This window comes from Nocardia rhizosphaerae, assembly GCF_042650365.1.
GTDB classification, from domain to species: domain Bacteria; phylum Actinomycetota; class Actinomycetes; order Mycobacteriales; family Mycobacteriaceae; genus Nocardia; species Nocardia rhizosphaerae.
On record NZ_JBHSBA010000015.1, the window covers coordinates 114,093 to 340,935 of the forward strand.

Sequence of the window (226,843 nt, forward strand, 5' to 3'; positions counted from 1 at the left end):
GCGTTCCTGCTGTCGCCCGACGCCGGCTGGATCACCGGGCAGCTGCTCGTCCTCGACGGCGGCATCACGCTGACCGGCGGCGTCTGAACCATCACCCGCGAGAAGGAGAATTCCCATGAGTAACACCAGGACCGCCATCGTCACCGGTGCCGCGCGCGGGATCGGCGCCGGCGTCGCCCGCCGCCTCGCCGCCGACGGGATGGCCGTGGCCGTGCTCGATCTGAACGCCGATGCCGGTAAGCCGGTCGTCGCCGAGATCGAGGCCGCAGGCGGCAAGGCCATCGCGATCGGTGCCGACGTGGCCGACGAGGCCGCGGTCGAAGCCGCCGTCGCCCAGGTGGCCGAGGAGCTGGGCGCGCCCACCGTGCTGGTCAACAATGCCGGTGTCCTCCGCGACAACTTGCTGTTCAAGATGTCGGTCGACGACTGGGACACCGTGATGAACGTGCACCTGCGCGGTTCGTTCCTGATGACCCGCGCCGCCCAGAAGCACATGACCGCGGCCGGTTTCGGCCGCATCGTCAACCTGTCGAGCACCTCGGCGCTCGGTAACCGTGGCCAGGCCAACTACTCGGCGGCCAAGGCGGGCCTGCAGGGCTTCACCAAGACCCTCGCGCTCGAGCTCGGCAAGTTCGGTATCACCGCCAACGCCGTCGCGCCCGGATTCATCGAGACCGAGATGACCGCCGCCACCGCCGCCCGCATCGGCATCCCCTTCGAGGATTTCAAAGCCGGTGTGGCCAAGGAGATCCCGGTGGCGCGCACCGGGGTTCCCGCCGATATCGCGCACGCCGTGTCGTTCTTCGCGAGCGAGGGCGCGGGCTTCGTCTCAGGACAGGTGCTCTATGTAGCGGGAGGGCCGAAGGCATGAGGACCTTCCACGGCATCACCGAGCTGACGGCCGCCGTCGGCGCGCACGTCGGCTACTCGAACTGGCACGAGGTGACCCAGTCGCAGGTGAACACCTTCGCCGACGCGACCGGTGACCACCAGTGGATCCACGTCGACGCCGAGAAGGCCGCGCAGGGGCCGTTCGGTACCACGATCGCGCACGGCTATCTGACGCTGTCACTGGTCCCGATGCTGGTGAGCGAGATCTACCGGGTGGACGGCGTGAAGATGGCCGTCAACTACGGGTCCAACAAGGTGCGATTCCCGGCCCCGGTGCCGGTCGGCTCCAAGGTCAGGGCCGGTGTCGAGCTGCTTTCGGTCGCGCCGGTCGCGGGCGGGCAGCTGGTCACCGCCAAAGTCGTCATCGAGCGCGAGGGTGGCGACAAGCCGGTCTGCGTGGCCGAGACCGTCGCACTCGTGGTGGCATGATGACCACCGGCACCGAGCTTCCCGGGCTCGAGCTCGAGCGGTTCACCCCGTGGCTGCGCGCGGCGATCCCCGGCGCGGGCCCTGACCTCTCCGGCCGGGTCCTGGCAGGCGGCAAGTCCAATCTCACCTACGAGGTGACCGACGGCGCCACGGCGTGGATCGTGCGGCGGCCCCCGCTGGGCCACGTGCTGGCGACCGCGCACGACATGACCCGCGAGTACCGGGTGATGGCGGCCCTGCGGCAGACCTCGGTGCCGGTGCCCGCGATGTACGCGCTGTGCGAGGACCCCGAGGTCCTCGGTGTGCCGTTCTACGTGATGGAACGGGTGGAGGGCCGCCCCTACCGGCGGGCCACCGAGCTCGCCCCACTCGGACCGGGACGCACAGGGGCGATCTCGGCGGCGCTGGTCGACACGCTCGCCGACCTGCACGCGGTCGACCCCGCCGCGGTCGGCCTCGCCGATTTCGGCAGGCCTGCGGGTTTCCTCGCGCGGCAGGTGCACCGGTGGAAGAAGCAGCTCGACGCGTCGTACACCAGGGACCTGCCGCTGGCGCAGGAGCTGTACGCGCGGCTGGCCGCCGCGGTGCCGCCCGAATCGGCCGTCGGCATCGTGCACGGCGACTACCGGCTCGACAATGTGCTCACCGACGAGCGGGATCGGCTCGTCGCGGTGATCGACTGGGAGATGGCGACCCTCGGCGACCCGCTCACCGACCTGGCCCTGATGCTCGTCTACGCGCGCCTGGCCGGGCAGCTGGTCGGGGGCGCGGTAGTGGCCGATGCCAGCGAGGCGCCCGGCTTCCTCACCGAGGCCGAGATCATCGCGCGCTACACCGCGCGCAGCGATCGGGACATGTCGAACTTCGGTTTCTATCTAGGGCTCGCGGCCTTCAAGCTGGTCGCGATCCTTGAAGGCGTGCATTACCGCTACCTGCGCGGACAGACCGTCGGTGAGGGTTTCGACAGCATCGGCGCGGCAGTGCACCCACTGCTGGAGACCGGTCTCACCGCGCTGGAAGACCATCGCTGATTCGCCGCGCGCACCGAGTACCGGGAGCGACCCTGCCGGATTTCCTCGGCAGACCCGGCGACTCGGTGACGAGCCTCCCCGGATCGGCGGCCTGATTCTCGCGCTGACAGGATTCGCCTATCGACGCCACGGCGATTCCTGTTGGACAACCCGGCGTGACCTGGGAAGACTGACGTGGGTATCCGTTCTGCCCACGTCGTCGAAGGGATCTGTCATGGCGGTCGAGACCACGAACGCGTTCGACCCGGACAGCGGACCGAGCGCCGCACGCGACGCGGCCGCGGAACCGGAGTTCACGCCGTACCACCACCCCGCGGCGGGGTGGGGTGCGGCGAAATCGGTCACCGAGTTCATGATCGGCAAGGAGCGGGAACCGATCCTCGGGCCGCGCGCGATCATGAAGATGAATCACGAGAACAGCGGGTTCGACTGCCCCGGCTGCGCCTGGCCCGACTCGATCAAGGGCATCCATCTCGACATCTGCGAGAACGGGATCAAGCACGTCACCTGGGAGATGACCCACAAGCGGGTCGGGCCGGAGTTCTTCGCCGCGCATTCGGTGCGGGAGCTGACCACCTGGAGCGAGTTCGATCTGGAGAACCAGGGCAGGCTGACCGAGCCGATGGTCTACGACCCGGAAACCGACCACTATGTGCCGATCAGCTGGGCCGACGCGTTCGAGCTGGCGGGCAAGGCCCTGCGCGAGCTGGCCGACCCGAACCAGGCCTCGTTCTACACCTCGGGCCGCCTCGGCAACGAGGCCACCTTCCTGTACCAGCTCATGGCGCGTGAACTGGGCACCAACAACCTGCCCGACTGCTCGAACATGTGCCACGAGGCGAGCGGGCGCGCACTGCAGGCCGCACTCGGGACCGGGAAGGGCACCTGTGACCTGGAGGACTGGGAGACCGCGGACGCGCTGTTCATCATGGGCGTCAACGCCGCCTCCAACGCCCCGCGCATGCTCACCGCGCTGGCCGAGGCCGACCGGCGCGGCGCGGCGATCGTGCACATCAACCCCCTGGTCGAGGCGGGCGCGACCCGCACCATCATTCCGCACGAGTTCCTGCAGATGGCGACCTTCCACGCCACGAACACCAGCACCATGAACCTGCAGCCGCGCATCGGCGGCGACTTCGCGGTGATCCGTGGCATCGCCAAGGCCGTGCTCGAGGAGGCGCGGACCGACCCGAAGGCGGTCGACACCGAGTTCATCGACCGCTACACCACCGGTTTCGACGCCTACCGTGCCGTGGTCGAGGCCACGTCGTGGTCCGAGCTGGAACGCCAATCCGCGCTCACCGAGGCCGAGATCCGCAGGGCCGCAAGGATCTACTGCGACGCCGACCGGTCCATCATCAGCTGGTGTCTCGGCGTCACCCAGCACGAACACGGTGTCGACACCATCCGCGAGATCGTGAATCTGCTGCTGTTGCGCGGCAACCTGGGCCGCGAGGGCGCGGGCCCGTCGCCGGTACGCGGGCACAGCAATGTGCAGGGCAACCGCACCTGCGGCATCGACCACCGGCCCAAGCCGGAATTCCTCGACCGGCTGGCCCAGGTGTGCGGCATCGACCCGCCGCGCGAGCCCGGGCTCGACACCGTGGCCACCATCGAGGCCATGCGGGCGGGCCGGGTGAAGGTATTCGTCGGCATGGGCGGCAATTTCGCCCTCGCGGCACCCGACTCCGCCTACACCTACGAGGCACTGCGCAACTGCGACATGACGATTCAGGTGAGTACGAAACTCAACCGCAGCCACCTGGTGCACGGCAGGGCGGCGCTGATCCTGCCGTGCCTGGGCCGCACCGAACGTGACGAACAGCGCGGCGGTCTGCAGGAGACCTCGGTCGAGGACGCGATGGCCATGGTGCACCTGTCGCGTGGCATGAAGAAGCCCGCCTCCGGGCACCTGCGTTCCGAGCCGGCCATCATCGCGGGCATCGCGAAAGCGGCACTCCCGGACAGTGATACGCCGTGGGACCACTACGTCGACGACTACGACCGGATCCGTGACACCATGGCGAAGGTGATCGACGGCTTCGAGGACTTCAACCGCAGGGTCCGGTTGCCGCTGGGATTCCGGATCAAGCAGCCCGCCCGCGAACTGGTGTTCCTCACCTCGTCGGGCAAGGCCGAGTTCTCCACCGCCGACCTGCCCGACCTCACCCAGGAGGCGGGCACCCTGACCCTGGCCACCCTGCGCTCGCACGACCAGTGGAACACCACCATCTACTCCGACAACGACCGCTACCGGGGTGTGAAGAACCTGCGCACCCTGGTGTTCATGCACGAAGACGACATGCGCGAGCGCGGCCTCGCGCTGTTCGACGAGGTCGACATCACCAGCATCGCCCGCGACGGCAGCACCCGGTCCCTGCACCGCTACCAGGTCATCCCGTACGACATCCCACGCGGCTGCGCCGCCGGATACATGCCGGAGATGAACGTGCTGTGCGCGATCGGCGACTACAGCACCCAGAGCGACCAGCCGATCATGAAGAACCTGAAGGTCCGCATCGAACGATCGGTCTGAGCGTTCCACCACACTCGACTGTGACCGGCGAGTCGCCGCCGAGGTGGGCCGCCACTGTGTCCGGGGTTCCGCACCTGTCAACCGGCGCTCGGTGCGGACGGCTCGATCGCGGGCGCGTAGAGCTCGGCGATCTCGGCGGCGTACTTCTCGGCGATGATCCGGCGCTTGAGTTTGAGGGTGAGTGTCACCTCGTCGCTGCCCGCCTCCCAGAAGGTGGGCAGGATACGGAAGCGTTTGACCTGTTCGACCCGAGAGAGTGCGGTATTACCCTGTGCCACACCGGCTTCGATCGCCGATACCACCGTTGGGTCGATGGCGAGAGCGGCGGGGGAGGCGTCGGGCAGCCCGTGCGTGCGAGCGTACGGTTCGACGGATTCGGCGTCGAGGACGATCAGCGCGGTGTTGTAGGGCCTGCCGTCGCCGATCACGGCGATCGCGCCGATCAACGGGGTGGCGGCTTTGATGGCGTTCTCGACATTGGTGGGCGAGATGTTCTTGCCCGCCGCGTTGATGATCATCTCCTTCTTCCGGTCGACGACGGTGAGATAGCCCTCGGTGTCGATGTCGACGATGTCGCCGGTGTGCAGCCAGCCGTCGGCGTCGACCGCCTCGGCGGTCCGATCGGGCATCCCGCGGTAGCCCTTCATCACCAGCGGGCCGCGCACGTGCAGCTCGCCGTCCTCGCCGCGCCGGGATTCCATGCCGGGCAACAGCTTTCCGACGGTGCCGAGCTTGGCGTCGCGCGGATGGCTGACGCTGCAGATGCAGGCCAGTTCCGACATGCCCCAGATCTCCGCGATCGGGACACCGAGCCCGGCGAAGAAGCCGAGAGTGCGCGGTGGAATCGGGGCCGCGCCGGACAGTGCCCAGCGCACCCGGTCCAGGCCCAGCGCGGCGCGGATCCCGCTGAGTACGAGTTCGTCGGCGCGGGTCCACTCGGCCGCGACCTCGGCGGGCACCGGTTCGCCCGCCAGCAGGAACTCGCTGCGGGCCGCGGCCACCGACAGCGCCCACCGCATGGCCGTTCGGCGGGTTTCGTCGGGCTCGCCCGCGACCCGGAATTCGATGGCGGCCGCCAGCTTCTCCCACACCCGGGGGACCGCGCCCCAGACCGTCGGGCGCAGGTCGACCAGCGCCGCGGCGATCTGGGTGGCATCGCCGACACACGTCACCTGGGTGCCGAGCACTTCCTGCACATAGAGGGCGGTGAGCCGATCGGCGATGTGCGCGGTGGGCATGAACGAGGTGATGGTGTCGCCGAATTCGATACCGAGCACCTCGGCGATCCCCGCGACCTGGAACAACAGCGCGGCGTGCGTGGTCTCGACGCCCTTGGGGGCGCCGGTCGTGCCGGAGGTGTAGATGAGGGTGGCGACATCGTCGGGACGGACCGAGCGCCAGGTGGTCTCGAAATCGAAATCGTCCGATGCGGCGGCGAGCAGGTCGGAAACCGAGAGTGCGCCCTCGGGTGCCTCGTCGACACAGACGATGTGCTCGAGCCCCGTCCCCGCGGCCGCGAGGGCCGCCGCGTATTTCGGCTCGCAGATCGCCACGCGCGCACCGGCATTGCCGAGGACGTGGGCCAGCTGTGCGGGCGCCAGCGTGTTGTACACCGAGAATGCCGTGGCGCCCAGATGCTGCGCGCCGACCTCGAGCGGGTAGAACTCCACCCGATTGCTCATCATCAGGGCGACGGTGTCGCCCCGCCGCACCCCGAGCCCGGCCAGCCCGGCCGCGACCGCCCGCACCCGGTTGGCGTAGTCACCCCAGGTGAGGGTGACCCCGTCACCGGGGGTGCGCAGCGCGACGGCGCCGGGCGCGATCGCCGCGGTCCGCTGGAACGCGGCGGGCAGGGTGTCGACGACGGGAATGCGCATGAGACAAGGACTTTCTGATCGACCGCGGACGCGGTGGGGAGGGAGTGGCGACGATTCCTGCCGTCGCGGGCAGGCCGGGCATCGGTGTGGGAGATCGGCTCCCGACGGTCACCGGCGTCGCTCGATCGCGTGGATCAGTTCGTGCACCGTGGGATTGGCGGCCAGCGCGCGATCGAGGACGACATTGATCGCGCCGCGCAGCAGGGCGTAGGGTTCCCAGCCGCGCGGTGCGATGGTGCGCGGCGCTCGCCGGGCGATGCCGTCGGCGATGGCGCAGGCGGCGTGTTCGGCGCTGATGCGGATGTTCAGCGGCCACGGCAGCAGGCCGTCGAGCGCGCGGCCGAGGTCGTCGGTGTCGAGCATGTCGTGGGTCATGGCGGTGTCGACGATGCCGAAGTAGGCCACGCCCGCGCTCGCGCCGTGCGGGGCGAGTTCCACACGGAGTGCCCGGCCGAACTGTTCGACGGCGGCCTTGCTCATCATGTACGGCGAGCCGCCCATGCCTGGCGCGAACGCCGCGCACGACGACACCACCACCACATGCCCCGCCGTCCGCACGATGTGCTCGAGCGCGGGATGGACGGTGTTGAAGGCGCCGGTGAGATTGATGCGCAGGACCCGGTCGAAATCCGCAGGGTCCATGGTGCGCACCGTCGCGGGCACCGGGGTCACCCCGGCATTGGCGACGACCACATCGAGCCGGCCGAACCGGTGCACGACCTCGTCGATCGCCGATCTCATCCGCTCCCGGTCGGCGACATCGGCGCCGAGGGCGAACGTGCCGGGCCCGAGGGCGGCAGCGGCTCGCTCGGCCGCCTCGGTGTCGATGTCGGCGACCGCCAGCGCGGCACCGCGCCCGTGCAGGATGGCCGCCAGTTCCCGGCCGATGCCCTGCCCGGCGCCGGTCACGAGAACGACCTTGCCTGCGACCTCGTAGGTCGGTCCGAAGCACCCGGCCGGGTCGAGCCCGATCACGCCGACACCTCGTAGGCGTCGATATCGAATCGGCGCGTGCGCCTGCGATATTCGAAGCTCCACCCGGGATAGAGCCCCGCGTTCCCGCCGTCGGCGGTGGTGTAGTAGCTGTCGCAGCCGCCGGTCAGCCACACCGTGTCGGCACTGCGCCTGCGCATCTCCTCGACGAACTCCGCCTGTGCCCGCGCGCGGACCTCGACGCGGTGTTTGCCCGCCGCGCGCAGGGTGCGCAGCGCGTCGACGACGTAGGCGATCTGCGCCTCGATCATGTAGACGGCCGACTGGTTGCCCGCGGCGCCGAACGGTCCGAGGGTGCAGAAGAAGTTCGGGAAGCCCGCGACGGCGGTGCCGAGATAGGTGCGCGGGCGGACGGTCTGCAGGTCGGCGACCGACTGCCCGTCGCGGCCGACGATGCGGTCGAATACCGCGGGGGCGGAGGTGAATCCGGTGCCGAAGATGATCGTGTCGACCGGGATCTCGACGCCGGCGCCGGTGCGGATCGAGTGTGGGCCGATCTCGGCGATGCCGTCGGTGACCACCTCGACATTGTCCTGGTCGAGGGCGGGTAGATAGGTGTCGGAGAAGATGGCGCGTTTGCAGCCGATCATGTAGTCCGGTGTCAGCGTGGCGCGCAGCCGCGGATCGCGGATCTGGCGGTGCAGCTGGAGCCTGCCAAGGAGCTCGTACGGGTGCCGGAACCGGTTGTCGACGAATCCGACCAGCCCGAATCCCTCGATGAGGGAGTACCAGGTGCCGCGGACCGCCTTGCGTGCCAGCGGAAGCCGCCGCAGCGCGAACCGTTCCACGCCGAGTGTCGGCCGGTCCAGCCGTGGCACGATCCACGGCGCCGACCGCTGGAAGACGGTGAGGGAAGCGACTTTCGGCTGGATCCGCGGCACGAACTGAACCGCGGAGGCGCCGGTGCCGATCACCGCGACCCGCTTCCCGGTGAGATCGTGGTCGTGATCCCAGTGCAGGGAGTGGAACGTGGTGCCGGTGAAGGTGTCGAGGCCGGGCGGCGACGGATACTTCGCTTCGGCGAAAACACCGGCGGCGCACAGGAAGTAGTCGGCGGTGAGTTCGCCGCGGGTGGTGCGCAGCCGCCATACCTCGGCGGCCTCGTCCCAGCGCGCTTCGAGCAGTTCGGTGTTGAGTCGCACGTGCCGGAGCACATCGTGACGCGCGGCCACCGAACGCAGGTAGGCCAGGATCTCGGGCTGCGTGGCATAGGTTCTCGACCAGGCCGGATTGGGGGCGAAGGAGTAGCTGTAGAGCTGGGACGGGACATCGCAGGCGCACCCGGGATAGGTGTTGGCCCGCCAGGTGCCGCCGATGTCGTCGGCGCGTTCGAGGACGACGATGTCGTCGAACCCCGCTTCGCGCAGCTTGATCGTCAGGCCGATGCCGCCGAAGCCTGCACCGAGCACGACGATAGGGGAATGTTCACCGGGCATGGGAGATCCAGGCCTTTCGTGGTCAGAGGTCGAGCGTGAGCGCGTCGCTCGCGGCACGGGACACACAGGTCAGCAGGTGGTCGGGGCGTTCGCCCTGGACGAGTAACCGGTCCCGGTGTTCGATCTCCCCGGCCAGCACCCTGGTCTTACAGGTGCCGCAGAAGCCCTGCCTGCACGAGAAGGTGACATCGGGGGCGACCCGGCGGATCGCGTCGAGAGCCGTCTCGGTGGCACCGACCCGGACGGTTCGTCCGGTGCGGGCCAGGGTGAGGTCGAACGCGCGGCCGTCGGTCACCGGTCGTGCGGAGAACCGCTCGGTATGCAGCGAGGCGGTCGGATTCACGGCGAACACGGTGCGCTGGGCGAGCTCGAGGACCGGGGGTGGGCCGCACACGTAGACGGCGGCGCCCGGTGCCGCACCGGCGAGCACGGCGGCCAGATCGGTCGGGCCGGTTTCGTCGTCCGGGCGGATCTCGGCGTTCGCCGGGAGCTCGGCCAGCAGCGGCATGGTCTCGCGGGATCTGCCCAGATACACCAGGCGGCCACGGGCACCGGCCGCGCGTGCCATCGGCAGGATCGGCGTGATCCCGATCCCCGCGGCGACGAACAGATACGACGGCGCGGTCGTCACGAGGGGGAACGCGTTGCGCGGCCCTCTGATCCGGAGCGCGTCGCCCGCCCGCAGCGCGTGCATCTCGCGTGATCCGCCGCCACCGTCGTCGATCCGGCGGACCGCGATCCGGTAGCGGTACCTGTCGAGGGGATCGCCGCACAGCGAGTACGGCCGTTGCCGCCCGGACGGCAGGAACACATCCAGATGCGCGCCGGGTCGCCAGGCCGGAAGCGGCCCGCCACCCGCGCGGCGCAGCGAGATCCCCACCACTCCGACGGCTTCGGCACGCACGTTCTCGACTACCGTGTCGAGGTCGAAACCGCGGTGCCGCACCGGATGTGGTCGCGCGACGGCGGGCCGGGTGACGACGCTCTTGTAGGCGTCGACCGCGACGCCGAGCGCGCGCAGGCCTGCGGCGGCGCTCACCCGCGCGCCGCCGGGGAGTGCGCCAGATACCGCAGGGCGTTGTCCATCGAACCCAGCTGGGAGGGATGGAATCCCGGCCGCAGATACCGCGGCATCTCGGTGACGAAGGTGGTGAAGCTGGGGATCACGCCCCGCGCGGTCGCGCTCACGAACTGGGTGAGCCAGGAGCGTCCCTTGTCCGGGCTGGGATCCTGGCGGTAGAGGTACGCGGTCGAGACGACGAACAGCGGGAGCAGGGTGGCGGCGGCCATCAGTCCGGTGCGCGCCCGCCGTGCGTACCCGCCGTCGACATGCATGTACGCGTCGAACACCACGCTGCGATGCTCGACCTCCTCGGCGCCGTGCCAGCGCACCAGATCGAGCATGGTCGGATCCATCCCGAGCTCGGCGAGCACCTCCGATTCGAGCAACCACTCGCCGATCACGGCGGTGAAGTGCTCCATCCCCGCGAACAGGCCGAGCCGTTCGCGCAGCCACTGCTGCTTGGCCCGCCCGGTCAGGCCCTGATCGCCGAGCACCCGGTCGACCAGCCATGCCACGCCCGCGACGAAGGCCTCCACCTCGAGGCCGAGGGATTGCAGGTGCCGTCGCGCGCCCTCATGGCTGCCCGCGTGCATCGATTCCTGGCCGATGAAGCCGGTGACCTCCTCGCGCAGCCTGGGGTCGTCGATGTGGGGCAGCGCCTCGGCGAGGCAGGCGGCCATCGCCCGTTCGCCTTCCGGCAGCACCAGGTGCATGACATTGGTGACGTGGGTGGCCAGCACCTCCCCGGGGATGTAGTGCATCGGAACCGACGCGAAGTCGAAATGTACATCCCGGGCATGAATCGCGTGCGCCTCTTCCTGATAGGAGCGCGCCGTTGCACTGTTATCAGCCATGACCCGACCGTACAGTGCAACAAAAAACATCGCAATGTTGCACGGAGAATTCGCTCGGTGGTGGCTGGGTGTGGCCTGCTACCGTCGGGTTGTGCTTTCCACCGCGACGACCTCGGGAGATTCGTCAGGCATCGATGCGGTCGAGGAGCGGATCCTCGACGCGGCGCTCGTCCAGTTCGAGCGGGTCGGTGTGCGGAAGACGACCGTCGAAGACATCGCCAAGTCCGCCGAGGTCGACCGCGCGACCGTCTACCGGCGAGTGGGTTCCCGCGACGACGTCGTCAGCGCGGTGTTCGAGCGCGAGGTGCGCAGATTGCTCGACGACCTGCGGCAGATCCCACGGCGCCACGATGCCGTCGACGACATCGTCGTCGACGTGTTCACCACCGTGGTCACCCGCTGGCGGGAGCATCCGCTGGTGGAACGGCTGCTCACGCTGGAGGCCGACCGGATCCTGCCGCAGCTCACCGTCGACGGCGCGTCGTCGTTCGTGCTCGCGGTCGCGGTGTCCACCGAGATTCTCGGAGAAGCGATGGCGGCGAACCGAATTCCCGTCGTCGACGATCTGCCCGCGCGGGTGGAGGTCGCCTGCCGGATCGTGCACTCGCTGATCCTGCAACCCGGCGGCGGCATCGCCACGAGCTCGCCGGCGGAGCTCGCGGCCTTCGCCCGCGCCTACCTGGTCCCGATCATCACCCGGTGACCGGCGCGGACGTGCCGGTCAGAGGAAACGGGCGATGAGGTCTTTCATGACTTCGTTGGCGCCCGCGTAGATGCGGGAGATGCGACCGTCGGCCCACATGCGGGCGATGGGGTATTCCTCCATGTAGCCGTAGCCGCCGTGCAGCTGGACGCAGCGGTCGATCACGGCGGATTGCTGATCGGTGGTCCAGTACTTGACCATGGCGGCGGTTTTCACGTCGAGTGCGCCCCGCAGATGCTTGTCCACGGCCGCGTCGACGAAGGTGCGCACGACCTCGGCGATGGTGGCGCATTCGGCGAGTTCGAACTTGGTGTTCTGCATCGCGAACAGGGGTTTGCCGAAGGCGTGGCGTTGTTTGACGTAGGCGAGGGTTTCGCTGACGGCGGCCTCGATGGCGGCGGCCGCCGCGACGCCACAGATCAGCCGTTCCTGGGGCAGCTGCTGCATGAGCTGGATGAAGCCTTCGCCCTCGGCGCCGAGGAGGTTGGCCTGGGGGACGCGCAGGTTGTCGAAGAACAGTTCGGTGGTGTCCTGGCCCTTCTGGCCGACCTTCTTCAGGATCCGGCCGCGTTCGAAGCCGGGGGTGTCGTCGGTGACTTCGGCGACGACCAGGGAAACGCCTTTGGCGCCCTGGGTGGGGTCGGTTTTGACCGCGATGATGAGCAGGTCGCAGTTGTGGCCGTTGGAGATGAAGGTCTTGGCGCCGGTGACCAGGTAGTCGTCGCCGTCCTTGACCGCTTTGGTGGCGATGTTCTGCAGGTCCGAGCCGGTGCCGGGTTCGGTCATGGCGATGGCGCCGATCCATTCGCCGGAGGCGAGCTTGGGCAGCCAGCGCTTCTTGTTCGATTCCGAGGCGTAGGCCAGCAGGTAATGCGGCACGATGCCGGTGTGCACGCCGAGCTGCATGGCCGAGTCCCCGCCTTTGACCTGCTCGGTGAACAGGACGGCCTCGTGGGCGAAGGTGCCGCCACCGCCGCCGTATTCCTCGGGGATCGACATGCACAGCAGGCCGAGCTCACCGGCTTGCCGGTAGACCTCCCGGCTCGGGAAGCCCTGTTCGGCGAACTGTTCCCGTTGTGGCGCGACGGTGGTGGTGAAGAAGGTGCGGGCCAGTTCGGCCAGGTCGGATAGCTCGCTGTCGATATCGGTCTTGCCTGCGGTGGTCATCGGTTCCTCTCCCTGCCGTCGACGGACTCGGACCAGAGTGGGCGTTCTGTTGGCATTCTGTCAATAGTGCCCGATGTCGGTCTCGCGGGCTCGTGGATCGGGCATGAAGGTGTCGCTCGCGGCCGCCCGATTCCGGCGGATCGGTGAATCTCGCTGGTACCCGGCACAACCGATGCGACGGCGGATCGTGTGGCCGGGCCAAACCTTGTGGAAGATGCCGGGGACCGGTGCGCGGAGCTGTCTATGGTGGCGCGATGTTCGCCGCCCTGAGTGTCTGGATCAGGCTGCTGATCCTCGGGCTCGTCCCCAGCGTGACAACGCTCGTCGTCGGCTCGGTCCTCGCGGCAGGCTCGGTGCGCGACAGCGCAAGGATCGACGCGTGGGCCGCCGATCTGGAGCTGATCCGGCCCGCCGCGGTCGAGCCCCCAGCTCCTCGACACCTTCTTCCGCCTCGATCACCTGGTCACCAGGGAACGCCGCAATGTCGAGCAGCTGCTCGTACTCGGCGGCGGGTAATCGGCCCGGACCGGCCGTTGTGTGACCGCAGGTGTGCACGCTTTCGACGACTACGCCCTGGAGTACCAGATCACCCGGCCCCGCCCCGCCCGCGACGCGCTGGCCGAGGTGCTGCGCCCGCTCGACCACGTTGCGACCCGTGTACGCGTCCGTATCGAACCCTGGCGGGCGTCCACCGCAACGCCCACGACGTTTCCGGTTGATGAGCTGGTCGGGCCTTTGCGGGATCACTGTCTTGATCCGCTTGTCTCGCAACAACGCTCGATTCGCCGTCGCGGCATACGCCTTGTCGGCCAGGACACGCTCGGGTTCCGACGCGGTGGGCCACCGACCAGCCTCGGGGCCGCGATCGCATCGAGCACCTCCGGCAACATAGGCGAGTCACCGGTTTGGCCCGCGGTGATCAACACCGCCAGACCACGACCGTTGCCATCGGTCGCCAAATGAGCTTTGGTGGTCAACCCGCCCCGATGAACGGCCTGTCCCGCGATCAGCCGGCTCATGACTCACCATCCGGGTCGGGAACCCTGCCGTCACCACCACGGGTGTTGGCGCCGTGTAAATGCGAGTACCGGCGAGTGTCAGTGGGAGCCTTCGCGGCGTGCGCAGCCCGTGCGGGTCTGAAGGTGGCGGACCCGATCACCGGCATGAGTATCCCGGGCTGCTCGTCGGATCGACCGCCCTTGACCAACTGGGGCGTCCTCGGCGTCGCGGCGCTGACGACCGAACGGTCGAATAAGCGGTACGCATCGGACTGCGAACCCGCGCCCTCGCGACGGGAACGGGACGGTCGCCCGGACGGAGACCGGCGGTCGGGGATGCCGTGGCACCGCATTCCCGGTATGCCAACCTTCCATTCTTCGAACATCAAGAACTCCTGCAATTTCATTTGCGCACCGCTGCCATGGTCGCAAGAGCTGAATGTCCCGACTGTGTGTGATGTGATCCACAGTCGATTTACGGAATTGCTGATGCGTCGGCGCGTTCCTTTCGATGCGTGACGATACCTGTGCACCCCTGCCGATAGGCGAGCCGACTTCCTGCGCCTTTGCCGGTTGGATTCGGCATCGCAGCGCTCCACGGCTCGACTTCGTGGTGTCACACATTCACCGGCTCGATAACGGATCCCGGCTGCACTCGACCGCTCCTCGTCGTTGTTCTATATCACATAGTTTGCGTTGCTAATAAAAAAGTGCGACGCTCTTATAGCGGAAGTGCATCAAACCAGAAAGCGAAACAATGTCCTCACGAATCACAACGATCGCAACCTCGGCGACAGCCGTGCTGGCCATGATGGTCGCAGGCCCGGCCGTCGCCGTCGCCGCCGCCAGTCCGGGTTCGATTCCCGTCGAAGCTATGCCCGTCGTGTCCGCATCGGCCCCGGACGTCGCGGCGGCACCGCCTGCGCGCCAACCCAGCGCGCCGGTCAACTTCCCCGACTTTGCGCCGGGCGCACCCGAGTCCCAGCAGGCACCGATCATCGACCCAGAATTCCAGCCCTTGGTCGACCAACGCCGACGTGACCTCATCGGTGCGGCGGCGGTCGAGGGCGCAGCCGAAGGCGCGGCCAATGGCGCCGCGCAGGGCGCGCTCATCGGTACCGGGGTCGGCGTCGGCATCGGTGCGACCGCAGCGGCGGCTACCGGAGCGACCGGTGCCGGAATCGGCGCGGCAGCGGGTACCGCGGCGGGACTGGCCATCGGTCCGCCGATCGGTGCGACCGCCGGTGCGACGGTCGGCTGCATCGCCGGAACGCCCGTGCCCATTGTCGGTTGCATGATCGGCACCGTCGTCGGCGGGTCCGTCGGAGGCGCGGCCGGAGCGGTGATCGGCCCGGTCGCGGGAGCCGGCGCGGGTGCGCTGGCCGGCGCCGGTCTCGGAGTCGGCGTCGCGGCGCTTGGCGCCGTTCCGGTCACCGCGATCACCGCCGCTGTAGGCAGCGGCCTCGGTGCGGGGGCGGGAGCCGCCGCCGGAGCCGCGACCGCGGCCGCGCAAGCCAATTCCGCTTTGGCACAGCAGAATCTCGACGACCTCGATCCCTTCGCTTACAGCTATCGGTGACCATCGCACAACGGTCCCGACACAGTCCGTCGTGCATGACGCGCGACCCAGCTACCCGTCCAGGGCGGCCTCGAGAACGGCGAGGTCTCCGTCACGCGGACGGTTGAGCAAACCACCGCGCGTGGTCCGCTTCGCCGCCACGTGCTCCGGCTCGACCGTGGTCGCCGTCAGGTCGACCGTGCCGGCCCGGACGGTGAGTATGAGCCGGCTGATCACGGGATAGGCCGGTCTCGCGGTGGGTTGACTACCAAAGCCCATCGGGCCACCGCCCGCAACGGTCTGATCAGGTCGCCAACCGGAAACGCCGCGGGCGTGGAGGTGGACGCCCGCCCCGCTTCGACTCCGGTGTCTACAAGGGCCGCAATGTGGTCGAGAGGGCGTTCAACGAGGCCAAACACTGGCGCGGCGTCGCGACCCGCTACGACAAGCTGGCCTGCACCTACCGGGTCGGATCGTCATGGCCCTGACCGTCGAGTGGCTCAAGCTTATTGGGAGACATGACCTAGTCGACGATCGCGGCAACGGCCTTGCCGAACAGAATGCCGTTGTCGGGGTTGCTGGTGCTGGTCAGGGCCGCGGTGAGGTTGTTCGGGTCGACCGTTGTCGGCACACCCATCCGGACGATCACCAGGTCGCGGCTGGGAATCATCACGACGAACTGGCCGAGCGCGCCGGCGAAGGCGTAGGCGTCCGCGGGTAGCCCGGGAAACACCCGGTGCTGGTAGTGGACGGGGTCGGGGACGTTCACGCCACGGTAGGTCTCGCCGGAGTTGAGCCACCACAGGAACCCGTAGCCGCCATTGGCCGCGGTCGGGGTGGTGCCCTGCCGGATGAAGTCGGGGTCGACGAGCGGGCGGCCGTTCCAGCTTCCGCCGCGCAGCAGCAGTTCGCCGAACCTGGCCAGATCGGTGGGCCGCATCGACAGCCCGCCCGCGACCGAGGTCAGGTCGTCGCGGCCGCGCAGCCAGATCCAGTCCGCGCGCTCGATCCCGAGCGGGCCCATCAGCTCGTCCTGCACGAACTGCTGGTAGTCGACGCCGCTGGTCCGCTCGATGATCGCCGGGAGCAGGCCGAGCACGTTCTGCGCGTACTGGAACGTGGTTCCCGGCGCGAATTCCGGTGTCGCGGACAGCGCCTGCTCGACATTGCCCTCGGTCGCGGTGATGTCGCCGGCCCAGCTGAACTGCAGCCCGGTGGTCTGGTTGAGCACCTGCCGCACCGTGATGGCGGCGTGCGCCGCGTCGGCGTCGGGGAAGAACCGGCCCAGCGGGTCGTCGATACCGAAGAGGCCGAGGGTGACCGCCCGGCCGACCGCGACCGCGGTGACCCCCTTGCTGGCGCTGAACAGCGGCATCGGCACCGATCCGGTCACCGACTCGGCGCCGACCAGGCAGCCGTGCCGGTACAGCTGCACGGTGTGCGCACCGGCCCCCATCCCGAACCGGATGGCCTCGTCCACTGCCGCCGGATCCATCCCCACCTCGCCGGGATCGCGGAGTTGGGGCTCCTGCCCTGCCGCTGGTGCGGCGCACCGGATCTGCTCGGCCGCGGCGCCGGGCTGCGGCGTGGCGAGCAGCGCGACGACCGTGAGGCCTGCTGCGGTGACGATCGTGCGTCGGGCGGTGCGCATCGGCGAAGTCTCCTGTCGGGGAAGGTTTCCGGTCCGGTCGACGGATCCATGCTGACTCGAGGGCGGACAAGTCTCGCACCCGGTACGGCGATCCACAAGGAGTGGCTGTCGGACGCCGGGTGACCTCACAACCGCGCGAGCGTCCCGATGACCGGGAACGCCCACCGGAACCCCGGCCGTTCCGGTCGTAACGTGCGGGCGACAGGCCACAACGTGAGAGGAATCTGAAAATGGATCTTTCGGGAAAAGTCGTGCTGGTCACCGGTGGGGCCCGCGGACTCGGCGCGGCGTTCGCCCGCGGGATCGTCGCCGCGGGCGGCAGCGTCGTGATCGGTGACCTCCTGGCCGAGGAAGGCACGGCGGTCGCGAAGGAACTGGGGGAGCGCGCCCGGTTCACACACCTCGATGTCACCGACCCGCAGTCGTGGCAGCGCGCGGTGGAAACGGCGGTCGAGGCTTTCGGGTCACTCACCGGCCTGGTCAACAATGCCGGGGTCACCGCGTCGGGGGTGCCGATGGTCGAGGAGCCGCTCGAGACCTTTCAGCGGGTCATCCAGGTCAACCTGGTGTCGGTGCAGATCGGGATCAGCGCGGTGGTGCCCGCGATGCGCACGGCGGGCGGCGGCTCGATCGTCAACATCTCCTCGGCCGCCGGGCTGGTCGGTCTCGCCCACACCGGCGCCTACGGCGCGGCCAAGTGGGGCGTGCGCGGACTCTCCAAGGTGGCCGCGATCGAGCTGGCCGGTGACCGGATCCGGGTGAACTCGGTCCACCCCGGCATGGTCCTCACCCCGATGACCGCCCCGACCGGAATCAGCCCGGCGGACGGTGGTTTCCCGAACGCCCCGCTGGGCCGGGTCGGCGACCCCGGCGAACTCGCCGGCGCGGTGACCTACCTGCTCAGCGACGCCGCCTCCTACACCACCGGCGCCGAACTGGCCGTCGACGGCGGCTGGACCGCCGGCCCCCCGATCGTGCGGGTGAACGGGTAACTCGCGGAGTGCGGCACCCAGGTCACGGCATCACCTCCGCGAAGGTGCCTTCGACGATCACCGCGTCGGCGGGGAGCGGACGGGTCAGCGACCAGGTCGGGGTGAAGTGGCACTTCGACATCCGCCACCGGCCGTCCTCGATCACGTACTCGTCGTCGTACTCGCCGGTGGTGAGGGTTTCGGTGCGTTCGATCAGGTTGAGCTGACGGAAACGCAACGTCCAACGGCCGATGGCGGTTTCGGGCCCGGTGCGGGTGATCTCGGGGTGCATGCCGTGGTGCATGTCCAGCACGGTGTGCTTGCCGTCGACGGTGTGCAGGGCGATCCTGGTGAAGATCCGCACCATCGGCTCTACGTCGTCGAAGGCGCCGAGTGGGCCGTAGTCGATGCGGGCACCGGACCGGATGAAGCATTCGCGGAAGGTCTTCGGGTCCTTGGCGTCGCAGGCGCGCCAGTAGCGGTATTTGAGGCGTTCGATCTCGGCGATCTGCTCGATCGTGTCGATGCGCTGGGCGAGGTCGTCCACTATCACTCCTTGGTCGTGCGGTGCGCGGTCAGTCGATCACGGCGGCGGAGAACTCCGGCGGGTTTCCGAGCATCGGCCGGTGCGACGGTGGTTGCCTGTCGTCGGTGTCGGTGACGCCGAGCTCCACGGCGAGCTCGGCGCCGATGAGCACCCTGCCGGTCCTGGTCATGAGCTGAGGGTCACGGGCGAGCGCGTCGATGACCCGGCCGACGAATTCCGGCGACTCGGCGGTCGCGGCGAGGCCGTCGTAGGCGCCGGGATTCGCGGCGAAGGCGGCGAGCGTGCGTTCGGTGGTGAGCAGCCCCATCCACAGCGACACGACCGCCACGTTCGCCGGGCGGAAATCCACGGCCATGTCGTGTGCCATCTTGTCCACGGCCGCCTTTCCCGCGCCGTAGGCGGGGCCGTGCATGTAGCAGGTGCCGCCGAACGAGGAGGTGTTGACCACCAGCCCACCGCCGTCGGCGACCAGCAGCGGCGCCGCGAAGTAGGTCGAGACGTAGGTCGAGCGCATCCCCACGTCGAGCAGGTCGAGCAGGCCGAGCGGCTTCTCCCAGAACGGGCCCTTGTCGGTGAGCCCGTCCGGCAGCGCCAAGGCGTTGTTCACCAGCAGGTCGAGCCGCCCGTGCTCGGTCCGTACCCGCTCGAACAGCGCCTCGACCTGGGTATCGTCACCGTGATCGAGCACCACCGGGACACCGTTGCCGCCGCGGCGGGTGATCTCCTCGGCGGTGGCGTACACCGTGCCCGGCAGCGTGGCGTCGCCTTCGTTGCGGGTACGCCCGGTGACATACACCGTCGCCCCGGTCGCCCCCAGCGCTGTCGCGATGCCCTTCCCGGCGCCGCGGCTGGCCCCGGTCACCACGACGATCCGTTCCGAACCCGATCCCATCCCCGGCTCCCTCCGCTGTCGCGGACCCCTGTGGTCCACGTCGCACCCAGGTAACCCGGCGTCGGGATCGAAAGGGCGCCCGCGGTCCACTGACCGGGAGCTTCTGGACTAACCGGAACTACGTCGGTCGCCACCGCGCGCGTTGCCGCTCAGACGAGGGCGCGGGCCATCTCCTCGCCCGCGGCACGGCGCCCGCCCGCGTCGGCGACGATCAGGTCGGCGACGAGCAGCCCGTCGGTGCGGTCGTCGAGTGGGACAGCGAGGTCGTGACCATCGGGGCCGAGGATGCGGGCGACGCCGCTGCCACCACGGAGCAGCCTGCGGCGGTCGGCGTCGACGACCTCCCAGCCGGTCACCGGCACTACCGCGGTCGGGGATATCACATAGCCGCCGCTCGCTCTGGCGTAGCCGCGGGTGATCGAGGTGCTGACGTCCGGCCCCGGCATCCGTGGTGTCCCCGCGTAGATCGTGAAGCCGGGCCAGGACGCGATGTGGATGCCGGCTCCGGCCCTTCGCATGTTCTCGCGCACCGCCGTGCGCAGGTGGTCGGTACCACCGAGCACACCGATCCGGCCGAGCGCGGTGTCCCGGATCAGCGGATCACGTCCGGGCGCGGTGCCGAAGACCGTGCGTTCCACCGAGGTCGGCGCACTCTTGCGGGACACCACGAACCCGCCCTGGTCGTCGATCATCGCCTGGGACATGAAGACCTGGTTCCCGGCGCGCTCGGCGAAGCCGAGACACACGTACACACCCCGACGTCGCGCGGCATAGCCGACGGCCCGCAGCTCCGGCCCGTCCACGGTCATCGCATTGGCCCGGTACCTGGCCAGGATGTCGTCGTCCCAGGCGACCGAACTCAGCCACATCCACCACGGGAACCCCGGCACGAACGTCTCGGGAAAGGCGACCAGGCGCGCGTTCTGGTCCGCCGCGGCCTCGATCCACGCGATCACCTGATCCACTCCGGCGGACAGGTCCAGCCACTTCGGCTCGGCCTGCACCGCCGCCACCCGCACCCTGCTCGACATGGTTCTCCTCGTTCCCGCTGTGACACCGTGCATCAGGAAAGACACCCGACACTCCCGGACCTCACGCAGCCACGGATGAGACGACGATCACCGCATAATCTGCGTGAGTTCTGCCCACGCACCGTGTCCATTCATCGAGTACTGGCGGAGGAGGTGCGGTGTGACCACGACACCGGCGACCGAGGCAACGCTGGACGACGCGACCCTCGCCGGACGGGCGCGTGACGGCGATGTACGGGCATACGAGCAACTGGTGCTGCGCTACCAGGGGCCCATGTTCCGGCTCGCGGCGAGAATGCTCGGCGACCGGTCCGAAGCCGAGGACGTCACCCAGGAGGTCTTCCTCAACGCTTGGCGCAGCCTGACCCGGTTGCACGACGACGCCGCGTTCGCGGGCTGGATGTACCGGATGACCACCAACCGGTGCCTCAACATGCTGCGCGGGCGCCGCCCGACCGCCGATCTCGATCCCGAGACCACGGCCTCGACCCGGACCGAGACCCGCCCCGACCACGCGACCGAGGTCAGCAGCCAGCTGGCCGCCCTGACCGACGCCCTGCAACAACTGACACCGCAGCAGCGCGCGTGCTGGCTGCTGCGGGAAGTGCACGGCCGGTCCTATGACGAAATCGCCGAGATCGTCGGCGCGAACAACACCGCGGTACGCGGGCGGATCGCCCGGGCTCGTGCGCAACTGGCAGAGGTGATGCAACCATGGCGATGACCACCGACGACGACTACCTGCTGCCGTGCGGGCGCGATGTCGAACAGATGTGGGAGCGGCTGGCCGAGCCGGACGCCCATGAGCAACGGTGCCCTGACTGCCGGGCAGCGCGCGAGAGCCTGCTGACGCTGCGCGGGGCCACCCGTGCCCTGATCGACGAGCCGGATCCACCCCCGCCCGATCTGTTCGGCCGGATCATGTCCGCGGTACGGGCCGACGTCCGGCGGGGCAGGGCGCTCACCGTGGACACCACCGAACCCGGCTCCGTCCAGGTCAGCGCGGAGGCGGTCGCGGTGGTGCTGCGCTACGCCGCCGATACCGTCGACGGCGTACGCGCCCGGGGTTGCCGGGTGCGCGGCGTCGACGGCGACGACGGTACGGACGGTCTCGCGGTGTCGATGACGGTCGCGGTGCGCCATGCCGCGCACCGGATCGAGGACCTGGTCGCGACGGTTCGCGAGCGAGTGCACGCCGCGGCGAGCGCTCGGATCGGCGTGCGCGTCGTCCGCCTCGACATCGTGGTCGCCGACCTGTACGAGGAGGATACGTGACCGGACCTGGCCTGGACGCCGAGCTCGTCGTCGGCACCCCGGTGATCGCCGCCGTCGCCGCCGCGACCGCTGTCCGGGTGCCGGGCGTGGCCCGGTTGGAGCCCGGTGTGCTCGGGGTGCTCGGTCACTACGCGGGGGCCGGGAGCCAGCTGTGGAGCGGGCTGCCCACCGCGCCGACCGCCGGTGTCCGGGTGCGCCGCGCGCAGGGCAGGCTGACCGTGCAGATCGACCTCGCGCTGACGAGCGACGCCGAGGTGGTGCGGGTGGGCCGCGCCGTCCAACGCGCGGTCGTCCGGGCTGTCGCGGACGCGACCGGTGAACAGGTCGATTCGGTGACGATCTCCGTGCTCGACATCGACCCGAGGTGACCCGTGAACTCAGCAACCGAAGACCTGCTCGCGGGCATCGTCGCCGTGCTCGACGAGCTGCCCGACGTTCATCCCGCGGTGCCGATGGGGGTACGTCCCAGCCGCTGGTTGCCGTGGGAGCCCTACCGTTTCGCTGTCGACCTCGCCGCGCACGGAGTGGAGATCCGGATCGTCGCGGCGTCACTGCCGCTGTCGGCCCTCACCGACCGGATAGCCGCGGCGATCCGGCCGCGGCTCGCCGGCAGCGCGTGGGCCGAGGCGAGCGTGCGGGTGCATGTCGTCGCGCTGCACGCCGACGCGGTGTCCACCGGATGCGACCCAGATCACGATCGTGGGCCGTGAGGTTCCGGGCCCGCCGGTGTCCTACTTGATGTCAGATCGTCCGTCGTTGGAGCACAACACAATCGGGAGACAACATGAGCACCACTGTCGAGAACACCAAGACCGTCGAGAACACCAAGACCGTCGAGAAGACCGCGGCAGGCCGCAACGCGACCGATCGCGGGTCAGCGCTGGCCACCGAGCAGGGCACGACGACCGTCGCGGACACCGTCGTGCAGAAGATCGCGGGCCTGGCCGCGCGGGAGGTCCGTGGCGTGCACGACCTCGGCGGCGGTACCGCACGCGCCATCGGCGCGCTCCGCGACCGCATTCCCGGTGGTTCCTCCAGCATCGGCCAGGGTGTCTCGGTCGAGGTCGGTGAGACGCAGGCCGCTGTCGATCTCGAGATCGTCGTGGAGTACGGCGTCTCCATCGCCGAACTCGCGAAGGCGGTGCGCCGCAACGTGATCACCGCGATCGAGCAGATGACCGGTCTGGAAGTCGTCGAGGTGAACATCAACGTCAACGACGTCTATATCGAAGACGACACCGAGCAGCCGTCCCGCGACCGGGTGCAGTGATATGAGTGCCACCGCGATCTGTCTGGCCATGGGCCTGTCGCTGGGATTCGCCGCCGCGTTCGGCGGGCTCGGCGCGTTCGCCGTCGTGCTGATCTTCGGTGGCCTCGGACTGCTGATCGGCCGCTGGCTCGACGACACGATCGACCTGGCCGAGCTGGTTCGTTCGGCCCAGGATCGGGGCAGACGATGACCGCCGCGGTCGAGCTACCCGGGCGGACGACGGTCGGCGAGCGCGCGGTCCGGCGCATCGCGGCCGCGGCCGCGGCCGAAGTCGACGGCGTCGTCCCGGACGTGCGGGTCGACGCCGAGGTCGCCGGGACCTCGGCGGGCCTGCGGGTGCGGTTGCCGGTGCGGTATCCGAGTCCGGTCGCCCGGGTGGCCGAACAGTGCCGGGGTCATCTGATCGCGCGGGTCACCGAATTGACCGGCCTCGCGGTGCCGTTCGTCGAGATCGAGGTGACCGCGCTGGTCGCGCAGACCGCGCAGCGGAGGGTGCGATGATTCGCCGTCCACGCCGCGTCGTGCCTGCGGTCGTCGTCGCATCGGTACTCGCCACTGTCGCCGTTCTCGTCGTGGTGTCGCTGGTCCAGCGCCTCGCCGGCCGCGCCGAGTTGGTGTCCTACGACAGCCTCGCCGCCCGGTTGCACGCCACGACCTGGGACAGTGGCTGGGTGCTCGCCGTCGGCATCGCCGCGGTGGTGCTCGGCGTGATCTTGCTGTCGATCGCGGTGGCACCTGGCCGCGGGGTGGTCGTGCCCCTGGAAGCCGGTGACGGGATCGATGCGGGCATCACCAGACGCAGCCTGCGGGCCGCGATCGCAGATGCCGCGCAGAGCGTCGACGGGCTGGAGCGGGCCAGAATTCGTTTGCGTCGCAAGAAAATTCAAGTGAGCGGCCACACCGGAAACCCGGTGCCGCAGACCGCCGCGGAGATCGGAACCGCGGTGGGCGCCCGACTCGACCGGATCAGGCCGGGGCATACCCCGAGATTGCGCACCAGTCTGCGCACACGGACACCGGGAGGTCGGCGATGACAGTGGCCAATCGACCGGCCCGGCTGAACCGTGGTGTGCTCGGCATCCTCGGCCTGATCCTGGTCGCCGGTGGTGCGGCGGTGCTCGCCGTGCACCTGGGCGCGGTCGACCAGGTGGACCCCAGCGCTGCGCTGGTGCCAGGCACCGACGACCCGCCCCGGTGGGTGCAGTTCGTCGTGCTGGCCGTCGCCGTCGTGGTCGCCCTCGCCGCACTGCGCTGGCTGGCGGCGCAGTTCGGTCGGCTGCCCAAGCACGAGACCTGGCGGCTCGGCGGACCGGGCGAGCGGGGCGACACCGTGCTCGGCTCCGGGGCAGCAGCGGCCGCAGTCGCCGACGACGTGACAGCCTATCCGGGTGTGCGGGCGGTGACGGCTCGGTTGACGGGCGGTCCAGCCGCCCCGGACCTGCACCTGGTCGTCGAGGTCGAGCCGGAGGCCGACCTGCCCGAGCTCCGGCGCCGGATTCGCGACCACGCGCTCGTCCGGCTGTGCTCGGCGCTGGAGCTCACCGCGGTGCCGGTGTCGGCGGAGTTTCGGATCGCGGACCGAGCAAGGGCCGGGCGCACGCGCTGACCCGACGCGCGGGCCGGGCTCGGCGCTGTCCGGTCACCGGGCGGCCGGGCGACCCGCTCGGCCGCCGAGCCACGCCCGCCACCCGGCATCGAGCACGAGCGCGGTGAGCCGCTCGTAGCCGCCGCGCCCCGGGTGGGCGCCGTCGCCCGCGGTGACCTCGGCGATCCAGGCCGGATCGGCGGCGAGGGCCGCGGTGATGTCGACGAACGGGACATCATCGACGGCGCACAGCGCGGCCATCTCGGCGGCGATCTTCATAGTCCGTTCCAGATGTGCCGCACCGGCATCGAGCACCGGCGGCGGGCCGACCACGAGCATGCTCAGCTGCCGGTCGCGGCTTTCCGCGATCATGCCGGCGAGGTTGTCGACGCACCGGGAGAGCTCGACGCGCACCCGGCCGTTCTCCTCGATCGCGTCGTTGCTGCCGAAGGACACCACCAGTCGATTGTCGGCGTCGGCCACGGTGCGTGCGTCGAGCTCCTGGCGATATCGCCGCACCACGTCGTCGGAGGTGTCGCGCCGGACACCCAGGTTGAACGCCGTCACGTCGGGACCGGTCACGGCCAGCACCCGTCCGACCCAGCCTCGATAGTCGGGATCCCCGATGCCCTGGACGAAGGAATCACCGAAGAAGCACACACGTAGATCACCACTCACCGGGTCGATCGTAGAACCCATGGCCCGTTGTCGCGGTGGCGCGTTCGATCGTCCACCACCGGAGCGGGGGTCGCGCCGGTACGCACCGTGTCGGACCGTCGTCGCGCGCTGTCAGCGGTCTTTCGCCGGACAGGGCGACCAGTGTTCGTTGCTGAAAGTTTGCGGATGGCGAGATTTTCAGTTGTCCGGCCGATCCGCGCCCCCGGCGGCGCCGAACATGTGACGAGTCAGCGGAACCCGTTTTCCGGGTTGCTGGTCCCGGTCAGAACCGCACCGCACCCCCGGAGGACACGATGGTCGCCGACCGCACCCCGACAGCCGCCCAACCCGTGCCCGCCGCCGAACCCGAGGTGGCACCGTGGGTCGCTCCTGCGCTGCTGCTGTCGATCCTGATGCTCGGCTTCGACCTCGTGGCGCTGATTCCGCTGGGAGAGTGGATGGCCGAGTACGGCATCGGCCTCGTGTGCACGGCTTATCTGCTGCACGTGCTCGCCTCCACCGCGCTCGCGGTGTGGACGGTGATCAGGCTGCCGCTTCTGCATCTGGACACCGACCACGGCTCCGGCGAGCGATTCGAGAACTGAGTTGCGGATCGCCGCCGATGCGGTCCGGTGCGAGTCATCGAACGCACGCTGTCGGCGTCAACGGACGGTCACCACCCTGGAGTGCCAACCGGTGGCGCCGTCGGGGAACGGTGGTGTCCTGACATCGGTCTGCACGGTGCCGGTGGCGTCGACGGCGCGGACCCGCAGCGCGTGTGTGCCGGGCGTGGCGTTCCAGCTCCAGGTCCATTGGCGCCAGGTGTCGATGGAGTAGGCAGCGGCGAGGGTGGCCCGCTCCCACGGGCCGTCGTCGACCTGGACCTCGACAGCGCGAACACCTCGGCCCTGCGCCCACGCGACACCACCCACGACGACCGGTCCCCTCGGCAGCTGGGCGAACGCGGACGGGACGTCGATGCGTGATGCCGTCTTGACGGGTGCCTGTGCGGCCCAGCCGCGTTCGGTCCAGTAGGCGCTGGCGCGGTCGAAGCGGGTGAGTTCGAGGTCGATCACCCATTTCGTCGCCGACACGTAGCCGTACAGCCCTGGCACGATCATCCGGGCCGGGTAGCCGTGCTCCACCGGTAGCGGCACGCCGTTCATCCCGACGGCCAGCAGCGCGTCCGGATTCCCGAGCACCGCCGCCAGCGGAGTGCCCGCGGTGAACCCGTCCACGCTGCGCGACAGGATCATGTCGGCCTCCGGCGCGGGGCCCGCCTCGGCGAGCAACTCGGTGAGCCGGTAGCCGACCCAGGTCGCGGTGCCTGCCAGGGTCCCGCCGACTTCGTTCGAGACGCAGGTGAGGGTGATCGTCGAGGCGACCGCGGTCCGGTCGCGCAGGTCGTCGAAGTCCACGGTGATCTCGCGGTCGACCAGGCCGTGGATGCGCAACCGCCACTGCGCACGGGTGAGGGCAGGCAGTTGCAGGGCGGTGTCGATCCGGTAGAAGTCCGCCGTGGGAGTGCGAAATCGGGTCAGGCCGGGCACCGCGAGGTCCATCTCCGGGGTGACCGGTGCGGCAGGCGCGGCCACGCGGGGAAGGACGAATGCGGACCGGTCCGCGCCGATATCGCGAATTCTGTTGCCGATGATCCGTCCTGCCGCACCCGCGGCGGCGGCTCCCGCGGTGACGGCTGCCAGCGTCAGCAGGAAACCGCGCCGGGTCGGTCCGGTGCCCGCCGTGGCGGCTGGGCGCCGGACCAACCAATACAGCGCCGCGGCGCCCGCACCGGCGCCGACCAGAGCGGGAACCGCCCACAGCGGTGTCGCGACCGGTCTGAGCAGCGCCAGCGAGGCGACAACGACGCCGAGGCCGCCCAGCAGGCCCGCGGCCAACACGACGTTGCGGCGGGCGAGCAGCCCGATCAGCGCGGCCACGATCACCATGACCACTCCCATGGTGATGGCCAGCGCCAGCTTGTCGTTGGTGCCGAACCAGCGGATAGCGCTGTCCTTCAACCACTTCGGGGTGTGGTCGACCACGGTGGCGCCGAGCACGAAGAACGGCGAGGCACCAGGCGCCACCACGGCGGCCACCAGGTGGCCGACACCGAGCACGGTGCCTGCCGCCGCGGTCGCCGCGACCATCGCGGCTGTGGGGCGCAATCGTTGATCCGGGGTGGTGCTGTCGCGGGTCATCCTGTCACTCCTGTGGTGAGTGCCGGGCTGACCCGCGGTGGGCGGGTCAGCCGACGGTCATGCTGACGATCGGTGGGCTGGTCGGCCCGGCGGAGCCGCCCGCCGGTTCGACCGTCACCGCGAGCGTGTCGGCGGTGTCGACGGTGGTCACCACGGCGGCCGGGCCGTCCATGACGGCGACCGACTTCGGGTCGGCGCCGGAGTGCAGCAGCCACAGCTGATAGCTGCGGTCCGCCGGTAGCGCGGGCATATCGTGAAAGGAGACGGCGGCCGCGCCGAGTTCGCGGGACTGATGGACCGTCATCGCGCCGCCACCGGTGATGGCGACCGTGGATTCCCGGCTGTCCGGCTGGTCGAGCACCTGCTGCGCGGTGATCGTCGCCGGGCTCTCCGACCGCTCGACCACAGTGATCCCGACCGCGGCGCCGACCGCGACCAGCACCGCGGCGGCTGCGGCCAGCCACCGATGCGGCAGCCGACGGGCCCGGTGACCGCTGGGCGGATACCGCTGGTCCAAGGCCCGCATCAGGGCGGCTTCCAGGTGGGCGGGCGGCGGCACAACGTCGACAACGGTCAGTTCCGCCAGCGTTTCCCTGATCCGGCGCACGGCCGCGTGGAATTCCTCGGTGCGCTCCGGTCCCGCGGCTGTGAGCCAGTCGTCCACCGCGCGGCGCTGGTGCGGGTCCAGTGCGTCGAGGGCATAGGGATAGGCTTCGTCGAGCCAGGACCAGGGGGTACGCCGATCCGTCTCACTCATCGGGTGTTTCCTCCGGTCAAGCAGTTCTCGAGTCGTTTCAATCCGTCTCTGATCCGGCTCTTCACGGTGGGCAGCGGCACCTCGAGCGTCGCGGAGACCTCGGCATAGGTGCGCCCGCTGTAGTAGGCCAGCGCCACCGCCTCCCGTTGCAGCCGGGTCATGGTTTCCAGGCAGGCCAGGACCGACTGTTCGTCGAGCCGCTGGGAAACCTCCTCGGCCACGATGTCGTGGTCACGGCCGAGATGGGCGTGCCCGAAAACCAGATCGCGGCTGGTGGCCGACTGCTCGGCCCGCACCCGGTCGACCGCCCGGCGATGCGTCAGCATCATCAGCCACCCGATCGGGCTCGCCTTGGCCGTGTCGTACTCGCCTGCCAGCGACCACGCCTGCAGGAACACCTCCTGGGTGATGTCCTCGGCGGCGCCGTGATTGCGCGCCACCCGCAGTGCGAGGCCGAACACCCGCGGGCTGGTGACGCGGTAGAACTCGGCGAAAGCGTCGCGGTCGCCCGCGGCCACGGCTCCGAGCAAGGTGCGTAACCGGTCTTGGACGGCACGGTCGGGCCCGGCGCCGGCCGGACAGGCCGGCGCCGGATCGGCGACCGCTTGCAAGCGGATCGGTGCTGAGCCGGAACGGTTCGTCATGGTGTGGTCCCTGCGTGCATCGGCATAAGAGGGATTTCGGTAGGCACGCACGGGTGGATGGGCGCCGCCGGGAAATTTCCGATCCGACTCTACGGTCCCCGGCGGCGCGGCCATCGCCTGACTCATGCCGCCGGTGGCATGAGCACGCTGTCGATCATGTAGACGGTGGCGTTGGCGGTGCGCACCCCACCGCAGATCACGTTCGCCTCGCCGACCTTCAGCGTGTCGCCGGAACCGGTCACCGTGACCGCGGATCCCTCGACCGTGTCGTGGTCACCCGCGATGTCGCTCGGCGCGATCTGGCCGGGTACCACGTGATAGGTGAGGATCGTGGTCAGCGTGGCCGAGTCGGTCTTCAGCGATTCGATGGTGGCCGGATCGACCTTCGCGAACGCCGAGTCCACGGGCGCGAACACGGTGAACTCGCCGCCGTTGAGGGTGTCGACCAGATTCACCTCCGGATTGAGCTGCCCCGAGACCGCGGACACGAGCGTCGTGAGCATCGGGTTGTTGGACGCCGCGACGGCGACCGGATCCTGTGCCATGCCGCTGACCGAGCCGGGACCGCTCGGTACCTGGGCGGCGTACTCCGCGCAGCCCGGTCCGACCAGCCCCGACGCGGCATCGTCGGTGGTGGCAGGTGCTGAGGTCATTGTGGTGGCCGAGGTCGTGGCCGCGGTGGTATCCGCCGCCTCGTCCGAGGAACACGCGGCGGCTCCGAGTGCCGAGCCGAGGAGCATCGCCGTCACCAGGGTGCTGCGCAGGTATCGCATGATCGTCCGTCACTTCCGTCTTGCGGCGAGGTGCCGCGCTGAGTGGATGTCACGGAGTTCGGCTGGATCGGCCACCCGGATGGCCGCGGATCCGAACTTTTCTCGCGCCGGACGTCGGATCGGTGCGCGCGGCGCCGCATGCCATCGTCGCCACGGGACACACGGTATGACCGGCCGTAGGCAGGCGCGGTCGCCGGGACGCGATCAGGTGGCTGGGTCGGGTGCCGGAGTCACCGGGATCTTGTCGGCATCGGGTTCGGCGTCCGGTTCTTCGGCCGCGGGCCCGCTCCCCGTGGCCGCATCGATCTGCTCGCCGATGTAGCGGATCACCACCGCGATCATCGCGACGACCGGTACGGCGAGAAACGCGCCGGTGATCCCGTAGAGCGAGCTGCCCGCGGTGATCGCCAGCAGCACGATGGCGGCGTGCAGTTCCATGCTGCGGCTCTGCAGTACCGGCTGCAGCACATTGCCTTCCAGTTGCTGCACGGCGATCACCACGCCGAGCACGATCAGCGCGGTGACGAACCCGTTGCCGACCAGCGCGACGAGCACGGCGAGCGCGCCCGCCACGAACGCACCGACGATCGGGACGAATCCACCGATGAAGGTGAACACCGCGAGCACCAGCGCCAACGGGACATCGAGGATGAACAACGCGGCACCGATGAATACGGCGTCGACCAGGCTGACGACCGCCTGCGTCCTGATGAAGCCGCCGAGGGTCGCCCATACCCGTTCCAGCACGGCTTCGAGATGGCGGCCGCTGCGATCGCCGCACACCCGGTGCATCCACGGCACCAGCCGCGGGCCGTCCTTGAGGAAGAAGAACACCAGTACCAGCACCAGGAACACGGTGATCAGCACCGAGGTGGCGGTGGACACGCCGGTGAACACGCCACCGGCGATCTGCGCCCCGCTGGACTGCAGCCGGTCCACGATCGCGGCGACCGCGGAATCGAGCTGTTCGTCGCGGATGCGCAGCGGTGGACCCTGGATCCAGTCACGGACCTGGTTCACCCCGGCGGTGGCCTTGTCGGCGAGCTCGGGTGCCTGGTCGGCGACCGAGGGCACGATCGAGGCGATGACACCGGCCAGCACGGCGAGGAAGCTCAGCAGGGTGATCGTCGCGGCCAGCGCGGGCGGGAACTTGCGTGCGGTGAGCCAGCGCGTCGCCGGCCACAGGATCGTGGTGACGACGACCGCGAGCGTCACCGGCAGCAGCACCACCCACAGTCGGGCGGCCACCGATCCGAGCACCCAGGCGCCCGCCGCGATCGCCACGACGCACAGTGACCACTTGGCCAGCCACAGCAGCCCACCGCCGATCACGTCGCCACGGTCCCGCCGCGGTGTGCTCTCATCCGTTTTTCTCTCCGGCCCGCTCACCCTCGCCAGTCTGGCATGATCGGCGGTGGGCGGAGGGGTGACCGGCCGGTCGCCGGCCGGGGTGTGACCGCCATGACGTCGCCCGCGCGGCGGCGTACTGTGCGAAGGCGATGTCCGCGTGTGGATTCGCAAACGCCACAGATGTGAATCTTGTACTGTCACAACCGATCAGATGCTGTGCCGCTGCTGGTGGGTTCTGCTCCGGGGGCGGCTGCCGCCGTACTTTTTCCGTGAAGGAGCCGGTCACATGGCCGATGTGCAAACCCCGTTGATCCGTACCGATATCCCGCATTCGGCGCGGATCTGGAACTACTGGATGGGGGGCAAGGACAACTACGAGATCGACCGCGTCGCCGGCGAGGCGGGTAAGGCCGTCGATCCGGATATCTCCACGATGGCCGTGCAGTCGCGGCAGTTCCTGATCCGTGCCGTGCGCTACCTGGCCAGCGAGCACGGCATCCGGCAGTTCCTCGACATCGGCACCGGCCTGCCGACCATGCAGAACACGCACGAGGTCGCCCAGAGCGTCAACCCGGACGCGCGCATCGTGTACGTGGACAACGACCCGCTGGTGCTCACCCACGCCCGCGCGCTGCTCACCAGCACCACCCCGGAGGGCGTCACCACCTACATCGACGCCGACTTCCACGAGCCGGAACAGATCGTCGCCGACGCGCGCAACGTCCTGAATTTCAACGAGCCGATCGCGGTGATGTTCATGGGCGTGCTCGGCCATGCCCGCACCTACGAGGACCTGCTGCGGATCGTGCGGACCGTGGTCGGCGAGGTGCCCTCGGGCAGCTACCTGATCATGTGGGACGGCACCGACGACAGCCCGGCCTATGTGCGGCTGTGCGAGGAGTACACCGGCACCGGCGGCACCCCCTACATCCCGCGCACGCAGGCGCAGATCCGCGCGGTCTTCGACGGCATGGAGCTGGTGGACCCCGGCTTCACCTCCATCACCCAGTGGCGTCAGGAGACCGCCGAAGTCGGCCGGGTCGAACCGATCTCGGCCTACGGCGCCGTCGCCCGCAAGCCCTGACCCACGCCGGTCCCGGTCGCAGGCACCAACCCGCGACCGGGACCCGGCTCCGGGCCTCGCGGTACAGCACTTCGGCCCCCGCAGTGAGGGCGTTGGACTGTCCCGAACCAGCCACGCGGGGATGATGATGGAGTGGTCGGGTACGTCAGCATCGAGGTCGACCATGAGTGAGCTGCATCCCCTGGACTGGGGGTTCATGGAACTGGAGAACGCCGATCCCCACGTCAGTCTCGGTATCGGCGCCGTGGCGATCATGACCGGGCCCGCGCCGAGCCGGGCCGGGTTCGCCGGATGGCTCCGAGAACGCGTCGACCGGTACGCGCGGCTGCGGCAGCGGGTGCGCCGGATACCCCTTGATCTGACCGCTCCGGTCTGGGAGGACGACCCCGATTTCGATCTCGCGCATCACCTGCGCTGGACCGCGCTGCCGGAACCGGGCGACGAGCCCGCCCTGCGGGAGCTGATCGCGACCGAACTGGAACAGCGACTCGACCGGGACTATCCGCTGTGGCAGTGCGTCGTCGTGGAGCGGCTGGCGGGCGGGCGATGGGCGTTGCTGGTGAAAGCGCATCACAGCATGGTCGACGGCATCTCGGGAATCACGCTGTTCGAGCAGCTGTGCGTCCCGCCACCGACGACCGGGGCCGCACCAGCGAACGACCCAGGCATGGGCAGTTCGGGCGGCGGTCTCGTCGACCGGGTGCGCAGGGGAATCCGCCTTCCGGTGACGGCACCACGGTTCGCTGTCTCGCTGTTGCGCAGCCTCGTTCCCGTGATGGCCGCGGCGATCACGCCCGGTGCGCCGTCCTCGCTGAACGGGCCGATCGGCAGGCAGCGCCGCTACGTCGTGTCCAGGGTGTCGATGGCCGAAGTCGCAGCGATCGATGCCGCGTTCGGGACCACGGTCAACGACGTCGCCCTTGCTGCTGTCACCGCCGCCTACCGGTCGGTCCTGCGTGCGCGTGGCGAGGAGCCGAACGCGAGCAAGCTGCGCATTCTGGTGCCGGTGTCCATGCGCGCCACCGGTGCCGAATCCACGATGGACAACCGGGTTTCGGCGATTCTGCCGTTTCTGCCGGTGGACCTCGACGATCCTGTCGAGCGCCTGGCCGCCGTCCACGACCGGGTCGCACATCACCGCGTGCGCGGGGAAGCCGAGGCGGAGCGGTCGATCCTGGCGATGGCGGACGTCCTGCCTTTCGCCATCGGAGCGTGGGCCTTCCGCCTCGCGGGCCACTTTCCGCAGCGCAGCGTCGCCGCCTTGGCCACCAACGTTCCCGGCCCGCGCGATCAACTCATAGTGGACGGTTGTCCCGTGCTCGAGATCTGGCCGTGTATCCCCCTGGCGATGCGCCTGCGTACCACGATCGCGATCCTGAGCTATCGCGATCACCTGACGTTCGGCATCACCGGCGACTACGACTCCACCCCCGACCTGGATCTGATCGCCGCGGGCATCGAGCACGGCATCGCCGAACTACTCGCCCTGGCGCGGTGAACCCTCTGCCGCCCGGCCCCGCCGGGGCCGGAACCCGGCCTCACCGCGGATGAACGATCATGACCGGGCAGAAGGCGTGCTGAACAAGAGCATTGCTCGTCGAACCGAGCAGCAGGCCGTGGAAACCACCACGGCCACGGCTGCCCGCCACCACCAGTTGCGCGGTCCGCGACCACTCGACGAGATGGTGTGCCGGCCCGTGACGGTACACCTGTGTACGCACCGGTACGTCGGGAAACTTCTCCGGCCAGCCGTCGAGCTGTTCGGCCAGCGCGGCCGCGGCGGCGGCCTCGACCTCGGGGTCCTCGTCGACCACATCGAGCAGACCCGCCAGCCGTTCGAAACGCAGATCTGTCCAGCAGTGCACCGCGACGAGTGCGGCGCCGCGTCTGCTCGCCTCGGTGAACGCGACTTCCACCGCCGCCTGCCCGAACGCAGACCCGTCGACACCGACGACGACCGGACCGACGGGCGGGTCCAACGGGTCGATGCTGCGCACCACGGTCACGACGCCGTGCCCGTGCGCGGTGACGGCGAGCAGGGTCGACCCGAGGTGGCGCAGGGTACCGCCGTGCCCTTCGGCTCCGAGCACGGTCATCCGCGCGTGCGCCGACCGCGCGATGAGAGCCGCGGCGGGAACCTCCTCGGTGAGCTCGATCTCGACGGGAACCCGCGGGTCGACCTCGGCCGCGATGCGGCGGGCGGAGTCGAGAACAGCAGCGCCACGGGTGCGTAAGGTCGCGGTTACCGGGGGAACATACAGGTCGAACGGTCCGAACGCGGTGCCGGCGGCGAGATCGAGGGCGTGCACCAGGTGCAGGGGGCAAGCCGTGGCGGCGGCGTTCCGCGCCGCCCAGCGTACGGCGGCTTCGCCGTGATCCGAGCCGTCGACCCCGACGACGATCGGGGCCGTGCGGTCCTCGGCGGGCGGTCGTGGGTGCGGTGTGGTCATGGCTCGGTCCTTCCGATCGCGGCTGCGCTGGTGGATCCAGGCTAGGAATCCGGCGCGGCGGCACGCGCTGGCCGTAGGTCCCCAGGTGCGGGGCCGTAGGACACCAACGTGGCGATGTCGGCCCTGGTGCGCGGGCCAGGTGACTTGGGATCATGGAGGAGGACAAGCGACACACCAGCACGGAGGTGAGCTCATGCAGGCGAAACCAGGCGACTGGCTCATCATCGAAGGGCGGACCGTCGGCGGTGCCGTCCGGCGGGGGCTCATCGAGGAGGTGCACTCGGCCGACGGATCCCCGCCGTACATGGTGCACTGGACCGACGACGGTCACCGCGCGCTGACCTTCCCCGGCCCGGACGCCTATATCCTGTCCGACGCCGAACTGCGGGCCGAGGAGGAGGTTGCGGCCGCGCGCTTCTCCTCGATGCAACACGAGCCAGGACATCCGGGCTGACCTGGCGGCAGATCCTGGTGCAGCGCGGCGGAGTCGGCCGCGCCGCACCCAGGGCCACCGTGTTCCGCGCAGAGTTTCGAGACGGTTCAGGTATTCGTCACGCTCGATGTCGTCACGGGCGAACCGTTCGGTGAGGATCTGCTCGGCAGTCGGCGGTGGGGGACCGGCGGCGGTCGTCCGGTCCGGATCATGCCTCGTCGGTGCTGACGGGCAGGTGCTGGTCGCAGACGACCTCGACGAACTCGCCGACGACCTGCACCGGCAGATGCCTGGCGAGATCGGCCTCGGTGATGATGCCCGCGATGGTGCCGTTCTCGGTAACCGGGAGACGCCGGATCTGATGCCGCTCCATGACCGCGAGGACGGTGTCGATGCCGGCGCCGATATCGACGGTGCACAGACCGTCGCCCTGCGCCATTTCCCCGGCGGTGGTGGTGGCGGGATTGCCGCCTGCGCCGACGATCCTGGTGGCGATGTCCCGGTCGGTGACGATGCCGACGGGATGGCCTTCGCCGTCGCAGATCGGCAGGGCACCGATATCGAACATGAGCATCCGGTGAGCTGCGGCGGCCATGGTGTCGCGCACGCCGATGGTCTTCACATCCGGGTGCATGACGTCACGCGCGGTGGTCATGGTTGGTCCTTTCGTGGCCGTTTCCGGTGGGAGATGTGGTGAGGTCGAGAATGTCGGTCAGCGGCAGCCGAGGTGTGGCTGCCCGGTCGGCGGCGAAGGGGGACAGCCCGACCCGGATCAGCATTTGCGGTCGAACGTCGCGACCGGTCATCTCCCGGACGAGCGTGCGGCTGCGCGGGACTTCGGTGAGATGCGTGAGTGGGCAGGTCGCGAACCCGAGCAGGGTGCATTCCAGCAGCACCGTCGAGATCGCCACACCACACCGGAGCAGCTGTGCCGGTGTGTCCTCGCTGGTGCCGAGGACGAGAACCAGCGCGTGATCGTCCTGCGGGCTGTCCGGCGTTTCCGGACTCCCAGGAAAGTCGCGATCGATACCGACCCCGGCGTTCTCGGCGCGGGAGGGCAACGCGGCCGCGGGGACACCCGCTGTGGGGAACGTGTGTCCCGTCCACCACCGGAGCTCGGCCTGATATCCCGCGTCGTATCGGCGCTGGGCCGCTGTCAGGCGGGTGGCTTCGGCCAGACCGGGACGGTCGGTATCGGCCAGCACGTCGATGGTGGCGTCGCCGGGGTCTACGGCCGAGCACAGGACGGTCGCGAGGTCGGTCCGATCCGGCGGTGCCGCGAACGGGTGCCGGTCGGTGTGGCGACGCGAGATCGCGTCCGCGCGGACCCGATCGGCGTCGGTCACGAGCTCGGCCCGATGAAAGGTGATGGTGGCCAGGTGAGTACGGCGGTTCGGGTCGGGGGCGTAATCGGTGTCGCACCGCCAGCCTTCCGCCGCCAGTGCCACCCGCAGGTGTCCGAGCGCGATCCCGCAACTCAGCACCATCTGCCTACCGGTGGTGTCGGTCGACGGCAGCATGCGCCGCGGCTCCGCGAACAGGTACATGGTGTGCCCGTCGAACGTCCACTGCCACGGCTGGGTGTTGTGCAGTGACGGTGCCCGGCCGGCCAGGCGGACGGCCTTCTCGATGACCTCTCCGGTCGGTCCTGTGTCCATGATCCGACCGTATGCCGAGGTAGAGCCCCGGCGAAGGTGCCGTTGGTCCCGAGCAGTCGGGCCGTTGGCCCCGCATCACCGGCGTACGCGTGGTACGCCGGTGATGTCGTGTTTCCTGGCGGCGAGGTGGTCCGCGTCCCGCAGGCCGGGCCCGGTCTACTTGCGGACCGGCGGTGCCGCGGTGGGGGTTCGTGCTTCGGTACGGTGCTGGTCCCACCAGGCGGTGCTGCCGCTGCCGCTGTCCTTCGCCGGTCCGGGAGCCGGCGGTATGCCGAGGACACGCAGCCGCCAGTCGTCCTCCCGGATCGTGGCGACGATCCGGACCGGAACGACGGCGGCGAGCAGCAGATAGTTGCCGACGCAGATCATCAGGCACAGCGGGGGCACCGAGATCACGATGGCCGTCTCCAGTGTTCCCATCGCCAGCGGATCACGGGAGAGGGCGAGCATGTTCCCCGCGACGCTCGCGAGCACGGCGGCGACCAGCAGCAGCTCGTAGACCCGCACCAGCGACGTGGCCTTCTCGTCGCGGATCCCGACCAGCGTGATGAAGGTGCAGGCGAGCAGGGCGACGGTCAGTCCGACGACCACCGGCCACAACCACGCCAGGTGATCGGGAACGCCGGTCGCCTGCGCGAGCGGGGAGGTGAACGCGAACGAGGCGATCGCCGCCGCGACGACCAACGCCGACCCTAAGCCCACTAGCAGCTTCGGCACCGTGAACGGAACAGGGCGGGGGAAAGGGTCCGGGTGGTCCATCGGTCTCCATCCTACGGGCAATGGCTGCCAAACATGCAGGCACTCAACAGAGTACGGACATGACACGGCACCGTCCCGACGACTTCGTCCCGGAGTGGGGTCGCCGGTAGCGGACCGGTGTCGAGCAAACGGTGGATCTCCGCCACTCGCCGCCCGGCCCACGTGCGCTCCGGGCCGTTCGGGCAGGTCGGGCACCCACCGCTGTCTCGCCACGGCGGTGAGGCACCATGAATCATCGGGTGACTCGAGTGAACGGGGAGACGGCGGTGTCCGAACGCACAGGGGAGACGGCGCGGCAGTCGCCGCCGACCGATCGGGTCGTCGCCGTCGTCGAGTACCTCGCGGCGCTCGGGAAGCCCACTGCCGCCGCAGATCTGGCCGACGGCCTCGGTCTGAGCCGCTCGACGGTCGGCGCCATTCTGAGCTCCCTGTGCTCGCATCGGTGGGTCAGCCGTCTGCCCGATCTCCGTTACACGATCGGACCCGCGGTGTTCGCCACCGCCGCGCGGGCGAGGGCCGCCTCGGATCGCCCCGCCGATCTGGTGGCCTTGCTCGACGGATTGGCCGCCCGGGTCGGCTGTGGGGCGGCGCTGAGCCTGGTCGATGCCGGTCAGCTGGTCTTCGTCGCGGTCACCCGCGGCCTCGGCCGGATTCCCGCGGGCGTCGAGGTCGGGCTTCGGCTCCCGCTGCAGGCGCCCGCCGGTGCCGCCGTCGTCGCGTTCGCCGACCCGGCGGTCCAGCGGCAGTGGCTCGACACCGCACCTGCCGGGCGACGCGACGAGCTCGGCCAAGGTTTGGCGCAGATCGCCGAGCGGGGTGTGGCCGTGTGGGGCGCCCGTGTCGCGGATCTGCCGCGCATCGATGTACTGGGCCGGGTCATCGCGCACCTGTCCGCCGACACCGCGAACCAGCCGCTCCGCGATGAGGTGCACGCGCTGATGGTGCAGACCAGCGGACACCTGCATCCTGCGCCGGCACTGGATGCCGATGCGCCGCTGCCGATCAGCTACCTGTCCGCGCCGGTCTTCGATCGGCAGGCACGTCCGCTGTGGGAGTTGCAGATCGGCCCGCTTCGCCCGTCGGTCCCGCTCGCCGAGCGCACGCACTATATCGCCGAGCTCGTCTCGACCGCCAAGGAACTCGGCGATTACGTATCCGGTGATTGACAGTCCGCGACCTCTTGCCATCCCATGGCCGCTCTTCTAGCCTGAACGGCCAAGGTGAATATTCGAATCGCTTGATACGAATATTCGCACACTGCAGGGCATTCCCGTCCGGCGTGCCCGTGCCGCACAGGGAGTGGCCCGTGTTCTGGAGACCCCGTCGTGCCGTCGCGATCGCCGCGGTGGCGCTGACCGCGACGCTGACCTTCACCACCGGCTCGGCCACAGCCGCTTTCGGCTCGCTACCACCGGCCAATCCGCACCTCGGCCCACTCGGCACCGCCACCATGCACGGCGACGCCGAATCCTCCGACGCCACACCGTTCGCCGGTCCCGGCACCGGCGACGTGGACAGCGACTTCCGCGAGCTCGCCGCCGCGTGCCCGACGATCCTGCAGGGTGCCGACGGCATGCCGCAGGCGCTGTGCACCGAGATCATCGACCGGGCCCCGAAGGTCTTCCTGCTCGATCCGCGTACCGCGCAGCCGGTCGCGTCGCTGGATCTGGCCAAGGGCAGCCTCCTCGGCGGTGTGTACGCCTATCTCGACAACGCGGACCGGATGGTCACCGTCGACGGCAGCGGCGACCTGCTCCGCATCGGCCACCGCCGCGACGGCGAGGACTGGACGCTGGAGATCGAGTCGAGAACCTCGCTCGGGCAGGCGGTGACGGGCCACTGCGGTGGCGGTGACTGCGATGCGGTCAGCTCCGTCATGGCCGATTTCGCCGGGCGGGTGTGGTTCGCCACCGACAACGCCGCCGCAGGCTACCTCGATCCGGCCACCGGTATCGCCCGCTCGATCGTGCTCGGACCCGGCGAACAGGTCGCCAACAGCATCTCCACCGCACCCGACGGCGTCGCGATCGCGACCACCCACGCGCTGTACCTGGTCGACGTGGACGCTTCGGGCGCGCCGTCGGTGCGCTGGCGTCAACCCTACGACCGTGGCCCCGCGCGCAAACCCGGCCAGCTCAGCTGGGGCACGGGCGCGACTCCCACCTTCTTCGGCCCCGGCTCGGGCACCGAGTACCTGGCCATCACCGACAACGCGGTGCCGCGGGAGAACCTGCTGGTGTTCGACACCGCCACCGGCGGACCGGTCTGCTCGGTACCCGCCGTCGACGGCACCGAGAACTCACCGATCGGCGCCGGTTCCAGCCTGTTCGTCGCGAGCACCTACGGCTACCCGTACCCCGCGGTCCCCGAGGGCGCAGGCCCCAGCGAACCCGCCGGCGCCGACTTCACCGGTGGAATGGTCCGTATCGACGTCACCGGCGCCGGCTGCCGGACCGTGTGGACCAGCAACGCCAAGTCGGCAGCGGTCCCGCGACTGTCGGTGGCCGACGGCAAGATCTACACCGTCACCCGCCGCACCCTGCTCCCGACCGGAAGTGTCGGGCTCACCGACACTTTCCGCTACACGGTCATCGACGCCGCCACCGGCCGGACCGAGCAGGAGAAACTGATCGGCGGTACCGCGATCCACAACACCCTGCAGATGGTCGGCACCATCGCCCCCGACGGCACCCTCTACCAGGGCACGATGTCGGGCCTGTTCCGCATCGCGCCGCGCTGATGGTGTTCCGGCCCGGGGCGGGCAGGTGATGGCGGTCAGTCCTTGCGGGCCAGACCGCCGTAGGCGCCGGAGCGCTCCGGATGCTCGCCGACATCGCCCGGCTGCTCGGGCCGCCACAACGGGATGTGCACCAGGCCGGGTTCGAGCAGCGGCCACCCGGCGAAATACCGGGCGATCTCGTCGCGACTGCGCAGGTGGATCTCGGTGGAGGTGCGGCCGGACAACTTCTGTGCCTCCAGCACCTCGGCAGGCTGCCCGTCGGCGGTCGCGTGAGAGATCGCCAGATAGCTACCTGGCGCGACCGCATCGGCCAACGCGGCGACGCAGCCGGCCGGGTCGGCCTCGTCCGGCACGAAATGCAGGACGCCGAGAAACAGCACCGCCACCGGCCGATCGAGATCGATCAGCTTGCGGACCTGCGGATCCGACAGAATGGCGGCCGGGTCGGCGGCATCGGCGTGAACAACTGCGGCGCCCGGATTTCCGGCCAGGATCGCCTCGCTGTGCGCGACGGCGACGGGGTCGATATCGACGTACACGACACGGGCCGCGGGGTTGCGCGACTGGGCGACCTCGTGCACATTGCCGACCGTGGGGATGCCCGAGCCGATATCGAGGAACTGGTCGATCCCCGTGTCGACGAGGAAGCGCACACACCGGCGCAGCAGATCACGGTTGGCGCGCATGGTCTCGGCCACGCTCGGGGTGAACTTCTCGATCTGCTCGGCCAGCTGCCGGTCGATCTCGAAGTTGTGCATACCGCCCACGAAATAGTCGTAGACGCGCGATGCGCTCGGGCGATCGAGGTCGATACCGTCGGGAGCCCAACTCGGCCTGGTCATCGGTCCCGTATTTCCTTTCGCAGCAACATGTTCGGCACCGGCACACGGCGCGAATGCGGTCATCGTAACCGAGCGGCGACGGAAGTGCCGGTAGTTCACATCTGTCGACGACCCCGGCTAGCATAGGAGCCCATGGGTTGGGATACCGGGCCCGGGGCAGTGCCTGACGGCTCGGACGCCGACCTGGCAGGCCGATGGATGGCAGCGCTCCGGGAGGGGGCGCGCGACCACGTCGTGCCGATGAGCGGGACCGAAGCGCGGCTGCTGCTGACGCGGCTCGGGCGCGAGCTGCTGGCCGCCGTCACCGTCGAGCCGCCGGCGCTCGCGCGGGTCGAGCGGGTGGGTGCCGAGCTGGCGCGCGCTCACTTCGTCGGCGAAGAAGTGCTCGGCCGCAGTCTCGATGTGCTGGGGGCGCGGTTCGCGTCGATGGGTGTGCCGGTCTCCCGGATGACCGCGGCGCTCGGCGCCTTCGCCAACGGTTATCTGCGGGCATTCCGGTCCTGGCTGCTGTCCGAGCAGGAAAGCGTCCGCGCCGCGGATATGGCGGCCAGGGCCGCGATCGAACGGCGGTTGCGTGCCAGCGAAGCGCGGATGCGTGGTGTGTTCGCGCAGGCCGGAGTGGGCACCGGGCTGTCCGATATGACCGGTCGGATCATCGAGGTGAACGCGGCGTTCGCCGAGATGCTGGGATATCGGCCCGAGGAGATGTACGCACTGTCGGTGACCGACCTCGCGCATCCCGACGACGATCCCGGCATGTGGGAGCTGTACGGGGCGGTGATGCGCGGCGAATGCGACAGTGTGCGCTTGGAGAAGGCCTACCCGCACCGCGACGGGCACACGGTGTGGACCAATCTCAACGTGTCGCTGATCCGGGATGAACACGGCGCCCCCCAATACACGCTGGTACTGGTGGAGGACATCTCCGAACAGCGCGCCCTGCAGGAACGCCTGCGGTACCGGGCCCACCATGATCAGCTGACCGGGCTCGCCAACCGGTCCAGGTTCTTCGATGCCCTGTCCGCGGCCTTCGCCGACCACACCTCCGGTGTCGGGCTGTGCTACGTCGATCTGGATCACTTCAAAACCGTCAACGACAGCTTCGGGCACGCGGTGGGCGATGAACTGCTGACCCTGGCGGCAGATCGACTGCAGGGCTGCCTCACCCGGCCGGGTCAGCTCGTCGCGCGGATGGGCGGCGACGAATTCGTGGTGTTGATCCCGGACCCGGTGGACCAGGGGGAGGTGGCGCGGATCGCGGACGCGGTGCTCGCCGCCTTCGCCGAGCCGTTCGAGATCAACGGGCACCGGATGCGGGTCGGCGCGAGTGTCGGTGTGATGGCCGAACGCGCGGACCGGGCAAGCGCGGACGAATTCCTGCAGGCCGCCGACACCTCCATGTACTGGGCGAAAGCAGCCGGACGCGGCCGCTGGGCCGAATTCGACCCGGCGCGCGGCAGGCGCGAACATGTCCGTGCCGAACTGTCCGCGGCGATTCCGGAGGCCTTGTCCGGCGGCCAGTTCTTCCTCCACTATCAGCCGATCGTGGAACTCGCCGGTGGGCGGATAGGCGCGGTGGAGGCACTGGTGCGGTGGCAGCATCCGGAGTTGGGCCTCTCGCCCGCCGAATTCATCGATCTCGCCGAGGACGACGGACATATCGGTGCGCTGGGCGCCTACGTCCTGGAACAGGCATGCCGCGCGGCGCGCCGCTGGTTCGACCGGAATCCGGACCAGGCCCCGGTGATCAGTGTGAATGTGTCCGCGACCGAGGTCGCCGATCCGGCGTGGTTGACTCGCGTGCTGCGAATCCTCGCGGCGACCGGGCTCCCTGCCGACCGGCTGCAGCTCGAACTGACCGAACGGGTATTCATGGCCGCCGACGACGGCCCACTGACCGCGCTGCGGACACTGGCCGCGGCGGGAGTCCGGATCGCGCTGGACGATTTCGGTACCGGATACTCGAACCTGGCCTACCTGGGCCGGCTCCCGCTGCGGGTGGTGAAGCTGGCGGGGCCGTTCATCGAGGGCATCGAGCTCTGCGAAAGCGTTTCCGCCACCGACATCGTCGTGCTGGAGACGATCATCGGTCTGGCCCACACGCTTGGCCTCACCGTCACCGCCGAATGCGTCGAAACCCCGTTCCAGGCTGAGCAATTGCGCGCGCTGCGGTGTGATTCCGCCCAGGGCTGGCACTTTCACCGCCCGATGCCGGAAGAGCGGGCGAGCGCACTGCTCGAACAGGCGACCCCGGCGGACCCCCGGTGAGCTGACGCTATGTTCGCCCCGCCGGTGGTCGGTTCGCTGTCCCGCCCGATCGTCGTCGAACCGCCCGCCGAGGCCGAAGGGGATCGGGGCAGCGGAGGGGAGCGCCGACGCGGTGCAGGTGCCGCAGCGCCTCGCGGTACGAGGTGACCAGCCCGGTCTCGTGGTACGGCACGCCGATGTCGGCGCAGTGGTCGCGGACGATCACCTGGGCGTGGCGCAGATTCGGCGTCGGCATGCTCGGGAACAGGTGGTGCTCGATCTGGTAATTGAGCCCGCCGAGGGTGAGGTCGGTGAGCACCCCACCGCGCACGTTGCGGGAGGTCAGCACCTGGCGGCGCAGGTAGTCGGGGCGGTCGTCGCCGGTCAGGGTGGGCATACCCTTGTGGTTCGGCGCGAAGATGCACCCCATGTACACGCCGAAAAGGCCCTGGTGGACGGCGAAGAACACGAGTGCCTTGTCCACGGGGAGGACGAGGAACAACGCGCCCAGGTAGAGGGCAGCATGGCCGAACAGCAGCGCGGCCTCCAGCCCGCGGTGCTTGATCGCGCGATTGCGCAGCGCCCGCACCCCGGCCACATGCAGATTCAGCCCTTCCAGCAGCAACAGCGGGAAGAAGAGCACGGCTTGGGCCCGCCCGACGAAGCGAGGCAGACCACGGCTCGCGCGCGCCTGCCGCTGTGACCAGACCAGGATGTCGGGCGCCACATCGGGGTCGAGATCCTCGTGGTTCGGATTGGCGTGATGGCGAGTGTGCTTGTCCTGCCACCAGCCGTAGCCGAGGCCGATACCGAGATTGCCGACCAGCCGCCCGGTGAGTTCGGCCGATTGCCGCAGCCGGAAGACCTGCCGGTGCGCGACATCGTGCATGACCAGTGCGACCTGTGCGAACGTCACCGCCATGAACGCCGCGACCAGCAGGGTCCACCACGAATCACCGACCAGCACGAAGGATGCCCAGCCCGCGATGAACGCGCCACCGACGAGGCCGAGCCGGGCGGCGTAGTAGCCGGGACGGCGGTCCATCAGCCCCGCCTCGGAAACCTGGCGCAGCAGCCGGGCGTAGTCACTGTCGGCGCGGCGCCGCGGTGCGGGAGGAACGGGTTCGGGAACGAGCGCGGATGTCGTCATAGAACTTCCTTGGAGGGGGAATCACGACGTCACCGCCGCCGTCCGAGGAGTGGTCCGGTCGATCGCGGTGGTGCGCCGATGTCGATGTCGACGACGCTATCGGCGGAAATCTCGTCGGCGGTAAGCCCTTGGTAGGGAAGGGGAATGAGACTGCGGTATGAGATCCTCAGGCGGATCTGCGCACCACCGAGAGCGCGAGCTCGGTGCACAGCGCGGCGACCTCTGCGGTCGGCTGACGGGGGTCGCGCAGCCAGGCATCGACGAGCTGGTTGATCCCGCCGACGACGAACAGCGCCTCCCTGCGCCGGACATCCGGGTCCGCGGGGGCGTCGAGGAACTCCGCGCTGTACCGCAGCACGAGATCGGTGACGATGTCGATCGCGCGGACCCGCAGCTCCTCGAGTCCGGCGACGCTGTGCACATCGCTGGTGAGGATCCGGTAAACGCTCGGGTCGTCGGCGATGGCGTCGAGGTAGGTAGTCAAGGCGCGCAGCAGTTTCCGCTTCAGCGTGCCCGGCTCGGCCTGACTGGCCGCGACCAGCGTGGCGAACAGTTGCTCGTGCACCTGCTCGGCGACGGCGAGCACCAGCGCGTCCCTGGTGCTGAAGTGCTCGTAGAAATAGCGCGGCGTCAGCCCCGAGGCGGCACACACGCGGCGCACGGTGATCTCGGCGGGCCCGGCCTCGCCCCAGATCCGGCGGGCCGCGGCGAGCAGTTTGTCGCGGCGTTCATCGCGTCGACTGGCCGCGCTGACCCCCCGGTAGGGCCGAACCACCTCCGCACGCGCCATTGACAGCACTCTAGCAGCCGACCACACTTGGACATCAGCTGTTATCCAGTTTGTGTCGCTCAACGAGGAGTGCCGATGGCCACCATCCCCACCCGTCATCCCGATCGCCCCCACCGCACCCCGGCGGTCGTCGGCGGCTTCGCGGCGCTGCTCGGTGTCCGCCCGCCCGACCGGGATCAGTGGCGGCACCTCGGCGAGGGGCTGCTGATCGGCGACGCCGCGATGGACGACCTCGTCGACTGGATGGTCCGCACCGGCACCGCGCAGACCCGCCCGCTGTTCGATCGCGCGCTCACCCACGGCATCGCCGCGGTTCCCGAGGCGCCGGAACCGTTGCGCGCGTTCTTCACCGAGGTCGAGACCGTGCCGGACTGGGTGGATCACGAGACCCTGACACGCGCGGCCAAGGTGCTGCTGTGCAGCGGCGCGGACGGCATGTACATCGCGCGCGACGTCGCCATGCTCGGCGGCTACCAGTTCTCCGGTTTCAACAAGACACTGCTGCGGACGGGCGCTCTGGAAAAGGGCTCCAATCAGCGGTGGGCCGAGACGATGCGGTGGGCGATGGATGTCGTGGCACCGGACGCGCTCGCCCCGTCGGGTCTGGGCCACCGATCCACGATCCGGGTGCGCCTCATCCACGCGTTCGTGCGCCGCCACGTGGCCGCCATGCCGGACTGGCGCACCGAGGACTGGGGCCTGCCGATCAACCAGACCGACATGGCGGCGACGCTGGTCGGCGCCTTCATCGCCCCGGCGGTGGGCGGGCTAGGCATGGGTCTGCTGCTGCGCCCCGCCGAAGCCGACGCCGTCGCCCACCTGGTCCGCTATGTCGGCTGGCTGCTCGGTGTCGAGGAGCAGTGGCTACCGCGTTCCTTCCGCGACGGAGTCCGGGTCCTCGTGCACACGCTGTCCGCCCTCGCCGACCCCGACGAGTCGACCACCGCGCTCGCGGTGCCGATGTCGCGCGATCCGCTGTCCTGGAACTTCGAGCGGTTCCCCGCGCTCCGGCGCCGCCTCGCCTACGCCCAGCACCTGTCGGTGACCGGCACCTTCCTCGGTCGCCGGACCATGCGCGCGCTCGGCCTGCCGACCGTGGTCGTGCCGTGGTATCCAGCGTTGCGTATTCCCACGAATACGATGCGCTCGGCGACCCGGCAGCTGCCCGGCGGCCTCGACCGCGCGGCGCGTCGCGGTGCGCGGGAACAGGAACGGTTCATGCGCACCGTGGTCGAGACCGGACCGACGATCGGCGGTGCGGCCGCGCGGCTCACCGACGCCGCCTGACCGGCGGGGGTGTGGCTATGCCGCCTTGACGGTGACCATGGTGTCGGCGCTGCGGAAGTAGAGCACCCGCAGCCGACCGGTGACCAGATCCGCGGTATCGGCCACGACCCGCCCGGCGCGCCGCGCGTCGCTGAAGCTCGTGCTGATCACCCGGTAGCTGCGTGTGGCATCGAGTACCACATCGCCCGCCCTGAGCCGCCCAGCCGGCGTGGACGCACCGTCCACCACCTCGGACGCACGTGTTCCCCGGATGAGATCGAGCACGTTCAGCAACCTGTTCTCCGCTCCCTGGACATCAGCGACGTGCCGCCGCGCGGAACCGCGAACAAGCAACAGGCTATTTCTGCCCAGTCCCGGCCCAGTCCAAACCCTCGATTCGCGGTGATATGCCTGGCTCCGGTTTACGGCGCCGACAACGCGGTACCGCCACCGGAAGAGCAGTCGAGCCGAAACGGAGGGAACCCATGGTCGACCGGGACATGATCGCCCAGTTGCGACAGGACATCACCACCGCGGGTGACGCGGGGGACGAGGCAACCGTGCGGCGGCTCCGCGGTGAGCTGTCGGAAGCGCTGCGCGACGGTGACGACGAGACCGGTGCCGCCGCGATCGTGACCGAGGCCGACCTCCGCGAGCTTCTCGCGGTGACCTCGCCCGATGCTCGGCTGGTGATGTCGCAAGGCCGTCTCGGCGTGCACACCGGACCAGGCGACGGCGATGGCCTGCTCGTCATCACCAGGGCCGATCTCGTCCACCGCGTCGGCGGGCAGAGCGATGCCCGCGGGCTCGCCGAGCTCGCGGCGCTACTCGACACCGACATCCGCCTGCTCGGCGCCTGACAGCGGGCAGGGCATCAGGCCGGCGAGGTGTCGAAGCGGAACCCCGCCGGCCCCGGCCCGTGCGTCAGCCGGTACAGACTGAAGCCCGTCAGACCCACGAATACGCCGAGCAGGCCGAAGGCGAGGTGCAGCCAATGAGCCTGGCCGACGAGCAGCGGCTGGATCGCCACCCAGCCAAGCAGGAGCAGCCCGCTACCCATGCCCGCGCCAGCGGCGCCGGTCCGCCCCCGCAGCGCGAGTTCCGCGGTCGTTGTCATCGGCACGCCGATGACAACGACCAGCAGGAGCCCGACCAGGACGGGACTGACGGGTAGCTGTGGGGAGCCGAGTTCGGCGCCGCGGCCGATCAGGTCGACTGCGCCGACAAGGGACAGGAAGGCGACGAAACCGGCGCCGCCGACCAGGGCCGCGCGACGGGCGCGCTGGGCCCGGCGTTGCTGAAATGTCGACATGAATCCTCCGCTGTCGTCCGGACCGGTCGAACCGGGATGCTGTGGCGGATTCACCGCGTGCGCTCCTGCACGACAGGTAGGTGCCTCCGCGCGGCGGTGATGGGAACCAACGGCAATCTCATCAGCCCTGCCGCCTCGAACATCTGCGCCGACGGCGGCGGAGCCTTGTCAATGCCGCAGGGCGAGCCTGCGCAGCCGCTCGTGCTCGACGACGAAAACGGTGATGCTGGCGACGAAGAACACCGCCGTGACGATCGCCCCCACGGCAGCCCAGCTCCCGAAGCCGTAACCAGCCGCGGTCAGGGTCGACGCGAGTCCGACCACACCGGCGAAGAAGAACAGGATGCCGGGGATATTGTAGGGATCGGCCAGGCTCGTGCCCGGCGCACTGTGGTACACCTCATTGTTCGTGCTGTCGCTCACGGCCATGCCTCCGACGTCGTGCGAACGAACCGGCGGTTCGCGGTCCGCCGACAACTTTCCCGCGTCACCCACACTGAGGTGAGAGCCCTTGGTCCCCACCGCGTTCGACCAAGGTCCCCAGAGATACTCGTCCTCACCGTGGAAGCTGACGGCCCGGCACCCACTGGCCGGCTCCTCACCACCCCGCTCCCACCCCCAAAACAGTGCATCTACCAGGCGATTAGTACCTGCGAACCTCGGTGCGGTAACCTTTTCGAGCACCCGGAGACGGGGGCAAGACGGGCTGTGGCGCAGCTTGGTAGCGCACCTGACTGGGGGTCAGGTGGTCGCAGGTTCAAATCCTGTCAGCCCGACCATGCAAAAATCCCCTCCGACCTGCTTCGGAGGGGATTTTGCTGTCACTGGACCAATCGAAGCTTGGGACCAATTTGGGACCGTTTCGGCGATCTCAGGTGCGCGGAGAGCATGTCGCCGTCGGCCTGCAACGCCACGATGTCCGGATGTAGGTACCGCTGCGTGATCCGTGGGTCCGTGTGCCCGGCGATCTGCTGTAGCCGATGGATCGGCACTCCGGCGTCGGCGAACCATGTGAGCCCGGTGTGCCGGAGGTCGTGCCGCCGTAGGTGCTCATAGCCGAGTGCGGCCACGACCGCATCCCAGTGCGTCGCCTTGCGCAGCACGCCGGTTTGGATCTTGCCGCCGCGCGGCCCGACGAACAGACGAGCATCCGGCTTGTCCTTGCGCGCTTGAATCCGATCGAGCAGCATCGGCCGAATTGGGCCGTCCCCGGTGAATGAGACCGCCCGGCATTAGAGTCCTGTTTGGCCTGGTGAGGGCCGAGAAGGGACACTGAGGGACATGGCTGGACGCAAGCGGCACTCCGCGGAGGACATCGTGCGGAAGCTGCGGCGAGCCGACGAGCTGACCGCCGCCGGGAAGACCGGCGAGGAAGTCGCCGCCGAGATCGGGGTATCGACAGCGACGCTCTACAACTGGCGTCGCCAGTACGGCGGTGTGGACACCGACGCGGCGAAGGAGCTCAAAGAGCTGCGCGAGCAGAACGCCCGGTTGAAGCGGCTGCTGGCCGATGCCGAGCTGGAGAAAGACGCGCTGCGGGAGATCGCGAAGGGAAAATTCTGAGCCCGGAGACCAAGCGCCGCGCCGTGGACATGCTCACCCAGGTCAAGAGCATGTCCGAACGGTTCGCGTGCAAGGTCGTCGGGCTTCACAGATCGACCTATCGGCGGCTACCGGCCGCGCAGACCCCGGCCGATCCGGACGCCGGTTTGCGGACCTGGCTGCGCGCCTACGCGGTGAAACACCCCGGTCATGGATTCCGGCGCGCCTGGGCGGCGTTGCGGTTCGACGAGGGCGCGGGTGTCAACATCAAGAAGGTGCACCGGCTCTGGCGTGAGTAGGGCCTGCAGGCCCGCGAACATCACCCCCGAAAACGGGCCGGTGTCTCCTCCGTGCCTGCCGTCGATGCGGATGCTCCGAAAGTGGTGTGGGCGTTGGATTTCCAGTTCGACTCCACCGTTGACGGAAGGGCCGTGAAGATCGCGTCGATGATCGACGAACACACCCGCGAATCGTTGCTGCACGTGGTGGAACGCTCGATCACCGGTGAAAGGCTGGTCGCCGAGCTGGCGAAGGTGTTCGTCACGACCGGCGGGCCGCCGCGGGTGCTACGGATGGACAACGGTCCGGAGATGATTTCGGCTGCCCTGCAACAGTTCTGCGCCGACCGGGTCGGAATCTCCTACATCCCGCCGGGCACACCCTGGAACAACGGTTTCGTCGAGTCGTTCAATCGGCGGTTGCGGACCGAGTGCCTAAACCGCAACCACTGGACCAGCCTGCTGGAAGCCCGCGTGGTAATCGGAGATTTCAAGGCCGATCACAACCAGCGGCACCGGCATTCGGCGCTGGGCTACATGACGCCGGCCGAGTACGCTGCGGCCTGCACCCACACCCACCACCCGGTGGTCTGCGGGACCAACTGAACACCGAACGAAATCACCTGGCTCTATTACCGGGTGGGCTCGTCATCGGGGACCGCTCACTACGGTTACGCGTTGCTCGGAAGTGGGATGCGCCTTATCGAGGCGGAAGGATCTCGCGAGCTCAGCCGACGCGCCTTCGAGAATGCGGCGGTAGCGATCGAGTCCGTGATTGCGCGAGGCCCCCAGACAGATGATCGAGAATTCCACCGCGTGGTTGCGGCTGCGGCTTACCACTTGGGAGGGTTTTCTGCGCGCGCTTACTCGCTCCTGTCGAAGGTTCGGAACTCGGCGCAGACCACAGCAAGCGAACAGTGTTTGGTCCTGCTCATGCTCAGGAGCCTCGACGATCTTTCCGCTCTGATCTTTGGGTGGCGGGCCGAATCGAGGGCGTCGGATGCTGAACTTGTGACTGTGCTCGAGCGCTCCTACACAGCAGTCGGTATTGACGACCTCGCCGAGGAAGATGCACCTGACGTCATCGATGTGATAGATCTGGCGCTTACCGATGCTTTCATGGCTGCGATGAGCGCTGCGATGCTCGCCTTCGAGCGAGGTGATGCCGAGCTTCTCGACGATGCCGTGCACAGATTGAGAACTGGGCTTGATACTGCTGGCGAATTGAATCTGGTTCCCCAGTGGTGGTGCCACCGGCTTGCCATTCATCTACTGCGACAGCGCATAGCAGGCTGGCCCCGGCTTCGCGGAGTACCGAACCGCAACCAGAGGTTGTCCGAACCGCGCACGGGCGCGGTGTGGAGTGCTGTGCGCGCGAGCTACACACGCGCCGCGACACGACCGCGAGCTAGCTGAGCCCGGCTGCCCGCCAGCACATACTGGTCGGATGGCCCAACCTGAGCACAGCGCCGAGGAGCGGCGCGCGAACTGGACCGAGCTGTTCTTCGACCTGGTGGCGGTGGCGGGGATCGGCCAGCTCACCCACCTGTTGCACCGCGGCCCGTCACTGGGCGAGTTCGGCTTGTATATGGTGTTGTACCTGGCATTTTGGGTGGCGTGGGCGTGCGTGACCGTGTACAGCAATGTCGCGGGAGAGCAGGCACGCACCACGATGGTGTTGGGGTGCATGTTCGGGTTGTGCGTGATGATGGCAGCGGTCGGTGGTGCGCCCGACAAGCACATGGATGTCTTCGCGGCGATCTATGTGGTGGTGCGGGTGGCGTCGTCGGTGGTGTGGAAGCGCGGCCAGATCGTGGTGGATTGGCCGATCGCGCAGATCGGTGCGGGTGCCGTGCCGTGGCTGGTGTCGTTGTGGGTGCCCGCGCCGTGGAAGTTCGTGCTGTGGGCGGTGGGGTTGGGGATCGATCTGTGGACCATGTTCGCGATCGACTCCGAACGGATGATGGTCGGTGCCGAGCAGCAGCTGCGTGCCCGGTTGCGTCGCGGTCGCGGCGGGCCACCGCGTGGTGGTCCGGGTCGGCGGTCCGGCGCACTGGAACCGCCGAAATTGCAGGCGTTGCATGCCGATGCGCCGCATCTGGGGGAACGCCTCGGCCAATACCTGATCATCATGCTCGGTGAGGGGGTGATCTTGGTGATCGCGGCGATTTCCGTGGAGGAATGGACCCTCCCGGTGTGCGTGGTCGGGGCAGGATCGTTCCTGTGTCTGGTCGCAATGTGGGCGTTGAGCTTGCGTTACGGGTTCGTGCCGCGCCTGACGGGTGAGGCGCCGGACGCGGTCGGTCTGCCTTACCAACGGGTGATGGCGGCCCATTGCGGGGTCAGCGGCGCGATCGCCACTGTCGCCAGTGGGTTGGGTTTGGTCGCCGCGCACCCGTCGGGTCATCTACCTGCAGGGCTGGGCTGGCTGCTCGGCGGTGGTGCTGCCGCCTTCTTCGTGGTGTGTGGAGTCAGCGGCATGCGCTATGCCGGGGCCAAATGGTTGCTGCGGTGGTCGCTGCCGTGCTCGGTCGTCGCACTCACGCTCGGTTGGGCTGCGCCCCATATCGGCGGGGTGTGGCTGGTGCTCGGTGTGATGGTCACTCTTGTGGGCGCGGTGGTCTCGGAGGCTCTCCGCACGCGGCACGCATAGTGGTCAGAAGACCAGGTCACGCAGGGCCAGGAACCGGATGCCGCCGACGATTGCGGTGATGGTGAGCACCGCGAGTGCTTGGGCGATGTCGCCGAGGCCGGGCGCCCAGACGCCCAGAGCGGCCAGGGCTGCGGTGGTGATGGCCAGTCCCAGCAGCGCCAAGCCGCCGCCTTCCCATTGTGTGGTGAACCAGCCGACGCGTTCGGCGGCGTGAAAGGTGAGCTGGCGGTGCAATTCGTTGGCGATGATGGTGCTCACCACGGAGCCGACGATATTGGCGATCAGCGGTCCGACACGATGGAGAGCGAAGAACAAGGCCACATAGGCGATATTGCTCGATCCGCCGACCAGCGAGAACCGTATCAGCTGGGGCAATACGCGGTCGCCGCGCAGATAGCCCACGGCCCGCTGGATCCGCAGTGTGGACGATGGCAGGCGAGTGCTGGTACACGACACGCGTGGCTTGGGTCGAGAGCACCCTGGTTGGCCGCTGGATTCACGCCGCACCGTCGAAGTTCTCACCGCAAGGATAGAAGTGAGAGAGGGCGTCCAATCTCACCCAGTATTTTTTCTATGGAACTATTCTTTCATGGAAATGGTTGGTGGCGGGTTAGGTGACAGAGCTGAAGAGTCCTACGTGTACGCGGCACTGTCGCTGAGAGCGGATTGCTGACTTCTCAGCGCACGTGGCGTTGGCCGGCAATGCGTGAGGTCAAGCGTTCGCGGTCGAGTTCGGCGATCGCTGCAGCCGCCGAGCAGTGCCGACTGTGGGGCGGTTCGGCGGGCCGAGTTGTGATTTCGGAAGCGTGGCAATGAGGGCGAGCCGAGCGGTCTGGTGCGCGTCCGATCCCACAGATACTGCGAATGCAGTACGAGCAATGTCCTCCGTGTGCACGATGCTGACTACGGAGCCGCCGAATCAACATGGTCGTATGGCGAAATTACTGTACCGGTTGGGCCGGTTTGCTTTTGAGAAACGGCGACTGGTCGTCGTGTTGTGGGTGGGTATTCTGGCCGCGCTCGTAGTGGGGGCGGCCAGGGCGCCGACCCCTCCGCCGGATTCGTTCTCGATCCCCGGGACCGAATCCCAGCAGGCATTCGATCTGCTCGGCGAGCGATTCCCCGGCGCGAAAACCGATGGTGCCGAGGCTCGAATCGTTTTCGTCGCACCTGAGGGTCAGTCGATCGGCTCCGAGTTGAACAAGGCCGCAGTGGGCAAGATCGTCGCCGATGTGGCGAGCGGTGCGCAGGTGAGCAACGTGCTCGATCCGTTCGAGACCGGGGCGGTCAGCGAGAACGGAACGACCGCCTACGCGACCGTGAGCTACAGCGAGACCCCCGACAACCTCACCGATGCCAGCAAAGCAGCCCTTACCGACGCGGTAGCGGTTGGCAAGGCGGCCGGGGTAACCGTGGAGATCGGCGGGACCGCCGTCGAGCTCCAGCCTGAAATCGGCGGAATCACCGAGCTCATCGGTATTGCCGTCGCGGCACTGGTCCTGATGATCACTTTCGGGGCGTTGGCAGCGGCTGGTCTGCCGCTGCTCACCGCGTTGATCGGCATCGCCGTGGGCATCGCCTCGATCGTGGCGATCGGGATGTCCACCACGGCAACAACTCTCGCTGTGATGCTCGGTCTCGCAGTCGGCATCGACTACGCACTGTTTATCGTGTCCCGTTATCGATCCGAACGCGCCGACGGATACAGCGCTGAGGAAGCCGCGGGCCGGGCCGTCGGAACCGCCGGATCCGCTGTCGTTTTCGCCGGACTCACCGTCATCATCGCGTTGACCGGGCTTTCCGTCGTCGGCATGACAGCCCTGACCCAAATGGGTCTGGCCGCGGCGGGCACCGTCGCCATCGCGGTGACAATCGCCTTGACGCTGCTGCCAGCGATGCTCGGGTTCTTCCAGAACGCGGTCATGCCACGCGCCGCACGCAAAGCGGCGTCCGCCGACACTCCGTCACATGTCGGCGGAGATCCGATGCCGTCCGATCCGATTCCGGTGAAGAAGCCCAGCATGGGCGTGCGGTGGGCCGAGTTCGTCGTCCGGCGGCCGGTCGCGGTACTGCTGATCGGTTTGCTCGGCATGGGCGCGCTGTCCTTGCCAGTACTGAGCCTCGAGCTGGGTATGCCCGGCGACGAATCACAACCGACGTCGACCTCACAGCGCCGTGCCTACGATGCGTTGGCCGCAGGGTTCGGTCCCGGCTTCAACGGGCCGCTCACCATGGTGGTGGACGCGCGCGGTGTCGCTGATCCCGACGCCGCATTGGATCAGGTTTCCAAGACCCTGGACGCAACCGACGGTGTCGTCTCGGTGTCGCCCCCGATATTCAATGAGGCCCACGATACGGCCTTGCTGACCGCGGTGCCCGCCACGGGACCGACCTCGACCGAGACCAAAGATCTCGTGCATGCACTGCGCGGTGAGGCGGGCGATCTGAAGACAGCGACCGGTGCCAGCGTGCTGATCACCGGTACGACCGCGGTGAACATCGACGTCTCCCAGAAGATGTCGGACGCGGTGTTGCCCTACCTCGCGATTGTGGTCGGGCTGGCGATCCTGCTGCTCATGATCGTGTTCCGCTCGATCGCGGTACCGATCAAGGCAGCGCTGGGATTCCTGCTCTCGGTGGGCGCGGCATTCGGCGTCATCATCGCGGTCTTCCAATGGGGTTGGCTGGCCGGCCTGCTCGGAATCGACCAGACCGGACCGGTCATGAGCATGATGCCGATCTTCCTGATCGGGGTCGTGTTCGGACTCGCGATGGATTACGAAGTCTTTCTCGTCACCCGCATGCGTGAGGCTTTCGCGCACGGGGAAAGCTCCCACGACGCGATCGTTACCGGATTCCGGCACAGCGGACGCGTGGTGGTGGCTGCTGCGGCCATCATGATCGCGGTGTTCGCCGGGTTCATCGGCGGTGACGCGCTGATGATCAAGATGATGGGCCTGGGCCTTGCCTCGGCGGTTTTCTTCGATGCCTTCGTCGTCCGCATGACGCTGGTCCCCGCAGTGCTCGCACTGCTCGGCGACAAGGCATGGTGGATGCCGCAGTGGCTGGCGAAGATTCTGCCGAACGCGGACGTGGAAGGGGAGAGCCTGAACCGAGTCGAAGCCGCCGAGGCTGGTCCCCAGCTCGAATCCAGCCGAGTCTGAATCGAATCACACGGGTAGGCCGTCCTGGAAGGGTGCGGCCTACCCGTCATTTCGAAACCTGCCGATTAGGCTTCGCACAGGCGAGAAGGAGCCCCTATGAGCGACGAATGGTCGCAGTGGTCGCGACGGCACCGCCGCGTCGTCGATCTGGTCGTCGCCATTGTGCTGTGCGTTGTTGCCACGTTTGTGAGCACGCTTGTCGATAGCGATAGTGGGCACACGTTGGCCGACAGTAATAGCGCGCAAGCGGTAGAGATCGGCCGACCGGTATCGCTCGCGGTGTTGGGCTGGTCCGCGCTGGCGTCGGTGACACTGTTGTGGCGGCGGCGGTTTCCGCGTGCGGTGCTCGCGGCGACGACCCTCAGCGGCGTCGCGATCGGCATGCTTGGCTTCCAGGTTTCGATTTTCACGGCGGGTGCGGCCGTCGTCGCGGCGTATTCGATCGGGATGTGGTCACCGCATCTGCGTACGGCCATGTTCGCACCCGTCGTGTCACTCGGCGCGCTGCTGCTCACCTCGCTTCTGCACGACTTCGCGCCGGTGCTGACCGGGGAACGCTTCACGCTGATCGCGGCGTTCCTGGTGGCGGGGGCCTTCGCCGACGCCGGACGCAGTCGGCGCGACTATCTGGCGGCCCTGCACGCGAGAGCCGAGTTGGCCGAACGCACGCGGGAGGAGGAGGCCCGCCACCGCGTCGGGGAGGAACGAGTCCGGATCGCGCGCGAACTGCACGACATCGTCGCCCACCATATGGCCCTGGCGCACGCCCAAGCCTCCACTGCCGCCTACCTTTTACAAAGCAACCCAGAACTGGCTCGGGAGATGCTCGATCAACTGGCCGGTAGCACCTCCGCGGCACTGCGCGAGCTCAAAGCCACCGTGGGCCTGCTCCGCGAGGACGACTCCGACGCCCCACTGGAACCGACGCCGGGCTTGGCTCAGTTGCCCCGGCTGATCACGTCTTTCGAGGCGACCGGCCGCACGGTGTCGCTATCCGTTACGGGTGTACCTCGATCGCTTTCACCGGGCGTCGACCTGACGGCGTACCGGATCATCCAGGAGGCCCTGACCAATGTCACCAAACACGCGGGCGCCGCGGCGGCGAAGGTGCGGCTCATCTATTCCCGGCAACTGCTGACGATCAGCGTGACCAACGACGGTCCCACCATTGTCGAACACGGTCGCGGAGAACCGGATCCGGACAGTCAGGGCTACGGTTTGATTGGCATGACCGAACGAGCTGTCTCAGTCGGCGGTCACCTGAGCGCGGGCTCTCTCCCGGACGGAGGCTTCGAAGTCACCACCGAATTGCCCCTCGAACTGCCCAAGCCCTGACCCAAGGAACGAACTCATGACTATTCGGGTACTACTGGCCGACGATCAAGCGCTGCTGGCCGGCACCTTCCGGCTTCTGATCGATTCGGCACCGGACATGGAGGTCGTCGGTATCGCCGCAACCGGCCGCGAAGCTATCGAACTCGCTCAGGCGACCAATCCGGACGTTGTCGTGATGGACATCCGCATGCCCGACGTCGACGGCATCGCCGCGACGCAGACGATCTGTGCCGACCCAGCGCTGCGCGAAACCCGAGTGCTGATTCTCACAACGTTCGAACTCGACGAGTATGTCGCACAGGCCCTTCGTGCCGGAGCCAGCGGGTTCCTCGGCAAAGACGTGGGCCCCGAAGATCTCCTACGCTCGATTCGTGCCATCGCGGCAGGTGATGCCCTGCTCTCGCCTACCGCGACCCGGACGCTGATCGCCCGCTATCTCGCCCGTCCCGAGAGTCGCCTCGGTGCCGCCGAATCTCTCGAGGTTCTCACCGCCCGCGAACGCGAAGTTGTCACCATGGTCGCGGAAGGTCGATCCAACGACGAGATCGCCGAGACGATGTATGTCAGCCCGCTGACTGTACGCACCCATGTCCAGCGGGCGATGACGAAATTGGACGTGCAGAACCGCGCTCAGCTCGTGGTGCTCGCCTTCCAGTCGGGGCTGGTACGCGTCGAACCGCCCCGATAGAGAGGCAGGGCCCTGCGCCGCGCGGAAGTTACGCGGCATTCATGGACCACCATATCGTCGGCCGGCAGGGCGATTCGGACCCGCAGTATGCCCTCCGCGGTCGGTGAATCGACGTCAGTCAGTCCGCTCACCCGTTGCAGGCGGCAATCGATGGTGTTGGGATGCACATGCAGTGACTGGCCGGTGGCTTTGTTATTGAGACCGGTCGAAATATGGGCGCCATATAGGCCCGCAGCGTCTCCAACAATTCCGGGCGGGGGCGAGTGGGACTCGATCCAGACCGGCCGCCGGCGGAGGTGGTCGGGGTTCACTCCGTCGTGGCAGAGTCGGTCAGTCAGTCAGTCAGTCAGTCAGTCAGTCACGGCTCGGTGCGAGGTGGCGTGGGGTGGCGCGGCTGGTCGAGTTGGACATGCATCGCGGTGAGAAGTTCGGCGAGGAAGGTGTCGAACTGCTCGAGCTGATCGCTGGAATACCGTGCCATGACAGCGCCGACCTTTACGCCGAGCGGGCCGAAGAACTCATCGGCGAGTGTGTGGACCTCGGGGCTGCCGCGCAGTGTGACGACGCGTCGATCATGGTGTTCGCGGGTGCGTACGAGATGTCCGGCGGCTTCGAGGCGGTTCAGTAGGGCGGTGGTGGCCGGGTTGGACAACCCAATGCGTTCACTCAGTCGCGCCGGAGACAGTAGCTTGCCGTGCTCCTCGGCAGACAGGATCTCGATCAGGGCTTCGGCGTCGGTGGAGTGCAGGCCCAGGAACTCGGCAAATCGACGGCTGAACTCGCGAAACGTCGCCCCGTAGGTGCGTAGTCGTTCGGTCACCTGGTCCTGCCTTTTCCGCGTTGCCAAGTCGTTCATCGTCGTTGACCTCCCATTTCTGCCCGCCGCAGCGGTGCCGACGACATCAGTTGACAATGTACGTGCCTCCCAGCACATTTCGCCGTAGAATTATTCTACCGTGGAAGGAGTTGCTGTGGACGAGGCGCAGCCTGAGGCCAAGCCTTCCATGCTGCGTTGGTTCGGCTTGCTCGCTATCGCAGTCGGTGTCGCGCTGATCGTGGTCGACACCACGATCGTGAACGTAATCATCCCGTCGATCATCGAGGAACTGAACACCGGTTCGACTGAGGCGCAATGGATTCAGGAGTCCTACGCGATCGTGTTCGGGGCGCTGCTTCTGGTGGTCGGACGCATCGCCGACATCATCGGGGCGCGACGGGTGAAGTGCTGCACCATCAGTGTCAGGTTGCGGGTGCAAAAGGTGCGGATCGTCTCGAACGGAACCTGGTTCTCGTTGCGGTAGGTCTCGAGTTCGTCGACGAAGCGCCGGCCTTGGCGATGATGGTGCTCACCGCCGAGCCGACGACGTTGGCGATCAGCGGGCCGACGCCATGTAGGGCGAAGAAGAACAGCACGTAGGTGATGTTGCTCGACCCGTTACCAGGGAAAGCTGCATGAGCTGGAAAATCACGCGATCGCCGCGTAGAAACTCACGCCCTGTTGGGCCGTGATGCAGACGATGGTGGGCGCCGCGGTGAGTAGGGCTACGCCGGGCAAGCGGTCACCGTGATCCTCGAGGATCTCGAAGCGACGACCGGGTGGAACGAGACCGGGATTGACCGAGCTATTGGCGCGGGCCCGCCGGACCAGAGCGCGATAGGCCTGATCAGCGCTGAGTACCGGTTTCTTATGGATGTCGAGATGTCACGACAAATGTGCCTTCAGCCACGCCGCGGTGAGCTCGATGTTGGCTCTGGTGTCGAATTCATGGCCTTCGTGCCCTGCGTTTCCGAGTACACAGAACGTCGACGGAACTCCTGCCCGAGTCAATGCGTCGTGCAGGTATCGCCCTTGCGATTCGGGAACAATTCTGTCGCGGTCGCCGTGTGCGATGAGAAATGGCGGTGCGTGAGGGTGTACTCGGTGCACTGGGCTCGCTGCTCTGACGCGCTCGTCATTGGCGGCGATCGGCCCGTGGCCGAAGAGTGAGTCCTCAACGGGCGGTTCGAGGATGAGCTGTTCGAGCCATGAGCGCCGACTGTTGGCTATCAGGTCCGTCGGTGCGAACCAGGTGGCTACCGCCTGTACCGAACTCCGCTCTTGAGGGTGGTCACCGACATGACCGTCGAGATCTGGGTCGTCGGCACTGAGCGCAACCATCGCTGCCAAACAGCCGCCCGCCGAGGCTCCCCACAGTCCGATGTTTTGCGCGGCCAGTCCGTAGTGGGATCCGTGTGCGCGCAGCCAGCGCACCGCGGCCTTCACATCGTGAACCGGCGCCGGGTAGGTCGCTTCGGGTGCGAGGCGATAGTTCACCGAGGCGACGGCGATTCCTGTCCGAGCCACCGCCGCCGATCTGTCCTCGGAGTTGTCGCGTTTGTCGCCGGCTTTCCAGCCGCCGCCGTGGAGGTAGACAACGACCGGAACATCGGTATCCGACTGCGGTCGATACAGATCCAATGCCAGCGTCGTCTCGTCGACGACGGCGTAGGGAATGTCGTACTCGGTGGTGCTGGGGCGCATAGTTGTCCTGACTGGTTCGTCGATGCCCAGATGCCTCACGCGGAGGTTTCCTCGAGCGAGCGGTTGCGGGTTTCGATGGCGCCGAAAGCGACAGCGGCAAGTGCTATCGCGGCGGCGACACCGAGGGCGGTGAATACTGCTGGTGTGCCGCCGTGCCCGGAGAGCATGAATCCGAAGATCGTCGGGGCGATGATCGATGCGAGTTTGTTGAGGCTCGCGGTGGCAGAGGTGGCCCAGCCGCGCATGCGGGTCGGGTAGAGCTCGCTGGTGTAGAGGTAGAGGAAGACCGCGGGCACGGTGGTGCCGACGACCATGGTGCAGCCGCTGACGAACATGATCTGCCAGGAGGTGTGGCCGAGGAGTCCGATCGCGATGAAGCCGTAGAGTGCGCCGATCGCTGCGACGGCTAGACCCGCGATCAGTAGTGGCCTTCGGCCGACGCGGTCGATCAGGGATACCACGATGTAGATGACGACCAGTTGCAATCCGCTGGTCACAATGGCAAGCAATAGTGACTGTGATTGAGGCAGTCGGCCGACCTGGACGTACATGGTTGGCAACCAGCTGAGACATCCATAATTCACGAAGAAGGTGGCGAACCAGACGACGGCCAGCATGAGCGTGCGAGCGCGGTAAGCAGGGGAGAGCAGTTCGCTGAATCTGAATGTGTCCTCGGTTTGGGTCGACGGTTCCTCCGGCTTCTGGAGTTCGGTGCCGTGCCTGGCAGCGTCGTCTTCCATCGCCCGCACGTAGCTGTCGGCCTCGGCGGCACGACCTTTGACTGCCAGCCAGCGCGCGGACTCGGGCAGTGCGAAGTAGGCCCATGCCGCGATGACCAGGGGGAGCGCGCCGATCGCGAGCAGCACCCGCCAACCGGTTTCCGGTCCGAACGCACTGGTCGCGGCGAGCGCGGTCAGCGGTGCGAAGAAGATTCCCCAGGCAAACAGTGACTGGTAGATCCCGAAGGAGCGACCGCGACCGTGTCGTCCGAGATACTCGCTCAGCAGGATCGCAGCGATCGGGATCTCCGCACCGAGGCCGAGTCCCTGTACCAAACGAAAGACCAGCAGGCTTGTCTCGTTCCACGCGAAGGCGCATGCGAGTGACATGCCGCCGAAGAGTACGAGGGAGATGATGAATGGTCGGCGCCTGCCGACTCGGTCGGCGAGGGCCCCGGCCAACAGCATTCCGATCCACTGCCCGACGTAGCCGGCGCTGATGATCAGGCCTGCTTCGGCGAGGCTGATGCCGAAGGACTTCACGATCAGCGGTAGAACGACGGCGATGGTCATCGCGTCGAAACCGTCGAAGAAGGTGCCGGCGCCCAGTTGACTCATCAGCCGAGTGTGGAAGCGGCCGAACGGAATTCGGTCGATCCGTGCAGCGATCAATGAGGGACTCGATGGCGGGGTGATAGTGACGGTATCTGTTGTGGAAAGTTTCGGGTCGAGCATGGTGGTCCTCCAGAGGGCGTGCGTGTGGCTGGACTCGTGGCGCTACGCGCGTTGCCGAGCCGGCGGCCGGTTGCGGGCGAGGATCTGCTGCTGGGATTGCCGAGCCGAATCCATCAAGGTCGCGGGGTCGATATCCGTGAGGTGGCCGTCGCGTTTGACGACACGTCCTGCCACGAGGACCGTGTCGACATTGCCCTCGTGCGCGGCGAGCACGACCGAGTAGACCGGGTTGGTCACCGGTCCGAGATTCAGGTCGTCGGCGCGGAGTAGGACGATGTCGGCTTGCTTACCCGGGGTGAGGGAACCGATCTTGTCGCTCATCCCGACCGCTCGTGCCCCTTGGACCGTGGCGAACTCGAGGACATCACGCACCCGTAACTCGGGCACACCGTCCACCGAGGAGTGTCCGCCACCCATCCAGGAGCGGTGGTAGGCGTAGAGAATTCGCATCTGGGTGAACATGTCACCGCTGCATTTGGTTTCGGTGTCGCCGCTGAGGCTGGGCCGGATGCCGCGGGCGAGGAGCTTGTCGAGCGGGATATCACCCATACCTTGGGAATTGAGTTCGCAGTGCACGCCGAGCGATACGGTGGCTCCGGCGTCGGCGATCATGGCGAACTCGTCGTCGTGGCTGCGGCTGCAGTGCACGAAGGTCATGTCGTCGCCGAGCAGGCCGAGGCCGGCGTACTGGGCGACGGCGCGGTGGGGAGCGTTGTGGGGGTAGGCGCCGACGTGCACCGTGGTCCGGATGCCGAGTTCCCGTGCGAGCCGCAGATCCGCGACCCAGGTTTCCTCGGCTGCCATCTCGGGGCCGCGAGCGGCCATCGCGAGCGTCAGCAACTGGTCGTCGCTCGCGAAGTATTCGGTGCGCAAGCGGCGAATATCGTCAGGATGGCCGAGTCCGCTGCGGTTGGTCCAACGGTCATCGGTCAGCAGTGGCCAGCCGTGGGCGAACACCGCGCGGATGCCGGCCTCGCGCAGACCTGTGATGGCGGCGTCGGAGTGCGCCGGGGTGTTCTGGATGTGGGACCAGTCCACCAGGGTGGTGGTTCCGGCGCTCAATGCTGCTGCTGCGCCGAGCTTGTTGCCGATATGGACGTCATCGGGCTGGTAGGAGGCGCCGATGCCGACCAGCATCTCGGCGAAGTACCGTGCCGGATCCATATCGGCGTAGCTGTGGCGCACCGCGCTCTGCCAGGTGTGGCGATGGGTGTCGATCATTCCGGGGATGGCGATCATGCCGGTGCCGTCGATCATCTCGGCGTCGGTGACGTCCAGGCGCTCGGCGATGGCCGAGATCTGGGTGCCTTCGATGAGGATGTCGCCGACCAGGTCGCCGAGATCGTCGTCCATGCTGACGATCTGCGCTCCGCGCAGGAGCAGCCGCGCGGTCATCGCTCGACCTTCAGCCATCGCTCGATCTGCGCCACGGCCCGTTCGGGGGTCGGCGTGGCGGTATCCGCCCACGCTACATAGCTGTCGGGGCGCAACAACAGACTGCGCACATCGTGCAGTCCCGCCGGTGCGGGGGCCATAACCCCGGATACGACGCGGACCGGTGTCCGGCCGAATTTCAGTTCGTCGTAGTGGTTCTCACCCGTGCAATCGATGAGCACGAATTCGTGGCCTCGGAGCAATTCGCCGGTCCTGACGAGGCCGTCGCGGGTCTGCAATACGAGGTCGGGTGCGCGCTCGCCGACGAACGGATGATCGGTGGCCTCGCGCGGATAGGGAAAACTCAGGCCGTTCAGATCGCGAACCAGCGTCCGACCCACCTCGGGCAGGGGGAAGAGGCGCTGTTCGAAGAAGCGTCGGTAGGCAAGTCCCTCGGGGCTGAAATCGAACTGCATAGCGCACTGTGCGGCAACGCTTTCCAGCAGCGCTTCGGTCACCGGTCGTCGCTCGGCTTCGTAGGTGTCGAGCAGCGATTCCTCGGCGACGCCGTTGATCACCGCGGCCAGCTTCCAGCCCAGATTGAACGCGTCTTGCAGGCAGAAGTTCATGCCGACACCGCTGGCCGGGTAGTGCACCCGGGTGCTCTCACCGACCAGCACGATTCTGCGGTCCCGGAAGCGCGAGGCGGTACGGGTTTCGTCGGTGTAGCGCGAGCCCCAACGCAGTTCGGCGAAGTCCAGGGATTCTCCGAAGATCTCGCGCACGCACTGGTGAACCTCGGCGACGGTGACCGGCTCGGATTTGTCGGCGTGCCGGCGTTGCTCGTGCACGATGTTGAACCGGGTGATGTGACCGGTCTCGTCGAAGGGAAAGGCCGCGGCCCAGCCGTGCTCGTTGTGCCCGTTCGCGCGAGGTGCGTCCCACGGGAAGTCGAGGACGACGTCGGCCACCATGCCGGTGAATGTGGCGTCGTGACCGTCGAATTCGATACCCGCCGCCCGTCGGACGATGCTGCGGGCACCGTCGGCCCCGACAACGTATCGGGCGGAGTAGGTCTGTTCGGTGCCGTCGGTCAGCCGTGCTCGAACAGCGACGCCCGCATCGAACTGCTCGATGGTTTCGACCGCTGCCCCGCGCACGATGCGCGCTCCCTGTGCGGATGCGTGTACGGCGAGCAGTTCCTCAGTGATGTTCTGCGGCAGGATGAGCCGGTAGCCGAACCGTGATTCGAGATGGCCCCAGTCCAGCGGCTGGAGCCCGGCCCAGATATGGAACGGGACCAGGGGATTGTCCCGGATCGCCCGTGCTCGGTCGATGAAGGTCTGTGCCAGATCTCTGGTGTCGAACAGTTCGAGCACGCGGGGCAATATGGTGCCTGCCCTCGATCCCACCGGTTCGGTCCGGCGTTCCAGAACAACGACATCGACACCGGCCGCCGCCAGTTCGGCAGCCGTCATCAGTCCAGATGGGCCGCCACCGACGACCACTACGTCCACGTTCATGGCTCTTCCTTAGATTGGTGATTGATGGAATCGGCTCAGCGGGGGTCGGCGGGCGCTCCGACATCGAACAACCCCATGAGCTGAGCCAGGATGCGGTAGTAGCCGACCAATGCCGTCACCTCGGCGATCGATGTCCGGTCGAGCGGCTGTGCCGTGATGCGGTCGATCCCGGTGAGCGTCGGCTGATCCACCGCCCATGCGGTGAACATCGCGACGGCGGCCTCTCTGGCGTCAGCCGTGACGAATGTTCCGGCATGTAGTCGGGCGAGTTCCGTCTCGTCCAATCCGGCCGCGCGACCGGCAGCTTCGTGCGCGTACCGTTCGAATGAACTCGCGGTACAGCGTGCGACGGTGAGGATCGCGATTTCGCGCTCTCGGCCGGTGAGTGTGGTCCGGTAGCGCAGGGCGGCACCGAGCGCCTGCAGCGGTCCGCCGATCTCGGGGAATTCGACCATGAGGCCGAAAGGGCCCTGGAGGTGACCGGCGGTATCGACGAGTGGAAAGTGCTGCGGCCCAGAGCCTCTCGGTCCGTTCACGATCGCGTCGTACACCGCTCGCTGCTGTCGGCTCAGTTCGTCGGTGTCCACGGGTTCAGTCCTGTGCAACGTAGGTGCGATGGAACCAACCACTGGGTGCCGATCCCTCGACGACAATGGCGCGTTCCCGAATGAGCCAGCTGGTGTCGGCCTGCTTGCGGAAGGTATCCCGCCACACGCCCCAGTGGTCGGGGGCCGCTTCATCGGTGATGGCGAAGAAGAAGGTGTCCACCTGTGCTTCGGTGGGGCCGGTGAAGCAGATGTCGACAGTGGTGATGTGGTGGCGAATGTAGGCGGCCTCGCCGTCGCGGACGACTTTGCCGAGTTCCGACGGTGGGATGGGTGTTCCGTCGGGCAGGACCAGCACGGCGTCGGTGGTGAACAGTGCCAGCATGTCGGCGAAGTCCATCTTGTCGCGGGCGGTATGTGCGTAGCGGTGGACTACTGCGTGGATGAGCGCCCGGTCATCGGTGCGTGCGCGGGTAAAGCTGCGTTCGGTCATCGGGGTTGTCCGTTCAAGAGATTTGTGCTGAGTGAGTGTGTGTTTCGAACGTTGAGCCACTGTTCGAGCCGGCTCAGTACGTCGGCCGGGTCGGGCGGCAGTTCGGTCGTCCAGGCGAGGTAGGTGTCAGGGCGGACAAGCAGGCACATGGCCTTGTCCAACGCTTCCGGGAGCTTCGCGGGGTGTGCTTGCACCAGACGGACCGCGGGGGAGTCGAGGTCACCAAGTGTCCCGGTGCCGCTGAGGTCGAGCAGCACGAATTGTCCGTCGCGCAGCAGCTCGTAGAGGCGGACGGTGGATCCATCGCTGCGAAGCAGTTCGAAGTCGGGCACGGGGTGCCCGACCATGGGGTGGCCGGGCCGCACCGACGGATAGGGAGTTTCGAGGCCGTTCAGCTCGAGCTGCAAGAGGGAGTTGACCGCCGGCATCGGGAGCAATTTCTCTTGCAGGGCGGTCGATAGTGTGAGGCCCTCGGGGCTGAAGTCGAACTGGATCGCTACCTGCGCGTCGACGCTGCGCAGTAGGTCGAGGCTGATCGGTCGGCGCTCTGTCTCGTAGGTGTCCAGCAGCGCTTCATCGGCGTGGCCTTGCAGGACGGCGCCGAGTTTCCAGCCCAGATTGAACGCGTCCTGTAGGCAATAGTTCATGCCCATTCCGCTGGCGGGGTAGTGAATTCGGGCGGATTCGCCGACCAGGAATACTCGGTCGCTGCGGAATCGGGTCGCGATCCGCTGTGCGTCGGTGTAGCGGGACGACGCCCGCAATACGGGGATGCTCACGGTTTCGCCGAGGATCTGGCTCACGCATTCGGTCAGGCCGGCGAGGGTGACGGGGGCGGACTTGGGTTCGGTGCGGTCGTCACGGTGGACCATCACGAACCGCGTGAGTCCGGGACCGAAGGGAAACGTGGTGAGCCAGCCGTATTCGTTGTGCCCGACACGAAGTCCGCCCGGCCAGGGAAAAGCCATTTCGGCATCGGCGATGACGCCGGTGAACGTGGCATCGCGGCCCTCGAAGGCGATGTTCGTCAGTTTGCGGACCGCGCTGTGCCCACCGTCTGCGCCGACGACATACCGTGCACTGGACTGGCATGGGTGCCCGTCGGAGTCGAGGGAGGTGACCAGCACCCTGTCTGCGTCGTCGTACTGCAGGTCGACGACTTCCTGGTGGAACCGGATGTCGACACCCTTGTCGGTCGCCCAGTCGTGCAGGATCAGTTCGGTCTCGTGTTGCGGGAGGAACAGCGTGAACTGGAACCGTGAGTCGCGGGTCGTCCAGTCGATGGGGTGCATGCCGCCCCAGATGTGCCAGCTTTGAAAGGGGTGCGGATTGATCTCGCAGGTCCGGCTGATGAATCGGTCTGCGATGCCGCGGGCGTCGAAGAGTTCCAGCGGTCGCGGCAACAGTGTGCCCGCCCGCGACACCGGGTCGCTGCTGCGCTTTTCGAGGACGAGAACCTGCGCGCCGGTGGCCGCGATCTCCGCGGCGACGGTCAGCCCGGAGGGCCCGCCGCCGACTACGATCACGTCGACGTCATTGTCGGTCATGGTGTCTCCTTAGAGACGAGTCGTGCACCCGGACAGCAGTGCTCGACGTCGTTGGATATGTTTCGTTGGATGGGCATCGGGTCGATGAGGCCGACCCGGCGGGTGGGCTCAAGCGTCGTAGAGTCGGTCCGCGAACCAGTCGGCGACGATGACATGCTTTTCGTGCGAGTGGTTGTAGAGGCAGTGATCGCCGTCGGCCCACTCGTCGAACCGTTTGTCGACACTCGCGGCGCCGTCGTATAGCGCGCGTGCGCTCTCGATCAGGAACACTTGGTCCGGGGTGCCGTGCAGCACAAGCAATGGGCAGGTGAGGTTTTCGAGCAGAGCCGGTGTCAGCCGGAACTCCTCCATTGCCTCGCGGGCATTCACGGGATCGTCGATCCCGGTGACCGCGGTGATCTTGGTGATGAAGCGGCGGTAGCGATCCAGGATTTCGGCAGGTCGCACGGTGCCACCGTTGACACAGCACGCCGCGACGCGGTCGTCGGTGGCTGCTGCCAGCGCAGCCAGGTAACCGCCCATGCTGTTGCCCCAGATGCCTACTGTCCCGGCGAGGCGCCGGTCGTCGAGCAGATGGTCGATCACCAGCGAATATGCCTGTGCGACATCAGAATCCATATACAAGCCCTGGACCAGGCGGGTCTCGCCTTGGCCCGGGCCGTCCACGAGGAACACCGCGACGTTGCGTTCGAGCAGGTATTGCGCGCCGACGTGGTACTCCTCGCGCCAGCCGTCGAATCCACCTGTGACGATGACGACCGGCGGAGCGGGGACATCCGGCGGTCGCAGCAACCAGCCACACACAGCGCCGTCGCGGTACGGAATCTCGACATGGTCGACCGCCGGCTCGCTGAGCGCACCCGCGCGTCCGAAGTGCTCGATCAGCAATCGATACATAGCCAGCTTGCGCGGGTCGTTGTCGGGCAGTGGAACTTGGCCTACCCGATAGCAGGCCGAGGAAAGCAGGTGCCACTGCCGTGCGCTCTTGGTATATCCCCGGGACAGAGCCACCGCGGCGCGCTGACCGTTGATCGCGCCGAGTTCCGCCGCGGCTTCCGCCCACGACTGCCCGGCGTCGACACGGGCGTACAGATCGACGACATCCGCGTAGTCCATGCCGTTGCCGGTGAGTCGTTGCAATGGCATGGCGCGTTTGTGCGCCTCGGCCTCGGCGCGCCACGCAGGCTCGGTCATCGAGCGACCTGTGCCGGAACGACTGCGCCGAGGCTCGTCTCGATTTGATCGACGAGCGAGGCGATCGCCGCGAGTTCATCGGTGGCCGCGAAGATGTAGAAGTCGGGCCGGTACAGGATGGCGACCACTCGGTGTTCGGCAAAGTAGTCGGCGTAATAGCCGTCGATATCGACGACCTCGCCACCGGATCCAGGTGCCGACAGCGTCACTACCTTGCCGCCGAGATGTTCCAGCACAGCGGTGCGATGGGCGTCGATGTCGACGTCACTGCCCGGCGCCAGCAGCAGGACCCAACCCGAGCCGAGCACGTCATCGAATCGCCCGATGGTTTCCCCGATGGCGATGCGGCCTTGCGGGGCAAGGGTTCCCGCGATATCCGTACCGGCGTCGGTGCCGAGCAGTCCCGCCTCGATATGCGGGAAGGGCGGCGGCGGTGGTACATCGCCCCGACGGAAGGCTTCATCTCGTGCGGCCGCTGTGTCGGGATCGAACGTGCAGGAGACTCGCCCTGCCTCGATGGACATCCCGATCAACGTGGCCACGTGCGGTGCGCGCTCGGTGCGGTAGGAGTCCAGCACATTGGTGCCGCCGATGCCACGCAAGGCGAGATCGAGGCGCCACGCGAGTGCCTTGGCGTCGCGTACTCCGGAGCACATGCCCTGCCCCATGAACGGGGGCATGACGTGCGCCGCGTCGCCGACGAGGAAGATCCGGCCGTTGTGCCAGCGATCGGCGAGCTTGGACTGGAAGGTGTAGATCGCCTGTCGAACGAGATTCGCGTTCTTCTCGGTGACGCCATAGGGCGCCATCAATTCCCATGCCACTTCGGGGCTTTCCATCTGTGCGGCAGTCTCTCCCGGCAGCAGGGCGAATTCGAAGCGTCGGTGGTTCTTGCCCAGCTGGAACAGACAATGTGGGCGTGCGGGATCGCAGATCTGGCCGTTGTCGAAGCCGAAATCGAGCGGTTCGAGCGGCTCCAAATCGCATACCAGCCAGGTTTCGCGGAAACCGAAATCTTTTTGCCCCGAACCGATCTGGCCTCTGACGAAGCTGTTGGCGCCGTCCGCCCCGATCAGATATCGCCCTCGAACGATCCGGACATCGTCACCCAGGACCTTCTCGCCCTCGGCGCCGAGGCGCACCGAACGGAACTCCACCTCGACGTGGTCGGCGTGGCGTACCAGCGCGACGGCTTCCCATCCCTGATGGATGCTGACCTCGGGTAGTGCTCGTACGGCGTCATCGAGAGCGTCCTCGATCAGAGGCTGGTACATGATGTAGTCCGACGGCCACCCGGAGATGCCGTCACGGTCCCAGTCGAAGGTGATCAGTGTTTCGCCCGCGGCGTTGCGGAATACGTACTTAGTCGCGCGGAACATGTCCTCTTCCAAGCGTTCGGCGATGCCGAGCGATTGGAAGATCCGCATGATTTCGTGGTCGATGTGCCCTGCCCTGGCCCGCCCGTACAGCGTGGGCCAGCGCTCGAACACTGCCACCGAGTACCCGGCCTTGCCGAGCAACCCGGCCATGGTCTGGCCGACCGGGCCGTAACCGACCTGTACGAAGTCGTAAATTTCTTGCTGGGACATCATCGTCTCCTGGATGGATGAATCGGGATCAGCCGACGTGGTGTGCGCCGGTCATCAGCGCGGCCAGGTCTTCGGGATGCAGAAACGACGGCGGCGGTGGCGGTCCCCAGTTGAACAAGCCTTTAGCGCCTTCGAAGGCTTGCGGCGTCCACAGTTGGTCATCGACGATGCAGTCCATGTCGGAGTAGTACTCGGAGAAATTGCCCGCCGGATCTTTCAAGTACCAGAAGAAGTTCGATCCCGCGTGGTGGCGACCGAGCCCCCATACGTGCCGTTCGGGGTTGCCTTCCAACATGGCGGTCGCGCCGCGCCCGACGTCGTCGATGTCGTCGACTTGCCAGGAGGTGTGGTGGAGGAAGTTGACCGGTGCCTTCAATACGAGCACGTTGTGGTGATCAGTCGAGCACCGCAGAAACGCCCCGTGGCCCTTGATCTCGTCGGAGAGCTTGAATCCCAGTCCGTCGGTGAAGAATCGGCGGGTGGCGTCGAAGTCGATCGTGCCGATCACGACATGGCCGAGTTTGCGCGGACGTACCGGATCTTCCCGCAAGACACCAGGGGCGCGGAGGTTACTACGTTCGATCCGGCCGGGTCCGTTGTAGGCGGTGGCGGGTTGCACCGACTGCGCCAGCCGGTCGTCGACTCGAATAACCGCCCGGAAGCCGGCGACCGGTTCCAGCGCGGTGACGGACCCACTCGTCAGGTCCACCGGCAGTCCGAGCCCCCGCAACCGGATGGCTGCCGCGGCGATATCGTCGGAATCGTCGGCACCGATCACGATCTCGACCAGGCGGCGGCTGGGGGCGGTGACCAGCCGCAACTGGTCACCGGCGTCTCGGGTCGTCAGCCAGCCGTCGTCGGCGGGGGCGAGGCCGAATTCGGTGTAATAGTCCCGAGTGGTCGTCGGGTCCGGAACCCCGATGGTGACCGAGGACAGTCGATGCAGCGCCATTGCCTGCTCCTTCGAAACGTTGTGCGGTCAGTGACCGGCGACCAGGAGGTGCCGCATCTCGCCGACGCCACGGACATAGCTGGTCAATTCGTCGTTCGGTGCGAGAAACCGTTCGGGAGTGCGCCCGAGACCGACGCCGGCGGGAGTGCCGGTAAAGATGACATCGCCCGGCAGCAACGGCGTGATCGCCGACAGGCGTGCGATCAGTTCCGGCACCGGGAAGACCATGTCGGAGGTCTTGCCCTTCTGCATCTGTTCGCCGTTGATCAGGCAGCCCAGTTCGAGGTCGTCGGGGTTGTCGAATTCGTCCGGGGTGACCAGCAGTGGGCCGATCGGGCCGAACCCGGGATGCGATTTGCCCATGCTGAACTGCGGGGCAGGGCCCACGCGCTGGCGGTCACGCTCGGAAAGATCCTGTCCTACCGACACGCCCGCTACGTAACGCCAGGCGTTGTCGGCCGGAACACGGTGTGCTTCGCGGCCGATCACGACCACGAGCTCGACTTCCCAGTCGACCTTCCCCTCGGGGAGCTCGATGGTGCCGTACGGGCCGGCGAGTGAGGTCACGAACTTGGTGAAGACCGGTGGTTCCTCGGGCACAGCGAAAGATGACTCGGCTGCGTGATCGGCATAGTTCAGTCCGATCGCGAAGACCTGACGCGGCTGTGGCGCCGGATTGCCGAACGCCGACGAGGGGATATCGGCGAGTGGTCGACCCGAGTCGGTGACGGTGGAGCAGAAGGTGACCAGTTCGTCCCACCGGCCATAGGCTTCCTGCATCGTCGAGCTGAACCGGTCCGAGCTCGCCTGCGCGATATCCACGACGGTGTCGGATGCCGTGACCAGTGATAGTCGGTCGGAGATGTTGGCGAATCGCACGATGCGTGCTCCCTGGTTCAGGCGGAGGGGCTATGCCATCCCCGCGCTTTGTTGTGCCTTGAGTCACTTTCGAAAGTAGCAACCTTGTTTCGATAGTTCAAGTGGCTTTCGTAAAACTGGCACGTGTTGCCGCAAGGTTGCGGGTAACCCTGGGCCTCCAGGTTCGCTCGGCGCCGGGGATGTGGAGAGGTTACTTTCGAAACTATCGATCGAGTTTCGATACCTTAATGGTGTTTCGTATGGTGCTACCGTGGTCGCATGGTGAAGAGCAGCGGAACGACTCGCACAGACGGCGTCTACCAGGCGCTGCGGGCCGACATTCTCGGTGGGCGGCTGATTCCTGGGGCGCGGCTGAAGTTTCCGGAGCTGTCGGAGCGCTACAAGGCGAGCGTGGGTGCCACGCGCGAGGCACTGACAAAACTGGCGGCCGAGGGATTGGTAACGACGAAGGCCCATCAGGGTTACCTCGTACGGCCGCTGTCGCATCAGGATCTGGCCGATCTGACCACTGCTCGCGTCGAGATCGAATCCCTGGTGCTGAAGCTGTCGGTGCTCGACGGCGACATGCACTGGGAGGCGGATGCCCTTGCCGCACACCACCTTCTGGAACGAGCGCAGTTCCGAGACCCTGCTGACCCGAATCATCCGACCGATGAGTGGTCGACAGCGCACGTCGCATTCCACAATGCCCTCTTGGCTGGCTGTGGCAACCGCCGGTTGCTCGACACCGCGCAAGCGCTGCGTCAAGAGGCCGAACTTTACCTGCAATGGTCGGTGTCCTTCGGCAACGAACCGGACCGCGACCTGGCGGGCGAGCACCGCGCGCTGCTGGACGCCGCCTTGTCCCGCAAGGCCGACCTCGCGCAGGAACTTTTGCGCGATCACATCGCACACACCGCCCAACTGCTGATCAGGTGTGCACTGGATGAACCGAATTCGGCGGTGGTCGAGCCACGGTAGGAAGTCCCACACCAAGGGGCAAGACGGTGGCCGGTGGGGGCCGGCCGTTCACGAGATCGGTTCGGCGTCCAAGAGTGCGAACAGCACTCGGCAGGCTCGGTCCGAGCGATTCACCCATCCGTGATTGGTTCCCCGCTGTATCAAGACGTCGCCAGCGTGCATCAATGTCGAGTCGTCGTCCATGACGGCGTAGATCTCGCCCTCGATGATGTAGGCGTAGTCCAGCGACGCGGTGCGGTGAATGTCGGGTGCGGATTCAGTTTCCGCCGGTGGGAAGTTGACAATTCGCAAGACGGTGCCTCTGTCGGGTGGTTCGAGCGGGACAGCTGCGATGACAGGGTCTGCGTACTCGCTGGTGTTGTCGGGAGCGCCACGGTGCAACCACAGGTTGGTCGTCTCGACGCCGCGGGTCAGTTGCGGCCGGGCTTTGCCGTCGGCAACGAAGACTGCTCTGCCGACCTTGTCGTGACCGGTGACGATTCGCCGAATGTCAGACATGAGTTGTTGCCTCCTATTTCGTTCGCTGCCACAGGATGTAGCTCGCCAGCGGCTCGCCGCCGAAGTTCATCGGTGGAGTGTCGAGTTTGAGCGTGTCTGCTTCGAACACGCACGTGCGTCGCAGGTCCCGGCCGACGAAGTTGGGAAACGTGGAGAACTGCACGTGGTGGATTACGGTGCCGGTCGTTTCGTCGACGTCGAACGTCGCGCAGTAGTTGATGATCGACTCGTAGGCCCTGCGCTTCTCGGTCGCAGTGCCACCGTCGAGCGAGTCGTCGATGAACGGCGGACGGTCCACGGCGGACAGGGTCGTGCTCATCAGCCCGCCGTCTGTGTAGAACAGCAGGCCTCCGCAGGCATCGACTGGACCCAGTGGCGGGTGCCTCCACGAAGTCGATCATCTTCCAGCTCCCCACGAGCTGCTGGCGGACTGTGGTCATTCGATCTCCTCGGTCGGTCATGTCGGTTGGTGCACTTCGGCGGCACCAAACATTCGAGCAGAAGCTTCTCATGCGAAAAGCTATTGATATGTCGAATCTCGCATGATACTTTCGAAAGTGATTCGGGACACATCAACGACCCTCTCCTGGACCCGCGGCGACTGTGCACCACGACCGCTCTCGGAAGGTGATGCTCAGCCGCGGCGCAAGTCGTCGCGATGCTGAAGGCGCGCGCTCTGCTCAGTCGAAGCGCTGACGCTGTCCGGACCCGAATCCTCTGCTCTGTTCTGGGAAGGACACCTCTGCGATGACGCAGCCCACCGACCGCCTGGCGGCTTCAACTCCCCGCTGGGCGTTGCCCATCGGCGTGTTGATCCTTTTCATAGATGGCTACGACCTATTCGTCCTCGGGGCGGTCGGTCCATCGCTGCTCGACTACTCCGACTGGGACGTCAGTTCGTCCACGCTCGGGCTGCTCGGCAGTGTGACCGCGCTCGGCATGCCGCTAGGAGCGTTCGTCGCCGCTGTCCTCGGCGTCGTCGCCATCAGCCTTGTACCCGTTCGCCATCGCGCGCAGCAGCAACCACAACGGACGACAGGCGAACTTGCCGTGGAAAAGCGTTGAACCACAATGCATTTGGAGACCGTCATGAATTCGATGAGACCGAAGACGTACACCACTGACGTCGTGATCGCCGGCGCCGGACCGGTCGGCCTGACATTGGCCCATGAACTGGGGCAGCGTGGTATCGCCTGCGTTGTCATCGAGCCCCGCATCGTGGAGGGGGCCGCGTCGCCGAGGTGTAAACAGATCAACCCCGTGTCGATGGCTACCTATCGTCGGCTCGGCGTCGCGGACGCCATTCGTGCCAACGCGCGCCTGCCCTTCGGCTGGTCGGATTCCGCGGTCTTCTGCACCAGCCTCACCGGACACACCATCGAACGCTTCGACGGCGTCTTCGCGCTCTCGGATATCCAGCGCGACGCTCTTGCCGAACCTGCTCAATGGTGTGCACAGAACCGGCTCGAAGAAGCACTCCGAGACAGCCTGGGCGTCCGCCAGTCGGTGACGACCTGGTGGGGATACGCACTCGACGAGCTACGTCAGGATGATTCCGGAGTCGACGCCGTCGCTGTCGGCCCAGGTGGGGAGCGTCGGCAGATCCGCGCCAAGTACCTCGTCGGTGCGGACGGCAGCCGTAGCCGCGTGCGCCACGAGATCGGTGCTCAGCTCTCCGGCCGCGGCCACGAGGTGCAAAACGTCCAAGTCATCTTCGACGCCCCGGAACTCTCGCAAAGGCACCCGCAAGGCCGCGCCGTGCAGTACTGGGTGGTCAATTCCGAAACCAACGCACTCATGGGGACGTTGGACACCGAAGACACCTGGTGGGCCATCATCGTCGATGCGCCACCCGATCTCACCGAGGAATCTGCCCGCCGCGCCGTTCACGCCATGATCGGCGAAGAATTCCCGATCAGCATCCGCAGCCTGGACCCCTGGCAAGCTCGGATGCTCGTCGCCGATACGTATCGAAGCAGTCGCTGCTTCTTGGCCGGCGACGCCGCACACCAGAACCCGCCCTGGGGTGGATTCGGTGCGAACACCGGCATCGGAGATGCCGTCGACCTCGGTTGGAAGTTGACCGCTGCCATCGAGGGCTGGGCAGGTCCACATCTGCTCGATTCCTATGAGATCGAACGCCGACCTATGGCAGTGCGTGCGATCGCCGAGGCCGAACGCAACATGCAGGTACTCACCGGCGAGCTGGTCCGGCCCGGGCTCGACGGTGACAGCGACGATGGCATACAAGCCCGGCTGAAGACTGCGGAGTTGATCCGGCAAACCAAAACTGCCGAAATGTACACCCTCGGTTTCGTACTCGGAGCGACTTACCAAAGACTCGCCGATGATCGACTCACCGAACACGATCGTGGACGAGGGCCCGACGTCCAACTATCGACCATCCGGAACACCAGGATCCCGGCTGCCGCATCTGTGGCTGGATCGCAGTCGGTCGCTATACGACGTCCTCGGACCGGGGTACACCCTGCTCGAGATCGCCGCGCCTGCCGTACCGGAATGGGACGCCGCCGCGCAACAGCGGCGGCTCCCGTTCACCCGATATCGGCTACACCGACCTGACCTGCACGGCTACTTCGGTGCTCGATTCGTTCTGGTTCGCCCCGATCTTCATATCGCGTGGCGCGGCGACACAACCCCGAACGCAGGGTCGGTACTGGACCGGGCTCGGGGTTTCTGACTCGACGGCTCTCGAAACGTTCCACTCGGAGTGCAAGCAGCTCGGTCGACCTGGACCGATTGTCATCGCACCAACCAAATACTTCGTCCGATGCGCGCGCTGGCTTGGGGCGACGTTCAGGCGCGGCCGAAAGACCGTGCAACACCATTTCAGAGAAAGTAGTCATGATGAGGAAAGTTTTGGCAGCGTCGGCGTTGCTCGCCACCGCCATCTGCGTGAGCGCGGGCACTGCTTCGGCGGTGCCGGGTAACCAGTCGACCGTGAATTACACGCTGAGCGCGACTGATCGGTCCACCCTGATCAGTACCGACGCGGGTTCAATCACTGCTGATGACGGGGTTCTTGCGATCAAGGCAGCGAATGGGGCGGTGCTCGGTGGAACCGAGTTGTCGTTCAGGGTCGATGATTTCGTCTTTCCCATTGCCGCGGAGGTCAAGGACCGGACCGCGACTTTGACTCCGCAGTTCGACGTGGCGCACGCTGTTTACAAGCCGGTCGCGTTGCCGTATGAGAACCAGGCGCCGTGGAAGTCCGAGTACGAGCGTGAGCAAGCGGCGTGGTCTCGGTTGACGAGCACTATCGCGTTGGGTGCCTCGGTCGGGACCACGGTCGGTGGTCTTGGTGGTGCGGCGATCGGTTGTGTTCTCGGTGGTATCGCCGGTGCGACTGTTGCTTCGGCCACGATTATCGGTTTGTTCGGTGCGTTCATTCCGGCTGCTGCGGTTGGTTGTATCGGTGGGATTGTGGCGATCGGTGCGCTCGGCACGGTGTTGGGGCAGCTCTTCGTGACTGCTCCGGTCGCGATCATGGCTGCGGTGCAGTACTTTACGACGATCAACGCCCCAGCCCCGGTCCCCACGAAGTGAGAAACAGCCCTGCGGCATGGCTAGGTTAGCCGTGCCGCAGGGCTGTTCAATCGCAGTCGGACGCTTCATCGGGTCGACTGGTCGTTCCTGTCGACCGCTGCGGGACCACCACGCGATGGTCGCCAAGTTCGGTCGGTCGCAGCTACGTCACGGCCGGGAGATGCCGCATGCCTCGAAGGCTGCCTTGGCCGACGCGATCTGCTCGTCCGAGGGCTTGCCTTCTGGTCGGTTCTCGCGAGTGAAACCGGCGTCGCTGAGGCACTGCTTCTGCTCGGCGGTGAGCTGGGGCCGCTCGGGCATGGGGATCCCGCACGCGGCCAGCGCCGCCTGGATCGCATCGATCTGTTGCTGAGAGGGCTTGCCTTCCGGCCGGTTCTCCCGGCTGAGACCGTGGCCGGCCAGGCACTGCTTCTGCTCATCGGTGAGCTGCGCATGGTGGCCTTTCCCTTCGCCCGGCGCGGCCGATGCGGATCCGGCACCCAGACCGGCAGACAGAGCCATCCCCATCATGGCGATGGCCACGAACGAATTGCGGACGATACGCATACCGACGATTCCTTTCCTCGACTCAGTCGCCGCGACCGCGGCGACTGCCTGAGTCTCGACGGCGCGGCTGGCGGGCTCTCGAGGAGTTCCTTGCGGTTTCCTGGGCACCGGTTCACAGGAGATCGCCAGGAAACCTCGAGCCACCTCACACCGTCGACGGGCATCCTGTCGCTATGCCCGCGACACCGACGCCACTGCCCGCAGGCGAGTCATTGTCGACGCCACCGCGGGTCCTCGTGGTCGACGACGAAGAGAACATCGCCTATCTGGTCGGCACCGGTTTGCGCATGGCCGGGTGCACGGTGGAGATCGCGTCGACCGGCCGGGAAGCGCTGGCGCTGGCGGACAGCTATCGTCCGGACGCGATCGTGCTCGACATCATGCTGCCCGACGACGACGGCTACGTGGTCCTGACCAAACTGCGCGGTCGCGGATGCGACGCACCGGTGCTGTTCCTGACCGCGCGATCCGATACCGCCGAACGAGTCCGCGGATTGACCAGCGGCGGTGACGATTACATCGTCAAACCGTTCGTCCTGGAAGAAGTTGTCGCCCGCGTCCAGGTCGCGCTGCGCAGGAGGGGCGCGATCACCGAACTACCCGCGCAATGGCGGGTGGCAGATCTGGTGCTCGACGACGAAGCACACCGCGTGTGGCGGGGTGACGAGGAAATACATCTGACGGTCACCGAATTCACCCTGCTGCGATGTCTCATCACCAACGTCGGCCGAGTGGTCACCCGAGCACGGATTCTGGATCATGTGTGGCAGTACAACTTCGACGGCGAGTCCGCTGTCATCGAAACATTCATCAGCAGCCTGCGTAAGAAGATCGACCGCGGCGGCCCGAAGCTCATCCACACTGTGCGCGGGGTGGGTTACTGCATCCGGGACGTCTGATGTCGCTGGCGAGGCGGCTGATCCTGGCGCTCATCGCATTGACCCTGACCATGCTGGCCGCCGGTGGCGCGGTTGTCGTGATCCAGCGCCACTACCTCGTGCAGCAACTCGACACCCGACTGTCGCAATTGGCAGAGAATCCGGTGGTGCCGCTATTGCTGAGCCAGCGGTCGAGACAGGTCAGCAGATTCCCGGCCGCGTTCGGCGACATCTACCTCGGGATTCGCAATGCCGACGGCACACTCACCACCATTCAGGCGCCCACTGACGACCCGAGCGTGGAGCCGAATCTGCAAGGCGTGCAGTCACTTCCCGTGCCGTCAGGTCGCCCGACTACGGCGGGAGTCGCGTCGGAGATGCGGGTGATGACAATCGAATCCTTCGGTGCCACCGCGGTCATCGGGATCTCGGCCCAGAACGCACGCGATGCGACGTCGCGGTTGATCCTCGCCTTGGCGGCGGCCGGTGTCATCATCGGACTGGTTGTCGGTTCGGTCGTCTGGTGGGTGCACCGTCTCGGCTTGGCGCCCATCGCCCGGATGACCGAGGCCGCCGATGCGATCGCCGCCGGAGCCACCGATCGTCGTGTCGAGGCGTACCGGCCGGGGACCGAGGCTGCCCGGTTGAGTCAGGCGTTGAACACCATGATCGACACCATTCAGGCCACCGAGGACCGGATGCGGCGATTCGTCGCCGACGCATCCCACGAACTCCGCACACCACTGACAACCCTGCGCGGATACTCGGCCCTGTACTCGTCCGACGGGCCTGTCGATACGGACGGGGTTCAAGACGCGATGCGCCGAATCAACGACGAGGCCCGTCGAATGGGGGGCATCGTGGAAGCATTGCTGGACCTGAACGATCTGGACGAGCACGGCATTGCAGATCGTGAGCTGGTCGACATCGTGCCCCTGGTCGCTGCCGTCGTCGACGATCTGCATGTCATCCAGCCCGAGCGTTGCATTCGTGTCGAAATGCCGTCATCCCTCTGCGCCGCAGCGGTTTCGGATCGGGTGATCCAAGCGGTGCTGTCGCTGGCTACGAACGCGCTGCGGCACACCCCCAGTGATGCCACGATCACCATCCGCGTCATCGTAATCGACAATTCGGTAAGGATCTCGGTCGATGACACCGGGCCGGGTATCGCGCCCGAGCACCTTCCGCACCTGTTCGACAGGTTCTATCGAGCCGACAGCGGCCGCGCGCGCAGTCGGGGCGGCAATGGTCTGGGTTTGGCGATCGTCGCCGCGATCATGCACGCGCACAACGGAACTTTTGGAGTCGACGCCCAGCTGGGTCGCGGTAGCAGCTTCTGGATCGAATTCCCCCGAGGTATCCCGGAATGCGGCGATGTCGGTCAGCGTGGTCGTTCAACGCGCACCAGGCCCGACGCGATCGCTACCAGTTGAGTACGGTGGCGGACAGCCCAGTTTTCGTCATCGCCCGCTGGACCTGAGTGCGTGCAGTCAGCGGGGCTCACCCACCTCTGTTCGGCTCGGGTCGATTCTTCACCTACTCGGCGTCCGCGTCGAAGGTCTGTTGCACGATGCGCATGGCTGAAAGTGCCGCGGGGGCACCGCAATACCCGGCGGTGTGGATGATCGCTTCGACGATCTCTTCGCGCGTGAGGCCGTTGGCGAGTGCGCCACGTACATGGCCGGCGAGCTCCTCGTGCGCTCGCAGCGCAGTCAGCATCCCGAGATTGAGCAGACTGCGGCTGCGGCGGTCCAGTCCGGGGCGAGTCCACACCGCGCCCCAGACGTGTTCGGTGACGAACCGCTGCAGTTCGGCCGACTCGGTTCCCTCGGTACGGGCCAGCGCCTGGTCGACGAACGAATCGCCCATCACCTCCCGGCGAACCGACATGCCTGTCTCCGACAGCGCGGATTCGCGTTGGGAGCTATCGGGAAACGGCACTGCTACCTCCTGGTTGGATAGGGCGAGTCCTCAGCCGAGGACTGTGCCGATGGTCAGTGGCGATCCGGTGGCGCGGCGCACTTGCTCGACGCTCACCCCGGGCGCGGTCTCGCGCAGACTCACCTGGCCTTCGCCGATATCGAGGACAGCGAGGTCGGTGATCACCCGCTGCACAACGGCTTGGCCGGTGAGGGGCAGGGTGCAGGTCTCGACGATCTTGGGGGAGCCGTCGCGGGTGGTGTGCTCCATCAGCACGATCACCCGGCGGGCGCCGTGTACGAGGTCCATCGCGCCGCCCATGCCTTTGACCATCGCGCCGGGCACCATCCAGTTCGCCAGATCACCGTGACGGGAGACCTGCATCCCACCCAGCACCGCGGTGTCGATGTGCCCGCCCCTGATCATGCCGAACGAGAGCGCCGAGTCGAAGAACGAGGCACCGGGTTCGACCGTCACGGTCTCCTTGCCCGCGTTGATCAGATCGGCGTCGACGTCGTCCTCCGCCGGGTAGGGGCCAGTACCGAGGATGCCGTTCTCGCTGTGCAGCACCACCGCTACTCCGTCGGGTAGGTGGTTCGGGATCAGAGTGGGCAGGCCGATGCCGAGGTTGACGTACTCCCCGGGTGAGAGCTCCTGTGCCGCGCGAGCGGCCATTTCTGTGCGCGTCCAGCTCATCGGGTGGCCTCCTGTCGAACGGTCCGCTTTTCGATGCGTTTGGCCTGGGTGCCGGTGTGCACGATCCGCTGCACGAACACCCCCGGCAGATGAACGTGTGCTGGGTCGAGTTCACCGGCCGGGACGAGCCGCTCGACCTGGGCGATGGTGATCCGACCGGCCATCGCGACCAGTGGGTTGAAGTTCATGGCCGACTTTTCGAAAACCAGGTTTCCCTCGGTGTCGCCGACCGCGGCGTGAACGAGGGCGAAATCGGCGACGATAGATTCTTCGAGGACGTAGCGGCGGTGTCCGAACTCCCGGACTTCCTTCGGTGGTGAGGCCAGCGCCACCGACCCGTCCGGTGCGTAACGCCACGGTAGGCCGCCGTCGCTGATCGGGGTCCCGACACCGGCTGGGGTGTAGAAAGCGGGTATGCCCGCTCCGCCGGCCCGAAGGCGTTCGGCGAGTGTTCCCTGCGGGATCAGTTCCACCTCGAGCTCGCCGCCGAGGTATTGGCGCCCGAACTCCTTGTTCTCACCCACATACGAGGCGGTCACCCGTGCGATCCGTCCGGCCGACAACAAGATTCCCAGGCCGTAGTCGTCGACGCCGCAGTTGTTGGAGAACACTGCGAAGTCGGTAGCCCCGCCTTCGGTGATCGCCGCGATCAGCGCGTCCGGGACACCACACAACCCGAACCCGCCGACTGCCAATGTCGCCCCTGAGCCGATATCGGATACGGCGGCGACTGCCGTATCCACCACTTTCGAGTTCATCCGGGACCCACCTTTCGTCTGACCGTCCATTCTTTGGACGTCTGGTTCCGTCGTCCTCACAGAACACTCCTGCACCTCATACTGACAAGATGGATATCCATCGGAGGTGAAATTGCTCGGCGAATGGACAGGTTGAGGGCATGTCGTCCATTGAGTGGACGTAGGATGCGGGCGTGAGTGGAGAACTGAATCCATCTGTGCTCGGGCGCGCGGCGTCGCTGCTGCGTGCGATTGCGGCCAGCGGTGATGTGGGAGTATCGACCAGTGATCTGGCACGGCGGGCCGACCTCGCGAGGCCTACCGCGCATCGGTTGCTCTCTTCGCTGGCCGAGGAAGGTTTTCTCGACCGCGACGTGGGCTCGGGTCTGTGGTTTCTCGGACCGGAACTGTTTCTCATGGGCTCGCTCGCGGCGGAGCGTTACGACATCACCGACGTGGCTCGTCCTGTGCTGCGTGAGCTAGCCCGCGAGACCGGGGAAAGTGCGTTCCTGTCCGCCCGGCGCGGCGACGAGACAGTGTGCCTGGCGGGCGAGGAAGGCAGCTTTCCGCTGCGCTCGCACGTGCTGCACGTCGGCATTCGGTTCCCGCTCGGTGTCGCCTCGGCAGGCCTGGCGATTCTCGCCCATCTACCCGACCGCGACATCGAGGACTACCTCGGACGCACGGACCTGAGTGCGCAATGGGGTGCGAGTCATGCTCGTGACGAGCTCGTTGCGCGTATGGACGCGATCCGAGAAACCGGCTGGTGCGTGAACCCGGGCCTGCTTGTCGAGGGAAGCTGGGGGATGGCAGCGGCGGTGTTCGACCGCCGCGACGAACCCCGGTGGGCGTTGAGCCTGACCGGGGTCGAGAGTCGGTTCCGCGCCGAGCGTCACGACGTGCTGGGTACGCTGTTGCTCCGCCACGCCCACGCACTCTCCGTTGCGCTGAGCCGTCGCAGGTCCGGATCATCTACTCGATGAATCTGCTGATTGCGCCGCGTCCCGAACCGACACCACTGGGATAGGCACATCAGCTTCCTCTGAAGGAGTCATGTGTGGCTGAGGTTGGGGGAGCGAGCTTGGAAGCGCCCCAGAGAAACTCCACACTTTTGACCGGAATCAACGCGAATTCATGCGAATCGTTGAGAAGAACAGTTTCGTGAAAAGCCCTGGTGTTGAGCACTATTGGGTCCTGACGGGTAGCTTCTGGACAACTGGAACGCGCGCCAGGTGGTCGCAGGTTCAAATCCTGTCAGCCCGACAGAAGAAACCCCTCTGACCTCGGTCAGAGGGGGTTTCTTGTTCCCGGAGATTGACGTGGTTTGGCCGAACTCCACAGTAAGTCAACAGTTTCGATTCTGATCAGTCGTCCAGTGTGTCGCCGCCGCTCTCTCTCGGCCACGGTCAAGATGCTGTGTGAACAGGGGCGGCCGTGCACATCGTGCGGAGGGGCCGGCTGGTGCCGGCTGCTGGCATGCATCCCGGCGTCCGTGCGCTTCGCGAAGTCGTCTCGCGACACGGTGGCTGCAATCGGTTCTGAGTGTGGCTCCCGCATCCGTGGGCTTTCGGTGCACAGCTGGATGGCGCCTGCGCCGTGTGGGAGCAAGAGACTGGCCTCGCCTCCGTAAGTAATTACCGCCACGACGATGGTGCGGCGGGGACGACACGATCGTGATCGGTGCCTGGCTCGGCGGCATGACCAACGCCGCCTCTGTAGGCAGCCGACGGCGGCGCGTGGTGGTACGTGATCGGGGACAAGACGTCGGTAGTTCTCGGTCGGATGCGGGCGAGGCCGGCCACGGTCAATTGCGCTGTTCTCCACGTTGGGTGGGCCGCCGGAATTCGGTGTCGGTGCGATGTAACGCGGCATTGCAGGCGTTGCAGGTGTATCGGGGCTCGAGTAGATGCCCACCGGTGTTGTGGACGATGGTCAGGCCGGACCGTCCGTCTTCGGCCAGGTGCCGCGCCGCCCACGCGTTCAGTGCGGCGAACACGGGAAAGAAGTCGAGGCTCTTGGGTGTGGTGCGGTACTCCTGCCGCCGCGCGCCGTCGACGATCGGTGTGCGAACCAGCATTCCGTTGTCGACGAAATACGCCAGGCGGTCGGTCAGGGTGACCGGTGAGATCGGGCCGAGCCGGCCCTGGAAGTCGCCGAAGCGGCGATTGCCCTCGAGCGCGGCGGCCAGCAGCAACGTCGACCACCGATCGGCGAGCACGCTGCTGGAGTCCATTCCCGTCGCGTCACTCTTCGCCGTGCGCCGGGACCGGCGGTCGGCGACATCGACCAGAAGCGGCGCGTCCACCTCGGTCCGCACGTCGCGGGCGGTCACGCCGATCGCCTGACACCCGCCGCACCCGAACACCGGGGCGATGACGTACCCGCAGGCGCGGTGATGCAGCTGAGTGACCGGCCTGTCGGGTGCCCACGGGGCCCAGTGGCGGTCCCAATTCCACAGGGCGACGAAGACGAGCCACAGGTCGTCGCCGAGCTCGGTGAGGCGGTAGTCGTTGCGCGGCGGTGCGGTCGAGTACGGGTGCGTGTCGAGGATTCCGTCGTCGATCAGCCGGCCCAGGCGCTGCGACAGAACGGCGTCCGAGATCCCCAGCTCGTCACGCAGGTGCGCGAAACGCTCGGCGCCGTCGAAGACGGCCCGCACGATCTGCAGATTCCATCGGTCGCCCGCGATGAGAAGGGCGTGCCCCAACGCGGACGATGCCGGAGGAGCCGGTGTCGCCACGGTTCGGGGCGGGACTGTGGGCATGTCGTCCATCATCGCAAACCGGGCGGGGCCGGGCGCCACGGCGATGCCGCCCGCGACACAGTTCCAGTGACTCTTTATTCAGTAGTTACTTCAGGTGCTTGCACTCCGCTCGAACGCCAAGCCGCCGAACAAGGTGACTGAACACGCTGCTTCCGGTGGCCATCACATCGCGCGCCTGCGCCCGACAGTGACTCTTTATCTTGTAGTAAACACTTCACGTGATTAGCCTGAGGAGGGGTCAACAAGGAGGAACAGATGACGAATCCCGTGTACGTACTCGGCGGCGCCCAGACCGACTTCGCCAGGAATTGGACGAAGGAGGGGCTCGGACTGGTCGACATGTTCGCCGAGGCCGTGCCCGCCGCCCTGGCCGACGCGCGAGTCGACGACCACGAGGTCGGCGTCGTCCACGTGAGCAACCTGGCCGGCGAACTCTTCGCCGGCCAGGCCCAGCTCGGCGGCATGGCCGTCGCGGCGGTGCCGGGGCTCGACGGGCTGCCGAGCACGCGGCACGAAGCGGCGTGCGCCTCGGGTAGCACCGCCGTCCTCGCCGCGTGCGCGGACATCGAGTCGGGCCGATACGACGTCGCGCTGGTCGTCGGGGTCGAACTGATGCGCAACGTCTCCGCGCAGACGGCCGCCGAATACCTGGGGACCGCGGCGTGGGCGGGCCGGGAGGCCCTGGCGGCGAAGTATCCGTGGCCCGCGCTCTTCGCCGAGATCGCGGTGGAGTACGAGCGGCGCTACGGTCTCGATCACGCGCATCTCGGCCGTTTCGCCGAGATCGCGTTCGGCAACGGTTCCCGCAATGGGCTCGCGCAGACCCGGAACTGGGACTTCCCCGCGGGATCCTTCGACGAGAACGACGAGGTGAACCCCCTTGTCGAGGGGATGCTCCGCAAGACCGACTGCGGCCGCATCACCGACGGCGCCGCCGCGGTCGTGCTGGCCGGGCCGAAGTTCGCGCGGGCGTGGGCACAGCGGACCGGAGCGGACCTGGGCCAAGAGGCGACAATCGCCGGATTCGGCCACCGCACCGCGACTCTGCTGCTCGCGGACAAGCTCGCTCAGAGCGCCGACCAGGACTATCTCTTCCCGCACCTGCGAGGAGCCGTCGAGGACGCCTACCGGCGCGCGGGGATCTCGGGGGTCGCGGATCTGGATGTCGCCGAGATCCACGACTGCTTCACCATCAACGGGCTGGTCACTCTCGAGCACATCGGGCTGGCCGATCCCGGCAAGGGCGGCGAGGCGGTGATGGACGGCTCGATCGAACTCGGGGGGCGGCTGCCGGTGAACCCCAGCGGTGGGCTGATGTCGCACGGTCACCCGGTGGGTGCCACCGGCGTCCGCATGGTGCTGGATGCGGCTCGTCAGGTCACCGGCCGGGCGGGGGATCACCAGGTCGACAACGCCCGGCACGCCCTCACCGTCAACATCGGCGGATCCTTCACGACCGCGGTCTCCACGGTCGTCACCAGGGGCGCCCGGACCTCCGCCTAGCCGAAACGACGAAAGTCTCCTGGGCGGAAGCTGTTTCGCCCAGGAGACCCTCGGATCGCCCTCGGCCCGCCGACGCGGACCGAGGGCTTCGACCACTACCCGCGGGCCTCGGCCAGCTGATCGGCGCGCACCCAGGTGGCATGGAAGCCGGAGGGGACCCGGCGTGGCAACAGCACCCGCGCGATCGGTCCCGCCGCGACGTCCTCGGCGTCGAAGATATTGATCTCGCCCCGGTCCTCGGCCTCGTCGTTGACGAAACAGACCAGATAGCCGTCGGTCTCGCCCGTCGATCCGTCGCGCGGCGCGAACGGCGCTTCCGAACCCCAACGCCCGGAACCGAATTTGTGCTCTTCCTTGGCGCCCGTCTGCGAATCGAAGCGCACGAGTCCGTCGAACAACAGGGTCGGTTCGTTGCCGAGGCTCATGCTGTAGGAGTACCGATGCGAGCGGCCCATCACCCGCGAATCCACACTGGGGAACTCGATATTGGCGTTGTCGAGCTCGGCCTCGATGGTGGCGCCGGTGCGCAGGTTGAAGCGGTATCGGTAGAGCTGCGCGTCGAGTCGCATGTACGCGAGCATGTTCGACAGCGGCGACGCGAAGGTCGTCTGGTGCTGCGGGTTCTTCACCCGGCACACATCCATGATGATCTCCTCGCCCACTTCCCACGCGTTGACGACGTGGTAGATGTAGCAGGGCTTCACCTCGAACCAGCGCACCTCGCTGCCCTGTCCGTGCCGGGGAATGACGGCGAATCGAGCGGGCAGCTCCTGGTCGTAGAAGATCCGGTACTTGCCCGCCCGGCGCGCGTCGTGGTCCTGCACCAGCGGCAGGTCCATGAGGATCGAGTAGTTGTCGGTGATCCCGATATCGTGCGGCAGTCGCGGACCCGGCAGGTCGATCTGGGTCAGGTGCGTCTGGCGGCCATCGGCGCCGATGATGCCGTAGCGCAGGAAGTCCTGATCGGGGCCGTAGTCGAACCAGATCAGCTCGCCGGTGGCCTCGTCGACCTTCGGGTGCGCCATCATGTCACCCGCGAGGGTGCCCAGGAAGTCCTGCGCGCCCAGGGTTTCCAGCGACAACGGGTCGACGGCGTAGGGCGTTCCGCAGAGGTACCAGGTCGCCAGGACCTGGCCACGGTGATAGATGACGTCGGTGTTGGCGGAATCCTTGATCCCGAGACCGTGTCCGTTGCCCCACGGATTGTCCCGGGGGTTCTCCATGAGACCGGTCCACAGGGCGCGGCCCGCCTCGGACTCCTCGTGGAAGGCTTTGGTCCGGACATACCGATTGCGGTACCTCACCTTCCCGTTCTCGAAGTGCGCCGCGTGAATCATGCCGTCGCCGTCGAACATGTGATAACGGCCCGGCGCCTCGAACTGCCGGTTCGGGCCGTTGCGGAGATACACGCCGTTGAGGTCGGCGGGGATCTCCCCGATGACGGTGAGATCGTCGAGGGTGAGTTCGTCGTGGACGGGCGCGAACACGCCGAGGGTGTACGGATTGTCGGTGGTGTCGACCGGGCGAGCGACGGCGATGGGGTCGCCGTTCGCGCGGGGTTGGGTGGATGTCATGCCTGCTCCGTTTCGGTGTTGTCGTGGCGCTGTGGCGCGGTGGGGTAGAGCACCAGTTGGGTGCAGCGGAAGAGCGCGATCGCCTGTCCGGAGTCGTCGCGGACGGTGGCGTCCCACACCTGAGTGCGGCGCCCGCCGTGGACGAGCGTCGCGTCGACGGTGACCGTCCCCGACCGTGCGGTGCCGAGGTAGTTGGTCTTGAGTTCGAGAGTCGTGAAGCCGGACGCTCCGGCGGGAAGCGCCAGCCGCGCGCCGACACCGCACACCGTGTCGGCCAAGGCGACGACGGTGGCCGCGTGCAGATATCCGTTCGGCGCCAGCAGCGCCTCGCGAACGGGCAGTTCGCCGGTGACCGCCGCGGCCGTGGCCGCGCGCACGCGCATGCCGACCAGGCCGGGAAACCGCCCGTCCAGCATCGCGTTCAGCTCGTCGACGAGGGGCCGGGCCGACCCGGTCGGCGTCTCGCGTGGGCTGCCCACCGGTGCCCGGTCCTCGACCGAGGATCCCATGTCAGCCGACATTCTCGATCGAGTTGCGGATGTCGCGCCGTTGCAGCTTCCCGATCGGGTTCCGGGGCAGCTCGTCGACCGTGACGATCCGCTCCGGCAGCTTGAACGACGCCACCTCCTTCGCCCGCAGGAAGCTCACCAGGTCCTCGAGTTCGACCCCGGCCGCGGTCGCGGGAACCACGACCGCGCAGCACTTCTCGCCGAGCACGTCGTCGGGGTACCCGACGACCGCCACGTCGGCGACCGCGGGATGCTCGATCAGGATCCCTTCGATCTCGGCCGGAGCGATGTTCATCCCGCCGCGGATGATGATCTCCTTGCTGCGATCGACGAACCGGAGGTACTCGCCGTTGTCGCCGCACAGCTCGAAGATGTCACCGCTGCAGAGGTATCCGTCGTCGTCGAACGGGCTCGACGCGGCGGTTCCCGCGAGGTAGCCGGCGAAGATCGTCGGGCCCTGCAGGCGGAGTTCGCCGCGCCCGCCGACCTCGGTGACCTGCTCACCGGTCGCGAGATCCACCAGCCGCACCGAGGTACGCTCGGCGACCTCGGTGACCCAAGTACGCTCCGGCGCACCATAATTCGGCAGGTACTCGGCGCGAATCATCGGGTCCGGCGTGTCGGACGGGGCACCGAGCAGGCACACGCCCTCGTTCGACCCGAAGAAGTTGAGCACCTCGACGCCGAGCGAGTACTGCCAATCGCGCACGACACCCGGCGGCAGCGGAGCGCCGCCCGACCCCACCCGGCGCAGCGCCGACAGGTCGTGCGCGGCGCGCAGGTCCTCGCGCTGCAGCAGCATGGTGAGGATCGCGGGCGGCATGCTCGTGTGGGTGACCCGGTAGCGCTGGAGCTGATCGAGATACACGGCCATGTCGAGCGGGTGGTGCAGCACCAGGTGGCCACCACCGAGCAACCACGGCAGCAGCGAGGTCGCGAACCCGGCCATGTTCACCATCGGGAACGGGTTGAGCATGACCGAGGCAGGGTCCGTCTCCAGACCGTCCTGCACCGCCTGCCCCACCGCGATCCAGTCACCGTGGCAGCGAGGCACGCCCTTGGGCGCGGCCTCGGTGCCGCTGGTCCAGCAGATGGTGACGCAGTCGTTCACCGATCGGGGCAGTGCCCCGTAGGCGCGGCGCACGGCCTCGCGCGATTCCTCGGTGGCGGGCGCCGCGTCCAGGGGCCTGCTTGCGTTCGACGCGGCCGCACCGAAGGTGAACACGGCGCGCAGCGAGGGTAGTTCGCCGATCAGGCTGAGCGCTTCCTCGGACGGCGCCCGGTCGCCGAGGACGGTGACCGTGACCACCGCGACGGCCGAGGCGGATTCGACGATCCGGGTCAGTTCGTGCCGTCGATACGAGGCGGGCATGGGGGCCGCGATCGCGCCAAGGCGCCACAGCGCGAAGTAGGTCGCGGTCAAGGCGACGGAGTTGGGCATCAGCACCGCGACGACGTCGCCGGGACCGACACCCGATTCGTGCAGTTGGGCGGCGAGGTCGTCGACGCGGGCATCGAGTTCCCGCCAGGTCAGCTCCTCGGGCTCGAGCCCGCACAGCTCGGGCAGGTTCGTCGGATCGGTCACCGCGCGAGCCTCGCCGCGGGTGCGGACGTGGCCGTCGAGGAGATCGAGCACGGTCAGCGGTGACCACCACCGGCGTTCCAGGTAGTCCGCGACACGGTGATCGGGATGGCAGGGGCGTAAGCGGTCGGCGGCGGTGCCGTCCGGGATGGCGTTCATGGTGTCTCTTTCGTGCGGTGATCTGGGTTGCCGGTCAACGGTGCCGACGGACGACGACGGCGGCGCCGAGCCCGAGCGCCGCCGGGATGGTCACGAGGGCGTATTCGCCGTCGACGTGGGCGAGCTGGTCGAGGGCGTTGACGAGGAGCGCTCCGCCACCGGCACCCAGCGGATGGCCGGTAGCGAGCGATCCGCCGCGAGGATTGACCCGGAGCGGATCGAGTCCGAGCTCGCGGATCATCACCAGGACCGACGCGGCGAAGGACTCGTTCGCCTCGATCACGTCGAGCTGTCCCGCGGTGATCCCGGCCTTCTCGATGGCGCGGCGCGAGGCGGTGACCGAGGCCGTGAGCAGCGGCGAGCGCACGGCGGCCTGGGCTACGCCGACCACCTCCCCGATCGGCTCGCCGCCGATTCGATCACCTGCGGCGGCGGATCCGAACACCGCCAACGCCGCACCGTCGGCCATCTGCGGAGCGGTGGCGGCGGTGTGCAGCCCACCCGCAGGCCGCGCGAGCGCGGGCAGGCGCTTCGCGACTCGGCTCCACGACGGGTCCTCGCCGAAGAGTGGCGCGAGTTCGCCGAGGGATTCGAGGCTGACGTCGGGTCGGGGGCCCTCGTCCGAATCCAGGATGGTGGTGCCCTCCGATCGGACCGCGATCACCGAACGCGACGGCGGAGCCGCAGCGGCGCGCTGGTGCGAGGTGACCGCGTAGGCGTCGAGATCGGTTCGGGTCAAACCGTATTCGGCCGCGGTGAGGTCCGCGGAGACCCCGATGGTGACGTAGCCGGTGCGGTCGCCGAGTTCCTCGTCGCCGACGAAGGCCGGCCGGTCCGACAGCATCGGTACCCGGGACATCGACTCGACGCCACCGGCGACGACGACATCGGCGATACCGGAGGCCACCTTGGCCGCGGCGGACTCGATCGCGTCCAGTCCCGAGCAGCACAGTCGCGAGACCACGCCCGCGCCGACGTGGTCGGGCCAGCCCGCCCAGAGCACGCCTGCCCTGGCGACATTGCCGCCCTGGTCACCGACCGCGGTGCTGGTGCCGACGATGACATCGTCGACCGTATCGGCGGGGAGACCACGTTCCCGCAGGGCGGACAGCAGCTGGGCGAGGAGTTCGTGCGCGGGGACGTCGGCGAAGGTGCCGCCCTGACGCCGGACCCGGGCCTTCGGTGTGCGGACCGCGTCGTAGATGTAGACGCCGGAGGAGAACTGGGACATGGTCACGCCCCCTCGACCTGGCGGCGGTCCTGGACGACGCGGAAGCGCCCGGCGACGAACGACTCGTCGGTGAGGGTCGCGTTGCCCGCGGGGTTGAGCCCGGTGACGTGGTAGTCGCTGTAGGCGGCCGCGAACTGCATGGGCATCGAGGACACCAGGTTCGCCGAGAGGGAGGCGCCGGCATCGGCGTAGGCGTCGGCCACCTCGTCGACGACGGCGTCGTCGGTGCAGTAGAGGTAGGAGCTGATCGCGCCGTGGCCGCGGACGCTCGCGGTCGCGTGCGCCACCGCGGCCGCGGTATCGGCACAGTCGATGAGGAAGGCGACCGGACCGAACTGCTCGCCCTCGGGAAGCGTGTCCCCCCGACGGGGATCGACCCGCACGACCAGTGGGGTCACCGCCCTGGCCTGGGGATAGTCGGGGTGGACGTACGGTACCGGCCCGCGCAGCAAGCTCCCGCTCGCCTCGGCCGCGTCGGCGAGCTCGGTGATCGAGTGCAGCGTCGCGTCGGACTGCAGCGCGCCGCAGACGGCCGCCGCGCGGCGTGGCACGCCTGCCAGGTCGTCGATCGCGGACAGGAGCGCGGCGACGACGTCGTCCCGGGCGATCACGCCCGCGTCCGTGCGCACGCCCGCGTCGGGGAGGTAGATGTTCTGCGGCGTGGTGCACATCTGGCCGCTGAAGAGCGAGAGACCGCCGGCGAGCGTGCGCATCGCCGCGGACAGATCGGAGACGGAATCGAGGACGACGGTGTTGACGCCCGCGGTCTCGGTGAACACGAGGGTGTTCGGGACGTTGTGTTCCAGCCACGACCCGAAGGCGGGACTGCCGGTGAAATCGACGATCCGCACCTCGGGGCTGGTGGCGAGCCGTCCGGCGACGGGAGCCTCGGCGGTGTCGACCACCAGCTGGACGGCGTCGGCGGGCAACTGCGCTTCGGCCAGCACCTCGCGGATCACGCCGACCGCGAGCGCGGTCGCCAGGACCGAGCGGGGGTGCGGCTTGACGAGGACCGGGTTTCCCGTCGCGAGGTTGGCGAGGATCGCCGGGTAGGCGTTCCAGGCGGGGAACGAGGCGCAGGCGATGACGAGCGCGGTACCGAGCGGGCGGACGCGGAATCGCTTGCGCAGCGTCACGTCCGACTTGCCGAACCGCTGCCGCCAGGTCACCTGTTCGGGTATCCGGGTCATCGCCGACCAGGCCATCGCCACCGCTTCCAGGCCGCGGTCGAGGGCGTTGGTCCCGCTGCCGCTGCAGGCCATGGTGAGGCTCTGCCCCGTGGTGTGCGCGGTGACCGCCGCGAACTCCTCGCCGCGCTGGTGGATCCGGTGCAGCGCCTCCAGGCACACGCCGACCCGGCGCTCGATGTCGGCGTCGCGAAGGGCGGGCGCGCTGGACGCCGCGCCGGCCAGCGCCTCGTCGACGGATGGCGCGTGGTAGCTGACGTTGAGCGCCTTCCCGGTGTACGGCGAGATCTCGTCGGCGGTGATCACCGAGTCGGTGGGCGACGAGAGCGTCAGGGTGGCACCGTCGAACCTGGCGAGGACGGCATCGGCCCGCGCGACGTCGGGCGGGGTGATGGGCGCATACCCGGTCCAGGCGGCGCGGGTGCGGTTGGCCTCCGCCGCCGCTCGCAGCTGTTCGAGGTGGGTTTCGAAGAACATCGGCGCTCGTTCCTGTGTCAGCAGATGTGTGGCGAGATCAGTCCGTTGTCGGGAGCGCGGAGGTAGGTGTCCGCTTCGGCCGAATCAACTACTGTTATTGAAGTGAAGCAGGACACAGCGGGAATTGTCAACGGCCGATGGCGGCCGGACCTTGTGAGAGGAAGAGCGCGTTGCGGCTAACGCGGGAACTGAGCGCCGAACGGGAAAGGTTCGAAGCGCACGGAAGTGCGCTCCATCGCGACCTCGCAGCCACGGCAGCGCAGCGCGGGCAGCAGCCACGAACCGCACTCGGGGTGGCGGAGTTTCGGCCCGAGTGAGAGCGCGTCGGGGTGCGCGAGCTCCGTCCACGACAACAGGAAGGCGAAGATCGGGAACAGTCCCCGGCCGCGCGGGGTCAGCACGTACTCGCGCCCGCTACCGCGTTCGCTCCGGGCGAGGATCTGCATCTCGGACAGCCGTCCCAGCCGTTCGGTGAGGGTTGTCGGCGAGATGCTCAGGATGGACTGGAATTCCCCGAAGCGGCGCACCCCGGACAGCGCCAAGCCGGTGACCATGGCGCTCCACCGGTCGCCGATCGCCTCCATGACCTCGGTGAACTGCAGGTCGGCGCGGCTCACGGACGGGGCATTGCGGGTCGATCGCCGTCGCCCGCTGCGCGCCACCAGGACCAGCGATGCCCGGTCCAGTTCGAGCTGGGCATCCCGGGTGCCGACGGTGCGGCCACAGTGGCCGCACATCAGCGCCGGCGGCCCCCGATGGCCGCAGTCGATGTGCACCAGCTCCGGTTGCAGCAGCCCTTCGGGGGACCACTCCCGCTGCCACGCCCAGACGCTGGCCAGGATCTCCCAGGTCGCCATGCCGAGCTCGGTCAGCAGGTAGTCGTGGCGGTCGCCGCCGTTGGGCTGCGGCCTGCGCTCCATCAGATCCGCCTCGACCAGCGCGTTCAGGCGTGCGGTCAGCATGGCGGGCGGGGCGCCGGTGCGGTCGATCCACTGACTGAAGCGGCGCGCGTGATCGACGAACGCCTCGCGCAGGATGGCCAGGGTCAACCGGTCGCCGAGCAGGTCGATCGTCTGGGCGACCGGGCTCTGCGGAGCGGTGGTCCCGGATTCGGTCACCTCATCCACCTCCCGGTCCCGCCCTCGACGATCGCCTCCCGCGCATCGTTCGCTCAGGCCTCCAACACAATAGCGATGCCTTGCCCCACGCCGATGCAGGCCGCTGCCACGCCGACGCCGCCGCCGAGCCGACGCAGGTGGCGCAGGCAATCGACCACCACTCTGGCCGCCGACGCGCCCAGTGGATGACCGAGGGCGATGGCGCCGCCGAAGGGATTGACCCGATCGACCCCGATTCCGGGGAGTTCCCGCAGGCACGACAGGACCATCGCGGCGAACGCCTCGTTGAGCTCGAGCACCCGGACGTCGGCGAGCTCGAGCCCCGCGCGGTCCACTGCTTTCGTGATGGCGGCCACCGGCGCGAGCGCGAATTTGTCGGGTTCGGCGCCGACCACCGCCGAGCTCAGCACCCGGCCGAGCGGCTCCACGCCGAGCTCGTCGGCGACGGCTCCGGTGCCGATCAGCGTCGCGACCGCGCCATCGCTGATCGGCGACGAATTTCCGGCGGTGACACTGCCGTCGCGCGAGAAGGCCGGCCGCAGTGCGGCCAGGGTCGCGGCGTCGGTCACCCGGATCGGTTCGTCGCGGTCCAGGTCCGGGTGTGGCGTGACGAAGCCGTCGTGCACGCCGCCCGCCCACGCCCGGCCCGCCAGCTCATGGGACCGCAGCGCCCATTCGTCCTGCTCGGCGCGCCCGATACCCAGCTGCTCCGCCACCAATTCCGCCGACCTGCCGAGCGTCTCGATCCAGGTCGCGGGGAAACGTGGGTTGGGCATGCGCCACCCGACGGTGGTGGGGATCAGTTCCATCCGCCGTGGAAACGCGGAGTCCACCGGCGGGAGCACGTACGGCGCGCGGCTCATGCTCTCCGAGCCGCCCGCGATCACGACCTCGGCGTCACCGACGGCGACCCGCCTGCCTGCGGCCAACACCGCCTCGGCGCCGGAGCCACACAGCCGGTTGACCGATACACCCGGGATCGTGTGGGGGAGCCCCGCGAGCAGCACCGCCATCCGCGCGACATTGCGGTTGTCCTCGCCCGCGCCGTTGGCGTTTCCCCAGACGACGTCGTCGATTCGACCGGGGTCGAGGGTCGGATGCCTGCCGACCAGCTCGGCGATCGGCAGCGCGGCCAGATCGTCGGCCCGGACGTGGGAGAGCGCGCCGCGGACCGCGCCGAACGGCGTGCGGACCGCGTCGATCACCCACGGCGCGCGTCGGTCGGCGCGGGGATGGCGTTCGGTCATGGGACTCCTCCTGGGTGATCGGCACGGCCCTTGCGGAAATTCGCCGGCCGTTGTCTACTTCAATAACTGTAGCGAATGAAGGGAGCCTCATGTCGATAGCCGACGTGGTTCGTACCGCGGCCGATCGGTACGGACCCGCGACCGCGATCGAGGACAGCCGCGGGACTCGGACGTTCACCGAACTGTCCGACCGGGCACACGCGCTGGCGGGAGGCCTGCGCGGCCTCGGCATCGCGGCGGGCAGCCGGGTCGTCGTCCTGGTCGGCAACTCCGTGGCGGCCGTCGAAGCCGACCTGGCGCTGGCGATCGGCGGCTTCGTCCGGGTGTCGCTGAACCCGCGGGTGGGCCCGGCGGAGTGGGAACGTGTCGTCACCGACTGCGCGCCGGACGCCCTGATCGTCGACACCCGGATCGACGGGGCGGCCGAGTTCGCCGCGCGGACGACGTCGACCGTGATCGCCGTCGACCCGACCGCGTCGGCCGGACTTTCGCTCGATGAGCTGGTGACCGGTGCCGCCGACTACGCCGGGTGGCCGACGCCGGAGCCGGATTCGCTGTGCGCGCTGCACTATTCGTCCGGGACCACCGGCCTCCCGAAGGGCGCCGAGCGGACGCATTCGAACCGGCTGGCATCGCTCGCCGCGATGCGCGACCAGGTGCTCGCCGGCACCCTCGACGGAGCCGAGCCCGCGGTGTTCCTGCACGCGGGCCCCGTCATTCACACCAGCGGGCTGTTCGTGTTGCCGTTCCTCGAGGCGGGCGGCCGCCAGGTACTCCTCGAGCACGTCGGCCCCGCGGGTCTCATCGAGGCCGTCGAGGCACACGCCGCGACCCATACCGCCCTGGTGCCGACGGTCATCGCCCGGTTGCTCGACATCGACGACGACCGGCTGTCGGTGCTGCGACGCCTGCGCATGCTCGCCTACGCGGGCGCTCCCATGCCCGTCGAACACATCCGGCAGGCGTATCACCGCATCACGCCGAATCTCGTTCAGTACTACGGAATGGTCGAGGCGATCCCGCCCCTGACGGTGCTGACCGCCGCGGACCATCGCCGCGGCGTGATCGACAACGCCGGACTGCTCGGGTCGGTGGGGCGCGCCTGCCCGGCCGCGGCCATCGTGTTCGGTACCCACGACGACCCGGTGCCCGACGGCGAGATCGGCGAGCTCGTCGTCGCCGGACCCGCTGTCAGCCCCGGCTATCACAACGCGGGCACGCGAACGGATCTGGGCAAGAGCCACGTCGACGGCCACCTGTACTCCGGTGACCTCGGCTACCGGGACCCGGACGGCTACATCCACCTGACCGGCCGCAGCAAGGACATGATCATCACGGGCGGGTACAACGTCTATCCCCGCGAGGTCGAGGAGGCGATCTCCGCGATCCCCGGAGTCGACGACGTCGTTGTCGTCGGGCTGCCCGACGAGGTGTGGGGGCAACGCATCGTCGCCGCGTACACCTCGGCGGCCGGCGTGCGTGTCGAAGGCGACGTCGTGCTGGCGGAGAGCCGGACCCGGCTGCCCGACTACAAACGCCCCAAGGCCGCGCACCGCATCGACCAGCTGCCACTGACCGCGCTGGGGAAGGTCGATCGGGCGGCGGCGGCAACGCTGCTCGACGCCCTCGTTCGCGCCGCATCATGAACTCGCCCAAGCACTTACCGCTCCCCGCCGAAGGAAACACCATGACCGACTCGTTCCTGTCCACCCTGCGCCTGCCGGTCGTCGCGGCGCCGATGTTCCTGGTGTCCGGCCCGGAGCTGGTCATCGCGGCCTGCACCGCGGGCGTCGTCGGATCGTTCCCGACGCAGAACTGCCGCACGGCCGCCGACCTCGACAGCTGGATGGGAACGATCACCGATGCGCTCCGCGCGGCAGCGGCCACTGAGCTCCGGGTGGCCCCATGGGCGGCGAATGTGATCACGCACAGCAGCAACGCCCGCCTCGCGGACGATCTGCGCCTCATCGCCGAGTACCAGCCGCAGATCGTCATCACTGCCCTAGGTTCGCCGAAGCCCGTGATGGACATCGTCAAGGGATACGGCGGCACGGTGATCGCCGACGTGGTCAACCTGCGCCTCGCGCACAAGGCCGCCGCCGCGGGCGTCGACGGCATGGCCTGCGTGTCGGCGGGCGCGGGTGGCCACACCGGCCACCTGTCGCCCTTCGCGTTCACTTCGGCCGTGCGCGAGTTCTTCGACGGGATGATCATCATCGGTGGCGGCATCAGCGACGGGTACGGCGTAGCCGGCGCGATCACCGCAGGCGCCGACCTGGTCTACATGGGTACCCGGTTCCTGGCCGCGGCGGAGAGTATGGCCGTCGACGGGTACAAGCAGATGGTCGTCGACCACGGACCCGACGACCTCGTGATCAGTTCCGCCATCACCGGCACCCCCGCCTCCTGGCTCAAACCCAGCCTCCTCGCCTGCGGCCTCGACCCCGACAACCTGACCGCGCCGACGGGCGAGAAGAACTACACGGCGGGCACCGAGTCCATGAAGCGATGGAAGGACGTGTGGGCGGCAGGCCAGGGGTTGCAGCCCATCCGCGTCGTCGAACCGGTGCACGCCATCGTCGATCGGATCGAGACGGAGTACGTCGCGGCGCTGCGACGGTCGAGCCGGATCATCGCCGCCGTCGCGCGATGAGGGTCGACCGGCGCAGCCCGTGCCGGGCGATCAGCTACCGATCAGATTGCCCAGCACGTCGGAGAGGATCTCGCTCAGCGAACCGGTGGAGCTGAGCTGGCCGTCGGAGGAACCGAGGCCGTTGTCGCCGAGGCTGCCGATCACGGTCTCGCCCGCGTTGGCGCCGCGCGCGGTGAAACAGGCGGTGAGCCCCGGCATTTCGTTGCTGACGCCCACGGTGCCCGCGACACCGACGCCACCGCTGGTGACCTGCTGGCCGACCTTGATGCTGTCGGGCACCGGGTAGGTGATGGTCAGGGTGACCGGGTTGCCGGAGTTGACGAACCAGCCGGTGCTGGTGACCTTCCAGCCGCCGGCGTTGGGCTCGGCGGTGACGTCCTCGGTGACCTGGCCGCCGATGGCATGGTAGGCGGTGATGGTGGTCTTGGTGGGCGCGCCGAAGCCGACCGGCGGGAAGTCGGTGATGGTGTTGACATAGGGGTTGCCGATCCCGGTGGTGCCGACGATGACCTTGTAGGTGACCGAGGTGCCGACACCGATCTGCTCCGCGCTGGCGATCTTGTCGTAGACGTGGGTGACGCCCCAGGTGCTGACGTCCTGTTTCTCGGCGTGGCTGCTGACCGCGCAACCGCCTTCCGCGGCGGCGACGCCGGGACCGAGGCCGACACCGACACCGGCGACGACCAGTGCGGTGGTGGCCACGCCTGCGGCGATACGGGAAGTCCGGTACATGATTTCCTCCAAGCCCCGGCGAACTCGGCCGGGACGATTCTCTTGTCGACTGGTCCGTTCCGGCTCGGATTCGCGCCGGAATGGACTGGATTCCCAGGGAACTAGTCGGTCCTGGGAAGATTCGATGCCACCACCCGGGTGGGCCTGTCGTCATCGATCACCGGGCTTCCTCCCACATGCGCAGGTAGATCTCCGCGCCGCGGAAGACATCGGCCATGACCTCCGGGCCGCCGAGTACGCGGACCGCTTCGAGCCAGTCGGCGTAGGACCCGTAGGTCGCGGTGCCGTCGGTATTGAAGTCGAAGACACGGTCGCCCCACCGTTCGCGGTCGAAAGTCACTCGGCCGTCGTGTGAGGTGAACGGATACCGGATCGTGCCCGGTCCGGGAGCGGCACCCTGGCCGGCGATGCCGTTCATGTCGGAGCCGAATCCGAATCCGAACTCGCTGTCCGGACGGGGGAGCGCGCGGGCCTCACGCCAGGCCCGGACGAAGGTCGAGGGTTCACTGGCATAGGGCGCGGCGAATCCGCCCGCGGCGTAGACGCGCGCCGTGGTCTTGTTCGAGTCCCAACCGTGGGAGGACACGACACCGGAATAGCCACGCTTCTCGATGATGGACATGACCTCGTCGGCGGTGGCCTCGCTCAGATGGTCCACCTCGATGAGGAATCCGTGATCGATCATCCTGTTGATCAGATAGCTTCCGAGGTCGGTCAATCCGCGCGCATTGCAGTGCGGTCCAGGCGGATACAGCGGGAGCGGCGCGCCGCCGATCAACGGACCGGTCAGGTTCGAGAGGAACTGATTGACATCTCCGGCGACCGGTACCGAGAGCTGAGTGCTGTCGTGTTCGGGACCGGGACAGTCCTGCACATTCCAGAAGGTGCCGGTCTGCATGAAGTTGCCCGCGTTGACGAGCAGGCCCGTGACATCGTGATCCATCTTGGTGCCGCCGAAGGCATTGTCGAACTTGTGTACCGGGAAGAAGCTGCTGACGCCGATTTCCCGTAGGTCGACCAGCCATCGATCGATATCGGCCCGCGTGCATTCCGGCTGCCCGAGAAACACTCCACATCCCAGCGGGTCGGACAACTCCATGCCCAGGACAACGGCGAGTTTGCCCGCCTCGGCGATCCGGCGAGCCTCACCTGGGCTGGTGGCGATGCGGAAGAAGCCTTGACCGGGGCCGCCGTACTGGGCATCGATGTAGTCCTGCAGCGCGCGGAGTCCTGTTGCTTGGAGCCGCGCGGAGGCCATGTCGTCGCACGGGTTTCGTCGATCGGTCATCATGGCGCACAGCGACTCGTTGTCCACGAGGTCGACGGTCATGACGCGCAGGCCTGCCTTCCAGGACCGCTCGATGCTGGTCCAGTAGGCGCCTTCGGTGGTGAGCACGGACGGCTTGGGCCAGTCGCGGAAGGTGGGCCAGCCGCCGGTGTCGGAATCGTGGAACGGTTCACCGTGATCGAGGAAGCTCGCGATCAGGCCGTTCGTGCCGGTGCGGTACGGGGCGCAGTCGGGCAGTGCGTAGGCCACACCGTAGGGGTGCCACGGGCGCCCGCAATGAAAGTTTCCGCCCATGAATTCGTAGGCGGTGATGTGCGCGTGCGCGTCGATGACGCCCTGGATCGATCCATCGGAGCCGAGCTCGGATCCCGGCGTGCCGGTGGTGCCGGACTGCGCCTCGGGAAAGTCAGCGCAGCCCGTGTCCGGGATGAAGGTTGCGGGTACGGTCGTGCCGGTCGCGACGTTGGTGATGGTGAATCGGTCTGGGCCGGAACCGTCCACGGTCCACACCGCGGCATCGGTGGGGTCCTCGGCCGGCTGGATCGACTCCGCGGTGGCTTCCAGGAACTGGTGAGTGCGCCCGTAGAGCAGGTACTCGCCGAGAGCGGTTGCCCGCAGCCGGTACGGGCCGGACGCGGGAACGAGCGGCCCGGCCGGGGTGTCGATCCGGTAGCAGCCGTTGACCAGTGAGTAGCGCGTCTGTGCGGACTCGGCCATGGCGGACCCCGTGGTGGATCCGGCGAGGCCCGCGCCGACCAGGGCCACGGTGACCAGGACCGAAGCCGGTCCGCGCAACCTGGGGGCACTAGGAATAGTGGTGGAACGCAAGGGTTCTCGATTCTGAAATAATGCCACTTCACTTTATGGGCGTGAGTGGCCGCCTGGGGCGCCGACTCTCGCTCGACGCCAAAATACTATGGCGCATAGTTTTTTGGGGCGTTTTCAGATCAGGGCCAAAGATGCTGCCACCGAGCCGAGCCCGACCGCGAGCGCCGCGGTGATCGGCACGAGAAGGACCGTGCCCACCAGCGCCCCCGCCGCTCTACGCCGGGCCGCCGAACGTGACTCCGGCGCGGCCCCGAGACAGGCCAGGCGAACAGCCAGCGAATCAGGCGCCGGCTCGACAGCCGCGATCGACATCCGGGCACCGTGCCCCGCCACGGTGCGCAGCGCCGAACCCAGTGAGTGCGGGTCGGTGCGAATCGCGGCAGCGCGATCCGCTGCGAGCTCGACCAGGGTCGTCAGCGCCGACGGCGCTGCGGCGAACAGCGGAATCCGAGGGAAGGCGCCGGCGAGTACCTGGCACACACCGAGGATGTGATGGTGGTGGGCGCGCAGATGCGCGTGCTCGTGCGCGAGCACCGCACGCCATTGTGTCTCGGTCAGGCAGCGGGCCAGACCGTCGGTGACTACGATATATCCGCCGTGTCCTGAGACGCTGTATGCCAACGGCACCGGGTGATCGAGCCATACCAGGCCGGTGCCGGCTGGATCGACGCGACCGAGTAACGCGAGCAGTTCGGTGTGCCGCTGACGATGAGCCGACCATTTTCGCGCGTGGATGACGGCGACACGGGCGACGAGTCCCACCGGAAGGATCGATCCGGCCATAGCGGCCGGCAAGATCAGGTCCGCTGTCCAGGTGACGACTGTGGGCTCGATCTCGGCGAGACTCTGTGCGACCGCACCCACGGATGAGTTGCCGGGCGGGTCTCCCGGCCACGCCAAGGCCGTCAACGCCAGCGCACCGACCGCGATCGTCGCCGACACCGCGCCCATCCAGGCCACGATGCCCACGACCGGCGCGCCGCCGAAGTCGATGCGCCGCAGCACCGTGGGCGTGCCCAGGGCCAGGATGGCGCCGACGGCCAGCAGGGCGATGAGCAGGATCACGGTCCGTCCTCGCCGGCGGACAAGCCCTGTCGCAGCGCCTGGACCTCCTGCGCGCTCGCGGTGCGCGCCAGATGCAGCAATGCGCCGGGCGCATCCGGGCTCGCGTCGAGAATCTCACGCAGCAGATCGGTGGTAGCTTCTGCGCGGGAGCGGCTGGGGCGATAGCGGTACCGTCGGCCGATCTTCTCTCGCTGAACCCAGCCCTTTTCCCAGAGATGCGTCACCACCGTCAGGATGGTGGTGTAGGCGGGAGTTCGTTGCTCCCGGCCCAGGCGATCGACGAGATCGTGCACCGACAGCGCGTCGGGAACCTCCCACAGCACCGTCATCACCTGGTTCTCCAGCGCACCCAGGCCTTTCACCATCGCTCGTCCCATCTCGCCGCTGCGCATAAAAGATACTGTCCCTTCGCCGTCTCCGCGGTTCGAATCCGGTGAAGTGCTGGAATGTATCGTGAGGTATCTCCTTTGCCGGGGGATCAGCGTCGCCACGACAGGAAGTCCGTCGGCAACGGACCTTCTCCGGCGGATCGTGTGGTCGGCGGCCCGAGCGCCCGTCGGATCCTGCCGGGCTTCTCGGGTGCCGCCTCGTGAACCTCCGCAGACGCGTCCGATCGCGGACGACGCCGCCGGAGATGGGCATCTCACATCGGCCCAGGGCTGGATCGTGGGTCCGCGCACCCCGCTGTGGAGTGGGAAGCGCGGGTCCGAAGGCGTCAATCGGGCAAGGGCACCGACCAACGCAGTGTGGTGCCGCGACCGCGGGCAGTGCCGGCGGTGACGGTCCCACCGTGGCGTCGTGCGCGGGCGGCGAGGTTGGCCGGGCCGCTTCACTGGCAGCTCGCGCGAGTCTCCGCAGAGGTAGCGTCCGTCCTGGGAGCAGAGGCAGAGTAGAGAAGTTGGGCCCCGGCATGAGGTCCAACCGGCCTGGGTTGGCGCGGTGGCCGAGGCGTCAGGGCAGGGGAGCTGTCCAGCGCAGGATGGTTCCGCCTTCGGGGCGGTCGACGAGCTGGAACGACCCTCCGGCTTTCTCGGCGCGGACGGCGAGATTGGACAATCCGCTGCGGCGCGCGAGGTCGGCGGGGACGCCGATGCCGTCGTCGGCGACTTCGATCGTCACCTCGTCGCCCACCCGGAGTTCGACCGCGACCAGACTCGCTCGCGCGTGCCGCACGACATTGCTGACGGCCTCGCGCAGGACTGCTTCGACATCGTCGGACAAGGGGGGAGCGAGCACCGTGACGGGTCCGGCGAGGCGGACCGTCGTGCGCAGCCCGATGTCGGCGGTGGTGTCGACGATGATGCCGTGCAGGTGTTTGCGGTACTTCGAGGAATCCGCCGTGTTGTTGCTCTGCAGGTCGAAGATCGAGTGACGGATGTCCTGGACAATGGATTGGATATCATCGATGGTCGCCATCAGCCGGTCCTTGACCTCCGGTGTGCGCGCTCGCTGGACGGTGCCCTGCAGAGAGAGGCCGACCGCGAAGAGCCGCTGGATGACGTGGTCGTGAAGGCCTCGGGCGATCCGGTCGCGGTCGGAGAGCACGTCGAGTTCGCGCATGCGGCGCTGTGTGTCGGACAGCTGCAGGACCAGCGCGGCTTGGTCGGCGAACGCGGTGAGCATGGTGGTGGTCGGCTCGTCCATCGGTTGTGTGTCCGCGGGCCGAATCGTGGTGAGTACGCCGATGACCTCCGACCCGACCCGCAGCGGGACCACCACTGCGGGCCCGGACTGGGCCCTGGTGTGCGAGAAGAGGTTATAGGGCAACCACTCGGACAAGACCGTTTTCTCGGAGCGGTACGCGGCGACGGACTGCGAGTCCTCGACGGTGAGGCGCTGGCCGATGATCACCTCTGCGTCGACTCCCGCCGCGGCGATCACCGCCAGCTCGGTTACTTCCTCGCGGGGCACGTCGGGATCCTCGGGGAGCGCGACGAACGTGCAGGCCGACTGGGTGAGTGTGAGGGCCCTCTGGGTGACGAGGTCGAGGACTTCGTTGGGTTCGCCGCCGGCGAGCAGTTCGGTCGCCACGTCCCGGGTCGCTTCGAGCCATTGCTGGCGGACACGGGATTCCTCGTACAGGCGCGCGTTGGCGATGGCGATACCGGCCGCGGCGGCCAGCGCCTGCACCACGACCTCGTCGTCCTCGGTGAACTCCTGCCCCCCGGCCTTCTCGGTGAGGTAGAGGTTGCCGAAGATCTCGTCGCGGACCTTGACGGGGACGCCCAGGAACGTCCGCATCGGGGGATGATGCGGCGGGAAGCCGACCGAGGAGGCGTGATCGGACAGTGACTTCAGCCGGATGGGTGTCGGCTCTTGGATCAGCAGTCCGAGCACGCCGTGGCCGCGGGGGAGGTCGCCGATGAGGACGCGGGTGCGGTCGTCGATGCCCTCGTAGACGAACTCTGCGAGCTGGTTGCTGTTCTTGTCGGTCTCCCGGACGCCGAGCGCGCCGTACTGGGCGTCGACGAGTTCGATGGCGGTGTGCACGATCGAGCGCAGCGTGTCGTCGAGGTCGAGCCCCGAAGTGACGACGAGCATCGCCTCGACGAGCCGGTCCATGTTATCGCGCACATCGATGATCTGGGCGATGCGGTCTTGAACCTGGCTCAGCAACTCCCGCAGCCGCAGCTGTGACAGTGTCTCGGTGACCGCGGGCTGCCGACCCTTCGCGGAGTCTTTGCCGTGTTCGCCCACGGGGGACATTGTTCCATGGTCATTCACGAGGGCGGTCCCGGTGTGCGCGGAAACCCCTCATGATTCGTCGAGCTTGGATGCCATGACCGCCGCCTGCGTGCGACGTTCGACGCCGAGCTTCGTCAGCAGCCGGGAGACATAGTTCTTCACGGTCTTCTCCGCCAGGAACATACGCGCGGCGATCTGCCGATTGGTCAGGCCCTCGCCGAGGAGCGCGAGCAGGGTTCGTTCCTGCTCGGTGAGCGTGGCCAGTGGTCCCGTCTTGCCCGCCGCCTCGGTGCGCAGCTTGGCCATCAGCGCCGCGGCGGCACGGTTGTCCAGCAGGGACTTCCCGGCGCTGACATCACGGATGGCGGTGATGAGCTCGAGGCTCTTGATGTCTTTGATGACGTAGCCGCTGGCTCCGGCGAGGATGGCGTTGAGCATGGCCTGCTCATCGGTGAACGAGGTGAGGATCAGGCACCGGAGTTCGGGGTTCGCCGAGAGGAGTTCGCGGCACAGTTCGATGCCGTTGCCGTCGGGGAGCAGGACATCGAGCACCGCGACCTCGGGGCGTAGCGCCGGGATGCGGGCCAGGGCCTGTGCGTAGGTACCCGCCTCGCCGATCACCTCGAGGTCGGGCTCCAGGTCGATGAGGTCGGCTACGCCGTGCCGAACGATTTCGTGATCGTCGACCAAAAAGACCTTCACCATGAGCGCGGACCTTTCGTTTCCTGTGGCACTACCAGCCTACGGCGCGGATCCGCGCGTCGCCTGACACTGCCCGATAGATTATTTGTGCCCGCCTGCGGGTGGATACTCCTGGGGGTAACCTGCCATGCCCGCCGACAGGCTGGCCTGTGCCCACTGGGCGTCATACTCCGCCAACGCCTCGCCGCGCACGGCACCGTGAAAGTCACGGAGGTGTCCCTCAGCGCACGAAGATCACGTCGACGAGGACGAAGGCCGCCACCGTGAAGATCAAGTAGGCGAACCACCGCTGCAGGCGCGCGACGTCGATTCGTTGTCCGTATCGGCCCGCGACGAGCGATCCGCCGATGGCCGTCGCGGCGAAGACCGCCGCTACCCGCCAGTCGAGGCTGAGATCGCCCAGGTAGGCGAGCAGTCCCGAGGCCGAGTTGGCGGTGACGATCACCAGGGATGTACCGATGGCCACCGGCATCTCGATGCCGAGCAGCAGAACGAGGCCGGGGACGATGAGGAAGCCGCCACCGACTCCGAACAGCCCGGTCAGGAAACCGACGCCGAGGCCCACCGGAACCGCACGCGAGGTGCATCGACGCCAGTCGACGGTCGATCCGTCCACCCGGCACGCGGTACCGATGCTGTCCTCACCCGCGAGCATCCGGGCTCCGGCGGCGATCATGACGAGCGCGAAGCCGGCGAGAGTCAGCGTCGGCGGGAGGACGCGGTTGGCGGCACTCCCGGCGAACGCGGCGGGCAGTCCGGTCACGGCGAACACGCCCGCGACCCGCCACTGGACCCGACCGGAGCGCATCTTCGGGACGGCGCCCACCAGCGCGGAGAGACCGACCACCAGGAGGGACATCGGAACCGCCTGCCCGAGCGGGGTCCCGAGTCCGTAGACGAGCCCGGGCACGGCGAGGATCGACCCACCGCCGCCGAGCAGTCCGAGCAGGATTCCGATGACAGCACCCAGGAGCGCGGCGACGAGGATCGTCATCGGTGTCTCCTTGCGGGATCGGGCAGTGCGGCGTCATCGTTGTGGCTCGGAACCGGTCAGTTTTCGGTGGTCAGCGCATCGATCGCGGCCTGCAGGCGGGCGCCCGCGTCGTCGGCGATCGGTGCGAGCGCGGCTTCGTCGGTGACCTGCACGAGCAGTTGCGGATTCATCGCCTCGACGCGGACCGCACCCGGCGCGGCCGGGTCCTCGCGCACCACGACATTGCAGGGCAACAGCAATCCGATCTGCCGGTCGACCTCCACCGCGCGGTGCGCGAGCGGCGGGTTGCAGGCGCCGAGGATCAGATACCGCTCCATGTCGGCGCCGAGTTTGGCCTTCATGGTGGCCTGCATGTCGATCTCGGTCAGTACTCCGAAACCTTGTTCCTGCAACGCGGTTCGGGTCCGCGCGACGGCGTCGTCGAACGAGGTCGTCAAGGTCGTGGACAGTGCGAGGTTCATCCGTGGTCTCCGTTCTCGTTGGTCCAGGTCTTCGTGAGTCAGCGGCTGGTGGAGCGGCCGCGGCAGTCGATGCGGGCAAGTCCGGCTCGTTCCATGACCAGGCTCGCCGGGCACCAGCCCACGGCGGCATAGAAGACGAGATCGAGGCCGACGAAGGTGGTGAGCAGCAGCCACCAGGGCGTGAATACGAGGGCCGAAGCGACACTTGCCAGCACGACCACCCCGGCCATGAGTGGTACCACTCGTTCGACAGTCCAGCCCTGATGGCGGGGAAGATCACCCATCGATTCGGCCTCCTCGTGGTCAGGCGAGGGCGAGGAAGAGCTTCTCGAGCTCCGCTTCGCTCATGGGTTCCTTGCCGTCGGCGGCGTCGCCGGACAGGCATTCGCGCAGTCCACTGGCGACGATCTTGAATCCCGCCTTGTCCAGTGCCCGCGAGACCGCCGCGAGTTGGGTGACGACATCTTTGCAGTCGCGCCCGTTCTCGATCATCGAGATCACCCCGGCGAGCTGGCCGTGCGCGCGGCGCAGCCGATTGAGAACCAGCGCGATACTCTCGTCATTTCCGACCATGGCGATTCCTTTCTCGAATCTCCCGCAAGTATACCCTAGGGGGTATGTGTGGCGCGGTAATCAGCGCCACACATACCCCGACCACCTCAGCCGTGCGAGAAGGTGATTTTCGGTAGCGCGCGGCGCAACCAGGCGGGTGACCACCAGGCGGCGTGCCCGGTCAGGCGCAGCAGGACCGGCAGCAGGATCAGGCGGATGAAGACCGCGTCCAGCAGCACGGCGACGCCGAGGATGATTCCCATCTCCTTGGGCGGCAGCGGCTCCGCGAGCGCGAAGGTGAAGAACACCGCGACCATCACCGCCGCGGCAGCCGCGATGATGCGGCCCGAATGCGCCAGGCCCATGACATGCGCGACGTTCGGATCACCCGATTCCTCGTAGTGCTCCTTCGCGGTCGCGAGCAGGAAGACCGTGTAGTCCATCGCGATGGCGAAGATCATCGCGAAGAAGAACACCGGCCCCCAGCCGTCCAGGAAGCCCTGCGGGGTGAAGCCGAGCAGGCTAGCGCCATGGCCGTCCTGGAAGATCAGCTTGGCCACGCCGAACGCCGCCGCGGTCGAGAGCAGGCTCACCACGGTCCCGAGGACGGCGATGAGCGGAGCCTGGAGTGCGACCAGTAGCAGTGCGAAACCGAGCACGAGGATCACGCCGATGATCACCGGCAGATAGTCGTCGAGCGCTTGCTGAAGGTCGAGGTTCTCCGCGGGAGCGCCGCCGACCAGTGCCTGCGCCGGCAGGTCGGCGCGCAAACGGTCGAGGATCGCGCCCATCGCCTCATCCGAGGGGTCGACCGCTGGAATCGCCTGGAGCATCACGTGATCGGAGCCGTCCGCGCTGGGCATCGGCGGGGTGATCATGGCGATACCCTCGGTCGTTCTCGCGGTCGCGGCTGTCGCCTCGGCGTCGGCCGTGGGGGCGATGATCTGGAACATGCCCGGCGCTCCCTCGCCCATCTGGGCCTGGATCAGTTCGTAGCCCTGGCGCACCGCGGCGTCGGCGGGCACGACCTGGATCGAGGGCATGGCGACCTTCAGGCCGAGTGCCGGGATCGCCAATGCCGTCAGCACCAGCAGGGAGCCGATGGCGAACGGCCACGGGTGCCTGTGCAGCAGGTTGCCCCAGGATTCGAACCGGGGGGACCGGTGCTGCTGCCGGGTGGCGTAGGGCAGCGACCCGGCGTTGATCTTCGGCCCGAGCGCGCCCAGTGCGGCCGGAAGCAGCGTCAGCGTGGCGGCGAGGACGAACGCGACGGCGAGCATGATGCCCACGGCCATGGTCCGCACCGCGGGCGCGGGGACGAGCAACACCGCGGACAGGCTCACCAGCACGGTCAGGCCGGACAGGACCACCGCCTTGCCCGCGGTGTCCATCGTCTCGGCGACGGCGGCGCGAGTATCGGTGGTCTTTCGCAGCGCGTCACGAAACCTCGCGACGAGGAAGAGGGCGTAGTCGATGCCGAGCGCCAGGGCGAACATCATGGCGAAATTCATCGCCCACACCGAGATCGGGGTGACGGAATTGAGCAGCACCAGGCCGCCCGCCGAGGCGACCAGGCCCGCGAGGGTCAGCAGCAGCGGCAGGCCCGCGGCGACCAGTGATCCGAAGGCGAGCACCATGATCGCCAGTGTCACCGGCCAGGAGAGCATCTCCGCCTTGATCATGGCGTCGTGGTTGGCCTTGTTGAACTCGCTCCACAGTGCGGACGCGCCGGTGGGGTAGACCTCGATGTCCTCGGTGGACAGCGCGGTCAGTTCGCTGCCGAGGTCGTCGACAGCCTTGACCATCTCGTCCGTGCTCGCGGCGGCGCCGGCGATCACGACGCCGGTGTGGCCGTCGGGGCTGATCGTCATCCCGGGTTGGGGGGCGATGACGTCGCCGAAGCGGTCGTCACCCTGGAACAGGGTGGTCGCCTCGGCGATGACCTGCTGCACGGCGGGATCTGTAACCTGTGCCGAATCCGAGTGCACGACCACCTGCACCGCGGCGGAGGAGTTCCCGCCGAAATGCTGCTGCGCCAGCTCGCGTGCGCGCACCGACTCCGAGCCGTTGGCCTGCCAGCCGGCGCCGGCGAGAGAATCGAACACGCTCGGCGCCGCGGCGCCGAGCGCGACCAGCGCGATCAGCCACACGCCGAAAACCCACTTCGTGTGCGTGGCCATCCGCGCTCCCCAGCGAGCCAGCGCCCCGCCTGGCACCCCCGGTGGGGCTGATCCGTGGCCGGGTTTCGATGTCGTCGGCGACTGCTCACCGAGGGAGGTGGTGTTGGTGCGCAACGGGAAGCTCCTTATACGGGTGGGGGTATATTTCGGGCGAGATCAGCCCTGGGGCGCGGGGAGTCGGAAGAGGTGAGGTGGCCGGCGGCGCCGCCAGCGGCCACCCGGCCGGGCGGCTCAGCGGCCACCTGGCCGGGCGGCTCAGCGGCCACCTGGCCGGGCGGCTCAGCGGGCGCCCGGCCAGGTGTTCAGCGGCCCAGGATGCGGCCGAGGATTCCTCGGTTGCTGGTGTGGTCGGGTCGCGTATCGCAGGTGCACTGCCGAGATGCGGGCACCGAATTCATCACGCTGGCGATGTGCGATCCGCAGCCGCCCCATGTGGTCTTTTTGCAGGTCGAACAGGTGACGGGATAGCACATGAACTCCTCCTCGGAGATGTAGAGATTCGATCCAAGATACCCCAGGGGGTACTTGCATACCCTAGGGGGTATGTGTCAATCTGTCCACAGCGGCAGCGCGAACGTGTCGTCGGAATGGAGGAACGTGATGATTCTCGAGCAGTACTACCTCGAATGTCTGTCCCATGCCTCGTACCTGATCGGAGACGAGAGCACCGGCCGGGCCGTCGTCGTCGATCCGCGGCGCGACGTCACCGAGTATCTCGACGACGCGCGGCGACTCGGGCTGACGATCGAAGGGGTGATCAACACGCATTTCCATGCCGACTTCGTCTCCGGCCATCTCGAGTTGCTCGCCGCCACCGCGGCGTGGATCGGTTTCGGCGAGGCGGCCGAGACCGCGTATCCGATCCGTCGGCTCACGCACGGCGAGCGTGTTTCGCTGGGCGAGGTCGAGTTGGAGGTGCTGTCGACTCCCGGGCACACGTGGGAATCGATCAGCCTGGTGGTACGCGAAAACCCGACGGCCCAGCCGACGGCGGTGCTGACCGGTGACTCGCTCTTCATCGGAGACGTGGGCCGACCCGACCTGGTCAACCTCGGCGACGGTTCCACCGCCGATCTCGCGCGGGCCATGTACCGGACGATCCACGAGACGCTGCTGGCACTGCCGGACTCGGTGATCGTCATGCCCGCGCACGGTGCGGGCTCGTCGTGCGGGAAGAACCTGTCCGCGGAACTGACCTCGACGATCGGGGAACAACGCAGAACCAATCCCTCGGTGCGGCCGATGGGTGAGGAAGCCTTCGTCGCCCTGATCACCCACAATCAGCCGGCCGTCCCGGAGTACTTCCACGTCGACGCCGCCCTGAACAAGGGCAACCGCGCGGTGCTGGATCCGCGCCGCGCGATCCCGGCGTTCACCGCGCGACAGATTCGAGACGAAATAGCTTCCGGCACAGTCATTCTCGATGCTCGTACCCCCGAGGATTTCGCCGCTGGGCACCTACGCGGATCGGTGAATGTCGGTTTCGACGGGCGCTTCGCCGAAACCGGCGGCATGGTGGCCGAGATCGGCGACCGGATCGTGCTGATCGCCTACCCCGGCGAAGAGCAGGACGCCGCGCTGCGACTGGCCCGCATCGGGTCCGACGAGGCGGTCGGATACTTCACGATCGACGATGAAGGGATCTTTCCCGCGGAGCTGGCGGATCTCGTGCAGGCGGCGCCGCGGACATCCGTCGAGGAACTCCGGCAGCTGCTGGAAGCCGATCAGGTCGCCCTCGTCGACATCCGCAATCCGGGCGAGCGCGAGTTCGGCTACATCCCCGAAGCGAAACCCATTCCGCTGGCGCAGTTGCGTGCCAGGATCGGTGAGCTGCCCAGCGGGGTACCGATCGTGGTGCACTGCGCGGGCGGATGGCGCTCGAGCGTCGCCGCGTCACTGCTCCGATCACTGGGCGTCGAACAGGTCAGCGACCTGGTCGGCGGCTACAAAGCATGGAATGATCACCAGGCGGCGGCAACGTCCTGACCTGCGTTGAATCAGCGGCCCTCGCCGCCTGGGCTGTTTCGAAGAGCGATCCGGTGTGATCCCGCGTGCGTGCTCGACCTCAGCACGTCGGTGCGGACCCTGGCGCCGCGGGGCAGTGGCATGTCCCAGATCTGCCCTGGCCCCATGGTGCGCTCCACATCCTCGACACACAGGCGGATGGGTGGTGCGGCGCTGGGGTGCAGGCGCAGCGTGGCCCGGCTGTGGGTGACGGTGATGGTGATCGGTTGCCCACGGTAGGAGACCGTGAACTCGGTGCTGTCGAGTTCGGCGGGGAGCACCGGATGCAGCCGCAGCGTGTCGTGGCGGGTCTCGATGCCGCTGTAGCAGCGCAGCACCATGTCGGCGGTGCCCGCCATCGCTCCGATGTGCACGCCCTCCCTGGTGGTGCCCCGCTGGGTGTCGGCCAGGTCGGCGCGCAGGGCCTGCGCGAACAAGTCCCATGAGCGCGTGCGGTCGGTGCGCGCGAGCACCCAGGCGTGGGCCAGGCGGCTCAGCGTGGAGCCGTGACTGGTGCGCGCCATGTAGTAGTCGACTGTGCGCGGGATGAGCTCGGGCGGCAGCGCGTACCCGAGGTGCTCGAAGCCGTCACGGAGTTCCTCGGCGGAGAACAGGTAGAACAGCATGAGCACGTCTGCCTGTTTGGAAACCTTGTAGCGGTTGGTCGTGTCGCCTTCCGCCTGCAGAATCAGGTCGAGGCGTTCGATGTGGCCGTAGGCGGTTCGGTAAGCGTCCCAGTCGAATTCGCGAAGTTCCTCGTAGCCCTGGAACTGACTGATGACCCCGTCCTGATGGAAGGGCACGCGCAGGCGGCGGCTGACCCGGTCCCAGCGCAGCGGCTCCTCGGCGGTGAGCTGCAGCCGCTCCCACAGGGGTCCGCAATCCACGCCGTCGAGCAGAGCGAGGACCTCGCGCGCGCGTCGCAGTACCCAGGAGGCGAGCACGTTGGTGTAGGCGTTGTTGCGGATGCCCTGTCCGGGAGCATCGGGGTACCCGTCGTGGAATTCGTCCGGCCCCATCACGCCCTCGATGTCGAAGCGGTCGTCGGCGGGGTCGTGGACGGCGAGCGCGCTGAACAGCCGGGCGACCTCGATCAGTATCTCGGCGCCGTGATCGATCAGGAAGCGCAGATCGGCCGTGGTCTGGTAGTACTGCCAGACGCTGTAGGCGATCGCGAGGCCGACATGCCACTGGCGGCGTGAGTTGTCCGGCATCCATTCGCCGTTGCGTGGGTTGAACAACGTGGTCGGTGTCTCCTCGCGGCCGTCACTGCCGCTCTGCCACGGATACAGGGCGCCGGGCAGTCCCGCCGCACGGGCGGCGTCGCGGGCACGGTCTAGCCTGCGGTGCCGATACTCCAGGAAAGCACGAGTGAGCTCGGGGCGGCGCAGGGTGAGCATCGGGTAGACGAACAGCTCGTCCCAGAAGATGTGTCCGCGATAGGCCTCGCCGTGCAGCCCCCTGGCGGGCAGGCCGGCGTCGGTGTCGGGATGGGCGGCGATGGTCGCCTGCAGGACGTGGAATATGTGCAGGTTCAACGCGAGCCGGTCGTCCTGACCGTCGCCGAGGTCGATGCCGAACCGGTCCCACAGTTGCGCCCAGCCTGCCACGTGTGCCGCCAGCAGGGTGGGGAGGTCGGGCGCTCGGTCGATCAGGGCACCGACCTCGGTGGCCGGGGTCGACAACGCGCGGTCCCGGGAAGTGGCCACCGCCGCGATTTTCTCGACCGTGACCGCCACCGCGGGCCGCAGCGGCACGAGGAGTTCATGGCCGTGGAGGTGCTCGTCGGTGAGCGCCGTGCGGACGATGTCGGCGGCATCGGCTACACGCGTCCGGATCGCGGTCGCGATCGTGATCCGGGACTGGGTCGTGGTCGCCTCGTAGTGCACGGTGTCGGCGCCGAGCTCCCGCCCGGCGCCCGGCACGAGGTGGTCGGGGACGAGTGCCCGGTCCGCCGCCACGTTGCGATTGCCGACGCGGCCGTTGATCGCGGAGGTGACGGCCACCGACCCGGACCAGTTCTCCGCTTCGATGGTGAGTTCGATTGCGGCGAGGTGCCTTTCGACCACCGAATGGAACCGCCGGGTGGTGATCCGGGTGATCCGGCCCTGGTCGTCGCGGTAGCGGTCGATGGTGGTCAGCACGCCCGCGCGCAGGTCCAGATTCTGGTGGTGGCTGAGCATGGCCGGCGAACCGGGGGTCAGCGCCGTCCCGTCGGCCGCGCGGACCGCGAGATAGGTCCAGTCCGGGGCGTTGACCAGATGCTCTGTCTCCAGGATTCGATCGTCGATCCGGGAGATCGTCCGGTTGTAGACACCGGCGAGGTACGTACCCGGGTAGTGGACGCCGTCCACCGTGGAGCCCGGGACCGAACCGCGTGCGGCCCAGTAGCCGTTACCGGTGGTACACAAGGCTTCCCGCGTGCCCTCCTGGGTGGGGTCGTAGTCGTCGTAGAACAGGTTCCAGCCGCCGGGCTCGGCGGTCGTCGCGCCACCGCACCACCGCGGTTGCGGCCGCGACGGGAAGCCGGGATGGGGAACAAGGGGAAGATCGGCCAGATCGGTCACGACGACATCGGCGCCCGCGGCGTTGAGCGCCGCGCCGGAGCCGGTGCGATCGACGCCGATCACCAGCCCGAAGCCGCCGGTATCGGCCGCCTGGACGCCGGCGGTGGCGTCTTCGAGCACCACGGTCTCGTTCGGATCCACGCCGAGGCGGCGAGCGGCCTCGAGGAACATCGCGGGATCCGGTTTACTCGCCAGGCCGAGCCGTAGGGCGTCGGTGCCGTCGACGAGGACAGTGAACATGTCGGCGATGTCGCCCGCGGCGAGAACGGCGCGGCTGTTGCGGCTCGCGGTCACCAGCGCCGTGGGGATGCCGTGGTCGTGCAGACCGGTGAGCACTCGCCGGGCGTCGGCGAAGACACGTACGCCCGTACGGGCGAGCGCCTCGGCGAACAAGGACTGTTTGCGGGCGGCGAGGCCCCACACGGTCAGCTGATCCGGTCCGTCGTCGGGTGTCCCGGGAGGTGCGTCGATGCCGCGCGCCGCGAGGAATCGTCGTACGCCTTCCTCACGGCTGCGACCGTCGATCAGATCGCGGTAATCGCGGTCGGGATCGAACGGCGGCAGGTCGGCGCCGCCGAGCGCGGGCAAGACCGCGTCGAACAGCGCCTTCCATGCGTTCGCGTGGACCGTGGCCGTGTCGGTGACCACGCCGTCCATGTCGAAGACGACCGCGCGGTAGCCAGTGGCGGTGCACGCGGGTTCGCTCACGGGCATCCGGGCGCTCGCTTCCGAGGTGGTGCGGTAGAGCTCATCACCTCGTTCCACCATTGCTGGAGCGGGCTCGGTTCCGGCCAGCGCACCGTCGCCGCTCCGGCGCCGTCGTCGTGAGCCGGGGGATCGGGGACTTCGCTGTGGGCGAGTGACATCGGTACCTCCTCGTGGGGCGTGGTCTCAGTCTGCGAGGTGGCCGGAAGGTCCAGAAGTGCCGGAAGTCCCCGCCGGCCAGGCCGCACGGCCCTCCTGCGCGTGGTCACGCGGCGCCGGTGGCGCTGCGCCGCCCGCGTGCATCGTCAGGTGAGTGACGAAGGTCCCGCGAAACTGTGTCCGATGCATCCAAGGCGCTGGTATTCGGGCCCTGCCCGCGGATGCCTTCCTCAGCGAGTCTGATCCGGTGAGCCAGAAGGAGAGCACTATGTTGCAGAGCGCGGAACCGTTGGACGCGGTTGTTCGGATCTCGGTAGGGCGGCACGTGTCCGCCGCGGCGTCGGAATACGCCCGTGAGAAGATCGGCTGGGCCCTACGGTATGCGGGGGAACCAATCCTGTCGGTGCGGGTGCGGCTCGCCGGTCACGCGGACCCGGCGGTCGGCGAACCGATCACGGCGCAAGTGAACGTGAACATGGCCGGAGTCGCGGTGCGCGCGCAGGTCACGGCCGCGACCACACGCGAGGCCATCGATGCGCTGGCGGACCGGCTGCGTGCGCGGTTGGAGCGCTTGTCGCGCCGCTGGGAAGCGCAGCGCGGGGGCTCCCGTCTGCCCGCGGACGCGACGAGCTGGCACCACGGGGCCGCGCCACGACAGCGACTGCCCTACTTTCCCCGCCCCGTCGAGGAGCGGGAGATTCTGCGCCGCAAGTCGTTCGCCCTCGCGGAGGAGACCTGTGACGAGGCGGCGTTCGATATGGCGTTGCTGGACTACGACTTCCACCTGTTCACCGAATCCGGAAGCGGCGTCGACAGCGTCCTGTACCGGCCGGGCTCCACGGGGCTTCGCCTGGCCCAGCTCGACCCGCGCCCCGATCAGGTGAGCGCGGGCAGAGAAGCCGTCTCGATCAGTTCCGCGCGCGCACCCGAGCTGGGTGTCGACGCCGCGGTGGACCGGCTGGAGGTGACGGGCTGGCCGTTCGTGTTCTTCCGGGATCCGGAGCGGGGACGGGGCCAGGTGCTGTATCACCGCTACGACGGGCACTACGGCCTTCTCACGCCGGCGGCGGGATAGATGCGGATCATCGAGGTGGCGCGTTGTGCGGCGCACGCCGCCGATCGTCGGGGCGGTGCGTCGTGACCGTCCTCGCAGCGAGCACGGCACCGGCGGTGCGGGAGCGCGACATCGTGGCGGCGCGCCGGGGAGCGGTACTCGAAGGGCGTCTTCGAGTACCGCTGTTCGGTCAGCTGTCGTGGCGGGCGGCGTACTCGGCGGCGGTGTGGTTCACCGAGCAATTGACAGACGCGGCGCAACCGGCCGGAAGTATTACGGGACGGCGGCGATGAGGATGGCCGCCGACGCGGACCCGATCGTGGCACGACTCCTCCACTCGGAGGAGCCGTCCATCCGTTGGCGCACCCTCCTGGGTGTGCTCGGAGTAGGGCCGTCGGACCCCGCGGTGGTCGCGGCGGCTGCGGCGATTCCCGGTAGCGAGCGTGTGCGGCGCCTGCTCTCCGAGCGGCTCGCCGACGGTACGCTGCCCTTCCATCCCTACAATGCGAGATGGCGAGGGGCGCATTGGGTGCTGGTCGCCTTGGCCGAACTCGGGTACCCGGCGGGGGACGACTCCTTGGTGCCGTTGCGCGAGCAAGCCCTGGGCTGGGTGTTGTCACCGGAGTACGAGCGGCGCCACATCGGCCGGGTTCGGGGCCGGGACCTGCCGACGTTGCACGCCTCCATCGAGGGGAACCTGGTCTGGGCGCTGCCGCGGTTGGGGCTGGCCGATGAACGGGTGGATCGCCTCGTGGCTCGTCTGCTGCGGGCGCAATGGCCCGACGGTGGCTGGAACTGTGATCGGCGAGCGACCGGCCGTGTGTCGTCCTTCGGGGAGAGCCTTGTCCCGCTGCGGGCTGTGAACGCCTATGCCCGCACCGCCGGAGACGCCGATACGCGCGAGGCGGTCCGGCGCGCTGCCGAGTTGTTCCTCGGACGCCGGCTGTTCCGGCGCCGGACCGACGGCTCCGTCATCGATCGGTCCTTTCTCCAGCTGCACTTCCCGTGCTATTGGCATTACGACATCCTGTTCGCGTTGACGGTGCTGGCCGAGGTCGGGGTCATCGACGACCCACGCTGCGGCGAGGCTCTCGACGCGCTGGAGGCGAAGCGCTTGCCGGACGGGGGTTTTCCCGCGGAGGCCAAGTTCTATCGGGTCAGCGCCGCGCGGCCCGGCGGCGGGTCGTCGGTGGTCGGTTGGGGGCCGACCAGTCGCCGGTTGCCGAACGAATGGGTGAGCTGCGCGGCGCTGAGCGCGCTCCGGGCGGCAGGGCGTCGTGACTGTCCGCGCGGTCAGCCCTCGTGAGCTCGGCCGTCCACCCTGTCCGCGAGCAGGATCTCGGGCGCCGTCGTGGGTGTCCGGCGTGTGCCGGTGGCCGAATCCGCGTTGCTCCGGCCGAATCTCAGGGCCGGGTCGTCGACAGGGCCCTTGCGCAGACGCGCCAGGTCGGAAGCGTAGGTCATCGTCACGGTCCAGGGGCCACAGGTGCCCTGTTTGGGGAGCGCGTCCGCGGCCCGGCGGACGTAGCCCGCGTGGAAATCGAGCATCGGCCGCTGCTCGACCGACCGGTCGGCGACCGGTTCCACGATGTCGTGACCGTGCTCGTCGAGCAGCCGTAGCAGGCGGCACAGGTGCTCGCACACCAGATCCAGCTTCAGTGTCCACGACGAATTGGTGTAGCCGATCGCGTAGGCGAAGTTCGGTACGCCACTGAGCATCATCCCCTTGAACGCCATGGTCCGGCCGATGTCGATGGGCTCGCCGTCCTTGCTCAGCTGGATGCCGCCGAAGGGGAGCAGTCGCAAGCCGGTCGCGGTGACGATGATGTCGGCGTCTATCGTCTTGCCGGATGTCAACGCGATGCCGTGCTCGAGGAATCGATCGATGTGATCGGTGACCACTTCAGCTCTGCCCTCGCGGATCGCCCGGAACAGGTCGCCGTCGCGGACCGCGCACAGCCGTTCGTCCCAGGGTTCGTAGCGGGGTTTGAAGTGCACGTCGACGTCGTACCCGCGCGGCAACAGCGCCTTGTTCACCGCACGGATCAGGCGGCGGGTCACCGCCGGGTATCGCCTGCTCAACTCCCAGAGCAACCGCTGGCGCGCGATATTGAGCCGCCGGGTGACGCGGTAGGCCGTGGCATCGGGTAACACCGTCCGCAGCGCGACAGCGAGATGGTCGGTGCCGGGCAGCGGCAGGGCATAACTCGGTGACCGTTGCAGCATGATGACGTGGGCAGCGGTCGCGGCCATGGCGGGCACCAGGGTGATCGCGGTCGCTCCGCTGCCGATCACCACCACCTGTCGCCCCCGGTAGTCCAGGTCTTCGGGCCAGAACTGAGGATGGACGATTCGCCCAGCGAAGTCCTCTTGACCGTCGAAATGCGGCGCGTGCGCGTGCTCGTATGAGTAGTAGCCCGCCGCGCTGAACAGGAATCGGCAGGTCATCGTCACGATCTGAGTGTCGGCCACCCGAACGCGCACGGTCCATCGCGCCTCGTCGGTGGAGAAGTCGGCGCTGAGCACCTTGTGCCCGAATCGGATGTTCGGCGACAGGTCGTCGTCGTCGACGGCCTCGGCGAGGTAGTCGAGGATGTCATCGCCATCGGCGATCGCCGAATCGTGGGTCCACGGCTTGAATTCGTAGGCGTAGGTCTGCAGGTCGGAATCCGATCGGATGCCGGGGTAGCGGAACAGGTCCCAGGTGCCACCGATCCTGTCCCGCGCGTCCAGTATCAGGAAGGACTTGTCCGGCAGCCGCGTCTTCAGGTAGTGGCCCATGGCGATGCCGGAGAGTCCGGCGCCCACCACGAGCACGTCGAGATCGACCGCCGAATCGTGCTGGGAGCGCGCGATTTCGGGCTCACTGAGCATGGTGTGGTACTCCTGTCGAAGTAAGGGGTAGAGGATACGCACGGTCGGTGTTCGCGCCCGCGCTGCGCCGAAGCCGCGGTCGGCCGATCGCGTCGGGTCTCAGGCCACCGCCCGACGGGCTGGTTCGCTGCGATACCGCGACGCCGGGCCGTCGATGCCGAGCGATCGCCACAGCAGCCGGGCGATGGGGTTCATCAGTCCGGCGTCCGTCGCCAGGGCACGGACATCGGCGAAGACATCGCGCAACTGCCGGGCGGAGTCGGGGTGGTCCCAGAATGCTTCGCGGATAACGTTTTTCGGGATGCCGAGCTCCTCGGTCATCTCCTTCGGGGGAATCACGATGACGTCACACAACACGCGCATGATGAGGGGGAAGGCCAGTGACAGCAGCAGTCGGCGGACGGGGCGGAAGGTGGCGACGGTCTCGCGCAGGTAGCGATGGGCGAAGGAGATGTGCCGCGCTTCCTCGGCGACGTGAATCTGCATGATCCGCTCGATCAGCGGATGCAGTTCGACATCGGACCGGAGGTAGGCCTTCTGGATGTGGTCGATCGGTTCCTCGCCGGCCAGCACTCCGGCCCAGAACAGCGCCGGGGTGAACTGGCCTGCCAGCGAGATGAACGGCCCCGCTCGTCGGAACAGCCGGCGAGCTCCGGGGACATCGGCCCCGGAACGGTTGACGAACTCCTGGAACATCTGCGTGTGATGGCACTCCTCGGTCGCCTCGTGGGTGATGTAGCGAAACTCCGGTCTGCCGTTGGGAAGTGTGATCGCGAACGCCATGATCCCGCCGATCAGGATCTCCTCGAACGTGCGCCCGACCTTGCAGACGTTGGCCTGGCGCCAGATACCGATCTCGATCTGCCGTTCGACGGGCAGAGCCTGGTACCACGGGTGCCTGCCGAGTGGATCCACGGCGGGCAGCACCCAGCGTGGGTCGGTCCACGAGATCGCGTAGTCGGGGTTGTCCCAGGCGATGTCGGTGAAGGCGTCGAAGTGCACGGTGACCGAGGCTTCGGACAGCGTCTTCACGGTTTCGTCGAAAGTCTGCTCGCTGGTCAATTCCACTCCCAGGGCTCGGCGACCGTCGGCCGCGAATAAGTGTTACTGAGAGTTGCATGTTTGTTTGGCCGTGCCAACGCTCCGAAGGGCAGCACCGGCCAGGGCTTCGGTCCCCGGTTCGAGAGGTCTTTCGGCCCTGGGCGGCTGGCCGTGACGACGGCAGAACCGGAAGTGGCCTGCGCGGTCCCGCCGTGCGATTCCCGGCGGCGGGTATCGGTCCGAAGTCATCTCGGACGGTGCCTTCGTGCTCTAACCCCGCTCGGGGCGCGCTGGCACGGTGGGATGCGCAGAGGAAAGGACGACGCCCGATGGACCGCCGAATGCCCGACCGCCGCACAGTCGCAGCGGCACTGACGCTCGCTGGGCGTGCGCCGTCCCGGCGCAACACTCAGCCGTGGCGGTGGCGGGTCTCCGATCGTGGCGTCGACCTCTACCTCGATCCGCGCTGTTCGCCGTTCGAGACCGACCCCGCCTCGCGGGACGCGATCCTGGGTTGTGGCATCGCGCTGCACCACGCGAGTGTGGCGTTCGCGGCGGCCGGGTGGGCCACGGTGGTCCGCAGGCTGCCGGATCCCGCGCGCCCCGGGCTGCTGGCCGCACTTCGCTTGGTGCCGCATCGTGCCACGATGCTGGAGAAGTCGCTGCGCGACGCGATCACGGAGCGGCGCAGTGATGATCGTCCCTATCGGATGCGTCCGATACCGGCCGGGTATCTGAGCCTGTTCCGGGAGCGCGCGGCAACGTTGGGCGGCCTCGTACAGCTCGTCTCCGACACCGACCGCGAACAACTCGCGGCGTACGCGGGCTCGCCCCTGATGGTGACCTGTGCGAGCGGGACGCGATGGCCGCCGGTCGAGATCGGTTCGGCGGAGATGGAAGCCCCGGTCGTCGATCACGCCGAGCTCTTCGTCGCCGGCACACCCGGCGACGATGCGCTGTCGAGGTTGCGTGCCGGCGAGTCGATCAGCGCGGTGCTGCTGACCGCCACCAACATCGGACTGGCCACATGCCTGCTCACTGAGCCGCTCGAGTCGCGACGGGCCGTCATCCGGACCGAAGTATTGGGCGGCACCGCGTACCCGCACGCTCTCCTGCGCGTGGGATGGGCACCGGACACCGGCGCCCCGCCGGCCGTGACGTCTCGTTGCCCGGTGGAGGACCTCGTACTCCCCGAGCATCAGTGACGCCGAGGGCGCCGTACGGTCTCACTCGGAGCCCGGATGGACGACCATGACGGGGCAACGGGCGCACTGGATCAGGGCGTTCGCCGTCGATCCGAGCCGCAAGCCGGGAAAGCCGCCACGACCTCGGTTGCCGAGGACGAGCAGCTGTGCTGATGACGACCATTCGATCAGATGATGAGAGGGGCCGGACAAGTAGATCCTCCGTGTGACCTCGACCGCGGGGTACTTCTCCTGCCAGCCGGCGAGCTGGTCGTCGATCAACTCCTGGGCGTCGGCGTGGGCGCGACCATCGAGCAGCGCGTCCGGCAGCCCGGCGAACCAGCCGAACCGGAGGTCACTCCAGGAGTGCACGACGACGAGTTCGGCCCGGCGTTCGTCGGCCTCGGCGAAGGCCGCCGCCACCGCGGACCGGCTGTGTTCGCTGTCGTCGACCCCGACGACGATCGGCGCGGTGCCCTGGGCGGGCTGTTCGGAACCGGCGTCGCGCACCACGACCAGCGCACCGCGGGCGTGGGCGGCGAGGGTGAGGACGGTCGAGCCGAAGAGCCCGCCACCGCTGAGGCCCACCGCGCCGACGACGGTCAGGTGCGCGGTGCCGGATTCCGCCACGAGCACCGGTGCCGGGGTGCCGTCGACGATGACGGTCTCGACGGCCGACGCGGGATCGACGGTGTGCGCCTGTGCTCTCGCCGCATGCAGGCAATCCGCGCCGAAACCCCGCATCGCTTCGGTGACAGAGCTCATCGGCAGGTCGTAGGGGTCTAGCAGGATCTGCGCGGCGGTGAGGTCGGCGGCGTGCACGATCCGCAGCGGTCGCGCGCCGATCGCCGCGGCCTCCGCTGCCCACCGCACCGCGCGCCCGCCGGCTTCCGAGCCGTCGGTACCGACGACGATCGGTGCGGTGGGGGACTGCTGGGCGAGGTCGGACTCGGTCATGGCTGGTTCCTTCGATGTCGTCTGTCAGGCGTGCGCGAGGATCGGTGTCGAGCGCCCTGTACGGCCGCCGTGCCGCCGGGTCTCCGCGGAGCGCGAAGGTGTTTGATCGTCGGTGCCAGCGGTGCCCGGCGGGCGTCGGCGACGACGGCTGCCCACTGCGCGGCGCGGATCGCGGTGGCCGACTCGTCGACGCCCACGACGACAGGCGCGCCCTGGACCACTGCCGGTCGTGGTCGGCGGAGGTGATCTCACTCATATCCCCAGGGTGGCTGTCCCGGTCGGCCATCGGCAGGGCACCTGTGCCCGAACAGCCGGGACTTTCGGCACCGTGCCCGGAGAAGCACGAGATCGTCATTCGGGTACGGAACCGGACGTGCGCGCATCCGCGCCACGAGGGAGTGGACCGCCGCGGCCTCCACCCGGTCCAGCCGGAGCAGGAAGACGCGTTCGGCGAGCATCGTCGTCAGCCGGCCGCCGGTGATGTCGGCGATCAGCGCGGCGCCGGCATCGGCGACGGCGCGGGCCACCGTGGCGCTGAATCCCACTTCCAGGGCGAGGTCCACCGTGGGATTGACGGTGAGAGTCGCGATCGGTAGCGGATGCGTGCGAGGGTCCATGACCCAGGATGGCCGCGGCGGTACCGAACCCGGCAGTGCCGAACGTCCTCGCCGGATTCGCCGTTGGTCGCCTGGCGTCCGCGGCCTGGACGGGCGATCCGCCGGGGCGGTCCTCGCCGGAGGTCAGGCCCGTGCTCGGTCCCGTGCGAGGGCACGATCGCGCTGCTCCTCGAACCGGGGGATCTTCACCGTCGCCAGGTCGTCGAGGAAGGCGGCCAGATGGTCCCTGGCTCGCTCGCCGCGAGCGGTGAAGTCGTCGCGCTCGAAGATGTTCCACTGGCGCAGGACGGGATTCAGGACTTCTTCCAGATGCTGACGAAGGTCGTAGACGCCGTGCTTGGCCATCAGCACGCCGTGCCTGCGGAAGTCGGGCATGCCGGCGCCGGGCATCTGGAAGTTGCAGACGATGGTGTCGATCGCTTCGATCGCCTGATCGGGTACGAGGTCCAACGTGGCCGCGCAGACGCTGCGGTAGAAGATCATGTGCAGGTTCTCGTCGGCGGCGATCCGCTGCAGCATTCTGTCGGCGATGTCGTCGTCGCAGACCTTGCCGGTGTTGCGGTGGGTGACCCGCGTGGCCAGTTCCTGGAAACTCACGTAGGCCACCGAATACAGCAGGCCGGCGCCGCTGTCGGGATCGGCCGCGTCGGTCCCGGCCGAGAACCCGGTGGTCATGTGTCGCATCCGCGCCGATTCCAGCCGGACGGGGTCGACGCCCCGAGTGACCACCAGGTAGTCGCGGATCACGGTGCTGTGCCGCATCTCCTCCGCGGTCCACCGGCCGACCCAGGTGCCCCAGGCGCCGTCGCGGGAGAAGTTCTTGGAGATCTCGCGGTGGTAGGACGGCAGGTTGTCCTCGGTGAGCAGATTGGTGATCATGGCCGCCTTGGCGACCTCGCTGAGCGTGGATTGTTCGGGTTCCCAGTCGATTCCGCCGAGCATCGCGAAGTTGCGCCCCTGTTCCCAGGGGATGTAGTCGTGCGGCTGCCAGTCCTTGCTCATGCCGAGATGGCTGTTGAGACAGCTCTCGGCGACCGGTTCCAGTTCGGTGAGGATCTCACGCTGTGTCAGGTCACGAGGCACGGTGGTCGTCTGCCCTTCTGCTGTGGATGAGACGGATACGCCCTCCGGTGGCGGCCGGCTTACCTCACCACCGCGGTGTCGCGGGTTCGTAGGGCGGAAGGGCCCATCGTGAAGGGGCTTTCGGCACTGGGTCCTCGCCGCGCCGGTTCGGTCTCATCAGGACAGGACCATCGACCCCGACCTCGTGACCGGTATCCGCCTGCTGGAACGGGAAGCGCCCGAGCACAACTGATGCCGCGGCGACACCGCGACCACGGAGCGGAATCGGGGCCGATCGGCCCGTCGCACCCATGACTTTGGCCCCTGACTTCGGCGGGGTGGTCGCGGGAATGCTGGATGTCGACGCCGGCGACGGGCTGGTGACCCCACAGAAAGGCTCGACTGTGACCGAGAAGAAGGCGCGGCCCACCGAACACCGGCCCCGGCCCGTGCTGGCCGCGGTCGACGGCTCCGCGAACTCCTACCAGGCCGCGGCGTGGGCCGCGGCCGAATCGGTCCTGCATCACCTGCCGCTGCACATTCTCACCTCGGCGGCGATCCAGACCGGCTTCGGTCCGGGGATGTCGCTGGGCGAGGCGGATCTGGAATGGCTCCGGGTGGACGCCGAGCGAGTGGTCGGGGAAGCGGCGCGGGTGGCCCGCGCGGCGGTGCCCGACGAGGACCTCACGATCACCACCGAGGTCGCCTTCGAACTCGCCGCGCCGCTGCTGATCGACCGGTCGACCACGGCGGAGATGCTCGTGGTCGGCAGCCGCGGCATCGGCGCCTTCCAGCGCGGGCTGCTCGGCTCGGTCAGTACCGCGGTGACGCGTCATGCCCACTGCCCGGTCGCCGTGGTCCAGGGCATCGTCGCGACGGACCCGGTGTCCGCCGCGCTGCCGGTGCTGGTCGGCGTCGACGGATCCGGCAACAGCGTGCCCGCGGTGCGGCTGGCGTTCGAGGAGGCCTCGCGCCGCAAGGTCGATCTCGTGGCGGTGCACGCGTTCAGCGACTCCAGCGCTGATCTGCCCGCGTTCGGCTGGGAAATGGGCAGGCAGACAGCCGAAACCGAACTCTCCGAGGCGCTGGCGGGCTACCGCGAGAGCTATCCGGACGTGGCGGTGCGCGGCGTCGTCGTCGCCAACCGTCCGGTCCGTGCGCTGTTGCAGGAGGCCGCTTCGGCCCAGCTACTGGTCGTGGGCAGTCACGGGCGCGGTGGATTCACCAGCATGCTGCTCGGCTCCACGAGCAACGCCCTGCTGCACTCGGTCGACATCCCGATGATCGTCGTCCGCGACAGAAACGACGAAGGACGGACAGTATGAAACGCGGACTTCCCGACGACACCACCGTGAAGGCGGCTCTGACGCTCGCCGGGCGTGCGCCGTCCGTGCACAACGTCCAGCCGTGGCGCTGGCGCATCGCCGACCACAGCATCCACCTCTACCTCGACCGCGAACGCGCCCTGCCCGCGACCGACCCCGACCAGCGCGATATCGTGATCAGCTGCGGTGCGGCCCTGCACCATCTGACGGTGGCGATGTCGGCGATGGGCTGGGCGCCGGTGATTCACCGGGTACCCGATCCCGCCGACCCGGATCACCTGGCCGCGGTGACGTTGGTGCCGCATCGACCCACCCCACTCGACATCCAGATGAGCAAGGCCATCAGTGTGCGCAGGACCGACCGCCGGCATTACACGTCGTGGCCGATCCCGGCCGGCTACCTCGGCCTGTTCACCGAACGGGCGGCGGCGCAAGGCGCCGTGGTGCACCGGATCGACGATCGGGGATCGCTGCGGGCCGCCGCCCAGGCGGCGGGGCGCGCCCACGCCGGCGACGAGTCGTACCGATTCGAACTCGCGATGTGGTCGGGCAGGCACGGCAGTGTGGACGGGGTGCCCGCGCGCAACACGCCCAGTCCGCGCCCGGACGACGAGCTACCGGCCCGGTTGTTCGCCGGATCCGAATTCACCGATCCGGCAACCGAACCGGACCACGCCGACCTGCTCGTCATCGGTACTCCCGCCGACGATCGGGCGTCGAGACTGCGTGCGGGCGAAGCGATCAGCAGCGTCCTGCTGACGGCGACCGGCGTCGGGCTGGCCACCTGCTTGCTCACCGAGCCGCTCGAGATCCCCGAACAGCGCGCGAAGATGCGCGAGAGGCTGCTGCACGATCTCGCCCACCCGCAGGCCGTTCTGCGCGTGGGCTGGGCGCCGACGAGCGCGGGGAAGCCGCCGGAGACGCCACGACGTCCCCTCGCGGAACTGCTGGTGAGTGACGACGACACCGTCGCGCGTTCAGGGCGGTGAAGCCGCTCGGCCGCGGTGGCGGCCCCGGCCCGCGATGTCGACCCGCCGCGACGAGAAGGAGTATCAGTGTCCGGCACCGTGCCCGAATCGGCATCGGGATCGGTGCGGTCGGGGGAGCACTTGGTACTCCGCGCCGGTGCCTGTCGGCCCTTACCCCGTGATGACGAGAAGGGCCATGGTTGCACTACCGGTGGACCGCCGCCCGTGCGGTCCGGATCACGGAGGAGACCGAAATGTACTGGTATGACCACGATGTCAGTGGCTGGGGTTACGTCTGGATGGGCTTCGGCATGGTCCTGTTCTGGGCTCTGCTGATCGCCGGCTTCGTGCTCGCCCTGCGGTACCTGTTCCGGGTGGACAACGAGCGCCGCGCGCACCCGGTGCCGCCGGGCGCCGAGCATGTCCTGGCGGAGCGTTTCGCCCGTGGCGAGATCGATGCGAAGGAATACGCGGATCGGCTGGCTGTTCTGCGTTCGGCCACGACAGGGTGATCGCCCGCATTGTCGAACATGCGGAGTCGCGGGCACACCAGGGACCAGCGACCGTCCCGGCGAGGACTTTCGGCTCTGTCCCTGGGTATGGCCCCGGCGGCGATGAACCGCTGCTGGTTCAGATGAACCTCACGCTGGACGGCAGAACGGTACGGGCGCAGACGCCTGCTCCCGCCGACCGGATCGCCGGCGAGGTCGCGACGCGGCTGCGCAGGCAGATCGTTGGTACGCGGCGATGGTCTCCGCGACCGTGGCCGGTCACGTCCGCGCCGCGACCGCCGGTTCTGTTTCCCGGCGCCCGGCAACGCGATCTCCGGCCGCACGGACGCGGAGCCGGGCGTGGACTCCTCGTCGGCGGCGCGTCGCCGTGCCAGGGTGGACATGGCGACGAACGCACACCCATGAAGGGAGCGGCGAGATGATGCGAGCCTGGCGGGTGGCCCGTCCCGGTCCGATCGGGTCGGCCGCTCCACTGCGGTTCGGCGAGGAGCCGGTGCCGGTGCCGGGAGCGGACGAACTCCTGGTCAGGGTGTTGTGCTGCGGCGTGTGCCGGACGGACCTGCATGTGGTCGAAGGGGATCTGCCCGTCCACCGCCGTGGGGTGACGCCCGGACACGAGGTCGTCGCGGAGGTCGTGTCGGTCCCGGACGGGTACGGCGGGGTGGCGGTCGGCGACCGGGTGGGTATCCCGTGGCTGCGGCAGACCTGCGGAGTCTGCCGATACTGTCTGCGTGGGGCGGAGAACCTGTGCCCGCGCTCGGGCTACACCGGCTGGGACGCCGACGGCGGTTACGCCGAATTCGCCACTGTCCCAGTGGATTACGCGCTGCCGTTGCCTGCGGGCTATTCCGACGAGGAGCTGGCGCCGCTGCTGTGCGCCGGCGTCATCGGGTACCACGCGCTGGTGCGAGCCGAGCTGCCGGAGAACGGTGTTCTCGGCATCTACGGATTCGGCGGTAGCGCCCACCTCACCGCCCAGATCGCACTGGCCCGCGGTGCCCGCGTGCATGTGATGACCAGGGATCCGGCGGCGCGGGAGCTCGCGTCGGAGCTCGGTGCGGATTCGGTGCAGGGCGCCGCCGACGCGCCGCCGGAGCCGCTGGACTCCGCGATCCTGTTCGCACCGGTCGGAGAGCTGGTGCCGCCGGCGATGGCGGCGCTGGACGCGGGGGGCACGCTGGCGATCGCCGGCATCCATCTCACCGACATTCCGGCGCTGAACTATCAGCGACATCTGTTCCGGGAGCGTCAGATTCGGAGTGTCACGTCCAACACCCGGGCACAGGCGAGGGAATTCCTCACCCTGGCACAGCGATACCCGCTGCGGGTCTCGTCCCATCGCTACCCGCTCGAGCGCGCCGATCGCGCGTTGCTCGACCTCTCACTCGGCCGATTCGACGGCGCGGCCGTCCTGATACCCTGATCGCGTTGTACGGCCCCGAGCTGCAGCAGCACCCAGCCGATCAGCGCGGCCGCGGCCACCATCGTCGTCTGCGCGTTGTGCGCGGCGTCGTCGTTGACCGTCAGCGCCACGACTGTCATCGGAAGGCCCACCCACAGGGCCAGTGCTACTCCCGCCAGAATCGGGCTGTGCCAGGGGATCTTTTCGACGATCACCGGGCGCAGCGGCACCGCGCCGGTGATGAGGCCGAAGGCCCCGGCGAAAGCCCAGGTCGCCATCAGCCCGGCGAGCAAGCGCAGCACGGACCGCCGGGGGTCGAGTCGCCGCAGATACATCGAGATCATGAACCAGAGGGGTCGAACAGGATCTGCGCCCCACCCCGATCAGTCGTGATGGACGACCATGACCGGGCACTCGGCGTGCTGGACCAGCCAGTTGCTGGTCGACCCGAGGAGCAGACCACGGAAGCCACCACGACCCCGGCTACCGACGACGAGCAGCTGCGCGGTCTGTGACCGATGGGCGAGCCGCTCGCGCGGCCCGAACACCTCGATCTCGCGCCGGACCACCACATCGGGGAACTGCTCGGACCATCCGGCCAGTCGCTCGGCCAGCAGCGCCTCCTCGGCGACGGCGAAGTCCTCGACCGGCATCGCCGGATAGTCGACACCGCCGAACTGCCCCTCCGACAGATCACTCCACGCGTGCACCGCCACCAGTTCGGCGCCGCGCAGCGAGGCCTCGGTGAACGCCGCGCCGATCGCGGGTTCACCGACGCTGCTGCCGTCGACGCCGACCACCACCGGACCGTCGGCGCGAGCGGGGTCGGGTCCACGCACGACGACGACGGCGCCGTGGGCGTGCGCGGTCACCGCGAGCAGGGTGGACCCCAGATGGGCGATCGCGCCCGCGGTGCGCGTCGCGCCGAGGACCAGCAGGTGCGCGTGCGCCGACGCGTCGATGAGCGTTCTGGCGGTCCGCCCGCTCGCTAGTTCGGTGGTCAGGGTGACCGCCGGCGCGGCGGCGCGCGCTTCGGCCGCGGCGGCGGCGAGCATCTGCTCGGCCGCGCGCCGGATGTCCTGCATGGTGGCGTAGATGAAGGCGTCGTAGGCGCTGCGCGGCGTTCGGTCGGCGATCGGTTCGGCGCAGTGCACGATGCGCAGGGCACGCCCCCGGTCCGCGGCCGTGCGTGCCGCCCAGCGCACAGCGCTGATCGATCCCGCCGATCCGTCGATTCCCACGACGATCGCGGCCGAGGCGGCCTGGTGCGGGCTTTCCGTGTGCTGTGTCATGATGTCGTCTCCTGCGTACGGGGGATGTTCCTGCTCAGTGATCGGCCGGTGGGTACGGTCCGCCGCGGTGCCAGGCGTCGTGGGCGGCCGCGACGGTATCGCTCAGTGGTGCGCTGGTGTCCAGCGTGACAGCGCGAGACCATGCGGTCTCGGAGGCCGCCATCGCGTCGGCGATCTCGGCGGTCGCGTCCGACTCGCTTCCGCGCCGGTCGCCGAGGCGCCGGTGGGCGAGTGCTCGGGGGCAGGCGCACCGCAGGGCTATCAGTTCGGCGGCGACGTCTTCGGCCAGCGTCGCCGCGCGGTCGCGTTCCTCCTGGTCGGTCCAGCTCGCGTCGAGAATGACGGAGACCCCCCGCGTCAGCAGGCCGCGCGCGCCGTCGAGAAGCTCGTCGTACACCTGGGCTCGGTTGGCGGGGGAGTACCGCCCGGCTCCGAAGCGGCCGAGATCGCCACCGATCCGTGCCGCGCCCGCCAGCTCTTTGCGCAGGTGATCGCTGGAGAGCAGCGCCGCCCCGGTACGTTCGGCCAGTCGGGTGGCGACCGTCGACTTGCCGGTACCCGGTAGTCCGCCGACCAGGACGAGGCGCACCGCGCTGTCGCCGAGGCGCGCCTCGGCGATGCGCAGGTGTCGGCGCAGTCGCTCGCCCGCCGTGGAATCGCCCTGCCCGGCGCGGATGAGATCCACTTTCGCGCGTACCGCCGCGCGATAGGCGATGTAGTGGTCGCGCAGCGATACGGGAGCCGGATCGTTGACTGCGCGTTGGTAACTCGCGACGACCGCGTCGGCCAGCTCGAAGTGGCCGAGGTATTCGATGTCCATGGCGAGGAACGCGATGTCGTCCAGGCCGTCGACGTAGCGCAGCTGATCGTCGAAGTCCAGGCAGTCGAGTATCCGGAACCCGTCGTCGAGGTCGAAGATGTCCTCTGTCAGCAGGTCGCCGTGACCGTCGACGATCCGCCCCTGCGCGATCCGTTCGTCGAAAAGGTCGGCGCGACCCGCCAGGTAGCTCATCGCGCGCCGGTCTATCCGGTCGAGCAGTTCCGGGTCGATCAGCTCGGCGGGTCCGGCGCGCAAGGGATCCAGCAGCGCGCGCCATCGGTCGCGCAGCGCGTCCGCGGTGCCCGCGCGGTCGATGTCCGGGCCGCGGCGTGCGGTGCGGTGGAAGTCGACCAGCAGCTCGACCAGCGCCGTGAGATCCGCCGCGGGAAGTTCGTTCGCTGCGAGCAGCGCCGACAGGCGTCGATCCGCGGGCATCCGGCGCATGACCAGCACGGGCTCGGTGGGTCCGCCCTCCGGGTCGCTCAGCTGCGCGACTCCGAGGTAGACATCGGGCGCGAGCCTGGCGTTGAGTCTCAGTTCGCGGGCGCAGGCGTGCTCCCGCAGTGCGGGCGTACTGAAGTCGAGGAAGTCGGTGCGCAGCGGCTTCTTCGTCTTGTAGGCCCGCCCGCCGCACAGCAGCACGACACCGGTGTGGGTCTCGTAGACCTGCGCCGGCGGCGGGCCCGCCGCCTGTCGTGCGGAGCTCATGAAGGAAGGACCAGCGAGGCGCCCGCGGTCGCGCCGCCATCGAGCACGAACTCCGATCCGGTCGAGAACGTCGCCTCGGTGACGATGAAGCCGACCATCGCGGCGACTTCCTCGGGCTCACCGAAGCGTGGAAGTGGTTGTCCCGCAGCGACACTGGGATCCATGTCGGCGGTCATCGGGGTGTGGATCGGTCCCGGGTGCACTGAGCAGACTCGCACGCCTGCCGCGCCGAGCTCGAGTGCCGCCGCTTTGGTCAGGCCGCGCAGGCCCCATTTGCTGGCGACGTATCCGGCGATCCCGGAGTAACCGATGAGACCGGCGGTCGAGGAGACATTGACGATGACACCGCCGCCCGCGGCGCGCAGTCGCGGCGCGGCCAGGTGCATGCCCAGCCACGAGCCGACGAGATTCACATCGAGGACATGACGGAATCGCGAGGGCGATTCGGACTCCACCCCGCCGAAGTCGAGGATGCCGGCGTTGTTGACCAGAACCGCCAGCGGCCCGAAGTTCGCTTCGGCGTCGTCGAGGACCCGCCGCCATTCGCTCTCGTCGGTGACGTCGAGGTGACAGAACATCGCCTGGGGGCCGAGCGCGGCGGCGGTCTCGTGTCCTTCGCGTTCGAGCAGGTCCGCGACGACAACCCCCGCTCCTGCTTTGACGAGGGTGTGCGCGACGGCAGCGCCGATGCCGCGCGCGCCGCCGGTGACGACGACGCTGCGTCCATGGAGATCGGTCATGATGATCGAGCCTTTCGGTGTCGGGTGTTCGAAGGGGGAGTGGTCACGCCGGGCGTGACGCGTCGTGGGTGCCGGCGAGCGCGTGATCGAGCAGGACGCGGCGTTCCGCGGCCGCGACGACACGGCGCGTCGCCGCGACCGCGTCCGGCGTCACCGACACCGACGTGATGCCCATGCGCACCAGGTGTTCGGCGAACGCCGGCCGGTTCGAGGGCGCCTGGCCGCACAGCGACGACGTGATGCCCAGTCGCCGGGCAACGCCGATGATGCGCGAAATAGCCTCCAGCACAGCCGGATCCGATTCGTCGAACAGCTCGGCGCAATCCTCGGAATCGCGGTCGACGCCCAGCATCAGCTGGGTCAGGTCGTTGCTGCCGATGGAGACACCATCGATGCCGAGGCCGACGTATTCGGGCAGCCAGTGCAGCACCGAGGGCACCTCGGCCATCACCCAGCGATGCAGGCCACGCTGTCCGCCGAGCGCACTGGCGTCGACGAGTTCCAGGCAGGCTTCCAGTTCCCACCTGGTCCGCACGAAGGGGATCATGATGTGCAGATTCGGGTTGTCTTGACGGGCGTCGGCGAGCGCGGAGAGCTCGGCGCTGAAGAGATCGGGCTCGCGGATGTACCGGTAGCAGCCTCGGTAGCCGATCATCGGGTTGTGTTCGACGGGCTCGTATCGTTCGCCGCCACGTAGCGCACGGAATTCATTGCTGCGGAAGTCGGTGGTGCGATAGACCACCGGCCGAGTCCCGAACGGCGCGGCGATACGGCGCAACGACTCGCTCAAGCGGTCGACGAACAGCTGTTGTTCGCCTCGCGCCAGCAGATCGCGAGGATGACGGCCGTCGAGCGCGCGAGTCAGCAGCGTTTCGGCGCGCAACAGCCCGACGCCGTCGACGTCCGTGGCGGCGACGGCCGCGGCGGCGTCGGGCGTGGCGAGGTTGACGTAGATCCTGGTGGCGGTCGGTTCGGCGACGGCAGGGCGCGAGGCGACATGGACCGCCGGACGGTGCGCCGGGAGGTCTGTCGCGCCCGCCGTGACCTGCCCGGTGGAGCCGTCCACGGTCACCTCTGTCCCGTCGAGGAGGGTAGTGGTGGCGGTGCGGGCGCCGACGACGCAGGGGATCCCCAGTTCGCGTGCCACGATGGCGGCGTGACAGGTCATCCCGCCGCTGTCGGTGACCACGCCCGCGGCCCGCGACAGGGTCGGTAGCCAGTCGGGATTCGTCATCGGCGCGACGAGGACTTCGCCCTCGCGCAGTGACTGCCCGAGATCCGGCGAGGCCAGCACCCGAACGAGCCCGGACGCCACACCGGGCGCCGCGCCGATGCCCTGGATCAGCGCCGCTCGCGCGGTGGGTTGCGCGCTCGGCGCGGTGGCGGCCTCGGTCGGTGTGGTGATGGGGCGCGCCTGCACGATCCACAGCTCGCCCTCGCCGTCGAAGACCCACTCGACATCCTGGGGGATCCCGTCGTGGTGGGCCTGTACCGACAGCGCGAGCCGGGCGACCGCGCGCGCCTGCTCGTCGGTCAGGACCGGGGAGGTGGCGTCGGTGGCGTCCAGCTCGACCCGCCGGTCACCGTGCGGACCCGAGACGATGGCGTAGCTCTGCTGTCCGATCCGGGTGTGCAGCAGGTTCGGGCCCGACGCGTCCAGTAGGTAGGTGTCGGGCTCGACCGCGCCCGACACGACGACCTCGCCCAAACCCCGGGCCGCTTCGACGACGACACGATCGCGTCGCCGGGTCGCGGGATCCGCGGTGAAGGCGACCCCGGCGGATCTGGCATCGATCATGCGCTGCACGACGACGGCCATCGCTGGTCGGTCGCGCATCCCGCGACGCGCCCGGTAGGTCAGGACCCGGGGGCTGAACAGCGAGGCCCAGCAGTCGACCACCGCGGCCAGCAGGGCGTCGCGGCCGCGAATGTTGGTGCGGGTGACATTCATCCCGGCGAAGGACGCGCCCGCACTGTCCTCGCCGATCGCCGAGGAGCGCACAGCGACGGGAATCTCGTCGCCGAGCGCGCGATAGGCCGCCGAGACGGCCTCGCCGATCACGTCGTCGAGAGCGACAGCGCGAACGATCGCCGACATCCGCTCGCACAGGCCGGTGAGCTCGGCGGTGTCACGCACCGCCGCCAGCGCTCGGTCGTGGAGCTGCCCGAGTTCCGCGCCGACGGGCGTGTCGGTGACCGCGTGCTCGTAGGCGGCGGCCAGCACGACGAAGCCGGCGGGGACCGGCAGATCCGCGGCGACGAGTTCGCCGAGGTTTGCTCCTTTGCCCCCGGCGCGGTCGGCGTCGGTGATCCGCAGTTCCCTGAATTCTGCGACGAATTCGCCCATCTCGAGCCCCGTTCCCGGTCGGTGTCGATGTCGCTTCCAGCCTCGCCGGGACCGGCATCGCCCCGATACGGTCGAAGGTCCCGCGTCTGCGCGGGCGTTGGTCCCTCGGTGCGGATCAGCGCGGGACAGCGGGTCCCTGTCGGGCGCGACGGCGAGTCCCTCGGGGCAGGTGGCCTTCAGCCTTCACGGCGGTGTCCTTCGGATCTGGGATCAGCCCGGCACCGCGCCGAGGATGGAGTTATCGAGCACGACCCCGGGGTGGGCGACACCGAGGTCCTTCACCCAGCTACACCGACACAGCGTCGTGGATGGTGTGGCTCGCGCACCTGGCACAGGCGGCGTCCGTGGGGTATCGGTTCGACTTCCGGCGCCGCGTGCACCGAACCCGTGTCGACTAGCAGGAGAACTCATGTCGAATCATCACGATCCACTGGCCCCGACCGTGCACACGGCCCACGTGTGGCTACGCGCCGTAGCGGACAGCCTCGACACCGACGATCGCCGGTTCGCCTTGCGGGCACTACGTGCGTGGTTGCACACAGTGCGCGATCGGATCGGCATCGACAGTTCGGCGCATCTGTCGGCGCAGCTGCCGGAACTGCTACGAGGTGTGTACTTCGAGAACTGGGTACCGAGCCGCCTGCCGGTACGGCACGGCCTGCGCGAATTCTGCGCGCAGTTCGCCCGGGAAGCCGGGATCGATCCCGCGGAGGTTCCCGGCGTGGCAGCGGCGGTGACCTACGCGCTGGACGCGAAGTTCTCCCCAGGGCTGCTGCCGCGCGTCTTCGCCACGATGCCGATCACGCTGTTCCGCCTTCTCTACGGGGCGACCTCCGACATCGCGGGCGAACTCGTTCTGCCCGAACTCGGTGTCGACGAGCGACCCGAACCCGATCGTCTGACGCGACTGGAACAGCACGTGACGACCCTGTCCGAGGCGGTCGTGGCGCTGTCGCACGGACTGGAGCAACTGCCCACAGACATCGACACCGCCACGCGGACCGCCGAAGCCGCTCGCCGCGCACATGATCTGCTGCTCGCCAGTGGATTCGGCGGCGCCGCGCCGGCCTGACGGCCACCGAGCGGAACGGGGACGTCGATGCCGACGACGCGAACACCTGACCTGTCGACATGGCCGCTGTGATGGCCGCGGTGACCGGCGGGTTCCTGATCGCGCCGGCACGCCAGGACACTCCTTCGCGTTCGTACTTGCCTGGCATGCGCGAAGGCAGAAGTCGAACCGCGCTGCGAGTACGACCTGACAGCGTTGCGGACAGTCGGCGTCACCGGCGCAGCGCTACCGGCGTCGATGTCACTGTGGGTGCGCGTTCGAGTCGGTCGACAGGTCGCTGCGTCCTCGATCAGCGGCGGCACCGACGTGGTCACGGCCTTCGCCGGGGCGTGCGGACCGTGCCTGGAAAGAAACTCGAACTCCCGCTCGAGAAAATGCTTCAGGGTGGATGGCCCGTGTTGGGCGACAAGGGCTATCAGGGTGCCCAGGGTGTGCTCACTCGCTACAAGGGTCGCGGGAAGCCGGATGCGCAGAAGATCGCCAACCTCGCCATGCTCGGCTTCGTGGGCGGGGCGAACCGCTCATAGGTGATGATGGAGGGGTGAGTATCGAGAGCGGTTCCACTGGTGTTCGGCCGAAACGCCGCAACGGTCCCCGGTTGCCACCGGAGGAGCGCAGAACACAGTTGCTCGATGCCGCACTGCGTGTCGTCGACAGCGAGGGCCTCGGGAATTTGACTATGCAGGCTGTCGCCAAGGAAGCCGGGGTCGCCAAACCGGTGCTGTACGCGATGTATCCCTCGGCGCCGGAATTGGTGGCGCATCTGCTGCACCGGGAACATTCGCGTGGCATGGGGCAGGTCTTCGCGGCTTTGCCGCGCGATCTGGCGGGATCGGACCCGGATCGAGAGTACGTCGCGGCCGTGATGGCATTTCTCGAGTCGGTCGCCGCGGCGCCGTCGAGCTGGCGCCTGATATTGCTGCCCAGCGAAGGGGCACCGGCCGATTACCGCGAACTGCTCGGTGCGGCCAGGGACAAACTGCTCGATCAATGTGTGGAGCTGTTGACCGCGGGTTTCGCCCTGCGGGGCGGGCCGCGCGATGTGGACGTGGAGCTGATCGCGACCGTGATGGTCGGTTTCACCGAGGTGCTCGGCAGGATGGTGCTGTCGGATCCGCAGCGTTTCCCGCCCGAACGACTGCGCGCGACGGTCCGGTCGATGGTGCGGACGTTGCCGTACGAGCCCGGCGGCGGAAATTCGGGCGACAGCGCGGGCCGCGCCGGGTTCGCCACGGTCGGTGAACACGCCGCCGATGCCCGCTGATCTGCTCACCACGAGGCGATGAGCAGATCGACGCCCGGCTACCGCAGGTCGAGGTCGGCGACGACGAGCGCGGGCCAGGCGATCACCTGGCCGACCGTCGAGAACACGCGGTCCACGCCGTGCAGATCGGTCAGATGATCCTGGTGTGTGATCAACCAGACCAGCCCGATCGCGAAATAGGGTATCCCGGCCGCGATGGCCAGGAACATCATCTGGCGGATGCTGAGACGGCGATCCATGAGATTTGCCACCACTGTGTCTCTTTCTTCTTCAGGCGATGTCGCCGAGTATCGGCTGGGATTCGATGAGGCCTTCGTCCGACGGCGCGAGACCTTTGCCCAGGACCCGGTTGCGCTGCTTGTCGCGCAGCGCGTGGTGCGCCTGCGCGGGGATGTCGTAGCCGTATTCGCGTTGCGCCCGTCGCGGTGTCGTCGTCACGGGGTTCTTCGGCGGTACGCCGAGCAGCATCGGCGCCGCCACCGGAACAGTCGTGGGGGAGATCAGTTGCAGTAGTAGCAGTTCGAGCCGGGTGTTCAGGCTGACCACCGTCATGGCCGCGCTCAGCCAGGGCACGACCAACGCGTCGAGCACCCGGCCGGTGGGTAGCCCGGCCATCTCGCGCATCCATCTCGGCATGGTGGCGAGGGTTCCGCGGCGCAGGAATGCGGCGACGAGTGTGAACATCGGCCGGAGGATCGGCGGCATCGGCGGCAGCATCACTTCGGCATCGAGGAGATGGTTCATCGCCTTCTTCGCGATATCGGACCCGATGAGCCGGGGTCGCATATATTCGAAGTACTCGGCGACACCTTCTCTGGTGCGTGGTATATCGTCCGGATCGCAGGTCTGTAACTCGGCCGCGCGGGCGCATTCATGCCAGTATTGTGTTTCGTCTGCCGCGGAGAGTTTGCCCGGGCCGAATCTCTCGTAGGCGATGAGCAGTGAATGCCAGGCGGTCAGATGAATCCATAATTGTGAATCGGGATCGTTGGCGTCGTACTGTTCGCCGGTCACCGGATCGATTCCGACCGCCTTGGAATGGATTTTGACCAGGATGTCCGCGGCGGCCACCGTCGCCTGGCTGCCCGCGAACATCACCATGGCGAAGTAGCGCAATGTGCGATCGTAGCGCGTGCGGGGGCGGGTGTAGATGGCGCTGGTCGCATCGACGGCCGCGATCAGGCGGGGGTCGAGTTCCTCGATGACGACGGCGCGTTGAAAGCCGATGGTCAATCCGGTCGGATAACTCCACACCTGCCATGCGACGGATTCGGGGCCGAAGAATCCGTAGTCCTCGGCCGGTGTCACCTCCGGTAGCGACAACCATGCGCGTAATGATGCCACGAGGCCCTCCTTGATTTTCGTGCGGCGACCGCCGCGGTGAATTGCGCGGTAAATTACTACGCGCGTGTAGTTTTCAAGTAAGACAATATCAGCCGGCACCGGCGAGCGCTATGGTCCATTTCTTTCGAGCGACCCGAACCGGGCCCGGGAATTCGTTCTTCAGGGGGCGAGCAGCGGTGTGCCGATCTCGCTGACCAACCAGCGGTCGTCGTTCTTACGCAGCGTCATGGTCACCGAGAGTTGTCCCGGCGCCGGCGTCCCGTTGGTGCCGAGGCTGGTGATGGTTTGATTGATGACGGCCACCGCTCGGGCAGTCGTCTCGTCGGCGGACTCGATGGCACAGGTGACGTTGCCGACCGTGGAGACGACCTGGCCCTGAGTGAGCACGTCGCGCAGATCCTTGCTGGTCGCCTCGAATTCGGTCTTCCAGTCGCCGGTGGCGCCCGCCAGTACGGCGGCGAAGTAGGTATCGAGGTCCGCGGCGTCGTAGTGGGCCAGGGTGGGCGCGTACGCGCAGGCTGCCCGCAACGCGGTGTCCCGGGCCTGCTCACGGGAGCGGATCCGCTGGTTGTCCGCGGCGAGCCACGACGCGAGGACGACCGCGCCGACCGTGATCACCGCGGCCGTGGGCAGCATCAGGCGGTGAAGGCGATGTCGCGGAGGTTCACCCGCCGGCTCGCTGGACTCGGTGCCGGGGTCGTCGGTGGTCGCTGGTCTCTGGTCGGTTGTCATTCGGTAGGTCCTCGACTCGATCGGAATCAGTTGGCGGGCAAGGGGACGGACAGTTCGTCGCCGGTGACGCCGGGCGGTGGCCCCGATCCGTTGTCGGGTCCGGCCGGGCGCGGCGCGTTGGCCGAACCCCGGATCTGTAGCTCGGGGTGGCTGGTCACGCAGTAGTTGTAGAGACGGGTGCGGCCGTCGGAGACCTCGGCGGGGGAGACGGGGATGGTGTCGTATTCGCAGGTCGGGCGCGGCCAGATGTCCGCCATGGTGTGAAAGGCGTTGTCGTGGGCCGGGATGCCGAGCGCGATCACCCCGGCGCGCAGCGCGGGGAAGAGCGCGGCCATGGCTGGTGTTCGCAGTCGAGCGGACCGGGTGATGGCGACGAAATTGGTCACCAGACTGGTCAGTGGGTCGCCGGTCTCGGTGAGAACGCCGCCCAGGATCTGTAGCCTGCCCGGCCCCTGCTCGAGCAGTTCACGGACTTCGTGGTCGGCCGCGCTGAGCTGGTCGAACAGCGCGCTCGAGCCGCGTACCAGCGTGGTGAGATCGGGCTGAGCGTGCGCGGTGGTGTCGGCGACGACGCGCAGATTGCGGATCAGTTCGGTGGTCTGCGGCAGCAGGCCGGTCAGGCCGGCCGTCGCCTGGCTCAGTCCGCTGATCACATCGCGCAGGACATCGGGACCGCCGCGCAGGGCGCGGTCGAGCTCGTCGACGATCACCGTGAGCCGGTCGGGGTTCATGCCTGCGATGAGGGACCCGGTGTTGTCCAGGAAGGAATCGATGGTGACCGGCGTGCTCACCGCCGCGGCGGGCACGATCGCGCCATCGAGGAGATAGGGCGCCTCGCCGGTGGCCGGCCGGAAATCGAGATACTGCTCACCCGCGGCCGACAGCCGCCCGACGGCGACCGGTGAACCGACCGGAATGCGTGTCGCGCCATCTATCTCGGCCTCGGCGCGCACGCCGTTCGCGTCGAGCCGAACAGCGCGAACGGTGCCGACCTCGACGCCACGTACTGTCACATTGCTGCTCGGCAGCAAGCCGCCGGAACTGTCGAGCTGGACCAGCACGGTGTAGGTGGTGCGCAATGGTCGCACGCCGACGACATCGATCGCGAGATAGCCGGATCCGAGGACGAGCATGCCGACCATGCCGAGCATGGCTGCCGCGGTCCTGTGGCGATCGGCTCTGCGCGCCAGATGAAGCAGGGCGGAGGCAGCGCGTTCGATCATCGGTGGCCTCCCTGCACGCGACCGAGCACCCGCGCGAGCACCTGGGACAGACTGCCGATGAACGCGGTGACGTCGGTGCCGTCGGGCAACCTGCTGCCCGCCACGTCGGTGAACGCTCCGATATCCAGATACGAGATGCGTGCCGCGACCGCGAGACTCGAGCCCCGCATGGACGCCCGCGCCGCCGGACCGATCGCGTTGAGCGTGTCCAAGGTGGTGGCCAAGTCGTCGCCCATCGCGGTGAATCCGGTCATCAATCGCTGCACGCTGTCGAACAGGCTGAGGAACTCCGGGCCGGTGGTGGTGGAGAAGTCGCCGAGCGCGGCGGTCACCGTGGACACCTGCGTGGTGAGATCACCGATGGCGCGGTTGTTCTCGGCGATCACGGCGATCAGCGCCGGGAAGGTGTCGGCCACCCGGCCGAGCTCGGCCTTGCCGGCGCTCAGCGTCGCGGTGAGTCCGTCGAGCCCGTGCAGGACCGCATCGATCTGCCCCGTACGCTGATTCAGTGCCGTCAGCGTCGCGGTGAGTTCGGTGAGCAGGTGCGCGAGCTGCGGCCCACGGCCGCCCACGATCGCGTTCAGCTCGGAGGCGATGCGGGCGACCTGGTTCATCGCGCCCCCGTCGAGCAGCATCGACAAGGCCGTCATGAGTTCTTCGGCCGAGGCGCCCGCCGAGGTGTGCGCACGATCGATGACGTCGCCTTCGGTGAGCATCGGCGCGCCGGGCCGGTGCTCAGGCAGGATCACGGCCACATGGATATCGCCGAGCGGGGTCGGCTGCCGGAGCTCGGCGCGGGTGCCCTCGGGCAACGCGATGTCGCCACGAATCTCGAGCTCGACATCGGCGAGGAAGTTCGTGGTCTCGATGCCGGTGACCACGCCCACGTCGGTGCCGCCGATCTTGACCCTGGCCCGTTCGGGGAGATTGAGCGCGTCGTCGAACACCGCGCGCACGTGGTAGGAAGGCCCGTCGACACCGGGCCGGGGCAAGGGGATGTCGTCGACGGTGACCGTGCAGGAGCTGACCGACAGCGCGGCCAGCGCGGTCACGACGAGGCGAGTCGTCGCGCTCATTCGGTGAGTCCGAGCAGTGCGGCGGTCAGCCCGAAGTCCGGACCGAAATCCATCAGTTTCCCCGTCCGGCAGCCGTCGGCGCGCAGGGCGGCGCGCGCGCACAGCAGCGACAAGGTCTCGTTGTCGAGCAGCGACTTGTCGGTGAGCAGATGCAGCCGCAGTACCCGGTGCTCCGTGCTGACCGCGCGGGCGAAGTTGTCGGCCATCAGCGGGGTCAGATCCACGATCTCGGTGAGTCCGCGGGCGTTGTCGCGCATCTGGCCGGTGATGGCGACCAGCCGGTTCACCGCGTCGGTGAGCGGCGCCCGGTTCTGCGCCAGCACGGTGGAGGTGTTGTCGACGAAGTCGTTCACCTGGGTCAGGACCGCGGCCAGGCCCGGGGCCTGCTCGGCGAGCAGCGCGACGAGCTCGGTGAGCCGGCCGCTGAAGTCCCGGACGGTCTGATCGTTGCCGGCGATGATCGTCGTGAGCTCGTTGAGCTCGACGATGGTGCGCGAGATCTGGTCGCGGTTGGCCAGCGACACCTCGAGCGTGCTGGACAGGGCGTCGAGGGTCTCGCGGATGCGGTCGCCGTTGCCGTCGAGCATCGGGAACAGCACCCGGCTCGCCATCGGGCCGTCGACGTCGTCGCCCTTCAGCGCCGCGCCGAGCTGTTCGAAGTTGCGCAGGATGCGGTCGAGTTCGACCGGTGTCCGCGTGCGGGCGAGCGGGATGTGGGCACCATCGGCCAGCGTCGGGCCCGCCCCGGTGTAGGCCGGGGTCAGCTCGACGTGGCGGTTGGTGATGAGCTGCGGGGAGACCAGCGCGGCCATCGCGTCCGCGGGGAGCGCGACGCCGGGATCGAGGGTCATGCCGACCTGGACGAAGGCGCCCTTGGGTTCGATCGCGTCGACCCGGCCGATCGGCACACCGAGCACCGCCACCTCGTTGCCGACGAAAAGCCCTGCGGCCCCCTCGAAGTCGGCGGTGATGTGGACGGCGTCGGGACGCAGCGACACCGGGATCGCCGAACACCCCGTGCCGATGCCGGTGATGATCACCAGCGCCAGGCAGTGCAGCACTCTGCGCATCATCGGCATCCTTCTACCGCTTCGGCCAGACACAGCCAGTTGTCGGGGAACAGCCAGGGCAGGTAGATGTCGCCGTAGGGGCCCTGGGCGAAGGGATTGTTGAACTGGCGGACCGCCACCGGCATCACCTGATACAGGGCGTCGAGGTTCTCGCGGTTCTTCTCCAGACCCTGGGACATCGTGTTCAGGCTCTGGATGAGCGGGCCGAGCCGTCCGCCGTCCTCGACGCCCATGTCCTGCAGGATCTTCGACGCGGCCGCGATGTTGTCGAGAAGCTCTCTGATCAGGTCGCGCCGCCGGACGACGGCGTCGCCGATCGCCTGGCCTCTGGTCAGCAACACCAGCACGCTGTTCTGGTTGTCGGCGATCAGGCCGGAAACCTGATCCATGCTGCGCAGCAGCTGGTCCACCTCGTCGCGCCGGGAGGCGATCACCGTGGCCAACGCGCCGACGCTGTCGAGCGCTTGCGCGGTGAGCCGCGGGGAATCGCCCAGCTGTGTGCTCACCGCGTCCAGGCTCGCGCGCAGCGCGTCGGGATCGATCCGTTCGAGGTGCTCGAAGGAGTTGCGATAGGTCGGGTCGTTCACGACCTTGGCGAGCGTGTAGGGAACGGACGTGGCCGCCAACGGGATTCGGGCATCGGGCAGCTCGCCGTCGGTTCCCGGATCCAGTTCGACGTGCATCTTGCCCAGGATGGTCGACATCTTGATCGCCGCCTTCGCGTCCCCGCCGACGGCGAGGTCGGACCGCACGCTCATCGTGACCAGGACCCGGTCGCGATCGAGCCCGACGGAGGTGACCGTCCCGACCTCGATTCCCGCCACATCGACGCTGTTGCCGACCCGCAGCCCGGCGGCCTGGGCGAACTCGGCGCGCACGGTCGCCTCGCCGAGATGCGCGCGCGAGAGCAGCCCGGAACCGATCACCAGCGCGAGCACCGTGACCCCGGCCGCGATCCCCAGCACGAAGTTGCGGTCACCGAGCGCGTCGCGCGCCGCAGTGCGCACGACGGCGACCAGGAGCTTGATCATCGACAGACCTCCGAATGCGCGTTGCCGCCGACCTGGGAGAACACGTCGCGCGGGAACAGCACGCCCCACAGCGAGACATCCAGGCGGCAGATGTAGGTGTTGACGTAGGTGCCGTTGCCCGAGATCCGCGCCAGTCCGGCCAGGACCAGAGGCAGTTCGATCGCGGCCTGGTCCAGCCGCGCGCCGTTGGCCAGCAGCAGACCGACGCCCGCGGTCGCCTGCTGCTGCGCCCGTGCCATTCCCGGCGCGACCCTGGCGATGAGGTCGGTGAGCTTCGTCGTCGATTCGGCGATTCCGGTGACGGCGCCGCTGAGCGCCGCGCCCTGTTCGTACAGCCCGGCGACCAGTGCCCTGGACTGGGTGATCAGGGTCTCGAGCTCACCGCTGCGGTGCGCCAGACCGGTGATGACGTCACTGAGGTTGCTGATCACCGACCCGAGGATCTCGTCGCGTTCGGAGAAGGTCGTCGCCAGCGCCGCGGCCTGGGTGATCAGCGCAGACAGTGACACGCCGTCGCCCTGCAGGGCTTGGACGAGGGTTTCCGACAGCGAGTTCACCTCGTCCGGTCGCAGCAGGCTGAACAGCGGCTCGAAGCCCGACAACATGGTCGAGACGTCGAAGGACGATTCCGTACGCTCGAGCGGGATCGCGCCGCCGGCGGGAAGCGGTTGCCCCGGCGACGCGCCGACCGCCAGAGCCACATAGCGTTGGCCGATCAGGTTCTGATAGCGGATCAGCGCCTTGGTCGTGGTGCTCAGACGCTGGCGCGCCTGCACCGACAGCGTGATCTGGGCATGCCGGCGATCGACCAGTTCGATCGAGTCGACCCGCCCGACGCGGACTCCGGCGATCCGGACGTCGTCACCGACGCGCAAACCGAGCACGTCGGTGAACGTCGCGGTGTAGCGGTGCGTGTCCCCGGCCACCGAACGTTGCAGGGTCGACCACATTGTGTAGGTCACGATCACCGACAGCGCGACGAAGAGCGCGAGTCCGAGATAGGTGGTGCGTGAGCGCATCTCAGGAGCCTCCGCCGGGTGTCGGTGTCACCGTCACGGTCGCGCCGGTGAGGACGGAGCCGAGCAGCAGCAGTTGGGTGGTGTTCGGTCGAGTGCCGAGGAACGCGGCCACCGCGGCAGGACCGGTCGTCGAGATCGGTCGAGGGCGCTCGCCCGGTGTGCCAGGACCGACGCTCGCCGGCGCGGTGAGGCCGGGAACCACCAGACCGGGTAGCGACAGTCCGGGGATGTTCGGCAGGTCGGGCAGGATCGGGAGCGTGGGCACGGCCGGGATCGGGGCCGGTCCCGCGGCGGCGAGCCACCCGGGAATCAACTGTGTGGGATAGGACTGTGGCGGTGGCGAATCGGGGACGGTGCCGGTGTCGCAGCGCGGCCCGGCATGGCTGCCGTAGCGCGGACAGTCGGCGGCGGTGTATTGCCGGAACGGCGTGAACGAGACGGTGACGTCCCACCGCATCTGTCGGCTCGGCCCCCAGTTGAAGACGGTGGCCAGGCGGGTCAGCGACTCGCCGAGAGCGACCACGGTGTCGGTTATCGCGGCGGGATCCGCCGCGAGCGCGCCGAAGGTCTCGTCCAATCCGACGACGAGGTCCTTGCCCGCGTCCGGGTTCCGGGCGAACAACGCCTGGGTCGCGTCGGTCGCCGTGCTCGCCGCGGTGAGCAGCTCGATCACCTGGCTACGTCGCGCGGTGATCGTCTGCGCCGCCTGCACCGACGCGCCGAGGGCATCGACCAGTTCGGGAGCCGACCGATTCACCGCCGAGGCGGCCGCACCGAGATCTCCGAGCAGGTCACCGATCCCGGGCAACGCCCTGACCTCGGTGATCCACTGATCGAGGCGTTCGATCGTGGAACCGGGCAGCCGGGCGTCGCCGTCGAGCGCCGCGGCCAGAGTGGCCAGGACCCTGGCGAGTTTCGCGGGCTGGATACGGTCGAGGACATCGCGCAGAGTCGTCAGGGTGGTCTGCAAGGCCACCGTGGGGCGGCTGGTGTCCTGGGCGATCACCGCTCCGGCGCGCAGCGGCGCTTCGGCCGGACCGTTGTCGACCAGTTCGATCGCGGTGACACCGAAGATATTGGCGGGCACGACACGCGCCGTCACCGAGGCCGGGATCGCCGTGGCGGCCGCGGGTTCCAGCGCGAGGCGCACGCGCTGGTCGAGTCCCTTCTCGGCGATCTCGACCTCGGTGACCATGCCGACCAGCAGCCCACGAAAGCGCACGTCCGCGCGAGCGGGCAGGCCGTCACCGGTGCTGGTCATCGCGGCGGTCACCGTGACGGTGTTCTCGAAATGACCGGCGTAGCGCAGGCCGAGCACCGCGACGACACCCGACAGGCTCATCGCCATCGCCACTCCAGCCAGGGCGAGCCTGCGGCGCGACCAGCCGCGCCCACTGGGATCCGGATACACGTGAGAACTTCCTATCCTGAGATGCGGATCCCGGAGTCGACGCCCCAGATCGCAAGGGTGAGAAATAGATTGAGGAAGACGACGACGATGATGGTCATCTTGATCGCCCGCCCGGCCGCGACCCCGACACCTTCGGGACCACCGGCGGCGACGTAGCCGTAGTGGCACTGGATGAAGGTGGCGACGAGGACGAACGCGACCGCCTTGAGCACGGAGTACACGATGTCGCCCGGGTCGAGGAACTGGTGGAAGTAGTGGTCGTAGGTGCCGATGCCGTTGCTGCCGAGTAAGAACGCGGTGATCTTCGTGGCGAGATACGCGGTGGCCATCCCGATGCTGTAGAGCGGCAGGATCGCCACCGCGGCGGCCAGCATGCGGGTGGTGATCAGGTAGGGGAGCGGGCGGATGGCCATCGATTCCAGCGCGTCGATCTCCTCGGCGATCCGCATCGAGCCGATCTGGGCGGTGAATCGGCAGCCGGCCTGGGCCGCGAAGGCAATGGTGGCCAGCAGCGGGGCGAGTTCCCTCGTGGTCGCGAAACCGGAGATCGCGCCGGTGAGCGGGCTCATCGTCAGCAGGTCCAGCGCGGTGTGTGATTCCATGCCGACGGTGATGCCGCCGAATCCACACAGAATCAGCACCACGCCGACCGTGCCGCCGCCCACCACCAGCGCGCCGTTGCCCCAGGTGACATCGATGATCAGCCGCGTGACCTCCCGGCGATAGTGCCGGAGCGCGAACGGGATCGCCAGCAACGCCTCGACGAAGACGAGGCCCTGGTGGCCGAGTCGCGCGTTGACTTCGGCCACCGAGGCGGCCGCGCGCAATGGGCGCAGCAGCGGTGGTGTGTAGCCGGCCATCTCAGATCACCTCGGCGGGGAACAGGGTGTTGTAGATCTGGGTGAGCGCGATATTGGCGGCGAAGAGCACGATCGCCGAACTGACCACCGCGGAGTTGACCGCGTTGGCGACCCCGCCGGGACCGCCCTTGGTGTTCAGTCCGCAATCACAGGCGATGATCGCGGTGAGCGCGCCGAACACCGCCGCCTTGACCAGGGCGACGACCAGGTCACCGGCGACGGCGAACGAGGCGAACGTGCTGATGTAGGAACCGGGCGTGCCGTCCTGGATGAAGATGTCGAACAGATACCCGGTGGCGAAGCCGACGAACACGACGAGCCCGCAGAGCAGCGTGCTCACCAGCACCGCGGCCAGCAGCCGCGGCGCGACCAGCCTGCGCACCGGGTCGACGCCCATCACCCGCATGGCGTCGATCTCCTCGCGGATCGTGCGGGAGCCCAGATCCGCACAGATCGAGGACCCGACCGCGCCCGCGATCATCAGCGAGGTGACCAGCGGAGCGCCCTGCCGGATGATGCCCAACCCGTTGACCGCGCCGATGAATGTGGTGGCGCCGACCTGGCTGACCAGGGAGCCGATCTGGATCGACACGATGGCGGCGATCGGAATCGCGACCAGGAGGGTCGGTGTGACTGAGACACTGGCCATGAACGCGCTCTGGCGGAGGAACTCCGCGTGCGGAAACCGGCGTCCGAGCAGTGACCGCGCCAACTCCTCGATCGCATGCCAGGCCATGGACACCTGCCGGCCCGCGGTCGCCACCGACTGGCGCGGATGGCGGCGCCACCAGTCGAGGCCGAATGTCACGATGACATCCAGATCTGTTGGTGTATCGACTGATACGGACTTCGGTACCGGCATCTCCACCCGTTCTCGACGCGGCCGCTGACCGTGTTCGACCTCCGCGGACCAAATATCTACGCAGCCGTAGAAAAATATCTACGCAACCGTAGTTAGCTGTCTGGGACTGTAGCAAGTTCTCGCCCCGCTGTCGTCGATTCGAGTCAGGATCGGCCGAAGAGGTCGGAATCGGCCGTGATGGCCGCCGCGCACTGCGCACCCTGCGAGTGGCAGGAATGCCGAGCCGCCGCTTTCGGTTCGCGCACGCGGGAGTCTGAGCGACCTGGGGCAGTCAGTCGGGGTGGTCGGCTTTCGCGCGTAGGTACCGTTGTTCGACTGTGTTGCCGGTGAGGTCGGCTGCTCGGTGGAAGAGCCGGGTCGCGGCGGCGTGGTCGCCGGTTTGCTGGAGAAGGTGTGCGCGAACAGCGTGTGCACGCTGTCGGGTGAGCGGATTGCGATCCAGGTGGTGACGTCGGTCGAGGTCGTCGAGTAGCGCCAGTCCGCGCGCGGGACCGTAGGCGCGGGCGACGGCCACGACCCGCGCGAGCTGAACGGGCGGGGTCGGGGTCAGGCGTTCGAGCCACAGATACAGCAGGGCGATCTGGGGCCAATCGGTGTCGCCCGGCTCGCCCGTGGCGTGCAGCGCGGCGATGGCGGCCTGGATCTGGTACGGACCCGCCGGTCCGTGGTTCCAGACACTGTCGATGAGGGCGGTGCCCTCCTCGATCAGGTCGTGGTCCCAGCCGGCGGGGTCCTGTTCGTCGAGGGGTACCAGTTCTCCTGCCTGCGTGCGGGCCGCGCGGCGGGATTCGGTGAGCAGCATCAGTGCGAGCAGGCCGGTCACCTCGGCGTCGCCGGGGGTGGTGTCGTGCAGCATGCGGGTCAGCCGGACAGCTTCGGCGGTGAGGTCCACCCGGACGAGTTCGCCGCCGGTGGTGGCGGTGTAGCCCTCGTTGAAGATCAGGTACAGCGCGCGCAGGACGGCGGCCAGGCGATGGTCGCGGTCGGTATCGGTCGGTGGGGTGAAGCGCGCCCCGGCTTTGGCGAGTTGTTGTTTGGCGCGGCTGATCCGAGTGCCCATGGTGGCTTCGGTCGTGCCGTAGGCGTGGGCGATCTCGGCGGTGGTGAGACCGCCGACCGCACGTAAGGTCAGGGCGACCTGGGCGGTGTGGCTCAGTGCGGGGTGACAACACAGCAACAGCAGGGTCAGGCTGTCGTCGACGTCGGGGTGGTGCGCGGTGCGCAGCGGCTCGGCCCGTGCCGCCGCGTCGATCTCGCGGCGGCGGCGGGCCTGCTCGGACCGCAGCATGTCGATCATCCGCCCGTAGGCGATGCGGATGAGGCGGCTGCGTGGGTTGTCCGGGATACCGTCCACCGGCCACGCGCGGGATGCGGTGAGCAGCGCTTCCTGGGTGGCGTCCTCGGCGATGTCGAAGCGTCCGAATCGGCGGACCAGAGCTCCGAGGACCTGCGGCGCTTCGGCGCGCAGCAGATCCTCGATCGTGGGGGTCACGCGGTGAAGTCCGCGCCCATGATCGGGCGGATCTCGATCGGTTCGCCCAGTGCCGCCACGAGGCGGGCGGTGATCTCGACAGCGCGCTCGTGGCCCGCGACATCGATGACGGCGAAGCTGGCCAGGACCTCCTTCAGTTCGGCGAAGGGTCCGTCGGTGGCGATCACACCGTCGGCGGTCTTGCGGACGGTGGTGCTCACCGCAGGGTGGCCCAAGCCCTCGGTGGCTACCAGTTCGCCGGAGGCGGTCAGTTCTTGCTCGAGCTTCTGATAGGTGGCGAAAGCGGCCAGCGCTTCCGGCGAGGGTGTGTCGGCGCTCTCGGCGTCCCAGTCGGTGGCGGGGGTGTAGCCGAGCAGTAGATATTTCATGGTCCGGCCTCTCGGTGGATGTTGTTGCGACGGTATCGCGCGGTGCTCGGTCAGGCGGTGCGACGCTGGGAGATCGCCAGCGTGGTGATCCAGGTGAACGCGATCAGTCCGTTGACCGCGATCTGGATGCTCATATGGTCGGGCGAGATCGGTACCAGCAGGGCGAGCCCGGCCACCGTGCTCGCCAGCGCGGGCCACACCGCCCGGCGACGGGCGCACCGCACGCCGAGCACGAGGGCTGCGACGGCCAGCGCGGTGAAAGCCACTGCGGCGGAAGCCGAATGGGCGATGCTGTGCCACGACATCTGCGCCACCGGCTCGTCGGGAGTTCCCGCCGGGAATCCGTTTTCGGGGTCCATGGTGAATGCCCCGGCCGCGATCATCCCCACTCCGAATATGCCGACCAGGATCGGCAGTGCCCGTCGGCCGAACCCGGTTCGCAAGGTGCGAGCCAGGCCGACGGCCAGCGCCGACGCGCCCGCGCCTGCGGTCACGAAGGTCGCGATCTGGATCCAGCCGAGGTCTCCGGTGGCGAGTTGACTGATCGGGTGCCGGGTGATGTCGAAGCCGTCGCGGGTGAGCATCTGCGGGATCACCGACGCGAAGAACAGCGGTCCGGCGGCAGCACCGGCGAGCAGTAGACGGTCGGACAACCGTCCTGTGGCGTGGGGGGTGCGGCGCGCGTCGGCCATGAGGGTCATCGCTATTTCCTTCCTCGATCGGGGAGCTTCGCTGCTACCTCGGAGTCGACCGTGATGCCTCGACACCGATCGAGAGTGATTCACATCACATCACCAGGTTGTCGAGGAGTGGACGGCGGCTCCGAGGTAGCGGCGAACGAACACCCCCTCACGAGGAGAACGAGATGCTCGAGACCCCACCGCAGCCCACTCCCGAACTGCGCGCACTGGATCGTTTGGTCGGCACCTGGCGAGTCACCGGTGGCGCGCAAGGCACGGTCCGATACGAATGGATGGTCGGCCGGTTCTTTCTGCTCCAGCACATCGATCTGGCCCAGGACGGCCTACCTGTCACCGGCATGGAAGTCATCGGCAACCTGCGCCCGTTCGGTGAACCGACGGGACCGGATGTCGTCTCGCGCTATTACGACTCCGTCGGGCGCAGCTTCGACTACGTCTACGAGTTGACCGGGGACACCCTCACCATCTGGGCAGGTGCCAAAGACAGTCCCGCCTATTACCGGGGCACCTTCGATTCGGCGGGGACCACGGTCACCGGCGAATGGGTGTATCCCGGTGGCGGCGGATACGCCTCCACGATGACCCGCGTCTGATCCGGCGTCGCCGAGCCGGGTCGCCGCCGGTGTGCCACGCCCCGCTCGGGGGAGCGGGGCGGGTGGGATCAGGCTGCGTCGGGCCGATAGTCGACACGGGCGACGGCGGGCGCGGACATGATCTGCACCGCCGCCGCGCCGTCGACTTCGACGTGCAGGAATCCGCCTTCGATCGCGACGCGCGCGTCGTCGACGACAGCGGTCGCCGCGCCGCGCCGGTCGAGCAGGGTGTAGCCCTCGACGAGTTCGATGCGGGTAGCGGTGCGCCATTTCCGGGTCATGGTTCGGTCCTCGGTGGGCGCGGCGGGCGGGAAGTCCAGCTCTGGTCGCGCGACATGGTTGAAGTAGTTGGACAGGACGTTGAGCGCGATGTGCCCGACGACCTCGCTCAGTTCGGCGTCCGTGACGCCGTGCGCGCGGACCTCGGCGAGCAGCGCGTCATCGATTCGGCCGCGTTCGTGCAGCACCTCGTGGGCGACGCGGAGCACGGCGTCGGTGCGCGGGTCCTCGGCGCGCGCCAGCCGGGTGTCGGCGATCTCTCGCTCCGAGAGCCCCATGCGGCCCGCGCGGAAGGTGTGCGCGGCGACGCAGTAGTCGCAGCCGTTGTCTGCGGCGACCAGCAGTGCGAGGCGCTCGCGAGTGCGCGCGTCGAGGGTGCCGCCGGCCAGTGCGGAATGCAGGGCGAGGTAGCCGCGCAGGGTGGCGGGGCTGTTGGCCAGCGCCGCATACAGATTCGGCACCCGACCCAGCTGGCGTTGCACGTCGGCCAGGAGGTCGGCCTGGTCGGCGTCGGCTTTTTCCGGGGTGACAAGGGGCAGTCGTGACATTGATCGACTCCAGATTCGCGTAGAACGGCACCGATCGGTACCGAAATCGAACGGTACTGATCACTACCGCCACGGTCAAGGTATTCGGTACCGATCAGTTCCGACCTGTTAGGGTGGGGCGATGGCGACCCGAGCCCGGCAGCGACTGCTGGCCACCGCGGACGAACTCTTCTATGCAGAGGGGATCCGCGCCGTCGGCTTGGAGCGGCTGCTGAGCGAGTCGGGCGTGGGAAGGGCCTCGTTCTACCGGCACTTCGAGAGCAAGGACGATCTGGTGGTCGCCGTGCTCTCCGGGCGGGACGAGCGATGGCTGACCTGGTTGCGCGAAGCGGTCGAGGCGGTAAAAGACCCGGCCGATCGTCCGCTCGCGGTATTCGACGCGCTGGCGCAGCGATTCACGCGCGAGGACTTTCGCGGGTGCGCGTTCATCAACACCATGGTCGAAGTGGCCGATCCCGACTCGCCTGCGCACCGGGTCGCCGATCGGCACAAGCGTCGCGTCATCGAGTATCTGGCCGAACTGCTGGCCGCTGCCGGCCGGTCCGATGCCGAGGAGCTGGCCGTGGAATTCGCGCTGCTCATCGACGGCGCCATCGTCACCGCGCTGCGCGAGGCTTCGCCCGCGGCCGCCGCGCGGGCGGGCCGGATCGCCGCACGGTTGCTCGACGGCTGACCGGGCGGAACACCGTGGACGCCGACCGCGTCCGAGCTCGGGGCGATTTCTTGGCTCGATCGCGCCCGATTCGGTCCGGCCCATCGACTCGGGCGGTACCAGGCCACGGCGAGACCGGCGGTATCGCCGGGCGTGCCCTCGGCCGGCGTCTGCAACTGGCCGGGTAGCAGCTGCGCCTCGTAGGTGCTGATCCGGCTGTCCGCCGGCGGGTGCGGGTCAGAGGGCGTTGATGCGGGCCAGCGCGTCGAAGGCCAGGTCGGCTGCCTGCCAGAGGGCGGAGATCTCCGTCCGTACCGCGGGGGCGAGGGCGGGGTTCTGTAGGGCGAGGCCGTTGCCGAAGATGACGGTATTGGCGCCGAGGTCGGCGGCGATGAGCAGTTGTTCGGTGGCGACGCCCGCGCCGAACAGTTGGTCGAGTCCCTCGCCGAGGAAGTAGAACCGCCACAGTGGCCCGAGATCGGCACTGTAGACGACGTCGGTGCGGTCGATGATCAGGTCACCGACGGCGGCGATGCCGGCGACAATCTCGAAGTAGTCCGGGGCGTTCTCGGGCCGGGAGCCGATCGCCGCGACCGAATACGCCAGATCGACGGTGAGGTGCGCGTTGTAGCCCGCCATCGCGGTGCGGGCCCTGGACACGGCGCAGTCCTTGGCGAGGGTGAAGTAGTGGGCCCAGTGTGGTTCGACAACCCCGCCGGTGAACTCGGCGTGCAGGTTGTCGAGGAACCGGCCGAGCAGCTCCGTGCTGATGGCGTGCGCGTACTCCCGGTCGATGAACGCGGCGGGGTCGCGCTGAAGCGGCATGACCGCCGCGTATTCGACGGTGTCGAGGCCGAGGGCGAACAGGCCGCGCAGATCCTTGTGCGCGACGAGGATCTCGGTGATCCGGTGGTGCCGGTCGACCGCGTCCTCGAGGCGGGCGAGACTGTCGGCGCCGGTCAGCGTCGCGGTGTCCGACAGTTCCACGATATCGGCGATATCGGCGGAGGACAGTGCCACACCGCATGCGGTGCCGCGCACGGCGGCGACGGCCGGTGCGGTGACGATCGCGGGCAGGGTCATGACGAGAGCCGCTGCGATGGTGGCTATTCCGCTCGATATACGCACCCGCTGATTCCACCACCCTGGAGTGAGAACCACCGAATACGACACGGGGGCGGGAGCGGGTGGTCGTGGACCGCGGCGGGGGAGTGACCGGGACGGCCGCGTTCGGGTCTGGCATGGTGGATGCCATGGAGAACGTGTTGCGCGAGGCTGAGCGGCGGCTGCAGGCCGCGCAGCTGGCCGGGGATGTCGGAGCGCTGGACGAGTTGCTCGACGATCGGTTGATCTTCACCTTCGGTTCGGACACGTTCACCAAAGCTGATGATCTCGAGGCGCACCGTAGCGGGGCGCAGAGCGTGAGCAGGCTCGAGGAAGAAGAGCTGACTGTTCTGGTGGCGGGGACGACCGGGGTCACCTGGTTTCTCGGTGTCGTCGAAGGCAGTGTCCAGGGGGCACCGTTCGCGGCCAGGATGCGCTACACCCGAGCGTGGGCGCGCGACGACGCGCTTGGCTGGCGAGTCGTCGCCGCTCATGCCTCGGTGATCGAGTAGTAGTTCGACGGGTCCGAGGTCGATCGGTGTCGGCCGAACCTGGTGTCGATTGTCGAAGTCCTGTTCAGTGCGGACCTGCGGATTCGGTTGCGGTTGAACAGGTCTAGCGATCATCGGCGTGTCTTGTACTCATCGGCAGTACCTTGCATCCAGCTCGTACTCGTCTTCAGCACGGGGGTTGCGGATGGCCGGTTCAGCGTTGCCCGAGCGTGGTGTTCTGACCGCCGACGAAGCGCAGTGGCAGGTCGCGGTCGTCCGCGCAAAGGTCATCGGCCCCCTCGCGGAATCGGACCGGGTGAGCATCGCGGCCGCCGACCAGGCCGCCGATCAGCTCGGGGTCACTCAACGGCAGGTGTATGCGCTGGTCCGACGCTGGAGGACGGGCGAGGGGGTGGCGTCGGACTTGTTGCCGCGCCGCTCATCCGGCGGCCGCGGTGGTGCCCGGCTGCCCGAGGAGGTCGAACAGATCATCCGCAAGGTCCTGCGGACCCGGTACCTGACCAGGCAGAAACGGTCGGTGACCGTGATCTGCCGCGAGATCACCCGCGAATGCCGGATCGCGGGGCTCGCGCCGCCGTCGCGGTCGGCGGTCACGCGCCGGATCCGGCTACTGGACCCGGTCAAGGCCACCACCGCCCGCCAGGGAACCGACGCGGCCCGCTCGCGGCGGGCGGCCGGCGGGACCACCCCGGCGGTCGACGGGCTGCTGGAGCGGGTCCAGATCGACCACACCCCAGCGGATGTGATCGTGGTCGACGACTTTCACCGGCTCCCGATCGGGCGCCCGTATGTGACCGCGGCGATCGACGAGGCCACCCGCTGCGTGCCTGGACTGGTGATCACCCTGGAGGCGCCGTCGGCGACCTCGGTCGGACCGTGTCTGGCGCACATGGCGATCGACAAACGCGCGTGGCTGGAACGCTCGAAGATCGACGCGGCGTGGCCGATGAGCGGCAAACCGGTGCGCCTGTATGTGGACAACGCCGCAGAGTTCAAGAGCGAGGCCCTGCGCCGGGGCTGCGAGCGGCACGGGATCGGCGTGGACTACCGGCCGCCAGGACAACCACACTTCGGCGGGGTGATCGAGTGGCTGATCGGCACCATGATGACGATGGTCCACGAGCTGCCCGGCACCACCTTCTCCAACACCGCCGACCGCGGCGCCTACGACAGCGACGCGAAAGCCGTTCTCACCCTGAGCGAGTTGCAGCGGTGGATGGCCCTGGCTGTGGCCTGCTACCACGGCCGCCCACACGAAGGCTTGGGCGGGCGGACCCCGGCCGGGGTGTGGGCCGAACGATCCGGCGCCGGGGGTGCACCGGCGATGGTGACCAACGAGGCCGCGTTCCTCGTCGACTTCTTGCCGTTCGAGGTGATCGAGCAATGGTGATCGGCGAACCGGTGGACCTGTCGCACCTGCATCCTTCCGCGCACCGCATCGCGCTGCTCCCGGCCGCCGAGCGGGTCCGCCACGTGCGCGCGGATCGCTGGATCGGCTACACCCGCGCCACCGAGGCCCTGGCCAGGCTCGAGACGCTGCTGACGATGCCGTCCAAGCAACGGATGCCGAACCTGCTGCTGATCGGGCCGACCAACAACGGCAAGTCGATGATCATCGAGAAGTTCCGCCGCGACCACCCGCCGATCTCGCACACCGACCGCGAGGAAATCCCCGTCCTGGCGGTGCAGATGCCGTCGGAGCCCAGTGTGCTGCGCTTCTACGTGGCGCTGCTGACCGCTCTCGGTGCGCCGGTGCGGGCCCGCGCGCGGCGGCTGGCCGATGTCGAGGAGCTGGTGGTGCGATCCGCGCGCCCACGGCGGCGACCCGGCCGACGCGTTCCATCTGGTCATCCCGTCACTGCCCGGATTCGTCTTCTCGAGCCCGCTCACCGTTCATGAACACCAACCTATGAACCCAGCAGGTCAGAATCCGTCCTATTTCACCAGCGCACAATCGTGTCGCCCACCACACCTCAGCCATCGCGGCCGCCTATCGAAAAGACCGTGCATGCAGCCAGGGAAGCCCCTCGCGCGGGGCACCCAGGATGTTGACGGATCTTCCGGATATCGGCGGTGTTTGCCAGCCGGTCTGGTCAGGAGCAGACCGCGGCCTGCAGGGAATTGGCCAGTGGCAGCAACGGGCTCGATGCGCCGCCGGTGGCCTCGATCAGAAAGACCAGGGGGTAGGAGACGATCGTGCACTGAGGCGAGGGCGGGGGCGGGGTGGCCGCGGCGGTACCGGTACCGGTGATCACCGCCCCGGCGGTGAGAGTTCCGGCGATGGCGGCGGTGACCAGTAGCTTGCGCATATCGATCCAGCTTTCCTCGGAGGGACGAGTCGCTGTCATAGACAACTCGCAGCAAATATCGAATCCGCAGGAATCGATATTTCGTCATCGCGCCGACCGATGACCCATCTCTCTCCAACGACCGCATTGTGGTCCCACTCACACTGGCGCGACCCCGCCTGCGCCCGCACCGCCACGCTCTGTTGCCGGAATCGGCTGTTGCTGGGATTGAATCGTGCTGTCGCCAAACGGTTCCGTCGTCCGAGCGTGCCCGCGAACTGATAGCCGCGATCACCTCCGATGATCCGACCGCGCAGATTCGCGGCGGCTTCACCATCCGGCGTCGGCGGCTTGGGCGTCGGCGAGCATCTGCGGGTCGTGAGCGCAAACGATGCGAATCGGTGTGGCGCCCGGCTGGGTGGCGTGCAGTACGGCGAGGCGTGCGTGGTTGCCTGCGATCCGGTGGGGTTGGTCAGCGAGGACGGCTTCGGTCAGGCGTAAGGCGGCCGGGATCGCAGTCCGCCGCAGGGTGGCTTGATGGAAGAACGCGTCGCCGCAGTGCAATACCCAATGGCTCCCGGCATCGACGGCGACTGCGGCGTGGCCGCGGGTATGGCCCGGTAATGGCAGTAACACGATGCCCTCGGCGATCTCGGAAAGATATGTGGCGCCGGGAAACTCGTGCCAGCTGCCGGCTCCCGGGGCGTGTGCCCGTACGCGCGCTTGCGGTGGTAGCTGTCCGCGTCGGTAGCGCAGCACCGACCGCAAGCTGCCATGGTAGGCGGCGGCTTTTTCGGTGGCGGTGGTGTGCAACACCGCGTCGGGGAAATCGCTGAGACCCCCGATATGGTCGACGTCGAGATGCGTGGCCACTATGTGGCGGACATCGCGCACCTCGTAGCCCAAAGCGCGAACCTGGTGAGCGGCGGTCTCACGGGCGAGCAAATCGGGTCGGATCAGATGCCTGGCCGGGCCGATACGACTCGGGTCGGCGATATCGCCCAGGCCGTAGCCGGCATCGACGAGCACCAGATGCTCAGCGGTTTCCACCAGCAGGACATGGGCGACGGACAGCCCACCGACCGGAGGCCGCATCGTTCCGCAATTGAGGTGGTGGACCTTCATAGAGTGCTCCTGTCGTCGGGGAGTCCGTCCGCGCGGGACGCGAGAGGCGGAGTCGAGCGCTGCCGATTCGATGCGTTCACGACGAGTGGCGGTGCCGTAGACAGCATCGGTGGCGGTGCGTAGGGAGGTCTCGTCGCCGGGCATACGCCTCGGAGATCTCACGGCCCCTCAGATCCAGATCGAGGTCAGGGCCGAGCGCGAACAGAAACACCAGCAGCCCGCCGACTACGACGGCCGGCATGAGGACCGCGCTCACGACAACCCCGAGACCGGCAGGCCGCCCTCGGCGCGTGGTGTGTGGCGTCGGTTCCACGGCGAGCGCGGGTGCTGGGACAGCAGTTTCGCGGTGAACCTCGCCAGTTCGGCTGTGGCACGCGCATTGCCGAGCAGGCCCCCGCTGGGTGCCGCGAGCTGGGAGCGGACTACGCGCGGGGCGATCCTGGCCAGTCGTGTGGGCGTGGTTGCGGCGCGCAGCGTCGTCACGCTCTTGTTGAAAATGCGGGCGAAGTCCAACGCGACAGCCTCGTCGGCGGCTGCCAGGCCGAACAGGCCGTCGGCGAGGGAGTCGGGCAGGTACGGCTCACCGAGTAGGCAGTTGGCCCAGTACAGCTGCCACGCGTCACGGTCGCGCCACCGCCACCAATCGGCCAGTTCGCTGTCGAGATCCGCTCCGGGTGCCAGCCCGGCGACCAGCCGTCCGGCCAGGTATTCGGCCTGCCGGAACGCATCGGACTGCCCCTGCCCCAGGGAGTAGTCCTTGAAGTTGCCCGCGTCCCCGACCAGCGCCCACCCTGGGCCCGCTGATTCACGAAAGTAGCTGTGCCACTTCTGCAGAACCCGGATCGGCCCGACCCTGGTAGCGCCTTCGACCGCGGCTGCCAACTCCGGAAACAATCGCAATCGGGCGTCGAACCCGGCATAGCGATCGCTCAGATATCCGTCGGCCTCCGCGGCCGGCACCGCGACAGTGGCCAGAAACTGACCATCGAGCGGCAGTCCGAGAAACGCAGTGGATCCACCGCGTGTGCCGCCGACCGCGCCGAAGAACAGACCCTGGCCGGGGTCGACCCCTTCATAGAAGGACCAGGTCGGCACCCGGCCACCGGGGCGCGTGCAGTACTCCCGCGCCCCCACCGACCGCGCTACCGTCGAGGATCGGCCGTCCGCGCCGATCACCACCCGTGCCCGGATGTCCCCGGCGCGGGTGCGTACCCCGCGCGCTCGCCCGTCTTCGATGATCACGTCCTCGACCGGGCACTGCGTACGGACCTCCGCCCCGGTCCGGGCGGCGTGGCCGATCAGGATCGCGTCCATCGTGGTTCGGCGCATCCCGAGCAGGGTGCCGTAAGTATCGGGGTCGAGATCGACGGTGAACTTCTGGTGCGTGCTGGTCACCGTCGCCGTCCGGATGACGCTCGCCCCGGCGGCGAGGATCTCCTCGAGCACCCCGATCCGGCGCAGCACGTCGACACCGTTGGACTGGAACACACATGTCGAGAGCGTCTCGCTGGGAAACCCGGCCTTGTCCACAACGCAGACCTTCACGCCCTGCTGGGCGAGCATCGTGCTCAACGTCGCGCCCGCGCAACGCCCGCCGACGATCACCACATCGAATTCCGACCCCGCCATGACATCAGCTCCTCGGGGTGCAGGGCGCGCCCGGGGAAGCACAACTCCAGGTCAGCGCCGACCAATATTCTGTTACGAAGCGTTACACATACTTTTGTGATGCGCAACGCCCCGGCCTATAAATATGTAACCGATAGTTACGCCTATCTACGGCGGGAGATCCCCGCTCGAGCAACCTCGCGCAGATAACGAGACCTTCACCCCTGATCGAACAGCGGGAATACGCCGACCCTCACATCGACCGAGCGGAGCAGATCTGTGACGTCAGGCCTACTGAAGGCCACTCCGCACATCGATGAACGCAACTTCGAACACTGACAGTCCGGCGACATGCTCCCAGGACAGGCCGTTCGGAAACCCGTTCATCAACCGGTCGATGCCGTAGACTTTACGAACACGGTTTCTGAACGCACGGAGGGGATTTCGATGGCACTGGTGGGCTTGGTCCGGGTCGGCACGAGCAAACAGGAGACCGCACGCCAGCACGACGACCTCGACCCGATCTGCGTGAAGGTGTTCGAGGAGAAGATCTCCGGCACCATCAAGGTCGCTGACCGGCCCGGCCTCCAAGCCGCCCTGGACTACCTGCGCCCAGGTGACCTGCTCACCGTGCAGGAAGCCGACCGGCTCGGCCGCAACCTCCTCGAGGGTCTCATCGTGCTCAACGATCTGTTCCAGCAGGGCGTCTCGGTCAAGATCCTGTCCGGCATCGCCGCCGGCGAACACACCGAACGTAACCTCATCCTCGACCTGGCGCTCGCCCTGGCCGAGGACCGCCGCCGCGACATCTCCCGCAAGACCCGCAACGGCCTGGCCGCCGCGGCCCGGCGCGGCAACAAGGGCGGCCGGCCCCGGGTAGTCGACGACGACAAGCGGCGTGCGATCCTGGCCCGCCGCGCCGAAGGCCAGTCCCTGCGCGAGATCTCGCGCGGTGTCGGCGTCAGCCTCGCGGTCGTGCACGCCGAAGTGCAGGCGGCCGAGCTCGCCCTCGGGCAGGATCGCCCCATGCCCGACGTCAGCAAGTACGACGAGCTGCTCCCCTCGCGGCGCACCGCCGACGGCGCCTCGGCCTGATCGACCTCACCGGAGACCATGATGGACGACTGGAAGACCCCACGTGAACTGCCGTGGGGTGACGACCCGAAGGCGCACTGGACCCCGGAGCAGCACCAGGACTGGGCCGACGCCGAGGCCGAGCTGCACGCCTCGGGATACCGGCCGCCGCGACCGGTGTGCGAGCTGCTCGACACCATTCCCCCGGCCGGGCTCGACAAGTGGACCTGGATCTGCACCGAGTCGAACTTCGAACTGCCCGACTGCACGACGATCGATCAGCAGATCACCGTCGCCGAGCTGCGCCTCGCCGACGACGAAGACCGCGCCACCATCTACGAACTGCAGCGCGCCCGCGGCCGACTCAACTGACGAAGGGCACGGCTGTGGCCAGCCGTGCCCGATCGCGCCGCGATCGGGCACGAGGATCGACACGTTTCGGGGTGCCGGACCGCCGAAAACCAACGGATATGCGTAGCCGATCGCTTGTGAGAGCGTGCCAAAACCTCGAGAAGGGCTGCCACCTATCCGGCGGCAGCCCTTCTCGAGCACGGGTTCAAAAGCCGTGGCCCCTAGATCGCACTGGCCGCTTGTACCTCGATGATCTCGTCGGAGTCGTCGTTGTACGTCGAGTTGATCCAGTCCCAGATTGCCAACTCGACGTTCTGCAGCACCGGCTCGGGAACATCGGTCGGGGACTGCACTCGCAGCTGGAAGTACGCCCGATCTCCGGGCTCCTGTCCTGGATGTTGAGCAGCCCAATCCGTATGCATGTCGTAGTCGGCCGCGGCCTCCTGGTTCTGCTCGAATTCGATCCGCGCGTCGCTGCACTGCGCGTACTCGGCGAGTTCGTCCGCAAGCGCCGAGCGAGTCGCCTCTGCCTCTGCTGGCAGGCAGTACAGCTGGAACAGCATGTGGCTACTCATCGTGGACGGTCAGTTCCTCTCGCTAGGTGGTGCGGCAGTGCCGCTTGTGGTAGCCCTTCGGCATCTTCTGATCGATCAGCTTGTCGGCAGCAGCTTCGGCGGCCTTCTTGTTGTACGCCTTCGCGGTGGCCCGGACCTTCTCTTCGGAATGCCCGTTACCGGGAGTGTCGTTCTTGACCTTGTCACACTGCCGCGTGACCGTGATCATCTTCGGCTTCTCCTGCATCGGCGCCCATCCAGCCAGGACAGGCTGCCCGATCGGAGCGGCAGCTACCGGCCCCGGCTGGACCGGTGCAGCGACCGCCACCGATGCACCCGCGACGCCCACGAACAACGATCCGGCCACCACGACGCCAGCCGCCGATGCCCTCAGCATGTTTCCCATGTCATCCCCCAAAGTTTCGTTTCGCCGCGACTGAACCCGCCCGGCGAAAGCGCGCATTCCATGTCATGACGGGGCAATCGGGTCCAGGCCGTGTAGCGGACGGACCCGAAGTTGTTGCCCGTCAATGGTGTTGGACGGCGAAGTCGGCGGAAACGGTTCCACAGAGGCGCTGCGATGTGATGCATATCAGTGTCAGGCTGCGGTGAGTAGCGGCAACCCGGTGGTGCGCCTCAGTAGTCGAAGTCGGCGGCGGCGAAGAGCCGGACCGCGGACAGGATGCCGTCGCGGAAGCCGTCGGCGGACTTGTCTGCCACAGGGTCCTTCTCCTTCGTACGGGGACTTCACCCTCACCGATCAGGGCAACGGCTACACCCACGACTACCCAGGGTCGAACGGTGGGCCCGCGACGCGAAAATCTTCACCTTCTACGAAGGCACCACGGAGTCGACTCCATCACCGATCGCCACCGCCCGCCCAGAGGTGACTCACCCATCCCGGTGGTGGGGCAACGCGAACTCCCTGCGCGATGCGGGCCCGGCCGGGTTCCGCATCCAACCGACCGGCCTGGTCATGTGGGCCGCGTGAGGAGGCGTGATGGTGAGTACCGAGCTGGGTGAGGTCGTGATGACGAGTACGGTCTCGGCTGGGGATCGGGAGGTCGGCGTCGAGGTCGCCGACCCCCGTCCGGGCACCGGCAGGCCGGGCTGGCAGTGCACGTACCGCGTCGCGGGAACACGGACCCATCGGGTGCACGGTCCCGACCGGTTGTCGGCGATCTACGCCGCCCTGGTCGAGATTCCTGGTGCGACAGCGCGTTTCGTGTCCTCGAGCGCGTCGGAAGATCCGATGGGACGGCACCTGCCCGTGACCGGTCGGCTTCGTCAGGGCGGCCACGCCATCGCAGACCCTCGGGAGTTCGGTTCGCCGTTGGGTGCCCGCGCCGTGGACACCGGTGCCGGACCGGTGGTCATCGTGCTGGGGCGACCACGTCGGGACCCGGAACGTCCGCACACCTGCCTGTGCCCTTACCGCATCGACGACCGCACCGAGGCATTCGGCCAGGGTTTCGACGAGCTCCATGCGGTGCTGGCGGCGATTCGTGGCGCGAGCGCCATCCTGGGGATACCCCGCGACTGGCCCGCGACACAGTGACACCGGTCAGCGACGGTGGTCCAGGAACAGCGGTGGCATGAAGTGCAGCATCAGGGCGGACCAGATCGTATGGCTGATCAGGGCGTCCTCGATGCCGCCGGTGCGCTCGCGCTGGACACCGAACACCGTGCCCATCACGGCGGCGGCCAAGACCAGGGCCGGATTGCGGGTCGCGGCGGTGTTGGCGACGTAGGCGGCGGTGGAGACGGTGACGGGACGGCGCGGTGCGGCATGGTAGACCGCGCCTCGGAAATAGATCTCCTCGGCGACGCCGTTGGCCAGTGTGGTCAGCAGGACCGCCGCCGTGCTGCCCTGGTCGGCGTAGCGCATCAGATTCGCGATCGCCCTGCGTAACAGCGGAATCCGCCGCGCGACGAGCGCGCATCCGTAGAACACCGCGAACGCGGCGACGCCGGTCGCGGCCGGCGCGACGAGGCGCAGCTCACGCGGCCCGTCCTGCGGCGGGGTGGTGGCGAGCCCGCCGATGCCGAGCGTGGCGGCCGTGAGGAAGGTGAGCCCGTAGAAGCGGGCGCTGGCGGGCGGGGCGGCCAGCGAGACGCCGAGCAGTGCGGTGCCCGCCACTCCGACCAGCGCGACGTCCCTTGACCTGCGCGCACCGGGGCGTGGCCGCACCCCGCGCAACCAGGACCGGACCCTCATGGTTCGGGCCGCACGCCGACGCGCTCGCCCAGTGCGCGCAGCACCGCCTCGTCGTAGCCGAGGGTGGCGAAGGGCAGGATGTCGCGGATCGCGGTGTCGTGCACGACGACCTCGTTCACCATCGAATCGACCAGCGATCGGCCGGTCCTGACATCGACGTCGGTGACCAGCGCCAGCCACCGTGAGGACAGCCGCGGCGAGAGCAGCGGCACCGGCACGATCGGGATCGGCCGACCCTGGATCCGGGCCACCCGCCGCAGCATGTCCAGGTAGGCCAGCACGTCGGGACCGCCGATCTCGAAGGTGCGGCCCTCGGCGCGTGGATCGTCGAGAACTCCGGTGAGATAGCGGATCACGTCGTCGACGGCGATCGGCTGAGTGCGGGTGCGGACCCAGCGCGGGGTGATCATCGCGGGCAGGTGTTCCACCAGCTGACGGGTGATCTCCCAGGAGATGCCGCCGTGGCCCACGATGATCCCGGCGCGCAGCGTCGTGACCGGGACACCGGCTTCGCCGAGTAACGACTCCACCTGCCTGCGGCTGCGCAGATGCGCCGAGAGATGGTCGGCGTCGTCGCCGAGCCCGCCGAGGTAGATGATGCGCTGGACTCCGGCCGCGGCGGCGGCGCGGCCGAAATTACGGGCCGCCGCGGCGTCACGGCGCTCGAAGTCGTCCGCGGCCAGGGAATGCACGAGATAGTAGGCGGCCTCGCAGCCGCGCAGTGGCGCCACCAGTGAGTCGGGGTCGGCGGCGTCGGCGCCGACCGGCGTGCCGACCCCGTGATAGCGGTCGGGGTGCCGGGTCATGGCCCGCACGTTGTGTCCGTCCCGGTGCAGTTGCGGACACAGCCTGCGGCCGATGAACCCGGTGGCACCGGCCACGAGTACCTCCACGACGCGTCCTCTCCACGAGCGGTGATCAGGTCGGTTCGGCCGATGCCGACGGTGGAGCTACGGTCAGGCTACTCCGGCGCGCGGCGTGGCCACGGAGAATCGTCGCGGCAGCACCGTGGATCGTGGACGATGAATTGTCGACGGGCCCGAACATGAGGTCGCGGATGGTCAGGCGCTGACGGCCGCGGCGATCGTGGCCAGGACGCGGGGGCCGCGGTCGTGGTCGTCGCCGCGGCACACGGGGGGTCGGGCCGCGATATCCGAGGCCGCCTGCCGCGCGGCGGTCCGCTTCGACCGGAAGAACCGGGTAAGCGGCGGACGCTGATCCCGCTCGCCCGGGTCCGGCGTCAGTTCAGGTCTCTGGCTTTGGCGTTGCGGGCGGTTTCGGTGAAGGCGGGATCCGTTTCGAGGGTCCATTCGGGGCCGGTGAAGATTGCTGTCGCGGTTTCGTCGTTGTAGAGGGTGTATTTCAGCCAGTTGGTGATGGTCGGCCGGAAACCGTTGTCTTCCTTGCCGATGCCCAGGTGGCCTGCTCCGCCGAGTTCGGCGAACCAGGTGGGGACGTGGTCGGATCGGTCGTATTGATTGCGGACCCACGCGGGTCGCACGATGTCGTCGTCTTCCCCGGCGAGGTACAGGGTGGGGGTATGGATTCGGTCCTGGCCGGTGTTGGGGCCGGGTTCGAGCGCGAGGACCGCGGTGACGAGGGGATCGGCGCCCGCGTTGATCGCCGCGGCGCCGCCCTGGGAGTGGCCGATCGTGGCGATCCTGGCGGTGTCGATCTTGCCGTGGTAGACACTGGCGGCGTCATCGTTGGCGGCGATCAGGGCGCGCACGCCGTCGAGGACGTTCTGGCCTTTATCTGCGTTGGACTGTGTGGTGTTCGCCGCGGCGACGACGAATCCCGCGTCGGCGAGGTGGCGAAGCAATCCGTCGTATTAGCTGACTTCGGCGCCGGTGCCGTTGGCCCACGCGACGATCGGGTGTGCGACGTTACCGAGGTCGGACGGCCGGTAGAACGTCGTCGTTGCCGTGGTTTCCACGGTGACTCCGCCGGGCGTCGGCACGGGGGTCTGGGACGCGCTCGTGGTGGGCCCGGAGCTACCGGACGATCCGGTATCGCTGCCGACCGAGCCGGAGAACGGGGCCGCGGTGGCCTGCGGCGAGACCGAGACCGAGGTCGCGGCCACTGCCACCGTGGCCGCGGTGGCGACGGCAATTCGACGTATCAACACTGATAGGTCCTTCCGGACGGAACGCGATGAGCGAGACGTTCGCGATCCTTACGGCCGCATCGGGCGGAGGCAACGGGTCACCCGGTATTCCGCGCCGATCTCAGGAACTCTGTGGGAAGTCCCGGTGCTCCACCACGGGCCGCAGGGCGCCTCGTGTACGGGCGTGCCCATCGGTCGCCGGCCATCTCCGATCGCGAACCGCCGCATCCGACGCGGAGCGAAGCGGGCCGTCGAACGGAGCCGAACGGCATGACAGCCGTTACCTCCGGTATGCGGCAGCGGTCCCGGATTTGTGATCGGTCCCAGTATCGCGACAACGGGGTTGCGCCGCACGGGAGACGACGCCGAAGGTGAGTATCTGGGAAGCTCGGTCTCACACACCAGTCGGTCGGGTTCTGCGCGGCCGAGTCGGTCGGAATCGACATCGGAGTCGGTATGGAAACTGCGTTCGAGTGTGATCACGGATGGGTCGTCGGCATCGTCGGCGATGATGCGCGTGAGCCGGTCGGTTGGCGGGCTCGATGTTCTTGTGGCCGGTGGAGCGGGCAACCGTGGCGGCGCTCGGCACACCCGCTGGGGCACGACCCTGCCGAGCGCCGCCTGCACAGCCGGTCCGGCTGGCTCGACCCGACCGCGACGCGGCTGGTGTTGCAGGACTGGGAATGTCATCAGCTCGAGATGCGGGAGCTGATGCCGGTGCGGTTGGCCCTGCAGGATTCGGAATCCGCGCGGCAGCGGTTGGTCGAGGCCGTTCGTTTCGTTCGGGCGACCGGCGCGTCCTGGGAGTCGATCGGGCAGGCGCTTGGTACCGGCTCGGCGGAACTCGCGCAGCGGTGGTACGGCACCGGCACGGCAGTGTGAGCCCGAACCACCCCATGGCGTCGGCGACCGTGCCCGGAGGCGGCGTCACCCGCTGACCGCGACCCACACGTCGGCTGTTCTGCCCTCATTGTGCCGGTTACGGCGCGGCTCGCGGTAGGGCGACGGTGCGGACACGGCGTCGGATCCGCAGTCGGCTGGGTGTTGCTCGGTGCGTGCGATCAGTTGGTCGGTGCGGGCACCGACCACCAGGCAGCCGTGGGGGTCTCGGCCAGTCCGGTGGCGTCGTCGAGGAACTGGAAGAGTTCGAGTTCCCTGTGTCGGTCGTAGGATTCGGCCGAGGATTCGACGATGTGGTCGATCTCGACGTAGGCGCCGCGGAGTTCGGTCGGGGGGAGCTGGTCGGTGCCGGTGGCGAGGGCGGCGAGGTGTTGTGCGGAGCGCTTGGCGGTCGAGACTCCTGGGACCACGCGCATCGCCGGGAGCAGGTATTTCCAGCCGAAGCGTTCGATGGCGCTGCGATCGCGGGCGAGGCCGGTGCCGGGCATCATCCCCGGGTCGTAGGTCAGGGCGTCGAGGGATTGTGGTGCGCGGCGGGCGATCTCGTGGACCCAGTAGAGCGTGGCGAGCTTGCTGGTGGCGTAGGCCCGGATGCCGTCGCCGTCCCGTGGACGCGCCAGCGTCGCCGGGTCCTGCCACTGGGGTGCGGGAACCATGCCGTAGGACCTGCGGAACCGTCCGTAGTGGGTGCCCGAACCCACCGCGATCAGCCGGGCGGGGGCGGTGAGGGCATCGCTGAGCAGTCCGACCAGCAGGTGCGGGCCGAGTAGGTTTGTCGCGAAGGTCAGCTCGTATCCGTCGACGGTGGCCGAGGCGGTCGTGCCGGTTTGGATGCCTGCGTTGAGCACCAGGCTCCGCAACGGCGGAATCGTCGGGGCGGAGAGGAGTTCGCGGATCTCACCGGCCGCTGCCCGGATGCTGTGGGAGTCGGTCTGGTCGCAGACCACGTAGCGGAAGCCGGCGGGATCGCCGAGGAGTTCGCGCAGTTCTCCGGCGCGTTCGGCGGATCGGGCCGTGGTGATGACTGTCCACTGTGCTGATCCGGCGAGGAGGCGCGCGACCGCGAGGCCGAGGCCCGAGGTGGCCCCGGTGAGCAGAATGGTGGCGGGGTCGGTAGTGGGCGACAATGTTTTACCTTTCGGCTTGTCTGTGCGAACATGATGGGCGAGCGACGTTTCCGATACTAGTCGGGTATTTCACCTGCTCGCATCCTGTCCCGGATTTATACCGGCCGTCCAGTTTCAAGTAATATATTTGCCAAATGGGTGCTGAGTGCGCTGGATCACGTTGCTGGCCGACAATTCACCGCATTACGCTGAGCTGACCGAATCGACGAAGATCTATCGATCGATTCGACACTCGATGCGCCCGAGGGAGTGCGCGCGATATGTCGTGTGGGGGTCATCTATTCAACGCGCGTGGACGCATTCACATTTGGGAGCCTTGGTGACATTCTCCGGGTACGACGATCCGTCCACGCTGACCGAACTCATGTCCTTGCGCGCGGAGCGGGATGCGGAACGAATCGCCTATAGATTTCTGGAACCGCGCGGCGACGGCACCTTCGATGCGGTCGAAGTGACCTTCGGCGAGTTCGGGCGTGCGGTGCGCGCGGCGGCGTCGGCGATCGCACGGCACAGCGAGCCCGGTGATCGGGTCGTGCTGCTGGCCGCTCCTGGGCTGGACTACGTCTATGCCTTCTTCGGGTGTATATATGCAGGTAGAGTGCCAGTTCCAGCTTATCCGCCGACCTCGCCCCGCCATGTTCCGCGCCTGTTCGCCGTGATCGCGTCGGCCCGCGCCCAACTGCTGATCTGTGACCAGGTCTTCTTCGACGGTCGGGAATCGGTGTTCGCCGGTGCGGAAACCGACGGGCTCGGATGGCTCTCGGTCGCCGAATTCGCCGATCACGAGCCGATGGATCCGATGGAGCGGTTCGTCGCGACGCCGGACTTCCCCGCGTTCCTGCAGTACACCTCGGGGTCGACCTCGGACCCGAAGGGGGTGGTTGTCACGCATGGAAACATCATCGCGAACGCGAAAATGGCGGTCGAATGCTTCGACGCCACCTCGGAGAGTGTCTGTGTTTCCTGGTTGCCGCCCTACCATGACATGGGGCTCATCGGCGGAATAATATTCCCGCTGTATGTGGGTGGTTCCTCCAGCATGTTGTCGCCACTGGCTTTCGTGCGAAATCCGGAATCGTGGTTGCAGGCAATTTCTCGATATCGGGCAACGCACAGTCCGGGCCCCAATTTCGCGTACCGGATGTGCGTCGAAAGAATCTCACCGGAAATTGCGGAAAAATTGGATCTGTCCAGTTGGACGCACGCCCTGTGCGGCGCGGAACCGGTGGACGCGGAAGTGCTGAACGATTTCGCCGACCGGTTCGCCGCGCGGGGCTTCTCCGGCGACAGCTTCTACCCGTGCTACGGGATGGCCGAGACCACGCTGGTCGTCTCCGGTGCTCGCGACCGGAGTGCGCCGATCTCGATGCTGATCTCGGTGAACGCGCTGGCCGAGGGCCGGATCGCGGCTCCACGTGACGCCAGGGACGCGCGGTCGCTGGTCAGTTCGGGGCGGGTTCCGGTGGGAACCGACGTCGTCGTTGTCGATCGAGCCGCAGCGGTGCCTGCCGCGACCGGGACGGTCGGCGAATTGTGGGTGCGTGGACCGAGCGTCGCCGCAGGATATTTCGAGCTTCCCGAGGCCACCGAGCAGGCGTTCGCCCGGTATCTGCCCGACGGTAGCGGACCATTTCTGGCCACCGGCGATTTGGGTGTCGTTGTCGACGGCGAGGTCTATATCACCGGCAGGGCCAGCGATCTGATCATCATCCGCGGCCGGAACATATATCCACAAGACATCGAATTATCAAGTAGCGCAGCGCATTCGGCTGTATTCGGCGGCCGGTCCGCGGCGTTCGCCGACGTTGGTGACACCGGGATCGTTGTGGTGCAGGAGCTTTCGGGACGAGAGGCGGATCCCGCGCTTGCCGCGGAGGTCGCCGCGGCGATCCGGGCCAGGGTCGCCGAGGAACACGCGCTCGCCATCGACACGGTGGTACTGATCGGGGCCAGGCGACTACCGCTGACTTCCAGCGGCAAGGTTCGGCGCAAGTCCGCACGGGCGATGTTCGCGGCTGGAGAGCTGCGGGATGTGCTCGCAGTGATCGGCCCCGACGGCGACTCGCCGGCCGCCACGGACAGCGGAGTCGGCGTGGCGTCGGGCGTCATCGGGGACCGGGCCGACCTGATCGCGACGATCGTCTCCGCGGTGGCCGCCCAGCTCGGGCGCGCGCCTGCCGCGATCGGCTCCGGCGAGCCGTTCGCGAGCCTGGGGCTTGACTCGGTGAAGAGCGTGCGGATCGCCCAGGACATCTCGGCAGCGACCGGGAGCCGACTACCCCCGACGGCCCTGTGGGAACACCCGTCGATCGACGCGCTCGCCGATCATCTGCTCGGCGAGCACACCGTCGCCGACGCGGTGGCACAGGCCTACCCGACCGACGAGCCGGTCGCGGTGATCGGCATCGGCTGCCGTTTCCCCGGCGGGGTATCCGACGCCGACGAGTTCTGGGAGCTGCTGACCTCGGGCACGTCGGGAATCGTCGAGGTGCCCGCCGATCGCTGGTCGCTCGACGACGTCTTCGACCCGGATCCGGGTGCCGTCGGTCGCACCTACTCGCGGCACGGCGGCTTCGTCTCCGACATCGCCGATTTCGATGCAGGACTGTTCGGTATCTCGCCCAGAGAAGCGGTCGCCATGGACCCGCAGCACCGGCTGATGCTCGAGGTGTCCTGGTCGGCGCTCGAGCACGCGGGGATCGCGCCGGACTCGCTGCGTGGCTCGCGGACCGGCGTGTTCGTCGGCATGGCGTCGAGCGACTACGCCCAGCGCAGCCTGACCGCGACCGGCACGGCGGGGGTCGACGCGTACGGCGCGACCGGCAACGCGGTGAACTTCGGGGCGAATCGGGTGTCGTACGCGCTGGGCCTGGCCGGGCCGAGCCTGGTGGTGGACACGGCATGTTCCTCGTCGCTGACCGCGCTGCACCTCGGCTGCGCGAGCCTGCGGTCGGGGGAGTCGGAGCTGGTGCTGGTCGGCGGGGTGAACGTCCTGGCAGCGGCGGCGACGACGGTCGCGCTGTCGCAAGGACGGATGCTGTCGGCGTCCGGGCAGTGCAAGACCTTCGACGTCGCCGCCGACGGGTATGTGCGTGGCGAGGGCTGCGGCGTGGTGGTGTTGAAGCGGTTGTCCGCGGCGCTCGCCGACGGTGACCGGGTGCTCGCGGTGGTCCGGGGCACGGCGGTGAACCAGGACGGCCGCAGCAATGGATTGACCGCCCCCAACGGCCTGGCCCAGCAGGATGTGGTTCGCGAGGCGCTGGCCAGGGCCGGTGTCGCGGCTGCCGAGGTGGGCTATGTCGAGGCGCACGGCACCGGAACACCGCTCGGCGACCCGATCGAGGTGCGTGCCCTGGCCGCGGTGCTCGGGGCCGGCCGGCCGCCGGAGCGGCCACTGATGATCGGCTCGGTCAAGACCAACATCGGCCACCTCGAAGCGGCCGCGGGGATCGCTGGACTGATCAAGACCGTGCTCGTGCTCGACCGTGGCGTGATTCCGCCGCATCGGAACCTGTCCGAACCGAATCCGCACATCGACTGGTCGCGGATCCCGGTGCGCGTGACCACCGAGCTCACCGCCTGGTCCGGTGCCGATCGAACGGCAGGGGTGTCCTCCTTCGGATTCGGCGGGACCAACGCGCACGCCGTCCTCGGTGCCGCGCCCGCGCCGCAGCCGCGCGTGGCCGAGGCTGTCGGCCACGTCGTGGTCAAGCTCGCCGCCGGCTCCACCGACGTCGTGCGGACCGTCGCGCATGACCTCGCCGAGTTGCTCGTGCGGCACCCGGAACTGACACCGGCGTCGATCGCCGCGGCCGCCGGGACCGGACGGGCGGATCTGCCCGAGCGCGCCGCCGTCGTCGCGGCGACCACCGCACAGCTGCTGGCCGGGTGCCGGGCGCTGGCCGACGGGGAGCCCGAGCCGGTGGCATTCGCGCCGAGGCGAGCCCCGGGGACCGCGCCGCGCGTCGCGTTCGTCGTGCCTGGGCACGGTGCGGACGTGGCGGGCGCGCTCGCCGGGATCTACGGCGTCGACGCCGAGGTCACCGCGACCGTCGACGACATCGCCGCGGTCACCGCGGTGCCGGTGGAGGTGCTCGTCGAGGGTTCGGACCGGTCCCGCGCCGCATTGCGGGACACGACCGTCGCGCAACCCGCGCTGTACGCGGTCGCCGTCGCACTCGGGGTGTGGTGGCGTAGGCGCGGGATCGAACCGGAGATCGTGCTCGGCCACAGCGTCGGCGCGTACGCCGCGGCGGCACTCGCCGGGGTCTTCTCCGTCGTCGACGGTGCCCGCATCATCGGGGAACGCGCGCGCCTGGTCGAGCGGTTGATGCGCCCGGGACGGATGACGGTCGCGAAGTGTCCACGCGCTCAGCTCGCCGCGCTCGACCCGGTCGCCGATGGAAGCCTCACCATCGCGGTGTCCAACGGGCCGGACAACCATGTGCTGGCGGGCCAGGCCGACGTGTTGTCCGGGGCCGCGGACACGCTGTCGCGGCAGGGCGTCGAGCTGATCGAGCTACCGGTGACCCGCGCCTTCCACACCTCCGACACGGCGGCCGCGGCCACCGCGCTGGGTGAGGTCCTCAGCGGGTTCGCGCTCGCCCCGCCGACCATCGCGCTGATCTCCGACACCTCAGGGGCGGTGCTCGGCGCCGAGGTCACCGATCCGGGGTACTGGGCCGAACACACCTCGCGCCCCGTCGATTTCGAGACCGCGCTCGATACGCTGCTCGAACGCGGGATCGACGTCGTGCTCGAGCTCGGACCCGGCGGTCTGCTCCGGCACGTGGAACGCGCCGCGGGCCGACGCCCGGTGTTCACCATTGCGAGCACGGCGAAAGACCAGCCACAGCGAGCGCTGACTCGCGCGCTGGCCCACCTGTGGATCAGGGGCGCCCGCGTCGACTGGTCCGCGGCGACCCCGGCCTGCCATCCCCGCGTGTCCCTGCCGGGGTACCCGTTCGAGCGCAGGCGGTACTGGATCGACACCGCCGCAACGCCGGTTCTCCCCACTGTTCCGGCACCCGCCGCCGCACCACCACCCCCACGGGCCGACATCCCCGCGAGCGACGGCATCGCCGTCGAGCGAATGCGGGAACTGTTGCGCACCCATCTCGCCGATGCTCTCGGCATCGCCGACCCGACCCGGCTGAGCACAACGACTGGGCTGTTCGACCTCGGGCTCACCTCCGCGATGGTGGTGGAGTTGCGCAACCAGCTCGAGACGGCGACCGGTCTGTCGATCCCCAGCACCGCGGTGTTCGATCATCCGAGCATCGAGCGTCTCGCCGACTATCTGGCACAGCATGGTGCGCACCGGCCGGCGACCGGGCCTGGCGAGCCGGTCTTCCCCGCCGCCACGGCAGGTCCCGAACCTGTCGCCATCGTGGGTCTCGGCTGTCGATTCCCTGGCGGCGCCGACGATCCCGCCGCGTACTGGCGGCTGCTGTGCGAAGGACTTGACGCCACGTCGGAGGTACCCGTCGAGCGATGGCGGGTCGACGACTACCAGGTGCTCGATCCGCAGGCGGCTCTCGGTGCGCACCCGGTGCGCGGCGGTTTCCTCACCGTTCCGATCGATGGTTTCGACGCCGAGGCCTTCGGCATCGCCCCGACCGAAGCCCGCAGCATGGACCCGCAGCAGCGGTTGCTGCTGGAAGTGGCGGGCGAGGCGCTCGACGACGCCGGGTACCGGCCCGAGCAGCTCGCAGGCAGCGCCACGGGCGTGTTCATCGGCCTCAACACCACCGACTACCTGCAACGTGCGGTGGCAGCGGGCGTCGCGATCGATCCCTACCTGGCCACCGGCAACACGTTCAGCGTCGCCGCGGGGAGGCTGTCGTATCTGCTCGGCCTGCAAGGCCCGAGCATGGCGGTCGACACCGCCTGCTCCTCGTCGCTGGTCGCCCTGCACCTGGCAGTGCGCAGCCTGCGGACCGGCGAGTCCGACGCCGCGCTGGTCGGTGGAGTCAACCTGATGCTGGCACCCGCGACGACCGTGAGCCTGTCCAAGCTCAACGCTCTGGCACCGGACGGACGGTGCAAGCCGTTCTCGGCGGCTGCCGACGGATACGGTCGCGGTGAGGGCTGCGGCGTCGTCGTCCTCAAACGACTGTCCGACGCGCGCGCCGCCGGTGACCGTGTCTGGGCGGTCGTGCGCGGTTCGGCCGTCAACCAGGACGGGCGTAGCGCTGGATTGACCGTCCCGCACGGACCCAGCCAGCACGCCGTGATCACCGCGGCGTTGCGCGACGGCGCGGTCCGTGCCGAGGACGTCGGCTACGTCGAAGCCCACGGTACGGGCACCCCGCTGGGCGATCCGATCGAGATGAACGCGATGTGCGCGGCGCTGCGGCCCACAGGAAGCCGGGCCCGGCCACTGCTCGTCGGCTCGGCGAAGTCCAATCTCGGCCACCTCGAGGCCGCAGCGGGGATCGCGGGCCTGATCAAGGTCGCGCTGATGTCGTATCACCGCAAGATCCCGGCGACACTGCACCACGCGGCACCCAGCTCCCACATCGATTGGCAGCGGCTCGACGTCACGGTGCCGACAGAGCTGCGCGACTGGCCGGGCGATGCCCCACCGCTGACCGGAGTGAGCTCGTTCGGCTTCAGCGGCACCAATGCCCATGTCGTCGTCGAGGCGGCACCCGATGCGGCCGCCGCGGACCCCGTGGATCAGGCGATCGCGCCGGGGCTGCTCGTCCTGTCCGGGCGCACCGACGCCGCGCTGCGCGAGACCGCCGCGGTCTACCGTGACTGGTTGCGGGGCAGCGCCGGGTCCGGCAGCTGGGCGGAGATCACCCGCACCGCCGCGGTCCATCGGCCGCATCATCCGCACCGGCTCGCGCTCGTCGCCCGGTCGGCGGGGGAGGCCGCCGAGCGGCTGGCGGACCAGCTCGCCGGCCAGGGGAGCGCAGTGCGGGCGGGCGCCGTCATCGGCGCGCCGCCCCGGCTGATCTTCGTATTCGGAGGTCAGGGGACGCAGTGGCCTGCCATGGGGGCGACCCTGCTGGCCGAGGACACCACCCGCACAGTGTTGCTTCGTTGTGCCGCGGTGATCCAGAGGCTCGCGGGCTGGTCGCTGATCGACCAGCTCACCGCCACCGGCGACCACTGCCTGCTCGATCGGACCGAGATCGCCCAGCCTGCGATCGTCGCCGTGCAGATCGCGTTGGTCGAACGCTGGCGGGAATGGGGTGTGGTGCCCGACGCGATCGTCGGACACAGCATCGGTGAGATCGGCGCCGCGTACTGCGCGGGTGCGCTGACCCTCGAATCGGCGATCACCCTGGCGGTTGCGCGCGGCCGGACGATGCGCGACAGTCGCGGTCACGGCGCGATGATCGTCGTCGGAGCCGGGCTCGACACCGTCCGATCGCTGATCGCGGAGCCGGCCGACACGATCTCCGTCGCGGCGGTCAACAGCCCGGTGAACACGGTGCTCGCCGGCGCCCGAGCCGCGATCGAGGACGTGCTGACACGGGCCAAGGCCGATGGCCTGCTGGCCACCCGGATTCAAGCCGACTACGCCTTCCACAGCTACCAGATGACGCCGCTGCGCGAGCAGTTGATCAGCGCGGTGGCGTCCATCCAGGCCGAGTCACCCCGCATCCCCTGCGCGTCGACGGTGACCGGGGCGCTGCTGCCCCCAGGGTTCCGGCATTCCGCCCGGTACTGGGCCGACAACCTGTCCAGCCCGGTGCTGTTCCAGGACGCGTTGCTGGCCGCGAGCGCGGGCGCGCCGTCGGTGACGGCGCTCGAGATCGGCCCGCAGCCGGTGCTGCGCAGCAGCATCACCCAATGCCTCGACGGCGCCGACATCGTGACCGCCGGGTCGATGAACCGTGACACGCCGGTCGGCCACAGCATGCTCACAGCCGCCGCCACGCTGCACGCGCGCGGACACCACCTCGACCACGCCCGCGTGCAGCCTGCCACCTCGCGACGAGCCGAGCTGCCGACCTACCGCTGGCAGCGGCAACGACACTGGCTCGACGCGGACCCCCGACGCGGCGCCGCTCCCGATCTGCTCGGGGAGCAGCTCTACGACGTGCACTGGGTGGAGACGACTCCGGTCGCGGTAGCGGGCGAAGCCGGTGACTGGCTGATCGTCGGCCAGCCCTCGCAGGCCGGGGAACGCCTCGGCGATCTGCTGGCCGCGCAGGGTGCGACAGTGCGCCAGGCGGCGCTCTACGCGTCGGACGAACCGGTCGACGGCGAGCTGATCCGCCGCCGGGTCGAGGATCTGGTCGCCGAATGCCGGCCCGCCGGTGGCGTTCTCGTCGTCGTGACCGAGGCGGACGCGGCATTGTTCGAGGAGACGGTCACCGCCTCGTGCGCCGCGGCGCTCGGCGCGACCACGGGAGCGGTCGGGTGCGGCTCGACAGCTCGGGTGTGGCTGCTCACCAGCGGTGCGGTCGAAGCCGGGGCGGCGTCGATCATCGCGGCCCACGCTCCGGTATGGGGGCTGGGACGGGTGCTCGCGCTCGAGCATCCCGATCACTGGGGCGGTCAGATCGACATCGATCCGGCCGCACCCCTGGATGATTCGCTACCGCCGGTGCTCGCCGCGCTGCTCGGCGGTGACGGTGAGGACCAGATCGCGGTGCGTGCGGGCCGCGGACTGGTAGCCCGGCTGCGGCGCGTGGAGTTGCCGCGTCCGGCGCGACCCCCGCTGGAGATCGCCGACGATCGCGCGTACCTGATCACCGGTGGCCGTGGCACGCTCGGTCTGCGGATCGCCGACTGGCTGGCCGGGCGAGGGGCGCGTGAGCTGATTCTGCTCGGCAGATCCGAGCTGCCCGCGTCGGCGCCCTCCGGCACCCACACCAGTCGGGTGCTGGCCACCATCGAACGGTTGCGGCGCCGAGGCGTGACCGTGCATACACCGGTCGCCGACGTCGCCGACGAGACGGACATGGCGTCCATGTTCGATCCGGGGCGGTCGTGGTCACCGATCGGCGGAGTCGTGCACGCTGCGGGCGCATTCACTCCCGCGCCGATCGGCGCACTCGACTGGCCGACGTTCGCCGAGGCGCTGACCGCCAAGGTAACCGGCACCCGGATCATCGAAACGGTCGGCGCCGATGCAGAGCTGGACTTCCTGCTGCTGTACTCGTCCGGCTCTTCGGTGTGGGGTTCGGCATTGGCCGGGCACTACGCTGCCGCGAACTACTACTTGGACATGACCGCGCATCGGCGTAGCCGAGCTGGTGCGCCGACCTACGCGGTGAACTGGGGATGGTTCGCCGACAGCCACATGGGCGCCCACCACGACGACTACTTCCGGTCGATGGGACTGGCTGCGCTGCCCGACACCCTCGCCTTCGATGCCCTCGACCGCCTGCTCGGCACCGACCGGGCCCAGCTCACGGTGGCCCCGGTGGACTGGTCCCAGTTCAAGCCGGTGCTCGAAGCGAAACGCCGCAGGCCCCTGCTCGCCGACTTCACGACAGGCGGCACCGATCCGGCATCGCGGACCGAATTCGCCGCCGGCCTCGCCGAGGCGGCCTCGGCGGCGGCCCGCGGCCGGCAGCTGACGGCCGCGTTGCAACGTGAGGTCGCCACCGTGCTCGGCCACGACCCGGCCCGCCGCATCGACCCCGACCTCGGATTCTTCACCGTGGGAATGGATTCGCTGACCAGTGTCGCGCTGAAGCGGCGCCTGGACACGCTGCTCGGGGTCGAGGTCCCGGCGACCGCCGTGTTCGAGCATCCGACGATCACCGCGCTGGGTGACTATCTGCTCACCGAGCTGCTCGGGTACGGCGCCGACCAGGTCGGCGACCGGCCGGTGCCGACCGGGGACGACGAACTGGCCCCGCTGTCGGCCGACGAACTACTCGAACTGCTGGATCAGGAGCTGGAAGACCATGACCACTGAGTCGCTGAACCGTCCCGCGACACCCGGCGGCGCCGACCGGGAAGATATCGTCCGCCGCGCGCTCCTCGAACTGCGTTCCACCAAGCGCGAACTCGCTCGCGCTCGGGCCCAGCTGACGGAGCCGATCGCGATCATCGGCATCGGTTGCCGGTTCCCCGGCGGGGTCGTCGGCCCCGACGAGTTCTGGGACCTGCTCGCGTCGGCGGGTTCCGGGATCTGCGAGGTTCCGGCGGATCGATGGGATCTCGACGCGATCTTCGATCCCGATCCCGCGGCGGCGGGGCGCACATACTCGCGGCACGGCGGGTTTCTCGACAGCGTGGCCGCATTCGATGCCGGACTCTTCGGGATCTCCGCGCGCGAGGCCGAGGCGATGGACCCGCAGCACCGGCTGGTACTCGAAGTCGGCTGGTCCGCGCTCGAGCACGCCGGTATCGCACCGGACTCGCTGCGCGGGTCGGCCACCGGTGTCTTCGTCGGGATGGGACCGAGTGACTACGCGTATGCGGGGCTGTCCGCCACCGGGCTCGGCGGTGTCGATGCCTACGCGGCCACCGGAAACGCCGCGAACTTCGGCGCGAATCGGCTGTCCTACGCGCTCGGGCTTGGTGGCCCGAGCGTCGTGGTGGACACCGCCTGCTCGTCGTCGCTGGTCGCGCTGCATCTGGCGTGCGCCAGTCTGCGTTCGGGCGAGTCGGACCTCGCCCTGGTCGGCGGGGTGAACGTGATGGTGTCACCGGCGACGACGATGGCGCTGTCGAAGGCGCGCATGCTGTCGGTGTCGGGGCAGTGCCGCACGTTCGACGCCGGTGCCGATGGCTATGTTCGCGGTGAGGGATGCGGTGTGGTCGTCCTGAAACGGGTGTCGGCGGCCGTGTCCGACGGCGACCGGATTCTGGCCGTGGTCAAGGGCACCGCAGTCAATCAGGACGGCCGCTCGGCCGGCATCACCGTGCCGAACGGCCGCGCGCAGCAGGAGGTCGTCCGGGCCGCGTTGCGTCGCGCCGGGGTGACCGGCGGCGAGGTCGGCTACGTCGAGGCGCACGGCACCGGAACACCACTCGGTGATCCGATCGAGGTGCGGGCACTGGCCGCGGTGCTCGGTGCGGGCAGGCCGATGGACGATCCCGTCGTGATCGGCTCGGTGAAGACGAACATCGGGCATCTGGAGGCGGCGGCCGGGATCGCGGGGCTGATCAAGACGGCGCTGATCATGGATCGGGCCATGATCCCGGCACAGCGCAATCTGGTCGCGCTCAATCCGCACGTGGACTGGGCGAGTCTGCCCGTGCGGGTCGTGGCCGAATCGACGGGCTGGACCGGCGACGAGCGCATCGCCGGAGTCTCGTCCTTCGGCTTCGGCGGAACCAACGCCCATGCCGTGCTGGCCGCCGCGCCCGCACCGGCCGAACCACGTCCGGTGTCGAGCACGCCGAAACCGGTGGTGGTCAAGCTCGCCGGGAACACCGAGGCCGCGGTCGCCGACTCAGCGCGGCTGCTGGCCGGCTTCCTCGACCGGCACGCCGAGCTCGGTCCGGCGGAGGTGGCATGGACCGCCGATACCGGTCGCGCGGATCTGCCAGAGCGCACCGCCGTGGTCGCGGCGACGCGGACCGAGCTGCTCGCGGGCCTGCGCGCGGTGGCGGCGGGCGAACCGGGCTCCGCGGTGCTGAGTGGTCGTCGCACCGACGCGCCACCACGTATCGCGTTCAACATCGCCGACGGACCCGGTCACCGGGCCGGGGTGCTCGGCGGCGTCTACGGACACGATCCGGCGGCCACCGCCGCCGCCGACAGTGTCGCCGAGGCGACCGGGTTCCCGCTGGAGGTGCTGCTCAGTGATACCGCCGAACACCGCAGGCGGATCGCCGAACCGGACGTCGACCGACTCGCCTGCTACCTGATCTCGGTCGCGCTCGGCGCCTGGTGGCGGGCCAGGGGAATCGAACCGGAACTGGTGATCGGATCCGGGATCGGCGAATACGCGGCGGGCGCCGTCGCCGGGGTGTTCTCCGTCGCCGACGGCGCGCGACTGGTCGACGGCCGTGCCACGGATCCGGACACCGCCGCGCTCGAACTCCGTCCACCGGCGGTCGACCTCGTGCTGGCAGACCGGCCCGGGCTCGATCCCGCGCATTTCACCAGCCCTGCTTTCTGGGCAGCACTCGATCCCGCTCCCGCCGGATCCGACCAGCCTTCCATCGGCGCGATCGTCGAGGAACCGACCCTGGTGATCGATCTGGGCGCCGCGACCCGGCCGACCGGCGGCGAGAGAGTGCACGTCGCCTCGCTCGACGGTGCCGATCCGGCCCGCGCGCTGGCCGCCGCCGTCGCGACGGTGTGGTGTGCCGGCGCCGCGATCGACTGGCGGGTGGCCACCGCGCGGCCCGCACGACCGGTCGGCTTGCCCACCTATCCTTTCCAGCGGCAACGCTATTGGCCGATCGGGTCGGCGCAGACGCCCGTGCTGTCCGAGCGGCCCCTGTGCCCGCGTTTCACCGCCCTCGCCACCGGCGGGCTCGTCGCCGAGACGACGTTGTCCGTCGCGAACCTGCCCTTCCTGGTCGAGCACCTCGTCCACGGCGAATATGTCGTCCCCGGTGTGGTCTTCATCGAGCTGATCCTGCGCGTGGGCGCGCAGCAGCTCGGCGCCGACGTCGGCATCGACTCCTTGCAGCTGCACCGGCCGCTGGTCCTGCGGCCGGCGGCGGTCGCCACCGTGCAGATCTCGGTCACCGGAACCGGCGGTGACAGCACTGTCGCGGTGTACAGCCGAGGCACCGACGGTGGATGGCATCAGCACGTCACCGCCGCTGTCTCCGCGGTGGTGGACACGTCGTCTGTTCGGCTTCCCCGCCTCGGCGAACCCGATCCCGCCCGGCCGACACGAACCTTCGACACGACCGCGTTCTACGCCGACTTCTGGCACCCGCGGTTCCGGCTCGGCCCGAGCTTCCAGCTCATCGACGACGCGCGGGGCGGGCTCGGTCATGCCACGGCCACCTTCACCCCGCCCGGCCCCGGCACTCGCGGAGTCGCGGCCGGCGTCCGGCCCGAGCTGCTGCTGCTCGACGCGGCGGTCCAGCTGGTCGCGCTCGCCGCCGACGATCCGGGCGCGGCGCCGAGCCCGGATCGCCCATTGCGGCTCGGCACCGGATACCGGCGAATGGCGATGCGCACGAGCACGCCCACCGGCCAGGTGCGGGCGACCGCGCGAGCGGAGACCGGGCCGAACGGGCAGATCGTCGGTGATGTGGTGCTGTACGACGCCGACGGCACCGCACTCGGCTACCTCGAAGGAGTGTCGTTCGCCCAGGTCGGTCCCGCGATGCTGGACCGGATGGCGGCGGCGGTGCACACCGGCGACGCGCCCGCGGTCGCGAAACCAAGAATGGACACCGGCGAACTCGCCCGCCTCGCCCGCACCGAACGCGTCGCCCGCACACTCGGGTTCCTGCGCGCGGCGCTGGCCGGGATCACCAAGAATTCCGAAGACACTTTCGCACCCACCGAATCGCTGGTCGAACGCCTCGACTCGCTGATGCTCATCGAGCTGAAGGACCGTGTCGAGTACGGGTTCTCCCTCGAGCTCGACACCGAGACGATGTTCGACGCGGGCAGCCTCGACGGGCTGGCCGGATGGATCGCCGACCAGTTCCCCACCGCACCGCAGGTTCGCGAGCCGGACGCACCATCGGCGGCGAGTGCGCCGACCCGGCGCCGGGGCCGGTCCCGGATCATGACCGTCGACCAGATGTCGGCCAAGGCGCAGCTGCCCCCGGAGATCACCGCGACCGGGCCTACCGACCCCGATGCCCCGGCCGCGACCCTGCTCACCGGCGCCACCGGGTTCGTCGGCGCCCATCTGCTCGACGAACTACTCACCACCACCGATGACCTCGTCATCTGCCTGGTCCGCGCCGACGATGAGCTCCACGCGGGCGAGCGCATCGTCGCCAACCTGACCAAATACGGTCTCGACGCCACCACTCATCGGGACCGGATCGTCCCGCTGGTCGGTGATCTCGCCCAGCCGCGGTTCGGTCTGTCCGACGCGGCGTTCACCGCCGTCCACGGCATGATCGGGCAGATTCTGCACTGCGGCGGCATGGTCAAGTGGACCTATCCCTACGACGGGCTCGCGTCGGCGAATGTCGACGGGACGGTCGAGGTCTTGCGCCTGGCCACCCTCGCGGCGCCGCGGCCGGTCCATTTCATCTCCACCGTCGGTGTGTTCTCCTCCCGTAGCTACACGGCCGAAACCGTCACCGAGACAGCGGAACTCGACACCAGCGGGCCGCTCGCCGTCGGCTACGCGCAGTCGAAGTGGGTGGCCGAGAAGCTGGTCAGGATCGCGTACGAGCGTGGCGTCCCGACCACCATCCACCGGATCAACACCGGTGGTGACAGCGCCACCGGCGCGTTCAACCGGCAAGACCATCTGAGCCTCATGATCAAGGGCTGCGTCGAGGCAGCGATCGCGCCGATCAGCGCGCCGATGCCGCTGCAGCCTGCCCCCATCGACTACGTCGCCCGCGGCATCGTCGCGCTGACCCGCGCCGAGGCCGCGATCGGCGGCACCTACCACCTTGTCCACCCGCAGCAGCTCGGCTGGACCGAGCTGTTCGACCACCTCGCCGAGTACGGCTTCCCCTGTACCGCAATGCCGTTCGACCAGTGGCGGGAGCGGGTCGTGAACCGTCGCGCCGGCACCATGGCCCTGGTCGGGCTCACCCCGTTCCTGCACGAGTCGGTCGACGACGTCCGGCTCCCGTTCTCCGAGTCCGCCCTGACCAGATCGATCCTGGAGCCACTCGGCATCGTCTGCCCACCACTGGACCGGGCACTGATCCATCGCTACCTCGACGCGTTCGTCGCCGCGGGCTTCGTCCCCGCACCCACGCAGCGCTGACCCGACCCCGAAGGAGCACCATCGTGCCGACTGCCCTGATCGATCTGGCCTGCCCCGAATACCGGCTGCGGCCGTGGGACATCTACCGGAGACTCCGCGACGATCACCCGGTATACCTCATGCCCGACTACACCCCCGACGGCGAAGACGTCTACGTCCTCAGCCGCTACGACGACGTCGGCCTCGCCCTCAAGGACAAGGCCCGCTTCTCCTCCCAGATCCAGCGCGACAACTACATGAACCTGCCGATGCTGGTGAATCGGGACGCACCCGAACACACCCGGCTGCGGCATTCCACCAACAAGGCCTTCAACGCCCGGCTGGTGCGCCAGCTCAGCGGCTGGGTCCGCGGCCTGGTCGACGAACTGCTCGCCGACCTCTACCGGCACGAGAGCGTCGAGTTCGTCGACGCCTACTCCACCGCCTTGCCGCTGCGCGTGGTCGGCGGCATGCTCGGGGTACCTCTCGACCGCAAGGCGGACCTGCGCCGCTGGTCGCAGGCGGTGATGAACTCCTTCGCCGTGTCGGCGGGTCTGGACCCCGACACGGTACCGGGCTTCTTCGAAGACGTCGTCGAGTTCAGCAACTACATGGAGGAACTCGCGCACGAACGCCGGGGCAAACCCAACCGCGGCGACATTCTCGGCGAGCTGGTCGAAGAGCACGAGAACGGCGCGCTGACCCGCGACGAGCTCGTGACGATGGCCTGGTCGTTCATCGCGGCCGGGCACGAGACGACCATGAACCTGCTCGGCGGTGGCATCGAGATGCTGCTGCGCACACCGGAACTGGCCGCCGAACTGCGCGCCGATCCGGCCCTGACGACCGCGTTCATCGAGGAATACCTGCGTGTCTACAGCCCCACCCAGTGGTTGCTGCGCCGCACGCTCACCGAGGTGACCCTGCACGACACCGTCATCCCCGCCGGCGCGCTGGTTCACGTGGTCCTGGGTGCGGCCAACCGCGATCCTCGCCAGTTCACCGATCCGGACGAGATCGACCTGGACCGTCCGAATGTCAACCGCCACTTCGCCTTCGGCGCAGGCGCCCACTTCTGTCCCGGCGCCGCGCTGTCCCGGTTGCTCGCCGAGACCACCTTCCGTGCGTTCTACCCGGTTCTCGACCGGTTCGCGCTCGACCCGCAACGCCCGGCTCGGCTGCGCACCCAGCAGGGTTCCTACGGCTTCGCGCAGATGTGGCTGCGCGTGTCGCCACCGGAGGATCGGTGACGGGGCAGCGCTCGGCGCGCTGGTTGCGCGTGCCGGAAGGACCCGCTGCCGGCCGCCGGGTCCTCGTCTGTCTTCCGCACGCCGGGGGAACAGCAGGCTTCTTCCGGGGCCTCGGGGCCTCCCTGGCCGCGAGTCATCAGGTGGTCGCGGTGCAGTATCCGGGACGCCAGGACCGCCACCGGGAACGGCAGATCGGCGACATCGAGTCCGCCGCCGACGCGATCGCCGCGGAGATCCGGGCCATCGACCCCGGTACGGTCGAATTGCTCGGCCACAGTATGGGCGCGCTGATCGGTTTCGAGCTGGCCCGAGCCCTCGAGGCGGACGGCACGACCACGGTCACGCGGCTCACGGTCACCAACGCGCGCCCACCGTCGATCGCGGCGGGTCGACCCCACCTGTACGAACTCGCCGACGGCCCCTTCCTCGACAGGATCGGCGCACTCGGCGGCACCGATCGCGGGCTCATGGACGATCGCGAGGCTCGCGCCATGTACCTTCCGGCGCTGCGCGGCGACTTCCGGGCGGTCGAACGCTACCGGGCACCCCGGTCGGCCACCGTCGGCTGCGGTGTCAGTGTCGTGGCCGGTCTGCGCGATCCGCTGGTGCCCGCCGCGTCGGCGAACGGTTGGCGCGCCCATACACGCGGAACGTTCCGGCTGCATCTACTCGATACCGACCACTTCGGTGTCCATGCCGGTCCGGACCGGCTGCACGCGCACCTCGAAGCGAGCCCGCGGTGACCCGGCCGGCGCCGCGACCCACCCGGCGCCAGTTGTTGCGCGGTGCGACCGGGGTGGTCGCCGCGGCGGCGACAGGCCTCGGCACCGGGCGCGTGGCAGCCGAGGCCCTCGGCGTCGTCGTCATCGGGAGCGGGTACGCGGGCGCGGTGACGGCGCTGCGGCTGGCACAGGCGGGTATCTCCTGCACCGTGCTCGAACGCGGCCGACGCTGGCAGATCAGCCCCTCGGGCGACACGTTCGCCACGACCGGCAATCCCGACGCGCGCGCACTGTGGGTCCCTGCTGCCGCGACCGGTGTGCTCGAGGTCGCGGTCGGCTCAGGGATCACGTGCTTCGCCGGAGCCGGGGTCGGTGGCGGTTCACTGGTGAACTACACCGTGCTGATGGCCCCGCGCGCCGACCTGTTCGACGCCAGTTTCGGTGGCCGCCTCGACTACGCGGAGATGGCCCGGGTGTGGTATCCGCGGGCACGGGACCTGCTCGGCGGCAGCGCCGTTCCCGACGACATCCTCGCCACCGAGGCCTACGCGGGCGCGCGCGCGTTCGACGACACCTGCCGGCACGCGGGGCTGGCGACACAGCGGCCGACGCTGGCCGTGGACTGGGACATCGTCCGCGAGGAACTACGCGGCCGGGTGCGTCCCTCCGCCACCGTGGGCGACTGCATGCTGGGAATCAACAGCGGAGCCAAACACAGTGTGGACCGCACGATCCTGGCCGCGGCCGAGGCGACCGGGGCGGTGACCGTCCGCGCCATGCACGAGGTCACCGGTGTGCGGCTCGACGGCGTCGGCTACCGCGTCGGCTACCAGGTCCTCGATCTCGCCGGCCGCCCGCAGACGACGGGGGAGATCACCACGCGGACAGTGGTCTTCGCCGCGGGCTCGCTGGGCACCACGAGGTTGCTCGTGCGGGCGCGGGCGCGCGGCGATCTGCCCGGCCTGCCGGAGACGGTCGGCCGGTACTGGGGGACGGCCGGTGACCACGTCGCGATCGGGGCGGGTGCTGTCCACGGTTCGCTGGGCGGTCCCGCCCACATCGTCGCCACCGACTGGGCGACGACCCCGGTGACATTGCTGAGCTTTCCTCTCGGTGTTCCCGTCGCCGGGGAGCTGACCCGCAACGCGCTCGCGGTCGGCATCACCCCGCCCCTCGGCTCGATTCGCTATGACGCGCCGACCGATCGAACCGAGATCCACTGGCCCGCGGCCGATCCTGCGATCGCCGCGGTCAGCTCCGGCATCGGCGCGACCCTCGCGAAGATCGACGCGGTCCGTCCAGCGCCGACCCCGACCTTCGCCCTACCGACCGTGACCTCGCATGCGCTCGGCGGGGCGGTGCTCGGTGCCGTCACCGACCGCTACGGCCGCGTCGCGGGTCATCCCGGCCTCCATGTCGTCGACAGTGCCCTGATTCCCGGTTCCACCGGCGCGGTACCGCCCGCCCTCACCGTCACCGCCCTGGCCGACCGGTGCGCGAGCGCACTGGTCGCCGACCTGACCAGGTGACCACCGAACAGAGAATCCGCCGAACCCGAGGAAACACCGTGACAACCAACGCCGCCAGCCACGATCCGACGACCCACCGCACCGGTGCCGGCTGGACACTGACCGCGGTCGCGATCGCGACCTTCATGCTCATGCTCGACCTCACCGTCGTCAACGTCGCCCTCGCCGATATCCGCGCTGACTTCGACTCCGACTTCACTGCGCTGCAATGGATCCTGGACGCCTACGCACTCGGACTGGCCGCGGTACTGCTCGCGGCCGGGTCGCTGGCCGACCGAATCGGCCGGCGCCGGGTTTTCCAGGCGGGCATGGTCGTGTTCACCATCGCCTCGCTGGCCTGCGGGCTGGCGACCGGCGACCCGATGCTCATCGCCGCGCGGTTCGCACAGGGACTCGGTGGAGCCGTGCTGTTCGCGGTAGGACCGGCCTTGCTCGGTCACGAGTTTCGCGGCCGGGCCCGCGGACAGGCATTCGGGGTGTTCGGCGCCGTGGTCGGGCTGGCCATCGCGTTCGGCCCGCTGATCGGCGGTGCGCTCACCGAAGCGCTGAGCTGGCGATGGATCTTCCTGGTCAATGTCCCGTTCGCAGTCCTGGCGCTGGCGATCGGCCGATGGCGGATGCGCGAGTCACGCGATCCGTCGGCGCCGTCGGTGGATTGGGCGGGTATGGCGAGTTTCTCGGCGGCGCTGTTCTTCCTGGTGTTCGCGCTGATGCGGGGCGAATCGGCGGGGTGGACCAGCGTGTCGGTCGTCGGCAGCTTCAGCGCGTCGGCGGCGCTTCTCGTGGTGTTCGCGGTGGTGCAGCGGCGCCTTGGCCCCGCCGCCATGTTCGACCCAGCGCTGCTGCGCAATCGCACCTTCAACGGGTTGTCGATCGTCGCCACGTTGTCGGCGATGTCGGTCATGCCCGCCCTGTTCCTGCTGATCTCCTATGTGCGTAACGTGCTGTCGTATCCCGCGTTCGCCAGCGGTGTGCGCTTCCTGCCGCTCACCTTGACACTGTTCGCCGCGGCGGTGGTCGCCGGCATGCTGACCGCCCGCGCCGCGCCCGGACCGCTCGTCGGGCTGTCTCAACTGCTGATCGCGCTCGGACTCGGGGCCGTGCTCCTCGTCGACGAGTCGACCGGCTGGACCGCGCTCATTCCCGCCATGGTCGCCATCGGGTTCGGCATGGGACTGTTCAATCCGCCGCGGGCGGCGATCGCGATCGCGGTCACCACGCCGGGCAAAGCGGGCATGGCCTCGGGGATCAACGAGACCATGCAGCAGACGGGTATGGCGATCGGGGTCGCCGCGTTCGGCGCCGTGTTCCACGCCAGGGTGGTCGCGGCCTTCGGGGAGACCCAACTGGCCGCGCAGATCGGTGACAGACAGCAGGAGGCGGCCGAGGCGATCGCCGTCGGCGCCGGTCAGCAGGTGGTGGACGCGGTGCCCGGCTTCTTGACGGCGGCGGCCACCGACGCGACCCGGACCGCGTTCATCACGGCTCTACACGAGGTCTTGCTCGGCGCCGCCGCGCTGGCCGCCCTGGCGGCGGTCGTCGCGGTGTGCACCATCCGCCGCGGGGATATGGACGAGTCCGCACTGGCCGCCCCCGGTGTTCCCGTGGAGCCCGCTCCAGAGCCCGGACCAGCAGTTTCGGCACCCTGACGAGTTCGTCGACAACGCCGCCACACGGATGGTGGGCGTGACTTTCGAAAGTACCTCCCGGCCGGTTCGGTACCCACATACCGCCTCTCTGGATGTGTGTGGGAGGTGCCGCACTGGTGTCATCACGTAGCAGCCCGCAACCGGACCGGTCCGGCCGTCGGATCTTTCGGTCATCGGTGAGCTGGGTGGTCCGACGCTGCGCCCGGCGCGGCCCGGTCAGCCGACCGGGCCTGCCTCCGCGCGCAGGTCGGTGAGGATCTCCATTGCCCACGGTGTCGGAACCGCCTCGGGGCCCGCAACCCGCATGGCCGTCATGATCGTCAGCAGCATGCCCATGGCCACGAACCGGCGCACCTCGAGTGGTTCGGCGCCGGTGAGGTCGCCGATCAGCGCGTAGATGCGGCCGAAGCGGGCGCGCATGTGTTCGCCGATCGTGGGGTCGGCGCTCGCGGCGGCGCCGTGCAGCAAGACGAGGGGGAGTTCACGCTCGGTGAGGAAGACCTCGAAGCTTCGCCCGAGCGTGCGTAGTGCCTGGTCGGGATCATCGTCCGGGTCGATCTCGGCCGCCCGGAAGACCTGCTCGATCCGTTCGCAGACCTCGTGCAGGGCCGCGACGAAGAGTTGCTGCTTCGTGCCGAACAGGCGGATGACGTAGGGCTGCGAAACTCCGGCACGGCGCGCGATCTCGTCGGTTTTCGTTGCGGCGTAACCGGATTCGGCGAAAGCGGTGACCGCCGCGCGTAGTACCTGAGCGCTGCGCTGCGCCGCGGTCATCCGCGTTCTGCGGCCTTCCATAGCCCGTCTGCCTTCCCGTGCTGAATCTATTGACAGCTTATCAGTCGATGCATAACACTGGCGCCACCGTAAGTTATCAGTGGATACAAACAAGGACTGAGATGACTCGGACTATCGATTCCGGCGATGACTCCGCCGACACCGTTGCGGTAACCGGGAAGGGGACTTCGAAGCCGCTGGGGGCGGTGATCGTCGCGGTCGGTGTCCCCGTTTTCATGGTCACCCTGGACAACCTCGTCGTGACCAACGCGCTGCCGGTGATCAAGGCGGAACTGGGCGCGTCGCTGGCCGACCTGCAGTGGTTCGTCAACGCCTACACCCTGTCGTTCGCCTCGCTGTTGCTCACCGCGTCGGCGATCGGTGACCGGGTCGGCCGGAAACGGATGTTCCTCGGCGGACTCGCGCTGTTCATGGTCGCCTCGGTTGCCTGCGCGCTGGCGACCGAGCCATGGATGTTGATCGCGGCCAGAGCGCTCGAAGGTGCCGGTGGCGCGGCGGTCATGCCGCTGTCGCTGACGCTGCTCGCGGCGGCGGTGCCGGATCGACTGCGCAGTGCGGCGATCGGGATCTGGGGTGGCATCACCGGCGTCGGCATCGCGCTCGGGCCGGTGATCGGTGGTGCGGTCGTAGACGGTCTGAGCTGGCAGTGGATCTTCTGGATCAATATCCCGGTCGGGCTGGTGGCGTTGCCGTTCTGTGCCGCGGTGCTCACCGAGTCGCGTGGTGTCGCCCGCCGCCTGGATCTGCTGGGTCTGCTGCTCTCGGCCGGTGGCGTGCTCGCGGTGGTGTGGGGTGTGATTCACGGTGCCGATGACGGCTGGACCTCGCGGTGGGTGCTCTCCGCCCTGATCGGTGGCACGGCGTTGCTCGTCGGATTCGTCGCCTGGGAGCGCAGCACCACCAGCCCGATGCTGCCGCTGCGTATGTTCGAGTCACGCGCGCTCTCGCTGAGCTATCTGATCTCGTTCGGGTTCTCCGTCGGTGTGTTCGGCTCGATCTTCCTGCTGGCGCAGTTCTTCCAGGTCGTCCAGGGCGATTCGCCGTTCGAAGCGGGGCTTCGCACCCTGCCGTGGACATTGGCGCCGATGGTGGTGTCCCCGATCGCGGGATTGATCGTGGACCGGGTCGGCCCGCGCGTGCTGATCGCCAGCGGCCTGGCCTTCCTCGCCGTCGCGCTCGGCTGGCTGGCCGCGGTCACCGAGCCGGACTCGCCGTATTCGATCTTCGTCGTGCCGTTCGTGCTCGCAGGCACCGGGATGGGCCTGGCCTTCGCGGCGACCGCGACGATCGTGATGGACAGCGCCAAACCGGTCGACCACGGCATGGCGTCGGGTATCAGCAGTACGGTGCGCGAGGTGGGCGTGGCGATGGGTGTCGCCTCGCTTGCGTCGGTCTTCGCCTCGTACGGGTCCTACGGTGCGCCACGCGACTACGTGGACGGGCTGACGCCGGCGGTGTGGGTCGGTGCCGGCGTCGTCGCGGTCACCGCGGTGGTCGCGCTGTTCCTGCCGCGCTTCACCAAGCAGATCGACGAGGCGTAGGGCAGCGCGGACGATGGTTGCCGATGTATTGCTCGCCCGCCGTGCTCGTGGGCGAGCAACACATTCACGCGACGCGCCGCCCGTCGGGCGCGCCGGTCCGGCGCTCCAGCTCCAGGGTCGCCCTGGCGATTGCGTTTCTCGGATCGACGCGTACCAATTGATGCGAATATTCGTAGGCTTCGCTCGGTTCGTTACTGGAAATATGCAATTCGATCAGCCGGGTCAGTGCTTCGATATTCATCGCGGTGTATCGCCTGCGATCGACGTCGAGCCAGTCGGCCGGTGCGTCGCCTTCCAGGAAAGGGCGAACGCAATAGGCGGCGACCCGGCTGTAGTAGAAAGTCGCGAGACCGGCATTCTCGCGTTCGTCGTTCAGCCGGGCCAGCTGGAAGAGTCGATCGACCTCGCCGGCGTCGGTCCACCACGTGCCGTTGGTTTCCAGTCGGTAGAAGGTGGCGTTCGACCGGTGCAGGAACGAGGACGAGGCGCGGGGGCTGAGATCTGGTTCCAGCATGCGGCGCAGGCTGTGCATCGCCACGTGAAAGTTGCTGACCGCCTTGTCCTGATGAACGTCGGGAAAGCAATGCTCGATGAGTTCGTCCATGGCGAGCGGGCGGCCGCCGGACAGGAGGAAGATCTTGAGAAGCTGCAACGACTTGGTGCGGCGCTTGGTCGCCGCGCCGAGTGGGTGATCGCCGCGGAAGACCCGGAACGGCCCGAAGAGGTAGGCTCGGAAAATTTCTTCGCGATACTGGCCGGGAGATGCGGATAAGGGGTAATCGGTCATGCACGCCCCCATTTTTATAGCTGCGGACACGTTTCGTGATAAACGGCTTTTGCAATGGTAAATGCACTTAACTGGGTTGTCAATCACCGATTGCCGCATAGAATCCCTGGTCAGGGCGGGTAGGTGAACATGTGCCTGCGCAGACAGTGACATAGAATGGACTATTGTGATACTTCCGCTAAAACACGGTCGAATGTCTGGCGGTCCCCACAATCGCCGTGAGCGATTGCGGCAGGCGACGGTGGAGGAGATCGTGCAGGTTGCCAGGGACTTGCTGTCGGAGGGCAAGTCGCTGACGCTCGGCGCCGTCGCGGCACGCATGGGGCTCTCGACGCCCGCGCTGTACCGCTACGTCGACAATGTCGCCGCGCTGAATGTGCTGGTCGCGCACTCGCTCTACGCCGATGTGGTCGACGCCATGGCCGCCATCGTCGCCGACTACGGCGACGATGATCCCGCCGCGCAGATGGTCGCGGCGATGACGATATTCCGGGCGTGGGCGCACGCCAGCAAGGCGGAGTTCGTCGTCGGATTCGGGGTGCACCGCAACGCTGTCGAGTCCTCGGCGCACAACGGGCTCGACGCGCATCCGATCGTCCGCGCGGCCCTCGCCGCCGCACCGGCCGACGGCGTGCAGCGCTTCGCCGACTTCTTCGGCGGCATCTTCTATCGGATGTGGCAGAAGTACCCACTGTCCAGACCGGTCAAGGGCGATCTCGACGCCGACTTCCTGCGAGCCTACGACCAGTCGGCGCCGACGCACGGGCACAGACTGCTCGGTGCCGACGCTGCCTACGCGGTCTGGCTGTTCGAGCTGTACTGGGCCAAGCTGCTCGGCATCGTGACACTCGAGGTCTTCGGGCACATCGAACCACGGCTGGTGGCCGCGGACACGCTGTTCATCGCCGTCGTGCGGGAGATGGGCGACGATATCGGAACCTCCGGCGAGGCTGATCGGCTCGCGCGATTGTGTCGGGCGGTCAGCGCCGCGCACAGTGCCGGGAGTGGTCGATAGCGGTGCCCGGCAGGGCTATCCGGCCCCGTGGGCACGCTGTCGAAGCGCGAGGACTTGCTCGCTCGGCGACGTCGCCAGCTCGCTCCGCACGGTGTGGATGAACCGGTCGAGCACGGCGACGGCGCGCACCGTGTCGCCTTGGCGCACGCTGGCTCCGGCGAGGGCGAGGACCGCCGCTTCCGAGTAGGGGTCGCGGTCGAGCAGCTTGGCCGCGAGCTGGCCGACCTCGAAATCGAGCCCGATGGCCTGAGACAGCTCGAGCAGGTGCGTGAGGATCGTTCGATGCTGTCGTTCGGCCGCGTCGCGGTGCCCGGCGATCGCGTCCTCGTAGACGCCCTCTGGGAGGAAGCCCCGCTCGTGATAGCGGAGGGCGCGCTGATAGCTGCCGATGGCGACCGCGTCGTTTCCGGCCGCGCGCGCCGCATCCGCGTGTCGAAGCAGGTGTTCGACCTCGAGGAGGTCGGTCCACCAGTGGCCGGCCGGGTCGAACAGGTACCGGCCGTGCTCGTCGACGAGCACGAACGTCGATTGCCGGGGATTGGCCGAGGGCTCGAGGAGCTGACGTAGGCAGTGCACGGTGACGCGCAGCGTGCTGGATCGGCGCGCGTGCGGTTGGTCGGGCCAGAGGATCTCGGCGAGAGCGGCGCCGCTGCGCGGGGTGAGCGGATTGAGCAGGAACCACTGCAGGAGTTTTCGTGCGCTCGCGCGGGGCCAGCGTGGATACCCGATGGCCTGGTCGGAGCGAGTGACCTGGAACGGGCCGAAGAACTCGACGCGGTAGGGGGCATCGGCGGCGAGGCACCAGTGTCCGGTCGAGGGGGTGGTGTGGGGGGCGGAAATCGGCATCGCGAATCAGCTCCTTTCGTCCGGGGAGCCACCGCGGCGTGGTCGTTCACGGTTATACCCGAACCGCGCGATGTTGTCTCGAGATGCACTGTGAGACACGGTAATTCGGCGATCGTCCAGTTTCACCGTGGGTAAGAGCGGTGTAACCGCCACTGGGCAGGGTGGCCATCGTTCGCCGGAAAGGAGAGCGATGTCATGACCCCAGCAGACCCACGTATCGCGACGTTGTCCGAGCAGCAGCGAGCCACTCTCGCCGCCGCTCTGCAACAGCGGCTCGACCGCCAGTCCGAGCATCCCGATCTCTACGACGTCGTTGTCGTCGGTGGTGGTGCCGCCGGGCTCACCCTCGCCCTGCAGATCCGGCGGGCCAGGCCGAACGCGCGAATTCTCGTGCTGGAGCGGCAAGCCCACCCCGTCGCCGAGACCACGCACAAGGTCGGTGAATCCACCGTGGAGATCGCCGCCTACTACCTGCGCGACGTGCTCGGTCTCGCCGAACATCTCGCCACCCGCCAGATCCGCAAGTTCGGGCTGCGGATGTTCTTCAGCAACGGCGACAACTCCGACCTCGCCCAGCGGCTCGAAGTCGGCGGATCACAGTTCCCGCCGCTGCACACCTACCAGCTCGATCGCGGCAGGCTGGAGAACGAACTCGCGACGCGGTGCCGGGACGCCGGCGTCGAGTTCGAGTCCGGTTGCCGGGTGACCGAGGTCGAACTCGGATCCGGCGGCGGAATCCACCGTCTCGTGCTGACCGGTGGCGCAGGGGAGCGGACGGTATCGGCGCGCTGGGTCGTCGACGCGAGCGGGCGCAACAAGCTGTTGCAGCGAAAACTCGGCTTGCGCAAGGACGTCGAGCACACTGCGAACGCGGCGTGGTTCCGCATCGCCCATCCCATCGACATCAACGACTGGGTGGGCGACGATCCCGCCTGGCGGGACCGGCTCACCGAAGGCGATCGCGCGGTCTCCACCAATCACCTCATGGGTAACGGCTACTGGGTGTGGCTGATCCTGCTGGCCTCGGGATCGATCAGCATCGGCATCGTCGCCGAGGACTCGATGCATCCGATGACGGAGTTCAACACGTTCGACAAGGCGCTGGCCTGGCTGCGTGAGCACGAGCCGCAGTGCGCGGCGGCGGTCGCGGCGCATCAGGACGAGGTCAAGGACTTCCGGCTGATGAAGAACTACGCCTACAGCGCCGAACAGGTGTTCTCCGGCGTCGATCGCTGGTGTGCGACCGGCGAGTCCGGCATCTTCCTCGATCCGCTGTATTCCCCTGGCCTCGATCTCATCGCGATCAGCAACACACTGGTCACCGACATCATCGTCCGATCCATGGACGGCGAGGACGTGACCGGGCTGGCGCAGATCCACGACGCGATGTTCCGGCGGCTCACCGAGATGTGGTTGGCGATCTACCAGAACCAGTATCCGGTGATGGGTAACGCCCAGGTCATGACCTCGAAGGTCATCTGGGACACCGCGTTCTACTGGGGTGTGTTCGGCCTGCTGTTCTTCCAGGACAAGTTCCGGTTCATCGGATCCCGGCCGGAGATCGCGGCGGGGTTGGCGCGGCTGACCGACATCAGCAACAGGATGCAGGCGTTCTTCCGGGAGTGGGAGTCGATCGACGAGAGCCGGCTCGAACGCGGATTCGTCGACCTGTACGCGCCGCTGAACTTCATGGTCGAACTGCACACCGGGATGGCCGACGAGCTCGGCGACGCCGAATTCGAGGAACGGTTCGCGGCCAATATCCGCCGGTTCGAGCAGTTGGCCGGGCAGTTGGTGAGCACCGTGATCGCCGCGCACACCGGCCGTTACGACCGCGACGACGTGATCACCCAGATCCAGCGCTGGCAGCGGGATCCGCTCATCGCGCAGATGCTCGCTACCTACCACAAACAGCGAATCACCGATCCGACCAGCGAAGGCTGGATGACCCTCGCGGCGAGCCAGGACCTCGCCGCCGAGCGAGATGCCGAGGCGAACTATGTCTGAACAGGAGACCGAGCACGTCGACGTGACGATCCTCGGTGGCGGAATCACGGGTCTCACTCTGGCCCTGCAGTTGAAGCGCGCCGAACCCGAGCTGTCGATCGTGGTGCTCGAACGGCTGCGGCACCCGGCGCCTGAAGCCACGCACAAGGTCGGCGAGTCCAGTGTCGAGGTGCAGGCCCACTACCTGCGCGACGTGCTCGGCCTGACCGAGCATCTCGACAACGATCAACTGCGCAAGAACGGCCTGCGGATGTTCTTCCCGGCCGCGGGCAACACCGATATCGCGCGCCGGGTCGAGTACGGACAGAACGACGAGGCGCCGCTGCCGTCCTACCAGCTCGACCGCGGCCGGTTGGAGAACCACCTCGGCGAGCGGGTCGCCGCGCTCGGCGTGCGGTTCGAGCAGGGGGCGCAGGTCAGCTCGGTGGATCTGCGCGAGGACGGGTCCGACCACACCGTCGAGTTCCGCCAGGACCGGACGGGTCGCCGCATCGCCAGCCGCTGGGTCGTCGACGCCACCGGCCGGACCGGGCTGCTCAAACGCAAACTCGATCTCGCCAAACCAGTGGACCACCGCGCGAACGCCGTGTGGTTCCGGATCGAGCACGAGATCGATATCCACCAGTGGTCGGCCGAGCCGCAGTGGCGCGCTCGGGTCGAGGACTGGATGCGCAGGCTGTCGACCAATCATCTGATGGGTCACGGATACTGGGTGTGGTTGATTCCGCTGGCCTCGGGCTCGACCAGTGTCGGCATCGTCGCCGACGCCACGATCCACCCCATCGAGGGATTCAACACCCTCGACCGCGCCCTCGAATGGTTCCGCACCTGGGAACCGCAGTGCGGTGACACGGTGGCCGACCTGCGCGACCGGGTCCAGGACTTCCGGGTGATGCGCGACTACGCGTACGGGTGCAAACAGGTCTACTCGGCACACCGCTGGGCCTTGACCGGGGAGGCGGGCGTCTCGATCGATCCGCTGTACTCCTCCGGCGGCGACCTGATGGCCATCAGCAACGGCTTGATCACCGACCTGATCACCCGCGACCGCGCCGGCGAGGACATCTCCACCCTCGCGGTCGCGCACAACCAGGTGTATCTGGTCTTCGCCGAGATCTGGCTCGTCGCCTACGCCGGGCTGTTCCGGATCATGGGCAATCCGCAGGCGATGGTGGCCAAGGTCATCTGGGACACCGTGATCTACTGGGCGGTACCGGGACTGCTCGCCTTCCACGACGCGATCCGCCGGCTCGCGGCCAGCCCCAGCGCGTTCCTGAGCCTGCAGCGGACCTGGACGGTGCACGCGCGCGTGCAGGCGTTCCTGCTGGAATGGCACGACGTCGCCGAGGTGAGCGCGAGCGATATCTTCGCCGACCCGTACACCCTGCTGACCTGGCTGCGTCCGTTGCACGAGGACATGGCGGCGGGACTGCCCGACCCTGAGCTCGACGCGCGGTTGGCGTCGAACGTGGCCTTCCTCGAACAGCTCGCCGGTCAGTTGTTCAGCCGCGCGATCGAGGGATTGCGCGCCGACGGTCTCGGCGAGCACGAACAGATCGCGGCCTGGTCGGCCGACCCGCTGGTCACCGACCTGATCGCCGCGTATCGGCAACGCGATCCCGGCAATCCGGTCGACGAGCGGTGGACGACCCTCGGCCGGTTCGGTGCACACGAGGAGGTGCGGGCATGAACGACATGTCATCGCTCGAGAACGGTGCGGACGTCGTCGTCGTCGGCGGCGGTGTCGCCGGGCTGACCCTGGCCCTGCAGCTGCGCAAGGCCCGTCCGGAGACTTCGATCGTGGTCGTGGAACGCCAGCATCACCCGGTGCCGGAAGCCACACACAAGGTGGGTGAATCAACCGTCGAGATCGCCGGCTACTACCTGCGCGAAGTACTCGGCCTCGGCAAACATCTCACCGAGGAGCAGCTGCCCAAGTTCGGGCTGCGGATGTTCTTCAGCAACGGCGACAACAGCGACATCACCCAGCGCGTCGAACTCGGGCACTCGGTGCGGCCCGCGGCAGCGGTGGGCACCTATCAGCTCGATCGCGGCCGGTTGGAGAACGCGCTCGGGCGTTCGCTGGCCGAGCACGGGATCAGGTTCTGTTCGGGCGCGCGGGTCACCGCGATCGAAATGGGCGAGGGCGACGCGCCACATCAGGTCACGGTCGCGGGTGCCGACGGGCACAACACGACACTGACCGCGACCTGGGTCGTGGACGGCACCGGCCGCAACGGGATGCTCAAGCGGCGCTTCGGACTGAGCAAGCGTTTCGAGCACGAGGCCAACGCCGCCTGGTTCCGCATCGCGGCCCCGCTCGACATCGACGACTGGTCCGACGATCCGGCCTGGCGCGGGCGGATCGTCGAGGGCCGCCGGGAACTGTCGACCAATCACCTGCTCGGCGAGGGCTATTGGGTGTGGCTGATCCGTCTGGCCTCCGACGCGATCAGCATCGGCATAGTCGCCGATCCGCGAGTGCACCCCTTCACCACGTTCAACTCCTTCGCCAGGGCGCTGGACTGGCTGCGGGCGCACGAGCCGCAATGCGCGGACATGGTCGCCGCCCACGCCGACGAGCTGGCCGACTTCCGGGTGATGAAGGACTACTCCTACGGCTGCGAGAAGGTCTTCTCTGCCGAGCGCTGGTGTCTGGCAGGGGAATCCGGGCTGTTCCTCGACCCGCTGTACTCGCCGGGGCTCGACCTGATCGCGGTGAGCAACGGCCTGATCACCGACCTGATCTGCCACGCCCTCGACGGCGACGACGTCGCCGACCGGGCCGCCATCCACAACACGGTGTTCCTGCTGCTGGCCGAAGGCTGGCTGGGCATCTACGACAAGCAGTACCCGCTGATGGGCAACGCGCGGGTCATGCTCGTCAAGGTCATCTGGGATACCGGGGTGTACTGGGCGGTGCCCGGACTGCTGTTCTTCCACGACCAGCTGCGGCGGCTGGTCGACCGGCCCGCGATCGTGGTGGGGCTCGGCAAATTCGGCACGACCAACGCGGTCGTGCAGCGATTCCTGCGGGAATGGGCGGTGCTCGACGACAGCACCGACCTGGATCCGTTCATCCGCTTCTACGACTTCGACTTCATGCCACGACTGCACCTGGGGATGACCGCCGACCTGCCAGAGGAGCGCTTCGCCGAACAGTTCGCGGCCAATGTGCGCTTCATCGAACAGTTGTCCGGCCAGCTCATCGCCGAGGTCAGCGCGGAATTCGCGGCCTCGGACCAGCCTGCCAAGCGCGAGCAGGCCGCCCGCTGGCTGGCCGACGAGACGATGCGGACGCTGATCGCGATCTACGAGCAGGAGAACCCGGCCAACCCGGTCGATCCGGCCTGGATCACCCACGATCGACATCGCCAACTGGCAGTCGCCGAGGAGAGCCGATGACGTCCGGGCCGCCGGCCGCGGAATTACGCGACCGGCTGACCCAGCTCTCACCGGCCGAGCGGGCCGCGCTGCTCGACCAGTTACGTCCCCCGGCGAGCACCGATCGGCGGTGGGCGCGCTACGGCGAGAAGCCGGATCCGGGCCTGCGGGTGTTCTGCTTCAGCTACGCGGGCGGCGGACCGTCGGTGTTCCGGCCGCTGGCCGAGGTGTTGGCAGGCACCGATATCGAGGTCTGGTCGGCGCAGTTGCCGGGGCGCGGGGTGCGGGCCGACGAATCGGCGCATCGGCGCATCGATCCGCTCGTCGACGAGTTCGGCGCGGCCATCACCGCACACCTGGACCGACCGTACGTGCTGCTCGGCTACAGCATGGGGGCTTTGGTTGCCTTCGAGCTGACGCGGTGGCTGCGTGCGGAACAGGCGCCGCCGCCTGCCGCGTTGCAGCTCGCCGCGTTCCGGGCGCCGCAGCTGCCGAACCCCAATATCAAGGTCCACTACATGCCCGACGACGTGCTCAAAACCATTCTGGTGAAGGAAGGGACGCCGCCTGAGGTCGTCGCCGACGACGAGCTCATGCGGGTGGCGTTGCCGACCTTGCGTGCCGATCTCGAACTGTGCGACACCTACGGTTTCGACCGGCAATCGCCCCTCGACCTGCCGATGTCGGTGTACGGCGGGGAGTTCGACGTGCGGGTGAGCCGCACCGACCTCGAACAGTGGCGGATCCAGACGACGGGGCCGTTCCAGCTGACCATGTTCGCCGGTCCCCACTTCTTCATTCACAGCGATCGCGACGGCCTGTTCTCCCACCTCGCTGGGGAACTGGCCGAGATCAGCGCCGCGCGAAAGGGACAATCATGACCGATCTGCCACTCGATGCCCCCGAACCTCTCGCGATCGTCGGCATCGGATGCCACTTTCCCGGCGGGGCGGTTGATCCCACCACGTACTGGGAACTGCTCTGCGCGGGTGTCGACGCGACCGGCGAGGTACCCACCGACCGCTGGGACGTGGGCAAGTTCTACGATCCCGATCCGGTCAAGCTCGGCAAGACGACCACCTTCCGCGGCGGCTTCCTCGACCGGGTCGACCAATTCGATCCACAGTTCTTCGGCATCTCGCCGCGCGAGGCGGTCTGGCTCGATCCGCAGCAGCGATTACTGCTGCGCACCGCGTGGGAGGCGCTGGAGGACGCGGGCGAACCGGCCGAGCGGCTCGCGGGCACCGACACCGGGGTCTTCATGGCCGGATTCACCCTGGACTATCAGCTCCTGCAGAACTACGGCGTACAGAGCCGCTATGAGCTGCAAGCGCATTCGGCCACCGGGATGATGATGACGATGCTGGCCAACCGGGTCTCGCACGCGTTCGACCTGCGCGGCCCCAGCCTCACCGTCGACACCGCGTGCTCGGGTTCGCTGGTCGCGTTGCATCTGGCCGCACAGAGCATCTGGAACGGTGAGTGCGCGACCGCGCTGGTCGGCGGCGCCAATGTCATGCTCGCCCCGGACATGTACATCGCCGAGTCCAAAGGCGGGTTCCTCGCCCCCGACGGGCGCTGCAAGGCGTTCGACATCTCGGCCAACGGATACGCGCGCGGCGAAGGCGCCGGAGTCGTCGTGCTCAAACCGCTCAGCCGCGCGATCGCCGACGCGAACCCGATCTACGCCACCGTCGTCGGCTCCGGTGTGTCCCAGGACGGGCACACCAGCGGCATCACGGTGCCGAGCGGCCGGGCGCAGGAGTCGGCGATGCGGCAGGCCTATGCGCGCGCCGGCGTGCGGCCGGGTCAGGTGCAGTACGTGGAAGCCCACGGCACCGGAACACCGGTCGGCGATCCGATCGAGGCGGGCGCGATCGGCGCCGTGCTCTCGGGGGAGCGGGACTCGAGCGAGCCGCTGGTCATCGGGTCGGCCAAGACCAACCTCGGTCATCTGGAAGCGGCCGCAGGCATCGCCGGACTGATCAAAGCCGCGCTCGCGCTCCGGCATCGCACGATCCCGGCGAATCTGCATCTGCACGAACCGAATCCGGCCATCGACTTCGCCGGAATGAACATGCGGGTACAGACCGAACTCGGTCCGTGGCCGGTCACCTCGGGAGTCAGGCACGCCGGGGTCAACTCCTTCGGCTTCGGCGGTACGAACGCGCACGTGGTGCTGCGCGAAGCGCCCGAGCCGCTGCCCGCCCCGAACGAGGAAGGGTCCGGCCGCCGACACCAGGTGATCCCGCTGTCGGCCCGCAGCTCGGCGGCCCTGATCGACACCGCCCGCGCGCTGCGCGAGTTCCTCACCGGTGCCGATGTCCGGCTGGCGGATGTGAGTCACACGAGCGCGTTGCGGCGCAGCCACCACGACCATCGGACGCTGGTGGTCGCCGAGGACACCGCCGAGGCCCTCGCCCGGCTCGATCGGTTCATCGCCGATCCCGATCCGGACGGTCCGCTCGCCGCGAAGGCGGTGGCAGCGCCCGAGCGCAAGCTCGCGTTCGTCTGCTCGGGCATGGGACCGCAGTGGTGGGCGATGGGGCACGAACTGTTGCGCACCCAGCCGGTGTTCCGCGCCGTGGTCGAACGCTGCGATACCGAGCTGGCGCGCTACACCGGATGGTCGCTGCTCGAACGGATGCTCGCCGACGAGCACTCCTCGCTGATGGCCGAGACCGAGCTCGCCCAGCCGGCCAACTTCGCGATCCAGCTCGGTCTGGCCGAGCTGCTGAAGTCGTGGGGCGTCGAGCCCGACGCCATCGTCGGGCACAGCGCGGGCGAAGCCGCCGCGCAATATCTGGCCGGGGTGCTGAGCTTCGAGGACGCGGTCAAGGTGACCTACTACCGCAGCGCCCTGCAGCAGCGGGCCAGCGGGCAGGGCCGCATGCTCGCGGTCGATCTGACCGAGGAGGCCACCAACCGCGGCGTCGCGGACGCGGGTCCGCTGGTCTCGGTCGCGGCGGTGAACAGCACCAGCGCCGTCACCCTCTCCGGCGACGAGCAGGTGCTGGGCGAAATGGCGCGCCAGCTCGCCGATTTCGGGGTCTTCCACCGGTTCCTCAATGTGCGCGTGCCCTATCACAGCCACTACATGGACCCGTTGCGTCCCGACCTCGAGCTCGGCTTGCGGGACCTGGACACGGCGCGGGCCCGCGTGCCGCTGTACTCGACGGTCACCGGAACCCGGATCGACGGTCGCGACGTGAACGCGGGCTACTGGTGGCAGAACGTGCGTGCCACCGTGCTGTTCGCGGCCGCGGTCCGGCAGATGATCGCCGACGGCTACACCCATTTCGTCGAGCTGAGCCCGCACCCCGTGCTGGCCGGTTCGGTGACCGAACTGCTCGCCGAGGCGGACAAGACCGGGTTCGTCGCGCCGACCCTGCGGCGCAAGGAATCCGAGAACACGACCCTGCTCGGCGCGGTCGGCACGGTATATCGCCACGGGCACCAGGTGGAGTGGTCCGCACTGACCGACCCCGACGCCGCCTTCGTCCGGCTCCCGAACTACCAGTGGCAGCTCGAGACCTACTGGAACGAGTCGATCGAGGCCACCGAGGACCGGCACTACCGGCAGTCGCATCCGCTGCTCGGGCAGCGGCTCAACGCCGCCGACCAGGTCTGGGAGCGGGAGCTCAGCGTGGCGACACTGAGCTACCTCGACGACCATCGAGTCCAGAACTCGGTGGTGCTGCCCGGCGCCGCCTACCTCGAAATGGCTGTCGCCGCCGCTGATCTCGCCTACGGCGCAGGCACGTACTCGGTGACGGGTATCGAACTGCGCAAAGCGCTGGTCCTCGGCGCCGTGGCCGACGCCCGGCTACGGACCACGCTCGACCTCGACGACGGCTCGGTGGTCTTCGCCAGCTTCCTGGCGACCCCGAACGGCGGCCGGGAATGGACCGTGCACGCGACCGCCCGGCTGACCAAGGACCGGGCCGACGTGGCGCACCACGACCTCGCGGCCGTGCGCGCCCGCTGCGCCGAACACCTCACCGCCGCCGACTTCACCGAGCGCACCACGGCGATGGGCTTCGAGTACGGCCCGGCGTTCCGCTGCGTGACGGCGGTCGAGGCCGGGCCAGGCGTCGCGATCGGCCGGATCACGGTGCCTGAATCGCTCGACCTGAGCGGCTACCACTGTCATCCGAGCCTGGTCGACGCCGCGTTCCAGCTGACGTTGGCCGCGGCCGACCGCGACGGTGAGCCGGTGCCGTACCTGCCCGTCGGGATCGATCGGGTCACCTTCGTGGCGCCTCCGACCGAGGACATGCGCGCGGTCGTCGAGGTGACCAGCGCCGATGCCGCCGACATCTGCGGCGATATCGCGCTGTGCGCCGCCGATGGCCGAACCCTGGTGGAAATCAAGGGATTCCGGGCGCGGTCGCTCGCCGCGGCGACCGGGCTCGGCGTCGACCAGATCGACCGCACCCTCTACGAGATCGGGTGGACGCCGCAACCGCTCACCGACACCGCGAGCGGCGAGCCGGGCCGGTGGCTGATCTTCACCGACGCCTCGGGCGTGGGGGAGCGGCTGGCCCGGCGGGTGCGCGACGCCGGCGGTGCGGCGACTCTGGTCCGGGCCGGGACGGTGCGCGATGTCCTCGCCGAGGACGGCGCGTTCGTGATCGCGGCGGCCGACCGCGCGCACTACGAGACAGTGCTGGCCGAACTGCCCGAGATCGACCAGGTCGTGCACCTGTGGAGTCTGGACGCGGTCTTCGCCGAGAACGATGCGGTGGCCGCGCTCGCGGCGGCCCAGGACACCGGCGTGCACTCGGTCACGGCGCTGATGCAGGCGCTCGCGGCGAGCGAGAGTCAGCGCCCGCGCGTATGGCTGGGTACGCGGGGCGCGCAGGCGGTGGCCGGGCACCCGCGCGCGATCGCGGTCGAACAGGCACCGCTGTGGGGCCTGGGCCGGGTGATCGGCCATCAGGAGTTCGCCTCGGCGTGGGGCGGGCTGATCGACCTGGACGCGAGCGCGCCGATCGACGAGCAGGCGGTGTCGCTGTTCGCCGAGATCACCGCGGGCGACGTCGAGGACCAGATCGCCTTCCGCGACGGAACGCGGTTCCTGGCCAGGCTCGTCCAGAGCGACACCCTCACCCACCCCTTCCCCGTGCGGCTGCGTGCCGACGGTGGATACCTGGTGACCGGTGGGCTCGGCGCGCTCGGCCTGCTCGTCGCCGGATACCTGGTCGAACAGGGAGCCGAGGACCTGATCTTGCTCGGTCGCACCCCGATGCCGGCCCGCGAGGAATGGGAAGCCCTCGACCCCGCCGACCCGCGCGCCGCCACCGTCACCGCGTTGCTGGCGCTGGAGGCCAAAGGTGCCCGGCTGAGCATCGCCGCCGTCGACATCGCCGACGAACACCGGGTGCGCGAGTGGTACGCCGACTACCGGGCACAGGGGAAGCCCATCCGGGGTGTCGTCCACACGGCAGGACTGGTCAGCGACGAACTGCTGGTCAGGATGTCGCGCGAGACCTTCGACCGGGTGCTCGCGCCCAAACTGCTCGGTGGCTGGCTCGTGCACCGCGTGTTCGCCGACGAACCACTCGACTTCCTCGTCTACTTCGGTTCGACCGGTTCGACCATCGCCCAGCCGGGACAGGGCAACTACGCCGCGGGCAACGCCTTCCTCGACGCGCTCGCCGCGCACCGCACGGCGGCCGGTCTGCCCGCGATGACCATCGGCTGGGGTCCGTGGTCGATCGGCATGGTCGACGAACTCGACCTCGAACAGGTCTATGCCGACCAGGGCATCGGCCTGATCACGCCACGGGCCGGTGTCGCCGTCCTCGGGCGGCTGCTGTACCAGCGCGCCGCCCACGTGGTAGCCGTCACCGCCGACTGGGCGACCGTGCGGGCCGTGGCGGGCAACCTGCCGCCGTTGTTCGCCCAGCTCGGCACCGCCGCCGACGCGGGATCGGCCGGTATCGACGGGTCGCTGCTCGACACCCTCGCCGCGCTCCCGGCGCCGCAGCGGCCCACCGCCCTGGCCAGGACCCTGCATCAGGTGACCGCCACGGTCCTCGGTCTCGGTGTCGCGGACTTCGGCGAGGACGACCCGCTCAGCAGTCTCGGTGTCGACTCGATGATGGCGATCCAGATCAAACGCCGCCTCGACCCCGCGCTGTCGATCGACCTGCCGGTCCTCGAACTGCTGGAGGGCAGCACGATCACCAGCCTCACCCAGCGGGTGCTCGGTCTGGTCTCGTTCGGCGACACCACCACCGAGGCCGACACACCCGCCGCGCCGAGCTCGCCCGCAGCAGGCCCCGACGACGAGTTGGCGGCGCTGCTGGCCCAGGTGCCCGCCGACGAGCTGGAGCGGCTGATCGCCGAGCTGGCCGACGAATCCCCGAAGGAATCCTCACGATGATCACCAAAGTTCTCACCGCTGTCGTCCGGCGGACGATGGGTCTGACCCCGGAGACGTTCTACGCCATCGTCGCCGACCGTATCGGCCCGCAACCCGACGAGGACGAGATCTGGGCCGCCATCAAGCCGGTCCCGGCCACGCTGCTCGACGGCTTCTACGCCGCCATGGAAACCCCCGACCACCGGCGGCTGCTCCCGCGGCTCGACGAGATCGCGCCGGACCTGCGCGGGCTGGCCTACGAGGGCGCGGGCATGGGCCTGGCGGTGCTCGACGTCGTGCTGCCGTACAAGCGCCGCCTGCCCGAATTCCTCGCCGGGCCCGGCGCGCCCTACCGCATGCTCATCCATATCGGCATCGGCGTCGCCCTGCCCCGGCTGCCGCGGAACCCGGTCCGCTACCTCGACGACGTCGACCCGTTCCTGCGGTGGATGGTGCTCGACGGGTACGGCTTCCACGACGGCTTCTTCGCCATGGAACGCACCCTCGATCGGCAACTGATCCCGGCCGGGTTCACCGGTTACGCGCGCCGCGCGTTCGACCAGGGCGTCGGTCGCAGCATGTGGTTCACCACCGCCGCCGATGTCGAGCGGGTCCTCGCCGCCGTCGACGCGTTCCCCATCGCGCGTCAGGGCGATCTGTGGAGCGGGATCGGGGTGGCCTGCGCCTACGCCAAGGATGTGACGACGCGGGAGATGGTCGAGGCGTTGGCGGCCGGCGCGGGTCCGCACGCGTCGCACTTCGCCTGCGGGATCGCCCTCGCCGCCGTTCTGCGCCAGCAGTCGGGTCTGCCCGCCCCGCACACCGATCTGGCCTGCGATGTCGTGTGGGCCAGATCGGCGAACGAGGTGGCCGCCGAAATCGCGCTGCCGACGAGCACGGAGCTGCCGGAGCTGCCCGATCAGCCTGCCTACGAGGTATGGCGCACCCGGATCCGGCAGCGGTGGCACAGCCTCGCCGACGCCGAACAGCTCGGCCGCGAGGTTCGGTCATGACCGTGTTCGGCGCGCTCCGCGAGACAGTGTTCGGGATCCCGTCCGCGGCGGCCGTCGGCAATCGGCGCGGCTTCACCCCCGAGGCGCTGACCCATTTCGAGCCGGTCGCGAACGCGCTCATCGCCGGCTACAACGGGACCCTGCGCGATCCGCGCTTCCCCGCCATCACCGACAAGGTCGCCGCCGTAGACCCGGTGCTACGTGGATTCGCCTACGAAGGCGTCGGTATGGGTCTGGCGGTCCTCGACACCCTGTCGCCGGGGCGCCCCCGGCTACCCGACTTCGTCGCGGGCCCCGGCAAACGGCATGTCGCATTGCTCTACATCGGCGCCGGCCTGGCCTACGCGCGGATGCGCCGGTTCCCCGAGGCCGCTGTCGGTGGACTCGACCGTGTCCTCGGCTGGTTCGCCGTCGACGGCTACGGCTTCCACGAGGCGTTCTTCCACTGGGCGAACACGGTCGAGCGGCATCGGGTGCCGAGCCGGTTGAGTGCCTACGGCGCGCAGGTCTTCGACCAGGGGGTCGGGCGCGCCCTGTGGTTCACCAGCGGCACCGATGTCGAACGGGTCGCGCGGCTGATCGCGGCCTATCCGGCGGACCGGCACGGTGATCTGTGGAGCGGGGCCGCGGCCGCCTGCGCCTACGCGGGTGGGGCCGACGCCGGGCTGGTGGCCGCGCTGCTCGACCTCGCGCCGGACCATCGACGGCGCATGGCAGGCGGTGTCGCGATGGCGGCCTTCGGCCGCGAGCTGGCAGGCAATCAGGCCGGCCATACGGACCTGGCCTGCAAGGTCATCGCCGAGCACAGCGCCGAGGAAACCGCGCGGATCGCCGACCTCGCGTACCGGGCGGCATCACCGCTGAGCGTCGCACCGGCGCACCAGATCTGGCGCGCCCGCATCGATGACGAACTCGCCGTTGTCCATTCAGAAGGGAAATAGCACGATGTCGATCACCATCGAGGAGATCTTCGAGCAGTTGCCGACGCGGTTCATCGCCACGGCAGCGGTGGGTTTGACCAAGACCCTGCAGTGGCGGATCACCGACGCCGCCGAGCCGGGCGTGTGGGCGTTCGAGATCGCCGAGGGTGCAGGGCGGGTCATCCCCGGTGGCGTCGCCGAACCCGACACCACCTTCACCACCACCAGCGAGGTCTGGGTCGGCGTCGCCGACGGCAGCCGGGACGCCATGCGCGAGTTCCTCACCGGCACACTCAAAGTCGAGGGCGACATGACCCTGGCGTTGAAGGTGCCCGAGTTCTTCGAAACCCCCACCGACGCCGAAACCGCCTCGGCAGCCGAGGCGGAGGGCTGAGCCCATGCCCTCGTTGCTCGAGATCACGACACACTTCTTTCTGCAGATCGCGGTCATCCTCGTGGTGTACCGGCTGCTGTGGATGGTGTTCCGGCGTCTGGCTCAAGTCCAGGTCGTCGCGATCATGGTCGCCGGATTCGTGCTCGGCCCCTCGCTGCTCGGCTGGCTGTGGCCCGCCGGGCAGCAGTGGCTGTTCCCGACCGTCCTGGCGGTCGGCGACGCGACCGTGACCCATCCGAATCTGACCGCCATCTATGTCGTCGGCCAGCTCGGGCTCGTGCTGTACATGTTCATCGTCGGCGCGTCCTTCGATGTCGGTATCTTCCGGTCGCATTTGCGTGAGGCGGGAGCCACCGCCTCCGCGGGGATCGGCATCCCCCTCGTGCTCGGCGGGGCGATCGGCTGGTGGATGGTGAGTCAGGGCGGCTATTTCACCGACAAGGTCAGCGGCTGGCAGGGCGGACTCTTCATCGGTTCGGCGATCGCCATCACCGCCTTCCCGATGCTGGCCTGGATCATCTACGACTCCGGCCTGCTGCACACCCGGCTCGGCACGCTGTCGCTGTCGTGCGCGGCGTTCGACGACGTGTGCTCGTGGATGCTGCTCGCCGCGGTGGTCGCCACCACCAAAGCGAATATGTTCGGCGCCGTTCTCGCGATCGGCGGCGGGGCGGTCTACCTGCTGTTCATGGTGACGATCGGCCGCAAGCTGCTTGCCCGGTTCGCCGACGGGCGCCCGGCCCGCCGCGACGCCGAGCGCAGCGGTGGGCTGCCGATCACGCCGTTGACCACGGTCATCCTGGTGATCGTGCTCGGCGCCTGGTTCACCGACTACGTCGGGATCTACTCGGTCTTCGGTGCGTTCGTCGCCGGCACGGTCATGCCTCGCGGCCCGTTCCTCGAGTCGATCCGGGAGCGGTTCGAGCCGCTGGTCGCCTACCTGCTGCTGCCCGGCTTCTTCATCTACTCCGGCCTCAACACCGAGCTCAGCTTGATCCTCGAACCGGGCGTGCTGGTGATGGCGCTGCTCGTGTTGCTGTTGTCCTTCGCGGGCAAGTTCGGCGCGATCGGGCTCGCCGCACTGGTCCAGGGGATGAGCAGACGAGAATCCATGGCGATGGGCGCGCTGGCCAACGCGCGCGGACTCATGGAGCTGATCTTGCTCAATATCGGCCTCTCGGCCGGGCTGATCACCGGTGAGCTGTACACGATTCTCGCGATCATGGCCATCGTGACCACGTTCGTCGCGACCCCGGTGCTGCGCATGGTCGAACGGTCCGCGTGGCGCAAGGGCGTGGTCTTCGGCCCGACCGGCGAGGAACCGCTGCCCGCCCTCGGCGAGGAGGACCGCGTGCGCACCTGACCGTCCGCACGGCCTCGGCCGTGCGGACACCGGTCGTTTTGGTGCAGCCTGCCCTGTCATTGCTCGCCAGGTTGATGTGGTTCAGGCGCGGACGGCTTCACGGTCTGGACTGGTCGCTGACGGTGCGGTGCGGGGCCAGGTCCAGGCGAGGCGCAGGATGAGGGCGAGCAGGAGTACCTCCAGCACGATGCCGAGGCCGTAGAAGAGTATCCAGGATTCGCCCACCACGTTGAACACCGTGACGGGGACGTAGAGCACAGGCACGATGAGGTTCGCGGTGCGGGCCATGGCGGCAGGCAGTGTCGCCGAGAGCACGATCATCAGGATCGGGATGGCCATGAGGGTCAGCGACGTGGTCGAAAAGGTCTGGGAGAGATCGAATTCGAAGACCCTGCCGTCGAGGATCTCCTGGATCACGCCGGGCGTGAAGAAGTTGAGGATGTCGACGTAGGCGTACAGGAACATGAAGCTCGTCCACGCTGCGGCGAGCTTGGCTCGCACCGGGATCGGCTGCTCGTGGAGTGCGGTGGTGGATCGCGGTGTGCTCATCATGGGCTCCGTTGTGGTGGGGATTCGGTAGGTCAACGATCGCTGCGCCCGGCGGCGGGCACACCGGCCAGGAGGCCGGAGTTCACCCGGCCGATGGCATGATCGCGCGCTCGTACTTTCGGCGGATACATCCAGGCGCGCCGATCCCTATGCTCGAGCCATGGTCACTGTCCGGCGCTCGGTCTGGGATGAGCCGCGGCCTGCCGACGCCCCACCCATCGGGCGTCTCGACTGGCTGCTGGTCGGCGTGTTCGCTGCCGCCGCCCTGGTCGAGACCGTCGTTCGATCCGACTCGGCCTGGCGGCCCCTGGCCGCGGTGCTCGCCCTGGCGCTGATACCTGCCCTGCTCCGGCGGCGGAGCAACCCCCTGACGGCGGCCCTGGTGGGATGGGGCATCGCCGGACTCCTCGCGGTTGTCGAGCTGATCACGCACGCCGGGAACCTCGACCCCTACGCCATGATGGCCGACTTGATCCTGCTCTACGCCCTGGTGCGATGGGGCTCGGGACGGGAGGTGGTGGTGGGGACGGCGTTCGTGACCGTCGTCGTCGCGCTGGGGATGTACGCCACTTCCGTGGGCTGGGCCGACGTCTTCGGCAGCAGCGTCCTGTTGCTGTTGATCATCGCCCTCGCCGCGGTGTTCCGCTACCGCGCCGACCTCTGGTCCCGCCAACAGCGCGAGATCCGCAACCAGGAGCGGGTGGCGCTGGCGCGCGAGCTGCACGACACCGTGGCCCACCACGTCTCGGCCATCGCGGTGCAGGCGCAGGCCGGTGGTGTGGTCGCCCGTAGCAGGCCGGAGAAGGCTGTCGAGGTCCTGGCCGCGATCGAGTCCGAAGCATCGCGAACACTGGCAGAGATGAGATCCATGGTGCGGGTGCTGCGTGACGAAGATTCTGTCACCTATTCACCGCAGCCGGGTGTCGCGGACCTGCCCGCCCTGGCACGCGCCGACGCGACACCCACCGTCGAGGTCTGCCTCGACGATTCGTCGACCCGGCTGGCACGACCCGTGGACACCGCGCTCTACCGGCTCGCGCAGGAGTCGCTCACCAACGCCGTCCGGCACGCCAAGAGCGTGACTCGCGTCGGGATCGATGTCCGTCGCGAGGGTGACACGGTCCGGCTGCGGGTCAGCGACGACGGACAGACCGGGCCGGGGCCGGTCCCGGAGCCGGGATTCGGCCTGCGCGGGATGGCCGAACGCGCCCAGCTCCTCGGCGGATCGCTGCGCGCGGGACCGGGGCCCGCGGGTGGCTGGGTGGTCGAGGCGGTGCTGCCGGTGGCGGTGCGGCCATGAGCATCCGTGTCGTCGTGGCCGACGACCAGGACCTGGTGCGGACCGGGCTGGTGCTGATTCTCGGCGCGCAACCAGGTATCGAGGTCGTCGGGGAGGCAGCAGACGGGCTCGCCGCACTCGACCTGGCGACCCGGCTGCGTCCCGACGTCCTCCTCGTCGACATCAGGATGCCCGGGCTCGACGGCGTCGAGGTGACGCGGCGCCTGGCCGGGCCCGGCGTGCCGAGTCCGATGGCGGTCGTCGTGATCACCACCTTCGACCTCGACGAGTACGTCCTCGGCGCCCTGCGCGCCGGCGCCCGCGGCTTCCTGCTCAAAGACGCGGGGCCGGAGCTGCTCGTGCAGGCCGTCCACGCGGCGGCCGACGGGGACGCGCTGATCGCCCCCAACGTCACCCGCCGACTACTGGCGACCTTCGCCGACCAGTCGCCGTCGATACCGATCCAGCCCATCGACCCGCTCACCGAGCGCGAGGAGCAGGTGCTCGCACTGGTGGCGCGCGGCCGGACCAACGCCGAGATCGCCACCACGCTGTTCGTCGGCCTGAGCACGGTCAAAACCCATGTCGCCTCGTTGATGACCAAGCTCGCCGCCCGCAACCGCGTCGAGATCGCGATGTGGGCATACGCCACCAGACGCGTGCGAGCCGATTAGCGGTACGGATCGCAGTGTGCGGGTAGGCGGTTCGGTAGGTACTTTGCTCGCCGCGATCATCCTGTGGCTCGCCCGACGGCCGGGCACGTTCCGGGAGACGTTCGCCACCGGCTGGCGCGGCACTCTTCCACCTGCAGTCGGCGAACCCGACTGCACCGAGGTGTTCGAATGGTTGCGCGGCCTGGCGATCATCGAACAGGGGCCGTCGGGCCTCGCCCCGCACGACATCGCTCGCGACGTTCTCGACGCCGACCTGCGCTGGCGCGACCCCGAGTCCTACGTCGACATCCATCGCCGCGTCCGCAATCACCTCATCGGTCTTCTCGACACCGCCGAACCGGTCGCCGATCTGATCTTCCTGCACCGGCACGACCCGACGATCTCGCAGTACTGGGACTGGTCGACATTCGGGCGTGCCTACCCCGACCGGTTCCGCCCGGCCGATCGGGAGTCGATCCTGGCGATGACGAAGCGCCATCAGGGCCCGACCAGGCCGACCTGGTCGACTTCTGGCTCGCGCGCCAGCCCGAGCCGTTCGTCGCGGTCCGTGGATCCGGCAGCGCCCCACTCGGATTCTTCTGCCGCCTCGCCCTGGACGAGGCGAGCGCCGCGGACCTGCGTGGCGACCCGGGCACGAGCGCGATGTGGGACTACGCGACCAGATATGGTCGTCCGCTGCACGGCGAGCTGGTGTACGCGGGACGCTTCCTCGTCGACGCCGAAGTCGACCAGCGCCCCTCGCAGACGATCAACGTGGTCACCGCGTACTCCACCCGTACCTGGCTGTCGCAGCGCAGCGCCGCCTGGGACTTCATCGGCGCCTTCACAGATCCGCACGTGTGGGAGCCGTTCATGTCCCACATCGACTTCCACCACGCGGCCGTGGCGGACTACGAAGTCGGCGGGCGCGCGTACGGCGTGTTCGCCCACGACTGGCGCCGCGTCGGCATCCCGGAGTGGCTCGAGCTGACCAACGACCGTGTGGTGGAGCCAGGAATCGCGCGGCCGACGCCACCTGAACCCGAACTCGTACTCTCGCAACCGGAGTTCGCCGACGCCGTGCGTTCGGCGCTGCGCGAACTCGGCCGGGGCGGAAACCTCGACGGGAACCCGCTGCTGCGTTCGAGAGTGGTGCGCACCGGGCAGCGCCCTGCCACCGGCGCGGCACTGCGTGACCTCCTTGTCACGATCATCGGTGGGCTCGGTGAGGACCCGCGCGCCGGCCGGCTCCATCGGGTCCTCGACCGCACCTACCTGCGCCCGGCCCCCCACGCAGGAACGCGCCGCCGAAATCCTCGGTCTGCCGTTCTCCACCTACCGCCGCCACCTGGTCCAGGCGCTCGACCGGGTGAGCGCGCAGATGTGGAAGCGAGAACTGTACGGACCGTAGGTTGCGCGGTACCGAACGGCGGAAGTGCGGCTACCTGGTGCGCGCGGGGCCGAAGTCGAATTCGGAGGGTTGGAGGATGACGAACCCCGCGCCGACGAATCGCACCTGTGCCACCTCGCCGGAGCCGCCGCGCAGCATCGATCCGAAGCTCTGGGTGCGCACGATGGAGGTCTGCAGGCCGGCGGACCAGCCGATCAGGGCGTCGGAATCGGCGAACACCGGTTGCTGAGGCGTGACGGGGATGACGATCGGCTGGCCGTGGCTGGTGATCGCCAGCCGGCCCTGGCCGTGGAATACGCAGTTGAACAACCCGCCGCCGACGAAAGCGCCCGCGCTGGAAACCATCTGGATGTCGTAGCCGAGGCTGGGCTCGTAGACGAGGATGTGCTTTCCGTTGATCGAGAGCGAGTCCCCCGGATCGAGGTCGATCAGAAAGCAATGCGAGGCGTGGTGGGCGAACCAGACTTCGCCCTGTCCCCGGCAGGTCATCAGAGGCACCCCTTCGCCGGTCGCGAACCGTTTGACGAGGTTGCCGAGCCCCTGACTCTTGACTTCGAACGCGAATTGCCCTCGATAGCCGATCATGGCGCCCTGGCGGGCGAACACCTCGCCGTTGACGGCCGCCTTCACGCACTTGGAGTGTTGCAGTGTGATGCCGAGCTGGGTCGCCGGCTGGGCCGAATTGTTCGCGTGGAAGATGTCGCTGCGCATGCCCGTCGGTGCTCCTGAACTGTTGCGGGAGACGCGTTTTCTCAGACCCCCGATGCTCTCGACCGCACGATACCGGCCGTGGGTGGTGTCTGCGACATCGACGTGACATCCGTCTGGAATCTCTCACATCGCGCCGATGATCCGCTTCGTTCATCTGCTCAGATCTGGAAGAAGTTTCGTTCGCCGCGGGGGCGGGCGCCGGAACCATGGATGCCGGAGCGGTGCGCGGCCAAGGGCGCCGCCCACGGCGCGGGGGCCGTGGCGACCAGGCACCACCCCGGCAGCGTTGCCGGGCCGAGGAACTCCGGGCTGATCGCACCGCCGGTGACCTCGGCCCGGCAGCTGCGGTCGCTGTACCGATGGGGTTTCAACCTGGCGGGCGGCTATGCGGCGGGTGCCGCGCACAGCCCCGATCAGCTCGCCTTGATCGACGACGTGAGCACGGCGACGTACGCGGAGACCGACAAACGGACCACGGCGCTCGCCGCCGCGATGTACGAGGTGGGGATGCGGGCCGGTGACTCGGTGGGCTTGCTGGCCGCGAACCACTGCGGGATGGTCGAGACGATGGTGGCCGCGGGCAAGCTCGGCGTGGACGTCGCGCTCCTGAACGCGGGCCTGTCGGGGCGGCGGATCGAGGACATCGTGCAGCGCCACCGCCTTTCGGCCCTGTTCGTTGACGCGGGCCTGGCTCACCTGGTGGAGTATCTGAGCAAGGACCTGCCACGGTTCTACGTCGACGATCGACCGGCGGATTCGCCAGGCCCCACCATCGACGACCTGATCGCGGTGCGGTGCACGAAGTTTCCCACCCCGACGATGCCGGGGCGGCAGATCGTGCTCACCTCCGGGACCAGCGGCACGCCCAAAGGGGCGCGGCGTCCACATCCGAAGGGTTTCGACACCGTCGTCGCGCTGCTGTCCCGAATCCCGATCCAGGTGGGGAGCACGATGATGATCCCCGCTCCGCTGTTCCACACCTGGGGCCTGTCGGCATTGCAGCTGAGCACCGCGGTGCGGGCCACCGTCGTGCTCACCCAGGGCTTCGACGCGCGGGAGTGCCTGCGCCGCATCGCCGAGCACCGGGTGCACACGCTGATCGCGGTGCCGACCATGGTGCAGCGGCTGGTGGACCTGCCAGGCGAGATCCGCGCGGACTACGACCTGAGCAGCTTGCGGTGCGTGGTGAGTTGTGGCGCGCCACTGGCGGCGGCCACCGTCGACCGGTTCCAGGACGACTACGGCGAGATCCTCTACAACCTCTACGGCTCGACCGAGGTCTCCTGGGCCAGCGTGGCCGGACCCGAGGACCTGCGGGCGGCACCCACCACGGCGGGCAGGCCGCCGCTCGGCACCAGGATCGCGATTCTCGACAGTGACCACACGCCGGTCCCGGTCGGGGTCGTCGGCCGGATCTTCGTCGCCAATCACATGCTGTTCGACGGATATGTCGGTGACGCACCGCCCGCCGAGGCCGACGGGATGATGGATACCGGCGATCTCGGCTATCTCGACGCGGCGGGCAGGCTCTTCATCGCGGGTCGTGACGACGAGATGATCATCTCCGGTGGGGAGAACGTCTTCCCACGCCCGGTGGAGGAGGCGTTGTCGTATCTGCCGCAGATCAGCGACGTCGCTGTCGTCGGCGTGCCCGATCCGGAATTCGGGCAGCGATTGGCCGCGTTCCTGGTGAAACGCGAAGACTCCGGCCTCGATCCGGACATGGTGCGTAGCTATGTGCGCAATCGGTTGAGCCGCTTCTCCGTTCCGCGCGACGTGAATTTCGTGCCGACGCTGCCGCGCGGGGAAACCGGGAAGGTGCTCAAGCGGTTGCTCGCCGACCCCGAACCACTCGGCGGGTGATCGGTGGTGCACCGCGCCGCGGACGCGGTGCATCAGTGGCGCTCGGCCTCGGTGGCGTGCGCGCCGGGATCGCCCGGTACCGACCCGTAACCGCGACAGACGCGCTCGGCGATGCTGAGCCGCATTCGTTGCTGCGGATCGTTGACCAATTCCTCGTGCCCGGCGGACAGCCCTTCCTCGGCCGCCGCCCACACCAGGGGGAACGGGATTCCCGATTCCGCGCATTGCTGGGCGGCCAGTTCCAGCCTGTGCAGGATGATTTCGCACGCCGTCTCGGCAACGTCTGACCGACCATTTTCTGATTCCCCGACCATGGGGTGCCAAACTACTCGCGAAAGGCGTGGAATCCGCGCCGCTGAACTATTTTCTACCGGTGCTGACCAATGTGGGCGCTGGAACAAGGGTTACCCGACAGTGCGCCGAACTGTGCCCACGAACTGGCCGTGCCTGCCCGGCGTTGTGGAAATTCCAGCGGAATGGGTAGCAGGCCGACAACTGTTGTCTACTGAATTGTCCGCCCGTGTGGAAGTTCCGGTATTCGGCTCGGCCTACCCGGCGGCATTCAGGACAATCCGGCATGGGTGCGGTCACGCTGCGATCTGGTCACCATGGATCCGCCCGCCTACCAGCGCAGGCAGCGACGCCTCGCCGTGCGCTGGCGACCGCGCGGCCTCGCCGCGAAACGCCGGATGCGGCGGGCATCCGGTCATCGCACCTCGGCGCTGATGAACCGGGTGGTGAAGAGCTGGTCGGCGGGCAACGAGGTGGGCAGGTTCGCGCCGGCTGCGTTGAGGACCGGGACGAGATCATCGATGATCCGCTGGGCCTCGGTCAGGTCGTAACTGCCGTATACGCCGTCCGCGCCGGGGGCGATGACGGCCTCGTCGGCGAGCAGCTTCGCCGAGTAGGCGGCTTCACCTGCGCTGTAGGGCGTGAAGGAGAAGTCCTGTGACACCCAGTCGACGATGGTCTCGTTGACCGGTTCCGGCGCAGCGAGGTAGTTCTTGCCGGTCTGCTGGATCATCGGCACCAGGGCGCGCAGGCACGGTGCGAGGCTGTCGACTCTGTCGGCGCGCACGGTCACATTCGAGGCGTACACGCCGTATCCGGCATCCTTGACCATCGCGTAGGCGACGGGCTTGTTCCACTGGGGCGTCTCGTGCTCGTAGGTGTAGGGCTCGGAATTGGCGAAACCCTGCTGGACGATCCGGGAGTCGCCGACGAAGCGGGCGGGCGCGCCGTCGTAGCTGGTGTCGATCTGGTCTTGTCGCAGTAGGCCTTTGGCGACCAGCCACTGCGGGAAGATCTGGTCCTTGGACACCACGACGCCGGCGTCGGTCCCGCCGATGTCGGCGATCGTCTTCACCTGCGGGTACGCGGCCGGATCCCACATGAGAATCGCCGGGCTGTAGCGGAGCAGCGGAGTGAGGCCGACCACTCGTTGCGCGGCGGATGCCGCGATCAGCTGATCGCCGTGGACCAGACCGAGGTGAATGGTCTCGTCGGTGTACATCACCGAGGTCACCGACTGGAACCCGATGGCGGGACCGCCCGCGCGCAAGGTGAGATCGACGCCGGTGTCCTTGCCGTCGAAGGCCAGCGGTCCGGTCACGGACTTTCGTTCGGTGTCGACGGTATAGCCGGGTCCGAGCAATCCGATCACCCCGGCCATGTCCGACTGGGGTTGCCACTGCAACTGCACCACCACCTCGTCCGGGCACACCCCGGCCAGGTTGTGCTCGGCCGGGGCCGGTTCGAGGGTGACCGCCGCGTTGTCGGAGGTCGCGGCGTCGCAGCCGGCGAGTGCGACGGTGCAGGCCGCAACCAGCGCCACCCGGAGGCGGCGGGCGGCGAACGAGGAATGAACGGTCATGAGAATTCCTAGGAGAGAAGTGCTGCTACGGCTGCGCGCATCGTCGCGTGATGCATGCAAGCTACGCCAGAACGACGCTGCTGGCGACTTGAATGCATGTAGTGAATGTGGTTATCCAGTGTTTACATGAGTTTGGGTTGATGCAATACATGTAATGAATGATGTGCGAGGGAGATGAACAATCGTCTCGATCACAGGTTCGAGGAGTCGCCCATGTTCTCAGTGCCGATAGTCGACATCTCCAGCTACGTCGACCCGAACGGCTCACCCGCCGACCGCGAGCAGGTCGCCCGTGCGCTCGACATCGCGTGCGGTGGAGTGGGTTTCATCCAGGTGATCGGCCACGGCGTCGACCCCGCGATCACCGAAGGGCTCACCACCGCACTCGACGAGTTCTACGACCTGCCGCTCGATCGGAAGAAGCGCTACGCCAGGCCGGGGGAGAATCGCGGATACACCCCGCCCAAGAGCGAATCGCTGAGTATGAGTCTCGGAGTCCCGCCGGCCAATCGGATGAACGACTTCTACGAGGCGTTCACCGTCGGTGCCGAACGGGAGTGGTACCAGGGGGTGGACCTGCCCGAGTCGAGCTACTCCGACAACACCTGGCCCGCAGCGGCGCCGAGTTTCCAGCCCGCCGTGCTCGCGTGGTTCGCGGCCGCGCGGGAGGTGTCGCGGGTGCTGCTGACCGCGTTCACTGATGCCCTCGGCCTGGCCCCCGGCTACTTCGAGCACATGATCGACTACTCGATCGACACCCTGAAGATGAACAACTACACCCTGCCCGAAGGCGAGATCGAACTCGCGGGCGAGCTCACCGGCATGGGCGCGCACACCGACTTCGGCATCCTCACCGTCCTGTGGGCCGACCGGGTGCCCGGACTCCAGGTGCTCGACCACGAGGGTGTCTGGCACGACGTCCAGCCCGCCGACGGGGCGTTGCTGGTGAATCTCGGTGACGCGATGGCCCGGTGGACCAACGACCGCTGGCGTTCCACCGTGCATCGCGTCGACCCACCCGTCGTCGACGGCCGAATCCTGCGCCGCCGCTCGGCCGCGTTCTTCTTCGACGGCAACTTCGACGCCGTCATCGAAACCCTGCCCGGCTGCGCCCGCACCGACCACCCCGGCTATCCGCCGATCACCGTGGCGGACAACATCAATGCCAAGCTCGCGGGGATGAAGGCCGGTATCGCGCCCGAGGGCGCCGAACGAGAAGCGCGCCGCGTTCTCGCGGCAGGCTGAGCCACCCCCCGGCGCCGGGGCGACCGGAGCGGCTTATCGCCCGATGAGCGACTTCTTCGCGGCGAGCGAAACTGTATCGGTCAATTGTCCAATTATTCGGGTGTGGCCGCCGCGCGCCGACTACGGTGCCGCGCATGTCTCGAAAACACCGCATTCTCGTCGCCGCGGCCGTGGCGCCGGTCCTGCTCGTGGCGGCGGCACCTGCCCCGGCGGCTCCGGTCGTGAACAAGGTCGTCGTCATCGGCATCGACGGCACGTTGTGGAGTGAGGTGTCGGCGGCCGATGCCCCCAACCTCGAACGCCTTGCCGCCCAGGGCTCCCTGGCACGCACCTCCATCGCCCCGAACATCACCATGTCGTGTGTCTCGTGGGCGACCGCGCTGACCGGTGTGTGGGGCGACAAGCATGGGATCCAGGACAATGGATCCACTTGCAACGCAGTACCTTTCGCGCAGTATCCGACGGTGTTCACCCAGGTGGAGCGGGCGCGCCCGGAATTGTCGACGGCCTCGATCGGGACGTGGGACACGATCGGGATGATTGCGCGCACCGGCAGGCCGCACGCCGACCGGGTCGCCGTCACGCAGATCGATCCCACCGGTTCGGGCATCTGTGAGACGACCGCCGATGCCACCGCCACCGCGGCGGTCGTCTCGGCGATCACCGAGGACGGGGCCGATCTGATGTTCACCCACCTCGATCAGGTGGACATCGTGGGACACACGCTGCGCGGAATCTGGCCGCAGGCGTATCGCGATGCCATCAGCCGGGTGGACGGCCTGGTCGGGAAGATCGTTGCCGCGGTGGACGCGCGGGCGGCCGCGCATCCGGCCGAGCGGTGGACGGTCCTCGTCACCACCGACCACGGGCACCGGCCGGACGGTGGTCATGGCGGGCAGAGTGCCTACGAGACAGCCAGTTTCGTGATCGCGCGCGGCCCGGGGTTCGCGGCCGGAGTGGAGCACAACGGCTACACCCTCGCCGACATCACACCGACCGTGCTGGATCTGCTCGATGTCTCGGCTCCCGCGAATCTCGACGGCGAGTCGATGGTGCGGGGCGGCTCGGGCGACCCGTCGGCGCCGGTGCCGAATACGCCGCCGGTCGACGCCGGGATCACCGGTTCGTCCTCCGGCTCGGCGCAGGCGGCCATGGTGGCGAATCCGCTGTGCATGCTGGGGAGCGGATCGGCGGGCGGTTCGTCCGACAGATAGGCGACCTGCGCCGCGGGGCGGCGGTGAAGGGGCGTCATCGGCTCGGCATCCGTGCTTGCGGGAGTATTGCGAGTCTGACAGTGGGTGCTGCGGTAACTCACGCGGCCCATCGATGCGGCTGGTCATCATCCCAGTTAGGAGCCGGTGCGACCGCGCCATGCCGAGGGACCGAAGATGAGTTAGCTGAAAGTGTGCCATGTGTATCCTTTGCGCGTCCTGGTCGACAGCAGGCGAGCGGGTGCCCGTTCGCCGCACGAGGGTCGGAGGTTTGCGCACACATGGTTCGGCATCGCTCGGTTCCGCGTCCGGCGGTACTCACGCCCGGCGCCGCGACATCGGAATTCCATCCCGTGCTGCTCGATGCGTCGAGCCGGGACGGACTGCGTGACCTCGAAGCGCTGGCGGCGTCGAGTGCAGTCGGCGCGGTGCACGACACGATCGAGGATCAGCTCGAGGAACTGATCCGCTGCGCCGACCCCGCCGTCGTGCACACGCCGGACTCGATGGCGGCCGCCAAGGGGCGGATCTGCGGCGGAACTCCCCTGTGGCAGTGGGGAACCTGGGTGTTCTATCCGTGGAACGGCCGGCTGGTGCACGTGCTGGCGCGCGAGGATTTCCGGCGGGTGCGGTCCGACCGGAATCGGAACAAGATCAACCGGACGCAGCAGCGCGCGCTGGGTGCGCGGCGGATCGGTGTGATCGGCCTGTCGGTGGGCAACAGCGCGGCCGTGACGCTGGCGATGGAAGGGGTCGGCGGCTCCTTCCGGCTGGCCGACTTCGACACCGTGGGGCTGTCGAATCTGAACCGGCTGCGCGCCGGGGTGGGTGATCTCGGGGTCGCCAAGACGGTGCTCGCGGCGCGGCAGATGTTCGAGATCGACCCCTACCTCGACATCGAGGTGTTCGCGGGCGGGCTCACCGAGGAAACGATCGGGCCGTTCTTCGACGGCGCGGACGGCACCGGCCCACTGGATCTGGTGGTGGAGGAATGCGACACCATGTGGGCCAAGGTCGCCGCCCGTGAGCACGCTCGGCGCCGGGCCGTCCCGGTCCTGATGGACGCCAACGATCGCGGCCTGCTCGATGTGGAGCGCTTCGATGCCGAACCCGATCGCCCGCTGTTCCACGGTCGCGCGGGCGGGGTCAGTTCGGCCGAGGTGGCGAGGATGAGTCGGGCCGAACAGCTGTCGCTCCTACTCGCCGTGGTCGACGAACCGCGGTTGAGTCCCGCGATGCGGGCCGCGCTCGGCGAGGTCGGCCGCAGCCTGTCCAGCTGGCCGCAACTCGCGTCAGGAGTGATGCTCGGCGGTGCGCTGGTGGCGGACACGGCTCGCCGGATCCTGCTCGGCGAACTGATCCCGTCGGGACGAACCTATGTCGACCTCGACGAACTCGTTCCCGCGGTGGATCCGTGGCGGGCCCCGGATTTCGTGCCTGCGCTGGAGGAGGTCCGTTGACGATCGACCTGCGGAACGTGGAACTGGTCGGCAACGGGCTGCGGTTGCGTGATCTCCGTGCCTGCGACCTCGGCGGGTATCAGCGGATCTTCACCGACCCGCACCTGACCAGGTACATGGGCAGCGACAGCATGGGTGTCACGGCGGCTACTGCGTCGTTCGACGCCGCCCTGCGCGCCCGCGGCGAGAGCCCGCGGCGCAAGTACACGCTGGCGATCACCGCACCGGATGCCGACACCATGGTGGGCACCATCGGCCTGCTGGTGGAGGACTTCGGCAGCAACGCGATGATCGGCGGCCTGGTCGTGATCCCGGAAGGGGCGCTGCGCGCGGGCGGGATCGAGGCGGGGCGGTTGCTGGCGGCCTTCGCCTTCGGGCCGCTCGGGATCCACCGAGTGTGGGCGGGGCACCGGCACGATCATCCGGTGATGGGCACCGTGATGGCGGGAGTGGGCCTGACGCCGGAGGCGCGGCTGCGGCAGCTGTACCGCACCAAGGGCCGGTGGCACGACGTGTGCACCTACGCGGCCGTGCGACCGGAATGGGCTGCGACGGCGACCGCCGCCGAAACCCGGATCCTGGGGTTGCGAGCCACCACGGCGCGCGAGCACGCCGTCGCGGGCCGATGAGGCCGGTACCTAACCTGCCGAATCGGGCACTGGGCGCGGCGCGCCGCGATACCATCGCCGAATACGGGCCCCGAGCAATCATTTCTGCCCGAATTGCCACCGCCCGACACGCGTAGCGGCCGGCGCTGGGAGGGACTCCACCGCCGGCGAGAATCCGAAGTGGAGATCGCCCATGGCAGTGCTGATCGACTCCGAGTACTTCACGCCTGCGGACCGTCGGGAGGCGGTGACCGCAATCCTGCAGGAAGCCGATATCGGGGCCAACCTGCGGATGTGGGATTCGCCGGCGGAGGTGGTGAGCAGGCACCAGTCCTGGATGCTCGGCCCGATCGCGCTCACCCGCTCCGAGGTGTCCGGGCACCAGGTCTGCCGGACCAGCAGGCACGAGCGCGCCACGCCGAGCGACACTCTGACGGTGACGGTGCAGCACGGACAGCGCCGCAGGCACGAACAATTCGGGGCGCAGACGCTGATCGAACCCGGCGCCTGCGAAGTGATCGACTTGGCCACCACCTTCACCTCCGGCTGGCACGGTCTCGGCGGGACATTGTGCCTGCAGCTGTCCAGAGAGCGCCTCGGCATTTCCACGGAGCTGGTCGCCGCGGCACACGGGCGGCTTGCGGCATCGCCGTTGTACCCGATGGTCACGGCGCAGATCCAGCATCTCGTCGGACTCGCCGACCAGCTGGAAGCCGATCCCGGAGCCGCGTCACTGGGTGAGTCGTGCCTGGAAATGGTTCGGGCGCTGCTGATCTCGGCTGCGGGTCGCGGCCCAGGGGACGGCGCCGCCATCCCCGAGCAACTGCTGATCGAGCAGATCCTCGGATATGTGCGGACGCACCTGTCCGATTCGGCGCTGAAGATTCCCGATATCGCCGCCGCCAACAACGTCTCCGTCCGCCACCTGTACAAGGTGTGCGCGCAGTCCGGGATCAGTCTCGAACAGTGGATCATCGAACAACGCTTGGTCCGGGCCCGCGACATGCTCACCGACATCGGCTACGCGCACCGCTCCATCGCTGCGATCGCCGGTGCCGTGGGATTTCGCGACGCCGCCCATTTCGCCCGGCGATTCCGCGAAGCGTTCGGCATGACACCGCGTGATTGGCGCCGCAGCGCCGCCGCCGCGGACACACCACCGACGTAGCCCGGCTCGTGGTCGGCTGTGCGCGCATGTTTGTGCGTGCACAGTCAGTGGACGTGCAGTCACAGCCTCCTGCGCAGCGCGATTCACCGATACCGTTCGAATGTGGCTGCGCGAGACCGCGTCAGGAGTACGGATGTTCGCCGGTGGGCATCCGTCTCGGCCGGATCCGCGCCGAGGGCATCGAGAGAGAGGGGAGACCATGTCCACGATCGGCAAAGCTATTCGGGCGGCGAGGATGGCCTCCGGATTCACCCAGGCGGAGTTGGCCGACTGGATCGGGATCACCGACGGCAACCAGATCAGCCGGTGGGAACGCGGTGTGGTGACACCGAGTGCCGACAGTGTCGGCGAGTTGACGAGAGTCCTGGGGGTGCGTCTCGACAACTCGGCCGGAGACGCGGTGTCCTGCTGAGGTGACGCCGGGCTGCCGAGACTACGCGCCGACCTGGGAGCTCAGGTAGCCCAAGAGGATGCCGACGTCGTCGCTGTAGTCGATGTGGGCGGCGGAGGCGTAGAAGGTGGCCATGTCGACGCCCTGGCGGCCCAGTCGCACGAGCTCATCGACCGTGGCGGGATCAGTGATGCTGAGCAGGGTGCGGGTGGTCGCCTGGAGATCGGCCCGGATGCCTGCGGCCACCGGGCCGAGCACCGCACCGGTGAGATCGGCGCCGGTGGCGGCCAGGGATCCCAGCTCGACAGCGGCCGCGATGTGGTCGTTGCGGTCGAGGGATTCGACCGCGCGCCACAGGATTTCCTGCAACCGGCCGACGGTGTCGGCGATGCCGAGGAGATCGAGGTGGGTGAGGGCGTCGGCGATGACGCTGACACCCGCGGTGCGACCGGAAGGGTCGACGGCGGCGGCCGCGCGGATGACCTGGGCGACCAGCACCCGGTCCACCTGTGCCGCGGCCTCGACCAGCGGGGCGAGCGCGATATTGAGGGCCTGCGCGGACCGGTGCGCACCGCGAATATCACCTGCCGCGAGACACTCCGGGAGGCGGGTGAGATTGTCGACGATGGTCGGCAGGTTCGCGGCGGTGGCGGTCCAGCCCGCGCCCATGGTGACGGCTTGCGCGACCAGGTTGCCCGGATCTGCCGTAGCGGGGATGAGGTCCGCGATCGGCGCGGAGTCGCCGCTCAGCACTCTGCCGAGCACGGCGAGGAAAGGCGAGGTGGCGGCGTCGAGCGAGCAGTACAGGTCGCCCTCGGCGCACAGGGTGCGAACCCGCTCGGTCAACGCGCCGAAATCCCGGCCCCGCGTTCCGGCGATACCACGGCCTGGCTGCGGAACGCCCAGCGAGAGGGTGGTCGCCGGATCGCGATGCGGATCGGCGAGAAGCCCGACACCGGCCACCCGATCGGCATCGATGGGCCCGTCGCCGTTGCCGATCTCGGTGGCGAGATCGCCGATGCCGTCCGCGCCCTGGCTGTACCCGGCCAGGACGACCCGCGTCGAGCCGCACAGGGATCGCAGCATCTGGCGCAAGCGGGACTCCAGGGTGCGCACCGACTCCGCATAACTGAGTCCCTGGTCGAAAGCGCTTGCGGCATAGGGCGCATAGAGCACCGTGATGTCCCGGCCGAACTGCCGTTGCAGGCCGTCTCCGACGGGCCGGAGCATGCCGACGGGCACCGTGGGGTCAGCGCTCGGTGTGGTCTCCCAGGTCCCCGGCCCGAGAACGGCCGTGTAGGGGGTGCACGGGTGTGCGCCGGGGACCTCCGCTCGCGCGGTGCCGACCACTCCGGTCGCGACGACCGTGGCGACCAACGTCGCGGCGGCGGATCTCGACAACCTGTTCATCGTCCAATTCCTCTGTTGCCCAAACAGACTCGTGACGGTATGCGGGTGGTGAGCCCGCCGAACCGTCGTAGTCATTGTGGCCACTCGCCGTCGGTTGCGCGGCCGTTTCAGACACAGTTTCATTTCAGAATTGGTGGCCGCGCTGACCGAGCTCGCCCGGATCGGAGTTCACGCGTCGGTGAGGAGTTTGCGGTATCGGCGCGGCGCCCGCGATCGGGCGCTATGTCACGGGAAAGAACCGCACGGCGCCTGCGCGTCCCGGCCGGTGAGGAAGTCGCGGATCGCCGCCCAGCCCGCGGTCCGTGCGCCGGGACCCGCGATGATGCCGAGGTGACTGCCGTCGACTTCGGTGTAGCGGGCCGAGGTCCCGGTGAGTACGTCGGTCCCGGACGCGACGGAGGCGGCTGCGGCGAAGCTGTCGTGGCGGCCGCCGATCAGGAGGACCGGAACGGCGACCTTCGCGAGTTCGATAGCCCGGTTGGGGTGCAGATGCACCGTGCCGGTCCACATTTCGTTGCGGGCGATGAGCTGTTGGTAGACCTGGCGGTAGAACCGGCCCGGATAGCCCGGCATCTGGTCCATGAATCGGTCGACCGCCTGCATGCGCGACAGTGCCTCGGTGTCGGTGGCGTGCCGGGCGATGTACCACGGTTTGCCCAGTTCGCGTGTCAGCGCCTGGGCGCGGAAGCCGAGCCGGACCGCGTGTTTCGGTACGCCGCCCGCCGCCCGGATCGGGGCGGTGACCAGGGTGCTCGGTGTCCGGCGGGCGATCGCGTGTGCCACGGCGAGCGCGCCGTTGCGCCGCTGGTCGAAGGGGGTGCCGACCGCGGTCACCGACGCGATCGGCAGCCCGGCGTCGGCGGCGGCGGTCAGCAGGCTGATGGTGCCACCGAACGACCATCCGATCACGTCGACGTCGGCCTGTCGCTGCGCGGCGCTGACGGTGCGGATGGCCGTCGGGACGATGTCGTCGACCCATTCCTCGAACCCGAGGTGCCGATCGGCGTAGGTGATCTCGCCGTAGTCGATCACGTAGACCTCCCGGCCCAACCGCAGCAGGAACTCGACCAGGCTCTGCCCTGGTCGCAGGTCGTAGCAGGAGATCGTCACCGCCAGCGGCGGAACCAGCAGGATCGGGTTCCCGGTGCCGGGGCCCGAGCGCCGGTAGCGGCGCAGGGTGCGATGCGGCGCGCTGTAGACGACCTCCGAAGGCGTCGGCACTCGCGGCTCCATGCCCTCGCCGAACAGCGCGCCGATATTGCGCATCGCGACTTCCCAGCTGCTCACCTGCAACCCCCTTCACCAACGCGCGACGGCGCGTATTGACCTGGACATGATGTCTCAGTCATCTTGTCGGCGCAACCGCCTTCCGCCGTTCGAGCGTCCATTACGGTCGCCTGCCGCCTATTGACTTGGACATAGTGTCCCATATAGCTTACTGATACAACGTGTCCTAGATACTTGGATACGCGGCATACGCACAGGAGTTCTCCCTATGACGCAGAAGGTGTTCGTCGTCGGTGTCGGCATGACGAAGTTCGAGAAACCGGGTGAACGCGAGTGGGATTACCCCGACATGGCACGGGAAGCGGGCACCAAGGCGCTCGCGGATGCCGGGATCGCCTACGAGTCCGTCGAACAGGCCTACGTCGGGTACGTCTACGGCGAGTCGACCTCGGGCCAGCGCGCGATCTATGAGCTGGGGCTGACCGGTATTCCGGTGGTCAACGTGAACAACAATTGTTCCACCGGATCCACCGCGCTGTACCTCGCGGCGCAGGCCGTCCGGGGTGGTCTCGCCGAATGCACACTGGCGCTCGGCTTCGAGAAGATGCAGAAGGGTTCGCTCGGATCCACCTTCGACGACCGCGAACAGCCGATGATGCGGCACCTGCTGGCGCTGGCCGAGTTGCAGGAGTTCGCGATGCCCCCCGCGCCGTACATGTTCGGCGCGGCGGGCAAGGAGCACATGCAACGCTACGGCACCACCGCCGAGCAGTTCGCCGCGATCGGCGTGAAGAACCACCGGCACTCGGTGAACAATCCGTACGCGCAGTTCCAGAAGGAGTACAGCCTCGAGGACGTGCTCGCGGCCAACCAGATCTACGGCCCGCTCACCAAGCTGCAGTGTTCGCCGACCTCGGACGGGTCCGGCGCGGTCGTGCTGGCGAGCGAAGCCTTCGTCGACCGGCACGATCTGGCCGAGCGGGCGATCGAGATCGTCGGCCAGTCGATGGTCACCGACCTCGCGTCGACCTTCGCGAGCAATTCCGCGATCAATCTGGTCGGCGCGGACATGACCCGCACCGCGGCCGAATCCGTCTACGCCCAGGCCGGTTTCGGTCCCGAGGACGTCGACGTGATCGAGCTGCACGACTGCTTCTCGACCAACGAACTGCTGACCTATGAGGCGCTGGGGCTGTGCGCCGTCGGTGAAGGTGGTCGCCTCGTCGACGAGGGCGCGACCACCTACGGCGGCCGGTGGGTGGTCAATCCGTCGGGCGGCCTGATCTCCAAGGGGCATCCGCTCGGCGCCACCGGCCTGGCCCAGTGCAGTGAACTCACCTGGCAGCTGCGCGGCGCCGCCGACGCCCGCCAGGTCGAGGGCGCGCGGCTCGCCCTCCAACACAACATCGGCCTCGGCGGCGCGGTCGTCGTCACCGCTTACCGCCCGGCCAACCGCTGATCCTGTCGCTCCGACAGGACTTCCCTTTCCGAGAACCCGAGGAGTACTCCGATGGCTTCCGTTTCCGTCTCCACCGAACTGCCCATCACCCCCGAAGCGGCGTGGACGCGCCTGAGCGACCTTGCGCACTGGGAGGACTGGCTGACCATCCACCAGGGCTGGCGCAGCGAGCTCCCCGCCGAGCTCGCCGCGGGCTCGCGCTTCATCGAGGTCGTGTCGGTGATGAACATGGCCAACAAGATCGAGTGGACCGTCGCCGAGGTCGTCCCGAACAAGTTCCTGCGGATCACCGGCACCGGCATGGCCGGGGTCACCATCGAGTTCAAACTCGAGGTGGAGCCGACCGCCTCCGGTTCCGCGGCGAAGTTCGACGCGAGCTTCAACGGCACCATGATCGTCGGCCCGATCGGCAAGGCGGTGGCCAAGCACTGCACCGCCGATCTGGAGACGTCGATGGCCAAGTTCGCCGAGCTGGCCACGGCGTGACCGGGACCGGATCCGCCGGAGTCGTCTTCGACGGCTCCGGCCTGGGGGAGTGGACCGACGAAGAACGGTTCCCGGTCACGGCCGAACGCATCGCGGACTACGCGGCGGCGACGAACGATCCCGTCGCCGAGCACCGCTGCGGTGCCGTCGCCCCACCGGTGTTCGCCGTGGTCCCGGTGTTCACCTCGATGGCGCCCGCCGCGCTGTCGGTGGCTCCGGTCGAACTGCTGATGAAGCTCGTGCACGGCGAACAGGACTTCCTGTTCCACCGGCCGATCGTGGCCGGTGACGAACTCGTCGTGCGTGCCAAGCCGATCGGCTACACGGGCAAGCCCAACGGTTCCACCGTCGTCGTCTACGCCGAAACACGGGACGCGGCAGGGGAACTGGTCAACGAACAGTGGATGACCGCCTTCTTCCGCAAGGTCGATGCCGGGCCGGGGGAGGGCGACACCGCACCGGGCCACCGGATCACCGACGCGGATCGGGCCGGTGAGCCCGCCGCGAAGGTCGCCGCGCACATCGATACCGACCAGACCTTCCGCTACTCGCCCGCGTCGGGTGACCCCATGCCGATCCACCTCGACGACGAGATCGCCAGGATGGCAGGCCTTCCCGGCATCATCAACCACGGGCTGTGCACCATGGCGTTCACGTCGTGGGCCGCGCTGACCGAACTCGCCGACGGCGACACCGCACGCCTGCGCCGCCTTGCCGTGCGATTCGCCAAGCCGGTGCTGCCCGGTCAGGACATCACCACCACATTCTGGCCCACCGGGTCTGCCGGAGCGGGCTTGCGCGCCTTCGCCTTCGAGACCGAGGCCGCGGGCGAGATCGCGATCACCGACGGTCGCGTCGAGTTCGCCGACTCCTGACATCCACCACACCTGAGCCAAGGGAAGACAACTCATGGGAAAGCTCGACGGACGCGTCGCTGTCATCACCGGTGCCGGTCGTGGCATCGGTCGGGAACACGCGCTGCTGTTCGCCCGCGAAGGAGCCAAGGTCGTCGTCAACGATCTCGGCGGCGCCAACGACGGATCCGGCAGCGATGCCGGGCCCGCGCAGCAGGTGGTCGACGAGATCGTCGCCGCGGGCGGTGCGGCGGTCGCGAACACCGACAACATCGCCACCTGGGACGGCGCGAAGGCACTCGTCGACCAAGCCGTCGGCGAGTACGGCGCCCTCGATGTCGTCGTCAACAACGCGGGCATCCTGCGTGACGCGTTCCTCGCCGGAATGGACGAATCCCAGTGGGACGCCGTCATCGCGGTGCACCTGAAGGGGCACGCGGCCACCCTGCACCATGCCGCGGCCTACTGGAAAGCGCGGACCAAGGCCGGGCACGCGGTGTCGGCGTCGGTGATCAACACCGCCTCGGCCTCCGGCACCTTCATGCCCAACGCAGGCCAGGGCAACTACGGCGCGGCCAAGGCGGGCATCGCCGCGCTGACCCTGGTGGCCGCCGACGAACTGGAACGCTACGGCGTGCGCGTCAACGCGATCGCGCCGATCGCGCGCACCCGGCTCACCCTGGCGACCCCCGGCATGGGCGCGTTGTTCGCCGCCGAGGTGCCCGACGGCGAGTTCGACGCGTTCGCCCCGGCCAACATCTCCCCGCTGGTCGCCCATCTGGCCGAGGCCGAATGCCCGATCACCGGCAAGGTGTTCGCGGT

Annotated in this window: 206 protein-coding genes, 1 tRNA gene and 4 pseudogenes (2 of these 211 only partly in view); 97 read left to right on the top strand and 114 right to left on the bottom strand. The window is 68.3% G+C overall.

Annotated elements, in window-relative coordinates:
* From ACFOW8_RS22655 to ACFOW8_RS22675, 5 genes are all read left to right on the top strand, one after another.
* Positions 1-87 carry the 3' end of an SDR family oxidoreductase gene (locus tag ACFOW8_RS22655; protein ID WP_378553387.1) on the top strand. It extends 669 nt beyond the left edge of the window, so only the last 87 of its 756 coding nucleotides appear in the window; its start codon lies beyond the left edge, outside the window; its stop codon occupies positions 85-87.
* 28 nt (positions 88-115) lie between these two features.
* On the top strand, positions 116-871 hold the full coding sequence (fabG, locus tag ACFOW8_RS22660; RefSeq protein ID WP_378553388.1) for a 3-oxoacyl-ACP reductase FabG: 756 nt from the start codon (positions 116-118) through the stop codon (positions 869-871).
* Complete coding sequence (locus ACFOW8_RS22665) at positions 868-1,320, top strand: MaoC family dehydratase (RefSeq protein ID WP_378553390.1); 453 nt, start codon at positions 868-870, stop codon at positions 1,318-1,320. Before fabG ends, ACFOW8_RS22665 begins: the two co-directional genes overlap by 4 nt.
* Positions 1,320-2,351, top strand: coding sequence for a phosphotransferase family protein (locus ACFOW8_RS22670; RefSeq protein WP_378553392.1), 1,032 nt, complete (start codon positions 1,320-1,322; stop codon positions 2,349-2,351). Before ACFOW8_RS22665 ends, ACFOW8_RS22670 begins: the two co-directional genes overlap by 1 nt.
* 214 nt (positions 2,352-2,565) lie before the next feature.
* On the top strand, positions 2,566-4,887 hold the full coding sequence (locus ACFOW8_RS22675) for an FdhF/YdeP family oxidoreductase (RefSeq protein WP_378553394.1): 2,322 nt from the start codon (positions 2,566-2,568) through the stop codon (positions 4,885-4,887).
* A 77-nt stretch (positions 4,888-4,964) separates the two neighbouring features.
* On the opposite strand, the gene fadD11 is transcribed toward ACFOW8_RS22675, so the two are convergent.
* The 5 genes from fadD11 to ACFOW8_RS22700 all read right to left on the bottom strand — a co-directional run bounded on the left by fadD11 (position 4,965) and on the right by ACFOW8_RS22700 (position 11,110).
* Positions 4,965-6,764, bottom strand: coding sequence for a fatty acid--CoA ligase FadD11 (gene fadD11, locus ACFOW8_RS22680; protein WP_378553396.1), 1,800 nt, complete (start codon positions 6,762-6,764; stop codon positions 4,965-4,967).
* Positions 6,765-6,872: 108 nt separating this feature from the next.
* Positions 6,873-7,739: a short-chain dehydrogenase/reductase gene (locus ACFOW8_RS22685; protein WP_378553398.1), complete on the bottom strand. Its 867-nt coding sequence runs from the start codon at positions 7,737-7,739 to the stop codon at positions 6,873-6,875.
* Complete coding sequence (locus ACFOW8_RS22690; protein WP_378553400.1) at positions 7,736-9,193, bottom strand: flavin-containing monooxygenase; 1,458 nt, start codon at positions 9,191-9,193, stop codon at positions 7,736-7,738. Before ACFOW8_RS22690 ends, ACFOW8_RS22685 begins: the two co-directional genes overlap by 4 nt.
* A 22-nt stretch (positions 9,194-9,215) precedes the next feature.
* On the bottom strand, positions 9,216-10,232 hold the full coding sequence (locus tag ACFOW8_RS22695; RefSeq protein ID WP_378553402.1) for a PDR/VanB family oxidoreductase: 1,017 nt from the start codon (positions 10,230-10,232) through the stop codon (positions 9,216-9,218).
* Positions 10,229-11,110 carry a metal-dependent hydrolase gene (locus tag ACFOW8_RS22700; RefSeq protein WP_378553404.1) on the bottom strand — a complete coding sequence of 294 codons (882 nt, stop codon included), beginning with the start codon at positions 11,108-11,110 and terminating at the stop codon, positions 10,229-10,231. Before ACFOW8_RS22700 ends, ACFOW8_RS22695 begins: the two co-directional genes overlap by 4 nt.
* A 91-nt stretch (positions 11,111-11,201) precedes the next feature.
* Between ACFOW8_RS22700 and ACFOW8_RS22705 the strand changes: the two genes are divergently transcribed.
* Positions 11,202-11,813: a TetR/AcrR family transcriptional regulator gene (locus tag ACFOW8_RS22705; RefSeq protein ID WP_378553406.1), complete on the top strand. Its 612-nt coding sequence runs from the start codon at positions 11,202-11,204 to the stop codon at positions 11,811-11,813.
* Positions 11,814-11,831: 18 nt separating this feature from the next.
* Here the strand turns inward: ACFOW8_RS22705 and ACFOW8_RS22710 are convergent, their stop codons facing one another.
* Positions 11,832-12,980 carry an acyl-CoA dehydrogenase family protein gene (locus ACFOW8_RS22710; RefSeq protein ID WP_378553408.1) on the bottom strand — a complete coding sequence of 383 codons (1,149 nt, stop codon included), beginning with the start codon at positions 12,978-12,980 and terminating at the stop codon, positions 11,832-11,834.
* Positions 12,981-13,517: 537 nt separating this feature from the next.
* Here ACFOW8_RS22710 and ACFOW8_RS22715 point away from each other — a divergent pair.
* Positions 13,518-13,943: a hypothetical protein gene (locus ACFOW8_RS22715; RefSeq protein WP_378553410.1), complete on the top strand. Its 426-nt coding sequence runs from the start codon at positions 13,518-13,520 to the stop codon at positions 13,941-13,943.
* A 734-nt stretch (positions 13,944-14,677) separates the two neighbouring features.
* Here the strand turns inward: ACFOW8_RS22715 and ACFOW8_RS22720 are convergent.
* Positions 14,678-14,926, bottom strand: coding sequence for a hypothetical protein (locus ACFOW8_RS22720; protein ID WP_378553411.1), 249 nt, complete (start codon positions 14,924-14,926; stop codon positions 14,678-14,680).
* 70 nt (positions 14,927-14,996) lie between these two features.
* Here ACFOW8_RS22720 and ACFOW8_RS22725 point away from each other — a divergent pair, with 70 nt between their 5' ends.
* Positions 14,997-15,557, top strand: coding sequence for a hypothetical protein (locus tag ACFOW8_RS22725; RefSeq protein ID WP_378553413.1), 561 nt, complete (start codon positions 14,997-14,999; stop codon positions 15,555-15,557).
* Positions 15,558-16,059: 502 nt separating this feature from the next.
* Here the strand turns inward: ACFOW8_RS22725 and ACFOW8_RS22730 are convergent.
* Positions 16,060-17,187 carry a serine hydrolase domain-containing protein gene (locus tag ACFOW8_RS22730; RefSeq protein ID WP_378553415.1) on the bottom strand — a complete coding sequence of 376 codons (1,128 nt, stop codon included), beginning with the start codon at positions 17,185-17,187 and terminating at the stop codon, positions 16,060-16,062.
* Between the two features lie 230 nt (positions 17,188-17,417).
* On the opposite strand from ACFOW8_RS22730, the gene ACFOW8_RS22735 reads away from it, so the two are divergent.
* The gene (locus ACFOW8_RS22735) at positions 17,418-18,179 is read left to right on the top strand and encodes a glucose 1-dehydrogenase (RefSeq protein WP_378553417.1); all 762 of its coding nucleotides are present in this window, start codon (positions 17,418-17,420) and stop codon (positions 18,177-18,179) included.
* A gap of 22 nt (positions 18,180-18,201) precedes the next feature.
* On the opposite strand, the gene ACFOW8_RS22740 is transcribed toward ACFOW8_RS22735, so the two are convergent.
* The 3 genes from ACFOW8_RS22740 to ACFOW8_RS22750 all read right to left on the bottom strand — a co-directional run bounded on the left by ACFOW8_RS22740 (position 18,202) and on the right by ACFOW8_RS22750 (position 20,628).
* Entirely contained in the window at positions 18,202-18,708 is a 507-nt protein-coding gene (locus tag ACFOW8_RS22740; RefSeq protein WP_378554642.1) for a nuclear transport factor 2 family protein, read from the bottom strand.
* A gap of 25 nt (positions 18,709-18,733) precedes the next feature.
* Positions 18,734-19,597, bottom strand: a complete 864-nt coding sequence (locus ACFOW8_RS22745) for an SDR family NAD(P)-dependent oxidoreductase (RefSeq protein WP_378553419.1) — start codon at positions 19,595-19,597, stop codon at positions 18,734-18,736.
* Between the two features lie 149 nt (positions 19,598-19,746).
* Positions 19,747-20,628, bottom strand: a complete 882-nt coding sequence (locus ACFOW8_RS22750) for a nitrilase-related carbon-nitrogen hydrolase (RefSeq protein WP_378553421.1) — start codon at positions 20,626-20,628, stop codon at positions 19,747-19,749.
* Between the two features lie 160 nt (positions 20,629-20,788).
* Here ACFOW8_RS22750 and ACFOW8_RS22755 point away from each other — a divergent pair, with 160 nt between their 5' ends.
* The 9 genes from ACFOW8_RS22755 to ACFOW8_RS22795 all read left to right on the top strand — a co-directional run bounded on the left by ACFOW8_RS22755 (position 20,789) and on the right by ACFOW8_RS22795 (position 24,779).
* A complete protein-coding gene (locus ACFOW8_RS22755; protein WP_378553423.1) occupies positions 20,789-21,352 on the top strand; it encodes an RNA polymerase sigma factor in 564 nt (187 codons plus the stop codon).
* On the top strand, positions 21,343-21,903 hold the full coding sequence (locus tag ACFOW8_RS22760; protein ID WP_378553424.1) for an Asp23/Gls24 family envelope stress response protein: 561 nt from the start codon (positions 21,343-21,345) through the stop codon (positions 21,901-21,903). The genes ACFOW8_RS22755 and ACFOW8_RS22760 overlap by 10 nt, the downstream gene beginning before the upstream one ends.
* Entirely contained in the window at positions 21,900-22,271 is a 372-nt protein-coding gene (locus ACFOW8_RS22765; RefSeq protein WP_378553426.1) for an Asp23/Gls24 family envelope stress response protein, read from the top strand. Before ACFOW8_RS22760 ends, ACFOW8_RS22765 begins: the two co-directional genes overlap by 4 nt.
* A gap of 3 nt (positions 22,272-22,274) precedes the next feature.
* A complete protein-coding gene (locus ACFOW8_RS22770; protein ID WP_378553428.1) occupies positions 22,275-22,613 on the top strand; it encodes a hypothetical protein in 339 nt (112 codons plus the stop codon).
* 74 nt (positions 22,614-22,687) lie between these two features.
* Positions 22,688-23,173, top strand: coding sequence for an Asp23/Gls24 family envelope stress response protein (locus ACFOW8_RS22775; protein ID WP_378553430.1), 486 nt, complete (start codon positions 22,688-22,690; stop codon positions 23,171-23,173).
* A gap of 1 nt (position 23,174) precedes the next feature.
* Positions 23,175-23,363, top strand: a complete 189-nt coding sequence (locus tag ACFOW8_RS22780; protein ID WP_378553432.1) for a hypothetical protein — start codon at positions 23,175-23,177, stop codon at positions 23,361-23,363.
* The gene (locus ACFOW8_RS22785) at positions 23,360-23,674 is read left to right on the top strand and encodes an Asp23/Gls24 family envelope stress response protein (RefSeq protein WP_378553434.1); all 315 of its coding nucleotides are present in this window, start codon (positions 23,360-23,362) and stop codon (positions 23,672-23,674) included. Before ACFOW8_RS22780 ends, ACFOW8_RS22785 begins: the two co-directional genes overlap by 4 nt.
* Positions 23,671-24,207, top strand: a complete 537-nt coding sequence (locus ACFOW8_RS22790; RefSeq protein ID WP_378553436.1) for a DUF6286 domain-containing protein — start codon at positions 23,671-23,673, stop codon at positions 24,205-24,207. The genes ACFOW8_RS22785 and ACFOW8_RS22790 overlap by 4 nt, the downstream gene beginning before the upstream one ends.
* The gene (locus tag ACFOW8_RS22795) at positions 24,204-24,779 is read left to right on the top strand and encodes an alkaline shock response membrane anchor protein AmaP (protein WP_378553438.1); all 576 of its coding nucleotides are present in this window, start codon (positions 24,204-24,206) and stop codon (positions 24,777-24,779) included. Before ACFOW8_RS22790 ends, ACFOW8_RS22795 begins: the two co-directional genes overlap by 4 nt.
* Before the next feature lie 33 nt (positions 24,780-24,812).
* On the opposite strand, the gene ACFOW8_RS22800 is transcribed toward ACFOW8_RS22795, so the two are convergent.
* On the bottom strand, positions 24,813-25,436 hold the full coding sequence (locus tag ACFOW8_RS22800) for a GDSL-type esterase/lipase family protein (RefSeq protein ID WP_378553439.1): 624 nt from the start codon (positions 25,434-25,436) through the stop codon (positions 24,813-24,815).
* A 293-nt stretch (positions 25,437-25,729) separates the two neighbouring features.
* On the opposite strand from ACFOW8_RS22800, the gene ACFOW8_RS22805 reads away from it, so the two are divergent.
* Positions 25,730-26,020 (top strand): hypothetical protein, encoded by a 291-nt coding sequence (locus tag ACFOW8_RS22805; RefSeq protein WP_378553442.1) that lies wholly within the window; start codon positions 25,730-25,732, stop codon positions 26,018-26,020.
* 57 nt (positions 26,021-26,077) lie between these two features.
* Here ACFOW8_RS22805 and ACFOW8_RS22810 read toward each other — a convergent pair whose 3' ends face one another.
* The 5 genes from ACFOW8_RS22810 to ACFOW8_RS22830 all read right to left on the bottom strand — a co-directional run bounded on the left by ACFOW8_RS22810 (position 26,078) and on the right by ACFOW8_RS22830 (position 31,122).
* Positions 26,078-27,616, bottom strand: coding sequence for a molybdopterin-dependent oxidoreductase (locus ACFOW8_RS22810; RefSeq protein WP_378553444.1), 1,539 nt, complete (start codon positions 27,614-27,616; stop codon positions 26,078-26,080).
* 46 nt (positions 27,617-27,662) lie between these two features.
* Positions 27,663-28,373 (bottom strand): anti-sigma factor, encoded by a 711-nt coding sequence (locus tag ACFOW8_RS22815; protein ID WP_378553446.1) that lies wholly within the window; start codon positions 28,371-28,373, stop codon positions 27,663-27,665.
* Positions 28,370-29,017 carry an ECF RNA polymerase sigma factor SigK gene (gene sigK, locus ACFOW8_RS22820; protein ID WP_378553448.1) on the bottom strand — a complete coding sequence of 216 codons (648 nt, stop codon included), beginning with the start codon at positions 29,015-29,017 and terminating at the stop codon, positions 28,370-28,372. Before sigK ends, ACFOW8_RS22815 begins: the two co-directional genes overlap by 4 nt.
* A 122-nt stretch (positions 29,018-29,139) precedes the next feature.
* Positions 29,140-29,790, bottom strand: a complete 651-nt coding sequence (locus tag ACFOW8_RS22825; protein WP_378553450.1) for a fasciclin domain-containing protein — start codon at positions 29,788-29,790, stop codon at positions 29,140-29,142.
* Positions 29,791-29,994: 204 nt separating this feature from the next.
* On the bottom strand, positions 29,995-31,122 hold the full coding sequence (locus ACFOW8_RS22830; protein WP_378553452.1) for an AI-2E family transporter: 1,128 nt from the start codon (positions 31,120-31,122) through the stop codon (positions 29,995-29,997).
* 304 nt (positions 31,123-31,426) lie between these two features.
* Between ACFOW8_RS22830 and ACFOW8_RS22835 the strand changes: the two genes are divergently transcribed.
* Together ACFOW8_RS22835 and ACFOW8_RS22840 are read left to right on the top strand one after the other, a co-directional pair.
* Entirely contained in the window at positions 31,427-32,224 is a 798-nt protein-coding gene (locus ACFOW8_RS22835; RefSeq protein ID WP_378553454.1) for an SAM-dependent methyltransferase, read from the top strand.
* 163 nt (positions 32,225-32,387) lie between these two features.
* The gene (locus ACFOW8_RS22840) at positions 32,388-33,722 is read left to right on the top strand and encodes a wax ester/triacylglycerol synthase family O-acyltransferase (protein ID WP_378553456.1); all 1,335 of its coding nucleotides are present in this window, start codon (positions 32,388-32,390) and stop codon (positions 33,720-33,722) included.
* A 40-nt stretch (positions 33,723-33,762) separates the two neighbouring features.
* Here the strand turns inward: ACFOW8_RS22840 and ACFOW8_RS22845 are convergent, their stop codons facing one another.
* Entirely contained in the window at positions 33,763-34,674 is a 912-nt protein-coding gene (locus ACFOW8_RS22845) for a universal stress protein (protein ID WP_378553458.1), read from the bottom strand.
* Positions 34,675-34,867: 193 nt separating this feature from the next.
* On the opposite strand from ACFOW8_RS22845, the gene ACFOW8_RS22850 reads away from it, so the two are divergent.
* On the top strand, positions 34,868-35,128 hold the full coding sequence (locus tag ACFOW8_RS22850) for a DUF1918 domain-containing protein (protein WP_378553460.1): 261 nt from the start codon (positions 34,868-34,870) through the stop codon (positions 35,126-35,128).
* Between the two features lie 187 nt (positions 35,129-35,315).
* Here the strand turns inward: ACFOW8_RS22850 and ACFOW8_RS22855 are convergent, their stop codons facing one another.
* The 3 genes from ACFOW8_RS22855 to ACFOW8_RS22865 all read right to left on the bottom strand — a co-directional run bounded on the left by ACFOW8_RS22855 (position 35,316) and on the right by ACFOW8_RS22865 (position 37,524).
* The gene (locus tag ACFOW8_RS22855; RefSeq protein ID WP_378553461.1) at positions 35,316-35,762 is read right to left on the bottom strand and encodes a CBS domain-containing protein; all 447 of its coding nucleotides are present in this window, start codon (positions 35,760-35,762) and stop codon (positions 35,316-35,318) included.
* Complete coding sequence (locus ACFOW8_RS22860) at positions 35,746-36,765, bottom strand: Acg family FMN-binding oxidoreductase (RefSeq protein WP_378553463.1); 1,020 nt, start codon at positions 36,763-36,765, stop codon at positions 35,746-35,748. The genes ACFOW8_RS22855 and ACFOW8_RS22860 overlap by 17 nt, the downstream gene beginning before the upstream one ends.
* Before the next feature lie 156 nt (positions 36,766-36,921).
* Positions 36,922-37,524: a DUF2637 domain-containing protein gene (locus tag ACFOW8_RS22865; protein WP_378553466.1), complete on the bottom strand. Its 603-nt coding sequence runs from the start codon at positions 37,522-37,524 to the stop codon at positions 36,922-36,924.
* A 266-nt stretch (positions 37,525-37,790) separates the two neighbouring features.
* Here ACFOW8_RS22865 and ACFOW8_RS22870 point away from each other — a divergent pair, with 266 nt between their 5' ends.
* Both ACFOW8_RS22870 and ACFOW8_RS22875 read left to right on the top strand, forming a co-directional pair.
* Positions 37,791-38,690 (top strand): helix-turn-helix domain-containing protein, encoded by a 900-nt coding sequence (locus ACFOW8_RS22870; RefSeq protein WP_378553468.1) that lies wholly within the window; start codon positions 37,791-37,793, stop codon positions 38,688-38,690.
* Positions 38,691-38,830: 140 nt separating this feature from the next.
* Complete coding sequence (locus tag ACFOW8_RS22875; protein WP_378553470.1) at positions 38,831-40,264, top strand: hypothetical protein; 1,434 nt, start codon at positions 38,831-38,833, stop codon at positions 40,262-40,264.
* Between the two features lie 35 nt (positions 40,265-40,299).
* On the opposite strand, the gene ACFOW8_RS22880 is transcribed toward ACFOW8_RS22875, so the two are convergent.
* Positions 40,300-41,106 carry an SAM-dependent methyltransferase gene (locus ACFOW8_RS22880; protein WP_378553473.1) on the bottom strand — a complete coding sequence of 269 codons (807 nt, stop codon included), beginning with the start codon at positions 41,104-41,106 and terminating at the stop codon, positions 40,300-40,302.
* A gap of 240 nt (positions 41,107-41,346) precedes the next feature.
* Here ACFOW8_RS22880 and ACFOW8_RS22885 point away from each other — a divergent pair, with 240 nt between their 5' ends.
* Positions 41,347-43,374 carry a putative bifunctional diguanylate cyclase/phosphodiesterase gene (locus ACFOW8_RS22885; RefSeq protein ID WP_378553475.1) on the top strand — a complete coding sequence of 676 codons (2,028 nt, stop codon included), beginning with the start codon at positions 41,347-41,349 and terminating at the stop codon, positions 43,372-43,374.
* A 7-nt stretch (positions 43,375-43,381) separates the two neighbouring features.
* Here ACFOW8_RS22885 and ACFOW8_RS22890 read toward each other — a convergent pair whose 3' ends face one another.
* Together ACFOW8_RS22890 and ACFOW8_RS22895 are read right to left on the bottom strand one after the other, a co-directional pair.
* Positions 43,382-44,503 carry a fatty acid desaturase family protein gene (locus tag ACFOW8_RS22890; protein WP_378553476.1) on the bottom strand — a complete coding sequence of 374 codons (1,122 nt, stop codon included), beginning with the start codon at positions 44,501-44,503 and terminating at the stop codon, positions 43,382-43,384.
* A 166-nt stretch (positions 44,504-44,669) separates the two neighbouring features.
* Positions 44,670-45,293, bottom strand: coding sequence for a TetR/AcrR family transcriptional regulator (locus ACFOW8_RS22895; RefSeq protein WP_378553479.1), 624 nt, complete (start codon positions 45,291-45,293; stop codon positions 44,670-44,672).
* A 75-nt stretch (positions 45,294-45,368) separates the two neighbouring features.
* On the opposite strand from ACFOW8_RS22895, the gene ACFOW8_RS22900 reads away from it, so the two are divergent.
* Positions 45,369-46,580 (top strand): oxygenase MpaB family protein, encoded by a 1,212-nt coding sequence (locus tag ACFOW8_RS22900; protein WP_378553481.1) that lies wholly within the window; start codon positions 45,369-45,371, stop codon positions 46,578-46,580.
* A gap of 15 nt (positions 46,581-46,595) precedes the next feature.
* On the opposite strand, the gene ACFOW8_RS22905 is transcribed toward ACFOW8_RS22900, so the two are convergent.
* On the bottom strand, positions 46,596-46,844 hold the full coding sequence (locus ACFOW8_RS22905; protein ID WP_378553484.1) for a hypothetical protein: 249 nt from the start codon (positions 46,842-46,844) through the stop codon (positions 46,596-46,598).
* A 200-nt stretch (positions 46,845-47,044) separates the two neighbouring features.
* Between ACFOW8_RS22905 and ACFOW8_RS22910 the strand changes: the two genes are divergently transcribed.
* Positions 47,045-47,419, top strand: coding sequence for a hypothetical protein (locus ACFOW8_RS22910; protein WP_378553485.1), 375 nt, complete (start codon positions 47,045-47,047; stop codon positions 47,417-47,419).
* A gap of 14 nt (positions 47,420-47,433) precedes the next feature.
* On the opposite strand, the gene ACFOW8_RS22915 is transcribed toward ACFOW8_RS22910, so the two are convergent.
* Both ACFOW8_RS22915 and ACFOW8_RS22920 read right to left on the bottom strand, forming a co-directional pair.
* On the bottom strand, positions 47,434-47,871 hold the full coding sequence (locus ACFOW8_RS22915) for a hypothetical protein (protein ID WP_378553488.1): 438 nt from the start codon (positions 47,869-47,871) through the stop codon (positions 47,434-47,436).
* A 168-nt stretch (positions 47,872-48,039) separates the two neighbouring features.
* The gene (locus ACFOW8_RS22920; RefSeq protein WP_378553490.1) at positions 48,040-48,294 is read right to left on the bottom strand and encodes a hypothetical protein; all 255 of its coding nucleotides are present in this window, start codon (positions 48,292-48,294) and stop codon (positions 48,040-48,042) included.
* A gap of 279 nt (positions 48,295-48,573) precedes the next feature.
* Between ACFOW8_RS22920 and ACFOW8_RS22925 the strand changes: the two genes are divergently transcribed.
* Positions 48,574-48,650 (top strand) — tRNA-Pro (locus tag ACFOW8_RS22925).
* Positions 48,651-48,692: 42 nt separating this feature from the next.
* On the opposite strand, the gene ACFOW8_RS22930 is transcribed toward ACFOW8_RS22925, so the two are convergent.
* Positions 48,693-49,061 (bottom strand): tyrosine-type recombinase/integrase, encoded by a 369-nt coding sequence (locus ACFOW8_RS22930; RefSeq protein WP_378553492.1) that lies wholly within the window; start codon positions 49,059-49,061, stop codon positions 48,693-48,695.
* 91 nt (positions 49,062-49,152) lie between these two features.
* Between ACFOW8_RS22930 and ACFOW8_RS22935 the strand changes: the two are divergent.
* Positions 49,153-50,297 (top strand): annotated as a pseudogene (locus tag ACFOW8_RS22935) (IS3 family transposase).
* 42 nt (positions 50,298-50,339) lie between these two features.
* On the opposite strand, the gene ACFOW8_RS22940 reads toward ACFOW8_RS22935, so the two are convergent.
* Entirely contained in the window at positions 50,340-50,960 is a 621-nt protein-coding gene (locus ACFOW8_RS22940) for a hypothetical protein (protein WP_378553494.1), read from the bottom strand.
* Positions 50,961-51,138: 178 nt separating this feature from the next.
* On the opposite strand from ACFOW8_RS22940, the gene ACFOW8_RS22945 reads away from it, so the two are divergent.
* A complete protein-coding gene (locus ACFOW8_RS22945; RefSeq protein WP_378553495.1) occupies positions 51,139-52,344 on the top strand; it encodes a low temperature requirement protein A in 1,206 nt (401 codons plus the stop codon).
* A gap of 3 nt (positions 52,345-52,347) precedes the next feature.
* On the opposite strand, the gene ACFOW8_RS22950 is transcribed toward ACFOW8_RS22945, so the two are convergent.
* Positions 52,348-52,779, bottom strand: a complete 432-nt coding sequence (locus ACFOW8_RS22950; protein ID WP_378554643.1) for a GtrA family protein — start codon at positions 52,777-52,779, stop codon at positions 52,348-52,350.
* A 497-nt stretch (positions 52,780-53,276) separates the two neighbouring features.
* Between ACFOW8_RS22950 and ACFOW8_RS22955 the strand changes: the two genes are divergently transcribed.
* The 3 genes from ACFOW8_RS22955 (at position 53,277) to ACFOW8_RS22965 (ending at position 57,531) form a co-directional block, all read left to right on the top strand.
* Positions 53,277-55,508: an MMPL family transporter gene (locus ACFOW8_RS22955; RefSeq protein WP_378553497.1), complete on the top strand. Its 2,232-nt coding sequence runs from the start codon at positions 53,277-53,279 to the stop codon at positions 55,506-55,508.
* A gap of 96 nt (positions 55,509-55,604) precedes the next feature.
* Positions 55,605-56,843, top strand: a complete 1,239-nt coding sequence (locus ACFOW8_RS22960; RefSeq protein WP_378553499.1) for a sensor histidine kinase — start codon at positions 55,605-55,607, stop codon at positions 56,841-56,843.
* A gap of 16 nt (positions 56,844-56,859) precedes the next feature.
* A complete protein-coding gene (locus ACFOW8_RS22965; protein WP_378553501.1) occupies positions 56,860-57,531 on the top strand; it encodes a response regulator transcription factor in 672 nt (223 codons plus the stop codon).
* Here the strand turns inward: ACFOW8_RS22965 and ACFOW8_RS22970 are convergent.
* A complete protein-coding gene (locus tag ACFOW8_RS22970) occupies positions 57,474-57,842 on the bottom strand; it encodes a helix-turn-helix domain-containing protein (RefSeq protein ID WP_378553503.1) in 369 nt (122 codons plus the stop codon). The two genes, ACFOW8_RS22965 and ACFOW8_RS22970, sit on opposite strands and share 58 nt — an antisense overlap.
* 47 nt (positions 57,843-57,889) lie before the next feature.
* Positions 57,890-58,387 (bottom strand): MarR family winged helix-turn-helix transcriptional regulator, encoded by a 498-nt coding sequence (locus tag ACFOW8_RS22975; RefSeq protein ID WP_378553504.1) that lies wholly within the window; start codon positions 58,385-58,387, stop codon positions 57,890-57,892.
* A gap of 115 nt (positions 58,388-58,502) precedes the next feature.
* On the opposite strand from ACFOW8_RS22975, the gene ACFOW8_RS22980 reads away from it, so the two are divergent.
* On the top strand, positions 58,503-58,832 hold the full coding sequence (locus ACFOW8_RS22980) for an MFS transporter (RefSeq protein WP_378553505.1): 330 nt from the start codon (positions 58,503-58,505) through the stop codon (positions 58,830-58,832).
* Between the two features lie 401 nt (positions 58,833-59,233).
* On the opposite strand, the gene ACFOW8_RS22985 is transcribed toward ACFOW8_RS22980, so the two are convergent.
* The 11 genes from ACFOW8_RS22985 to ACFOW8_RS23035 form a co-directional block, all read right to left on the bottom strand.
* Positions 59,234-60,052: an alpha/beta hydrolase fold domain-containing protein gene (locus ACFOW8_RS22985; RefSeq protein ID WP_378553506.1), complete on the bottom strand. Its 819-nt coding sequence runs from the start codon at positions 60,050-60,052 to the stop codon at positions 59,234-59,236.
* A 35-nt stretch (positions 60,053-60,087) separates the two neighbouring features.
* Positions 60,088-61,506 (bottom strand): MFS transporter, encoded by a 1,419-nt coding sequence (locus ACFOW8_RS22990; protein WP_378553507.1) that lies wholly within the window; start codon positions 61,504-61,506, stop codon positions 60,088-60,090.
* Positions 61,507-61,548: 42 nt separating this feature from the next.
* The gene (locus tag ACFOW8_RS22995) at positions 61,549-62,901 is read right to left on the bottom strand and encodes an amidohydrolase family protein (RefSeq protein WP_378553508.1); all 1,353 of its coding nucleotides are present in this window, start codon (positions 62,899-62,901) and stop codon (positions 61,549-61,551) included.
* A complete protein-coding gene (locus tag ACFOW8_RS23000; RefSeq protein ID WP_378553509.1) occupies positions 62,898-64,403 on the bottom strand; it encodes an FAD-dependent oxidoreductase in 1,506 nt (501 codons plus the stop codon). Before ACFOW8_RS23000 ends, ACFOW8_RS22995 begins: the two co-directional genes overlap by 4 nt.
* A gap of 35 nt (positions 64,404-64,438) precedes the next feature.
* Entirely contained in the window at positions 64,439-64,990 is a 552-nt protein-coding gene (locus tag ACFOW8_RS23005) for a carboxymuconolactone decarboxylase family protein (protein WP_378553511.1), read from the bottom strand.
* 4 nt (positions 64,991-64,994) lie between these two features.
* Entirely contained in the window at positions 64,995-65,441 is a 447-nt protein-coding gene (locus ACFOW8_RS23010; RefSeq protein WP_378553512.1) for a nuclear transport factor 2 family protein, read from the bottom strand.
* Positions 65,438-66,988, bottom strand: coding sequence for an FAD-dependent monooxygenase (locus ACFOW8_RS23015; RefSeq protein WP_378553513.1), 1,551 nt, complete (start codon positions 66,986-66,988; stop codon positions 65,438-65,440). The genes ACFOW8_RS23010 and ACFOW8_RS23015 overlap by 4 nt, the downstream gene beginning before the upstream one ends.
* A gap of 108 nt (positions 66,989-67,096) precedes the next feature.
* Entirely contained in the window at positions 67,097-68,182 is a 1,086-nt protein-coding gene (locus tag ACFOW8_RS23020) for an alpha/beta hydrolase family protein (RefSeq protein ID WP_378553514.1), read from the bottom strand.
* Positions 68,179-69,771: a bifunctional 3-(3-hydroxy-phenyl)propionate/3-hydroxycinnamic acid hydroxylase MhpA gene (gene mhpA / locus ACFOW8_RS23025; RefSeq protein WP_378553515.1), complete on the bottom strand. Its 1,593-nt coding sequence runs from the start codon at positions 69,769-69,771 to the stop codon at positions 68,179-68,181. Before mhpA ends, ACFOW8_RS23020 begins: the two co-directional genes overlap by 4 nt.
* A gap of 28 nt (positions 69,772-69,799) precedes the next feature.
* Positions 69,800-70,723: a VOC family protein gene (locus tag ACFOW8_RS23030; RefSeq protein WP_378553517.1), complete on the bottom strand. Its 924-nt coding sequence runs from the start codon at positions 70,721-70,723 to the stop codon at positions 69,800-69,802.
* Positions 70,724-70,750: 27 nt separating this feature from the next.
* Positions 70,751-71,602: a fumarylacetoacetate hydrolase family protein gene (locus ACFOW8_RS23035; RefSeq protein WP_225280744.1), complete on the bottom strand. Its 852-nt coding sequence runs from the start codon at positions 71,600-71,602 to the stop codon at positions 70,751-70,753.
* 258 nt (positions 71,603-71,860) lie between these two features.
* Here ACFOW8_RS23035 and ACFOW8_RS23040 point away from each other — a divergent pair, with 258 nt between their 5' ends.
* A complete protein-coding gene (locus tag ACFOW8_RS23040; RefSeq protein ID WP_378553518.1) occupies positions 71,861-72,562 on the top strand; it encodes a GntR family transcriptional regulator in 702 nt (233 codons plus the stop codon).
* Positions 72,563-72,610: 48 nt separating this feature from the next.
* Here ACFOW8_RS23040 and ACFOW8_RS23045 read toward each other — a convergent pair whose 3' ends face one another.
* Both ACFOW8_RS23045 and ACFOW8_RS23050 read right to left on the bottom strand, forming a co-directional pair.
* The gene (locus tag ACFOW8_RS23045; RefSeq protein ID WP_378553519.1) at positions 72,611-73,060 is read right to left on the bottom strand and encodes a cupin domain-containing protein; all 450 of its coding nucleotides are present in this window, start codon (positions 73,058-73,060) and stop codon (positions 72,611-72,613) included.
* 13 nt (positions 73,061-73,073) lie between these two features.
* Positions 73,074-73,433 carry a lipocalin-like domain-containing protein gene (locus tag ACFOW8_RS23050; RefSeq protein WP_378554644.1) on the bottom strand — a complete coding sequence of 120 codons (360 nt, stop codon included), beginning with the start codon at positions 73,431-73,433 and terminating at the stop codon, positions 73,074-73,076.
* 374 nt (positions 73,434-73,807) lie between these two features.
* On the opposite strand from ACFOW8_RS23050, the gene ACFOW8_RS23055 reads away from it, so the two are divergent.
* The 4 genes and pseudogenes from ACFOW8_RS23055 (at position 73,808) to ACFOW8_RS23070 (ending at position 76,627) form a co-directional block, all read left to right on the top strand.
* Entirely contained in the window at positions 73,808-74,125 is a 318-nt protein-coding gene (locus ACFOW8_RS23055) for a hypothetical protein (protein ID WP_378553521.1), read from the top strand.
* A 33-nt stretch (positions 74,126-74,158) separates the two neighbouring features.
* Positions 74,159-75,217, top strand: a pseudogene (locus ACFOW8_RS23060) (FAD-dependent monooxygenase); the annotation flags it as partial.
* A gap of 190 nt (positions 75,218-75,407) precedes the next feature.
* The gene (locus ACFOW8_RS23065; RefSeq protein WP_378553522.1) at positions 75,408-75,761 is read left to right on the top strand and encodes an aromatic-ring hydroxylase C-terminal domain-containing protein; all 354 of its coding nucleotides are present in this window, start codon (positions 75,408-75,410) and stop codon (positions 75,759-75,761) included.
* A gap of 167 nt (positions 75,762-75,928) precedes the next feature.
* A complete protein-coding gene (locus ACFOW8_RS23070; protein WP_378553523.1) occupies positions 75,929-76,627 on the top strand; it encodes a hypothetical protein in 699 nt (232 codons plus the stop codon).
* Positions 76,628-76,774: 147 nt separating this feature from the next.
* Here the strand turns inward: ACFOW8_RS23070 and ACFOW8_RS23075 are convergent, their stop codons facing one another.
* Positions 76,775-77,173, bottom strand: a complete 399-nt coding sequence (locus tag ACFOW8_RS23075; protein ID WP_378553524.1) for a hypothetical protein — start codon at positions 77,171-77,173, stop codon at positions 76,775-76,777.
* Between the two features lie 173 nt (positions 77,174-77,346).
* Between ACFOW8_RS23075 and ACFOW8_RS23080 the strand changes: the two genes are divergently transcribed.
* Together ACFOW8_RS23080 and ACFOW8_RS23085 are read left to right on the top strand one after the other, a co-directional pair.
* Positions 77,347-78,072, top strand: coding sequence for a response regulator transcription factor (locus ACFOW8_RS23080; RefSeq protein ID WP_378553525.1), 726 nt, complete (start codon positions 77,347-77,349; stop codon positions 78,070-78,072).
* Positions 78,072-79,484, top strand: coding sequence for a sensor histidine kinase (locus tag ACFOW8_RS23085; protein WP_378553526.1), 1,413 nt, complete (start codon positions 78,072-78,074; stop codon positions 79,482-79,484). Before ACFOW8_RS23080 ends, ACFOW8_RS23085 begins: the two co-directional genes overlap by 1 nt.
* A 103-nt stretch (positions 79,485-79,587) precedes the next feature.
* Here ACFOW8_RS23085 and ACFOW8_RS23090 read toward each other — a convergent pair whose 3' ends face one another.
* The 3 genes from ACFOW8_RS23090 to ACFOW8_RS23100 all read right to left on the bottom strand — a co-directional run bounded on the left by ACFOW8_RS23090 (position 79,588) and on the right by ACFOW8_RS23100 (position 81,425).
* Positions 79,588-79,941, bottom strand: a complete 354-nt coding sequence (locus ACFOW8_RS23090) for a carboxymuconolactone decarboxylase family protein (RefSeq protein WP_378553527.1) — start codon at positions 79,939-79,941, stop codon at positions 79,588-79,590.
* Positions 79,942-80,022: 81 nt separating this feature from the next.
* A complete protein-coding gene (locus tag ACFOW8_RS23095) occupies positions 80,023-80,667 on the bottom strand; it encodes a CoA transferase subunit B (RefSeq protein WP_378553528.1) in 645 nt (214 codons plus the stop codon).
* Entirely contained in the window at positions 80,664-81,425 is a 762-nt protein-coding gene (locus ACFOW8_RS23100) for a CoA transferase subunit A (RefSeq protein WP_378553529.1), read from the bottom strand. The genes ACFOW8_RS23095 and ACFOW8_RS23100 overlap by 4 nt, the downstream gene beginning before the upstream one ends.
* 173 nt (positions 81,426-81,598) lie before the next feature.
* Between ACFOW8_RS23100 and ACFOW8_RS23105 the strand changes: the two genes are divergently transcribed.
* Entirely contained in the window at positions 81,599-82,387 is a 789-nt protein-coding gene (locus ACFOW8_RS23105) for an IclR family transcriptional regulator (protein ID WP_378553530.1), read from the top strand.
* Positions 82,388-83,208: 821 nt separating this feature from the next.
* On the opposite strand, the gene ACFOW8_RS23110 is transcribed toward ACFOW8_RS23105, so the two are convergent.
* Positions 83,209-84,168, bottom strand: coding sequence for a winged helix-turn-helix transcriptional regulator (locus ACFOW8_RS23110; RefSeq protein WP_378553531.1), 960 nt, complete (start codon positions 84,166-84,168; stop codon positions 83,209-83,211).
* A 255-nt stretch (positions 84,169-84,423) separates the two neighbouring features.
* Between ACFOW8_RS23110 and ACFOW8_RS23115 the strand changes: the two genes are divergently transcribed.
* Positions 84,424-85,671, top strand: coding sequence for an acetyl-CoA acetyltransferase (locus ACFOW8_RS23115; protein ID WP_378553532.1), 1,248 nt, complete (start codon positions 84,424-84,426; stop codon positions 85,669-85,671).
* A gap of 95 nt (positions 85,672-85,766) precedes the next feature.
* On the opposite strand, the gene ACFOW8_RS23120 is transcribed toward ACFOW8_RS23115, so the two are convergent.
* The 7 genes from ACFOW8_RS23120 to ACFOW8_RS23150 all read right to left on the bottom strand — a co-directional run bounded on the left by ACFOW8_RS23120 (position 85,767) and on the right by ACFOW8_RS23150 (position 94,755).
* Positions 85,767-87,245 carry a carotenoid oxygenase family protein gene (locus tag ACFOW8_RS23120; RefSeq protein WP_378553533.1) on the bottom strand — a complete coding sequence of 493 codons (1,479 nt, stop codon included), beginning with the start codon at positions 87,243-87,245 and terminating at the stop codon, positions 85,767-85,769.
* Positions 87,242-87,754: a PaaI family thioesterase gene (locus tag ACFOW8_RS23125; RefSeq protein ID WP_378553534.1), complete on the bottom strand. Its 513-nt coding sequence runs from the start codon at positions 87,752-87,754 to the stop codon at positions 87,242-87,244. Before ACFOW8_RS23125 ends, ACFOW8_RS23120 begins: the two co-directional genes overlap by 4 nt.
* Position 87,755: 1 nt before the next feature.
* A complete protein-coding gene (locus tag ACFOW8_RS23130) occupies positions 87,756-89,495 on the bottom strand; it encodes a class I adenylate-forming enzyme family protein (protein ID WP_378553536.1) in 1,740 nt (579 codons plus the stop codon).
* A gap of 34 nt (positions 89,496-89,529) precedes the next feature.
* Entirely contained in the window at positions 89,530-90,726 is a 1,197-nt protein-coding gene (locus ACFOW8_RS23135; RefSeq protein ID WP_378554646.1) for a thiolase family protein, read from the bottom strand.
* Positions 90,727-90,728: 2 nt separating this feature from the next.
* Positions 90,729-92,390 (bottom strand): aldehyde dehydrogenase family protein, encoded by a 1,662-nt coding sequence (locus ACFOW8_RS23140; protein ID WP_378553537.1) that lies wholly within the window; start codon positions 92,388-92,390, stop codon positions 90,729-90,731.
* A 176-nt stretch (positions 92,391-92,566) separates the two neighbouring features.
* Positions 92,567-93,508: a winged helix-turn-helix transcriptional regulator gene (locus ACFOW8_RS23145; protein ID WP_378553538.1), complete on the bottom strand. Its 942-nt coding sequence runs from the start codon at positions 93,506-93,508 to the stop codon at positions 92,567-92,569.
* A 53-nt stretch (positions 93,509-93,561) separates the two neighbouring features.
* Complete coding sequence (locus ACFOW8_RS23150) at positions 93,562-94,755, bottom strand: thiolase family protein (protein WP_378553539.1); 1,194 nt, start codon at positions 94,753-94,755, stop codon at positions 93,562-93,564.
* Between the two features lie 89 nt (positions 94,756-94,844).
* On the opposite strand from ACFOW8_RS23150, the gene ACFOW8_RS23155 reads away from it, so the two are divergent.
* The gene (locus ACFOW8_RS23155; protein WP_378553541.1) at positions 94,845-96,401 is read left to right on the top strand and encodes a class I adenylate-forming enzyme family protein; all 1,557 of its coding nucleotides are present in this window, start codon (positions 94,845-94,847) and stop codon (positions 96,399-96,401) included.
* Positions 96,402-96,442: 41 nt separating this feature from the next.
* Positions 96,443-97,408 carry an NAD(P)H-dependent flavin oxidoreductase gene (locus tag ACFOW8_RS23160; RefSeq protein WP_378553542.1) on the top strand — a complete coding sequence of 322 codons (966 nt, stop codon included), beginning with the start codon at positions 96,443-96,445 and terminating at the stop codon, positions 97,406-97,408.
* Between the two features lie 30 nt (positions 97,409-97,438).
* Here ACFOW8_RS23160 and ACFOW8_RS23165 read toward each other — a convergent pair whose 3' ends face one another.
* From ACFOW8_RS23165 to ACFOW8_RS23215, 11 genes are all read right to left on the bottom strand, one after another.
* Positions 97,439-98,140: a hypothetical protein gene (locus ACFOW8_RS23165; protein ID WP_378553543.1), complete on the bottom strand. Its 702-nt coding sequence runs from the start codon at positions 98,138-98,140 to the stop codon at positions 97,439-97,441.
* 157 nt (positions 98,141-98,297) lie between these two features.
* Positions 98,298-100,223 (bottom strand): peptidase, encoded by a 1,926-nt coding sequence (locus ACFOW8_RS23170; protein WP_378553544.1) that lies wholly within the window; start codon positions 100,221-100,223, stop codon positions 98,298-98,300.
* Between the two features lie 147 nt (positions 100,224-100,370).
* The gene (locus ACFOW8_RS23175; protein WP_378553545.1) at positions 100,371-101,321 is read right to left on the bottom strand and encodes a M56 family metallopeptidase; all 951 of its coding nucleotides are present in this window, start codon (positions 101,319-101,321) and stop codon (positions 100,371-100,373) included.
* Positions 101,318-101,683, bottom strand: a complete 366-nt coding sequence (locus ACFOW8_RS23180; protein WP_378554647.1) for a BlaI/MecI/CopY family transcriptional regulator — start codon at positions 101,681-101,683, stop codon at positions 101,318-101,320. Before ACFOW8_RS23180 ends, ACFOW8_RS23175 begins: the two co-directional genes overlap by 4 nt.
* A 589-nt stretch (positions 101,684-102,272) precedes the next feature.
* On the bottom strand, positions 102,273-104,027 hold the full coding sequence (locus ACFOW8_RS23185) for a GAF domain-containing sensor histidine kinase (protein WP_378553546.1): 1,755 nt from the start codon (positions 104,025-104,027) through the stop codon (positions 102,273-102,275).
* A 48-nt stretch (positions 104,028-104,075) separates the two neighbouring features.
* Positions 104,076-104,711 carry a response regulator gene (locus ACFOW8_RS23190; protein ID WP_378553547.1) on the bottom strand — a complete coding sequence of 212 codons (636 nt, stop codon included), beginning with the start codon at positions 104,709-104,711 and terminating at the stop codon, positions 104,076-104,078.
* A 217-nt stretch (positions 104,712-104,928) separates the two neighbouring features.
* Positions 104,929-105,702 carry a sulfite exporter TauE/SafE family protein gene (locus tag ACFOW8_RS23195; RefSeq protein ID WP_378553548.1) on the bottom strand — a complete coding sequence of 258 codons (774 nt, stop codon included), beginning with the start codon at positions 105,700-105,702 and terminating at the stop codon, positions 104,929-104,931.
* 56 nt (positions 105,703-105,758) lie between these two features.
* Positions 105,759-106,163: a DUF302 domain-containing protein gene (locus tag ACFOW8_RS23200; protein WP_378553549.1), complete on the bottom strand. Its 405-nt coding sequence runs from the start codon at positions 106,161-106,163 to the stop codon at positions 105,759-105,761.
* A gap of 38 nt (positions 106,164-106,201) precedes the next feature.
* Entirely contained in the window at positions 106,202-106,447 is a 246-nt protein-coding gene (locus tag ACFOW8_RS23205; protein ID WP_378553550.1) for a YgaP family membrane protein, read from the bottom strand.
* 19 nt (positions 106,448-106,466) lie between these two features.
* On the bottom strand, positions 106,467-106,736 hold the full coding sequence (locus ACFOW8_RS23210; RefSeq protein ID WP_378553551.1) for a metal-sensitive transcriptional regulator: 270 nt from the start codon (positions 106,734-106,736) through the stop codon (positions 106,467-106,469).
* A gap of 86 nt (positions 106,737-106,822) precedes the next feature.
* Positions 106,823-108,895, bottom strand: coding sequence for an MMPL family transporter (locus tag ACFOW8_RS23215; RefSeq protein WP_378553552.1), 2,073 nt, complete (start codon positions 108,893-108,895; stop codon positions 106,823-106,825).
* Between the two features lie 600 nt (positions 108,896-109,495).
* Here ACFOW8_RS23215 and ACFOW8_RS23220 point away from each other — a divergent pair.
* Positions 109,496-110,881 carry an MBL fold metallo-hydrolase gene (locus ACFOW8_RS23220; RefSeq protein ID WP_378553553.1) on the top strand — a complete coding sequence of 462 codons (1,386 nt, stop codon included), beginning with the start codon at positions 109,496-109,498 and terminating at the stop codon, positions 110,879-110,881.
* An 11-nt stretch (positions 110,882-110,892) separates the two neighbouring features.
* On the opposite strand, the gene ACFOW8_RS23225 is transcribed toward ACFOW8_RS23220, so the two are convergent.
* Positions 110,893-114,180: a beta-phosphoglucomutase family hydrolase gene (locus ACFOW8_RS23225; RefSeq protein WP_378553555.1), complete on the bottom strand. Its 3,288-nt coding sequence runs from the start codon at positions 114,178-114,180 to the stop codon at positions 110,893-110,895.
* Positions 114,181-114,484: 304 nt separating this feature from the next.
* Here ACFOW8_RS23225 and ACFOW8_RS23230 point away from each other — a divergent pair, with 304 nt between their 5' ends.
* On the top strand, positions 114,485-115,405 hold the full coding sequence (locus ACFOW8_RS23230; RefSeq protein WP_378553556.1) for a sigma 54 modulation/S30EA ribosomal C-terminal domain-containing protein: 921 nt from the start codon (positions 114,485-114,487) through the stop codon (positions 115,403-115,405).
* 274 nt (positions 115,406-115,679) lie between these two features.
* Positions 115,680-116,690, top strand: coding sequence for a hypothetical protein (locus ACFOW8_RS23235; RefSeq protein WP_378553557.1), 1,011 nt, complete (start codon positions 115,680-115,682; stop codon positions 116,688-116,690).
* Here ACFOW8_RS23235 and ACFOW8_RS23240 read toward each other — a convergent pair.
* The gene (locus tag ACFOW8_RS23240) at positions 116,678-118,258 is read right to left on the bottom strand and encodes a flavin-containing monooxygenase (RefSeq protein WP_378553558.1); all 1,581 of its coding nucleotides are present in this window, start codon (positions 118,256-118,258) and stop codon (positions 116,678-116,680) included. The genes ACFOW8_RS23235 and ACFOW8_RS23240 overlap by 13 nt on opposite strands.
* A 99-nt stretch (positions 118,259-118,357) precedes the next feature.
* A complete protein-coding gene (locus ACFOW8_RS23245; protein WP_378553559.1) occupies positions 118,358-119,326 on the bottom strand; it encodes an AurF N-oxygenase family protein in 969 nt (322 codons plus the stop codon).
* A gap of 620 nt (positions 119,327-119,946) precedes the next feature.
* Here ACFOW8_RS23245 and ACFOW8_RS23250 point away from each other — a divergent pair.
* Positions 119,947-120,504 (top strand): hypothetical protein, encoded by a 558-nt coding sequence (locus ACFOW8_RS23250; RefSeq protein ID WP_378553560.1) that lies wholly within the window; start codon positions 119,947-119,949, stop codon positions 120,502-120,504.
* A gap of 21 nt (positions 120,505-120,525) precedes the next feature.
* Here ACFOW8_RS23250 and ACFOW8_RS23255 read toward each other — a convergent pair whose 3' ends face one another.
* The 3 genes from ACFOW8_RS23255 to ACFOW8_RS23265 all read right to left on the bottom strand — a co-directional run bounded on the left by ACFOW8_RS23255 (position 120,526) and on the right by ACFOW8_RS23265 (position 123,140).
* A complete protein-coding gene (locus ACFOW8_RS23255; protein WP_378553561.1) occupies positions 120,526-121,440 on the bottom strand; it encodes a universal stress protein in 915 nt (304 codons plus the stop codon).
* A 248-nt stretch (positions 121,441-121,688) separates the two neighbouring features.
* Entirely contained in the window at positions 121,689-122,003 is a 315-nt protein-coding gene (locus ACFOW8_RS23260) for a hypothetical protein (RefSeq protein WP_378553562.1), read from the bottom strand.
* 177 nt (positions 122,004-122,180) lie between these two features.
* Positions 122,181-123,140: an acyl-ACP desaturase gene (locus ACFOW8_RS23265; RefSeq protein ID WP_378553563.1), complete on the bottom strand. Its 960-nt coding sequence runs from the start codon at positions 123,138-123,140 to the stop codon at positions 122,181-122,183.
* Positions 123,141-123,430: 290 nt separating this feature from the next.
* Between ACFOW8_RS23265 and ACFOW8_RS23270 the strand changes: the two genes are divergently transcribed.
* The 4 genes from ACFOW8_RS23270 (at position 123,431) to ACFOW8_RS23285 (ending at position 127,347) form a co-directional block, all read left to right on the top strand.
* Positions 123,431-124,444, top strand: a complete 1,014-nt coding sequence (locus tag ACFOW8_RS23270; protein ID WP_378553564.1) for a universal stress protein — start codon at positions 123,431-123,433, stop codon at positions 124,442-124,444.
* Complete coding sequence (locus tag ACFOW8_RS23275; RefSeq protein WP_378553565.1) at positions 124,441-125,433, top strand: Acg family FMN-binding oxidoreductase; 993 nt, start codon at positions 124,441-124,443, stop codon at positions 125,431-125,433. The genes ACFOW8_RS23270 and ACFOW8_RS23275 overlap by 4 nt, the downstream gene beginning before the upstream one ends.
* 233 nt (positions 125,434-125,666) lie before the next feature.
* Entirely contained in the window at positions 125,667-125,924 is a 258-nt protein-coding gene (locus ACFOW8_RS23280) for an SHOCT domain-containing protein (RefSeq protein ID WP_280218074.1), read from the top strand.
* A gap of 421 nt (positions 125,925-126,345) precedes the next feature.
* Positions 126,346-127,347: a zinc-binding alcohol dehydrogenase family protein gene (locus ACFOW8_RS23285; RefSeq protein ID WP_378554648.1), complete on the top strand. Its 1,002-nt coding sequence runs from the start codon at positions 126,346-126,348 to the stop codon at positions 127,345-127,347.
* On the opposite strand, the gene ACFOW8_RS23290 is transcribed toward ACFOW8_RS23285, so the two are convergent.
* From ACFOW8_RS23290 to ppsA, 5 genes are read right to left on the bottom strand one after another with little or no spacing between them, the layout of a single operon-like run.
* Positions 127,266-127,670 (bottom strand): hypothetical protein, encoded by a 405-nt coding sequence (locus ACFOW8_RS23290; protein WP_378553566.1) that lies wholly within the window; start codon positions 127,668-127,670, stop codon positions 127,266-127,268. The two genes, ACFOW8_RS23285 and ACFOW8_RS23290, sit on opposite strands and share 82 nt — an antisense overlap.
* Positions 127,671-127,709: 39 nt before the next feature.
* Positions 127,710-128,618: a universal stress protein gene (locus ACFOW8_RS23295; protein ID WP_378553567.1), complete on the bottom strand. Its 909-nt coding sequence runs from the start codon at positions 128,616-128,618 to the stop codon at positions 127,710-127,712.
* Between the two features lie 34 nt (positions 128,619-128,652).
* A complete protein-coding gene (locus ACFOW8_RS23300; protein WP_378553569.1) occupies positions 128,653-130,146 on the bottom strand; it encodes a bifunctional aminoglycoside phosphotransferase/ATP-binding protein in 1,494 nt (497 codons plus the stop codon).
* Entirely contained in the window at positions 130,143-130,886 is a 744-nt protein-coding gene (locus tag ACFOW8_RS23305; protein WP_378553570.1) for an SDR family NAD(P)-dependent oxidoreductase, read from the bottom strand. The genes ACFOW8_RS23300 and ACFOW8_RS23305 overlap by 4 nt, the downstream gene beginning before the upstream one ends.
* A gap of 43 nt (positions 130,887-130,929) precedes the next feature.
* Positions 130,930-133,233 carry a phosphoenolpyruvate synthase gene (gene ppsA, locus ACFOW8_RS23310; RefSeq protein WP_378553571.1) on the bottom strand — a complete coding sequence of 768 codons (2,304 nt, stop codon included), beginning with the start codon at positions 133,231-133,233 and terminating at the stop codon, positions 130,930-130,932.
* Between the two features lie 409 nt (positions 133,234-133,642).
* Here ppsA and ACFOW8_RS23315 point away from each other — a divergent pair, with 409 nt between their 5' ends.
* The 3 genes from ACFOW8_RS23315 (at position 133,643) to ACFOW8_RS23325 (ending at position 135,569) form a co-directional block, all read left to right on the top strand.
* Entirely contained in the window at positions 133,643-134,305 is a 663-nt protein-coding gene (locus tag ACFOW8_RS23315) for a DUF2267 domain-containing protein (RefSeq protein ID WP_378553572.1), read from the top strand.
* Between the two features lie 395 nt (positions 134,306-134,700).
* A complete protein-coding gene (locus ACFOW8_RS23320) occupies positions 134,701-134,832 on the top strand; it encodes a hypothetical protein (RefSeq protein ID WP_378553573.1) in 132 nt (43 codons plus the stop codon).
* Positions 134,833-134,846: 14 nt separating this feature from the next.
* On the top strand, positions 134,847-135,569 hold the full coding sequence (locus ACFOW8_RS23325; protein ID WP_378553575.1) for a TetR/AcrR family transcriptional regulator: 723 nt from the start codon (positions 134,847-134,849) through the stop codon (positions 135,567-135,569).
* A gap of 38 nt (positions 135,570-135,607) precedes the next feature.
* On the opposite strand, the gene ACFOW8_RS23330 is transcribed toward ACFOW8_RS23325, so the two are convergent.
* The 14 genes from ACFOW8_RS23330 to ACFOW8_RS23395 all read right to left on the bottom strand — a co-directional run bounded on the left by ACFOW8_RS23330 (position 135,608) and on the right by ACFOW8_RS23395 (position 148,758).
* The gene (locus ACFOW8_RS23330; RefSeq protein WP_378553576.1) at positions 135,608-135,808 is read right to left on the bottom strand and encodes a hypothetical protein; all 201 of its coding nucleotides are present in this window, start codon (positions 135,806-135,808) and stop codon (positions 135,608-135,610) included.
* 31 nt (positions 135,809-135,839) lie between these two features.
* Positions 135,840-136,913 (bottom strand): oxygenase MpaB family protein, encoded by a 1,074-nt coding sequence (locus tag ACFOW8_RS23335; RefSeq protein WP_378554649.1) that lies wholly within the window; start codon positions 136,911-136,913, stop codon positions 135,840-135,842.
* 159 nt (positions 136,914-137,072) lie between these two features.
* Complete coding sequence (locus ACFOW8_RS23340) at positions 137,073-137,645, bottom strand: hypothetical protein (protein WP_378553577.1); 573 nt, start codon at positions 137,643-137,645, stop codon at positions 137,073-137,075.
* Between the two features lie 26 nt (positions 137,646-137,671).
* On the bottom strand, positions 137,672-138,868 hold the full coding sequence (locus tag ACFOW8_RS23345; RefSeq protein WP_378553578.1) for an MCE family protein: 1,197 nt from the start codon (positions 138,866-138,868) through the stop codon (positions 137,672-137,674).
* Positions 138,865-139,944 (bottom strand): MCE family protein, encoded by a 1,080-nt coding sequence (locus ACFOW8_RS23350; RefSeq protein ID WP_378553579.1) that lies wholly within the window; start codon positions 139,942-139,944, stop codon positions 138,865-138,867. Before ACFOW8_RS23350 ends, ACFOW8_RS23345 begins: the two co-directional genes overlap by 4 nt.
* Complete coding sequence (locus ACFOW8_RS23355) at positions 139,941-141,014, bottom strand: MCE family protein (RefSeq protein WP_378553580.1); 1,074 nt, start codon at positions 141,012-141,014, stop codon at positions 139,941-139,943. The genes ACFOW8_RS23350 and ACFOW8_RS23355 overlap by 4 nt, the downstream gene beginning before the upstream one ends.
* A complete protein-coding gene (locus tag ACFOW8_RS23360) occupies positions 141,014-142,045 on the bottom strand; it encodes an MCE family protein (protein WP_378553581.1) in 1,032 nt (343 codons plus the stop codon). The genes ACFOW8_RS23355 and ACFOW8_RS23360 overlap by 1 nt, the downstream gene beginning before the upstream one ends.
* Complete coding sequence (locus ACFOW8_RS23365; RefSeq protein WP_378553582.1) at positions 142,042-143,064, bottom strand: MlaD family protein; 1,023 nt, start codon at positions 143,062-143,064, stop codon at positions 142,042-142,044. The genes ACFOW8_RS23360 and ACFOW8_RS23365 overlap by 4 nt, the downstream gene beginning before the upstream one ends.
* Position 143,065: 1 nt before the next feature.
* On the bottom strand, positions 143,066-144,475 hold the full coding sequence (locus ACFOW8_RS23370; protein ID WP_378553583.1) for an MlaD family protein: 1,410 nt from the start codon (positions 144,473-144,475) through the stop codon (positions 143,066-143,068).
* A gap of 11 nt (positions 144,476-144,486) precedes the next feature.
* A complete protein-coding gene (locus ACFOW8_RS23375; protein ID WP_378553584.1) occupies positions 144,487-145,335 on the bottom strand; it encodes an ABC transporter permease in 849 nt (282 codons plus the stop codon).
* 1 nt (position 145,336) lies between these two features.
* The gene (locus ACFOW8_RS23380) at positions 145,337-146,197 is read right to left on the bottom strand and encodes an MlaE family ABC transporter permease (protein ID WP_378553585.1); all 861 of its coding nucleotides are present in this window, start codon (positions 146,195-146,197) and stop codon (positions 145,337-145,339) included.
* Between the two features lie 271 nt (positions 146,198-146,468).
* On the bottom strand, positions 146,469-147,689 hold the full coding sequence (locus ACFOW8_RS23385) for an RNA polymerase sigma factor (protein ID WP_378553586.1): 1,221 nt from the start codon (positions 147,687-147,689) through the stop codon (positions 146,469-146,471).
* Positions 147,686-148,057 (bottom strand): YciI family protein, encoded by a 372-nt coding sequence (locus ACFOW8_RS23390; protein ID WP_378553587.1) that lies wholly within the window; start codon positions 148,055-148,057, stop codon positions 147,686-147,688. Before ACFOW8_RS23390 ends, ACFOW8_RS23385 begins: the two co-directional genes overlap by 4 nt.
* 50 nt (positions 148,058-148,107) lie before the next feature.
* Complete coding sequence (locus ACFOW8_RS23395; protein ID WP_378553589.1) at positions 148,108-148,758, bottom strand: DUF998 domain-containing protein; 651 nt, start codon at positions 148,756-148,758, stop codon at positions 148,108-148,110.
* Between the two features lie 164 nt (positions 148,759-148,922).
* Between ACFOW8_RS23395 and ACFOW8_RS23400 the strand changes: the two genes are divergently transcribed.
* Positions 148,923-149,351: a hypothetical protein gene (locus ACFOW8_RS23400; RefSeq protein WP_378553591.1), complete on the top strand. Its 429-nt coding sequence runs from the start codon at positions 148,923-148,925 to the stop codon at positions 149,349-149,351.
* Between the two features lie 68 nt (positions 149,352-149,419).
* Here ACFOW8_RS23400 and ACFOW8_RS23405 read toward each other — a convergent pair whose 3' ends face one another.
* The gene (locus ACFOW8_RS23405) at positions 149,420-150,178 is read right to left on the bottom strand and encodes a carboxymuconolactone decarboxylase family protein (protein WP_378553592.1); all 759 of its coding nucleotides are present in this window, start codon (positions 150,176-150,178) and stop codon (positions 149,420-149,422) included.
* Between the two features lie 121 nt (positions 150,179-150,299).
* On the opposite strand from ACFOW8_RS23405, the gene ACFOW8_RS23410 reads away from it, so the two are divergent.
* A complete protein-coding gene (locus ACFOW8_RS23410; RefSeq protein ID WP_378553593.1) occupies positions 150,300-150,851 on the top strand; it encodes a TetR/AcrR family transcriptional regulator in 552 nt (183 codons plus the stop codon).
* A 216-nt stretch (positions 150,852-151,067) separates the two neighbouring features.
* Here ACFOW8_RS23410 and ACFOW8_RS23415 read toward each other — a convergent pair whose 3' ends face one another.
* Positions 151,068-151,913: a DUF5995 family protein gene (locus ACFOW8_RS23415; RefSeq protein ID WP_378553594.1), complete on the bottom strand. Its 846-nt coding sequence runs from the start codon at positions 151,911-151,913 to the stop codon at positions 151,068-151,070.
* A 170-nt stretch (positions 151,914-152,083) separates the two neighbouring features.
* Between ACFOW8_RS23415 and ACFOW8_RS23420 the strand changes: the two genes are divergently transcribed.
* The 4 genes and pseudogenes from ACFOW8_RS23420 to ACFOW8_RS23435 form a co-directional block, all read left to right on the top strand.
* The gene (locus ACFOW8_RS23420; protein ID WP_378553596.1) at positions 152,084-152,446 is read left to right on the top strand and encodes a nuclear transport factor 2 family protein; all 363 of its coding nucleotides are present in this window, start codon (positions 152,084-152,086) and stop codon (positions 152,444-152,446) included.
* Positions 152,447-152,630: 184 nt separating this feature from the next.
* Positions 152,631-153,836 (top strand): transposase, encoded by a 1,206-nt coding sequence (locus tag ACFOW8_RS23425; protein WP_378553597.1) that lies wholly within the window; start codon positions 152,631-152,633, stop codon positions 153,834-153,836.
* Positions 153,830-154,186: pseudogene (locus tag ACFOW8_RS23430) on the top strand (TniB family NTP-binding protein); the annotation flags it as partial. The gene ACFOW8_RS23425 and the pseudogene ACFOW8_RS23430, both read left to right, overlap by 7 nt.
* 61 nt (positions 154,187-154,247) lie before the next feature.
* A pseudogene (locus tag ACFOW8_RS23435) lies at positions 154,248-154,334 on the top strand (epoxide hydrolase family protein); the annotation flags it as partial.
* A 205-nt stretch (positions 154,335-154,539) separates the two neighbouring features.
* On the opposite strand, the gene ACFOW8_RS23440 reads toward ACFOW8_RS23435, so the two are convergent.
* The 3 genes from ACFOW8_RS23440 to ACFOW8_RS23450 form a co-directional block, all read right to left on the bottom strand.
* Complete coding sequence (locus ACFOW8_RS23440; protein ID WP_378553598.1) at positions 154,540-154,794, bottom strand: hypothetical protein; 255 nt, start codon at positions 154,792-154,794, stop codon at positions 154,540-154,542.
* 270 nt (positions 154,795-155,064) lie between these two features.
* Positions 155,065-155,859, bottom strand: a complete 795-nt coding sequence (locus ACFOW8_RS23445) for an MBL fold metallo-hydrolase (protein ID WP_378553600.1) — start codon at positions 155,857-155,859, stop codon at positions 155,065-155,067.
* 252 nt (positions 155,860-156,111) lie between these two features.
* Complete coding sequence (locus ACFOW8_RS23450) at positions 156,112-157,488, bottom strand: NAD(P)/FAD-dependent oxidoreductase (protein WP_378553601.1); 1,377 nt, start codon at positions 157,486-157,488, stop codon at positions 156,112-156,114.
* Positions 157,489-157,914: 426 nt separating this feature from the next.
* Between ACFOW8_RS23450 and ACFOW8_RS23455 the strand changes: the two genes are divergently transcribed.
* Together ACFOW8_RS23455 and ACFOW8_RS23460 are read left to right on the top strand one after the other, a co-directional pair.
* Positions 157,915-158,562: a recombinase family protein gene (locus ACFOW8_RS23455; protein WP_378553602.1), complete on the top strand. Its 648-nt coding sequence runs from the start codon at positions 157,915-157,917 to the stop codon at positions 158,560-158,562.
* Positions 158,563-158,583: 21 nt separating this feature from the next.
* Positions 158,584-158,913, top strand: coding sequence for a hypothetical protein (locus ACFOW8_RS23460; RefSeq protein ID WP_378553603.1), 330 nt, complete (start codon positions 158,584-158,586; stop codon positions 158,911-158,913).
* A 200-nt stretch (positions 158,914-159,113) separates the two neighbouring features.
* Here the strand turns inward: ACFOW8_RS23460 and ACFOW8_RS23465 are convergent, their stop codons facing one another.
* Complete coding sequence (locus ACFOW8_RS23465) at positions 159,114-159,455, bottom strand: hypothetical protein (protein ID WP_378553604.1); 342 nt, start codon at positions 159,453-159,455, stop codon at positions 159,114-159,116.
* Positions 159,456-159,489: 34 nt separating this feature from the next.
* Entirely contained in the window at positions 159,490-159,852 is a 363-nt protein-coding gene (locus ACFOW8_RS23470; protein ID WP_378553605.1) for a hypothetical protein, read from the bottom strand.
* Between the two features lie 597 nt (positions 159,853-160,449).
* Between ACFOW8_RS23470 and ACFOW8_RS23475 the strand changes: the two genes are divergently transcribed.
* Positions 160,450-161,004 (top strand): hypothetical protein, encoded by a 555-nt coding sequence (locus ACFOW8_RS23475; RefSeq protein WP_378553606.1) that lies wholly within the window; start codon positions 160,450-160,452, stop codon positions 161,002-161,004.
* A 6-nt stretch (positions 161,005-161,010) separates the two neighbouring features.
* Here ACFOW8_RS23475 and ACFOW8_RS23480 read toward each other — a convergent pair whose 3' ends face one another.
* From ACFOW8_RS23480 to ACFOW8_RS23495, 4 genes are all read right to left on the bottom strand, one after another.
* Positions 161,011-161,664 carry a CPBP family intramembrane glutamic endopeptidase gene (locus tag ACFOW8_RS23480; RefSeq protein WP_378553607.1) on the bottom strand — a complete coding sequence of 218 codons (654 nt, stop codon included), beginning with the start codon at positions 161,662-161,664 and terminating at the stop codon, positions 161,011-161,013.
* Positions 161,661-162,557 carry an NAD(P)H-binding protein gene (locus ACFOW8_RS23485; RefSeq protein WP_378553608.1) on the bottom strand — a complete coding sequence of 299 codons (897 nt, stop codon included), beginning with the start codon at positions 162,555-162,557 and terminating at the stop codon, positions 161,661-161,663. The genes ACFOW8_RS23480 and ACFOW8_RS23485 overlap by 4 nt, the downstream gene beginning before the upstream one ends.
* 347 nt (positions 162,558-162,904) lie before the next feature.
* Entirely contained in the window at positions 162,905-163,486 is a 582-nt protein-coding gene (locus ACFOW8_RS23490; protein WP_378553609.1) for a poly(ethylene terephthalate) hydrolase family protein, read from the bottom strand.
* Positions 163,487-163,495: 9 nt separating this feature from the next.
* Entirely contained in the window at positions 163,496-163,792 is a 297-nt protein-coding gene (locus tag ACFOW8_RS23495; protein WP_378553610.1) for a hypothetical protein, read from the bottom strand.
* A 435-nt stretch (positions 163,793-164,227) separates the two neighbouring features.
* On the opposite strand from ACFOW8_RS23495, the gene ACFOW8_RS23500 reads away from it, so the two are divergent.
* Positions 164,228-164,653, top strand: coding sequence for a hypothetical protein (locus tag ACFOW8_RS23500; protein WP_378553612.1), 426 nt, complete (start codon positions 164,228-164,230; stop codon positions 164,651-164,653).
* Between the two features lie 179 nt (positions 164,654-164,832).
* On the opposite strand, the gene ACFOW8_RS23505 is transcribed toward ACFOW8_RS23500, so the two are convergent.
* Positions 164,833-165,798: an SDR family NAD(P)-dependent oxidoreductase gene (locus ACFOW8_RS23505; protein ID WP_378553613.1), complete on the bottom strand. Its 966-nt coding sequence runs from the start codon at positions 165,796-165,798 to the stop codon at positions 164,833-164,835.
* Between the two features lie 319 nt (positions 165,799-166,117).
* Here ACFOW8_RS23505 and ACFOW8_RS23510 point away from each other — a divergent pair, with 319 nt between their 5' ends.
* From ACFOW8_RS23510 to ACFOW8_RS23535, 6 genes are read left to right on the top strand one after another with little or no spacing between them, the layout of a single operon-like run.
* A complete protein-coding gene (locus ACFOW8_RS23510; protein ID WP_378553615.1) occupies positions 166,118-175,687 on the top strand; it encodes a beta-ketoacyl synthase N-terminal-like domain-containing protein in 9,570 nt (3,189 codons plus the stop codon).
* On the top strand, positions 175,677-180,599 hold the full coding sequence (locus ACFOW8_RS23515; protein ID WP_378553616.1) for a thioester reductase domain-containing protein: 4,923 nt from the start codon (positions 175,677-175,679) through the stop codon (positions 180,597-180,599). The genes ACFOW8_RS23510 and ACFOW8_RS23515 overlap by 11 nt, the downstream gene beginning before the upstream one ends.
* A 23-nt stretch (positions 180,600-180,622) precedes the next feature.
* On the top strand, positions 180,623-181,828 hold the full coding sequence (locus tag ACFOW8_RS23520) for a cytochrome P450 (protein ID WP_378553618.1): 1,206 nt from the start codon (positions 180,623-180,625) through the stop codon (positions 181,826-181,828).
* Positions 181,825-182,571: a thioesterase II family protein gene (locus tag ACFOW8_RS23525; RefSeq protein WP_378553619.1), complete on the top strand. Its 747-nt coding sequence runs from the start codon at positions 181,825-181,827 to the stop codon at positions 182,569-182,571. The genes ACFOW8_RS23520 and ACFOW8_RS23525 overlap by 4 nt, the downstream gene beginning before the upstream one ends.
* The gene (locus ACFOW8_RS23530; RefSeq protein ID WP_378553620.1) at positions 182,568-184,079 is read left to right on the top strand and encodes an FAD-dependent oxidoreductase; all 1,512 of its coding nucleotides are present in this window, start codon (positions 182,568-182,570) and stop codon (positions 184,077-184,079) included. The genes ACFOW8_RS23525 and ACFOW8_RS23530 overlap by 4 nt, the downstream gene beginning before the upstream one ends.
* A 38-nt stretch (positions 184,080-184,117) precedes the next feature.
* Positions 184,118-185,728 carry an MFS transporter gene (locus tag ACFOW8_RS23535; protein ID WP_378553621.1) on the top strand — a complete coding sequence of 537 codons (1,611 nt, stop codon included), beginning with the start codon at positions 184,118-184,120 and terminating at the stop codon, positions 185,726-185,728.
* Between the two features lie 216 nt (positions 185,729-185,944).
* Here the strand turns inward: ACFOW8_RS23535 and ACFOW8_RS23540 are convergent, their stop codons facing one another.
* Positions 185,945-186,523, bottom strand: a complete 579-nt coding sequence (locus ACFOW8_RS23540) for a TetR/AcrR family transcriptional regulator (RefSeq protein ID WP_378553622.1) — start codon at positions 186,521-186,523, stop codon at positions 185,945-185,947.
* A 101-nt stretch (positions 186,524-186,624) separates the two neighbouring features.
* Between ACFOW8_RS23540 and ACFOW8_RS23545 the strand changes: the two genes are divergently transcribed.
* Positions 186,625-188,064, top strand: a complete 1,440-nt coding sequence (locus ACFOW8_RS23545) for an MFS transporter (protein ID WP_378553623.1) — start codon at positions 186,625-186,627, stop codon at positions 188,062-188,064.
* 64 nt (positions 188,065-188,128) lie between these two features.
* On the opposite strand, the gene ACFOW8_RS23550 is transcribed toward ACFOW8_RS23545, so the two are convergent.
* A complete protein-coding gene (locus ACFOW8_RS23550; protein ID WP_378553625.1) occupies positions 188,129-188,851 on the bottom strand; it encodes an AfsR/SARP family transcriptional regulator in 723 nt (240 codons plus the stop codon).
* 193 nt (positions 188,852-189,044) lie between these two features.
* Here ACFOW8_RS23550 and ACFOW8_RS23555 point away from each other — a divergent pair, with 193 nt between their 5' ends.
* Positions 189,045-189,866, top strand: coding sequence for a TetR/AcrR family transcriptional regulator (locus ACFOW8_RS23555; protein ID WP_378553626.1), 822 nt, complete (start codon positions 189,045-189,047; stop codon positions 189,864-189,866).
* Positions 189,867-189,881: 15 nt separating this feature from the next.
* Here the strand turns inward: ACFOW8_RS23555 and ACFOW8_RS23560 are convergent, their stop codons facing one another.
* Entirely contained in the window at positions 189,882-190,712 is an 831-nt protein-coding gene (locus ACFOW8_RS23560) for an AfsR/SARP family transcriptional regulator (RefSeq protein ID WP_378553627.1), read from the bottom strand.
* Positions 190,713-190,907: 195 nt separating this feature from the next.
* Between ACFOW8_RS23560 and ACFOW8_RS23565 the strand changes: the two genes are divergently transcribed.
* From ACFOW8_RS23565 to ACFOW8_RS23605, 9 genes are read left to right on the top strand one after another with little or no spacing between them, the layout of a single operon-like run.
* Complete coding sequence (locus ACFOW8_RS23565; RefSeq protein WP_378553629.1) at positions 190,908-192,719, top strand: NAD(P)/FAD-dependent oxidoreductase; 1,812 nt, start codon at positions 190,908-190,910, stop codon at positions 192,717-192,719.
* Entirely contained in the window at positions 192,712-194,409 is a 1,698-nt protein-coding gene (locus ACFOW8_RS23570) for an NAD(P)/FAD-dependent oxidoreductase (RefSeq protein ID WP_378553630.1), read from the top strand. Before ACFOW8_RS23565 ends, ACFOW8_RS23570 begins: the two co-directional genes overlap by 8 nt.
* Positions 194,406-196,124: an NAD(P)/FAD-dependent oxidoreductase gene (locus ACFOW8_RS23575; protein WP_378553631.1), complete on the top strand. Its 1,719-nt coding sequence runs from the start codon at positions 194,406-194,408 to the stop codon at positions 196,122-196,124. The genes ACFOW8_RS23570 and ACFOW8_RS23575 overlap by 4 nt, the downstream gene beginning before the upstream one ends.
* Complete coding sequence (locus ACFOW8_RS23580; protein ID WP_378553632.1) at positions 196,121-196,984, top strand: thioesterase II family protein; 864 nt, start codon at positions 196,121-196,123, stop codon at positions 196,982-196,984. Before ACFOW8_RS23575 ends, ACFOW8_RS23580 begins: the two co-directional genes overlap by 4 nt.
* Positions 196,981-202,494 carry a type I polyketide synthase gene (locus ACFOW8_RS23585; RefSeq protein WP_378553633.1) on the top strand — a complete coding sequence of 1,838 codons (5,514 nt, stop codon included), beginning with the start codon at positions 196,981-196,983 and terminating at the stop codon, positions 202,492-202,494. The genes ACFOW8_RS23580 and ACFOW8_RS23585 overlap by 4 nt, the downstream gene beginning before the upstream one ends.
* Complete coding sequence (locus tag ACFOW8_RS23590) at positions 202,491-203,486, top strand: DUF1702 family protein (RefSeq protein ID WP_378553634.1); 996 nt, start codon at positions 202,491-202,493, stop codon at positions 203,484-203,486. The genes ACFOW8_RS23585 and ACFOW8_RS23590 overlap by 4 nt, the downstream gene beginning before the upstream one ends.
* Positions 203,483-204,427 carry a DUF1702 family protein gene (locus ACFOW8_RS23595; RefSeq protein WP_378553635.1) on the top strand — a complete coding sequence of 315 codons (945 nt, stop codon included), beginning with the start codon at positions 203,483-203,485 and terminating at the stop codon, positions 204,425-204,427. The genes ACFOW8_RS23590 and ACFOW8_RS23595 overlap by 4 nt, the downstream gene beginning before the upstream one ends.
* A gap of 4 nt (positions 204,428-204,431) precedes the next feature.
* Positions 204,432-204,800: an SCP2 sterol-binding domain-containing protein gene (locus ACFOW8_RS23600; RefSeq protein WP_378553636.1), complete on the top strand. Its 369-nt coding sequence runs from the start codon at positions 204,432-204,434 to the stop codon at positions 204,798-204,800.
* A gap of 4 nt (positions 204,801-204,804) precedes the next feature.
* Positions 204,805-206,163: a cation:proton antiporter gene (locus ACFOW8_RS23605; RefSeq protein ID WP_378553637.1), complete on the top strand. Its 1,359-nt coding sequence runs from the start codon at positions 204,805-204,807 to the stop codon at positions 206,161-206,163.
* Positions 206,164-206,244: 81 nt separating this feature from the next.
* On the opposite strand, the gene ACFOW8_RS23610 is transcribed toward ACFOW8_RS23605, so the two are convergent.
* Positions 206,245-206,712 carry a DUF6326 family protein gene (locus ACFOW8_RS23610; RefSeq protein WP_378553638.1) on the bottom strand — a complete coding sequence of 156 codons (468 nt, stop codon included), beginning with the start codon at positions 206,710-206,712 and terminating at the stop codon, positions 206,245-206,247.
* Between the two features lie 160 nt (positions 206,713-206,872).
* On the opposite strand from ACFOW8_RS23610, the gene ACFOW8_RS23615 reads away from it, so the two are divergent.
* From ACFOW8_RS23615 to ACFOW8_RS23625, 3 genes are all read left to right on the top strand, one after another.
* A complete protein-coding gene (locus tag ACFOW8_RS23615) occupies positions 206,873-208,012 on the top strand; it encodes a sensor histidine kinase (protein ID WP_378553639.1) in 1,140 nt (379 codons plus the stop codon).
* Positions 208,009-208,665: a response regulator gene (locus ACFOW8_RS23620; protein ID WP_378553640.1), complete on the top strand. Its 657-nt coding sequence runs from the start codon at positions 208,009-208,011 to the stop codon at positions 208,663-208,665. The genes ACFOW8_RS23615 and ACFOW8_RS23620 overlap by 4 nt, the downstream gene beginning before the upstream one ends.
* 642 nt (positions 208,666-209,307) lie before the next feature.
* Positions 209,308-210,135: a hypothetical protein gene (locus ACFOW8_RS23625; protein WP_378553641.1), complete on the top strand. Its 828-nt coding sequence runs from the start codon at positions 209,308-209,310 to the stop codon at positions 210,133-210,135.
* Here the strand turns inward: ACFOW8_RS23625 and ACFOW8_RS23630 are convergent.
* Positions 210,086-210,766, bottom strand: coding sequence for an AIM24 family protein (locus tag ACFOW8_RS23630; protein WP_378553642.1), 681 nt, complete (start codon positions 210,764-210,766; stop codon positions 210,086-210,088). The two genes, ACFOW8_RS23625 and ACFOW8_RS23630, sit on opposite strands and share 50 nt — an antisense overlap.
* 210 nt (positions 210,767-210,976) lie before the next feature.
* On the opposite strand from ACFOW8_RS23630, the gene ACFOW8_RS23635 reads away from it, so the two are divergent.
* A complete protein-coding gene (locus ACFOW8_RS23635) occupies positions 210,977-212,629 on the top strand; it encodes an AMP-binding protein (RefSeq protein ID WP_378553643.1) in 1,653 nt (550 codons plus the stop codon).
* Between the two features lie 32 nt (positions 212,630-212,661).
* Here the strand turns inward: ACFOW8_RS23635 and ACFOW8_RS23640 are convergent, their stop codons facing one another.
* Positions 212,662-212,943: a hypothetical protein gene (locus ACFOW8_RS23640; RefSeq protein ID WP_378553644.1), complete on the bottom strand. Its 282-nt coding sequence runs from the start codon at positions 212,941-212,943 to the stop codon at positions 212,662-212,664.
* Between the two features lie 392 nt (positions 212,944-213,335).
* On the bottom strand, positions 213,336-214,502 hold the full coding sequence (locus tag ACFOW8_RS23645; protein WP_378553645.1) for a nitrate ABC transporter substrate-binding protein: 1,167 nt from the start codon (positions 214,500-214,502) through the stop codon (positions 213,336-213,338).
* 213 nt (positions 214,503-214,715) lie between these two features.
* On the opposite strand from ACFOW8_RS23645, the gene ACFOW8_RS23650 reads away from it, so the two are divergent.
* The 6 genes from ACFOW8_RS23650 (at position 214,716) to ACFOW8_RS23675 (ending at position 220,606) form a co-directional block, all read left to right on the top strand.
* Positions 214,716-215,747 (top strand): isopenicillin N synthase family dioxygenase, encoded by a 1,032-nt coding sequence (locus tag ACFOW8_RS23650; RefSeq protein WP_378553646.1) that lies wholly within the window; start codon positions 214,716-214,718, stop codon positions 215,745-215,747.
* Between the two features lie 134 nt (positions 215,748-215,881).
* Positions 215,882-216,961: an alkaline phosphatase family protein gene (locus ACFOW8_RS23655; protein ID WP_378553647.1), complete on the top strand. Its 1,080-nt coding sequence runs from the start codon at positions 215,882-215,884 to the stop codon at positions 216,959-216,961.
* A gap of 278 nt (positions 216,962-217,239) precedes the next feature.
* Positions 217,240-218,418, top strand: coding sequence for a ThiF family adenylyltransferase (locus ACFOW8_RS23660; protein WP_378553648.1), 1,179 nt, complete (start codon positions 217,240-217,242; stop codon positions 218,416-218,418).
* Positions 218,415-219,047: a GNAT family N-acetyltransferase gene (locus tag ACFOW8_RS23665; RefSeq protein WP_378553649.1), complete on the top strand. Its 633-nt coding sequence runs from the start codon at positions 218,415-218,417 to the stop codon at positions 219,045-219,047. The genes ACFOW8_RS23660 and ACFOW8_RS23665 overlap by 4 nt, the downstream gene beginning before the upstream one ends.
* Positions 219,048-219,219: 172 nt before the next feature.
* The gene (locus ACFOW8_RS23670; protein WP_378553650.1) at positions 219,220-220,194 is read left to right on the top strand and encodes a helix-turn-helix domain-containing protein; all 975 of its coding nucleotides are present in this window, start codon (positions 219,220-219,222) and stop codon (positions 220,192-220,194) included.
* Positions 220,195-220,393: 199 nt separating this feature from the next.
* Complete coding sequence (locus ACFOW8_RS23675) at positions 220,394-220,606, top strand: helix-turn-helix domain-containing protein (protein WP_378553651.1); 213 nt, start codon at positions 220,394-220,396, stop codon at positions 220,604-220,606.
* 21 nt (positions 220,607-220,627) lie between these two features.
* Here the strand turns inward: ACFOW8_RS23675 and ACFOW8_RS23680 are convergent, their stop codons facing one another.
* Together ACFOW8_RS23680 and ACFOW8_RS23685 are read right to left on the bottom strand one after the other, a co-directional pair.
* Complete coding sequence (locus ACFOW8_RS23680; protein WP_378553652.1) at positions 220,628-221,995, bottom strand: cutinase family protein; 1,368 nt, start codon at positions 221,993-221,995, stop codon at positions 220,628-220,630.
* A gap of 225 nt (positions 221,996-222,220) precedes the next feature.
* The gene (locus ACFOW8_RS23685) at positions 222,221-223,282 is read right to left on the bottom strand and encodes an alpha/beta fold hydrolase (RefSeq protein ID WP_378553653.1); all 1,062 of its coding nucleotides are present in this window, start codon (positions 223,280-223,282) and stop codon (positions 222,221-222,223) included.
* Positions 223,283-223,490: 208 nt separating this feature from the next.
* Here ACFOW8_RS23685 and ACFOW8_RS23690 point away from each other — a divergent pair, with 208 nt between their 5' ends.
* The 4 genes in view from ACFOW8_RS23690 to ACFOW8_RS23705 are tightly spaced (at most 51 nt apart) and all read left to right on the top strand, a layout consistent with a single transcriptional unit that may run on beyond the window.
* On the top strand, positions 223,491-224,681 hold the full coding sequence (locus ACFOW8_RS23690) for a lipid-transfer protein (protein WP_378553654.1): 1,191 nt from the start codon (positions 223,491-223,493) through the stop codon (positions 224,679-224,681).
* Positions 224,682-224,732: 51 nt separating this feature from the next.
* Positions 224,733-225,167 (top strand): type II toxin-antitoxin system Rv0910 family toxin, encoded by a 435-nt coding sequence (locus ACFOW8_RS23695; protein WP_378553655.1) that lies wholly within the window; start codon positions 224,733-224,735, stop codon positions 225,165-225,167.
* Positions 225,164-226,042, top strand: a complete 879-nt coding sequence (locus ACFOW8_RS23700; protein ID WP_378553656.1) for a MaoC/PaaZ C-terminal domain-containing protein — start codon at positions 225,164-225,166, stop codon at positions 226,040-226,042. The genes ACFOW8_RS23695 and ACFOW8_RS23700 overlap by 4 nt, the downstream gene beginning before the upstream one ends.
* Before the next feature lie 34 nt (positions 226,043-226,076).
* Positions 226,077-226,843, top strand: partial view of an SDR family oxidoreductase gene (locus ACFOW8_RS23705; RefSeq protein ID WP_378553657.1) — the 5' portion only. The gene runs 112 nt beyond the window's last position; 767 of the gene's 879 nt are visible here — the first part of the coding sequence; the start codon lies at positions 226,077-226,079; its stop codon lies off the right edge, out of view.

Bases quoted from the DNA above. Each gene is read 5' to 3' on its own strand.
- ACFOW8_RS23095 (WP_378553528.1), bottom strand. From the start codon at position 80,667: ATGAGCTGGACGCGCACAGAAATGGCCGCTCGCGCGGCACAGGAGCTC.
- ACFOW8_RS23395 (WP_378553589.1), bottom strand. From the start codon at position 148,758: ATGACCCTCATGGCCGACGCGCGCCGCACCCCCCACGCCACAGGACGG.
- sigK (WP_378553448.1), bottom strand. From the start codon at position 29,017: ATGACGAACCGTTCCGGCTCAGCACCGATCCGCTTGCAAGCGGTCGCC.
- ACFOW8_RS22855 (WP_378553461.1), bottom strand. From the start codon at position 35,762: ATGACCACCGCGCGTGACGTCATGCACCCGGATGTGAAGACCATCGGC.
- ACFOW8_RS22990 (WP_378553507.1), bottom strand. From the start codon at position 61,506: ATGCTCGACCCGAAACTTTCCACAACAGATACCGTCACTATCACCCCG.
- fabG (WP_378553388.1), top strand. From the start codon at position 116: ATGAGTAACACCAGGACCGCCATCGTCACCGGTGCCGCGCGCGGGATC.
- ACFOW8_RS23585 (WP_378553633.1), top strand. From the start codon at position 196,981: ATGACCGATCTGCCACTCGATGCCCCCGAACCTCTCGCGATCGTCGGC.
- ACFOW8_RS22805 (WP_378553442.1), top strand. From the start codon at position 25,730: ATGGTCGCCGACCGCACCCCGACAGCCGCCCAACCCGTGCCCGCCGCC.
- ACFOW8_RS22880 (WP_378553473.1), bottom strand. From the start codon at position 41,106: ATGACCAGGCCGAGTTGGGCTCCCGACGGTATCGACCTCGATCGCCCG.
- ACFOW8_RS23080 (WP_378553525.1), top strand. From the start codon at position 77,347: ATGCCCGCGACACCGACGCCACTGCCCGCAGGCGAGTCATTGTCGACG.
- ACFOW8_RS22985 (WP_378553506.1), bottom strand. From the start codon at position 60,052: ATGCGCCCCAGCACCACCGAGTACGACATTCCCTACGCCGTCGTCGAC.
- ACFOW8_RS23045 (WP_378553519.1), bottom strand. From the start codon at position 73,060: ATGTCTGACATTCGGCGAATCGTCACCGGTCACGACAAGGTCGGCAGA.
- ACFOW8_RS22850 (WP_378553460.1), top strand. From the start codon at position 34,868: ATGCAGGCGAAACCAGGCGACTGGCTCATCATCGAAGGGCGGACCGTC.
- ACFOW8_RS22885 (WP_378553475.1), top strand. From the start codon at position 41,347: ATGAGCGGGACCGAAGCGCGGCTGCTGCTGACGCGGCTCGGGCGCGAG.
- ACFOW8_RS23405 (WP_378553592.1), bottom strand. From the start codon at position 150,178: ATGTCACGACTGCCCCTTGTCACCCCGGAAAAAGCCGACGCCGACCAG.
- ACFOW8_RS23300 (WP_378553569.1), bottom strand. From the start codon at position 130,146: ATGAGCTCCGCACGACAGGCGGCGGGCCCGCCGCCGGCGCAGGTCTAC.
- ACFOW8_RS22745 (WP_378553419.1), bottom strand. From the start codon at position 19,597: ATGGGATCGGGTTCGGAACGGATCGTCGTGGTGACCGGGGCCAGCCGC.
- ACFOW8_RS23110 (WP_378553531.1), bottom strand. From the start codon at position 84,168: ATGCCCACAGTCCCGCCCCGAACCGTGGCGACACCGGCTCCTCCGGCA.
- ACFOW8_RS23150 (WP_378553539.1), bottom strand. From the start codon at position 94,755: ATGACCGAACGCCATCCCCGCGCCGACCGACGCGCGCCGTGGGTGATC.
- ACFOW8_RS22940 (WP_378553494.1), bottom strand. From the start codon at position 50,960: ATGAATGGCAAGCCGGTGGCACCACCACTGGGGAACCAGATTCAATTC.
- ACFOW8_RS23190 (WP_378553547.1), bottom strand. From the start codon at position 104,711: ATGGTGAAGGTCTTTTTGGTCGACGATCACGAAATCGTTCGGCACGGC.
- ACFOW8_RS22700 (WP_378553404.1), bottom strand. From the start codon at position 11,110: ATGGCTGATAACAGTGCAACGGCGCGCTCCTATCAGGAAGAGGCGCAC.
- ACFOW8_RS23470 (WP_378553605.1), bottom strand. From the start codon at position 159,852: ATGGGAAACATGCTGAGGGCATCGGCGGCTGGCGTCGTGGTGGCCGGA.
- ACFOW8_RS23420 (WP_378553596.1), top strand. From the start codon at position 152,084: ATGGAGAACGTGTTGCGCGAGGCTGAGCGGCGGCTGCAGGCCGCGCAG.
- ACFOW8_RS23605 (WP_378553637.1), top strand. From the start codon at position 204,805: ATGCCCTCGTTGCTCGAGATCACGACACACTTCTTTCTGCAGATCGCG.
- ACFOW8_RS23440 (WP_378553598.1), bottom strand. From the start codon at position 154,794: ATGACAGCGACTCGTCCCTCCGAGGAAAGCTGGATCGATATGCGCAAG.
- ACFOW8_RS23285 (WP_378554648.1), top strand. From the start codon at position 126,346: ATGCGAGCCTGGCGGGTGGCCCGTCCCGGTCCGATCGGGTCGGCCGCT.
- ACFOW8_RS22860 (WP_378553463.1), bottom strand. From the start codon at position 36,765: ATGGACACAGGACCGACCGGAGAGGTCATCGAGAAGGCCGTCCGCCTG.
- ACFOW8_RS22915 (WP_378553488.1), bottom strand. From the start codon at position 47,871: ATGTCGACATTTCAGCAACGCCGGGCCCAGCGCGCCCGTCGCGCGGCC.
- ACFOW8_RS22835 (WP_378553454.1), top strand. From the start codon at position 31,427: ATGGCCGATGTGCAAACCCCGTTGATCCGTACCGATATCCCGCATTCG.
- ACFOW8_RS23550 (WP_378553625.1), bottom strand. From the start codon at position 188,851: ATGACCGATTACCCCTTATCCGCATCTCCCGGCCAGTATCGCGAAGAA.
- ACFOW8_RS23455 (WP_378553602.1), top strand. From the start codon at position 157,915: ATGGCACTGGTGGGCTTGGTCCGGGTCGGCACGAGCAAACAGGAGACC.
- ACFOW8_RS23165 (WP_378553543.1), bottom strand. From the start codon at position 98,140: ATGTACCGGACTTCCCGTATCGCCGCAGGCGTGGCCACCACCGCACTG.
- ACFOW8_RS22780 (WP_378553432.1), top strand. From the start codon at position 23,175: ATGAGTGCCACCGCGATCTGTCTGGCCATGGGCCTGTCGCTGGGATTC.
- ACFOW8_RS23040 (WP_378553518.1), top strand. From the start codon at position 71,861: ATGGTGAAGAGCAGCGGAACGACTCGCACAGACGGCGTCTACCAGGCG.
- ACFOW8_RS23355 (WP_378553580.1), bottom strand. From the start codon at position 141,014: ATGCGCAGAGTGCTGCACTGCCTGGCGCTGGTGATCATCACCGGCATC.
- ACFOW8_RS23350 (WP_378553579.1), bottom strand. From the start codon at position 139,944: ATGAGCGCGACGACTCGCCTCGTCGTGACCGCGCTGGCCGCGCTGTCG.
- ACFOW8_RS23160 (WP_378553542.1), top strand. From the start codon at position 96,443: ATGACCGACTCGTTCCTGTCCACCCTGCGCCTGCCGGTCGTCGCGGCG.
- ACFOW8_RS23315 (WP_378553572.1), top strand. From the start codon at position 133,643: ATGTCGAATCATCACGATCCACTGGCCCCGACCGTGCACACGGCCCAC.
- ACFOW8_RS23400 (WP_378553591.1), top strand. From the start codon at position 148,923: ATGCTCGAGACCCCACCGCAGCCCACTCCCGAACTGCGCGCACTGGAT.
- ACFOW8_RS23555 (WP_378553626.1), top strand. From the start codon at position 189,045: ATGTCTGGCGGTCCCCACAATCGCCGTGAGCGATTGCGGCAGGCGACG.
- ACFOW8_RS22785 (WP_378553434.1), top strand. From the start codon at position 23,360: ATGACCGCCGCGGTCGAGCTACCCGGGCGGACGACGGTCGGCGAGCGC.
- ACFOW8_RS23120 (WP_378553533.1), bottom strand. From the start codon at position 87,245: ATGACATCCACCCAACCCCGCGCGAACGGCGACCCCATCGCCGTCGCT.
- ACFOW8_RS23615 (WP_378553639.1), top strand. From the start codon at position 206,873: ATGGTCACTGTCCGGCGCTCGGTCTGGGATGAGCCGCGGCCTGCCGAC.
- ACFOW8_RS23340 (WP_378553577.1), bottom strand. From the start codon at position 137,645: ATGACAACCGACCAGAGACCAGCGACCACCGACGACCCCGGCACCGAG.
- ACFOW8_RS22790 (WP_378553436.1), top strand. From the start codon at position 23,671: ATGATTCGCCGTCCACGCCGCGTCGTGCCTGCGGTCGTCGTCGCATCG.
- ACFOW8_RS23635 (WP_378553643.1), top strand. From the start codon at position 210,977: ATGCCGGAGCGGTGCGCGGCCAAGGGCGCCGCCCACGGCGCGGGGGCC.
- ACFOW8_RS22945 (WP_378553495.1), top strand. From the start codon at position 51,139: ATGGCCCAACCTGAGCACAGCGCCGAGGAGCGGCGCGCGAACTGGACC.
- ACFOW8_RS23220 (WP_378553553.1), top strand. From the start codon at position 109,496: ATGATTCTCGAGCAGTACTACCTCGAATGTCTGTCCCATGCCTCGTAC.
- ACFOW8_RS23695 (WP_378553655.1), top strand. From the start codon at position 224,733: ATGGCTTCCGTTTCCGTCTCCACCGAACTGCCCATCACCCCCGAAGCG.
- ACFOW8_RS23670 (WP_378553650.1), top strand. From the start codon at position 219,220: ATGGCAGTGCTGATCGACTCCGAGTACTTCACGCCTGCGGACCGTCGG.
- ACFOW8_RS23030 (WP_378553517.1), bottom strand. From the start codon at position 70,723: ATGGCGCTGCATCGACTGTCCTCGGTCACCATCGGGGTTCCGGACCCG.
- ACFOW8_RS22895 (WP_378553479.1), bottom strand. From the start codon at position 45,293: ATGGCGCGTGCGGAGGTGGTTCGGCCCTACCGGGGGGTCAGCGCGGCC.
- ACFOW8_RS23560 (WP_378553627.1), bottom strand. From the start codon at position 190,712: ATGCCGATTTCCGCCCCCCACACCACCCCCTCGACCGGACACTGGTGC.
- ACFOW8_RS22815 (WP_378553446.1), bottom strand. From the start codon at position 28,373: ATGAGTGAGACGGATCGGCGTACCCCCTGGTCCTGGCTCGACGAAGCC.
- ACFOW8_RS23280 (WP_280218074.1), top strand. From the start codon at position 125,667: ATGTACTGGTATGACCACGATGTCAGTGGCTGGGGTTACGTCTGGATG.
- ACFOW8_RS22665 (WP_378553390.1), top strand. From the start codon at position 868: ATGAGGACCTTCCACGGCATCACCGAGCTGACGGCCGCCGTCGGCGCG.
- ACFOW8_RS23645 (WP_378553645.1), bottom strand. From the start codon at position 214,502: ATGACCGTTCATTCCTCGTTCGCCGCCCGCCGCCTCCGGGTGGCGCTG.
- ACFOW8_RS23515 (WP_378553616.1), top strand. From the start codon at position 175,677: ATGACCACTGAGTCGCTGAACCGTCCCGCGACACCCGGCGGCGCCGAC.
- ACFOW8_RS23195 (WP_378553548.1), bottom strand. From the start codon at position 105,702: ATGACGATCCTCGTCGCCGCGCTCCTGGGTGCTGTCATCGGAATCCTG.
- ACFOW8_RS23135 (WP_378554646.1), bottom strand. From the start codon at position 90,726: ATGTCCCAGTTCTCCTCCGGCGTCTACATCTACGACGCGGTCCGCACA.
- ACFOW8_RS22975 (WP_378553504.1), bottom strand. From the start codon at position 58,387: ATGAACGACTTGGCAACGCGGAAAAGGCAGGACCAGGTGACCGAACGA.
- ACFOW8_RS23625 (WP_378553641.1), top strand. From the start codon at position 209,308: ATGTGGGACTACGCGACCAGATATGGTCGTCCGCTGCACGGCGAGCTG.
- ACFOW8_RS22795 (WP_378553438.1), top strand. From the start codon at position 24,204: ATGACAGTGGCCAATCGACCGGCCCGGCTGAACCGTGGTGTGCTCGGC.
- ACFOW8_RS23575 (WP_378553631.1), top strand. From the start codon at position 194,406: ATGAACGACATGTCATCGCTCGAGAACGGTGCGGACGTCGTCGTCGTC.
- ACFOW8_RS23680 (WP_378553652.1), bottom strand. From the start codon at position 221,995: ATGAACAGGTTGTCGAGATCCGCCGCCGCGACGTTGGTCGCCACGGTC.
- ACFOW8_RS23345 (WP_378553578.1), bottom strand. From the start codon at position 138,868: ATGATCGAACGCGCTGCCTCCGCCCTGCTTCATCTGGCGCGCAGAGCC.
- ACFOW8_RS23225 (WP_378553555.1), bottom strand. From the start codon at position 114,180: ATGCCCGTGAGCGAACCCGCGTGCACCGCCACTGGCTACCGCGCGGTC.
- ACFOW8_RS22730 (WP_378553415.1), bottom strand. From the start codon at position 17,187: ATGCGCACCGCCCGACGCACGATCGTCACCGCAGCAGGCCTCACGGTC.
- ACFOW8_RS22670 (WP_378553392.1), top strand. From the start codon at position 1,320: ATGACCACCGGCACCGAGCTTCCCGGGCTCGAGCTCGAGCGGTTCACC.
- ACFOW8_RS23255 (WP_378553561.1), bottom strand. From the start codon at position 121,440: ATGACCGAGTCCGACCTCGCCCAGCAGTCCCCCACCGCACCGATCGTC.
- ACFOW8_RS23250 (WP_378553560.1), top strand. From the start codon at position 119,947: ATGCTGGAGAAGTCGCTGCGCGACGCGATCACGGAGCGGCGCAGTGAT.
- ACFOW8_RS23580 (WP_378553632.1), top strand. From the start codon at position 196,121: ATGACGTCCGGGCCGCCGGCCGCGGAATTACGCGACCGGCTGACCCAG.
- ACFOW8_RS22690 (WP_378553400.1), bottom strand. From the start codon at position 9,193: ATGCCCGGTGAACATTCCCCTATCGTCGTGCTCGGTGCAGGCTTCGGC.
- ACFOW8_RS22910 (WP_378553485.1), top strand. From the start codon at position 47,045: ATGGTCGACCGGGACATGATCGCCCAGTTGCGACAGGACATCACCACC.
- ACFOW8_RS22845 (WP_378553458.1), bottom strand. From the start codon at position 34,674: ATGACCACACCGCACCCACGACCGCCCGCCGAGGACCGCACGGCCCCG.
- ACFOW8_RS23500 (WP_378553612.1), top strand. From the start codon at position 164,228: ATGGAAACTGCGTTCGAGTGTGATCACGGATGGGTCGTCGGCATCGTC.
- ACFOW8_RS23380 (WP_378553585.1), bottom strand. From the start codon at position 146,197: ATGCCGGTACCGAAGTCCGTATCAGTCGATACACCAACAGATCTGGAT.
- ACFOW8_RS23610 (WP_378553638.1), bottom strand. From the start codon at position 206,712: ATGAGCACACCGCGATCCACCACCGCACTCCACGAGCAGCCGATCCCG.
- mhpA (WP_378553515.1), bottom strand. From the start codon at position 69,771: ATGTCCCAGCAAGAAATTTACGACTTCGTACAGGTCGGTTACGGCCCG.
- ACFOW8_RS23650 (WP_378553646.1), top strand. From the start codon at position 214,716: ATGTTCTCAGTGCCGATAGTCGACATCTCCAGCTACGTCGACCCGAAC.
- ACFOW8_RS22900 (WP_378553481.1), top strand. From the start codon at position 45,369: ATGGCCACCATCCCCACCCGTCATCCCGATCGCCCCCACCGCACCCCG.
- ACFOW8_RS23565 (WP_378553629.1), top strand. From the start codon at position 190,908: ATGACCCCAGCAGACCCACGTATCGCGACGTTGTCCGAGCAGCAGCGA.
- ACFOW8_RS22865 (WP_378553466.1), bottom strand. From the start codon at position 37,524: ATGGACCACCCGGACCCTTTCCCCCGCCCTGTTCCGTTCACGGTGCCG.
- ACFOW8_RS23460 (WP_378553603.1), top strand. From the start codon at position 158,584: ATGGACGACTGGAAGACCCCACGTGAACTGCCGTGGGGTGACGACCCG.
- ACFOW8_RS23620 (WP_378553640.1), top strand. From the start codon at position 208,009: ATGAGCATCCGTGTCGTCGTGGCCGACGACCAGGACCTGGTGCGGACC.
- ACFOW8_RS23540 (WP_378553622.1), bottom strand. From the start codon at position 186,523: ATGGAAGGCCGCAGAACGCGGATGACCGCGGCGCAGCGCAGCGCTCAG.
- ACFOW8_RS23690 (WP_378553654.1), top strand. From the start codon at position 223,491: ATGACGCAGAAGGTGTTCGTCGTCGGTGTCGGCATGACGAAGTTCGAG.
- ACFOW8_RS23480 (WP_378553607.1), bottom strand. From the start codon at position 161,664: ATGAGGGTCCGGTCCTGGTTGCGCGGGGTGCGGCCACGCCCCGGTGCG.
- ACFOW8_RS23200 (WP_378553549.1), bottom strand. From the start codon at position 106,163: ATGAACCTCGCACTGTCCACGACCTTGACGACCTCGTTCGACGACGCC.
- ACFOW8_RS23115 (WP_378553532.1), top strand. From the start codon at position 84,424: ATGACGAATCCCGTGTACGTACTCGGCGGCGCCCAGACCGACTTCGCC.
- ACFOW8_RS22995 (WP_378553508.1), bottom strand. From the start codon at position 62,901: ATGACCGCGCGGCTGCTCCTGCGCGGAGCGCAGATCGTCAGCATGGAC.
- ACFOW8_RS23270 (WP_378553564.1), top strand. From the start codon at position 123,431: ATGACTTTGGCCCCTGACTTCGGCGGGGTGGTCGCGGGAATGCTGGAT.
- ACFOW8_RS23125 (WP_378553534.1), bottom strand. From the start codon at position 87,754: ATGGGATCCTCGGTCGAGGACCGGGCACCGGTGGGCAGCCCACGCGAG.
- ACFOW8_RS22825 (WP_378553450.1), bottom strand. From the start codon at position 29,790: ATGCGATACCTGCGCAGCACCCTGGTGACGGCGATGCTCCTCGGCTCG.
- ACFOW8_RS22675 (WP_378553394.1), top strand. From the start codon at position 2,566: ATGGCGGTCGAGACCACGAACGCGTTCGACCCGGACAGCGGACCGAGC.
- ACFOW8_RS23465 (WP_378553604.1), bottom strand. From the start codon at position 159,455: ATGCTGTTCCAGCTGTACTGCCTGCCAGCAGAGGCAGAGGCGACTCGC.
- ACFOW8_RS23330 (WP_378553576.1), bottom strand. From the start codon at position 135,808: ATGGATCGCCGTCTCAGCATCCGCCAGATGATGTTCCTGGCCATCGCG.
- ACFOW8_RS23275 (WP_378553565.1), top strand. From the start codon at position 124,441: ATGAAACGCGGACTTCCCGACGACACCACCGTGAAGGCGGCTCTGACG.
- ACFOW8_RS23360 (WP_378553581.1), bottom strand. From the start codon at position 142,045: ATGATCAAGCTCCTGGTCGCCGTCGTGCGCACTGCGGCGCGCGACGCG.
- ACFOW8_RS22965 (WP_378553501.1), top strand. From the start codon at position 56,860: ATGACTATTCGGGTACTACTGGCCGACGATCAAGCGCTGCTGGCCGGC.
- ACFOW8_RS22840 (WP_378553456.1), top strand. From the start codon at position 32,388: ATGAGTGAGCTGCATCCCCTGGACTGGGGGTTCATGGAACTGGAGAAC.
- ACFOW8_RS23655 (WP_378553647.1), top strand. From the start codon at position 215,882: ATGTCTCGAAAACACCGCATTCTCGTCGCCGCGGCCGTGGCGCCGGTC.
- ACFOW8_RS23240 (WP_378553558.1), bottom strand. From the start codon at position 118,258: ATGCTCAGTGAGCCCGAAATCGCGCGCTCCCAGCACGATTCGGCGGTC.
- ACFOW8_RS22960 (WP_378553499.1), top strand. From the start codon at position 55,605: ATGAGCGACGAATGGTCGCAGTGGTCGCGACGGCACCGCCGCGTCGTC.
- ACFOW8_RS22955 (WP_378553497.1), top strand. From the start codon at position 53,277: ATGGCGAAATTACTGTACCGGTTGGGCCGGTTTGCTTTTGAGAAACGG.
- ACFOW8_RS22930 (WP_378553492.1), bottom strand. From the start codon at position 49,061: ATGCTGCTCGATCGGATTCAAGCGCGCAAGGACAAGCCGGATGCTCGT.
- ACFOW8_RS23415 (WP_378553594.1), bottom strand. From the start codon at position 151,913: ATGACCCTGCCCGCGATCGTCACCGCACCGGCCGTCGCCGCCGTGCGC.
- ACFOW8_RS22710 (WP_378553408.1), bottom strand. From the start codon at position 12,980: ATGACCACCGCAGGCAAGACCGATATCGACAGCGAGCTATCCGACCTG.
- ACFOW8_RS23410 (WP_378553593.1), top strand. From the start codon at position 150,300: ATGGCGACCCGAGCCCGGCAGCGACTGCTGGCCACCGCGGACGAACTC.
- ppsA (WP_378553571.1), bottom strand. From the start codon at position 133,233: ATGGGCGAATTCGTCGCAGAATTCAGGGAACTGCGGATCACCGACGCC.
- ACFOW8_RS23055 (WP_378553521.1), top strand. From the start codon at position 73,808: ATGACGCAGCCCACCGACCGCCTGGCGGCTTCAACTCCCCGCTGGGCG.
- ACFOW8_RS23100 (WP_378553529.1), bottom strand. From the start codon at position 81,425: ATGAACTCGAAAGTGGTGGATACGGCAGTCGCCGCCGTATCCGATATC.
- ACFOW8_RS23445 (WP_378553600.1), bottom strand. From the start codon at position 155,859: ATGAAGGTCCACCACCTCAATTGCGGAACGATGCGGCCTCCGGTCGGT.
- ACFOW8_RS23010 (WP_378553512.1), bottom strand. From the start codon at position 65,441: ATGACCGAACGCAGCTTTACCCGCGCACGCACCGATGACCGGGCGCTC.
- ACFOW8_RS23630 (WP_378553642.1), bottom strand. From the start codon at position 210,766: ATGCGCAGCGACATCTTCCACGCGAACAATTCGGCCCAGCCGGCGACC.
- ACFOW8_RS23210 (WP_378553551.1), bottom strand. From the start codon at position 106,736: ATGGTCGGAAATGACGAGAGTATCGCGCTGGTTCTCAATCGGCTGCGC.
- ACFOW8_RS23020 (WP_378553514.1), bottom strand. From the start codon at position 68,182: ATGACCGAGCCTGCGTGGCGCGCCGAGGCCGAGGCGCACAAACGCGCC.
- ACFOW8_RS23090 (WP_378553527.1), bottom strand. From the start codon at position 79,941: ATGTCGGTTCGCCGGGAGGTGATGGGCGATTCGTTCGTCGACCAGGCG.
- ACFOW8_RS23660 (WP_378553648.1), top strand. From the start codon at position 217,240: ATGGTTCGGCATCGCTCGGTTCCGCGTCCGGCGGTACTCACGCCCGGC.
- ACFOW8_RS23215 (WP_378553552.1), bottom strand. From the start codon at position 108,895: ATGGCCACGCACACGAAGTGGGTTTTCGGCGTGTGGCTGATCGCGCTG.
- ACFOW8_RS22890 (WP_378553476.1), bottom strand. From the start codon at position 44,503: ATGACGACATCCGCGCTCGTTCCCGAACCCGTTCCTCCCGCACCGCGG.
- ACFOW8_RS22760 (WP_378553424.1), top strand. From the start codon at position 21,343: ATGGCGATGACCACCGACGACGACTACCTGCTGCCGTGCGGGCGCGAT.
- ACFOW8_RS23305 (WP_378553570.1), bottom strand. From the start codon at position 130,886: ATGACCGATCTCCATGGACGCAGCGTCGTCGTCACCGGCGGCGCGCGC.
- ACFOW8_RS23570 (WP_378553630.1), top strand. From the start codon at position 192,712: ATGTCTGAACAGGAGACCGAGCACGTCGACGTGACGATCCTCGGTGGC.
- ACFOW8_RS23140 (WP_378553537.1), bottom strand. From the start codon at position 92,390: ATGTTCTTCGAAACCCACCTCGAACAGCTGCGAGCGGCGGCGGAGGCC.
- ACFOW8_RS23545 (WP_378553623.1), top strand. From the start codon at position 186,625: ATGACTCGGACTATCGATTCCGGCGATGACTCCGCCGACACCGTTGCG.
- ACFOW8_RS23375 (WP_378553584.1), bottom strand. From the start codon at position 145,335: ATGGCCGGCTACACACCACCGCTGCTGCGCCCATTGCGCGCGGCCGCC.
- ACFOW8_RS22810 (WP_378553444.1), bottom strand. From the start codon at position 27,616: ATGACCCGCGACAGCACCACCCCGGATCAACGATTGCGCCCCACAGCC.
- ACFOW8_RS23185 (WP_378553546.1), bottom strand. From the start codon at position 104,027: ATGTCCCCCGTGGGCGAACACGGCAAAGACTCCGCGAAGGGTCGGCAG.
- ACFOW8_RS23155 (WP_378553541.1), top strand. From the start codon at position 94,845: ATGTCGATAGCCGACGTGGTTCGTACCGCGGCCGATCGGTACGGACCC.
- ACFOW8_RS22775 (WP_378553430.1), top strand. From the start codon at position 22,688: ATGAGCACCACTGTCGAGAACACCAAGACCGTCGAGAACACCAAGACC.
- ACFOW8_RS23070 (WP_378553523.1), top strand. From the start codon at position 75,929: ATGAGGAAAGTTTTGGCAGCGTCGGCGTTGCTCGCCACCGCCATCTGC.
- ACFOW8_RS23000 (WP_378553509.1), bottom strand. From the start codon at position 64,403: ATGAACGTGGACGTAGTGGTCGTCGGTGGCGGCCCATCTGGACTGATG.
- ACFOW8_RS23290 (WP_378553566.1), bottom strand. From the start codon at position 127,670: ATGATCTCGATGTATCTGCGGCGACTCGACCCCCGGCGGTCCGTGCTG.
- ACFOW8_RS23640 (WP_378553644.1), bottom strand. From the start codon at position 212,943: ATGGTCGGGGAATCAGAAAATGGTCGGTCAGACGTTGCCGAGACGGCG.
- ACFOW8_RS23450 (WP_378553601.1), bottom strand. From the start codon at position 157,488: ATGGCGGGGTCGGAATTCGATGTGGTGATCGTCGGCGGGCGTTGCGCG.
- ACFOW8_RS23595 (WP_378553635.1), top strand. From the start codon at position 203,483: ATGACCGTGTTCGGCGCGCTCCGCGAGACAGTGTTCGGGATCCCGTCC.
- ACFOW8_RS23065 (WP_378553522.1), top strand. From the start codon at position 75,408: ATGATCGACTCACCGAACACGATCGTGGACGAGGGCCCGACGTCCAAC.
- ACFOW8_RS23295 (WP_378553567.1), bottom strand. From the start codon at position 128,618: ATGACACAGCACACGGAAAGCCCGCACCAGGCCGCCTCGGCCGCGATC.
- ACFOW8_RS23390 (WP_378553587.1), bottom strand. From the start codon at position 148,057: ATGAAATATCTACTGCTCGGCTACACCCCCGCCACCGACTGGGACGCC.
- ACFOW8_RS22750 (WP_378553421.1), bottom strand. From the start codon at position 20,628: ATGTCGAGCAGGGTGCGGGTGGCGGCGGTGCAGGCCGAGCCGAAGTGG.
- ACFOW8_RS23425 (WP_378553597.1), top strand. From the start codon at position 152,631: ATGGCCGGTTCAGCGTTGCCCGAGCGTGGTGTTCTGACCGCCGACGAA.
- ACFOW8_RS23235 (WP_378553557.1), top strand. From the start codon at position 115,680: ATGGCCGCCGACGCGGACCCGATCGTGGCACGACTCCTCCACTCGGAG.
- ACFOW8_RS23675 (WP_378553651.1), top strand. From the start codon at position 220,394: ATGTCCACGATCGGCAAAGCTATTCGGGCGGCGAGGATGGCCTCCGGA.
- ACFOW8_RS23015 (WP_378553513.1), bottom strand. From the start codon at position 66,988: ATGACCGACAATGACGTCGACGTGATCGTAGTCGGCGGCGGGCCCTCC.
- ACFOW8_RS23205 (WP_378553550.1), bottom strand. From the start codon at position 106,447: ATGGGTGATCTTCCCCGCCATCAGGGCTGGACTGTCGAACGAGTGGTA.
- ACFOW8_RS23600 (WP_378553636.1), top strand. From the start codon at position 204,432: ATGTCGATCACCATCGAGGAGATCTTCGAGCAGTTGCCGACGCGGTTC.
- ACFOW8_RS23365 (WP_378553582.1), bottom strand. From the start codon at position 143,064: ATGCGCTCACGCACCACCTATCTCGGACTCGCGCTCTTCGTCGCGCTG.
- ACFOW8_RS23075 (WP_378553524.1), bottom strand. From the start codon at position 77,173: ATGCGTATCGTCCGCAATTCGTTCGTGGCCATCGCCATGATGGGGATG.
- ACFOW8_RS23085 (WP_378553526.1), top strand. From the start codon at position 78,072: ATGTCGCTGGCGAGGCGGCTGATCCTGGCGCTCATCGCATTGACCCTG.
- ACFOW8_RS23590 (WP_378553634.1), top strand. From the start codon at position 202,491: ATGATCACCAAAGTTCTCACCGCTGTCGTCCGGCGGACGATGGGTCTG.
- fadD11 (WP_378553396.1), bottom strand. From the start codon at position 6,764: ATGCGCATTCCCGTCGTCGACACCCTGCCCGCCGCGTTCCAGCGGACC.
- ACFOW8_RS23130 (WP_378553536.1), bottom strand. From the start codon at position 89,495: ATGAACGCCATCCCGGACGGCACCGCCGCCGACCGCTTACGCCCCTGC.
- ACFOW8_RS22735 (WP_378553417.1), top strand. From the start codon at position 17,418: ATGGATCTTTCGGGAAAAGTCGTGCTGGTCACCGGTGGGGCCCGCGGA.